Raw genomic sequence first — 230,686 nt, 5'->3', positions numbered from 1 at the left:
GGGCCACAAATTTTCTTGTCTAGAGTAGATAACAAAATGTTGGTTAAGTTATTTAAGTTAGAGGTTCCTGAAATTCTTGAAGATATTATTCAAGTAAAATCAGTAGCACGTGATCCAGGTTCAAAAGCAAAAATAGCAGTATTTGCTTCGGATAGTAGTATAGATCCAGTAGGTTCGTGCGTAGGTATTAGAGGTAATAGAGTAAAAGCTGTAACAAATGAGTTAAATGGCGAGAAAATTGATATAGTATTATGGAGTAATGATCTTGCACAGTTTATAGTTAATTCTCTTGTGCCTCTTGCACCAAGTGAAATTACAAAAATTTTGATTGATGAGGATAGTCATAAGGTAGAAGTAGTAGTGTCGCAAGAAAATCAAAGTATTGCAATAGGTAGAAGAGGGCAGAATGTTCGCTTAGCTTCTAAGCTAACCGGTTGGAATATCGATATAATGACCGAAGAGCAAGAATCAAAAAGAAGAAATGAAGAATTCTCAACTTCTACGGAATTATTTATGGAAGCTTTAGATGTTGAAGAAGTTATAGGTCAGCTTTTATCGGTAACAGGCTTTAATTCTGTAGAACAAATTGCTAGTAGTGAGATTAGTACTTTAACAAGAATTGAAGGTTTTGAGGAAGAGCTTGCTGTAGAGATCAAAAATCGAGCTATTCGTTATGTAGATCTAAAAAATGAACAGATTATCAAAAAGCTGGAAGAGTTGGGTGTTGAGCAAGAATTAATAGATATATTAGAATTACCGCTTGAATTAATATTAAAGTTTGCCGAATATGGTATAAAGACAATAGAAGATTTGGGAGAGATGAGTGTAAATGAATTTAAAAATTTGGCTCCAAATTCTAATATAACGGATGATAATATTAAATTATTGATTAAAACTGCTAGACATCATGGTGAATTAAAGGATAGTTAGTAGGTTAAATATAATGCATATGTTATGCCTTCGAAAAGTTTAAGTTGTGGTATAGCATAGCCATTGTAATAATATGACAGAGTAATTTGTAAATTAATCCAAGGATATTTGATTAGATTGCCTCACAGTTTATTGCTGTTTGCAATGAATAGAAAATACTGCTATACTTCTAACGTTTCTATGGGAATGATTATTAAGTAGTAGATGGAAAAACAGGAATACAAAATATGACGGATAACCAGGAAATCAAACCCAAAAAGTTGACACTTGGCAATTCAAAATTATTGCTTAATAAGTCTTTTGATTCTCTTACAGGAGTTCAAAGTTTTGTGAATGCTAAATCTAAAACGTTAGTAGAGGTTAGAAAAAGTTCTATCGGTAGTACTACTACAATTTCATTAAATAAAGAAAGGAATAGCTTAGATCAAACTGTTATTGATTCTAATAAAGAAGAATTTAATAGACGTTTATCCATTCTAAAAAAAGCTGCTGAGCAATCTAAGTTATATGATTCTGCGCAAATCAGTACTTTAAGTAAACTTGCAAGTATTAACCAGTCTGTTAACTCAAAAAATGAACAATTCACAACTGATAAAGCAGTGGAACAAAAGCAGCAAGATATCGAAGATACTAAAGTAGAAATTGGTACTAAAATTGTTCAAGATGATGAAGATATACGCTCACAAATACCTAACAAGAAAAAAGAAACTTTTGCCAAGTCTCTGTTAGTAGGAATGCGAACACGTTATGGTATAGAAGCAGAGTCAGCATTAGAAAAAATAGGAGATAATAAAGTAGTTGTTCCAAAGATTAAGCTAGAAGAACCAAAAAAATTTAAAAAAGCTGATCTTTTCAATATGCTTAGTGACGACGAAAATGGCAGTGGTAGAACTAGAAGTCTTGCTTCTATAAAAAGAGCTAGAGAAAAAGAAAAGCGTAAGTTAGTATCACAAATACCTGAGAAAGTATATAGGGAAGTAACAATACCAGAAGTTATTGGAGTTGGTGATCTTGCAAATGCTATGTCTGAAAGGGTAGCTGATGTAATTAAAGAATTAATGAAACTCGGTATTCTAGCAAATGCTAGCCAAACAATAGATGCTGATACTGCGGAGCTAGTTGCAACAAATTTAGGACATACCGTAACAAGAGTTCAAGAATCAGATGTTGAAAATGTTTTAATTAATGATGATAAGGTTGAGGATTTAAGAACACGAGCTCCAGTTGTTACAGTTATGGGGCATGTTGATCATGGTAAAACCTCATTGCTTGATGCTCTTAAATCTACGGATATTGCTGCAGGTGAGCTAGGCGGTATTACCCAACATATCGGTGCTTATAGGGTGACTCTTTCAGATTGTAAAGCAATTACTTTTATTGATACTCCAGGACATGAAGCTTTTTCAGAAATGCGTTCAAGAGGTGCTAAAGTAACAGATATAGTTATTATAGTTGTTGCAGCAGATGACGGAATCAAAACGCAAACTGTTGAGGCGATTAATCATGCTAAGGCAGCTGGGGTTCCGATAATTGTAGCTATTAATAAGATTGATAAACCTGATATTGACATTGAGCGTATCAAGAACGAATTATATGTGCATGAAATTATAGGTGAGGAAGCAGGTGGTGATGTTATTTTTATTCCTATTTCGGCACTAAAGAAAATTAATTTAGACAAACTCGAAGAAGCAATTTTATTAATTTCAGAAATGCAGGATTTAAAGGCAAGCCCTTTTGGTTTAGCTGCTGGTGTTGTAATCGAATCAAAAATTGAAAAAGGTAGAGGAACACTAACTACTATATTAGTTCAGCGTGGAACTTTAAGAAATGGTGATATTATAATAGCAGGGACTTCTTACGGTAAAGTTAAAAAGATGATTAATGATAAGGGGCGAGAAATATTAGAAGCAACTCCATCTGTTCCTGTAGAAATCCAAGGTTTGAACGAAGTGCCCTTTGCAGGTGATCAATTTAATGTAGTGCAAAATGAAAAACAAGCAAAAGATATCGCTGAATATAGAATACGTCTTGCTAAAGAGAAAAAAATATCTGTTACATCGCGTTCAAGTTTAGAAGAATTGCTTTTAAAAGCTTCTGGTAATAGTAAAATTAAGGAATTACCTTTAATTATTAAATGTGATGTACAAGGGTCCATTGAAGCTATTGCAGGTAGCTTATTAAAATTACCGAGTGATGAGATAAAACTTCGTATACTTCATAGCGGTGTAGGTCCAATAACGGAATCTGATGTATCTCTTGCACATGTTTCCTCTGCTATTGTTGTTGGCTTTAACGTTAGGGCTGGGACAAACGCCTTAACTGCCGCAGAAAAAACAAAAGTTGATATTAGATATTATAGTATAATATATAATTTAATTGATGACGTAAAAGCTATTATGAGTGGTATGCTTGATCCGATAGTTCGAGAACAGTATATAGGTAGTGTAGAAATTAGACAAGTATTTAATATTACCAAAATAGGTAAAATTGCCGGTAGCTATGTAACTAAAGGGATTATTAAAAAAGGAGCTGGAGTACGCTTATTACGTGATAATGTAGTAATTCATGCAGGAAAACTAAAAACTTTAAAACGTTTTAAAGATGAAGTTAAAGAAGTGCGAGAAGGATATGAGTGTGGTATAGCATTTGAAAATTATGAAGATATTAGAGAAGGAGATACAGTTGAAGTTTTTGAGTTAGTGCAAGAACAGAGACAATTATAATATAGTGTTTTTATTATACCATGATTTGATTGCTCTGTTATTGTGTAAAAAATGAACATTTTGACGAAATAATGTAATACCAAAACTTGATATTTTCCTGTTCTTTTTCATTGTAGCATTGTGTATTTATATCACTTATGAAACAAGCTGCTACAGCAGTGGAATAAATTAAAGATCAATCTAGTGTTAAATTTTGCAATTTTTAGAGATTTAAGATTTATGTAATATAAATGAGTAATGCAACAACATTATACTGCATCAAGTTGATATCAAATATTTTTTTTGTAAGTAATGATATATGAATTTTAGTTATATGATAGCTTAGTATCGCCTGTACAGTTTTGTGTTAATGATCATTTACTAGCATATTCCTTTACAATTTACTCAATTTAATATAATTGAAAAATTAATAATTATTAGCATTCTTCTTTACCTATTAATCATTTCTATTATTATCAAGTACTGTTTTTAAGAAATGAGACAACATGATGGTAATTTATGTGAAATTTAGTTAAACATAGTACTTAAATCCAGTATCATATCTTGCTAATTCTGAATTTGAGTTCATAGTAAAACAAACTACTAATCAAGAAAGATAAAACTGATGTATGAGCAGCAGCTTTAGATAATTCAATAATAATCGGTCTTACGAAAAAAATGCGAGATGTCATAAAAAATAGTAAAAGAACAATCTAATTCTCATTGGTTTAATATTAGAAGATTTAGAGATATTTAAAATGAGTGTGATTGTAGTGAAAATCCACTAATAATCATGAGTTTTCATTATTAAAAACAGTTTATGGTTTTGGAGTCAAGAGTTATAATTTTATACTGAATACATTTAGTATTATTTGTTTTAATAATAACGCTGAAGGAATATTGCATATTTTATATTAACTTATATCTCTTTCTGATAATGAGTGAGTAGAAGTTGAAAATGAATGAGGTGTACGTTTTTGAAAATATGGCATATGCATAGTTTGCATAATTAATTAATAATATTTCTGATGAGCATGTAGATAAATTAGTTAATTATATTTTACAAAAACATTTTAAGAGATTAATGCAATTCATTATTTTAGTTAAATTTATTTGAGAAGTGGAAGAAAAACTTCAAATTTTAATATTTTACCAAATCAAAATTTAACAAGAATGCTTGATACTATTTCATAGTAACATTAATTTGCTAATGCCTCAGAAGTATAATAATAACTAAAACTATTGAATAAGATCACAATAATTTTTTAAAATCATTAGTTAAGCAAATACTAACATTAATACATGATAAGAGGTAAGAATCATATGACGTATCTTCATGTGATTCCGGTTTTAGTTTTGGCAATTGTAATAGAAATATCAGGAAATAAAGTAGAAAACTTTAATAGTGCTTTGGCCACAAATATATTAGGTAATGATTTTAGATTTTTTGATGATGTGATGTATTATTGTACACAAAAATTTATTTCTACTTTTAGTAATTTTATTGTAATCTTTTTAGATGTTATTTATTTATATCATTGGCGTGTGTCACAAGCGTAATCTACTGCATAATGCAGTATCTTAATAATGTGACACATAATAAAGCTACTAATAATTTCATTGAATCTTATAGTCAAGTTACAGTATGATAGAGTTGAAATTGATTTACGAAGCAATACCTTTTCGAGTGAGTGGAGATAATATAAAATAAATACACCATGCAACAATATTATCTTTAACTATAATCTAATCTATTGTTCTTTTAGCATCAGGTGGACGTATATAAAGTGGTGCAATAGAGTTATTTAACTTGATATTTCTAGGCAACATAGTCGTAATATATTTACAAATCACCCAAGCTTTAACTCGTGTAAATCTTGGCAATGTTATTATGTGAGATAAATACATAATTTTGTGATATATAAATTCAAGTCCACTACCGCAGCACACTATATTACCTTGTTCTTTTGTAAGACATTTTATAGCATACTCGTAATTTATCAATAATGGTTCTTCTCTTTTACCTGACTTATGGAAAACTTGCATATAAAGCTGTAAGCGATAAGCGTTTAAAAAGACATATATTTTATCATAGTTTTTTACTTGGGTTATAGCTCTAAAGTACGCATATTCGAAATTGCTAACCACTACCGCTTTAATATTTTTCTTGGCAAATAATATACCTTTAGCACTAGCAAGTCCTATCCTAATACCGGTAAAGCTACCAGGTCCATTAGTTACTGCTAAATAATCTAGATCATCATATGAAAATTGAGCTGATTGCATCACATCTTCTATCATAGGCATTAAATTTTCTGCTTGCATAGCAGGACCTAATGCTTCTATATATTTAAGAATATTATCATTTTCAGATATTGCAACCGATGTAGTATTATTTGCTGTGTCAAATGCTAGTATTTTCAAGGTATTAATTATGAAATTGATGAATAAAATTCAAAATGCTTTTTATAGATGCTATTTTAAATAAAAATATTACTTCACCTTTATGTTTACATCTTTTTGTTTGTACTCGTATAAAGTGCTTAGATGAATTACAATAAGATATGCACAATTAAGTTGAGAAACATGTAATTATTTTTTAATATCAATTATTATCATTTTTAGTTTTCCTCTTTTTATATATCTTTTTTATGATTTTCATCTCTTTGATTGATTGTAGATTAATATCTATTTTATTCCTTATAAAGATAATGTTTCTTTTTAACAAATAGATGCTGATTTGCTATGAAATTTAAGTTAAAACAAAATATACTAATAAATAACATGCATTCTGCTGCATTTTATCTTTAGATATCAATCTAATTTTAAAGTGTACAATACATAAAGTAACTCGGTATAATAGTCTGATTTAGTCTATAATGCTAAACACCACATAATTTGTCATCTTCGAAATATGTGCTTGCTTAATAAAATTTTAAAATAAAAGAGGCATTATAAATAATTTCACTATGAAGTCAAATATTAGTTATATACTCTATAAACTCTTTGCGTGCTTCGACTTGTCTATTATTATGAAATAAATATCTATTAAAAAAATAGTTTGTTAGAGTTAAAGCTTGTTTTTTTTCTTCTAATGTAATTTTACTATCTTCTGAAAGTAAAAATTTTGGTAAGATCAATAGTTTATCTCTATAAGGTTTCCCTACTTTATATGATAATGCTCGAGCTGATTTAGGTGATACATAGGTTAAATCAGTTGTAACATGGCTAACACAACACTTAGTAAGATCAATCTTATAACCAGTCTCAGCAAGTAAATTTAGTTCAAAATTAATATAGTCACGAAAACAAAAATTCTTGGATAAATTATCTAAATAGTTAATTAGAAATGCAAAAAAAATAGAATGTTCTTCTCTTTCATGGAATAATTCTTGGATTAAAAATTTAACAGAATTAAATGCATATAATTTAGCTTTATTTATTATAAAATAACCTGTGTAAGATTTAATGAGTTCACATTTAGCAATGCCGATATGTTCGTGTAATCTTGCTTGCCAAAGAAAATCTACAATATTGCCTTCTTGATATATAAATTTGTTTTTTTTTGAAGATGCTTTTATAACTCCAGAATATAAACCATGATTTTTAGTAAAAACTCTAATAATAAATGTATTTTCTTTTAAAGGTTTTTTTGAAATTATCACCCCTATATCTTTGATATTCATGATTTTTCTCGATGTTATAGTATAACTTGAACTTTAAAAACTAAAATTTTAAGGATTATACCTTATTAAGTTATAGGATAATGATGGATTCAGTAAACTACTTAATAATCTCTGAGCTTCTTCAGAAGCCCCTATATATACTATATTCTTATACCCTAGTTTGATTGCAGTAAATAAAGCAGCGTGATCCTTTCCTACATTTACAGTTAGTGATAAAACTTTTTTAGGAAATTCTCTTCTTAAAGTTTTAAACATGTAATCAATTACTAGCATACCGTAATATTTTACGCTAGAGTCATAATTTGTTAATATCAGCGGTTCTTCTATACTATATAAAAAATTACGCGCTTCTTCCAAATTTTTTATTTTATACACTATACTCATTTAATTATCTCTTTTAGATCCTGTAAATGTGTACAGGAACATATAAAGTCATATGTTAAATTTTCAAGTTTAGAGCAAATAACCTTATTAAATCCAAGTTTTACAGCTTCTTTTATTCTTGTTTCTGCTTTTGCAGTTTTTCTTATTTCTCCTGATAAACTTATTTCACCGAAAAATACGCTATGTTCTGGTAGTGGTATGCTAGTTGCCGCAGATATTAAACTTGCTGCTACTGCTAAATCAGAGGCAGGATCAGTAATTTTAAGCCCTCCAGCTATACTTAAATATATTTCATAGTTAGCAAGATTAAGTCCTATCCTACTACTAAGTACAGCAAGTATCATTGATAATCTGTTTGCGTCCCAACCTACAGCAGAACGTTTAGGAGTTAGCATATTTGATGGTACTATGAGTGCCTGTACTTCCATAAGTAACGGTCTTGAACCCTCGACACCTGCAAAAATAGATGTACCTACAACGTTATGCTCTCGCTTCATTAAAAACAGTTCAGAGTGATTTGTTACTTCAAGAATACCGCTACTACTCATTTCAAATACCCCTATTTCACCAATACTGCCAAAACGGTTTTTATATGAGCGTAGAATACGAAAATGATTATTATGATCTCCCTCAAAATATAATACTGTATCAACTAAATGCTCAAGTATCTTAGGGCCTGCTATTTGTCCATCCTTAGTTACATGACAGCTTAATAAAATAATTATATTATTTTGTTTAGAATAATTAACAAGCTCATTTGCGCATGTACGAATTTGTGATACAGTACCTGGAGGTGATGATAATTCTTTTGTTGTAATTGTTTGAATAGAATCAATAACTACTAGATCAATATTATTGTTATTATCATCTATACTTGCAATAATATCTTCTAAATTAGTAGCTGCTAAAATAGCCGTATTATAGTTAGTTATGTTTAGTCTTATTGCTCTTAATTTTATTTGGTCTAAAGATTCTTCACCTGTTATATATAAGCACCGCATTTTTGATTCAAAGTTACTTGCTGTTAGCTGTAGTAATAAAGTAGATTTACCTATACCAGGCTCTCCTCCTATTAATATAGCAGAACCAAGTACTAAACCCCCGCCCAAGACTCTATTTAATTCACTTATAGGTGTGGAGATGCGTAACGGTTCAGATACGTCACATGAAAGTTTATCGAAAGTTTGTTTGCTACCGGTAATAATTGATTTATTTGTGCTTATTATCTCTTCGACAATACTACCCCATACACCGCAATCAAAGCACTGTCCTGACCATTTGTGACTAATATTTGCACAGTTAGAACATATATAATGCTTTTTATCTCTTGTCATGTTAAACTTATCCTTTGTTATGCAGTTGCTTGAATTGAACACTGCATCCAAAAATATACTAATTTAGTATTTAAAACTGATATTTGAGATCAAATTAGCTAGGATGATCACTATACCTCAAGACCAACAGCTTACTTTTACCATATAGTTTTGTGCGTATAATTTCAATATTTTTATCTAAAGCATAATCATCTGTTTTAGACATTTCAATAACTATTATAGTACCGTTTTTCAGCCAGTTATTTTTTATAAGCAATTTCATTACTTTAGGTACTATATCCTTATTATAAGGCGGGTCTATAAATACAAGATCAAAAGCTTTATTAGACATATCCCAAAACTGCGATTTTAGACGTAATTTGTAGGCCATGTTAGTATTCTTATGTTCAGATATTCCTATATATGATGTTGCGGTATTGATAAATTCATTTCTGTACGTTTGTTTAGTGAGATATCTAGTAGTTTTCTGTAGATTTAAAGCATTAATATTAATGAAATGAACATTATTCTCAATGTTTAGAGATTTAGCAAATCCTGCAGCTATTTTTAATGCAGATGTATCAATATCAATTAAGGTAGCAAAGCCTGCTCCTCTTGATAAGCTTTCAAAAGCAAGACTACCGCTACCGGCAAATAAATCAAGAATTTGTGTATTTTCGTTAAATAGTTTTTTATCTATAAACTCACCAGAGGTTAATATACTAAATATTGCCTCTTTCAGTCTAGCAGTAGAAGGACGATATTTAATATTTTTAGCAGTAGGTATAATTTGATTTTTATATTTACCTGATATTATTTTTAACACTTATTTTGTTTACTTTGCTTTTTTGTATATTGTACCGGCAAGTCATTGGTCTTGAGTACTTGCCTTATAAATTTGCCACTCATGTGATATATTTTGCCATAAAAGCATTTTCAAGGCTAGTAGCAACTATTATTTACTTGATTTGGAAGTGTAATTAAAATATTAAATACGTTTGTACTGGTCGCATTAAGTAAATTGATATACACATAGTATTGTCTATAGTTTTGTGCATTAGAGCTTTCAAAATGAGCAAAATCTCAATTACATGCAATATTAAGATTCTATAAAATCCTTACAAAACATAATATATTTTGATGTTAAGATCAGTACAATATTACCTGATAAATTAATTTTTGAGAGATTATGCAATATGTATTTTTTCTATAAAATTTTTCTCAACAAAAATTTGGTAATTTGGTATAAGATTCTTTCCATACTTTAATTTAGTTAAATTAGATAAAATTTAGAGGAAGTAAACCTTTCTTTATTAATAAGATTTTATTTTTTCTATCTATTATCTATATAATTAGTCAATTTGTTGCTAATTATTTTTTTAAGTATTTTATTACTTATTTCCTTATAATCTCCTGGTTTTAGATTGCCAATTTTTAAAGCACCATATTGAACTCTAATTAATTTGTTCACTTTAAGACCAAAATACTCAAATATTCGTCTAATTTCACGATTTTTCCCTTCAAATAAAACTACTTCAAACCAAGAATTATTTTTATTTTGTCTAAGTAATTTTATCGAATATGGATTATAAAATATTCCGTCAATTTTTAAATTGTTATAATTATTTTTTAGTAAAAAATTAGCATTTCCATATGCCCTAACATTATAGACTCGCTTTAACTTACTTGAAGGCATTTCAAACTGGTGAGCTAAATCACCGCTATTAGTGAGTAATAACAAACCTTCGCTATTTAAATCAAGTCTACCGATTGAAATAACACGTGGCAAACCTATTAGTTGTTCAAAAACAGTTTTACGCGATAATGGATCTTTATGAGTAGTAATTAGACCAATCGGCTTGTAATAAATCCAAAGTCTTGGTTTTTGTATATTATTGATTAATCTACCTGATACTTCGATTTGATTACTAATGTCAACATTTGTAGCTGGTGATAAAATTGTAATGCCATCTATTTTTACCTTTCCTCCAACTATCAGCTTTTCAGCATTGCGTCTAGAACACACTCCTGCGTTACTAATTATTTTGGCTAATCTATACATCTTTAAATATATTAAATTTAAATATACATTTTTTCTAATCAGTTTTTATAGGTAACATTTATACTTCGAGCCAGTACTTGCATCTTCATATATGTTTCTATACCTACTTTAAATTTTTCTCTATAAGCTAGTAGAGAAGAAGAGTGGTAAAGAATATTTAAAATACCATTCAAAAGCAATTAATAATTTGACATATTTTCAACACAATGAAACAAATATTAATTTTTACTTAAACTTTTTATTAAATTTTGTTTGCTCTTTTTAATTCTCTTTTCTTTAATTTAGGTACTTATATTAGGCATTATAGAACTACCTAATTAGTAAAATAAGGTATTATGGTATAATATCTATTAATCATTATAGTATTGATGATAGTATTGATGTGCACAATTTGATTGATAATGTATTTTAATTTAAATTAATTTAGATCTTAACATTTCAGTTAATCAAGATTTTATGGTATTGGGAAAACATTTTTAGGACATGACTCTCAAATTAATGTAAGACTTCTTTTTATATGTTTTACTTGTAGTATTTATATATAATGTAAGTTACAGAAATTATTAGCTTTAAATGCAAGTATCACCTATACATAATTTGTATTATTAATATCTAACATTTTATCAGTCAATAATTACAAGTAATATAGAATTTAGTCATGCTATTAAGTCATTAAGTAATATCGCAAAGTTGTATACAATTTTTAATTTGAATTCTTATGATTGTATTGCTATGTAAATATTTGGATTAATAATATGATTATACCCTTCTCTTAACCATATACTGATATTTAATGTAGTAATTAGTAATGTAACTTGCCGCTTTTATTAGTATAATTACTTTTGTATCAGTAGCAAATGCTTTTATGATAATTTTTTTGTTTTAATATATGATTTATTACAGTATTACCATCTTTATCTATTATAAAAGCAAAGATAAATCGTTTTGATTATTTGGTATTACAAAAACAATATCTAATTATTGTATCATGATCGTGATGCTTATAATGCGCTATAGCCTCATATATTTATGAAATAATTATTAATAGATAATATAGTAAATATTTAGGAAATAATGGATAAATATCATGGTATATACAAGCATGTACAAATCTCAAGACTAGAAGAGGGTACAATAATCAAGTCAAACGTAGTAGCTTAGTGTAACTTTGTCGTAATAACAATAATATGATACTTGATAATAAAATTAGTATAATAAATACAAGTTAAACATCGTTATTGCAAGAAGAATTATATTTTATTAAGAAATTAAGTTAATGCTTATTTACAAAATTTTTTTAATCTTTGTCTAGTTTGTTATGTTGATGCAAGACTCATAATGATAACTCGATATTAATGCAATAATAACTTTCAAGTATTTAATATAGAGTTAAAAGTTCTTTTCTCTAAATTTCCAAATTTAGAAAATTGACTATCATAATAAAGAGAAATATTGCCAACTGGGCCGTTACGATGTTTTGCAATTATTATGTCTGCAATATTATATACTTTATTCAGTTTATCTAACCATTCAGCGTGTTTGGCATCGCCTGCTGCCGGTTCTTTTCTAGTTAAATAATATTCTTCACGGTAAATAAACATTACTATATCTGCATCCTGTTCTATAGTGCCAGATTCTCGAAGATCCGATAGCATAGGTTTTTTATCTTCACGTAATTCTACTGCTCTTGAAAGCTGAGATAACGCAATAACCGGAATATTTAACTCTTTTGCTATTGCTTTTAAACCTTGAGTGATTTCTGAAATCTCATTAACTCTATTTTCAGATTTACTAACGCCTCTAATTAATTGTAAATAATCAATAAATAATATACCAAGATTATGCTTGCGTTTCATCCTTCTAGCTCGTGTTCTTATAGCAGAAATAGATAAAGCAGGTGTATCATCAATAAAAAATTGTAGTTCCGATAAAGTATTTGCTTCTTTGCGAAGACGATTATATTTCTCTTCACTTAGCATCCCAGTACGAAGAGAAGTAGAATCAATTTCTGCACAAAGTGAAAGTAGACGTGTAGTTAGTTGTTCTGAAGACATTTCTAAAGAAAAAAAACCTACTGACTTAATTTCTTGATTATCCCTAATATTTTTAAGACGCATATTATTACAGGTGTTAAGCGCAAGATTTATAGCAAATGCAGTTTTACCCATGGACGGGCGTCCGGCAAGAATTATAAGATCAGAATTATGAAAACCGAATAATTTATTATCTAGATCAAGCAAACCGGTAGATATACCGATTACGTGATCATTATTTTTCATGGCCTTATTAATACTAGCAAGTGATTCTGCAATAGATATACCGACTTGGGTAAAACTTTTCTCATTCAAGCCTTCTCGCGCTAAATCGTAAAGTTTAGCTTCAGCATGTTCAATCTGTTCTTTTGCTGCAACTGCTAATGAAGCATTATAGGCATTATTTACTACTTCTTCACCTATATTTATTAAATTACGCTTTATCGCTAAATCATATATTATTTTACCGTAATCAATAGGATTTATCACCATCATTGACATAGTTATCAATTTTGCTAAATATTCCACTCCCTCTATTTCTTGGAATAGTGCATCTTGAGTTAGCATACTACGTAAAGTAATTGGTGTAGCTATCAAACCTTTTTCGATAATTTTTTCAATTGCATCATAGATTTTTTGATGAATAGGTTCAAAGAAATGTTCATTACGTAAAAATTCTGATACATAACTGAGTAATTCATTATTAGTTATAATTGCACCTAACAGCATTTGTTCTGCCTGAATATTTGAAGGTAAAACTCTTGGTATTGATAAATTATCATCGTTATTAGTGATTATATTTATGTTGTTATTTATTTTATTACGTACCATTGTGTTTATTAAATCTTATTGTGTTAGAACTGTAGATTGTTATAGCATGATTTATTGTATAGTACCAGAAAGTGTACATTATATTTTGTGATAAAGATAATTTATTACATACTAGTTAATTTATGTTATAAGTTTGTTATAGATAGACAATTAGATAGACAATAACTATTAAATTCTGCTTTTTAAATTATACCATATAAATGAATTTTTTATATTCATTATTAATAAAATGAATAATTATATTAGCAATACGTTGCAATGCCTCAATACAGTTTTTTAATTACAGACATGATTATAAAAATATTTACTGTATTCATGATGAATCTTTGATTGTCATTATAAATTCTTTATCTTAGTGTTAGTACTTACTTATGAGTGTAATCTAGTAAAAAAATGAACTAATCGAGTGATATTTTGCCCTGAATATATTAATTATTGCAATAATTACCAATTGTAATAAATCCTAAATCAAATCATTAAAAACTTGTTTTTGCATTCTATTCTCTCAGCTTACTAAATTTTTCTCAATAATAATGCTATTACAAATTTAATTGCTATCTGTTTACAAGTAGTAATTGCTTTTCCTATTACTTATTAAGGAAAATTTGTAATACTTAATTTTAAAATGTATAAATCATATACATGACTTAAAGATACCTTTAATAAGGAAATATATATTATTTAGATGCTGTTTAATCATTTTGGAAATATGAGATGTAAAAAACAATATTGCTTTATCTTTGGTAATTAGAGATATAATAATTTAGAAGAAAAATGTCTATATATTAACGTTTATTATTAAAACAAATATTAAATAAATTAGACCTGATAATAAAAAATGGTGCAAATAATCTATAAAATGTCTCCTAAAAATATTCAGTTGAAGTAATAATAAGTGTTAGTAGTAATTGCATATTTTGTTTTTAAAAGCTTGGTACAATATAATTATATCTAGTAGTGTCAGTAAACCAGTAAATATTTTGTAAACATTGGAAAAAGCAATTATGATAATAAATATGAAGTAAAACAGATAGAATTATTGAAAGTATTTTTTAAAACTCAATTTATCTTCTTAAAAATTGCTAATTGTAATGTGATTAGACATTGCAAAGTGATATATTACTCTCGTGTACATTGATAACAACAACAGCAGCAATAGTTTGGGAAATAATATATGAATGCACATTAAAAATTTTATTTTAATGATTGTTCAATACGAGTTTTATATTACTCATCACTACTCCATCGTTTAATCAAGTTAGTTTCAATATCAAAAAAATCTAGCACTCTAGTAATAGAGTGATCTACTATATCATTTATGCTTGCAGGATTATTATAAAAAGCTGGTATAGGCGGTGCTATTATCCCGCCATGACTTGCTACTTTTAACATATTTTCTAAATGTCCTATATGTAGTGGAGTCTCGCGTGCCATTAAAATAAGCTTTCGTCTTTCCTTAAGCACAACTCCTGCTGCTCTACTAATTAAACTATGTTCCATTGAGTGTGCGATACTTGCTAAAGTTTTCATACTACAAGGCGCTATTATCATCCCAGAAGTTTTAAAAGAACCACTGGAAATAGCAGCTCCTAAATTTTTATCGTCATAACAGTAATTAGCGAGCAATTTGACTTCCTGTATAGAATATTTAGTTTCGAATTTTATAGTAAGAGCTGCGCCATCTGAAATAACTAAATGAGTTTCGATATTTTGTTCTTTTAGTACTTTAAGCAAACGAATACCATATATTGCTCCTGATGCGCCAGAAATTGCTATAATAATCTTTTGATTTTTTATCATTTAAATTTCGATCATTCATTATATTTAGTATATAATAAAAAAAATATAAAATACATTTATATATGCGAATAGCAAAAATATTATTACCGGTATCAAAATTATTTCCATTAGATTATTTAATAACTGAAGATTTAGAGTTAAATATCGGTGATCTTGTTGTCGTACATTTTAGAAATCAAGAATTAACTGGCATAGTATGGGAACTTGCTACAAATTCTGAGGCAAAAAAAATAAAAACGATTAAAGCGAAAGTACCGTTGAATTTAAATATTTCTTTAGAAGTTTTAGCATTAATTAAATGGATGAGTAGTTATTATATGTCAGAACTTGGCAGTATAGCCAAGCTCGTATTACCTATAAATATTGCTGAAAAACCGATTAAAATTAAAGAACAGCAAGTAAAGAATTACTTTGTGCTACCTCAATTGTCAGAAGAGCAGAAACAAGCAGTAACAATTTTTAACGAAAGTAATAAACCAACACTTATTAAAGGTGTTACAGGATCAGGTAAAACAGAAATATATTTTCATATAATAGCAGATCATTTAATGAAAGGTCAGCAAGTTCTTATTATGTTGCCTGAAATTGCATTAAGCAGACAAATTATTAATCGTTTTATAGACCGATTTGGTTTCGAACCTATAATATGGAATTCAAGTGTGACCAAAGCTCAAAAGAAAATGATTTTACGAGGCATATTAAGTGATAAAGTTAAAGTAGTAATTGGTGCTAGAAGTAGTTTGTTTTTACCTTTTCATAATCTCGGCTTAATTGTGATAGATGAGGAGCATGACGATTCCTATAAACAAGATGATAATATATTATATAATGCTAGGGATACGGCTATAGTAAGAGGTGTATTTGATAAAGCAAAAATTGTTTTATGTTCAGCAACACCGTCTCTTGAAACAATATATAATATAAAAACACATAAATATCAGTTAGTTACATTAGTTAATAGATATAAAAATATTGATTTGCCTAATATAGAAATAATCGACATGACTAAAGAAAAATTACCTAAGAATTCTTATTTATCAAAAATTCTTATAGATGCTATCAAAGGTAATTTAGAGAATAAAAAGCAAGTATTACTATTTCTTAATAGACGTGGTTATGCTCCACTTATGCTATGTAAAGCTTGTGGTCATAGATTTACTTGTCGATTCTGCTCTGCTTGGATGGTATTACATAAAGCGACTAAAACACTTGAATGTCACCATTGTGGTTATCAAAGTAAAATTTTTAGTTCTTGTCCTGAATGTTTAGAAGATGAAACATTAACTATCTGTGGTCCAGGAATAGAGCGAATTGAAGAAGAAGCAATGCTACTATTTCCTAAGAGTAAAATTGCAGTAATAAGTAAAGATCATGCTAAAACCCCGGCAAAAATAGCACAGCTTCTACATCAAATGGAGAATTTAGAAATTGATATTTTAATAGGTACACAAATAATAACAAAAGGTTATCACTTTCCTAATCTGACTTTAGTTGGAGTAATAGATGCAGATCTTGGAAGTAATAATGCTGAGCTTAGAGCATCTGAAAGAACTTTTCAGTTACTACATCAAGTAGGTGGTAGAGCTGGTAGGGGAGATAGTAAAGGTGTCGTATATTTACAAAGCTATTATCCTGATAATATAATTTTTAGTTATGTTAAAGTTGGTGATGAAGATAGCTTTTTTACAAATGAACTTGAAATAAGAAAAGCAGCAAATATGCCTCCATTTTCTAAAACGGCATCTTTAATTTTATCAGGTTTCAGTGAGTCTAAAATTTTAGATATTGCAAAAAATATAGTCCAAATTGCACCAAAAGCAAACGTAAAAATTTTAGGACCAGCGCGTGCGTTAATGTCAAAGCTTGCTGGTAAATATCGTTATCGGATACTCATTATAGCTGATAAGAAATTTAACTTACAGCAGTATTTAAAATTTTGGCTAAGTTTGATCAAAATTCCCTCATACTGTCAGATAAAAATAGATATCGATCCTAAAACTTTTTATTAGTTTCCATATCTTTTCCATTTATTCTTTGACGATGTAGGTGAATTCTGAGCATGCTTAGTAAGCAATTTTTTCCTTTTATCGCTTTTTATCACAAAAAGTTTTAGCTTTATCTAGGGTAAAAATATCCTCTAAATCGGATTATTATTAATTTGTGTAGTGTCTTGATAATATTTAAATACCGATAACCAAATTTGCTTCAACTTATAGCTATAGTAGCTAGATTATTTTTATTTTAAAAAAATGCGTTATTAGATCATATGCTCTCTAAAAAGCAATAAACTAATTTTATGGTACTCATATTATAATGATCGCTAAGCTTTGACATAAGATGCTTGTATACACAACATCAATATAGCATTGATTAATGTTATACAGAAATCCATGAATCAAACAGTCTTATCTTTGGTATCATAAAAGTTTTCCAAAATGTATTTATTTTCTAAAAAATATGTTTTTTAGGAACAGCTGGTTTTGTATTTTTATGGTTGTTATTTTTTTGTATACATATTTTCTATCTTGTACTAACTTAAAAATCTTCATTTAAATCATTAAACCATTAAATTATATTTTTATTTTCGTTCGTTTGCCTAAATTTTTTATAAATTGCAAGTAAATTTTTTTTGTGTAAAGCAATATTTTTACTATAAGATAGTTAAGTAATATATTAAAATCCAAGTGATTAACTAAAATGAGATATGAATTTATGTACCCTATTATTAGATTTAGAAGAAATAGAAAAGCTTTATGGCTTAGAGAGTTAATAGCCGAGAGTAATTTATCGATTAGCGATTTAGTGTTGCCTTTATTTGTTGTTGAAGGTCATAATGTAAAGCAAGAAATTAAGACTATGCCTGGTATATATCGTTTATCAATCGATCAGATAGTCGAAACTGCAAAAAAAGCAGCAGATTTTGGTATTAATGCGATTGCATTATTTCCTAGTATTGATCATAGTCTAAAAAGTGACAATGCAGATGAGGCCTATAATCTAGATAATTTAATATGTAGAACTATTATAGAAATCAAAAACGCCAATATTGATATTGGTATAATATGTGATGTCGCACTTGATCCTTATACTACAAGCGGTCATGATGGTATTGTGTATCATGGAGAAGTTGATAATGATATATCAGTAAAAGCTTTATGTAATCAAGCATTAGTGTTAGCAAAAGCGGGAGTAGATATCGTTGCTCCTTCCGATATGATGGATGGAAGAATAGCAGCTATAAGGGAATATCTTGACAAAGCAGGATTTATAAATGTTGGCATTCTTGCTTATGCAGCTAAATATGCTTCAAGCTTTTATGGCCCATTTCGTGATGCAGTTCAGAGTAATAAAAAGAATTATTTAGATAAATCAAGCTATCAAATTGATGTGCGTAATATTAAGGAAGCAATGCTTGAGATTGAACATGATATAGCGGAAGGAGCAGATATTGTAATGGTTAAACCAGGTATGCCGTTTTTGGATGTGATTCGTGAAGCGGCAAATAATTTTAATGCTAAAATTTTTGCATATCAGGTGAGCGGGGAATACGCAATGTTAAAATTTGCCGCAGAGGCAGGAGCAATTAATTGGGAGAGAGCTTTAATAGAATCATTAATTAGTTTTAAACGTGCCGGTGCAACAGGAATATTTACCTATGCTGCTTTTGAAGTAGCTGAAGTATTAAAGAATAATAACATTAAGTAGAAAACACATACTATCATTAAAATAATCTTTATTTTATATAATATTAAAATTATCAAATAAATATAAAGAGGCGCAGATGATACAAAATAAAAAATCAGTATTTAAAGGTTGGAATTTTTTAAAACCTAAATTAGGCGGAATGAATGAAGCAGGAGAGTATGGTGGAGTTTATCAGAGTTCAGATGGTAAAATTACTGCACTGATAAAAAAAGAGCGGTCAAGTTCGAAAAATATAGCTGAGTTTTTAGGATCTCAAATTTTTGAAGCTATAAGTCCAGGAAATGGAGCAAAGGTTAATTTAATTGCTCCTGATGATTTTAATAAGTCTAAATCTGTTGATTCACAGATATATGTCAAATCTGAATTTTTTGAGAATTATAGTAGCGATATGTATATAGATATGGATAAATATATGTCTGCTAAAACTAAACCGAGTTCTTGGTTTAGAAAGGATGGTGGGAGACCGCTGTTTATGGGATCTAGAAATAAATTATTTAGAACCTTAGAAAATGCTTTTAAGGAAATCAAGTATCAGAACTTTGAAAAAATTATGCCAGCAAGTTTATTAATCGGAGATTTTGATGTACATCTTGGCAATATAGGAGTTATAAGAAATAAAAAAAAACCAAAAACTTTACCGCATTTAGTAAGAATTGATTTTGGTGGTAGTTTTGATAATTTAACTGATAATATCTATCCTCATTCAAGAATTAGACATTTACCTGGATTTGGTCCAACTAATCATTTTAGAGAATTTCCTTCTAGTTTAAGAACAAAAAATCCTCATTTTGCAGATAGTTTACTTGCAGCTTCTAAAATTGATTTAAGTAAAATCATTGATCAAAGTTTTGATAAATTAACTAAATATTATAGTAATGAAGCAATTACAAAATTTGCACAACGAGCAATGCCAAAGAAATTTAATAACAAATCTCATGAAATAACAATTGAGGAAATTAAAGCTAGTTTAATAGATATAATGAAAAAAAGGCAAGTATCTTTAAAGGAATATGGCCTAGAGATTAAAATAAATACCTTAATTTCTAAGAAATATCGTTTTCCTTATTACGAAGTGAAAAAGCAAGAGTTAAAAACATTAATAAAAGAATACCCTGATTATTTTGCAAAAATTCTTAATTATACAAAAAGCAAAAATGGATCGCTAAAACTTAAATTCAGAGATAAATTGACTACTAATTTTGTAAGGATTTTAAAAAAATTTTGTATTAGAAATAGTGTAAAAAAACATTTAATAAAGACAATCGAAAGTTTAAATGAAGATATTAAATATGAAAGCAATTTAGCTAATTCTTCTGATAAAAGAAAAAATGCATCAAAAACAGTAAAGACTGATAGATATGGAAAAAGCGAATATGTAGATTCTTTAGCAAAATTTTATCAAGCAGGAGGAATGGATGATATTGTTTGTGTTACGCCAAGTAAACTAGGGCTAATTAGCAAAGCGAAACAGCAAGACCAAGATCTATTAAAATTAGATGTAGAAGATTTAAAACAGATAAAGAATCTAAAAGAAAAACTTATGACGCCTATTAAAATTACTGAATCTAGTGTTATTTTAAATAAAAAGCCTACACTGACTAAAATAAGATAATAAATGAACCAAACAATAAGAAGACTAGAACTAAGTAATTAATCAGTAAAAGTCCATATTGTATTGGTAGCTTAATTATCGAATTCTTTTTAGAAAAATACATAGCTTTTACTACTTTAAGGTAATAAAAAGCAGCGACTACGCTAGTAAAAATACCACAGTACGCTAATGTAAATTCTTGTTTATTAATTGCTTGGTAAAAAAGGTAATATTTGCCGAAAAATCCTGTAAGAGGGGGAATGCCTATCATTGAAAACATAACTATGCTAATTAGAGCTGCGATTGTTTTATGTGTTTCTGCAATACCTTGTATCGTTTTAAAACTAGCTTTATCAACGTCTTTACCAAATAACATAATTAAACAAGTAAAAAATCCTATGCTTACTACTGCATATATTAGAATATATAGTAGAGCTGCTTTATATCCTTCTTGATTAGGAAGAATAACACCTATTAATACATAACCGATATTTAAAATAGTACTATACGCCATTAACCTTTTTAGTGAAGTTTGCTGAATAGCTCCGAACGCTCCAAACAGCATAGATAATATAGCAATAATCTTGATCAAATTATAATTAATAGGGTAGTAATTACCTATAATTAATTTGCTAATGTTAAATAAAACAATAACCATACCTATTTTTGCGGCGGATGTGAAATAAGTAATAGAACTAATCGGTGATCCTTCATATACGTCAGGAATCCAAAAATGGAGTGGCGAGCTTGCAAGTTTAAAGAAAATACTACTTAAAAATAATACAATACCAATTATTAAACCAGGTTTGATTTCAGAATTATTATTTAGTTGATGTAAGATATCTTCAAATTGTATACTTCCACCAAATCCATATATAAAAGAAATTCCAAATAATGATAAACAAGTAACTAAACTACCCAATATAAAATATTTTAAAGCACCTTCTGAGGATTGAATATCATCTAATTTGAATCCTGCAAGTGCATATGAAGTTAATGCAGTAAGCTCCATACCACAGAATAATAATAAAAAATTCCGTGATGAGATTGCAACAAAAATACCTACGATTGATAATAATATTAAAGTAATAAATTCAAACTTTATTGCCTCACCAATAAGATTAGAATAGTCACGGTATATAATCAATGACACTATAGTGAATAGTAATACTATGCTTTTACTAATACCAATATTTATTCCTGTAGCAAATGAATGCCATATTCCTTCATAACTTGAATATTTAAATGTAAGAAAAATTGATATTATGCATAATAAAATAACTATATTATAAATAATTTTATTTTTGTTTGGTATCATTAGGGCAAAACATTGCCCTAAAAGTGCTATTAAAGTTAAAGTTATTTCAGGGAGTATCAGTAGCATATAAACTAATATTATTAGTGGAATATAGATTTTATTGAATAAAATATTTTTTATCAATAAACTGATATAGTAATATTGTATTTTAATACTACATACAATAAAAATAAAATTATTTCACCATAAAAACAATTATAAAAAAACATTAATAATGTGATGTGTTGAGTGCTTATTATAATAAATTTCATGCTTGCATTAATAACATAATTATAACTTTGAACATAATACAGCTTTCTACTTTAATTATATTAACTTTTTACTGCAGAATCTTATGTAGTTATCACACGCTTTACAAAATCTAAGCGACTATTACTCAATCAAAGCGCAGTTTTAAGAGAATATTATGTAAAATTACAGATATTACTGAGTTACATTGATGCAGTTAGTAGAACAGTATTAAGCGATAAAGTTGTTAGAGAACGAAAATTAGTAGAAAGTTTTTTAAATTTTTAGATAAAGAAGCGATGATGAGAGAAGTGCATTTAGATGAGTTCTTGCATAATTATTATATTGATAATATAATAATGGTATAGCGCTAAGGTAGCAAATGTCAGATATTCACAATAAGATATATGTGCTTTATTACATAATAAAGCTGAAACGAAAAATATCTGAATCAATCAATAGAATCTCAGTCGATGATTGTTTAAGTATTGTTGCTAGGTAGTGTAAAATCACGTAATTCTATATATAGTCTTATACATATAATATTTATAGTTTAAGTATTGCAGTATTAGTACTAAATAATGCCTTTTAGGTGTAATGTTTTGTAGCTAGTAGCAATGAGTGACATGTTTGGACTCAGAGTCGACAATAAAGGTTTCGATAGTGAAAGTATAAAAATTTTCATTATGCTTAAAGAGTTAGGAGTATTATCGCTTTTTGGATTCTCATATCCAAATAAAAGAAATGTTTCATGACTCTGAAACTTTTAGCAGAATGAATAGTAACTAATAATGAAAAAAGAATTAACTAGAATATTTTAGTAAGAAATAATTTGTAATATTAATGCTATATTTTAGCGCTTTCCATAAAGATTAATTATATCTACTACTTTAAAGTATATTTAGTTATTTGATGACAAAATATAAAATTTAATAGATGAGATTGTATTATCCAATTTGGAAAAAAGTAAATGCAATATAAAGGACCTGTTGTACCTCAAGAAGGTTTAAAGTACCTATAGGAATAAAGTGTACTCTAGTAAATGCAAATAAAACAATAAAAGATTTTTACTGCTTTTAGCGTTGAAGATATAAAATAATTTTGCAAGAATTAACACAAGTATTCTGCAAGAAAAAAGGTTAGGTAGTTATAATAAAACATTAGGTTGTTCAATACGTAAAATATTGATTTAGATCATAATATTATGCCTGAGTTAGATACTGAAATATTAGATTAGTTAATAAATTATATTTTATTAAAAGTTTAATTAAGATAATAAAGACAAAGTCAATATTACATAGAAAATATCTCAAAATATTTTAAAAATTCTTTAGTAATGATGATTATATTATAAAGTTTTAGGCTACACTTTGAACCTAGTTGTAGAAGAAAAAGCAACATCGAGCAAAGCAGAACCACTTCAAGTGATGAATTCCAATTTGATGAAGATTTATACATAAACATGACCAATATAAACTAGTTTATTAAAGAATATGGATAAGGTCAAATAGAATTGTTGAATAAATGTTTTAATGCATTACCGAATATAATCGGAAATAAAAGCATATTCAAAAGTTGGTGCTATAGGTCCTATAACTTATTAATTTTAATATTGTATAAAGATATGATGTTACTTTTAGTGTATTGATTAGTCAAGAATAGTTAGTGAATCAAAGTTAAGATATATTTGAAGATAAGATTAAATACTTAAAATGCATATTTTATAGTACATGAAATATAGGATTAATGGAATGCATTTTCTGCAATATTTAACTATCATATTAATAAGAAAGAAGATATAATAAAAATCAAAATCTTAAAAATAAAATTGGAATAGAGAATTTAAAAGAAGCTATTAAAAACTCATGATCACTCTTTTAAAGCTCTACTAAAAATTCTCCTAAATCTCAAAATTAAACTAGTAATTTGAATAATGCAGTTAAGGAATTTGTGTTTCCTTAATCTTTAAAAAAAGATGATATAGCTAATTTAGCTGTGCAACGATATTTTTTTATTTATCAAATTTGTACGTGGTGGTATTTTGAACAAAAAAACAATTTTTACGTGCATAATGAAAAGGATATAATATATTGCATCATGTTAATATCTTTTAACGCTACAAAAATCAGATAAGCAAAATTATCAATCTCTTAAGATATAATATATTCTATTTTACTACATACAAAACATTGTTAGATTTGAAACATTATTATGAATTTGATTTATTGTGCTTTTCAAATTTCATTATGCAATATCTTTATCACAGGCGTAATTATTCTATTCAGAACATAATTTTGAACCAGAGTACAAATATTTTTTTGGTCTTACCATAAGATTGTATTGATCTTTGTCTGATTTTGTAATTAACTTATATTGTTAATGGCTAATAGTAATATTTTAGCCTTGATGCTTCATTCTACACTCTTAGGAGATACAGTAAGTATTTACTTGTTATAATACGTGAAATAATTAAATCAATAATTGTACTTGTTAGTAAAACTCAATTAATTTCAAAATTTGATTGTATTGAAATATATATTGTAATATATTACCAATATTATTGTACAGATATATAAACACCACTTTAATTAGTATATTAGAAACTAATTTAAGTGACAGTATACATTAATATTTACATCATGACATTATAGTCCTAAACGATTTAATTAATGAAATTATGACTTTATTTATTGAGCTGAGGGAACTTATTAACATGTTAAAAGCGTTTAGCATTAAATGTGCACATGAAGTTTTTATTATCTAGTGTACAAAAAAGAATAGAAAAAGATTATGCAGATTTGATTCACAATTTCAAGGGGGGTTAGTTTATGTTTTAAGTTAAAATTATGGTAACGTTCAATCTAACTGATTAAATTAAACTCTTAAAAATATATTCTCACAACTTATTAAAATACCACAGCTTATCATTTGTATATCAAATCAATATAAAATTTGCAATTTGGCAATTATTTTAGAATATTGGCAAGCTTTACATTAACAACTAGTCACGTTTTTTTTATAAAGTTTGATATAATACATAAAAAATCAATAACAATGTTAATGCCGCATTTTCCGTTGCCGACATGGCAAAATCAAGTTAAATATGATTTAGATAATATTAAAAGACTCTTGAAGGTTTTAGGTAATCCACATTTAAGTCTGCCTCCAGTCATACATATAGCCGGTACAAACGGTAAAGGTTCAAGTAGTGCTATGCTTAAAAGTATTTTTACTGTTGCTGGTTATAAGGTACATTGCTATACATCACCGCATTTATTAGAATTTAACGAACGCATCATAGTAGCAGGTGAGAAAATCTCAGATAATGCATTGTGGCAAGTTTGTGAGCATGTGCGGATAGTAAGCGAAAAATTTAATATTGAAGCTAGTTTTTTTGAAGGTACTACGGCAGCAGCGTTTTTAGCATTTGCACAAACAAAAGCTGATATATTAATTTTAGAAACAGGACTTGGTGGACGATTAGATGCAACAAATATATTTGAACATCCTTTAATTACCTTAATTACGCCTATTTCATATGATCATATGAATGTGCTTGGTAATACATTACAGATGATAGCAGTTGAGAAAGCTGGTATTATGAAGGCTTGTGTCCCTTGCGTTATCAGTATGCAAACTTTAGGAGTTTATGCAACATTATTTGCAAGAGCTCAAGAGCTAGATGTGCCTACATTTTGCTACGAATATGATTTCGGTATTCAAAAGACCGACAATGGATTTATTTATGCGTCACGCAATTTTACCTATGAATTTCCTTCTCCTTCACTACTCGGTGATCATCAATTAATAAATGCTGCAAGTGTTATTGCTTTAATAAGTTTGATAAATCAACAATTTTATATCAGCAACGCAATTATTTCTAAAGGATTGCAAAATACAGTTTGGCAAGCCAGAATTGAAAAAATAGAACCACAAAAATATTCTAAATTAATAGGTGAAAATGTTCAAATTTGGGTAGATGCAGCTCATAATAATAGTGGGGCTCAAGTTTTAGCAAATTGGGTGCGTGTTAATTTAAAATCACCGATATATTTAATACTTGGTATGACTAAAAATAGGGATATAAAGGCATTTTGCTCTTACTTTAATGATTTGACAATTAAAGGTTACGGTGTTAAAGTTTTGTCCGAACCGCTAAGTCATAGTGCTGCAATAATAAATTTGGAAGGCAGAAAGAGTGGTATTGATTTTAGTGAAAGTGACTCACTTGAAGCAGCGATTAGTGATATAAACAAGCGTAATGGTGATAATAAGACAAATATTATAATAACCGGATCACTTTATTTAGCTTCCGATTTTTATAAATTATTATCCAATTGTTATCAAATAGCTTGACCACTCGGCTTTATTATTAAATTCACAATACGAGATATCGCGATTTGCGGTATCATAGGTACAGTATAAAAATTACTTAGGAGAAAAAATAACATGACATATTGTCGCAAAGCTAATCAAACCTCATATCCTTTTATTTTACCTGATTTACCTTATGCTAAAGAAAGTTTTAAACCACATTTTACTTGTGAGACTTTTGATTATCATCATGGCAAACATCATAATTCTTATGTGCAAAATCTCAATAACTTACTCAAAGATAGAGAAGAATTACAAAAAAAAGATTTAGAAGGAATAATAAAATGGTCCTCAAAAAATTCGGAGGTTACTGTTTTTAATAATGCATCTCAAATATGGAATCATACATTTTTTTGGTATTCAATAAAACCGCATGGTGGAGGAAAACCAAGTGGTAAAGTATTTGAACAAATTAGTCAAGATTTCGGTAGTTTTGAACAGTTTTGTGAACAGTTTAAACAAGAGGCATTAGGACAATTTGGTAGCGGATGGGTATGGGTTGTATATAACAATAATAAGTTACAAATTATAAAAACCTCTAATGCAGATACACCTATAGTAAACTTGATGAAGCCGATTCTAGTATGCGATGTATGGGAACATGCTTATTATATTGATTATCGTAATAAACGATCTGATTATATTGACATATTTATTAGTCATATGATTAACTGGAAATTTGTAGAAGATAATTTAATACAGTAATATAATAACACTATAACTGATATAAAGATAAGGAAACATAATATTATTATGAAGCAAGAGTTCAAAACTTCTGTATTTAATGAGCAATCTGAAATCTTAGAGCAGTTAGAATACATAACAAAAGATCAAAATTCTTCTATCAATCAAATAAAAACATTGTATGAGTTAGAAAAAGCACAAAAAGCGCCTATCGAATATATAGCTTTTAGTGGTGGTGGAGCTAAGGGTGCAATATATTCCGGAGTTTATGAGGCAGCAAAAAAAGCTGGTATTTTAGATAATGTTAAGGCTGTAGCAGGTTCTTCTGTTGGTGCTATCACTGCTGCAGTTGTAGCTCTTGGGACACCGCCTAAGCGATTTGAAGAAATTTCTAAAAATACAAATCTGCAAACTTTATTTGGGAAACAAGGCTTTTCTGCAGGTATGATACAGTTAAATAAAGACGGTACGCCTTTATATGATTTAATGGAATTGATTATTAAAGAAAATATAGGTAATTTTTTACATAGATCAGATATAGTAAATGTTAAAAATGATAAGGCTCTTAATGAATTAAGAGCAAGATATAACCAAAAGGATGGTAAAATATATTTTAAAGATATAGCATTATTACGAAAATATGATCCTGTACAATATAAGGATTTAGTAATTACAGCAACACAACGAGAGACAAGTGCATTAACTATTTTTAATAGTTTTGATACACCAAATGTTGAAATTGCTTTAGCTTGTCGTGCTTCTGCTTCTATACCTATAGTTTTTAAGCCGGTAGAAATTGATGGTAAAAAATATGTTGATGGTGGATATAGGGATAATATACCGACAAAATATTTTAAAGATAATGAACCAGAATTTTGTATACAAGAAGTAACTGATAATTTGGAAGAAATTACATTAGCTAAAAAGCAAGGTAGAACTCTGGCTATGGCTTTTGGTACTGGTATGGGAGCTGATGCAAATATTGCTATATATAGTGCAAAAAATTTTGATAGTCCAAGTGATATAATCAAGTTTTTAGTTGATGTATTATTTAAAATTATTGCACAAGTAGGAGGAAAATTTAAATATACTGAAACTTTAAGAGCAACTAATGAGCAATTACGTGAAAATTCTTTAAATACCGTTGTTTTAGATACTGCTGGAATAGATACTTTGGATTTTAAAGATGCACAAAAATATTCTGATTATTTGCATATTAAAGGATATTGTCAAACTCTAGAACATTTGAATAATCATGATCTTACTACAAAAATAGATAAAACATTTGATCATCAAAAATTTCTACTAAATGTTTATGAAGTTTATAATAATAAAAATCTACATAAAACATTTGGCACTAAATTATTTGGAATGTTTATTCCATCAAAAGACAATAATACTTCTAAATGGCAAGACGGCATTATTGAGACTCATAACGATAAAGCAAAAATGCTATTATCTTTTTGTAAAATCGGATTATTGACCGAAGAAAAATTAAATGAAAAACTGAGAGAATATGTAATTATTGCTGCAACTAGTCGTAACAATACAATAAAGACCGATACAAACTCATTGAATGCTTTATTGTATACCTTAAATACTTCTGTTGCTTCAAGTAAAATAAAAGATAGTTTCATTGAGGTGTTAGAAATAGATAAAAATAAAGATACAAGGTTTGATAAAACTAAAACCTTTGATTATAATATTGCTAATTTTCAATTTACCAAAAAAGATTTAGAAAGTTTTTTAGCAAAGAAAAAAAGCGCTGCGCTAAAAATTCAACACAAATATGATTTAGTTAGGAATCACAGGAATAGGTGGTAATAAGTTTAATTGCAAAAAGACATTATCTTCGTATATAGATACCATCTATTCTACTTGGTAAAAACATAATGATTATTAGTATTTTAGTTATTTTTCTGTATACTGTAGCAAAGTTAATGTATTGCATTTACTGTATCTTCTTGTCTATGCTGGCAATATATACTTGCAATGATTATCAATAGAAAATGAACATCGGTAAATTTAAGCTAATTGTTTTTGATGAAATAGACAGTACCAGCTCTGAAGCTATGAGAATTGCAAAGCATAATAAAGTTTATGCAGATTATGCAATATTTGCTAAATCTCAAACTAGCGGACGTGGAAGAAGCGGGAAAAACTGGCAGTCTAGGTCAGGTAACTTGCATGTAAGTTTACTAATAAGGCCTGAGAAAGAGCTAGAATTACTGCCGCAATTGTCTTTCGTTACGGCACTTGCAGTTTATAATACTATATTATCCTGTGTCCTTTGTGTTGGATCTAATCAATTAATAAATAATTTCAATGCAATGTCAGTGTGTGCACAGAATTACAGTATACAACTAAAATGGCCTAATGATGTTTTGATGAATGGTCGGAAAATTGCTGGTATTCTTCTTGAATCAGTTAAAGTGGATAATAATTATTACCTTATTATCGGTATTGGTATTAATATCACTTATCATCCTGAGAATATCGATCAACCTACTACTAGCTTAATAACTGAAAATATAATACATGTAGTGCCACAAGCTTTACTTAAGATATTAATACAAAACTTTGAAAAGTACTATCAAATTTGGCAAAATAATGGTTTTTCTTTTATTAGAAAAAAATGGATAGAACATGCTTATAAGTTATATGAAAATATCAATATTAAATATCAAAATGGTATAGTAACCGGTCTTTTTAAAGATATTGATAATACTGGCAGAATCATATTGCAACTAAATTCTCAAAAAATAATCTCTTTTTCTACTGTTGAGTTTTATTTTTAGTAAAAATATTACTAATTAAACTTATGAGCTTTTTAAGCATTATTATTGCTATATTATATAGAAAATTTCTATTCAATAAATTTAAAACTTGAAACGGAGAAACAGTATAATATGATCAGACGGCCATGAATCGATCTGGCAAACTATGTATAATAGTAGATAGTAAATTTAATAGATTATTATTGTATATAATGTAATTTTTTAGGTTAAAACAATCTTTCAAGGAACGTGAAAAAATATTAGATTTAGATAAAGAAAATTGTACTATTCACTGGACAATTTTATGAAAATCATTTTAAAATAAAGGTTTTAAAAAATTTTTTGACTATATCATATCTTATTCTTCTAATGAAATTAGGAAGTAAAAATTATTACAGGATGTCTATTGCAATAAATTAAATAATGCTATAAATTTTAGTAACGGGCCATAATACCACAAAAAGACTTTATAAATTTAGTATAATCAATGAAACGTAGTTTTATAAAACTAGTATATATAGAGCTAAAGAATATCATAAATATGCAAAGCTTTAAACAACAGAAAAAAAGAGAAAGACAATTAATTGATTATTTTAAAATAGTTGAAAGTAATATATTATATACATTTCGAAAAATTAAAAAGGAATATGAAAGAGACAAAACGTTTTTTTAATAAAAATAACAGATTAAATAAAGGTTATGCTAAGACTTTTAGTATCAATGAGCCTGATAATAATTTTTATCGTAAAAAATTTGAACATATATTACCACCAATCGATTTAATTAGTGAATATGAAAATATTTATCCTGGCACTTTACAAGAATTAATGCATATGGCACAAAAAGAACAAGCACATAAGCATGCGATAGATCTAAAACACTTAAAAATACAGGAAAGAATCGCTAAATTAACACGCATCTGTTTATTAATATTTGGAATTGGTCTTGTAGTTTTAATTTATTTAAAACTTTTTAAATAAAATTAAAGATATTATTTACTTGTAATTTTAAATAAAATAAGTTAAATGCAATATATTTATTTGTAAACATAATATGGAGAAATTTTATTTCTAAAAATAATTTGCCTAAGGCTAATAGAGAAATCAGAGCTAGAGAGGTACGTCTTGTAGACGAAAACAGCGAAATGCATGGTGTAGTAAATATTAGAGAAGCATTAGATATGGCAGAAAGAGCCGGTCTTGACTTAGTTGAGATATCGCCGAATGCTGTACCACCTGTTTGTAAGATTCTAGATTTTGGTAAGTTTAAGTATGAAAATAAAAAGCGTTTACATGAGGCACGTAAAAAGCAAAAAATTGTCGTGCTTAAAGAAATGAAATTTAAACCTAATATTAGTATAGGTGATTTTGAAACTAAGCTAAGAAAAATAAAAGAATTTTTAAAAGATGGAGATAAAGTAAAAATTTCTTTATGGTTTAAGGGGCGAGAGATTCTTCATAAAGAGGTTGGACACGAACTATTTAAGCGTATAGAACTAGCATTAGAAGGACTAATTAAAATCGATCAGCATGCTAAAATGGAAGGTAAGCAGATGATAATGATAATTAGTCCTGATATTAAGGTGTGATAGTTGTAATGTAATCACGTATTTGTACACCATATTTTGGTATTACAGGTTTATATCCGAGGTTACGCAATTAATGCATGAAGACTTGTTTAAAAAATAATAACATAAATCTCAATAAATTATGCCGATTAAAATTTTAATGCCTGCTTTGTCTCCAACTATGAAGGATGGAAATCTAGCTAGGTGGTTAAAAAAAGAAGGGGACAAAGTTAATCCCGGGGAAGTAATTGCTGAAATTGAAACTGATAAAGCAACAATGGAAGTAGAATCAGTAGATGAAGGTATACTTGCTAAAATAATTATTCCACAAAATAGTCAAAATGTACCTGTGAACTCTTTAATTGCAGTGTTAAGTGAAGAAGGAGAAAGTACAGCAGATATTGATGCGTTTATTGCAAAAAATAATAGTGTATCACTATCGCTCAAAACAGATACTACTCTTAAGAAAGCAAATGAGAGCATAACTAATGTAGAGGTTGTAAAACATGATCTTAGTAAAATATTTGCCTCACCACTTGCAAAAAGGCTTGCAAAAATTAGAAATATTAGACTTGAGAGTGTGCAAGGTAGTGGACCGCACGGTAGAATAGTCAAACAAGATATATTATCATATTCTCCTAGCACTGCTTATAACAGAGATACTGAAGAATATCGTTCAGTACCAAATAATAATATCCGACAGATTATAGCTAAGCGTTTGCTTGAATCGAAGCAAACAGTTCCACATTTTTATTTATCTATAGAATGTAATGTTGATAAATTATTAGATATAAGGGAAGACATTAATAAATCTTTTTCTGAAGATAAATTAACAAAGATATCAGTTAATGATTTTATCATTTTAGCGGTAGCTAAAGCTTTACAAGAAGTGCCAAATGCTAATGCTAGCTGGGCAGAAGATGCGATTAGATATTACAATAATGTCGATATTTCAGTGGCGGTAGCAATCGAGAATGGTATTGTTACACCGATAATTAAAGATGCTAATAAAAAAAATATTATAGAATTATCGCACGAAATGAAAATATTAATCAAGAAAGCAAAAGATAATAAATTAACCCCTGTAGAATTTCAGGGTGGAGGATTTACAATTTCTAATCTCGGAATGTACGGTATTAAGAATTTTAATGCTATCATTAACACACCGCAAAGTTGTATAATGGGTGTTGGAGCTAGTACAAAACGTGCTATAGTTAAAAATGATCAAATAATTATAGCAACAATTATGGACGTCACTCTTTCTGCTGATCACCGAGTAATAGATGGAGCAGTTAGTGCTGAGTTTTTGGCATCATTTAAAAGGTTTATAGAGCATCCTGTTTTGATGCTGATATAAGAATGTCCTTGGAGAAGTCCATGTTATTTCCATATCGACTATAATCTAGTGCTTGTAAGTGTCATAATGTAGTGTGATCATGGTATCTAAAATATTAATATTAGTAATTTAGGTTGTTTTTCTGAATGCTTGCTGTCAATCAAACTACTGCATTATAATAATTACAACAAATCAAAATAAAATGAGTTTTTCAGATAATTTAGTAAAAATTTTAGATAAATACGAAAATTTAGGCAGAAAACTATCTTCCGGTATTATTGGAGATGAGTTTGTTAAGGCCTCTAAAGAATACGCCGAACTTGAAGATATTGTAGTAAAGATTAAAGAATATAATAAGGTCAAATCTGAACTTGAAGAAGCAAATAATTTGAGGTTAGAAGTAGCTCTTGATAATGCTACTTTAGAAATGATTAATAATGAAATATACATTCTTGAAAATTTACTGCCAAAACTTGAAAGAGCAGTAAGAATTTCTTTATTACCGAAAGATGAGGCAGATAGTAAAAGTGCTATTATTGAAGTTAGAGCAGGAAGCGGTGGAGAAGAAGCTGCACTTTTTGCTGCAGTACTTTTTAATATGTATCAAAGGTATGCTGAGTTTAAAGGATGGCGTTTTGAGATATTAGCAATTTCTAATACGGGAATAGGCGGTTATAAAGAAGCGTCAGCGTCGATAAAAGGTAAAGATGTTTTCTCAAAACTTAAATTTGAGTCAGGTGTTCACAGAGTGCAAAGGGTACCAGAAACGGAATCACAAGGACGTATTCATACCTCAGCAGCAACGGTTGCTGTACTTCCTGAGGCTGAAGGTGTTGATATTAAAATTGAAGATAAAGACTTGAGGATTGATACTTATAGATCTTCTGGGGCTGGTGGACAGCACGTTAATACTACTGATTCTGCAGTGCGTATCACTCATATCCCTACAGGTATTACCGTAGCCTTGCAAGATGAAAAGTCGCAGCATAAAAATAAAGCAAAAGCATTAAAAATTCTTCGTGCTAGACTTTATGAAGAAAAACGACGTCAAAAGGAACAGGAAAGATCTGATAGCAGACGGTGGCAGGTAGGTTCGGGGGATCGTTCAGAACGGATACGCACCTATAATTTCCTACATGGCAGAGTATCAGATCATAGAATAAATTTAACTCTTTATAAGATAGATGAAGTAGTTAAACATGGACAATTAGATGAGTTTATTGAAGCTTTAATTGCTAATGATGAAGCTAAGAAACTTTCAGAATTATAAGTGTATATGTCATTGCAAGTAGCCATAGATTGTATGGCAATTGTATCCTGACATTACTCCATAAACAATTTTATGTAATGACATGATACAATAAAAATAAACAAATGAAACCACAGATATCTATAAATGGTAAAATATGGAAACAGAAGCAAATTAAAGAAGATATAGTAACGGAATTATGTCGTAGTTTTAAAATTAGTGATCTACTTGCTAGAATAGTATCATTAAGAGTCAATAATTTAGCGGAAGTAGAAAATTTTTTGATACCGAAAATCAAAAATTTATTACCTGATCCTTTTCATCTACTTGATATGGATAAGGCAGTCGATAGAATCGTTCAAGCTATTGTACATAATCAACAAATCTGTATCTTTGCAGATTATGACGTAGACGGTGCTACTTCAGCAGCGTTACTTAAGCATCTTTTACGAGATTTAAATATAATATGTGATATTTATGTTCCTGATCGTATATATGAAGGATACGGTCCAACGCCTTTAGCTATACAAAAAATTAAAGATAATGGAACTGAATTATTAATTACGGTTGATTGTGGTGCTATGGCACATGATGCATTGAAATATGCAAAAGATGTTAAACTTGATGTTATAGTCATTGATCATCATATTTCTACTGCAATATTACCGGATGCAGTAGCTATAGTAAATCCAAATCGTATTGATGAAACAAGTGAATATAAATATTTGGCCGCAGTAGGTGTTACGTTCTTATTTGCAACTGCAATATTATCAAATTTAAAGAAGCGCAATTATTTCTCGCAAAGCATACCGACTCCTAACTTAATGCAGTATCTAGATTTAGTTGCCCTTGGTACTGTTTGCGATATGATGAAATTAACAGGTTTGAATCGTGCATTTGTCGCAACTGGATTAAAAGTAATGCAGCAAAGACAAAATATCGGTATTAAAACATTATATGATATTGCAGGGATTAATGAAATACCGCAATGTTATCATTTAGGTTTTATTTTAGGTCCTCGTATAAACGCAGGTGGGAGAGTAGGTAAGTCAAATTTAGGTGCTAATCTTTTAGCTACTAGTTGTCATAATGAAGCAAGCAAATTAGCTAATGAACTGGAAAAATATAATAATGAGCGTAAAGTAATTGAGTTATTAATGATCGACGAGGCCATAGACATTGCTTTAACTCAAAAAGATAGTAGTTTATTATTTGTTGTGAAAGAAGGATGGCATCCAGGTGTTATAGGGATCGTTGCAGGAAGATTAAAAGAAAAATTTGATAAGCCAGTAGCAGTTGTGGCTTTAAATAACGGTATTGGTAAAGCTTCATGTCGTTCAATTTTAGGTATTGATTTTAGTGCTGAAATTATCAATGCTAAAAGTAAAGATTTAATAATAGCCGGTGGAGGTCATGCTATGGCAGCAGGATTTACCGTAACTGCTGGCAAATTAGAAGAATTGCAAGATTTTTTAAATAATGCTTTTAGCATTAGTATAAATAAATTAGCAAATTATAAACATGCTGAATATGATATTGATTTAACGGTTAATAGTGTGAATTTTTATTTAATGGAGGAATTAAAAATTTTAGAGCCTTTCGGTTCAGGAAATCATGAGCCAATATTTAAATTTGATGATTTATTTATATTAAAAGCTGATATCGTTGGAAGTAAACATATTAAATGTATGCTTGCGCCAGATAAGCGAGGCTTTGGTAATAAAGTATTGTCTGCTATTGCTTTTGATGCTGTAGGTACTCCATTTGAAGATATCTTATTAAGTTCTCGCGCAAAACATATTTCTGCAATAGGCACGTTGAAAACGAATAATTGGAAAGATAATTATACTATTCAGTTAATTATAAAAGATTTACTGTTAAAATAGCAATTAGCAATTTAATAAATAAGATTATGAATAATTTAAAGAAAATAAAAAATATTACAATTTCTAAAGATTTAGCAGAAGTACAAGAACATTATCAAGATTATCCTTATCCTTTTAGAGATCCAAATCATGAAAAAGAACGTTTACTTGCAATTTGTGGTGAGTTCTTAGGAGAATTAAATCATTTTTTATATAAAGGAAAAGAAAATTTTAATAATAATTTTAGATGCTTAATAGCAGGTGGTGGTACCGGTGATTCGACTATTTATCTTGCTGAACAGTTAAAAGATAAAAATGCTGAAATAATATATCTAGATTTTAGTAAGCCCAGCATGGAAATAGCACAAAAACGTGCAGAAGTACGAGGTCTTAAAAATATTAAATGGATTAATAATTCAATATTAAATATACCTAATCTAAAACTTGGAAAATTCGATTATATAAATTGCACTGGCGTGCTGCATCATTTAGCAAATCCCGATGAAGGTCTAAAAAATCTTAAAGCTTCTTTAAAACCAACAGGTGGTATGGGCTTAATGGTATATGCTAAATATGGACGTACTGGTGTTTATCAAATTCAAGATTTAATGAAAATGATAAATAAAGATACTAAAAATCGTATTGAAGAAATAATGAATGGGAAGTTAATTCTAGATAACTTGCCTGCTACTAATTGGTACAAAAGAGGTTGTGATTTATTTTCAGATTACCAAAATTTTGGTGACATTGGAGTTTATGATATGTTCTTGCACAAACAGGATAGAGCCTATTCCATTCCTGAGTTATATGAATTTATAGCAAAAGCAGACTTAAATTTTGTTGATTATCTTGATCCTTTAGAAAAAATTTTATTAAGAACAGAAAATTATATAAAAGATTTTACACTCTTGCAAAAAGTGAAAAAGATGGATAAAGTAACTCAAGAAGCAATTTCTGAAATACTTACAGGTAATATTATTAAACATTCATTTTATGTATCAAATCAAAAAGATAGTGTAGCATCTCTTGATAACCTTGATAATATACCATACTTCCATAATATATTCAATTTTGCCAAACAAATTTATGAATATTTGGAGTCTAATTCTTCATCAATAAATAATGTTATTAATTTTACTATTAATAATGGGATATTAAATAATGTTAATATCTCAATGTCAATATTTAGAAGTACTAAATATATTTTTAAATATATGATAGAAGAGAAAAGTTTAAGAGAAATATTTGATGCGGTACGCAGTGAATTAAACCAAGAAATAAGTGATGAAGCATTATTAAATGAAGTTAAAAATGTATTTATGCCATTACTTAATACAAATGTTTTATTGTTAAAATCAAAGGATTTGTAACGCTTGTTATACTGAAAAAGATGTTTGCTATTGATTCTATGATACTAAGCAGTTTGTTTTAACAGTAAATACAAATACAATAATACGTGTTAGTAAGATGATTTGGGTTGACAAGGTGCTATTACGTTGTTAATATGCTTTGACATACATAGAAAACGCCTATAAGCTAATAATATATAATGATTCTTTAAACCGCAAGAATAAAAATTTTCTAAAAATCTAATTTGATTCCTAATTTAAATAAGTATATTACTTACCTTTAAACTTAATTGCTAACTCAATTTTTCAATTATAATCTATTAATATTAAAATAATGAACACAACTAATAAACAATTGACAGAAGAACTGAACAATACTGAATCCAATAACGATCATAATGATTTTGCAGAAAATAATATTATTAATTTAAAACAATTAAAACGTAAATTACCGGAAGAATTACAAGTTCAAGCAGAAGAATTAAAAATTGAAAATATTAGTTCATTACTTAAACAAGAATTAGTTTTTGCAATTTTAAAAAAATCTGTAGAGCAGGGAGGTTTAATAGTAGGAGATGGCGTACTTGAAGTATTACCTGATGGATTTGGTTTTTTACGTTCGCCTGAAGTAAATTATTTAGCAGGTCCTGATGACATTTATATTTCTCCTAGTCAAATTCGACGTTTTGGTCTTCGTACAGGTGATACGGTAGAAGGTCAGATTAGAGCTCCTAAAGCTGGAGAACGTTATTTTGCTTTATTGAAAGTAAATAGAGTAAATTTTGACGATCCTGTTAATGCTTACCATCGTGTGCATTTTGATAATTTAACTCCATTGTATCCTGATGAAAAATTAGGATTAGAACTGGAAAATAATAGTAAAGATAGTAAGGATTTTAGTACACGTGTTATTGAGCTTGTGGCTCCTATGGGTAAAGGGCAGCGTGCATTAATAGTAGCGCCACCTCGTACTGGTAAAACTGTATTATTACAAAATATAGCGCATGCAATTACAACAAATAATCCGGAAGTATTTTTAATAGTATTATTAATAGATGAAAGACCTGAAGAAGTAACAGATATGCAACGGTCTGTGCGTGGGGAGGTTGTTAGTTCTACTTTCGATGAACCTGCAAGTAGACATGTGCAGCTTGCAGAAATGGTAATTGAGAAAGCAAAACGTTTGGTAGAACATAAAAAAGATGTAGTAATTTTAGTTGATGCGATAACACGACTTGCTCGTGCTTATAATACAGTTGTACCTTCATCAGGGAAAGTATTAACTGGTGGTGTTGATGCTAATGCACTACAGAGACCAAAAAGATTTTTCGGAGCAGCTAGAAATATTGAAAATGGTGGGTCACTTACTATAATTGGTACAGCTTTAATTGAAACCGGTTCTCGTATGGATGAGGTAATTTTTGAAGAGTTTAAAGGTACAGGTAATTCTGAGATAGTTTTAGATCGTAAGATTGCAGATAAGCGTATTTATCCGGCAATTGATATCACAAGATCAGGAACTCGAAAAGAAGATTTGTTAGTAGATAAAATAATTTTAAATAAAATGTGGGTTTTGCGTCGTATTATTGATCCAATGGGTAGCAGTGAAGCAATAGAATTTTTGCTCAAAAAACTTGAAAATACTAAAACTAACTATGAGTTTTTTGAGATGATGAAGAGTCCTGAACGCTCTAGAAACGGTTTATAATTATATCGTCAGCGTAAGGAAAAAGTTAAATTTTTTGACTCAGTAAAAATCAATAATTTGATTATTTTTTGAATTGCTACACTCATGGTAGTTGTTCTAAATAATTGTGTGAGTGTATTATTAAAAATATAATAAATCATGAGTATAACCCCTGATTATTTAATTGAACGAAGACAACTAAAATCTCGCTTGTTAATTTGGAAGCTAGCAGATATTATTTTAATTGCTATAATATGCTTACTAATCAGTAAAGATTTTGTGCAAAAACAGATTTTATCTATTAATAGTAATGAAGATTATATAGCTTCTGTATTAATAGACGGAATAATTCTTGAAGACGAAAAGCGCGACAAAAAGCTCAAAAAAATAATAGATAATTCTCATATTAAAGCGTTAATAGTTAACGTAAATTCTCCTGGCGGTACAGTAGTAGGATCTGAAAAAATTTATAATATTTTACGTAAAATATCAGCAAAAAAACCAGTAGTAGTAGTTATGGGGACAATGGCTACAAGTGGTGGTTATTTAATATCTCTTGGAGGTGATTATATTATTAGCCATAACGGTACTATTACAGGTTCAATAGGTGTAATACTACAAACAGCTGAAGTTACTGAGCTTGCTCAAAAGTTAGGAATTAAGTTTAATAATTTTAAATCAGGTGCATTTAAAGCTGTGCCAAACCCTACCGAAAAACTGACAGAAGAAGTGCGGGTAGCAGTTATGGAAAATATAGAAGATACTTATAAATTTTTCATTGAACTTGTTTCAGAACGGCGTTCTCTTCCTATCGAAGAAGTACACAAGCTTGCAGATGGACGAGTATATTCTGGTCGTCAAGCTTTTAAATTAAGACTTGTAGATACTATTGGTTCAGAAGATACTGCGTTAAAATGGCTACAAGAAATTAAGAAAATTGACATTAATCTAACTGTTAAAGATTATCAATTAAAACCGAAATCAACATTGATTGAAATAATGTTTGAGGATTTTACTAGTTTAGTTCTAAGTTTTTTTAAAAATAGTTTTAATGGAATAAAATCGATTTCTTAATGGCTACTAAGAATTATTTAATAGATAAAGTACATGATAAACTGAATTATCTTTCTAAACAAGATGTTAAAGAATCAGTAGATTTAATTTTAGATTATTTAAATGAATCGCTTAAAGAACAAAAGCGTATTGAAATCAGGAATTTCGGTAATTTCTCTATACGTAAACGTAAATTTCCTGAAAGTAATAAATTCTATAATACTGTTTATTACAGAATGCCGAAAAATTTATTTAAGGATTAAATAAGCCATGGAATGCTCTAAATGTAGTATTGTAGAAAAGTTGGAAAAGCATTCTATTTTTATAGTTCTTTAATATCTATTTATTAAAGCATTTAATAGATTTACTTAATATATAATGGATAATGGTTTAAATGCAAGGATATTTCTTTGTGAAGAAGGAAAATATCCTCAATAATGATATCTTGAGAAGAATCTAACCATCATTCTAGATTGTAATATGACGTTATTTTAGAATTTAATTTGTAAAATTATTATTATTCTTGAACTAGAAACAAAACACGATATTTTAATTTAAATTATACAGTATTAGATTTCTAAGATTATGAAGAATCTTTAGATTGTTATTTTCAGTTAGAATAATAACATATTTCTTGCATATAAGCATAATAAGCAATCATCTTAAGCATAAAATTAAAACTAAGGTATTTATTTATCAGATATTAATAATCTTATTTACTTTTATAAAATTAATTTGTTGTACTTGCCGCAAAACTAGGAAATAAAAATAGTAGAGTATTATGATTTAAGTGATGCAATTATGAAAACAATCTATAGTACTCGCAGAAATATCGCGCGCACTACTACATTTTATCCTAGTATTATGGAAAATGTTTGTTATTATTTCTTTTGTTAACACTATTAATTTTAAGAAGTTAGAGCCAACAACCAACAACATGGTTTTTTGCTTTTGTATTTATTAATTTAATTAATTAGCTATTTGCTAAGCTCTTAAGATATTATTAAAAATAATGAATATAATTACAAAACTTGTGCGTATAAATAAAGCAAGTTTAGTGATTTGATCATTCAGAGTATACGATTTTCCATAAATATTGTTGATAATATATAGTAAGAAAATGAGTTATAAATTTTCTGCAATCACATTTATTGATTATATCAGGTCTTTATTAGATAAATAACATTTTTTTGAAGTATGCACATATTTACTAAATTCATCGTAACAATAATATTTAACTGTAATAAACTCTAAATAAGCTTAAATATCAATTAGTTAAAGTTCATTTTTAAGGAAATAGCAACTGTATTAACAATTAACTTAAAATTTAATGGAATATGTTGAATGTTAGCGCGGTGCACTAAGTTGCTTTGTCTGTACTATTTCAAAAGATTGCTCATCCTTAGATTATGGAATACTAAACTCTGATAGTGCGTTATATTAAAAGTTAATAATGTTAAAATATCATAATTACTGGATGAGTGATCACCGATTTTATAATTATGAAAATAAAAATCAACTGTCAGAAAATATAAAATGGTGGGTGATAGTGGGTTCGAACCACTGACCTTTACGATGTCAACGTAATACTCTGACCAACTGAGCTAATCACCCTTATTATGGCCCTTATAATATTTACACTTAAGATAAGTGTCAATTGATTAGTTTAATAATTTATTGGAAACAGTTGAAAGTTCCTAAAAAAGCTATTTCCGTAGCTAACAATATAATAAAGGAAAGCTTAAATGAGAAATTTTGATGACTTAAAAAAATTATTATCAAATGCCAAAGTAAAAAAAACTTATTAAGGACAAAAATGGAATTTGAGATAGCAAATACTTTAATAAAAGCTTATTTTAATTTTAATGCGTTGGGTGGTGTTGATGTCGTATAAAATGTGCACTGCGCAATCCAAAATAGCAAAAATTTAAAATGTACATTAATGTTTGTGCCTAAATAACACTAAAGCGGTAAATCAAATAATTAATTTTTGATTATATAGGCTTAATTCTTTACTAAAATAATAATAATTATTATTTGTAACTTGCTATTGGAGAGCATCTATAATGGTTGATTTAAAAACTAAAGCCTTTGATATTGCTCAAAATTTTACTATTTCGCTTGATGGTCCTGCTGCTTCAGGTAAAGGGACGATAGGTCTAATATTGGCAAAGAAATTTGCTCTTAAATATTTTCAGTCAAGTATTGTGTATAGGCAGCTTGCATTTAACTGTATTCATCAACAGATAGATATTACTGATATAGATGCAGTAATTGCTTTATCTCAAGAATTAAAACTTGATAATAATATTGATTTAGAGAATGAGGATATAGGCGATATTGCATCAAAAATTGCAGTAATAAGTGAGGTGAGAAATAATCTAAATCACAATTTGATTAATCTAGTTAAAACAACGCCAAGAATTATTATGGAGGGTAGAGATATAGGTACTGTTGTTGCACCTGATGCTGATTTAAAGATTTTTATCACTGCAAGTCCTTACGTAAGAGCTGTAAGACGATATAATCAGTTGCAAGCAAAAGGGAAAACATGTATACTTGATGAGATTATACAGCAAATAATTTTGCGAGATAAAAGGGATAAAGAGCGAAAAGTCGGACCATTATTACCAGCTTTAGGTGCTTTCATTATTGATACTTCAAAACTTTCTGCTATAGAGGTTGTAGAAGAAGTAACAAATTACATAAAGAATAAAATAACTTAAAAAAGTGCTCAGTTATTTTATTGCGTTATTGCATGATGCAATTTCTCAGTTGTGTTTCAGCGGCTCGATCTCATGATCCAGTAAAAATACTCAACTCATTACTGTTTTAGTTGTTTTATGGATGTGTTGGCCACTAAGTCATGTTATGACAACACGCTTGTTCTCCAAGCTATGCAATAACATATAATTTTATTAACCTTTAAAAATTTTTATTAGCTTATGCACTTTCAGCTAATATTACGAGAATAATATGTCAATAAAACTAAAACAACGATTTGTTCCACAACTTGCAGCAATTAATTACCAATTTGAAGAAGATTTTTCTAAAATGCTTAAAACTGTTGATACAAGTCATATAAAAGAAAAAACGGTAGTTAAAGGTCAAGTAATCGAAATAAAAAATGATATGATTATTGTGGACGTTGGATTAAAAAATGAAGGAAGAATACCCAAGTCTGAATTTTTATCTTTACCTGAAGTTGGGGACGTAGTTGAAGTTTTTATAGAAAAAATTGAAGGACGTAACGGTAGAACTATACTAAGTCGTGAAAAAGCAGTTAAAGAAGAGTTATGGGGACAGCTGGAAATAATGTGTTCCAAGGGTGAATTTGTTGATGGTACGATTTTTGGTCGTGTAAAAGGAGGTTTTACCGTAGATCTATCAGGTGTAGTAGCATTCTTACCTGGAAGCCAAGTTGATGTAAGACCTATTAAAGATCCTACTTCTATAATGAATATCAAGCAACCATTTAAAATTTTAAGCATGGATAAAAAGCTTGGTAATATCGTAGTTTCTAGAAGAGTGATCCTAGAAGAATCACGTTCTGAAGCTAGAGATGAGATGCTATCAAAAATTAAAGAAGGTATGATATTAGAAGGAGTCGTAAAAAACATTACTGATTACGGTGCATTTATCGATCTTGGCAGCGTGGATGGTTTATTACATTTAACAGATATTTCTTGGGGCAGAGTGAATCATCCTTCAGAAGTATTAGAATTTAATCAAAAAGTTAAAGTAATGGTTATTAAGTTTGATGAAAAAACCAAAAGAATATCACTTGGTATAAAACAACTTGATTCTAATCCATGGGATGCAATTAAAGAAGAATTTCCAGTAGGTAAAAAAATGACAGGTAAAGTTACAAATTTTGCTGATTATGGTGTATTTTTAGAATTAAAAGATGGACTTGAAGGACTTGTACATTCAAGCGAAATTAGTTGGTTAAAATCTAATCAAAACCCTAGAAAAATGTTAACTATAGGGCAAGAAGTAGAATTCATAGTTTTAGAGGTTGATACTGAAAAGCATCGTGTTTCTTTAAGTATTAAACAATGCCAAGAAAATCCTTTAATAAAATTTGCCGAAAATAATCCTATCGGTACTATAATTAAAGCACCAATTAGAAATATTACAGATTTTGGTATTTTTGTTGTACTTGGTAATAATATGGACGGTATGATTCATGAAGGAGATATTAGTTGGGAAGATAATGGAACAGATCTATTAAAATCATATAAAAAAGGTGACGAAATAGAATGCAAAGTTTTAGCTATTAATTTTGAAAAAGAACAAGTAAGTTTAGGTATAAAACAATTATCGCCAAATCCATATCAAAAAATTAGTGACGAATATAAAAAAGGTACAATAGTGAAAGCAGTTGTAACAGAAATTAAAGATGATGGACTTGTAGTACTATTAAATAATAAAGTAACAGGCTTTATTAAAAGAGTTGAATTATCAGATGAAAAAGATGAGCAAAAACCTGAAATGTTTCAAGTAGATGAAGAAATCGATGCGAAAGTTGTTTCTATCGAAAAATCGACTGGTAGAGTTTTATTATCGGTAAAAGCTCATAAAATAGCAGAACGTCAAAAAACTCTCAAAGAATATGGCTCTAGCGATAATACTACCAATATGGGCGATATACTTGCTAATGTTTTAGAGGAGAAGAAGTAGCAGTTTTACTGCGTGCTTACTTGTGTTCTATTCTAACTTTTTTCTCGTGCCGTGTGTAGTGGAAAATAATCACAATGTTAGTCTTTTGATTTTGATACCATTGACAATGAATGGTATCACATCTTTATTTAATCAAATTTCAGGAGAAAATATTAATGTCATATATACCGGTAGTAATTGAACAAACATCACGCGGTGAACGTGCTTATGATATATATTCAAGATTACTCAAAGAGCGTATAATCTTTGTATGTAGTACTGTTGAAGATCATATGGCAAACTTAATCGTTGCACAATTATTGTTCCTTGAAGCAGAAAATCCTAAAAAAGACATATATATGTATATCAATTCACCAGGAGGTGTTGTAACTGCAGGGCTTGCAATTTATGACACAATGCAATTTATAAAACCTAAAGTTGCTACATTATGTATAGGTCAAGCGTGTTCTATGGGCTCATTGTTACTTTGTGGTGGCGAACATGGGATGCGTTATAGTTTACCTCATAGTCGTATTATGATACATCAACCATCAGGAGGTTATAAAGGGCAAGCGACTGATATAGAAATACATGCTAGGGAAACCCTGAAAATTAAAAAGTTACTTAACGAATTATATAGTAAACATACTGAACAAGCATTAAAACATATTGAAAAAAGTATGGAACGTGATAATTTTATGTCACCGGGAGAAGCCAAAAAATTTGGATTAGTAGATAATATAATTTCTTCTAGAGATGCTATGGCATTATTGCATAAATAAAGCGTTGGTATTGTTAACTAAATATAGATTTATTATCGCGAGCATCCACAAAGCTGTATTTTTAATCAAAGTGCGAAGTTAAATTAAACATTTCCTTATTAGATTGCATTTATCAAATTTTTAATTTTCCTTGCGTTAATTTCTACTTAGGTAGAAAGTATTTTATAAAAAAATCTTAGATTTATTTGCATTATTATAGTATAATGGAAACGATTTGTTATCGGGGTCATAGCTCAGTTGGTAGAGTATTTGAATGGCATTCAAACGGTCGGGGGTTCGATTCCCCTTGACTCCACCATGTCTTAATTTCTATTTCAATTTATAAATATTTTAAAAGCACTTGTTTTGTTCTAAAATAAATAATGTTTAATCTTTATTTAGCATCTTTTTAGATTAATTATAATTTATACTGAGTCTTTCCAATTAAGAGAGTATACAATGAATAAAGTAATTACACAATTATTTAGTATTACATACAGTTGGGGCATCAAATGTTACATAATGTAAAAATATATTCAATAATGCAGTATTTTGCAGACAAATTATACGAGAAAAAATTCTGAAGAAAAAAAATGGAAAACACTTTTGCAGTTTATATAAATTATAAGTGCGATAATACATCTAGTAATGTATTATACTTTGATCAAATGCATCAAGTCTTGATTGATATGTGGTACAAAATATTGAAAATGGATGCAGCATGTTAAGAAATTAAATGTCTATGACATCTGATTTTGAAATATATGATGTCTGAAGGAGTGAGAAACATAAATAGATATTGATATATGTAAGTCAAAAATTATTTTGCTAATTATTTGATAGATACCTTTTTCTTTTCAAGAATAAGTTTTACCACTAATGCTTTATTACTTTTGATGCTTTATAATATCTTATTACTGAGATTAGTTAATTATATACCGTACTATTTGTATAGTTTTTAGTTATTACTGTTGCTATTTTTTAGCAATGTTATTATTTATGTTGCTCTATTATACATACTCAATGACATCCTTTTTGAAAGTTTTATACTACTCTAAATTTAAGGAATGATACATTTTAAAGAGCATTAATTATAATATTTTGCTTCTTTACCTCTTATTTGTTGAACGATGTGTCAGTAAATTATAACACTTAAAACTATATGCTTGATTTTTTACTTTTTTCTTTAGCAATTCTATTAACTTTTTATTTTGCATTGTTGTTTCTTATTTTGAAACCATCTTTAAAAGATAATCATATGCTGATTTTTTCTAAAATTTGAACATTGTATCCAATAAGCTTATAGACAAGCATAACGATCTTAAAAAAACGAAATTTAATTAGAAAATAAAACGAAGGATCTAAGCTTTTGGCGAGAATGACGGGACTCGAACCCGCGACCTTCTGCGTGACAGGCAGACGCTCTAACCAACTGAGCTACATCCCCTTATTATACTACTTGATAGATACGAGAATATACATATATATATTAATTCTGCTATTTCTGCAAGACTAAAATATCTCATTTATCAAAAATTATAGTTCCTAAATACTCTAAATATTAGTACTGATCATTATTAATCCTAATTCATCACTATTAGTTGAAGCGTGGAATATAATTTTATATTACTATAATAGCTCTTAGAAATTCTATTATACAAGAAATAATAGCAGCAACTGATATTATTATCACAAGGAGTAACTAGAGAAGAATATAAAGCTAAAAAATGACTGTTTGAAACAATGCAAATTTATGTCAATATCAGGAAGATTGCTATAAACCTCATTAAATTTCAGGACATAAAATATGAATATTGTAATCTCTATAGATAAAGTTTAAATTAATTTGTAATAAAACTTGCAATTATTTTAAATATAAATTAATTGTATAGATACTATTTTAGTAACCCTATACAATAAATTATTTTAGATTATAAAGGTTATTTATGATTATTTCAGTTTCAGGTCAACATATTTCGATCGGTAGTAATTTACAAGAATATGCAAAAGTTAGGGCTACTCAAGGTATTAAAAAATATTTAACTGATCTAATAAATATAGATATACATTTTTCAAAAGAGGGAATTAATTTTAAATGTGATATTATAGTCAAATACGGCTCAGGTAAATATAATATAGTCAAAAGTAATGATATGTGTAACGATATATATTTAGCTTTTGACAAAGCTATGTCAAAATTAGAAAAACAGCTGAGAAAATATAAATCAAAATTCAAAAATCATCATGCTGGTAAAGTAAAAATATCAGAAATTTCTTACGAAGGTACCAATATATGATTCATCAATACTTTGATCGTGAAACATCTAATTACTAAGATAAATCCTATAATTTTCGCTGAACAGCCTGTTTAAATATTAAGATTATTAACAGAAGCGGAAAATTTATTTAGAAGATTTACCTGTTGTTGTATTTAAAAATATCAAATCATATGTAATATAGTTTTTTATCAGTAAAGACGATAATATTTTTTAGGTAGATTGTAATTAATGCTTATTATCCCTTATAAAGGAATTATACCAAAAATCGCTAAAAGCGCATATATTGCCAAAAATAGCTCTTTAATAGGAGATGTTGTAATAGGTAATAACTCGAGTATTTGGTTTAATACGGTTCTGCGAGGTGATGTTGAATCGATAAAAATAGGAAATAATACTAATGTGCAAGATGGTAGTGTAATTCATACTTCAAGATTTAACGGACCGGTAGAAATAGGTAATAATATAACTATTGGTCATCTCTCTCTAATTCATGCATGTACAATACATAATAATGCATTTATCGGTATGAGTACTACGATAATGGATAATGCTGTAATAGAAGAATATGCTTTCATTGCTGCAGGAAGTTTAGTTCCATCAAAAAAAATAATTAAATCTAACGAATTATGGATGGGATCTCCTGCAAAATTTATTAGATATTTAACAGATCAAGATTTGCAATATATGGAAGATAATATAAGAAATTATGTAGAACTTGCAAATCTTTATAAGACTCAATCTCAATGCACACTCCATAGTATAAACAATTGTAAGAAGTTGAGTTAAGCGCGATACTGCAATTTTATGTAATAAAAAATTCTTGAGATTGCAATACAAAAAGGTAAATAATGACTTCTAATGCATTTAGAGTGCTATAGCATTCTTAAATGCCTTAACCGTATTTTTAAGTAAAAATGCAATAGTCATTGGCCCAATACCTCCTGGAACGGGAGTAATATATTTTACTTTAGACTTAACATTTTCAAAATCAACATCACCGATAATTTTATTGTTGCTAATTCTATTAATTCCTACATCTATTACTATAGATTCGGGATTAAAATATTCTGCAGTTAATTTTAAAGGTGAGCCTATTGCAACAACTACAATATCGGCTTTAGAAGTAATAGAGCTTAAATTACATGTTTTAGAATGACAAATAGTAACACTGCAATTTTCTTTTAATAGTAAAGCACTTAAAGGCTTACCTACTATATTTGAGCGTCCAACGATTACAGCATCTTTACCGTTTAAATTCGGTGCGTATTTTTTTATAACTGCAAGACAACCAAGAGCAGTACATGGTATAAAACCTTGATTAATCCCGCTATGTAAGTAACCAACATTTAAAGGATGGAAACCATCGCTATCTTTAGACGGTAGTACAGCTGATAAAATTTTATTTTCATCTATAGAACTTGGTAAAGGAAGTTGCACTATAATTCCTGAAATCTCTTTATCAAGATTTAACTCATTAATTTTTGATATTAAATCATCTGTATAAATATTAGTAGATAGATTTACTAATAAAGTATCAATTCCTACTTGTTGTGCATTTTTTATTTTATTTTTTATATAAATCATGCTTGCTGGATTATCGCCTACTAATACTATAGCAAGTTTTGGTGAAGTTTGAGTTTTCTCCTTAAATCCTTGAATTTCTAGCTTTAAATCTGCTAGTATCTCATTTGCTAATGCTTTACCGTCAATTATATTATTCACAATATTGTTATCCTTTTGTGTTTGTAATGCAGTGGCTTGACCACACTGTATTCAGGCATATAATAAATAATACTCATAAATTTAGTATTTTAACTGATGTGATGATATTTTACTTTATTCTGTAATGAACATGCCAATATCATTGCCTATAAGTTTATTCTTTTCTTTATACACACATTGATATCTTAATTTATTGTTTTTGCTCATATTTGTTTGTAGAATATTCAAAATGTAATGCCTTACCATCAAATACTCTACTATAAGCATGATTAATGCTGTGTGCAGCTTCCGCAAAACCTGTAATAATCAACTTAAGCTTACCAACATAATGAGCAACATCCCCAATTGCATAAATACCTTTGATGTTAGTTTGATAATAGTAATTATCTACTTCAATATGTTGAAGCTTTACATTTAAACCCCAATTCGCTAAAGGTCCTAAATCCTGTTTTAAACCAAAAAACGGTAATAATATATTTGCATCTAATTTTCGGATATTATTTTGCAAATCTTTAACTATTACTGCTTGAAGTTCATTATTATGACCATCTAAATTATTTAATTGATAACCTGTTACTAATTCAATTTTCCCAGTTTCTGCTATATGCCTTAATTGCCTTATACTTTCAGTAGCAGCAGTAAATTTATCACGTCTGTGTACTAAATATATTTTATTTGCAATTTCCGAAAGTGCAATAGTCCAGTCAACAGCGGAATCACCACCTCCAGCTACAACTATATTTTTACCTAAAAATTTGCTTTTATCATTAATAAAATAAAAAATTGATTTTCCTTCAAAATCTTCAATATTTGCAAGAGGCGGTTTATTAGGACCGAATGCTCCTGCTCCTGCTGCAATAATAATAACTTTACTTTTAATAATAGTATTTTTTGAAGTTTTTATTTCAAAAAAATCATTGTGTTTATTGAGCTCTATAGCTTGTTGGTTTAAGTGATATACAGGATTAAAAGGAGCTGCTTGAGACTTTAACTGTTCTATTAACTCTTTCGCTGTAATTTTAGGATAAGCCGGTATATCATAAATATGCTTTTCAGGATATAGTGTAATACACTGACCACCGATAACTTCTTGTGCATCAATAACGTGACACTTCATTCCAAGCATTCCAGCTTGAAACACTGCAAATAATCCAACTGGACCTGAACCTATGATTACAATATCAGTATTATACATTATTTCGTATTTAAATTTAAAGAAGGATTTTATTGGATATTGATGAAATAATCAATTGTTATATGAGTAATTTATAAATTAAACATTTTTGTAGTAAGCTTTTTTAAGCACTATCGTATTATTATAATATTGTAATTTAAATGTTATAATGCATTTAATTTTTTTGATGCTAAAATATTTTTAGCTTTGTTTTATAGTAAGATTATTATTGATCATGTAGTATCTATGCTACTTCCAATCTCTTTTGGTCAAAATAAAAGATTTCTATGTAGCAAAATATTTATTAATATAACGTTTTTTAAACGGACAAAAATTTGTAAATTAATTATGAAAATTAAAAATTATCTGTTTTGTTGGCAGGTAATTTCTTAATCTGTTAAGTACTTTTATTGTTAGATACTTTACACTTTTATCACATCTATACTAATTGTTATAGTAAAAAATAATGATAAATATACATTACAGAACAATGATACAGTAGCAATAAAATAGTTGATATCCAATTAAGTATTTTTATATAAGCTAGTATATGATGCGAATAATTTAGTGTGCATAATAGTGTGTAAAAGGTTTAAATACTGATGATATCTATACAATTGATCAGTAAAAAGAAGCGATATAAGTATATGCACATTTGCAATAACAGACTTTTGCATCTATAAGTTTTAAGTAATTATTACCGTAACAATAAATAATGAAGATTTGTATACTTTTATGATACATAAATCTTAATCATGGTGCTGTGAAGTTTATTTTTGAAAAAAAAATTTTATTAATTTTTACTAAAACAATGAAGAGTAAAATTTAACGTATTTAAAACAAGTAAAGCAGAGATAAGAATTTTTTTGTAATGATCTTATAGTTGTTGAAACATGTAATGAATTTTTTAATTCTATTAACTGTGCTAATAACTTAGCTTTTTATCAAAAAAATTGGCATATCTTATTCTAGATAAAGCACCGCGTTATATTTATTGATATCTAATAAATAACATTATTTATATTGATTATTATAATAGGATGAGGTTTCAGAGGTGATTAAAGATGTCTATAACATTATTTTAATGTTATATTACTACTAGCACTATTGTGTATATTTAAGGTTTTTTGTATCATTTTCGACAATATGTCTAGTTGCATTATGTGATACTTGATTGTTTAATCTAAAACATTTTTTAAAATATCTCTTACCGATATCTAATAAGATACAAATATCTATAGAGAAATATAACTTTTAATTACGCATGTATCGTAATCAAGTGTTATTCTTGTCAAGTCAAAAATCAAAAAAATAAATATTTATCAAGTGTTATTCTTGTCAAGTCAAAAATCAAAAAAAAAATTAAATATTTATATTGAATAAATTATTATTCTCGTGTCTACTTAATTTTAGTTCTATACACTAAAATGGTGTCATTTTTGCAAAAAAGCATTATAATAACGACTACAACCAATAGTATCTATAATGAATATGCTTAAAAAAAATAAATTTCAAATAACTATAAATAACAAATACAACAATTTACTTACTCCTTTCGGTAAAGCGATTCTACGAGATCGATATCTTATGAAAGGTGAGGATTTCCAAGATTTATTTGCAAGAGTTTCTAGTTATTATGCTGAAAATAAACAGCATGCCCAGAAGTTATATGAATATATGAGTCAAATGTGGTTTATGCCAGCAACACCAATCTTAAGTAACGGAGGAACTGAGAGAGGACTTCCTATTTCATGTTTCTTGAATGAGACTGATGATAGCTTAGACGATATAGTAAATTTATGGATGGAAAATGTTTGGCTTGCTGCGCGTGGAGGTGGAATTGGAAGTTATTGGGGTAATGTTCGTTCTATTAATGAAGCGATTCGTGATAAAGGTCATTCATCTGGCATTATACCATTTATTAAAGTAATGGATTCAATGACTCTTGCTATTTCACAAGGTTCTATTAGACGAGGCTCATCGGCTGTATATTTACCTATTAATCATCCTGAAATTGAAGAATTTATTGATATAAGACGACCAACTGGTGGAGATGTTAACCGTAAGTCTCTTAATATTCATCATGGTATAACTATTACTGATGAATTTATGCAAGCAGTTGAAAATAATATGGATTTTGACCTTGTTAGTCCTGCTACTAAAAAAGTTGCGAATAAAGTGAGGGCAAGAGATTTATGGATTAAATTATTAACTACTAGAATAGAAACGGGTGAACCTTATTTGTTATTTATTGATAGTGTTAATAAAACTATCCCTGCGCATCATAAAAAATTAGGGCTTCAAGTTAAAATGTCTAATCTTTGTAGCGAAATCACACTCCCGACAGGAATTGATCACTTAGGAAAGTCTAGAACTGCAGTTTGCTGCCTTTCTTCTTTAAATTTAGAATATTATGAAGTCTGGAAAGATGATAAGGAATTTATTCATTCTATTATGTTATTCCTTGATAATGTTTTAGAGGATTTTATTAATAAAGCGCCGAATACGATGGCAAGAGCGAAATATGCAGCTTTTCGTGAGCGAAGCGTTGGACTTGGTGTAATTGGTTTCCATTCATTTTTGCAAATGAAAAAAGTACCAATAGAATCTGTTATGGCAAAAGTTTGGAATAAAAAAATATTTGAATATATATCTTCTGAAGTCGATAAAGCTTCAATAGAAATCGCGAAAGATAAAGGAGCATGTCCTGATGCTTTAGATTCAGGAAGTAATGAACGATTTAGTAATAAAACAGCCATAGCACCTACCGCTTCAATTTCAGTAATAGCAGGTAATGCTTCACCTGGTATAGAGCCGTTTGCCGCTAATAGCTTTGTACAAAAGACTTTAACCGGCTCTTTTAATGTACGTAATAAACATTTAGAACAGTTATTAGAAGAAAAAGGCTTTAATAATGATCAAGTTTGGTCTTCTATCGCAACACATGAAGGATCAGTGCAACATTTAACATTTTTATCTGAAGAAGAAAAGCAAATTTTCAAAACTGCTTATGAAATTGATCAGAATTGGCTAATTGAGCTTGCTGCTGACCGTACTCCTTACATTACGCAATCACAAGCGTTAAACATCTTTTTACATGGTAATGTTAGTAAGAAATATTTAAATAATATTCATTTTAAAGCATGGAAAAAAGGAATAAAAAGTTTATATTATTGTAGATCAACATCAATACAGCGCGCTGATAAAGTTTCGCATGACGTATTAAAAGCCGATTTTAAAGATTTAGAAAAGCAAAATGCCAAGTTAGCACAGACTCGTAACTATGAAGAATGCTTAGCTTGTCAGTAAATATATATTTATATACATATATACCAAATCGTCATTTGTAAGAAATGATGTACTGTATGCCAAACTCAAAAATTTTGTGTAAGATTGCATGCATAAAATTATTCCATAATTTCTCTAGACTTATGACCAAAAACCTTTAAACAATGTAATATTAGTAATAACATTATGTCACTACTTGATGCAAGTCCAATTTATAAACCATTTTCATATCCATGGGCATATGAAGCTTGGCACACTCAACAAAAAATTCATTGGTTGCCAGAAGAAGTGCCATTGGCCTATGATGTTAAAGATTGGAAATATAATTTAACTCCAGGGGAAAAACATTTATTAACTCAAATATTTCGTTTTTTTACTCAGGCGGATATTGAAGTGAATAACTGCTATATGAAACATTATTCAAGAGTATTTAAACCAACTGAAGTATTAATGATGTTATCGGCTTTTTCTAATATGGAAACAGTACATATCGCAGCGTATTCACATTTACTTGATACGGTAGGTATGCCAGAAGTAGAATATTCAGCATTTCTTAAATATAAAGAAATGAAAGATAAATATGATTATATGCAGCAATTCGGTGTCGATAATAAAGAAGACATAGCCACTACACTTGCAGTGTTTGGAGCTTTTACGGAAGGATTACAACTATTTGCTTCTTTTGCGATTATGCTTAATTTTCCTCGTTTTAATAAAATGAAAGGTATGGGACAGATTATTGCTTGGTCTGTTCGTGATGAAACACTACATACTAACTCAATTATTACGCTATTTAAGACTTTTGTAAGAGAAAATCCTGAAGTTTGGACTGAAACTCTACGTAAACGTATTTATGAAGCGTGTACAACTATTGTGCATTTTGAAGATGCTTTTATTGAACTGGCTTTTGAAGTTGGTGGTATTGAAGGGTTAACAGCATATGAAGTAAGACAATATATTCGTTATATTGCTGATCGTCGTTTAATGCAGTTAGGACTTAAAGATGTATATTTGGTAAATCATAACCCTCTTCCTTGGCTTGATGAAATGTTAAATGGAGTTGAGCATACAAATTTTTTTGAAAATAGAGCAACTGAATATTCTAAAGCAGCAACTACCGGTTCATGGGAAGAAGTTTTTGCTGAAATGGATAATAAATAGTACTATACTAATACTAGTACATATTCTAATAATAGAATTATAAATATTTTTTCTAAGATTAATTTTATGGCTGCCACAAATAATAAAAATTATCAAAAAGTTGTAGAAAAAGTTTTATCTTCATCTAAAGCTAATAAAGCACTAAAGAGTGCAATTAAAGATTTATCATCTTCAAATAGTATCAGCTTAAGAACGATCTTACTCGGAGCAAAGTTTATTTTAACTCATCCTGTGAATACTTATAATCTTGTCAAGCTTGCTAAGTCATCTAATATATATCTGGGTTCAGAATTCCAAAAATCACTTCTTGAAAATTCTCCAATATGGGAATTTTTAAAAAAACATTCAGATGATTTACCGAAAATAGGTCGCATCTTAGCAAAAGCAGGTTTTAGAGAATTTCAAGATAAGAGTGCTTTAGATGAAGAAGGACTCAAAATACTGAAAGAATGTTTTAAAAATGAAAAAGTACTTAACAAACTTCAAGATATTGCAGTTGAACTAAAGCAAGAGCTAACAGACTGGAATAAAGTAACTTCTAACATTTTAGATATGTTGGTTACCGATAAAAATTTCCAAAAATTTTTTAATGCCAAGAGCAAAGATATTACTCATTATATACGTACCGGAGTAACTGAAATACTTCCAAGTGATTATATCAAATCTTTTGATGATATATTACAAAAACCAGAAAAGAAAAAATTATTAAAAATATTTAATACACATCCTGATGTTAAACAAGAATTAGTAAATAATATAAACAATCCTAATATTCTAAAAAAGTTTAATAAATTATTCTATGAACAAGAAATAATACTTTCAAGTTTCCTAAAAGAAGTAAAGGCACAATCTAAACCTTTCTTACAAGAATATTTTGAAAGTTACAAAATCGATCTTAAAATTTTAGATATTATTCCTACTTTATTAAATAAAATTCCTGAGATAAAAGAAATTTTTGATACTCTTAATGATCCAAATCAAGGTGTCATGATATCTCTTGAAAAAGCCTTAGCAATGGTAGCTGGTGATGATCAATTAAAAAATTTTTTTGCTAATAATAAAACAATATTACCAAATATTGCTTTAGGGATTATTGAAAATACTCCTAGCGTACAAAACATAACAAAAGAATATAATTTTGATAAACAAATGCTTATTATAGTAGGCGAAGTGATGTCAAAGCCAGAAATTGCTTATGAGATTATTACAGACTTAAATAAAGGCGATTATATGAGTTTAACCGGTAATATAATCTCTATTATTAATGATCCTTCATTTAAATTAAAAGATATCTTAGTAGAGCAAAGTAAAAAAGGGTTATTTGATAACTTAATTAATGGTGTTTTAGCACAAGATGAAAAAAATAGCCAAATTATAAAACAACAACTTATAAATTATGGTATGGAAGCAAGTGATGTTACAAAGCTCACTAGAATAATGCCTATATTACTTGATAAACCGGAATCCTTAAAAAATGTTTTTCGCGATTTTATTAAAGGTAATTATACGCAAATGACAAAAGAGTTAATAGTTTTAACTAAAGATAATCCTGAAATTAAAGAATATTTAAATAATAATAGAACAATATTTGCAAATATTTTAGATAAAACTTTATCAGATATACCAGGTATAAATAACCTTGATAAGCAAGAATTATATAATGTACTACCATCAATGTTAAATTATCCTGGTGAGTTAGTTAAAATTATAGAAGAAGTTGAAAAAAGTAATTACCATGGTGCAATTAGTGCGATATATGATCTAGCTCAAAAAACAAATTATTTTGAAGGACAATTACCTAATATTATAAAAGCAGGGTTTAACTCAGGGTTTAACTATGCTACTGAAAAAGTAAAAGATATATTTAGTTCATCACAAGATTTTAAAGATAAAGCTATAGATGAAATTACTATTAGAACAAATTTAGATAAAATACGAAATAGAAAATTCAACTTAGAAGGCGCTATATTATCAGGTAATTTATCAAATATTGATTTCTCAGGTGTATCACTTAAAAATGCAGATTTAACTCAAGTAACTTCGTTAAGAGATTGTAATTTTAAAAATACTAATTTAGTAGATGCTAAATTACCAGATAATTTAATAATATTTACAGACACTTATAATCTTGATAAGACTATCCCTACTTTAGCACCTAAACTAATTAAAGCACAACAAGCAAAATTAGTTGATAAGGCAATTGATAAAGTATTTGTACAAATAAAAGCTGAAGACAAAAGAAATTTAGTTAGTAAAAAAGAATTTGTACAACAAGTAAAAATATTACTTGAAGAAAATCAAATAGTTAAAGACTATATTATAGATAAGTTAAATTCATTGCCTATGAATATGGTTACTAATCTAGAAACTCCTAAAATAAATCAATATAAACATATTACAAATCATGTTAATTCGCCATTTCAAATATTGAATCCGTTATATGAAAATATTGCAAATCAACAAGATATTAAGAGTAATTTATTTGCAAATATTTTAAGCGAGAAAATATCAAAAAAACTTTTTGATAAAGGTGATAATAGAGGTGAAGATTTTTATCTGATTAATCAGATGCTAAAATCTATCGTTGCTGAATATTCTAAACCAAACCAAAATAATATTGATAATTTTTTAGAGCATCAAAATCTAGAAAAGTTAGCAAGTAATATTGCATCTACTTTCTATTCTAAATCTAAATATACCTTATTAGGCACTATTACCAGTGGAATTTATTTACCAAAAGAAATCTTTAATGAACAGTTAAAAGATAATTTAAAGAATGAGTTTAAAAAAATTAATACATCAGATGTATTAAAAGAAGCAAAAAGTATAGTTTCAAATTTAGATAGTAAAGTACATATAGTAGATAATAAGAATAAATCGCATACTTACAAATCAGTACTTACAAAAAATCAAAAAATACATAGATAATTCTTGATTTAATTATTTAAATCAATTTTACGATAATATTTATTACATTTCTAATATATTCAATTCAAGAATTTTAATAAAACTATTAAAGTAAAAAATCACTTCTTGCAAATTCTCCAATATTGGGATTTAAAAAAAACATTCAGATTATTTACCGGAAATAGGTTGCATCTTATTTTAGCAAAAGCAGATTTTAGAGAATTTCAAGTTAAAAGTGCTTTAATGAAGAAGGACTCAGCATATTGAAAGAATGTTTTAAAAATGAAAAAGTACTTAACAAACTTCAAGATATTGCAGTTGAACTAAAGCAAGAGCTAACAGACTGGAATAAAGTAACTTTATAGAGTAATTTTCTTAAAACTTTAGTGGAGTTTTATGTATCAAAGTCACCTTGATAAGAAATAATATACTAATATATGCTCATCACGTATCAACAACTATTCCAAAAATACATAAAATGTAACAAATCAAAGGTATATGTATGTGTGCATACAATAGACAGTCTAAACAAACAACAATATTGAATATTATTTAATAATACCAAATCTGATAAGACAAAAGCATTAGCACCTAAAGTTTTAGTTGATATTAAAAAGTACAAAGTATTGTCTTAAATTTGAGTAATAGGATTGCTATTCTAATATCTTATACCAAATGTATTTTCTTATTATCTAATAGCAAAGAAAGGAGAAATAAATAATTACACTAGATGCATTTAAAATTCGCTTCTTTATTTTTTGCTGTTAATTATCACATATTAATGGAAAAAAGTATCAAGATGACTTACTAAATTGATCTTTAGTACATTAACTTTTTAAAGTAAATAACAAGTTTCTTAATATTTGTTCAAACTCTTCTTGGGTTGAATATTCTAATATTGTCTTATCTTGTATCTGGTGTGTAAACCAAGTAACTTGTCTTTTAGCATACTGACGAGTTCTCATTTGAGCTACATTTAAAGCATCATTTAGTGTTAGATTCCCATCTAAATATGCTATAATTTCTTTTATCCCTACAGCTTTTAAATTAGCATACTCTTTAGGAGTAAATTGTTTTTTTATTAAAGCAATTTCATCAATTGCTTTATCTTTAAATATCTTATCTAAACGCTCATCACAAGTTTTATATAAAAATTTGCGCTCAGGGTTTAAGAAAATAATTTTAAAATTAAAATCAGATAAGATTCGTTCTTTTTGTGCAGTATGAAAAGAAAAAATAGATTTACCAGTGTGCATGAGTACTTCATAAGCCCTAATTAAACGCTGAGTATCACAATGATTGATTTTTGTAGCTGCAATAGGATCAAGCTTCTCTAATTTATTCCATAATTCTATATTACCTATTTCATTATGTAAATTTCTTACTTGTACTCGTACATCTTGTGAGATATCAGGAATATTATTATAGCCAAAGACTAATAAGTTAATATATAAACCAGTGCCTCCAATTAATATTGGTATCTTACCTCGAGCTGTTATTTCTCTTATTTTTTCTGAAGCAAGTTTTAGATATTTTATTACTGAAAAATCTTCCGTAATTGATAAGAAATTATAAAGATGATAATGGATGCCGGTGTTATAAATTTGAATAGGAGAGGCGGTGATAATAGGTATTTCTCTATAAACCTGCATTGAGTCGATATTAATGATTTCACAGCCATATGCTTTAGCAAGTTCATGCCCTAAATAAGACTTTCCACTAGCAGTTGGTCCACATAATATAATTATTTCTTTCTTGATCACTGATAAGTCTATAATTATTAGGTTATTGTATAAATTTTGGTGTCATGTATCATTTTCTGATGGCATTGTTGTATGGCATGTGAAACATACGATGTGTCATATAATGATTTGTTCGCAGTATCAAGAACACAATTTAATATACTAAATATTAATATTTTTAACTGTAAATAATGTGATCACAGTAGGTAAGTTGAACCATATACCGCAAGTTTGGTTCTAGCTAGGGAGCATATAGACAATATTAGTATTGTCTCAAGTTTGTGTATTGTTAACTTCTTTATAATCGATAAATTAAATTACATACTACAAAATTTTCATGTAAATAATAACTTATTCAGTTTCTACATGATAAATAAATTCTTTAAACAGTTATATTTTGCTATTAAATAAAAAGATCATAATATTATACATTTAATGTAAGCAAAATAATACAAATAGTATTTTAATTTTAATAATTAATTAATAAATCGTATTTTACAAGATATTTATTCATCATAGCTATTATATGCTTTAAGCCATGTTGACTAACTGATTCAGCTCTTGCAACTATAATAGATTCGGTATTAGAACTACGTAGAAGCCACCAACCATTCTTAGTATTTACACGTACACCATCTATATCATTAAACTCGATTTTATCTTCTAATAATTTTTCTTTAATCTCTTTAATAATTTGTAATTTTAATCTAGATGTAACGAAAATTTTAATTTCCGGGGTACTATAGATTTTTGGTAACTCATCTATTATCTTATCTAGAGTTTTACTTGATTTGCTAAGTAAATCTAAGAATCTAAGAGCTGCATAAATTGCATCATCAAAGCCAAAATATTTATCGGCAAAGAATATATGTCCACTCATTTCACCTGCTAGTAAAGCATTTGTCTCAAGCATTTTGCTTTTAATAAAAGGATGTCCTGTTCTACATATTATCGTATTTCCACTGAATGATTTTATTTTATCTACTATAAATTGACTAGTTTTTACATCAACTATTATATTTGCATTTGGATGTGCTTTTAAAATATCCTCAGCAAAAATACATACAATTTGATCACCAAATAATATTTTTCCAACTCCACTTATAATACCGATTCTATCACCATCACCATCAAAAGCTATACCAATATCACAATTTTGTTCTTTAACTAATTTTATTAACTCTTGTAAATTAGCAGGATTAGTAGGATCAGGATGATGATTTGGAAAATTTCCGTCAATCTTACTATTTATGATTATATTTTTATTAATTAAATGTTTTGTTAGCTCTGTAATAACATTGCATGTTGCTCCATTACCTGGATCCCAAGCTACTTTTAGTTTTGGATTGATATTTATTCCTTCTAAAATACGCTTTATGTATACCTTTAATACATCAAATTCTATGCTGCTCATGTAACAACCTTTTTTGATACACTGTGTAGAATCACTGTTTAATTGACCTTTAGCTTTTAAAGTATCTACGGTATATTTATCTTTTATCTCATTCCAGCTAGGTATTATTTTCCATCTTGACTTTAGGTTGTGATCAGGCCACTGCACGCCATTAATCTTAGTCAATAATGACTGTATCTGCGTACCAAAAAAAGATTTACCATTTTGTAGCATTTTAAAACCGTTATCATCACGAGGATTATGTGATCCTGTCACCATAATACTACCGGCAGGTATAAAGTGTTTATCGGCAAAATATAAAACTGGAGTTGGCACTACACCAATATTTATGATCTTAGCTCCTGAATCAGTTAATCCCAGTTCTAAGGCTTTACAAAGTGTAGGGGAACTAATCCTACCATCTAAACCAACACAGATTTTGTTATTATCCTTTGTTATACTCATATTAGCAAAACAAAAGCCTATTTTATAAGCTACTTCTTCTGTTAAGTGCTTAATGCTATTACCTCTTATATCATAAGCCCTAAAAATTTCTTTGTTAATGTTCATGAAACCTTTAATATTGTACGATGTCATACTATAGCCGACTAGACACAGAATCAAGTAAAATTATTAATATTGATTTACGTTGTCAATATGCTTACCTAATCACATGATGACATAGCCTAAAAATTAAAACTCTCTCCTAAATATACTTCTTTGACTTTTTTACTGTTAGCTATTTCTTGAGCACTCCCTTCTAATAATACTTTACCTTCAAAAATAACATAAGCACGGTCTACTATATCTAAAGTGTCACGTACATTATGGTCAGTGATTAATATACCTATATTAAATTCACGTAAATAAGTAATTAGATTTTTGATATCAGAAATAGCAAGCGGATCAATACCTGCAAGTGGTTCATCAAGCATTATAAATTTAGGCTCTATTACAAACGAACGTGCAATCTCAAGCCTACGCCTTTCACCACCTGATAAGCTAGCAGAGGAAAAATCTTTTAAATGTATTATTGAAAATTTCTCTAGCAAATCATGTGTTTTTTGCTCTATTACTTCTTTATCATTCTCAGATATTTCAACTACAGCTTTAATATTATCTGCAACTGATAATCCACGAAATATTGAAGGTTCTTGAAGAAGATATCCGATTCCAAGCCTTGCTCGTAAATAAATAGGCAAGTTTGTAATATTTATATCATTTAAAAGTAATTGTCCTGAGTCCGGACTCATTAAACCAATAATAATGTTAAAACAAGTTGTTTTCCCTGCTCCATTAGGCCCAAATAAACCAACTATTTCTCCTTGTTTTATATGAAGAGATATATCAGTTAATATATTTCTTTTTTTATAGGATTTTGATATATTTTTAATTTGTAAATTATCCATCTTTTTATTTGTATGTTTCCGGTGTATTAATACCTCCATTTTACCACGTTTTGACCATTAACTTTTGCGTTATTAAATTTGTATTTTGGACAAAACAGAGTATTACATCTAACTATTTTCTAACAATCTCTACATAGTAGATTAGTTTATTAGTTTTTAAAACATGATCGTTGCGTTGTAATATTACATTACCAAGTAGAATAAGTTGTTTATCAACAAAAAAATATTTAGCACTATCTGCAAGTAATAATTCATTATTTATTTTTCTTTCTACAGTCAATTTGGTAGGAACAACTATATGTTCAATAATTTTCTTTTCAGCTATTGTTTTATAAAAAATATATAATTTTTGCGTTTTAAGTATCGCATTATCGAAGTAAATAATGACATTTCCAGAATATTCTGCCTTTTGTTTTATTCTATCAATAATTAAAGTATTAGCAGTAATTTGTAAATTTGTATCTTTAGCACTAGCAATAGATATATTAACAGTAAGAAATATTATAAGTTTAATAATCCGATAAATCGATGATTGTAGAGACATTGCCTTTAAAAATTATAATATTATTTTCATTCATTGTATTAAAACTATCCGAAGTAATTGAAGAGTTTTTGTAAATTAATTTAGCAGAGGAGTTACCATTTATATTTTGATTTACTAAATTAATCCTTGCATTATTAGTGTTAAATATTATTTCATCAACAAAAAGTTTTATATCGTTTTTTAAATCTAATGTGTTTGATTCTTGATCTAAAAAACCTTCTTTCGCAGTAATAATAAGAGTTTGGTCTTGCTTAATACTATAAATAGCATTTATTATATCTAATTTATATTTATTCCCTGATTCTTTTATAGCTCGTTCAGTTTTAATCTTATACGCATTTAAATTTTTATTGACTCCTTCAAAAATTGAATCTTGCAATATCACATTATATTTTAAATCATAATTTTTATTATTTCTTAAATTTAGATTTTTTTTAGTAACATTAATATCATTTTTTTCATTCATATAACCGTTTTGAATTAAAATATATCCTATATATAACATTCCTAGTATTATTAAAAGATATACAGATTTCCAAATTTTTTTTCGCAGTTTATAAAAATATGGCATATTATTTTAACTAACTCCCATTCTGAGTAAATCATGAATATGAATAATGCCTATAATCATATTATTATCAACAATCGGTATATTAGTGATATTTTTTGCTTTCATTAAATTTAAAGCCTCTTGTGCAAATATTCCCGATGAGATATGATGAGGATTTTTGGTCATAATGCTTGATGCTGTTTTTAAATGGATTTGATCGTTAATATTACGACGTAAATCACCATCTGTGATAATCCCTATCAAATTTTGTTCTTTATCTGTAACAAGAGTACAACCTAACCGTTTTTTATTCATAATAATGATAGTTTCGGTAAATGAAGTATCTTCGTATACTAAAGGTATTTCATCACCACTACGCATTATATTTTTAATTTTTGTTAAATTCGCACCTATTGTACCACCTGGATGATAAATTTTAAAATCATCTCTAGTAAAGCCTCGTTCTTCATGTATAACAGTCATGACAGCATCGCCGAGTGATAACATTATTAAAGATGAGATAGTAGGGGCACCAATTAATGAAGCCTCCTGACATTCAGGTATTATTAATAAAAAATCACTTCTTTTAGCTAAAGTGGAATTTTTATTCATTGTCATTGCGGCAATTTTTATCGAAGAGTTGTTACAATATTCAATTATATTAAATAGTTCTTTAGTTTCACCAGAATTAGATAACATCATTACTAGATCATTTCTTGTTATCGTACCTAAATCACCATGACTTGCTTCTGAAGGATGTAAATAAAAGGAAGGCATACCGGTTGAAGAAAAACTAGCAGCTATTTTCCTTGCAATATAACCGCTTTTGCCTATACCTGTTAAAATTATCCGTCCCTTAAAAGATAGTAAAAATTCTATAATTCTGTTAAAGTCTGCAGGAATATTGTTGGATAATTTATCTAAAGCATTTGCTGCATTAGAAATAATCCTCTTTGCGATAATGTGGTAATTATTTGTATTGATCATTTGATTCACTCATTTTTACACTGTGGTTTACCAACTATATCTAGTACATATTAGTATTAGGAGTATTTATGGGTACCTAAAAAATATCTTCAAGGAAATTACGCAGTGAGTAATACATAATCTGAGGAATTGATGATGGTTTCATTTGATTAAAACGCGGTTTAACACTTCTTACAATAACGGTTATGTAAAATATTTACGTTCTGTAATTACTTCAGACATTTCAGTATTATTATCTTCATTCCAAGTACGTTTTTTACTAGCATCACGTCGCTGCTCAGGTTCTGAATCTTCTTTAACATTATTTTTTTGTTTTGGATTATTTAAAGAGTGATCTTTGCAAGCATTTTTAATAGTTAGTTTTGCTTTACCTTTATTATCAAAGCCTATTAGCTTAACTTTTACTATATCACCTTGTTTTAAAACACTGCTAACCTTGTCTATTCTTGTTTCTGAAATTTCACTAATATGAACAAAGCCGTCTTTATTCCCTAAATAATTAATAAAAGCACCAGAATCTAAAACTTTCATTACCGTACCGTTAAATATTTCACCAATTTCAGGCTCAACAGCAATCGCTTTAATTTTATCCAATGCAACTTTTATCTTATCCCTATCTGCAGCATAAACAGAAACCGTGCCGTCATCGCTTATATCTATTTTCGCATTACTAGTTTCACAAATTTCCTTTATTATTTTACCACCTGGCCCTATAATATCTTTAATTTTATCTTTGTCTATTTTTATAGTAGTAGAAGAAGGGGCGTTTTTACTTAGTTCACTATTTGGTTTACTGATAATTTTATTCATTTGCTCCAGTATATGCAAACGACCGTGTCGTGCTTGCTCTAAAGCTACTTGGATTATTTTAAAATCTATTCCTGATATTTTAATATCCATTTGTAATGCAGTAATCCCTTTACTAGTGCCTGCAACTTTAAAATCCATATCACCGAAATAATCTTCATCACCGATAATATCCGATAATATAGCAAATTTATCACCTTCCTTAATAAGACCCATAGCAATACCAGCAACCGGTGCTTTTATTGGCACGCCAGCATACATTAAAGCAAGAGAACTACCGCAAACAGTTGCCATCGAAGAAGAACCGTTAGACTCAGTAGTTTCAGCAACTACTCTAATAGAATAAGGAAATTGTACTTTATTAGGTAATATTGGATTAATAGCACGCCATGCAAGTTTACCGTGTCCAACTTCACGACGACTAGGAGCTTTCATTGGCATTGCTTCATTGACAGAATAGGGCGGGAATATATAATTTAGCATAAAACGTTCTTTATATTCACCTTCTAAACTGTCAACTATTTGCTCATCTAAACTAGTCCCAAATGTAGTACTAACTAAACTTTGCGTTTCACCTCTAGTAAATAAAGCTGATCCGTGTGCTGATGGTAATAAACCTACTTCACAAGCAATTTGTCTTATATCTGTTGTGCTTCTTCCATCAATACGTATATTTTGTTCTAAAATTTTATTACGTAATATATCTGCTGAAATAGCTTTTAAAGTTGATTCAATTTGATAATTATTATATTTTTTATTTTCTATATCGCATACAAAATGTGTAAGAACTTTTTCATGTATTAAAGCTAAATTAGCATTACGTTCCTGCTTAGATTTTATCGCAAAAGCTTGTTCAATTTCTTTTGCAAATAATTTCCCAATTTCTTTCTTTAATGAAGAAGGATATAAATCTTGCATTTCGAATTTAGGCTTTTTAGCTTCTTTCGCGAATTCTTTAATTAGCTTGATGACTGTCTGGAAATTTTCAAATCCAAATTTTATTGCTTCTAACATTTTTTCTTCAGAGAGTAAATGTGCTTCTGATTCAACCATCATCACTGAATCTTTTGTTCCTGCTACTACTAAATCAAGCTGACTTGTTTTTAATAATTCAAGTGTAGGATTTAAAACAAATTCACCATTAATTAAACCTACTTTACTTGCAGCAACTATTTCTAGATAAGGGGCAGGGGATATGCTAAGTGCAGCAGATGCACCTATAATTGCAAGTATATCTACAGGAGTTTCAGGATCATATGAAAGAACACTGCAAGTTATATGCGTTTCATGTATAAAAGCTTGATGAAATAATGGTCTAATTGGTCTATCTATTAAACGAGATACTAAAATTTCTTTATCTGATGCTTTCCCTTCACGTTTTAAAAACCCCCCTGGTATCTTACCAGCAGAATATGCCATTTCTCTATAATTAATTGTTAAAGGGAAAAATCCTATACCATCTTTCACTTTGTTCGCTACTACACACGTACATAATAAAATTGAATTACCCATTTTTACAGTAACTGCTGCATCAGCTTGTCTTGCTATTTTACCTGTACTAATCTCAAGCACTTGCCTATTCCATATCACGCTCTTAGTTATTTCATTAAACATCTATTTATCTCATTTCATAATTTATATTCTATTAAATATCTAGTCCAGTAATCATCAACCACTTAATCTTATTTTTCAACATATATAAGATCAAATGGTCAAGTCACGTGCTTACACTCAATTAAGTTGCGGTATAATACTTATACTACTTAATCTTTCTGATACCTAGCTTAGTTATTAAATCTAAATATTCGCTAACATTATTCTTTTTAATATAGTTAAGTAGTCTACGACGACGCCCAACTAAAATTAATAATCCGCGTCTTGAAGTATGATCTTTATGATTAGATTTAAAATGCTCAGTTAAATTATTGATTCTTTCAGTTAAGATAGCACATTGCACTGCGCTTGAACCAGTATCATTTTCAGTGATAGCATATTCTTTAATTAATTGTTGTTTACGTTCTGTAGTAATCGACATCGATAATTTCTCCTTAACTTAAATGTTATAATAAATTAAATACTCGTAAAGAATTAAAACAACTCTTGTTTAAGCTACCTATTGCAAGCAGAGTACCATTATACCGAACCCATAAAAAATTAACGTCTTCTTCATAATCAAATACGCATTTTTGTCCATATTTAATTTTCTGTGCTTGATCATCGGTTGCATCAAGAACCAGGATGTCGTCCAGTATTGCTTCTATCTTTATACTTTTTTTGTCTATAAAATTTTTAGTAATTGCGTCAGATGCTTTAATGTGAATAGCATTCTCTTCTTTAAATATTCCAACCTGAGTACGGCGTAATTCTATCACAAATCCTAAACTTTGCAAGGATAATGCCAAATCTTCTGTTAAAGTCCTTATATAAGTACCTTTTGAGCATTCCGTATAGTATGTAGCAATAGCTTTTTCTTTGTCGAAATTTAAACATTTTAGATCATATATAGTTACATTGCGTGGCTTTAATTCTACTACTTTCCCTTCTCTAGCTAATTTATACGCTCTTATACCATTAACTTTAATAGCAGAAAACATCGGTGGTATTTGTTTTATGTTACCTATAAATTTAGAACATACTGCATATGCCTCTTCTTGAGAAGGTATATAATTTTTTGATGCTATTACTTTACCAGTATAATCTCCGTTATCTGTTTGTGCACCAAATTTTACACTAAAAATATAGGTTTTCTTAGCATCAATGAGCAACTGTATTAGTTTTGTAGCTTCACCTACTGCAAGAGGTAATATTCCTTCCGCTTCTACATCTAAAGTACCGGCATGTCCTATCTTAGTTTTACCGATTATTTTTTTTACTATATTAACAAGTTTAGCAGAACTTATACCTTTTGGTTTATAAAAATTTAACCAATAATTACTCATGAATATACTGAAAAATTGATAGATGCAGTTTAATTTCAATAAGAGCTAAAGAGTCTATAAAATGCAAGGAGCTTATTTAATGTATTAGCACTACAGAGCTTATTAAGACAACGTATCAAATTTAAAAATTAAACGAGTATCTCCTTGACTTAAGTTTAGAAAATCTTTAATATATAATTCTAGCCAATAGACATAGGTTAGACTAAATAATGACGATTAACGCCAGTAATATAGAAAATTCTTTTTCTAAAATCAATAGCCATTTTTCTAAACTTACAGATTATATCTGGCCTATAAAACGCAATGAAATTTCTAAGTTTTTATTCATTACCTTATTAATGTTCTGTATTTTATTTATTCAAAATCTTATCAGAGCTTTAAAAGATAGTATTGTTACTACTATGATAGGTGCCGAGACTATATCATTTTTGAAGTTTTGGGGTGTGATGCCGTCAGCTTTTTTAATAACTGTTATGTATGTTAAACTTGTCAATAGGATGAAAGCAGAAAATATATTTTATCTGATTATATCAATTTTTTTAATATTCTTTGCTTTATTTGCATACGTTATTTTCCCAAATCATGAAATACTGCATTTAAGGCCTGTAACCGTGCATAATTTAACAACAAGTTTACCGAATTTAAAATGGTTTATACTTCTTTTATCAAAATGGAGTTTTTCACTATTTTATATAATAGCCGAATTATGGCCAAATGTAGTCTTTGCATTACTGTTTTGGCAGTTTGTGAATAATATTACTACAGTAGAAGAATCGAAAAGATTTTATCCATTATTTGGTTTACTGAGTCAAACAGGTATTTATTTAGCAGGACATTTTCTAGAAAATTTAAGTAAAATTAATTATTATATCACTGATAAATTTGCATTACAATCGTCTTTTCACACACTTTCTATACAAATTATACTAACTATAGTATTAATTTTAGGCATAGTATCGATAAAAACTTTTTGGTTGCTTAATCATAAAGTACTAGACAAAAAGCATATGTCATTGCTCAGGTTCAAAACAAAAAATAAATCTATTACTATTGCTAAAAGTTTTCAGATGATTCTATCATCAAGACATATTAGATTAATTGCAACTTTGCTTATTTGCTATGGTATTGCAATTAATTTAGTAGAAGGCCCTTGGAAAGCAGCAGCAACTAAAATTTATAAAACTCCAACTGAATATGCAGCTTTTATAGGAAGTTATTTGAGCTATACTGGAGTATTTACTATTTTCTTTGTGCTACTTGGTTCAAATATAGTTAGAAGAATTGGCTGGTTTACTTCAGCTGTGATAACACCTTCAATAGTTTTTATTACCGGTATATTATTTTTTGCCTTTAATAATTTTGAAGGCTTTGCCGGTTTAATAATAGCAAATTTTATTTTAACTGATCCTGCTTTAGTTGCGATAACAATAGGTGCTATTCAAAATGTACTTAGTAAATCAAGCAAATATACCTTATTTGATTCTACAAAAGAAATGGCTTATGTTCCTTTAGAACCAGAAATCAAAATAAGTGGCAAGGCCGCTGCCGATGTTATAGGTACAAAACTTGGTAAATCCGGTAGTGCATTTTTACAATCATTGATATTTATAATATTACCTTCTTCTAGTTATCAATCTATTTCAATCTGTTTAATGATTATATTTATCCTCACTTGCTTAACTTGGATTTGGGCTACTAAAGAACTAAATAAAGAATATAAAAATTCTATTAAATTTTCGCAAAAATAATCTAAATTTTTTTCTTGATATTACTATAATCTCTTTATACTATCTTTAATAGTATAACACAAACTATGAAAGTGGTAGGTTATGTTATTACAGCAAAAGCAAAAATCCAGTTTTTTCCTCTATAATCTTGTGGCTTAAGTTAAGCACTGGATCTTTTGGATGATTTTTTTGGATCTAGCTCACAGGTCTTGGTATAACATTTAGTTTGTGCTAATTAATTTTTTGTTAAATTAGAGGTTTTATGAGTAAAAACGATAACCAAGATATAAGTGAATTTGATCCTTTAAATAGAGAATTTACGGAAGCAGAAAAACAACAACAAATGCAACAAGAACAAGAATTTTTTTCTCAATCTATACTAGATATAGTTGATGATGGTTTTATAGTTGCATCTTCTTCTCAATCTACACCTTCAATTAGTGTTTTATCAAACAGTCTCCCACATGGTGATCAGAAATCAGATCCAATAACTGAAGCTATAAGAAAAGAAATCCTTGAAAAACAAAGAGATATATTAAGGGAATATTTGGCTAATACAAATCCAGAACTCGCTGCACAAATAGCAAAAGAAGAAGACGATAAAAAATTCCGTGCTTTTTTGAGTAATCAAGATAATTATGCTTTAATTAATAAAGCTTTTGAAGATCCGGAGACGAAAAAGAACCTAGAAGAAGTTGAAATAGTCGGTTATAGAAATATTCTCTCTACATATAGTGCTGCGAGTGGATATCCAGGTGGATTCCAACCAGTACAGTGGGAAAATCAAGTTAGTGCAAGTGATCTTAGATCTACGGTAGTTAAAAATGATGCAGGTGAAGAATTATGTACCTTAAATGAAACAACTATTAAAACTAATTCTCTGATTGTAGCCAAACAAGATGGTACTCAGGTTCAAATCAACTCATATAGAGAGATAGATTTTCCTATAAAACTTGATAAAGCCGATGGGTCAATGCATTTATCTATGGTAGCATTAAAAGCTGATGGTACAAAACCAGCTAAAGATAAAGCAGTATATTTTACTGCACACTATGAAGAAGGGCCAAATGGTAAACCACAACTTAAAGAAATCAGTTCACCACAACCTTTAAAATTTGTAGGCACTGGTGATGATGCAGTAGCTTATATTGAGCATGGTGGAGAAATTTATACGCTTGCAGTTACACGTGGTAAGTATAAAGCAATGATGAAAGAGGTAGCACTAAACAATGGGCAGAGCGTTGACTTATCACAAACTATAGCTGAAGATTTAACAAAGGTACAAGGTCCATCTCATGTGAGACATACACCAATAATAACTCCAAATCAAGAATTAGAATTATCTATTGAAACACATTCTAATCAACAAGTGCCACCAATCACTACGTTCAATAAACCACTACAACCTGAAATTTCACAAACACATCAATTGCAACCACAACAAGCTCAATCTTCAGGAATTCCAAATCTAGTACTGAATGCAGCTCATGCTTTATCAATAAGTATGCAAGATTTGTTACATAATATAAATGCATCTTTAACACAAAAACAAGACATCAATAAGCAAAGCGATTTAATTAAGGAAGCAGCTAACACAATTCTTAATAATAAGAAAAGTGATTTTGCTGAAAAGCAGTATAATATAATTGCTTTAACTGAAAATACACTCTCTAATAAAGACATTATAGCAGACGCTAAAGTAAATGTAGTCAGTGCATTATTAGAAACTATACAAAATGATCAGAATACACTAGACATACAAAAATCAAAAATACTTGAAGCTACAGTAGCTATTACATTAAACTCAGAGAATATAGAACTAAAACAAAAACAGCAAATATTAGAGAAGGTAGTAGATGTCAGTTTAAGTATTAAAGATGATATAAGTAGAGCTGTAGCAATTGATAGTATTACGGATGCTGTAATAAAAAGTAATATTGCTAATAAAGATAAAGAGCAAATATTTATGACAATATTTGATCAAGTTAATAGCTATGAATTCAGCAATATAACAAAACAAAAATTGTTAGGTTCTATGTTAAAGAAAGCTGTAGAAACAAAAGTTATTAGTCCGGAACAACAGCAATTGATCCATCAGAATTTAGATAAGATTACGACAGAACACACTAAAAGAGATACAATAGAAAAAGTAAATAATATTTTACTGGATCCTTTCAGTAATACTGTATTAAAAACAACAAATATACAAGTTATTACAGCTAATGTTCTAGATAGTCCAGTTCCAGTAGAGATAAAAAGTGAATTAATTCAAGTAGTTACTCAAAAAGTGGCAGAAAGTGCACTTGAACCTAAAGACAAAACAGAGATTGTTAAAGGTATAGGCAAGATTATAGCGACTCATAGTGATACTTCTTTACCTTTATATGATAAAGGAGTGATTATGGAGTCAGTGGCAAAAGGTATTGTCGAAAGTAAGACTGATTTACGTGAGAGAGAGCTAATCACTGAAGGGTTAGTAAATGGAATTTATGAAGTAAAAGGAGACAAGGCAGTTGTTCATGCAATTTCTAGTGTGATAGCTAATAGTAATATTAATCAATCTGAGAAAGAAGTACTTAAAAAATCTCAAGATATAGTAAGTGAGAGAGTTTTAGATAAAGAAATACAAAATTTAGATGGAGAGTTAAAAGAGAAAAATATAGAAGAATCTAAACTTCGTGATGATATATATAACAAAACGCAAGATGTTGCTAATGAATTAAATATTAAAACTTTTTTAGATGATAACCACGGAAAACGTGAAGTCTCAGAAGAAGTACCAAAAAACACTTCTAGCCTATTAAATGATATCTCTCAGCGTACAATTGAGAAAGTCAATAATTTGCGAGCTATGCTCTCTCAAGATGCTAATCTTAAAACTTTTGAAGAAAAAAAAGATGAATCAACAAAAAAAGTAGATGAGCTAGTAAAGGCATTTGATAATAAATCTTCTACTGAAGAACAGCAAAATTTCATTAAATCTCATTTAATTGATAATAAAACTTTATCTAGAGAAGTACGTTTACAAATTATAGATAATTTATTAAAAGCACAGGCACAAAAACGAGCAGAAACAATTGAAAACCTTAGTGCTAAAACGGAAGATGTAAGAGTAGTATCAGGAAAGTCTGAATTAGAACCTATAAGTAAAGACGAACCATATATTCAAAAAGCTAAAATGGTAGTAGAAAGAGATAGGGTTGGTATTAAAGACAATATAAAAATTATGGGTGCATTAATAAATGCAAGAGATAGTATTCAGTCTGAAAATTTAAATAAATCAACACATATTAAAAAAGAGTCTTCTGTTCCGCAACGCTAATCAAGATTTGTATTTTATAATTTATAATGTCATTCCTAGGTAAAAGTTGGAATGACATAAATGGTGTCAAGATATAATAATGAGGTTCACTTATCTTTATACATTAGTTTTTAGTTTTTCTTTACCAGCTAAGCATTTTACTAAATTATTAATTGCTTGTTGTTCTTCTGTACTATTAATTTTCATAAAATTTCTTGAAACTTCAATACACATACGTTGATGTTGAGTATGCACAGGCTGCGGTTTATTAGCTTCTTCTAAACCTTCAAAGAAATAATCAATATTTCTATCTAAAGCTTCTGCGATTAATACTAGTCTTCCTACAGAAATTCTATTAATTGCTTTTTCGTATTTTTGTAATTGTTGATGAGTAACATCAATGACTTCAGCAAGTTGTTGACGCGACAATCCTTTAGCAAGTCTTAAAGAATAAATTTTTTGACCAATAAAGCTATCGATTTTTTGTATAATATCGTTTTTTCTACCCATTATCTTCTCCTTGATTACTAATTATGTCTATATTTAAAAATTTTCTTTGAACATAAATAATATTATCCTATATTATATAAAACATTTGGCTATTAGTAATTTTATACCATTAAACTTATCCAATTGTAAGTAGAAATAATATCATAAATTAGCATTATAAGCAACTATAAAATAATATTTTTAAGTTTTTTGTAATCATTTGTTAAAATAATTATTAAAGAATAATACACAATTATTTTATCAAATAAAAAATATCATAAAAATTTTACAATTGTTTAAAAGATAAAATATTAATATTATGATTATGTTGTTAAAACTTATAAAGCATCAAATTTATAAAAAACCAAAATTTTGGTGTATTATAGAAAAATATAAAATTAATGCAAGAGAAAATTTTATTTCTACATGAATATTTTGAATAAATAGTTTCATTTTGTACAGTGAACTTATTTAAGGTTAAATATAAAATTAATAATCACAACTTAATAATGATAATGAGAAAAATTTTAAATTGTCTTTATGTAGCTTTATTTAGAACAATAAAAGATGATGGCGTTGAACATTCTGGATATATGTCATTTATGATACTTTTATCTATTTTCCCTTTCTTAGTATTCTTATTAGCTTTAACAAGCTTTTTAGGTGCTTCAGAACTTGGTCAAAATTTTATACAAATTTTTCTAGAAAGTCTTCCGGAACAAGCAACGGAATCAATAGAAAAAAGAATACGAGAATTACTAAGTGCTCCTCCTCAAAGTTTAATGAATCTTGCAATCATAGGCAGTATTTGGACTGCTTCTTCTTTTGTGGAATGTTTAAGGACTATTTTAAATCGTGTATATCAAATTAAATCTCCACCACCTTATATAAGAAGAAGATTACTTAGTATCATACAATTTCTTATAATTAGTGCCTTAATTACCTTTACTATGTTTCTTTTAGTCGTGATTCCAATAATATTCACAAAAATACCAATAATATTAGAGACCATTGAACAATATAAGATCATTTTAAATTTTATAAGATATTCTTTAATTTTAATTTTATTATTTTTAGGCGCATCATCTTTGTATTATATATTACCTAATGTAAAACTAAATTTTGTTGATGTATTTCCAGGAGCTGTATTAACTGTAGTATTATGGATAATCAGTGGGTATTTACTTTCAACATATATAGTATACTATAATCAACTAAATCTCATGTATGGTTCCCTTGGAAGTATAATCGTGACATTAATATTTTTCTATATTATAAATATGATATTTATTTATGGTGCAGAATTTAATTATCTAATGCAAAATTATGCAAATGTAGAGCAAAGTGCGGCTTAAAGCACTGACATACGTTATTTAGTTTTTAAAAAAATAAGTTGACAATTACATAAGTTTTATATTCAAATATTTTTGACTTTTTAAGTTTTATAGATAATACAAATTATGTAAAAAATTCTGGTTTAAATAACATAGAACTCTCCTGGAATGATGTAGGTAATGGAGTTAAATTATATTGAGGATCGAAAGCATTACCGTAAATTTTTTCTATTTTTTTGATGGAATTTGGAAAAGTTAAAGCTAACAATATTGACTTTAAAATAGTAAACATTGCTATATATGGATCAGTTTCAGGAGAAGATAAGCGATGTTCTAAACGTTTTGGTAAAGAATTTGGAGTCCGTACGGCTACGCTTCTATTATTACCACCATATGATACATGCGTAGGAGACATAAATTTTTTATTTATCCGTAAATAATCTAAAGTAGTAGGCATAAAAACTAGTAGTGTATCTAGCATATAGTGACATATCCCTTGTGCTGCCAATATATAATAATCATGTAATTCAGAATTAAAATTAATATGAAAATGCATACTATTACCATAATCATCCAAAAACGGCTTAGGAGAAAAATCTATATAACCGTTTAACTGCTTTGCACTTTTTTTTAAAATCTTTTTAACCTCTAATATATTTTTGATATATTGTATTAAATTTATAGAAGGAGGAAGTGCTATTTCAAATTGGTTATTTCCTTTTTCTTTTTTGATTTTAGAAATTTTAAATTTAGATAAGTATTCGCGTGAAAGTATTTCAAAGTTAGCTATATCAATATTGTTACTTAAATAAAACTCTATTTCTACGCCTATAATAGGGATGAGCTGATAGTCTTGATAAAATTGTTCTATTATTTTTTCTAACTGTTTATTTTTTTGTAAATTGTTAGATAAAGTATTAATAAAATTATTATAATTAATATATGGTATCTTCATGGAAAGATTAATACATAAATCAGTTTATTATAAAATTTTTGATAAAACATTCAACAACTCGAGTCATAGATATATACAAAAAAATTACTCTATATATGACGCAGAAATAGTGGCAAACATAGAATCTATTACTAATTATTTTAAAGCACAAGATATTTTAATTTTAAATCAAGTACATAGCAATCAAATTGTTAATGCTGATGAGCATATAATGACTATACCTGAAGCAGATGGAAGCATTACAACTAAGAAAAATTTAGTATTAACAGTACAATCCGCAGATTGTGTGCCGGTATTACTTGCAAGCGATGACGGTAAAATAATAGGAGCTGCACATGCAGGTTGGCAAGGAAGTATAAATAATATTATTAGTAATATAGTGACTAAAATGGTTGAAACAGGAGCCAAGAATTTAATAGCAGTGATAGGTCCAGCTATAGCACAAAGTTCATATGAAGTTGATGATAAATATTATAAAACTTTCTTAAGTAAGGATATTAACAACAAACAATTTTTTATAAACTCAATAAAAGAAAATCATTATATGTTTGATTTACCAGCTTTTGTAGAATTCAAGCTTAATGAATCAGGTGTGAAAGATATAAAAAATCTTACTGAAGATACTTATACAAACCCATTTAAATATCCAAGCAAAAGACGCTCATATCATATGCAAGTACCTTATAATGAAAAAATATTATCAGCTATCGTAATTAAATAATTGATGAATAACTCTTAATTTATCTTTTAATGGATCAAGAGAAAAATTACTATCCAATAATTGAATTGATGCACCAAACAACATTAAAAAATAGATAGTATTCCTACTTTACTAGTATTAATAAAATGATTCATACTTTACATATCGAAATCACATTGTACTTAACCATTAATAGGGAAAAATCATAGCCTATAGTTTTTATTAGAAATAAGTCATATTGAAGCGTGATATATTCCTTAAAAAGATACTAGTACTACCCTGAACATAATATTACGGTAGCTGTTTTAGACATCAATTAATTCTTAATCAGAAGTAAAAAATATATAATTGATTTACGATTAAAAGATAATATTTGATTTTAAGTTGTAATTTATATTATTACTCATTCATCATGAATACAATAATAAGTAAAATCTAGAAAATGTATAATTTTGTTATATAGTGATTGTCATAAATGAAATATAGATAAGCTACAAAGATTGTGGTAATGAAATATGTAAACAACTCGTAAGTTATTAAAATAATTTAAATTTTGGTCTTATGGCGTATTTAAACTGATCTTTAATATTCTTAACATCTTGTAATGAAGCTGTGCAATTTGCTAATTTATGTAAATCTAATGCAACAAATACTTCTAATGATAATATATGATACAATTTTAGCCTTTTAGAGAGTTCTTCTTGCTTGATATTTTATAATTCTTAAATATGACAAGATGAAATAGAGTGCTATTATTGGCATAGAGGCACTAGAAAAGCATTATTTAAAAAGAGTTTTATTGTTACAACAAAATTTATGAATTTATTGATAGTGGAAACAATCAAAACTATACATTAGCAGTTACCATAACTACTTAGTATAAAAGTATTAGAGAATATATGCATTGTAACAATCACATATTTATAAGTCGCAGCCATGCTTCCCAATCACGTTTTCCTAAATCTTCTTCAAAAGATAATAAATCTTTTACCGTTTTCTTACATATTTCTACGGAAGGAATTATAAGTTCTTGTTGTATTGTTGAATTTAGCAAACATTGTGTTTTACAAGCTTGTTCTAAATGATAAGTATAAAACATAGCTTCATGAATAGTTTTGCCGCATATAATAGCACCATGATTACGTAGCAACATCACGTAATTTTGCTTAAGATCATTAACAAATTTAGCGCTTTGCCCAGCATCTAGCACTAGAGAATTATAATCATGGTATGATATTCTATCGTAAAAATGTAATGCCCATTGACTTATTGGTAAAAGCCCACATTTTAAAGAAGAAACTGCAATAGATGCAGGAGTATGATAATGAAAAATCGCGAAAACATCAGGACGTGCTTTGTAAATACTACCATGAATAAAGTAACCGGTTTTATTATATTGATATTCTTCTCCTTCTAAAATTTTTCCATCTAGACTAACTTTTAAAAGATTCTCTGTAGTTACTTCTTCGAATCTTAGCCCAAAAGGATAAATATAGTAAAAATCTGCATTTTTAGATCGTGCTGATAGATGTGTATAAGTATGATCATCTAATGACAAGTATGCCATTATTCTGTAAGCAGCAGCTAAATTATATTTTATATCCATTATTGTATCTATATTGGTTTTATATCATTTTTACGTATCTTAATTTTATATCATCATCATACAACAAAGTTCAATTTTTATTATTGCGTCAAGATACAATATCACAATAAAAAAGCATAAATTCCTGCTTTTAGCTAGGATTATATATTTAAAAGGAGTATAGCGATCTCACTTTATATCTACAGTATCTATAGTGCGACAGTTGTATGGATAACAATCTATGTATAAAGAGTCTCCTCTAATTTGTATTATTATAATAATAAGTTCAAGAAATATAAATCTACACAACAAAAAATTTATATTCTTTTAATAAATAGAAAAAATAAGCAATAATTACTTTTTCTGATTTTGTTTAAGGATATAAATCATAAAAAATAGCCAGAAACATATAACACTATAGTCCGTCATTATAATATTGAGTACATTCCTGTTTATATAATCCAAGTAGAAACAACACACCGGATTTACAACAATTTTTTATTTGTATCTAAAGAAACTATAAATGCTAAATGTAATAAGCAATATGCCAATAATACATACCATCAAAATAATCTGTGAAAAAGTGAAAGCAAAAAGTAATTATAAACTGCAGTACACCTTAATATAGTGTGCGTGAATAGTCATAATGAAAGTAAGAGAGCTCTTATTTTCAATAAGATCAAAATATAGTAATTCTGTAGTAAATATCCACCAATACGAAAATTCATTATAAAAATGCAGTGATAAAAAGCTCTTATAAAAATTACTAAAATAAATACTTCAATTATATTTTTTTCTAGATTCATGTACAATCAGTGATGAAATCCAAAAAATGATAATTTATAGCAGGTAATAGTTTTAACATAGCAAAGCATTATAAAATCATAGTACGAATCAATTTTATTGTAAAATAGAACAACCCAAAAGAATTCATATCGTATAATCATTTGTAAATAATTTTTTAATTCTTACAAAGAGCTATAACACTGACTGCATCCTAAGTAGTTTAGTGTTGCAGAAGTCAATATACAAATAAGTTTATGATCCTTGTTTAATTTTGGCTTGAGCTGCAGCGATTCTTGCTATAGGGATTCGGTATGGAGAGCAGGAAACATAGTTTAAATTCATCTTATGAAAAAACGCGATTGAAGTAGGGTTTCCAGCATGCTCTCCGCAAGCTCCGAGTTTTAAATTAGCATTGCTGCTTTTGCCTCGTTTTATAGCAATTTTAATTAATTCTCCTACTCCTTCTTCATCAAGAGTAGTAAATGGATCAGATTCAAAAATCTTTTCTTCTAAATAATATGGCAGAAAAGATGCAATATCATCTCTAGAAATGCCATATGTAGTTTGCGTTAAATCATTAGTCCCAAAACTAAAATAGTCAACCTCCTTAGCTATTTTTTTACTCCCAAGTGCTGCCCTTGGAAGTTCTATCATAGTACCAAGTGTAAAGGAAAATTTATAGCTATAACGTTGTTCTAGTTTTTTTACTACTGCATAAATATCCATTTTTAGCTTTTTTATTTCAGCTACATTACTAATTAAAGGAATCATTAGTTCTAAATTAGATTCTATATGTTCTTTTTTATGTAGCTCAAAAATAGCTGTCAAAATTGCTTCAATTTGCATTTGGTAAATTTCCGGTAAACATATTCCAAGTCTACATCCACGGTGACCAAGCATAGGATTTACTTCATGCATTGCATGAAGACGTTGATGAATCATAGATAACGGTAAATTTAAGCTATGTGCTAAATTTTTTTTATCCTCGTCAGTAGTAGGTAAAAACTCATGTAGTGGCGGATCAAGTAATCTAATATTCACAGGTTTATTTTTCATTACTCTGAATAACGCTTTAAAATCTTCAGTTTGTAGTGGTAATAATTTCTGCAATGCACATTGTCTACGTTCTATATCAGGAGCAATAATCATCTCCCTTACTAAAGGAATTTTATTTTTATCAAAAAACATATGTTCGCTACGACACAAACCTATACCTTGAGCACCAAATTTTATAGATACTAAAGCATCGTTAACAGTTTCAGCATTGGCGCGAACTTTTAAGCTGCTAATTTCGTCTGCCCAATCTAAAATTAACGTTGATTCCTCACTGAAAGTAGGTTGAATTAACGGCATTTCACCTAAAAAGATTTTACCACTACCTCCATCAATTGTTATAATATCTCCTTGTTTAATCACTATGTCGCCTGCTATTAATATTTGCTTTTGCTCATCTATAGATAAATTATTTGTACCACAAACACAAGGTTTCCCCATGCCTCTTGCTACAACTGCGGCATGCGAAGTCATTCCACCTCTAATAGTTAAAATACCAGAAGCAACATGCATTCCATTAATATCTTCAGGACTGGTATCATGACGTACTAAAATTACTTTATGATGATGAGATAATTTTTCAGCATCATAAGGCGAAAATACTACAATCCCTGTTGCAGCACCAGGAGAAGCTGGCAGTCCCTCAGCAATAGCAGTAAGTTTCTTGCTGTAATCAATTCTTGTATGTAATAATTGATTTAATGATTCCGGATCAATGCGCATTAATGCCTGTTCTTTAGAAATAAGTTTTTCTTCTACCATTTGTACTGCAATATTAATAGCAGCTATAGCAGTTCTTTTTGCAGTACGTGTTTGTAGTATATATAGTTTATTATTTTCTATAGTAAATTCTATATCCTGCATATCTAGATAATGTTCTTCAAGCTTTTTTGCAATTTGTGATAATTTGGTAAACACTTCCGGCATCATTGCTTGCATAGAATTTGAATCATTTGCTATAATAGGCATAGGCGTTCTAGTTCCTGATACTATGTCTTCACCTTGAGCATTGATTAAAAACTCACCAAATAGTTTTTTTTCTCCTGTAGAAGGTGATCTAGTAAAAACAACACCCGTAGCTGACGTTTTCCCTAAATTACCGAAAACCATTTCTTGAATATTAATAGCTGTCCCAAAATCTTCTGAAATGTTATTGAGTTTTCTATATACAATCGCTCTATTATTTTTCCAAGAATATAGCACAGCTTTAATTGCCGATTCTAATTGTTCATAAGGATCCTTGATTAGTTGCTTAGTATACTTAATATGCAATCGTTTAAAATCATCAATAATTTTTTCTAATAATTCTACGGTGATATCACTATCTTTATAAATATCAGCCTGAACCTTGTGTTTTTCATAAATTTGTTCAAATAGATCGCTAGGTATAGATAATACAGTTGAACCGTACATCTCTAAAAATCTTCTGTAACTATCAAGAGCAAATAGTTTATTACCGCATGAATCAGCAAGAGCATTACACACTTCATTATTCATTCCAAGATTAAGTATAGTATCCATCATTCCAGGCATCGAAACTGTAGAACCTGAGCGAACTGATAATAATAAAGGATTACTTGTCGTACTACCAAAAATTTTTCCGGTAGTGATTTCAAGTTTGGTAATAGCTTGTTGTAATTCATTTTGAAAATTTTTTGGCAAGTTATTATTGTGCTTATAAAAGTAATTACATAATTCCGTAGTTATTGTAAAGCCATTAGGAATAGGTAGTTTTAGGTTGGACATTTCAGCAAGACCTGCACCTTTATTACCAAGTATATTTTTCATGCTCGCGTTTCCATCACTACCATTATTCCCAAAATAATAAATTAGTTTATTCATACCATATATCAAAGTTTGCTAATAGTGTATATGTTTTAAGTACTACAATATTTATACAGTAGGGAAAAAATAGTAGCAATGTTAAATTAAGGTATATTTAATAAAAAAAGAATTAAAATTATGAATTTATTATTGTTATTCATATTTATGTACAATGATTACAATAAATTTTTCTGTAGAACCTAATACGCTAATTGAAATTCTTTGAACATGTTATTGACTAATTAAAAAAAAGTTACCATAATTCTTAATGGTCGTGCAGTTGCGTGATGATAATCACGAGGAAAGTCCGGACTCTATAGAGGTATGGTGCCGGTTAACATCCGGCAAAGTATTATTACTTTAGGGCTAGTACCACAGAAAAGATACCGCCGAGTATTTTCGGTAAGGGTGAAAAGGTGTGGTAAGAGCACACCGGTAAGTTGGCAACAAGTTACGCATGGTCAACCCCACCAAGAGCAAGATCAAATAGGCATTACAGAATTTAAATATTTATTTAAATTCCCGGGTTACCTCTAACTGGATTGTAATGCGGGTAGATCGCTTGAGGTAAACGGTAACGTTTATCCTAGATAAATAACTGCAATGAATTAATATTCATACAGAATCCGGCTTATAGACCAGGTTAACAGGTATTACATGCGTTAATACTGTAGAGTTATTGCGAGTAGTAACTGAGAAAATGTATGGCAATCTAGAAAAAATAATAAGATTCTGTAGATTTTTAGTTTTCCCTCGCAATGACGAAAACAATACACGTATAGATTACAGCATGAGATGATACTAACACTTACTGTGACATAATTTAATGAAAAAGTTATATCATAATCCTATTTGTCCTCTTTCAAGACAAGCACGTTTCTTCTTAAAAGAATTAGAGATAGAATTTACTACTATTAAAGAAGATTACTGGCAGTTTAATAAAAATTTCTTAAAAATCAATCCTGCAGGAACATTGCCTATTTTAGAAGAATCATACGGCTTACTTGTAGTTGGTATTTATCCGTTTGTTGAATATCTTAATAATAAATATCCAAATTTTAATTTTTTAGACACAGATATTGATATTTGTTGCGAAATTAGACGATTGTTCTTTTGGTTCAACAATAAGTTTTATTTTGAAGTTACTAAAATTATTATCGATGAAAAAGTTATACGATCGATTTCTAAAATGAGCAGTCCACGCACGGAATTTTTACGTGCTGCCAAAAATAATCTAAATTATCATTTAGAATATATGACTTCTTTACTAGAAAAAAGAAGTTATCTTGTATCTGAATGCCTAACTATTGCCGATATTGCAGCAAGTTGTCATTTATCTGTACTAGATTATTTCGGAGAAATTTATTGGGATAAATGGGCACTTATAAAGCATTGGTATTCACTAATTAAATCAAGACCGGCTTTTAGGTTATTATTACAAGATAGAATTCCTGGATTTACACCTCCAACCTATTATACAGATTTAGATTTTTGATTTTTTGAATATATTATTCAATCATTTTAGTCTTTACGTATCATGAGTTTTGAATATTTGATACTAAAGGGTTGATATGAATTTAGCATCATATCTTAATTAGATTCAGATTAAAAAATTGATAAACCATGATCAGTCGTAACATAAATTTCATTATTATTATTAATAACTTGCTATAATTAATCACAGTTTTAATATTTCATTACTATTGATTAGTATTATTTATACTCTTAGATTCATATTAATACAATAGCTTTGTTGTATATTGGACACAGCTCTTGTATATAGCAATTGTATCACATACTAACCAATAATTTTGATATATCTCTGAATATTATATAAATAATAAAAAACAAAATTTCCTTTCATATATCCTTGAGTATTAATATAATGGCATGTAATATTATTAATTTCTACATTTTGACCAAACTTGATCAAAATTATATAATAGAAATAGCAAAATAGCATAAGCACACAGTATAATTAAAGTTAGTGTAAAAACTGATTTTATTGTTACTTTAATCGGATTAAAGAAGGGATATATTACTTAATACATGTATTTATTATCATTTATATTAGGCGGATTAAATACACTAGTCCGTCAATTACTATTATCAATTAGCTCAATAGAGTTTTATAAAGATGTGTATAAAAATTATCAAGGATACGGAATAAGATATTTCTTTACTTTATCTTTTATCCCATCAATAATTTATTGTATTTTGATATTAAATTACATAGTAGCTTTAAAAGATTATTTTAACGGTACAAAATCATCAAAAGTTACAGACAACATTGAGTATGTTATCAATCAATTACCAAAAATTAAATATAATAATTCAAAAATTTCCGTTGAAGAAGTAGAACCTATATATTTATATAGTAAAAATAATAATAAAATATTTGTCATTGATACAAAAAATCAAGTTTCTAACAAAGAAAAGAGCAAAGTACCGTTTGTTCTTGAAGAGAATAAGCTGAAAATAAATTTAGTATCTAATACTAAGAAACATTTTCCAAGTATTATTAATTATTCTGAGATATTCAAGCAAAATGAAGTCATTTTAACTCCTGAAATAATAAAAAAATATTTTGCAGATAATTTATTATATGCGCCAAATTTATTTATTTTTTTTGGCACACCAGTTATTATATTATTTTGGTTTGTAACATTCTTATTAGAGAGGAGTATTATAGTTTTGTTAGTATATAGCTTAGCGAATTTACTTATTACTAAAACTTCAATACAAACTGCTATAAGATTAGTGATGTTTTCAAGTGGAATCCCAATAATATTACAACCAGTGATTATTATATTAATACCGAAATTAAGCATATTAATACAGTTACTACAAATGTTTACAACTTTTTTAGTATTTATTGCTATTTTACAAATTAATAAGAGTCTATCACATATCTAAAAAAGCATAATGATACTTTGACTGTCATCATGAATACTTTTCTACTAAAAAGTCTACAAAATTTAATTTACTTCTAATTTTTGATTTTATAATCAAATACTTGACTAAATTACTTTAGTATTGTAGACATTAAACAATTTTAAGTGTTAATAGTTCTGGTATAGTGAGACTTGCGACAAAATGTAGATATGCTGTAATTGCGATACTTGAAATGGCTACAAATAATAAGTAGCGACCCGATCACGTTGCATAAAATTTCAATAATATATATTACTTAATTATTTAGTATAAATATTTCTAAATTTAAAAAATCTGCTCTAGTTAAGCCTATTAGAGGATCAAAAGATGGATATATTTTAATAGGTAATCTAGAAGCAATAAAAATTTCTGATTATTATGAATGTTGTAAATGAAAATTTTATTATGACTACATGCTATCAATTAAAATTTGTGTTCTTGATACAGTAAAATGTTATTCACATAAATTATGGAAAGGTCTTGAGCAACATGTTAGAGACTAAAATATATCTATTAAAAATGTTGTAAATTTTAATTTAAATATATGATATATCTTGATCATAATGCGACTACTTTCATCGATCCGAGAGTTAAGGAATATATAATAAGTTTAATGGATAAGGAACTTAACCCTTCATCTACGCATATGGCTGGCAGATTTGCTCAGAACATTATAGAAACGGCACGTTCACAAATAGCAACATCTCTTGGTATAACAATGTTATCTGGAGAATATAATATTACTTTTACATCTTCTGGAACTGAAAGTAATAATTTAATAATGAAAAATTTTTATGATGGTGATATTTTTATTTCAGCTATTGAACATTTATCGATTTATAATCATATAAATTATGCTCCAAATATTAAAGTTATAAGAGTTAATAAGCAAGGACTAGTTGATTTAGAACATCTAGAAGACTTATTATTTCAAAGTAATGCTAGAAAAAAATTAGTTTCTGTAATGATCGCAAATAATGAAAATGGAGTTTTACAAGATATAGCTGCGATAAGTAAAATAACTAAAAAATATGATGCAAAATTTCATAGTGATTTAGTACAGAGTTTTGGTAAAATATCTTTAAATATTAAAGAATTAGGGTTAGATTTTGCTACAATTTCAGGACATAAAATAGGAGGAGGGCATGGTTGTGGTGCTTTAATTTCTAACTCTAATTTTCAGCTTATACCAATAATTATAGGAGGAGGCCAAGAAAAATCAGTACGCTCAGGTACTGAAAATGTTTTAGCAATTGCCGGCTTTGGTTTAGCTGCTGAATTTAGAAGAAAAAATGTTTCAGAGAATTACATAAAAATCAGGGATTTGCAAGAAAGATTAGAGCAAAAACTAAAAAAATATTCAAACGTAAATATTATTAGTAATAACGTAGCTAGGTTAGCTAATACTACCTTAATTACTGTCGACAATACTGATGCACAAGTAAAATTAATAGAGTTCGATTTACGTAATATTTGTGTAAGTTCTGGGTCTGCTTGCTCATCAGGCAAAATATCTAAATCGCATGTATTAACCAATATGGGCATAAGAGAAGAAGAAGCTAAGTCTTCAATTCGTATATCTTTAAGTCATACTAATACAGTAAGTGATATAAAGGCTTTTATAAAAGCTTTTGAGGAGATATATGAATATAAACCGTCTAGTAACCACGGTATCAAGTAAAAATATAAAAATTTATTCCAGCGGATAAGTCATGATATCAAATAAACTATTTAACATTTATAACATATGAATCAACAATTAAAAAATTTAACTTTACCAATATATATGGATTATCAGTCTACTACTCCAATAGATCCAAGGGTAATGGAAGCAATGTTGCCATATTTTACTACTAAATTCGGTAATCCTCATTCACGAAGTCACTCTTTTGGTTGGGAAGCAGAAAATGCTGTTGAAAATGCACGGAGTATGATAGCAAAGTTAATAGGGGCGGATAGTAAAGAAATTATTTTTACTTCTGGTGCAACCGAATCTAATAACCTTGTAATAAAGGGAATAGCAAAATTTTACGGTAATAAAAAAAATCATATTATCACCTTAGTAAGTGAACATAAATGTGTACTTAACGCTTGTAGGTATTTAGAGCAAGAAGGTATCAAAATCACATACTTACCGATTAAACCGAATGGAATAATAGATTTAGAAATTCTCAAAAATGCAATTACTGATCAGACTTTGTTAGTGTCAGTTATGGCTGTTAATAATGAAATAGGTGTTATTCAACCTTTACGGGAAATTGGAAAAATTTGTCGTGAAAGAAGTGTGTTTTTTCATTCCGATATTGCTCAAGGATTCGGTAAAATTCCAATTAATGTTAACGAGTATAATATTGATCTTGCAAGTATTTCAGGACATAAAATTTATGGTCCAAAAGGAATAGGTGCATTATATATAAGAAAAAAACCTCGTGTGCGTGTTACACCACTAATAAATGGTGGTGGACAAGAGAGAGGAATGCGTTCAGGTACTTTACCTACTCCTTTAATCGTAGGTTTTGGCATAGCTGCTGAAATATCATATAATGAAATGGAAAAAGATGCTCAGCATGTCAATTACTTATTTGATAGATTTTTAAATAATATATATAGTAGAATTCCAGAAGTTTATTTAAACGGTGATAAAGATCAAAGATATAAAGGTAATCTAAATCTCAGCTTTGCTGGAGTAGAAGGTGAGTCAATTATTCTTGCTATTAAAGATTTAGCTGTTTCTTCTGGTTCTGCGTGTACTTCTGCTTCCTTAGAACCATCATATGTTTTACGGTCCATAGGTATCAGTGAAGAACTTGCACATACTTCAATTAGGTTTGGCATAGGTAGATTCACTACTGAGCAGGAAATTGATTACGCAGTAAATTTAATATGTTCAAAAATTGACAAGTTAAGGAAATTAAGCCCTCTTTGGGAAATGATGCAAGAAGGAATCGATTTAAAGAAGATTAAGTGGACAGCACATTGATAAAGTTGCATACTGTTGTATAATATAACAATCAAAAGAGAAAACAATGGCTTATAATAAAAAAGTGATAGATCATTATGAAAATCCTCGTAATGTTGGGTCACTTGATAAAAACAAAAAAAATGTTGGTACAGGGCTTGTTGGAGCTCCTGCCTGCGGTGACGTTATGAAATTACAAATCGAAGTTGACGATGACGAAATTATTACAGATGCTAAATTTAAAACATTTGGTTGTGGTTCAGCTATTGCTTCAAGTTCTCTAGTCACAGAGTTGGTTAAAGGAAGATCAGTAGAAGATGCACAAGAGATTAAAAATACTGAAATAGCAAAAGAATTATCTCTGCCGCCGGTAAAATTACATTGTTCACTCTTGGCAGAAGATGCAATAAAAGCAGCTATTGCCGATTATAAACAGAAAAAAGGAAACAAAAAAGATTCTTAAAATATGAAGAATGTTATTTCATTAACTGATTCTGCTGCAAAGCAAGTAAAATTGCTAATAGAAAAGCGTGCTAAACCTACCTTTGGTATTAGGGTAGGTATTAAGTCAGGTGGTTGTGCTGGTCAGACTTATTACGTTGAATATGCTGATAATAAAAATCAATTCGATGAGGTGGTTGAAGAAAAGGGTGTACGTATCCTAATTGACCCAAAGGCATTAATGTATATTCTAGGTTCTGAAATGGATTATGTCGAGACTAACTTCAAGTCACAATTTACTTTTACTAATCCTAATGAAAAAGCTAATTGTGGCTGCGGAAAATCCTTTAGTGTGTAATACAACTTGATTTAGATACAAAAATAATGATAAAGATACTATTCAATCAGATTAGTGTTGTATTTTAGATATACATATTATCATTATAATAAAGCTTTTATTTATGAAGACATGACTAAAATTAATTAATACTAGTCTTACTATTGCTAAAAAGCATTATTTCATTTATTTTAAAGCTATTTTCGTTAAATCAAATTTTGATATGTCACAAAAATTAAGTTTCTGGTCTGTATTTGCATTGGTGACAGGTAGTCAAATCGGTACTAGTGTTTTTATATTACCGTTAAGTTTAGCACCATTCGGTGTATATAGCATTTGGGGTTGGGTTCTGTCATTATTTGGTGCTATGAGTATAGCACTTGTATTCTCTTGTTTATGTACAAAATTTCCTAAAACAGGTGGCCCTCACGTTTATGTACGAGCAAGTTTTGGTGAGACAATAGCGTTCTTTACTGGTTGGACTTATTGGATTATATCCTTTGTCAGTACAAGTATAGTTGTTATTTCAGCAATAGGTTATTTAACGCCTTTTTTTAAATCACAAAAGATTTTGGATTTGATATTACAGTTAATATTATTAGCTGCTATTGCAATTTTAAATCTAAAAGGCCCAAAAATAGCAGGAAAAATAGAGTTTTATTTAACTCTATTGAAATTTGTTCCACTACTTGTAGTAGGTTTAGCTGCATTATCTCATTTTAATATAGATAATATAGTCATTGCTCAAGAAATAGAAAACTTAACTATTCCGACTATTATGGGAAGAGTTGCACTTTTGACTTTTTGGGGATTTATCGGAATAGAGTGTGCAACTACTACAGCAGGAACAGTCAAAGATCCAGCAAAGACTATTCCAAGAGCCATAATAATTGGAACTTGTTGTGTAGCGTTCTTATACATTATTAATAGCATAGGTATAATTGGATTAATCCCAGCTTCTGAACTTATTAATTCTAAAGCTCCTTATGCCGATGCTGCTACATTATTGTTTGGTGGTACATGGTCAAAAGTAATTACAGTTATAGCTTCTGTTATATGTATAGGCACTCTTAACGCTTGGGTTCTAACTAGTGGACAGATTGCACTAGGACTGGCAGAAGATGGGTTATTGCCACAATTTTTTGCTAAGAAAAATAGTAATAATGCTCCAACTTATGGAATTATTGTAAGCTGCCTTGGAATTACACCATTATTATTCTTTACCTCAAATAATAATTTTGCCCAGCAAATTACTCAAATAATAGATTTTTCTGTAATAGCATTTTTGTTTGTTTATTTAATTTGTAGCTTAGCTTTCTTAAAACTAATTTTTAGTTCAAAAGAAAATTTCTCGTATTATTATTTATTTGTAGACATAATATCGATTATCTTTTGTATTTGGGTCATTTATAAAACACCTTTTGAAACTCTAATTATAGCTTGTTCTTTTACTATCCTTGGTATTCCTGTATATTATGGATGGTATAGATTAATGAATAGAATTAAATTATAAGTTACTTGTCCATTGTCTCCATTTAGTATTTTTTTATATACTGAGATAAAGTTGTTGTATATAGTAGTGAATATGAGACACGATCGGATTAATCTACTTAGAAACTTATTCATAGAATATAATGTAGAAGGTTATATCATACCATCTAATGATAAATATATGAATGAATATGTACCTGAGTATGCTAAAAGGCTTGAATATATAACAGGTTTTACTGGCTCAAATGGTATAGCTATTATATGTAAAGATACTGCATTCTTCTTTACTGATGGACGTTATTTAGAGCAGGCAAACAAAGAGTTAGATTTAGAATTTTATAAAATTTTTGATTTAAAAGATATATCTAAAACCTTAGATAAAAATATTAAAATAGGTTATGATCCTCAATTATTTACTTACCAAGTCTTATCAAATTTAAATATCAATTTTCATAAAATAAATGAAAATTTAGTTGACAAAATTTGGTATAACCAGCCTCTAGAACCAAATTCTAAAATTTATTTACATGATATTAAATTTGCAGGTGTTAGTCATAATGATAAAATAAATAAATGTCGTGAAACAATATTATCATCCAGCAGCGTGACCGTAGATGCAAATAAAAATAACAATGACATGCTAGTCATTCTAGATATTGCATCTATATGCTGGTTATTAAATTTGCGTGCTAGTGATGTAAATTATGCACCTCTAATGTTTGCAAAAGTTATACTCACTCCTACAAAATTATATCTATTTATCAACCCTATAAGAATTGATACTGAAATTATTAATGCACGTCCTGAAATCACGGTTCTACCGGAAAAAGAATTTGAAAATATTTTAAGAGATAGTAAGAATAGATATCTTATTGATGACAGTATAACATCAGTTCACATAATGGATTTAATAGCTAATAAAAAAGTAAAAAAAATCTTAGAACCTTGTTTATTACCAAAGGCTTGTAAAAATGATATAGAGATTAAAAATGCAATTGATTTTCATATTAAAGATGCAGTGGCTTTATGTGAGTTTTTTGCTGAGTTCTTTTTATATAATTCAAGTGAAAACATGGATTCTTACTTTTACAGTCATGAGAGAATAACAGAATATTCTCTCTGTTTAAAACTAACAGCGCAAAGAGCAAAACAAGATGGGTATGTTTCTGATAGTTTTCATGCTATTTGCGGATTTCAAGAAAATAGTGCTATTATTCATTATAGAGCTAACCCAAAAACTGCTAAGAAAATTGAAGGACATGGTATACTACTGATTGATTCTGGTGGTCAATATAAAGGTGCTACCACTGATATAACTAGGACAATCATTATAGGTACACCAACATGTGAACAGAAAAAACGTTATACACAAGTACTTAAAGGACATATTGCTTTAGCTAAAGCTAAGTTCCCAAAAAATATCGTAACAGGAGCAAACCTTGATATACTCGCACGGCAATATTTATGGCAAGATATGATAGATTATCCGCATGGTACTGGGCATGGAGTAGGAAGTTTCTTAAGCGTTCATGAAGGTCCACATAGTATAAATCTTAGCAATAAAATCATACTTAAAGCAGGTATGATCTTATCTAATGAACCTGGGTTTTATATTCCAGGAAAATATGGTATTAGAATTGAGAATTTAATATATATAAAAGAAAATAAAGAAAATAATGGATGGCTTGAATTTGAAACCTTAAGTTTAGTACCTTATGCTAGTAAATTAATTGATATGGAATTACTTAATATTGATGAAATAAATTATATTAAGGAATATTATAATAAAATTAGAGCTCAAATTTATGATTTGTTATCCACACAAGCAAAATATTGGCTTAATAATGAAATAAATTTATTTTTATAATCATTATTATAATTGACGTTTACGTTATTTATTGATATAAGTTCTATTTCTATATTTTACATTGGGACGTCGCCAAGTGGTAAGGCAACGGTTTTTGGTATCGTCATGCGGAGGTTCGAATCCTCCCGTCCCAGCCATGCTCGTTTAAACTATAATGTTTATTTTCCATAATACATATTATAGAACAATTTCATTGATGGTGCATTCGATTGGATTTGAACCAATGACCTTTGCCTTCGGAGGGCAATGCTCTATCCAACTGAGCTACGAATGCAAATTGGAGATTCTCACTATCCTGAATTAATAAGAACGGTATAAAATAAATCTAATAATCGAAAATAAATAATACTTATAAATATTCTGAACGGGAATTTTATTTAATAAATTATTTGCTTCATTTTCTAAGCTACTCAAATAATTCACTGTTTCATTGTAAATTGCATGTTTTAACATTAAGTCACGTATTTTTATAAAGTCATCTTTAGTACGCTTATCAGATTTAATCATATTTTCCAGCCACAGCTTCTTATCTTGCTCTAGTTTATGATATAAAAAAATTAGAGGTAATGTTACTTTGCCTTCTAAGAAATCATCGCCGATATTTTTTCCTACCTGTTTATCACTACCTAAATAATCAAGTAAGTCATCTATAACTTGAAATATCGTACCAAGCAACATACCAAAATCCTGTACATCTTCAGAAACACGATCGACCTGCTCTGCTATAATAGCTCCGACTTCACAAGCAGCTCCAAATAGCTCAGCTGTTTTAGATTTAACTATTTGCTGATATTCATCTATAGTGATAATACGTCGCTCATTTAACTTAACTAATTGCACAACCTCTCCTTCTGAAATAATAACCGAAGCTCTAGCTAAAACATTCATAGCTTTAATACAGCCAGAAGCAATCATTAACTTAAAAGATTGACTAAATAGGAAATCACCAACTAAAATACTTGTTTTACTTCCCCAAATAACATTAACTGTAGGTTTAAATCTTCTTAAAGTGCTATCGTCTACCACATCATCATGAAGCAAGGTAGCGGCATGAATGAATTCCACGGCACTTGCAAGTTTGATATGATTATCTCCTTTATAATCAAACATTTTCGCAGTGATTATAGTTAAAAGTGGACGAATTCTTTTACCACCTGCCTCTAGTAAATATTTACCGACCTTTTCTATTAATTCTGTATCACTTTTTAAACAACTAATAATTAAATCGTTTAACTGTGTTACTTCCTCTTTTAAATCTTGTTGTATTTTTACTATAATATTCATGATATTTTTTATTGCTAAATTCCAGTATTTAGTTGTAATATCATAGCTTAAACAGCTATATACACATTTCGTGATCAAATCACTGGGTTACAATATCAGATAACACACATTCCTCTAATATTTTTTGATTAATACTTGGTATTAACTCAAGAATTTTTTCTTTTATGTTTGCTCCAGGCTCCATTTTTTTTACTGCTGCTTGATATAAAGATAAATAATACAAAGGTATGAGTTTATTAATATCATCTATAGTACCTATCTTAGCTTGCTTTAAATCTGATAAATCAAACTCATACTCAATGCTAGCATCAATTAAATTAGATGAATTAGGGTGGTCGGATATAGTTTTTAAAAATGATTGCAAAGCCTCTACATATACTACTTTATTCTCTTTAGATAAATTTTTAAAACCCACTACTCCATATATATATGGACTTAAAATCTCTATTATTTTAGAGTAATTATTAATTACTATTATACCTTTACTGTACGAATCTTTAAGGTCATTGACTATAGTTTCATTTGTTATATTAAATCCTGACCTGTTAGAATATAAACTTAAAGCATTTATCTGTGCTCTAGTTAATTTCTTTAATTCTGTAACTAAATTAATATTTAAATTAAAATGATATTGTCTTTCTTCTAAAATACTAAAATTATATTGTTGATTATTATTTAAAATATAAACTAATTCATTATTAAAATCTTTATATATTTTATTATCGGAAAATTTAAACAAATCGGTTTGCTTTTGCTTATCATAATATTTTTTTATAAATTCTAAAAAACCTATTATAAAACCAGATTTTAGCTTAAATTGCGATTCTATCGAGAGATGAATATTACTATTGCCAAAATCGTTTAACTGACCTTTATATAATAAATTCATATTATTTTCAAAATTATTACTATTTATTTTTGCATTATTAACTTTAATTGTTAAATCTTTACCAACATCTTTAAAATGCAAACTACTCGTACTAATCACGAAATTACCAGAAAATTTAAAGTTATGATGCCAAGCTGGTCTATATAATAATAATCCTGCAGGTATTATTCTATCTTCAAGATTACTTTGTATTATTTCGGTTTCATAATAAAATTCTAATTTTTGTGGTATTTTGTCAAGAAAATCCTGTTTACTTGTATAATACTGACTCTTATCAAATAACATAGTAAGTATAGTATTATCTTCTTCATATAATTTTTGATTGTCTACTAAGTCAAAAATTTGTGTCTTATCTGAAATAAATTTAATATTTTTTATTAAATTTAGAAATTCAAATAAATCTTTTTTTAACCATACCATTTTAAATAATTTTAAATTTAATGGTATCTTAGCTGATAATATACAGTTCTCATTATGAAATCTTACTCCAAATCCTCTTTGCACAGGCTTAAATTTTCCTAATGCTTCTCCAGAAAAATTTATAAATAATTTCTGTTCAAATAAATCATAACCTATATTTATCGGTGTAGTAAATTCAATCGCTCTATTAATACTCTCTTCTTGCCAATTAATTACCATAATACCTAATTTAAAAGGGAAACCATATGGCCGGACTTTAGAAAATTTAACGAGATATTGCTGATGAAGATTATTATTATCTTTTTCTATATTAAGATTTACACCGGAATATTTTTGATTTATAGAGCGTGACAACGAAAACATAATAACAAACCACAACCCACTATATACTAGTACAATAAATATAATTATAAATAATATTATTATAAGAATTTTTTTCATTTTTAATTAACATTAATGCATGATTTTTTAGTTTGTAATTGCAAGAAAAAACTTTTGATTTTACTAAATCAATCCGGTAACAAATATTTCAATGTAGTATATGATTATCCACAATGAAGTGATACTATTATTTACACAGCTTTATATATTCCTTATTTAATTTTATAATATTCCAAATCCATAAATTCATCATAACTATAAAAATTACTAGTAAATATATTATAATAGAATCAAAAGTAGCTGTTGGAATAATAATAAATATTAAAGACTGAATAAATGCTCCAAGCGACTTACCAAATTTAGTTCCTATTACCTCTACAGCAGCTTTGCCCTTAGTTCTAAGTTCTAAAGATAAAGGAATATATGCCATTTCTTTTGTTGAATCGAATAGTGAATATTTAGACGATTTACTAAGTATGTTTTGAATTGCTCCGACAATAATCGCTACATATAGAAGATTAAAATCACCAAAACATGTACCTATTTCTTCAATAAAAATTATAAAAATAAAAAATATGAAGCCAGTAATAGACAACATAATAGGAGTTAATAATGCAGAAATGAGCCAACCGAGCCTTCTAAGAATATTGCTACCTATTATCATGAAAGTAACACATGAGATCCCCATCCAAATATTAAACATGCCCATAAAATTAACATAATCTATAGTATTTGGATGTAATTCTTTTATTTTAGCTTTCCAAGGTCCTTCAACTATATTTATTAATAATCCATAACAGATTATTAATAATGCAATACGACCGATATATTTTGAATGAATTATTAATTTGATACTTTCAATTAATGCAAGTTTTGTTTTTGTTCTAGCAGCAGCTTTTTTTACATCTAAAACATTTATAGCATTAGTTAAAATAAATCTATTTATTATTCTAAATAAAAACATAGCAATTATTCCTGCAGTAACAATAATTGATATGATTGGCTGGAGTATGATAGAATTGCAAGAAGATGAATTAAAAGAATCTGTTAATAATTCTGAATCAATGATGTATTGCCCACTTGAAAAAAAAACAAGTACGCTGCCGGCTATTATAAGACCGATATTACCAATCATCCCAAGAACAGGATAAAATCGTTTAGCTTTAGCAGTATCAAAAATGTGATTAGCAAATTGCCAAAACATTAAGTTTATAACTACTGCACTCCATAATTCTGAGAAAATATACATCAGTGCATAACTCCATTTACTACCTATTTTAATAAACCATTTTAAATTAGGGTATGAAGCAATTAAATTATTAATCATTGCATCATTAGGATGATAAATATCTTGATTCGGATAAATAATATAGGCAAATAATAAGAAAAATAGTAAAAAAGTACCGACTATACTGTAAAAAATATATTCAAAATTTAATTTATTACTAAGCTTAACGTAGAGTACTGTAAAAATTACGCACGAGGGTAATACTAACCATAATTTTAAGAAACTAATAATTTCAGCACCCATAGATGGGACTACTAAACTATCTTTTATAGATCTTAAAGCCCCAAAATTAAACAGGATACATAACATCATTAAAGCCATTGGTATAAATAGCTTTAATTCTTTCCTTTCTATAGGCCAAATTATTTCTTTAAATTTTTCAAAGAAAATTTTAGGCGGTAACATTTTTATTGTAACATTACATATTAAAGTTAACTTTTAAATCGCTTAAGTTCTAAAGTCAATTAAAATCATCAATTTATACTACTCCAAGGTGTTATTTCTCTATATTGCCAATAATATTGTGTAATCTTATCTAATTTATCATGATTGGTTTTCCATAGTTCTTCCTTTTCAATAGTCCATGGCTTAGGTCCTGCATAATGTAAAATGAAATAAGAAAAATAAGGACTTTGATGCTCAAAATATGTACAAAAATTCCATCTCATCGATAATGGATAAAGATAATTCTGAAATGCAACATTTAGTAAATCTTGGTCAGGCAAAGAAAAATCACATTTTGAATTTTTTAAAGTTTCTAAAAGCATATTATTATATTGCTTTTCTCGCATATTTTTTAAATTTAAAAATACTATACCACTATTTTTATAAGAATGAGCCACATTCCTTTTACAGTCTTCTTGTACTTTATGAATACAGTATGTAATAGCTGTATCTAGACTACATGCCGCAACATAATCATTCATATCTATTTTTTTTAGAGAATTCAAATCACGTAGCACTACAATATCGGCATCAAGATATAATATAGAATCTAGATTAGGAAAAACTTTATCAAAATATAATCTATACATTACTAAACTAGGCCAATTATCTGCAAATTTTATTTTCTTATATGTTAAAATTTTATTTAATATATTGTCAGGGAAAGTAGTGAAATCTATAGAATAATCTCTGATATATTTCATAGAAGATAATTTGTTTATTGACTCTTGACTAATAGGATCATTAGAATCCATAACAATATGGAATCTATAAAAACTATCTAAATCACTATTTAATAAACTGGAAGCTATTACTGCACCAGCATGAATAGCATATCTATCATTAATAGTTAATGCTATATCTAGTATGTTGTTTTGTCTGATGCCAGTTAATTTAATGACATTTTGTATCTCTTTTATTGCACGCTTGTAATCAGTTCGTATAGTTTTTTCATTAAAAGATGACCTACCTAGTACATGAATTAAGCTCAACCTATATAAACATCTAGCAGTAAGTTCTGGTATATTAAGAGAAATTAAACTATTTAAAAATGGAACTTCATCTTCTGTATAACCGCTATAATATTTTAGTAAATCATCATCATTTTTTAGTGCAAATATTTCTTTTACTTTCTCTTTGTAACCTAAAATAATGAGTTTAGCTAAATTAAATGCAGCTTTTTTAGTATATAAAGTATCTAAACTATAACTACCGTTTTTAATCGCTTTATATTGTTGAACTAAATTAGCATTCTTATCTAGAGCAAAACGTAGTAAGCAATCATATCCCTTTGCTACATCTAAACGTACCATTCCATCTTCTACTTGGAAAGAGCAAATTTTTTCTAATCTTGCTTTATCTTTAGCATTTAAAGATTCAATATCTTCTAATCGTTCAAGTACTAAATCAAGATTCAATTGATCTTCACGTATTGTACTATAGAATTTTTTATAACTATAAGTTCCAATATCCATAATACAATTTGTATTTTTATGCATTCTATAATTACTTATAAAAAAAGTGGAAATAACAATTACCATTAGAAAAATAAAAAAGAATAATATTAAATTTGTACTAGGCATTTATATTTTATCAAAATTAATGTACAAATTTTAACAATTAAAAATAAAAAGAGCAATAAATATTGCAAATAGCAATACCTCTTTTCTTAGAACACTATAACTCCTGATTCATACATGATTTTCTCGTGTTTGAAAAATATATGTTAAGCATTATTTGAAAATAGTGAACAACAACTTAGATTAATGATTATTAATAAAGGCGAGGCTGAGGCTTGGCATTAGAGATTGCAAGAAATAGCCGATCTTTATCTTGAATTAGATTAAAGAAAATGCTAAAATATTATAGCAAACATTTTTTATTGTCATTTAAACGAGAATTAGCAATTTATAAATAGCTTAGTTTGTAACTGGATACAACAATGTAAAAAAGTAAAAATTACTTTAGCTCATTACTAATAAGCACATTTGAGAAAAAATGATAAAATAAGCAAAATTCAAATATTATCATATTAATGCATCAAATGAACAGAGTACTCACATTTTTGTATATTATTTCTAATAGGCACTTATACTAAAAGTGCATATATAAAATTCATGTTAAAAAACTCTCATGTATGTATTATAATTTGGTTATTTGGATTTATTAGCGGCTTTAATATAATGATTACCGGTAATACTTTAAATTATTGGTTTGCTAAAAAAGATATCGCGTTGCAAACAATTGGCATATTATCATTCATAACACTCCCATATTCTATTAATTTTTTGTTAGCACCAGTTTTTGATACAGTACAAATTAAGTGTTTAAACAAAATATTAGGTCATAGATTATCTTGGATTTGCCTAACTAGTACAACATTAATATCTCTTACATCTATTCTCAGCTTTCTAGATCCTGGTACTGATCTAGTATTATTATCATTTATTGCTTTTATTATATCTTTTTTTAGTGCAACACAAGATACTATACTAAGCGCTTTAAGAACAGAAATAGTTCCTAAAGAATTACTTGGATTTACTTCAGGAATATATATATTCGGTTATCGAGTAGGTATGCTTTTAGCAAGTTCTGGGGCTATTTATTTATCTATTTATTTAACATTTAATAAAATATATCAAATCTTTGCTTGTGTAATATTTGTTTATTTAATTTTACTTATTCTAGTTTCAAGATATACCAATTCTGTTGATGTCATAGAAGAAAATACATCTTATTTTTATGTTGCACGATGTTATACGATGGAAGAAATGCACCTAAAAAATGAGTTTTTTATAAAACATTACTTTAATTTTTTTAAAAATTGTATATCCGCCTATTTATTAAAGATTTTCTCAGGTTCTCACGTCTATAGGAATGATATAAGCTTAGCATACTTCATTGTTCTTATATTAATTTTTCTAGTATTATATAGATTACCAGATAACTTAATTAATGTTATGATTAATCCGTTTTTGCTTCACCTTGGATATAATGCTTTCGAAATCGCAAGTGTTTGCAAGTTTTGTGGTGTTATAGGAGCTATAATCGGTGGACTCATCGGTGGTATTATTATGAAATATAAAAATATGTTATATAGTATATTATTATTTGGTATAATTCACGCTTTAAGTCATATTTTATTTATTTTGCTTGAAGTAAACGGTAAAAATTCTTTAATATTATTTATTACGATAGGAATAGAAAGTATTACTGGAGGTATGACTATGACTGCATATATTGCTTTTATTTCTTCACTTTGTCAAGGTAAATTCCGCGCTACTCAATATTCTTTGCTTTCATCGATGATGGGAATTTCACGTTCAATTTTCCCTATAATTTCAGGCTATATGGTAGTAAATTTTGGTTGGCAAAATTTCTTTTTATTCACTACTATTATAACTATTCCATCTTTATTAATATTATTAAAAATACAAACTAAACTATAAATAACTTTTGACATGAAATTAGTACAATTTGGAAATACGGAATATTTTTATATTTCATCAAGAAACAAAACATCTAAAATTATTGTCAATATTAAATATGCATACATTATAGGTACGATTATGGTCATAGGTGCAGTACTTAAGTTACATTATAACTTGTATAGTTATATCTTAAATATGATTATAGATTTTAATATCAAAAAGCTAAATAAAGATAGTACCATTTAAACCATAATGCATAAAATAGTTTCTATTATTATCAATTAATTTTTATATTATAATACAAATGAAATCGGTTTTATTGACTAGAAATATTCAAGAAAATAAGGAAACTATACAGGAAATTAGTAAATATAATTTAGATTTACGTTATATTCATTGTGCTTTAATTAAATATCAAACATTAGATTTTAATATTAATATTTTAAACAATTATTCAAATATAATAATTACCAGTAAATATGCAGCAAGCATCTTAGCAGATTATAACTTACAACAAGATATTTGGGTAGTAGGTAGTAAAACAAAACAATTATTGGGTAAAAAAGTAATGTATACCGCTAAGAACATTGCGGATTTGATTCAACACTTTCCAACTGATTTATATAAACATACTATATATTTATCTTCAAATGAAATTACTAAAGATTTACCTCATAAAATAGCTAGACATATCATTTATAATGTAGAATATTTAAATGAGCTGCCAATATCCATTATACAAGAGTTTGAAAAAAATATTAGATTTTTTTCTAAAGTAGCTTATAGAAACGAATTTAAAGAGAACATAACACGTGACACCACATCGTATAAAAAAGTAGATGATGATCATAGTCTAGGTCCAACATATCCTCTAGAAGAGCAGCTTGGAAAGATGTCCATTGATTTTATTTTACTTTACTCTCAGAATAGTGCTAAGACTTTAGTAAGATTATTATTACAAAATAATTTACTACAATATTTACAAGATAGTCTAGTTATAGCAATAAGTTTGAAAGTCGCAAATATAGTTAGACCTTTTATAAAAAATGTAGTTTATTGTGATAATCAAAACTCTAACGATATAATCAAGTTATTATACGAAAATGCAAAAATTCGATAGTTTATTTAAAAGTAGAAACATCTTTTTTATAGCAATAGTAATATTTATCTTGTCTTCTGTGATTCTTTATCATAATAGGTCTGATATTTTAAAATTATTTAAAATTGAAAATAAAGATTTAAACCAAATTACTGCTCAAGAAATAGAAAATAAAGAAAATGCTATTTTAGAAAAAAAAGAATACGAAACTATATTATCTACCAAGTCGTTTTTAAATTACGTAAATTTTTTAAAGTCCTCTAAAACATCGATACTGAATTCTGAAGGTGATAGTGTAGAAGCACCTATTAAATTAAATTCTGTAAATTATACAGATTACTTATTAAATGTCAATCTATTAGTATATAATTTTACACAAGATAAGGATTATAGTAAAGAACTAAGAATACTCAAATCCTATCCATTACCTCAAAATATAAGAAATATTTTAAATAATTTAGAAAAGTATAATAATAATTATCTTGTCTCTAAATTAAGTAGTACAGTAGTAATTTTTCCTACACAACATAAATGGTTAGAACAATTAATAAAAATTGAGAAAAAATCTTCTGCGATTATAGCAAAAGAACAAGATAAAACTCTAATTTTAGAGAAATTAAACTATCTAATCTATTTTCTGTATTCAGAAAAATTTATGCAGGAGTTCGTAAATAAAGATGTTTAGGTTATTATTAATATCTATTACTTTTTTAGTGCTATATTCCGGATTTACTTTTATAGAGCACTTTAATTCAAAAGTTGTCATTAGTTTATATAATTATAATATTGAAACTACTTTATTCTTGAGCGTTATTTTAGAATTATTACTATTAGTATTTTGTTTTATTATTATTAGATTTCTAATCATAATTATCGATTTACCAGCTACAATACATAATATTTTTAGTAAACGAAAAATTAATCATGATAGACATGCTTTAATTTTGGCTTTTGCAGAATATATTATAGGTAATAAGATGAAAGCTGCATCTATAGCACGCAAAAATTTATCTTCTGATGATCTAAAAGATTTTCAAAAATTCTATAATTTTATCTTAGCCATAACTGCAGATGATATCGATAGTAAAATTTTTTATTTTCAAAAACTTATTACGTCTAAAGAATTTATTTTTTACGCCAGCAAAAACCTTGCAAAACTTTATTATGATAAATCTTTGTACGATAAAGCAGAAAATTATGCGATAAAAGCTTATAATTTAAATAAACTTGATAGTGACAATTTAATTATCTTAATGCATTGTTATGCTAAACTTTCTTTATGGACAAAATTTATTTTTATAACAAATAAACTAGCAAAATTTCATAAACATGAATTTATACCAAAAATTACTCAGTATTATCTATTAATCGCGAAGCAAGAAGTGAACAGTAATAATACTGCTAATGCTATAGATTATTTGGAAAAAGCTATAGATTTAAATTTTTATAATGACGAATTACTAGAATTTTATTTTAATTTAAATGATAAGTTAAGTGTTGATCAAAAGACTAAAATATTAAAAAAAGCTTTCCGTATTACCCCTTCTTTAAGATTAGTGCAGCTATTTAAAAAAATCACTTCTCTATCAGATAAGCAAATTTACGAAGAATTAATTCAAGTATTAGATACGAAAAAAGACAAAATATTCATTTTGGCAATAGAATCTTATTTAGAATTGTAACATTCATTTTATTATTGGCCTGTGAAAAGCACAGGATGATTATAGATATTGAAGCACACAAATTTGTAAGGACATTAAGTATAGATTATATACATTAACAACATAACAAAACTAATATAAAAATAATTTCTTTTGGTTTTTATTCTTGTCTTCATTTACATTATTATGTTGGTGATAATTAGATTGGATTGTTATTAAATAATCATTTATTGCTTTCGAAAATTCTTCAGTTTTATAACGAAAAAAATGGTCAGCACCATTGATAATTTTATAATCAATTTTAATGTGCGATTGTTGATTAGATAATCTATTTACTAAATCTTTTACATCATCTGCAGATACTATACTGTCATTATCTCCCTGTAATATAAAACCTGGAATAGGACAAGGTGCAAGAAATGAAAAATCATATTTATGAATTGTATTAACTGGTGGTGAAATGGCAAGAAAATGGTTTATTTCTGGACGTCGCATTACAAGTTGCATAGCTATCCATGCTCCAAATGAAAATCCTAATATTAGATTAGACTGAGCATTTGGGTTATTTTGCTGTAACCAGTCAAGAGCTGCTCCTGCATCAACAACTTCACCGACGCCATTATCAAATTTACCTTGTGATCCCCCTACTCCTCTAAAATTAATACGTAATACAGTATAACCATTATCTACTAAAATTTTATAAGCATTATAAACTACTTTATTATTCATATTACCCTCATATAAAGGATGAGGATGAAGCACCAATGCAATAGGAGCATTAGGCGAGGTCGCTTTGGCATATCTTCCTTCAATTCGTCCTTCTGGACCGTTAAAATAAATTTGCGGCATAATTATTTATAATATTTAATTTATATAATATTTTACCACTTTTTCTTATTAGTGCAACTATTCTTATAGCCAAGTTACTATGCATTAAATTTCTTACATAATATAGCTAATTAGTGTAAGTTCATCAAAGACACTATATATTACAATAAAGTATACACTCTATTTGTAATGCATGCTTTTGCTGAAATGATATCAAATACATTGAATTATGATTCAACCACACAGAGAAGACAACACGAGTAAATCGTGTTGAATGGATTAACTTTACTTCTACTATTTAGTAACTAAAGAATAGAACCAAGTTAAAAATACTAAAATTAATAGTATTTTTACACTTAATGAGCAACATACATATTAACAAGGTGGACTTTACTGTTCTACGCAACATTCAGTTAAGCAAATACTGCTCGCTCAACGGCACCTACATTATGTTGCACTAAATCCTTAGCGATTTCTTTAGTGACAATCTTTTTTAAACCACTTGTCAGCTTTTGTCTAATATATCCAAGCATTTGCGGTTCTGCTATAATGATCAATTCCTTATATTTAGTTTGATTAGCTGTAGTTATTTTCTCTAAATGTTTAATAACACTTCTTGCTGCTTCTTTATGTTCTATATCTTTTAACGAAGTATGTGGCTCAAAAAGTGCGCCAGGAGTAGATTTATTTTGGTAAAAGCTTTGTCTTTTCTCACGATGATGGTGATGTTCTTCCAAATCTAAAGTGAGTTTTAAAGGTTTATTAGTGGTAATTTTAATCCCTAATGCATCATAAAGCATCATGTGCTTACTATCAATAACTGCAATTAATTTTAACAGTGCTGTACCTACCATAAAGACCTCAATAATAATTGGTTATTTTATGATAATACGATTTATTATATAAACAAACATTAATTTAATAATTTTTGCTTTTCACTATTAATTATTTGCTCAACTTTTTCATTCAAAATACGTACGTCTGTTTGCTCTACCTCTGATTTATCTATTACTCCTATAATTTTTACCCTTATAGTTCCAGGTCTCTGAAACCAAAAACCTCTAGGCCAAAATAAACCTGCATTATGAGCAATCATTACAATTGGCACTCTAGTAATAGATGCCAGCTTTACAGCACTTGGCTTAAATTTTACTGTTTTATCAGGTGGTACTTTAGTTGATTCTGGAAATATTATTAACCATAAGCCTTCTTTTATTTTTTCTTGTCCTTCTCTTAAAATCTGAGCAACAGAACTATTAGTACCACGATCAACTGCAATTGGTTTAACCATACGGAGCCCCCAACCAAGCAATGGTATATTAAATAATTCACGTTTTAATACCCAAGAATGTTTAGGAATAATCAATTGCATAAACATTTGATCCCAAAAAGATTGGTGATTAGATACAACTATGGAAGTAGTGTTTGGTAATTTCTCTAGCCCCTCTACTTCATATTTTAGACCACAACAAATTTTGGCAAGCCACACAAAAGTATAAGAAAAGATAATGGCAATTCTATATTTTATTTGATAGTTGACATTGAAAAATGTTATAGGTATGTAACATATAAGAAAAAAAATAAATGTAAATAACGATAATAATCCGTAAAATGATAAAATTCTTAAACGCCACAACATCATTATTAAAATAATTATATAAAAATGCTATTTATAACATAATTTTATAATGAGTAAAATAAAAAGGTATTAAATGAAAAAAACTGTTCTTTCTGGTGTGCAAACAACTGGTGCTTTACATCTTGGTAACTATTTAGGCTCAATCAAAAATTGGGTTAAAATGCAGGAAGAATATAATTGTTTTTTCTTCTTAGCAGATTTACATGCTATTACGATTGATATTAAGACATCAGAACTGAATAATTCAATTATGGAAGTGCTTGCCATTTATTTAGCAGCAGGTCTTAACCCAGATAAAGTAACAATTTTTGCTCAAAGCATGGTAAAGGAGCATGCAGAGCTGAGTTGGTTACTGAATTGTGTTACACCACTTGGATGGTTAAAGCGTATGACACAATTTAAAGATAAAGCTGGTAGTGATCAATGTAAAGCATGTCTTGGTTTATTTGCATACCCGATACTTATGGCAGCGGATATTTTAATCTATAAAGCAGATATAGTGCCTGTAGGTGAAGATCAGAAACAGCATTTAGAATTAACCCGAGATATTGCAGAGGTGATAAATAGAAGATTTGATAAAGAAATTCTAAAAGTACCGGATATTTTAATTAGCGAAACAGGCACAAGAATCATGAGCTTACGCAATGGATTAAAGAAAATGAGCAAATCTGATATAGCTGATTTTTCTCGTATCAATTTAAAAGATAGTAATGATCTTATTTATCAAAAAATAAAGAAAGCTAAAACTGATCATTTAAGTTTTATTAGCTATGATAAAAAAACAAGACCGGAAATAAGTAATTTATTAGATATTTATAAAAGTTTATCTAAAGAAAGTATGGAAAAAATAATCAATAATTATCAAAATCAAGGTTTTGCAAAATTTAAAGAAGATCTGGCAGAAATTATTATTACAAATTTACAGCCGATACGTGATAAATGTTTAGAATTAATGAATGATAAAGAATATTTATTGAAAATACTGCACAAAGGAGCAGAAAAAGCAAAGATTAGAGCATCTGAAACAGTAAATGAAGTCAAAAAACAATTCGGATTTATAATTTAAATTTATCTTTTCAAGATTTTCCTTGAAGTATATTAGATTATTTGCTATGAATCTTTTTGGATAGGTGGCCGAGCGGTTTAAGGCACTAGTCTTGAAAACTGGCGTACGGGCAACCCGTACCGTGGGTTCGAATCCCACCCTATCCGCCAATTTGAATAGTTAACAAGTTTTGATCATTGATTAGAAAGAAAAGTGACTACTATTTAGTTGTTTTACTTAAAATACAATTATAGCTCGTATCTTTCAAATTTTTTATTAATAAAATATTTGGATTATTTATATTCAACTATATTGTATATTGTCCCTTTCTAAGTTTTGTTATTGCAATACACATGTGGATTTAGCACGTACTAATACCAGTGTACCTCTACTTATATATTAAACCATTTATTATTAGTTTAACTTAATAAATCTCTATATAAATTTAGTATTTTGCTACCACACACATGTCATTTTGTATATAGATTAGCATGTTGACTAATAACATAATATTAAAATTTATTTTTTGATAAAACCATTATATTCCCATTTATCTAGGTTTAATTATTACTCTAACTTATTTGCATGTACAATATTATTATTTTTCATATTACTATTCTAGACTTTGTTAATAAAGTTTAAAAGATGATACAGATTTTTTCAAAAAGCACGACATAATATATATCAAGATAGATTACATCCTAATACTCAGGTAGAGGCAGTAATAATTTGATTATAGATAGGTAGCGAGAATATTGTTATCTAAATTACAATAATTCATGCATAAATATTTCCAATTTATGTTTACTTAATGGATGATGATTTTCTTAAATTGCAGCGCTTTAATATTTTAAAACTTGTAATATCAATTAAATTTTTACCAAAAACTTGATTAGAATATTGACTAAATATGTTATACAGCAATAAATAGAGTAAAATTTATTCATAAATCTTCATATTAATATGACAATGACAGCAAAAAGTTAAACCAATATGAACATTTAATCACTACTGATAACTACCGACAAGTTATAGCAATTAGATAGTAGTAAATTATAAGGCTTAGCAACAACTAAACAGCAGTGTTATTATTCTTTTGCAATTTATTAACTAATATTTAAATTACTAGCTCATTATTTTAATCAATCCTCATTTATTTATGCTATTAGTTTGTAATTGTCATTACTTTTAAAAATTTCTTGTTATTTTATGATACGTCGAAAATACAATTGCAAAACATCATTGCTCAAACTGGAACAACTTATACTATCTTAAATTTTAATGCTGATTGCCAATTTTATTGCACCAATTTTATTGCAAATTATAAAATAGTTATTGGGTTTAATACACACACAAACTTATTTATCATACACTTAATTCTTAAATAGAGCTTTGATCAATTACTTTATTAAAATTGTTTTCAGATCCTCTATATAATCCTAAAGTATTTATTGTTGTGCCAACATCATTTTAGCAGCTTTGATGCCACATTCTCTTGAGGTATTAATATTGGTAATTTCAGTTTGGAATATTATTTTATTACAATCAAGCTTACCAAGCATAAAATCTGTTTGTATATTATACGCATCTAGGTATTGTGAGTACGCACCAATCGGTGTACTGCAATTAGCATCTAGATGTTCTAAAAATGCTCTTTCAGGTTTTATTAATTCAAAGGTTGGAATATGATTAATTTGATTACATATATTAAACATAGCATTATCGTCTTTTCTGATCTCGACTGCAATGACTCCCTGCCCTACACATGGCAATATCTGCGAATACTCTATAAGATGACAATATTTCTTATTAAATGCATTAAGCCTTTTTAGACCTGCATATGATAGAATTGTTGCATCAACTTCACCTGTCATTAGCTTTTTTATTCTTGAATCAACATTGCCTCTAAAAACTTTTATATTTAAATCAGGTCTTATTTTTTTTATAAATGCTTTTCTTCGTACTGCTGAGCTACCTATTACCGCATTTTGCGGAAGTGTTTCTATAGATTTATAATTTAAACATACCAAAACATCTCTTGGATCTTCGCGCTCTAAAACTGCAGCTATTACTAGATCTACAGGTATTCTACCAGGTATATCTTTCAAAGAATGAACAGCTAAGTCAATTTTTTTATCAAGCAATGCTTGCTCTATTTCCTTTAAGAATAAAGCTTTACCACCTATATCGTATAATGGTTTATTTTGAATTAAGTCACCGCTAGTAATAATAGGTACTATTTCACAATTAATATCAGGAAAAAATTGTTTTATTTGCGCAATAACTAAATTAGTCTGTATTAAAGCAAGTGTACTATTTCTTGTGCCTATTCTGATAGAATTTATCATGTGTTTTCTACTATTTTAACAGGGCCAGTAAAATTATAAACATTAATTATTAATGTTTATAATTAATCCCATATACTATAACCTATATAAATTCTATATATGGAATAGAAAATGATTAAATTTTTATGCTTTATTCTACAATAGTAAAGTCACGGACAATTAATTATTATGTACTAATATTACCGACATTTTTTATTGTAATAGATTACAATGCGCTGCATCGATTTTTTCATTAACGTCTATTACTCTTTTATAAACTCCATTAATTGACTATAAAATTGTTATTTGTGATTTTAAATGTTAGTTTTTTCTTTAAGAACATTTATTATAAATTATATTCATTATAACCTTTCGCGATTTTATTATCTTTCTGCAGCTATAATCACGAAAAGCCAAAAAGGATTTTGGCATACACATTCCCTATTTAAATATTCCTAGAGGGTTCTTTTTAGGATCATAAAAAAGATAATCAATGATATGGATTGATCATATACTAAAGTTTTAAAATACTAAAAAGTGAATATTTTAATTTGTGCATCATGATAACCTAAATCAGATGCTATTATTGATATAAAATTTTATTGTTTGTGAAAAAGAATTTTAGATAAGGATTTACACATTGCAAATATTGACTAATCAAAAAATAATCACATGTTTAATATGCGCATCTCTAAAATCTTTACAGTAACATATAAGGAATCTGATCATATGTAAATATATCAACAATCAAGTACTTGAACTGCTTTCAAAATAATATCATCCACCCTTATATAGGTTTTATATTTATTCCACGTATATAATCATATTTAAACTGTGCAGTATCATTTAATCGTTCACAGCAAATTTTATCGATATGAATTAACTTACAGTTTCTTACAGTGTTCATTTCTTTCATTGTTTTATCATTACGTAATATGCTCAAACTGCACTATTTAGTAACACAGAATAACATTATACGAACATCAGAGTACAAAAGAAATTACCATAATAGCAGGTATTAAATCTATTCCTTTTTTAGATATAATATTCAAAATTTCAGTACAATAATTTAATATTTTGTACCTTTGCATAACTTATAAAGGCATAGTAACAATAAAATGTGTCTTTCCTTGCTTATCGTTTTCTGCCCAAATTTTTCCAGAGTGTAGTTCTATAACTTTTTTACATAAAGCAAGCCCTACTCCACGTCCCCCTGCTTGTGTACGTGTTTTAGAACTTACGACAAATACGCCAAATATATTCGGCAATTCTTCCTTTGGCACTCCTATTCCATCATCTTTTATCATAAATAAAATACTATCTGTTTGTTTTTGTAAATCAATTTTTATTGTTCCTTCGCTACTATAGCTAATAGCATTAATTATTAGATTATCGAATGTGTGTTGAATGTAATGGGGATCACAGTTAAATATTATATTTTCTTCTATATCAGATACAAAATTTAAAATTTTGCCGTTTAGATATAATTTTTTACATATTTTAATCCTTTCATGTAGCAGTTCGCTTAAGTTTATATAATTTTTATTTAATTCATAATTAAGACTAGATAATTTTGAAAAATCTAGAATATTGTTTATCAAGCTATTCAATCTAATAGAGCTTTTAGCTATAATCTCTACAGCATTGCGACGCTGATCCTCATTAAACTTATCATAATTAGCCCATAATGTTTCACCAAGACTAATAATACCTGTTAGGGGTGTATTGATTTCATGGTTTATATTACGTAAGAACTCATGTTTTAAATCCAGTAGTTTCTCTAACTCTTGTTCTCTATAATTAACTCTATTACCTAAATGGGTATTTTTTAAATTAATTAACATTTCTTGATCTTGTCTTGGTTTTAAGAATACTATTAAAAGGCTACTAAATAATGTTAAGAAATATACTACTTTAAATTGAAAGCTATCTATACTAATTAATAACTTTTCATCTATAAAATATTTATAAAATTCTATACTAGCAAACACGCCTGTAACAGTCATAAGTAAAGTAGCTTGCCACCTAAATATCGTTGCAATTATAAGTGAGTTAATTACTGAATACATTAATTGTAACTGATCAAAATCATTTAATATAACAAGTAAACTACCAAAAAATATTAATATAACAAAAGTAGCTATAAACCAAGAGAAAGATATAATATATTTTTTTTTAAATTTTAAAGACCATAAAGGGTAAGTTATTAATATTGCAGCAGCTATAAATGTAGTATGATAAATAATATTATATATTACCAAATGGTTCATTATTCTGCTACCTGATGTGGTATACAAAGATGAGAACATCGATATTAAAATAAATATTCCAACATAACTATAAGTAATTTCTTGATTTGGTAATGTACTTTTCCAATATTTAAAGATGTTAAAATTCTTAACAGCACGAAATAAAGTTAAAAATTTTCTTTTTCTGTCCTGCCTGATTATTTTCACTGATAGTGGCTCTTTTAAAGTACTAAATCCTCCGGGCTGCTTTAAAATATAATGTCTTCCAAGAAAAAAGATTAAAGTTACAATAGTTGTGGGTAGCATAGGATAAATGCCTAAAACCGCCCTTAAAGAAAATATTTGCCACGATATAATAGTGAATATTGCGGCAATAGTGCCTATAAAAAAACTTTTAGTAGTAGATTTGAAACCGTATATTAATAAAATTAGCGGTAATGTAATTAACGGAAAATAGATACTAGTTAATAGTAAAAAGAGATTTATTAGATCTTGTGTATAGAGTGATATAATAAAACCTATTAATCCTATAGTAATTGCGGTTATATAATTATAATTCAATGAAGTTTTTTTAATGATATCATTAGTAAAAGTTACTGCTGCAACATTAATATAAGAGTTAGTACTTGCAATTATCATTGCCATAACAACTCCAACTATTAACCCCTTAAATCCTATATAGCTTTTAATGATTCGTAAAAATAGCTCATTTGTTTCAATGACCGAATTTTGAGACAATAATATTGTAATCCAAATGAATATAATGGACCAACAAAGACAAATAACTGCAGAAATAAAAAATGTTCTTGATATTTGTTTTGTGTCTTTTGCAATCAATATGCTTTGAAATATCGATGGACTAAACGACGGAATAGCAAAATATATAAAAATATTTAAAGCAATCCAAAATTTAGGACTAGTACAATGAAATAATTCTTGTAAATCAATTAAACTATTCTGTACATTTGAATTTATTACTATATACGGATCACTCAAAACATTCCATATAACAATTCCTATTATTGGAATAATTAAACTATAGGTAAAAAACTGTACAGCTTTGGTGAAAGTAACTGATTTTACACCACCAAAAGCAGAATAACTTATTATTATAGTAGCGATACATAAATTTATATAAAAATTTGAAATATTAAAGAATAGCTGTAATATTAAACCTGCTACGTGAAATTGCATAGCAATCCTACCTATAGACATTAATATACTAACTATTGCAGTAAGAATACGCACTTTGTTACCATACGCTGCACCTATTATTTCTGCTACCGATAAGCTACCTAAAATATTCTCACAACGAGGCGCTATAAAGTAACTCATTAATAACCAACTCACAATGCTACCAAATATACTAGGCAATAAGTAAAATAATCCATTTTGATATATTATTGAATTATCTATTAAAAAAATACTAGTACTGATCCAAGTCGCAATCAGAGTTGCGACTATTGCACTTGTAGAAAAATTCCTTTCGCCTACGGCATATTCACGATTATTTTTTATATTTTTAATGTTTAGAAGTCCGATTAGTAAGTTAATTCCTAAAAAGCTAGTAAGAATGAAGAGATCTATATTTGGCATAGAGTTAAATTATAGAAATTTTCTATGCAAGTAATAATAAAGATAAAATAAGAAACAAACAATATTTTTATGGAACTAAAGAAGCATTTCATCCATAAGTTAATACAAATGAATGTTATGAAAGTCAATGTATTAATTCCTGAATATTGATACAAGATAGTGTAAAGTAAGATAGGATCGAGTATTTTTAAAAATCTACAAATTAAGATTTACTACACCTATACTATCACTCCTTCTTATATTGCTGAAAAAATATATAATCCATGTTTGATCTATATAAAATGTTTTATAGCTTTCTTTAGCATTTAAAAAGATTCTTGAGCAATTTTCAGTAATAGTGATCCTTAACTTAAGATAGTCATTAAATCAATGAGGCTTATATTTAAATAATTTCTGAAAGAGGTAATATTTTAGTTAGCACTATTTATCTTAATATACTTTTTTACTAAGTAAGAATTTTATCATTTAAAATATCAAATCTATAAATTAATGTTTCACTCTAAATACAGCGAAGTAATATACTAGTCTTTTACACATAAAAACTGCACTTTCTTTTATTTTAAAAAATTTATTCCAAACATTAATTATAAATATAAAAATCTTTAATGTTTATTTAAATTAATATATAGCCAACTCTTTCATAACCTTTTTCTAGACAATTTCAAAAATATCTATTTTAATATGCTTTTTGATATTTAAATCAACTATTTTGATTATTATTGTGTTTGTAAAGTACATGAATATTTTAGATATCAATATGCTTTACTATATAATATATTTTATTTAAGCTTTAATTTGATAAAGTAATTTACAGTTCTTTTTTCTACTCTAATTTCAATGCTCAATTTACATTATTGATCTCGCAACATTACGCAGAAGTTCTTTCATATTCTATAAGCTCATTGTATTTATCAATACACCTTAGGTTCAACAATAACTCTGCGCTATGCACGCTATTATATTTTAACATTAAAATGCTTGTCTCTTCCAAGTAAAACAGTATTACTAACTATAATTTAATTAACCATTTGAATTATATGCAGTGTTAATTCATACAATGAATGGTTTAATAGAATTATCTTCACTTCTAAAATTATATTGTTAAATATAACAGTACTCTTTTAACTAAGAAATTATATTAGCTTGTAATTGATGCTAATGCTGCATAGATTCAGCAAATTTCAGTTTGCAATACATAGTTCCAAAATTCTTTTATAAAATATTTACTAGAGAAAATTATTAAAAGCTAAAAAATTTAATACCATGGGGCAAGAGATAAGTTTATTTTAATGCCTTTAACAGTAATATTATATGTTTTATAATCATGATATTTTTTTTCCATGATTAATGCTATTCCTTTATTTTGATAACTTGAGCATATTACACCAATTTTTTCATTATTTGCAAGTATCACGTCGTCTTGAACTAATGATAATAAATCTTCATATGCTGTAATTCTATATATCTTTCTTCTTATAACCCCTTGATATTTAGTTCTTGATATAATTTCTTGACCAACATAACATCCTTTTTCAAAACTAATTGCATTTAATTCCTCAGCACCATACATATTCGGAATAGATTTATTTGTGATTAAATCTTCTATACCATCTATTATTGCAAAATTATATTTATCTTCTAAGTATATTGGGTTCATACTTTGACGATAAGATGTAATTGAGCTGATAGATTCCATATCTTTCACATTATTGCTTGTACATGTTATTATATCGAGCTTATTTATTGAACGGAAACCAAGCTTAGCATATCGAGGGTCGCGAACCGTAATTAACATATCTATATCTAATTTTTGGTGTGAGTAGATCACTTTATATTCTTCACTACAATCTATTATTTGTATTTTAGAGCGTAATTTATAGAAGTTTAAATGCGCTATTAAAGCAGTTTTATTGCTTTTATCAATATCAATGTAAATTTCCTCTTTGTGATGCACATACACAAAAAAATCAAATAAATATCTTCCTTGATTATTAAGTAAATAGGTATAACAATATCTTTTATTACAAATATCATTAGTAATGAGTTTTTGTAGGAACATTAAAGAATCTAAACCTATTATTTTTATAATCTTTCTATTACTTAATATTTCATACATATTATAATATTATTGACTTTATAGGTGCCTAACTACTATACTCTAAATTTATATAAATAAAATTTAATAATCATGAGATGTTCATCTTACTGCACTTCTTCTGAATATACAATGAGTGATTTAGTGGCTAATTTAAAAAAAAATGGTCTTGAACCTCAACATTTTGATGATGTTTTATATATTCAGAAAGAGATAAATAAAGATTCTGATTTTATAGAGGTATTTTTCTTTCCATTTGGATGTGTAACTATTTGGGGCGGTGATGAAATTCAAGAAAAAATAATTTTAAGCAATACTGATTTAGTGGCAGTAAATAAACTTAAAGAGCATCTATCTGATTATATTTATTTTGAATATAATACTGATGTCGAAAAAACTTTTATTGACGAAGAAAAAAATAAAATTATTCTAGCTGATAAATCTATTTTTGTTAAACTTTCTATTTCGCATGCTTTAGCCCAATCAGTTAAACTTAGCGTTCTTGAGCAATCAGTGAGTAATTTAATTGTTCAGACAACCCCTATTCAGCAGGAACTAGCTAGAACAGGAAGCGTATCATTATCTAAAAAAGAGATATTACAGCAAATAGGTATATTATTTAATGAACGTTATTCGATTAGTCTACATAGTGATATATTCGATACTCCCGAATTCTTTTGGCGTCGTCCTAACTATGAGCCTTTATATCTTATGACAGCAGAATTTCAAGATATAGAAATACGACAAAATATAATGAATCATCGTCTTAATATGATTCAAGAGCTTTTAGACATTCTTTCAAATGATCTTAATTATAAACATTCCACAAAACTTGAATGGATTATTATTATTTTAATCGGTCTTGAAGTGATTCTATCATTATCTCATACTAATCTTTTTTTAAAAATTATCGGAGCTTTATAAATATAGCTTCTATGCAAATTATAGATAAACAAAAAACACTAGAAGAATTTTGTGACAGGTTAGCACATCATAAATCTTTAAGCATAGATACTGAGTTTGAGCGTCGCTATACTTATTATGCTCAGCTTAGTATAATTCAAGTTAAAGCAGAAGGATATTGCGGAATAATTGATACATTAAGTAATTTAGATTTAAATATTTTTAATAAGCTACTTATAGATAATAATATTACTAAAATATTTCATGCGCCTCGTGAAGATTTAGAGATTTTTTATAATTTATTTAAAACACTACCTTCTAATATTTTTGATATACAAATTGCAGCAAGTATTTGCGGCTTCGGTCAACAGTTAAGCTATGATAATCTTTGCTATAAGTTAATCGGTATTACTATAGATAAAACTCATCAAAAATCTAACTGGCTAAAACGCCCTATCACTAGTGATATGTTAAATTATGCTATATTAGACGTAGAGTATTTGTATAAAATATATAAAGAATTAAATAATATAATTATTAGCAATAATTTAACTAATAAATATCAGCATACTCTTGGTACTTTGTTAAATGTTAGAAATTATAAGGTTGAATTGAAAGATGCATGGAAAAAAATAAGATATAAAAGTGATGATAAGAATTTTAATCGCATAATTCAAATACTTGCAGCCTATCGTGAAGAAAATGCACAAACTATAAATATTCCACGTCAGCATTTTATTTTAGACGAAGATTTAATAAAGCTTTGTAAAAATAATCCATTGAATTATAAAGATTTTAAAAATCTAAAATTAAAAAGTAAATACTTACATAAACAAAAATATAAAGATGAAATAATAAGTTTATTTAATAACTTATAAGAAAAAGCTATGACGTTATTAATACAATATTTACAAGCTCATTAATTTACTTTATGCTGTACATTATGAGATATTTTACAATATGAATAAATTATTAATTCAAAATTTAATCGCTAAAAATTTTGAATTATCAACTTATGGTTTTATACTGAAATCAAAAGATCAAGCTTATAATCATGTGATTCAATAGGAAAATTATCAAGTAACTGCTCTTTTAAACAAACTCCGACAGTGAAAATATTTTTGTGATTATTATTTAAATATTGATCAAAATATCCTTTGCCATATCCAAGTCTATAACCATCCTTACTAAACGCAAGACCTGGAAGAATAATTAACTCAGGAATAATAAAATTATTATTTATAGGTTCATAGGTTTTAAATTTGCCTAAAACCAATGCATCGTTAAAATTATAAGCACAATATTTTATTTCATTTTTTATTTTTGGTAAATAAAAATTTATTTCAGGAAGCAAATTGATCATTGAAAGTAAGTTAATTTCATATTTTAGAGGATAATAAATCCCTACAGTATTTACTCTTAACTTTTTTAATAACCAACTAATTTTAGTTATTAATGCATCTTTAACTAAATCGGAATTAATTTTATCTTGTTTTTTTATTAAAAGATCTTTAAAATAAAGACGCAACTCTTGTTTTGTCATCAATATTCTTATTATACAATTTGTTTGACAATATATCAGTCTTTTATTTGTTTTCCTCTGTGTTAAGTATTATTTATTTCCGATTATTAGATTTGTAGTCGCTACACTATATAACAATTTGAATATTTATATATTAATCGTTCTTTTATCTACACTAAGAGCCGCTTCTTTTATAGCCTCACTTAATGTTGGGTGTGCATGGCATGTTCTTGCTATATCTTCAGTAGATGCTCCAAATTCCATATAAGCGATAAGCTCAGCAATGAGAGTGCCTGCATCTGATCCTATAATATGTGCTCCTAAAACCCTATCAGTTTTGCTATCAGCAAGTATCTTAACCATCCCTTCAGTACTACCAATAGCTCTAGCTCTACTATTTGCTAAAAATGGAAACTTACCAACTTTATAATGAATGCCTTGTTCTTGTAGTTGTTGTTCTGTTGCACCGACGCTTGCTACTTCAGGATAGGTATATATAACGCTTGGAATTAAGTTATAATTCACATGCCCAGCTTGACCAGCTATAATTTCTACAGCGGCAATAGCCTCTTCTTCAGCTTTATGAGCAAGCATTGCACCTTTTACTACGTCACCAACTGCGTAAATATTTGACACAGCTGTTTGGAAATATTCATTTATCTCAATTCTACCTTGATTATCCGTAGTAATACCGATTGACTCAAATCCTAGGTTTTTAGTATATGCTTTTCTACCTACTGCTATTAAAACGACATCGCTAGTTATTATTGATCGTTTATCAGCCTCCTCTATTGTCAGATTTACTTTTCCTGACCTTACTTCAGACGCTACTACTTTAGTATTGAGTTTAAATTTTATACCTTGTTTTTGCTGTATTGTCATAAATTGCTTAGCAATTTCTTTATCAAGCATAGGTACAATGCTTGAAGCATACTCAATAACCGTTACTTTAGAACCTAAACGACGCCAAACCGAACCAAGTTCTAATCCTATATACCCACCACCGACTACTATCAAGTGCTCAGGTACTTTAGAAAGTTTTAAAGCACCAGTAGATGAAACAATAAATTCTTCGTCTATTATCACAGTAGGTATGCCTATAACGCTTGAACCTGTGGCAATTAAGATATTGCTTGCTTTAATGTGCTCTTTATTTACTTCAACAATATTATTAGAGATAATTTTAGCTTCTCCTTTTATTTTTGTAACCTTATTCTTAACAAATAAGCTTTCTATACCTTTTGTAAGATCTAAAACTATTTTATCTTTATTAGATAACATTTTTTGTAAGTCTAGTTTTGTATCCGCGATAATACCTATATTCTCAAAATATCTGAGGGTCTCTTCATATTTTTTAGAAGTATTAAGTAGAGCTTTAGACGGTATGCAACCTATATTTAAACAAGTGCCACCTAAAGTATCATTTTTCTCAATACATGCTACTTTTAATCCTAATTGAGCAGCTCTAATACTACCTGTATAGCCAGCAGGTCCGCTACCTATTACAACTAAATCAAATTCTTGCATATTTATCCTTATGATCTTGATGATGTGTCACACCGTATATTGACTATGGTATCTAATCTTTATAATAATCTTTTTTAAAATACCAAGTTACACAACAGCATTATAATAATACAATATAATACAATATTATAAATACTATAACAACTTTAATCTTATACTATTCTTATTTGGTGCCGCAATAAAACTAATTAAAGTAATATTATCTTCAAAAACGTTTATATAATTTTTTAGTAAAGAAAACATTTTTTTAGAAATAGCGTAACTGTGCTGAGAATTAAGTGCATTTGACTCACCAATATTTTTTATTTCCCTCATTAAAACTAGAGGATTTTCAAATTTTAGAGCGATATTTTCATAATCAACAATTACTTCACTAAATCCTGCATGCAATAATAGCATTGGCACATGATCAAAACGGATAAAAGGAGATATATGTGGAGAATGTTTAAAACCACTTGCTATTTCATCATCGATTAATGATTTACGTAAATTTTTTAAACTATCTCCACCGACAAAATTACCAATAAAAATACCATCAGATTTTAAAAATGTTCTAATATTATACAAAAAACGCTGTACATCATTGATCCAGTGTAACCCTAATGAATAAATAATTAAATCAAATGAATCTTTTTGAAATTCTAAATTTTCATCATCAATTAATAATTTATTATTATGATCAAAAGAATCAAGCAACAAAGGTGACATATCTGTTACGATAATATCAGCACTGCGATAAACATTTTTTAGTAAATTTGTAAGATAACCACACTTTGCAGATATTTCTAAAATATCTGCAAAATTCTTATCAATCATCCCTAATCGACTTATTATATCATTAGCTGCATGCTTTATAAATAAGCTATTACTTATTCCTGCTACTGAATTATTACGGTGGTCTTGTAATTTTAGCCTATTAAATATATAACGCTCTCACTTGTTTTTATTAAAATCTTTCTTTTTATTTATAATCTATCTCTTTTTTATAATCTGAGACTTAATTATCAATACACCATAAATAGGTTTGTTATATTTCAATATGAACATTATCTAGTTTTACGTTGATTGATGTTTGCTAACACTTCAAAAATATTCTCAGTACCAATAAAAACTACATTTTATTTTTATACAAAAAAGCTCTAAAGAGAATAAAATTATTTATGCACGCTTTAAATCCATAGTGATCATGATTAAACTATTTGTTCTTATATATTAATTTATCACTATAAAATATTTACTACAACATTACAAAGATTTAAGAACTGTATATTATTAATAGTTAACATAAATTAAGGTAATATATCTTATAAGTTAAGATTGCAATTTAGTTATACTCATAACTGCTATTATAATTACTATCAACTTAATCTTTGAGTCATTTCAATGCTTTTTTAACCAAGCATTAATTATTTATTAATAGCCTTATTTTTTATGTTTTGCAAGTATTGTTCACTGAACTTCCTCATTGTTGTTTTTCACCGCAATTCTATAATTAAGTACTTTGTATGAAAATACTGTGTACTTTAATCATAAAATCGCATTTCCATTTCGGAGCATAAATACTTTGATCAATTTTAAACTATGGAATTTCAAAGCAATAGCTTATCTAGATCTCTACTATTTTAGTATATATACAACAATCATATTTTAACTCAAATTTGTTTCTATTGTTATTAGCATATAACAATTCGATTTGTTTATAATTCCTTATTCAAATTATTGTCCCTGGTTAGATAATTTATGTTTCTTGCTAACATAATAATACTAAAAATTATATTAAGTGCTTTATCAAATCACGATCTGACAAATATACAGTGTGCTTATTGAATTCTCTAAATTTTTTTATAATGCTTAATCTTATTATCGCTTCTATAAAGTATAAAGCTAAGTTTTAGTAAGTATTATCAATAGGTCAAACATCTTTAGTATTAGGTAATGATGTATATTTTAGAATATTACAAAACGTTACTATAAACACATTATACTCATTCATTATAAGATATTAGGATGTATATCAGTTCTAATCAGAATATAGCACTATACTTTACTATTGACTCATATCAAAACTATTATAACAATTCATATCTGCTAAGGAATATCAAACTCACTGCTATCTCTATTACAGTTTCAGTATATTAATGTGGTTAGATGAAATTTATGCTGCGCTAATAGCTCGATTGATCGCTCTTTATCCTTAAGTACCATTCTAAGTTGCTATCTAATATAATGGTTTTATCTTAAACGAATACAAAACAGTGCTAATCCTATAAAAGTAATTATGATATAACTATCTTATAAATACAAATATCTTTCTATATGTTGCTTTGTAATAGAACAAGATGCAACTTTAAATACAACCAAACGTTTTTCATGATGTTTGTATATATAAATCTCGTATATATTGAATAAGTCTTTTAGTTTATTTTTATGGTTGTTATTTTTAAATCTTAATCTATTTCTATATTTTTTTTACAGAAAGATTAACACTTATTAGTTTAGATGCTTCGCTAATACTATAAAGTATATAAGTTGTTAGATAAAATTAATATTACTTAAAAACTTGTACAGATGATATTTTTTATAATAACTTGTAAAAGTGTTGCTAAGCATTATTTACTATAGAAACTATAATACAAACATTGTGTAAACATAATAAACTCTATTAAGTGAATATATCAAAATAAATGTATGCAATTTGATAATTTTTTTAAAAAATTTAATAATTTAACTATATTACACAATTTTAATAAAATAGATTATACCAATATAACTAATTAGTTAATTTTTCTAAAGGTATTATCTTCATATTTTTCCTATAATGTGTTTTATAATTCTCATTTCTTATATTATGCAACCATTGGTCTTGTTGTTTTTGGAAAAAATTTAAGAAATTAGTTTTACTTTTATTAGTTTGAAAATTATCTTCACAAAATTTTAAAAAACCTGATATTAAAGTTTCTACACCATTAATTTCAGTGTTTTTGTCTAGAAAATGCATAGAAAAATCAGAAAGCTTATTATTATATTGTAAATAAAATTGCTTATATTTCTCATGAATTTTATTTTCTTTTTTTATTTGTTGTTCTGAAAAAAATAATTTTTCTTCTAAAAATTTATGAATTGCAGTACAATCACTCCAAGGCAATTCTATTGCTAACTGTTCTTTTTGATATTCAAAACTATCTTGAATATGATTCAAATCAGCATTTACTTTTAATGAATTTACTAATATTAAAAAATATATCACTAATTTAATATTCATAAATTTAATTCATTTTAGCAGGAATCGGTATCATAATACTACTTCTATATCTTTTATTGCTACTAAAAAGTGTTTTTTTAAGAACTTTATTATTAACATGCATTATATCTGCTAAAGCTCCTTCATTATTATTGCGATAACTAAATAATAATGCTTTATAAAGTTCCATATTGCTTGCTATTTTAATTACATCTTGCTTATATTTCCCTCCTAAAGAATGATTAGCAGAGTGATAATGAGCTATAGCTTTGTACCAATTCCCTAACTGATCATATTTTGAACGTAAAAACGCTGCTCCGTAACGGATGTTATTATGCGGATCAAATGCTTGGTCAAGTGAATTAAAAGCCTCTAAATGATGTTTTAAGTTAATCTGCATACATCCTACATCAATACTAGCTTGCCCTTTTATAAGCGCTATTCGAACAAAATTTATAGCTTCTCTTTTGCTATTAAAATAATAACCTTTGCCTTCAACGTTTACTGTCCAAGGCCATACTAATTTGATTTTACGGGTTGAATGTTTTTTTCCTGATTCTTTTAACGCGATTGAATATAAAGTATTAGATGGAATATTAAATTTTTTTTCAAAATAAGGAAAAAGCTTAGAACATTTAAATGATTCAGCTATTTCAGGATCAGCAATAATCTGATTTGAGAAAAGAAAAAAAGATAATAATAAAAGTATGAAGTACAAAAGAATTCGTCTTATATTATCCCATAGCTTAACTACATGCTTTAAAAAATAACCTATAGTAGTGTATTTACGGGATATAATGTACTGTCGAACCATACCGTCAACGTTAAAATAACTTGAGTTCTTTAAAATATCTTATCATAACTTATCTTATGAGGCAAGAACAGCGAGAATCTATCTATAAATTAATTTTAATTAATCATTACATAGTTTATTTAGCAAAAAATTAATTTTTAAATATTTTACATTTAAAACTCTATAGAGCTAAAAATAACAGTAATTATTTATTTTATTAAAACTAATACAGAACTTAATTGACTGATTAGATAAAAATGTTTATTATTAATCCCAATTAATATAAAAGTATATTGTATGAAAGTGGTTAGCTCATTAAAATCGTTAAAAAAACGTGATAAAGATTGTCAGATTGTTAAAAGAAGAGGCAAAATTTTTGTAATAAATAAAAAAAATAAAAGGTTTAGAGCGAAACAAGGTTGATTGTTTCTAGAATAAAATATGTCCGGTCACTCAAAATTTAAGAATATTCAGCATCGTAAAGGTGCTCAAGATAAAAAGAAATCAAAAGTTTTTACTAAATTAATTCGTGAAATAGTGACTGCAGTTAAAACAGGCGCTTCTAATGTTCCTGAAAATAATCCACGTCTCAGGAAGGCTTTAAATGCTGCACGCAGTCAAAATCTCCCTAAAGAAAGAATAGATAAAGCTATTAATAGTGCTAATGATGCTTCTAATACTGAAAGTTATACGGAAATTAGATACGAGGGTTATGCACCAAATGGTATTGCTATAATAATTGAAGCTTTAACCGATAATAAAAACCGTACTGCTTCAGAAGTGCGATCTAGTTTCACTAAGTATGGCGGAATATTAGGAGAAACCGGTAGTGTAAATTATTTATTTAATCATTGTGGAGTTATTCAATATCCAATAAATATAGCATCGAATGAAGATATTTTTGAAGCAGCGATAGAAGCTGGAGGGAATGATATTATATCAAATGATTTCGCACATACAATATATACGGATATTGAAAATTTTTATAAAGCTCTAGGATTTCTAACCGACAAATACGGCATACCTGAAGACTCTTATATAGGCTGGATCCCAGTAAATACTATAATTATAGATGATAAAGAAAAAGCTAAAAAATTACTAAAGCTCATAGAAGTTTTAGAAGAAAATGATGATGTACAAAGAGTTTTCGGTAATTATATGTTATCGGAGGATGTTTATGAAATAATACAAGAGGAATAATGCTCCACAACGAAAATTATCAAATCATTATTTTGGCTGCCGGTAAAGGTACTAGAATGGAATCTGATTTGCCGAAAGTAATGCATGAAGTAGGCGGAGTTCCAATGCTGGAAACGGTATTAAAGAATGCACTTAAAATCACACATGATGTAATTATAGTTTATTCAGAGGCACTTAAAAAATATTTAACACCCTATGAAAATATGTGTCGCTTTGTACTACAAGAAGAACCTAAAGGCACAGCACATGCTACTCATGCAGCAATAGATTTAATTGATCAAAATAAAATAATATTAGTTTTATATGGTGATCATCCTCTTATTACTCCAACACTTATGTATGAATTAATAGATTATTTAAGTATTATTAATGCTGCATTAGTAACTTTAAGTTTTGAGAGAGCAAATCCGGCTCAATATGGAAGAATAGCTATTGATAAACATGGAAATTTTTTAGAGATAATCGAATATAAAAATGCAAGTGAGGAAGAGAAAAAAATAAAACTTTGCAATTCAGGTATTATGGCTTTTAGTAGTGGAATCTTAAATAAATATTTACCTTTATTTGCTAATAATAATACTAACTGTAATCAGGAAATTTATTTAACTGAAATAGTAAAAATATGTAAAAATCACGGTGAAAAAGTTTCATATTTATTATCTACTGATCATGATTTAATTGTTGGTATTAATACTCAAAGTGAATTAAAAGAAGCTAATAATATTTTTTTTCAGAATAAATCTTAGCTTTCTGTATGGAGACTAAAGTAAATAGAAGCATTGTCAGTGTGAATCAAAAATAGAGTTCAAAAAAACATGATACCTATGGAAACAATAACGAATACGAATAATTTGCTAAGATGATATAGTTAAAATTGATACGTATAGCATCCGTAAACACAATGCATGACAATTAAGTATCAAAGCAAATACCAATACCTTATACGTATGAAAAGCAAATTTTTGGAGAGATGGCCGAGCGGCTTAAGGCGCACGCCTGGAAAGCGTGTTCACAGAAATGTGTCGGGGGTTCGAATCCCCCTCTCTCCGCCATCATGATATTTCTGTTATTATTATGCTAGCCTGTCTTATATCAAGATTATTGATAAGGAAAGTTTTTTACTGCGCCTAACATAAAATGATAAAAAAAATGTAATATAGTACATCTCATTATTGCAGTCGTTTGTAATGTAAATTAGAAAATAAAGAGTATAAAATTACTATCGAACAAAGTGACTTAGTAATTTACAAATTACTACTTCTAATTTTAAAGCTCATGACAATACGAAAGTTTAACTGTAATTTTATCTATAGCAAGAGTGAGCTAAAGGATCATAAAATTTATTACAATATGATTATCCAATGTTAATTGAAGAAAAAAATCTTAATTTGATTATAAAAAGAATAATAGAAGCGTCAAAATGTTATGATAAAACAGGATTGACTTTAATTATTGTTTTGAAACAGGAGTCGTAATTGAAAAATTAAGCACAAAGCTCAAAGCAAATGTGCTAAGATTAGCAATAGTTTGTGTGGCATATGATCCAATATAAATTCAAATTTTTAATAGATAATAAATGTTGTATCAGCATTGTGCTACTATATGCACATAAACTTGAGTATGTACGCTCATTTTTTGCTACTTGTAAAATTACTAAAAATGCTACATATAGAACATAGTTTAGAATTAATCAACCGAACAATGCTAAAATTATACTAGTATATACACTAAACAATATAAAAGTTTATATTATAGAAGTCGAACATACTCCCTTATATTGATATATCTAAATTTATAATTTGATTCTGATAATTTTGAGAGTTTAAGCACATATTAATGAATGTATCAACAAAGGTAAGCAGTACTTAATTATTTCTTATATAAGACTGAATATTTAAGGCTTGGTTAATTACTCTAAAAACTTAAATTTTATAGATTAGCAATATCATCATATGTTAGTTGAACCAAAAATATACTAAAAACTTATTAAAAAGAGGGATTTATTTACGATAATAAATACGTATTAATTTGTAAGTAAGTGATTTTACATACTACAGTATCGTTTAGCAGTTATTAAATTTATTAAACCTGTATGCAAAAATTATAAAGATGTTGCAACAATTTACTATATTACTAAGCCTAAATGAGTAATATTAATAATCCACGCTTTATATTTTTCTATTTCAGTAATAATTTGAATCTTTTAATTTGCGATCCTAATATTCAAACTTGAAAACTATTTCGAGATAAGTTTAGTAACTAATAATATTAACATATTTTCGTTTTTTAGCAATGCTCAAGCATTTCAAGAACGATTTGCGAATTGAATAGCATATCCTTTAACTTTAAAAACGTCTTTTATTGCATCCATTTAATTTACATTCAATTTATCAGATATAAATAAAGATTATAACTTGTACCTGCATATTAAATAATAGTTTGTAGTTGCATATCTTGTAATCCAATATATCGTATATTACTATTAAACTTATAATAAGAATTAGGTAGTAATAAAGAAATATATTTTGTAAAATTATGGATATTAATATAGATTAACTGTAAAAAAGGATTGAGTAATTAAAATGCTAGAAGAACAGAATTCAGATATAGAAAGAAAACAAGATCATATCGAAATTAATCTGAAACAAAATGTTAACTCTACACTGAAAAGTGGTCTAGCATCTATTAAATTTATTCACAATGCATTACCAGAAATTAACTATGATAACATAGATACTACTACTACTTTCCTCGGAAAATATATGAAGGCACCTATTTTAATTTCAAGCATGACTGGTGGTACTACTAGAGCTAAAGATATCAACTATAGACTTGCACAAGCCGCGCAAAAATCTGGCATTGCTATGGGGCTTGGTTCTATGCGTATTTTATTAACAAAGCCTGATACGATTAAGACATTTACAGTCAGACATGTTGCCCCAGATATCCCATTATTGGCAAATATTGGTGCAGTACAACTTAATTACGGAGTAACACCGAAAGAATGTCAGTATTTAATTGATACTATTAAAGCCGATGCATTAATTTTGCACCTTAATGTATTGCATGAATTAACTCAGCCTGAAGGTAATAGAAACTGGGAAAATCTTTTACCTAAGATAAAAGAAGTTATTAATTACCTATCTGTCCCTGTAATCATTAAGGAAGTAGGATACGGTTTATCTAAACAAGTGGCTAAGAAGCTTATAAAGGTAGGAGTTAAGGTTCTTGATATTGCTGGGAGCGGCGGAACATCTTGGAGTCAAGTAGAAGCTTATCGTGCTAAAAATTCAATGCAAAATCGTATAGCTAGTAGCTTTATTAATTGGGGGATCACGACATTAGATTCTCTAAAAATGTTGCGGGAAGTTTCAAAAGATATTACACTTATTGCAAGTGGTGGGTTACAATCTGGTATTGATGGTGCAAAAGCAATTCGTATGGGTGCTAATATTTTTGGACTTGCAGGCCAATTATTAAAAGCGGCAGATATTGCTGAAAGTTTAGTATCTGAAGAGATACAATTGATAATCGAGCAGCTTAAAATTACTATGCTATGTACTGGCTCATGTACTTTAAAAGATTTAGCAAAAGCTGAGATTATGTTGTAATAATTAATATATGATTTGTAACTTTTGAACGAAAAGGAGCAGAAATAGGACGCATCTTAGGATTAAAAAACGCAACAAATTTTAAATTTGTCAAATATGATAAAGATCAATAATATCGATACATAAGATAAACAAATAATAGATCATTTCTGAATAATTAATCAGCGTTAGAAGTTAAGAACTCAAAATATAACAGAACTTGTAATAAATAAATTCATTAATAAGGATTTAGATAATTTTTACAATATCCTATTTTGATGTATTGATAGTACTAATTATTAATTAATGAGTTTTTAAAAGTTGTTTTGTCACTTTTTAAAGTTTAAATATTCATTATAAAATCATTTTATCATAGAAAAAAATTGTAACTCCATTTAAATACTGCACTAAAAATTCTATCTAATCTCTATAGATCACTTTTAAAAACATTATTCATTCCACATTAACTTAAAGTTATTATATTTATTACATATTTTAAATATACATTTTATCTAATAACTCTTGATCTTTAACGCTTAAATCTAAATATGAATCAATAGTGCTCTATACTAGATGTACACTAATAAAGATTAGCGTACATATTTTTATTATAGTAGATGCAAAGCACTTTTAGATATAGTTCTTAATATAAGCATAGCTTTACATCTACTCCAATTGAAATTATTAATGTCTAAAGTTAATTCACAAGTTTTGTGTTTTTGCAATGTCGGTGTATATAGATATATTATAGTTTCACTTTAATCTTTAAAGATCCTTGATGTGCTGTATATTTTTTCGCAAGAGATAAGTTATATCTAATACCAAATTCTATCATATTATTTTTAGTAGAAATACCACCACCTAAATTATATGTGATCTTTGCAGATTTAAATCTAATTGTTGTCAGCGGTTCATCTATGCCATCAAGACGCGCATCAATATTTGGTAACTTATTTTTATATTGATAATTTATAAACCAATGTAATTCGGGTTTTATTATTATATCTTGTGCTAAATAATGAGTTGCCCCATTTAAACCTAATATAGTTTCAAATTTATCATGATAATTTTTCTTTATAGATAAATTTTGGAAAGTAGTATTATTTTCTTTGTAACTATTATTTTTCAATGTAGTATAACGAATACCAAACATTGGCGTTATAGTAGTACGATTAGATACTAGATAGTTATATCCACCTAGTAATTCATAGCTATAAAAAGTATTAATAAATTTACCAATTGCGGTTTGATCAGTAATAGCAGTTATACGCTTTTCATAATTTTTGATTTTATTTCTACCATACACACCTATAGCTTCAACAAAAAAGTTATTATTAAGCCAATGATAAAGCCCATAGATGGAATATATATTACTTTTAGCTTTGGTTTTATCACCACTTTTATCATTTTTGTGCTTAACTTTACTATCAGCCATAGTATAAGCAGCACCTATAACTATAGAATTATCAATATTATAGTCAAAACCTATTATACCGCCACCTGTATTAGATTGATAACCGCTTGCACTATTTTTAGAGTTTTGTTTTATTTTACTATAAAATGACATGCCCCAAATGCCTGTTACTGTATTATCTTCATCACCTGCAGCAATTACTGTCTGATTATTAGCAGCAAGTCTTCTTAGATTAAGATTATTATTGTTAAGCGATGCATTTGTTCTATTTAGACCATTTACAGTACCTGCGTCGATTAATTCTTCTAATCTATTACCAATCCCTTCAGCAGTAAAATTATCCATATTTATTGCTATATCTGTTAAAAAATTCTCAATCTCGATACCATTTAACCCTGCTACTCCTTCATTAAGTCCATTAATATTTGTTCTATGACTAAGTCTATCTAATGTTTCAGTAACTCTATTCGGTAGCATAAAACCTAAATCATTTAATAATTTACCTGCATCAGTAGTATTACCAAAACCTTTAACATGATTAATAAGTTGGTTTGCTATACTAGAAGCTACATAATTGTTTTTAGTATAATCTAAGATCGGAGATGGATCAAAAATTGGTGCTATATCAGTTATGCCATGATCTTTATCTTTACTTGGTCCCACTACTCCATTACTACTATTATTATTACTGCTATTTCCTACATAACCATTATCCAGACTACCATTATCAGTATTGTTTTGCCCTATAGTATCAGTATTAGTCAGTAATACAAAACCGTTTGCATCAGTGACCCATTTTACAAATTTATTTTGTTCCCCGCTTGCATCAATAATGACTTTAGTTTGCGGTACTGGATTATATATTGCACCTGCTTCCAGTTTTACTACTTGGTGTTTAGTATCTGAGGTAATGTTAGTGATATCGGAGCGTGATTTAATTTTAATTATTAAATTATCTAAATCAGACATATCGACATTAGATCCTTGACCAACTAATATATGCCCACCTTTTTGTAATGCAGTATCAAAATAAGTGATAATAGTCAGTAGTCCGTTATGCGTAACATTGCCGGTATATTTTAATTCATAATTAGCTAAATCTAATACAATATCTCTAACATTTAGATTAGTATTTATTTCTACATTATCTAATAATACTAAGTTTGCCTTATCAGCTATTAAAGTAGCTGCTTTAATGTTTTTCTGAAGCAACATAAATTTATTAGATGCAATTTCTATGCTGTTAGCATTTTTAATTTCTTGTGTTAACCACACATTGTTATTAAATTTTAAAGTACCACCATTATCAATACGCGCATCTATTACAACAGCATCTTTAAAATTTGCTGTAGCAGTACCATCTACAAAATTTAAATTATCTGCTTTAATATCAGTGAAGTAATTAAATAGTGAGAGTGAGCGAGGTAATACATCTAAATCTATTATAGCATCTGGTATATCTAAATTTTTTGGATTCATGTTATTATCACCTCTATCAAAATTTATAGTTTTACCTGCGTCTATATTAAGATATTTAGAATATACGTCACCTTTAACAGTACTATCCTCACTAATTTGTACGTTTGCTAAACTTCTTATTTCACTTCCTAAATCATAAGCAATACCGCCTTCTATATTGAGTTTGACATTACCTTGCTCGTTATTTGCAGTAGTAATAGATGAATAAACATGTTTAGAATTAATAGTTATTGTACCATTTCCTGTTAATTCTATTGATTTTAATCTATTATTTTCAGTTCCTATTGTGCCGTCGTTACCGGTATCCAAATCTGTTATTTCTAAAGTATGAATATTATTTCCTGCCGTGGTAATATTAGTAACTTGTGATGCTGCACCTAAAGTTAAGGTGGTTTCCTGAGCAGCATTTGAAAAATGAATATTTTGTGCTTTTAGTGCTCCTGTAATTGTAACATCATTATTTGCAACTTCTATTGTCCCTATAGAATTATTATGACCAAGTGTACTTGTAATAATAATAGGTGTATGATTATTTAGTTTTAAAGTACCGTTATTTATATTTTTGCCTGAGATATCATTAGCAGTTATATTATTATTAACTTGCATCGTAGAACCATCCGATATAACAACATTACTGCTTTTAACAGTATTATTGAAAGTTACATTTCCTGCGTGTATGATAATATCACCCACTGCTTTACTTAAGCCGACAGAACCGCTAACGCTACCACCATTAATGAAGACTAAATTTACAGCTTGACCATCTGTTTTGTTAATATCAGTTGTTAAGTGTGAATTAGCAGCAAATGTCAAATTATTATTACCGTTACCTTGAATTTCAGTAATAGAATAATTACCGCTAGCAGATAGCGATACATCACCCGCTCCTGCTTGCAGCATTGCTATATTAGTGATTAAACCAGTTACTTCACCTGATCCATTCAAATTTAATGTACCGTTTACATCATTGGTACTTGTAACACTACCGTCAATTTTTATACCGTCATCAAGATTTATTACACCTGCATTACCTTGAAAATCTACATGACCATTTATATTACCTGTTGCGGTATATGTTACATTTTTGTTAAACAGAACATTTGCATTTACCTCGTTCAACTCTATATCCTTAATATTTAAGGTAATATTTTCAACATTGATCCCTACTTTTAAAGCTATAGCCCCATTATTGATACTAGTAAAAGTTAATTGTTTCAACATATGATTTGCTGTCCCGAGTGTATAAGCCACATTACCATTATTATCTATAGTTAATTTGTTAGTATCTGTTATTAGTTTAATTATACCGGATTGACCATTACCTGGATCTAAAACAGATGTTAGTGTTATAATGCGGTCGTTAGTATTTGAACTATTTTTCAATTCTAATACTGAATCTTGATGTTTAAATACCATACCACTTGTATTTAAATCGAAGTCACAATTTATAGCATCTAAAGTATAAGTAGCTTCACCTGTTTCTTCACCGATATTTATATTTTTGATTTTAGCAGATGTTAGACTGTGGTCATTAAAGAATGCACCATTGTTTATATTTAATTGATGAATATTTTGTACATCTAAATTATGAGTTACAGTAACTTTCCCTTTGATATTTAAGCTAGATAACTCATTATCTCTACTACCAAGCTTTATTCCATTATTACCACTTATAGTTAAATTATTACCATTACCGTCTAAAGTGATAATACCACCTCCAGTTCCGTTTAAATTATTAATAAATTTAATCGTTTGATCTACCGGTGCAGATAATATTAATTGTGAATTAGAATCACAAAAATTAATGCTACTATTTATGTTACTTACTAGCGTTAAATTTTTATTATTAACTTGAATAGTAAAGTTTTGTGGCGTTCCTATTTGTCCTATATTAATTATTTTAACCGTACCAATAGTATCATCAGTAGCTTTTAAGTTTGTGAAGGCATTTAATATACCATTTTGTCCGTTTACAATAATAGCATTTAAGTTATATGTATTATTACCATTAAATTCTAAAGTACCACCATTTGCTCCAAAATCTATATTATGAGTTGTGAGATTCCCACCAAGTTGTAATACCCCACCGTTTGTAAAATAAATATTATTTACAAATATATCATTTGTTATAGTTACATTTTTTGTATTATCTCCTTGAATGTTGATAGTTGAAATACTATTTTCAGTATCTGAACCTATATTTTGAGTTACATTACCGTCACCTATAAAATGCAATGTCCCAGCAATCCCTCCAGTACATAACACTGAGCCATCAATCGTAGTACCATCACCCAAAATGAATTTACCAGCTTTATTATTAAAATCAATATCTCCTACCAATCCTCCATTAGCTATAATTGTACCAGTATCTTTGTATTTTAATGAACCAGTAGTAAGTCCTGTAATCACTACATTTGCTTCAGAATGCGCAACAGTAAAGTTTTGTGAATTCGCTGTACCGCCTATATTGGTAGTACCGTTAAATACCACTTCTTGCAAAGCTGCACCATTTGCGCCTATGTTTCCTGTTATGTCACCATTACCTGTAAATACTAACTTTCCACTATTGTTTCCAGCAATAGTCGTGATGTTACCGTTAACGACTACATTAGTGTTTAAAATTAATTCCGATGTTTTATCTGTTAGTACCATAGAACCTGCATATATATTATTATCAATATTACTAGCGCCGGCCCCAATATTTATTTTCTCAAGAGTTGCGTTATTCTCACCGATTAGACCTGTTACATTACTTCCTATTCCAAGCGATAATATACCTTTTGTATTATTATGTGTGGTTACTGTACCTGTTAGCGTAACACCATCCGCTAAAATTAATATAGAACTTGGATTAGTTAAAGCTACCGGTGCAAATACATTTGCTGAACACGTAACAGAACCTGCGCCAATATTTACAAGTTTTAAGCCGAGTCCATTAGCACCAATTGTACCAGTAACATTCCCACTATTGATTGTTAATATTCCTTGATTATTTTCAGAAGTCGTGATTGAACCTGCTACACCGTGTACTACTAACGTGCCATTCTTTCCAAATGCAATATTACCGCCTGCACCTAAATCTAAAGTACGATTAAATGTTATTTGTCCTGTACTGTTTATACTAAGTAACTTCGTAAATACCGTATTATCCACTATGATATTACCACCTCCTTCGACTATCAATTCCTTAAGACGATGTGTATTATCCTGCCCTATAGTATAAGGTTCACTGTGATTTGATATAGTGATTCCTTTTGTAATTGCTTCTATCTTTACTATTCCATATTCATCATTGCCAGATTGATTTAGATTATTATATATTGTAAAGGTTCTATCTGTAAAACTAGTATTGATTAAAGCTAACATAGCATCAGCTCCTTCAAACATTATCTTTGCACCGTTCTGTAGCAAATTTACATGCCCTATGTCTGCATTTATTGTGTATGTTGTGTTATCCGCTATTCTAATATCACCTATATGTCCAGCACTTGGATGATTAATTGTCAAATTAGCATTGATTTGTATTTTTGCTTTTATAGCATTTAATAATGATGCACTGATTGTGTTTTTGGCATTTATTATTAATGTGCCTCCGTTAGCATTACTTTTATTAAAAGTCACAACGTGTGTATTTAATAAACCATTAACAGTTATAGTACCTGAATTTAAAATACTATCTTCAAAAATAATATGCTCTACTTCAGTATTCCCTTGTAAATTCAAAATTTTATCGTGACCTCCACTAAACTTAAGTATCCTTAAATTATCTATATTTCCATTAAGTGTAGCATTCCCTTGCAAATTTAATTTACCGCTCATACCTTTATTAATAGGAATAATCATTTCGTTATCTATTTGATCATTCACTTTTAAATTTAATCTCTCTTCTTCGTTATTAATACCTTTTATATTACCAATAACAATTATGTTGTCACCTAAATTGAGCGTTGCAGTATCATGTTGTAAATTAATATTAGTCGCTTTTACTATTGTAGAATTCAATGTTGCAGACCCACGCAAAACATTTATTGTGTCTAATGAGCCTATATTACATATATCACCTGTTATTATGTTACTACTATCAGGATCATACGCTAGATTCAATATACCTTGACCGTCAATGCCTGTAGTATTATTGATATTACCTTTTAATGTAGTTATATTACAGTCACAAAGAGTGAATATAGAGTTATTGTGAGTAAGATTTATATTTTTAGCATTAATTGTAATATTATTTGCTCTTGATGCATCAATCTTGGCTTCTCCGTTTCCTACATTTATTCCTAAAAGAGAGTTAGTGAAGCCTATGTGATTTGATATAACGCCGCTACCTTCAAATGTTATTGTACCATTATTTCCGGCTACTGTATTATCTATTTTAGTTGTAATATTTAAATCTTTATTAATTTGTAAAGTAGCATTTTTACCTGCAAAATCGATATTACTAAATGTTTGAGTATCGACTCCTGTAATAATTGACGTAACATTATTACTAATAAATTTCAGAGGACCAAAATTAGTATTAAGATTTTCTCCTGCACTAAGAGGGCCTATTGAAACATTTTGACTTACTTCAACACCACCAAAATCAGGTAGCTCTCTTAATGCACTGATTCCTCCAATCACAGCATTTGCTTTATCTGCAGATATTTTAATTTCACGCCCTCCATTAACTATTTGAATAATATCACCATTTTGGAATACTCCTCCAACAAGACCTGCGCCAGTATTCAAGCTTACACTACCACTATTAGGAATTATTGCTCCTGTTGCATTAGAGTTAGTAAATAATGTTCCGCATAGTGATGCCGTTGCTAAAAATTTTCTTAAAATTTTTGATTTTTTCATTAATATTAACCATAATACATTATATTAAGTTAAGAAAATCTTAATATATTTATATTAATAAAGTTAATGTTAGTGAGTAATTATGCAAGATTAATAATTTATAGTAACTTTTTTACCACATATAAAACTTTATACTATATTAATTAATTGATAAATATGAATCCGTAAGGTACAAAAAGACATGAGTAAACACGAATATCAGAACAATTTCTTGTATATATTTTATAATTTAAAATATTGTTACACTTTGTATAGTGAAAAATTGCTAAATAATTAAGAAAAAGATAGTTAAATTAAGCTATTAATAATTTTAGTAGATTTGCTATCTCCAAAAATTATTTTAAATAACTAAAATAACTAGTGTAGTAGTAAGATTTAATGATTGTTATGTTTAGATCAATTTTCTAGTAATTGTGAGTAAGTATCAAACACATTGATATCGATTGAATTCGTGGCAAAGCAGTAGCCAAAGTTTTATTAGGTGGTATATCAACTCATGACTTTAAGAATTAATATATAATATTGAGTTAAATTCACAAGTAACTGTATAACATCGACTATTACTGTATTTTTGCTTTTGCATTAATTAAAAGCTTTGCTATAAGTCGTATGACAAACCTTTATTTATTGGCATTTCGACCAAAGCATGTTTAAGTACTTGATCAATATTTGATACTGATATAATTTCTAGATTTTCTTTTATATTTGGTGGTATATCTTTTAAGTCTTTAACATTTTCCTCAGGAATTAATACGGTTTTTATCCCTCCTCTACTTGCTGCAAGTAATTTTTCTTTAAGACCACCTATAGGCAATACATTCCCTCTTAAAGTAATTTCACCTGTCATTGCTACAGTGCGATGTACTGGTATTTTAGTCATTAATGAAACAATAGTAGTAAACAAAGCACAGCCAGCAGAAGGTCCATCCTTTGGGATAGCGCCAGCCGGTACATGAATGTGAATATCAAAATCTTTATAATTATCGTATTTTAATCCAAAATTTGGTGCTCTGCTTCTAAAACAACTATAAGCAGCCATTGCTGATTCTTTCATCACATCACCAAGTTTCCCAGTAGTTTTTATTTCACCTTTCCCCGAAAAGGCTAAAGCTTCTATAGTTAGAAGTTCTCCTCCTACTTCAGTATAAGCAAGTCCTGTAGTACTACCTATTTGATCTTCTTTTTCTACAAGTCCAAAATTATATTTTTTTGCACCTAAAAATTCTTCAAGATTATTACTATCTATTGAGATATTCTTAACTGTGTTATCTGCTAAAATTTGCTTTAATGCTTTTCTAGTTAACGCGCATATTTCACGTTCTAAAGCTCTTACGCCTGATTCTTTAGTATAATATCTAATTAAATCTAAAATTGCATCTTCTGATATAGTAATTTCATCTTTCTTAATTTTGTGTACTTTAAATTGTTTTGGCACTAAATAATTTTTTGCGATTTGTAGCTTTTCTTCCTCTACATAACCGGAAATATATATCTTTTCCATTCTATCACTTAAGGCTCTTGGTAAATCATGGGAATTAGCAGTAGCAATAAATACAACATTTGATAGATCATATTCTACCTCTAAATAGTGATCCACAAAATGACTATTTTGTTCAGGGTCTAATACTTCAAGCAATGCAGATGCAGGATCTCCTCTAAAATCAGAACTCATTTTATCGATTTCATCAAGAAGCATTACAGGATTACTAGTTTTAACTTTCTTAAGTTGCCCTAGAATTTTACCAGGCATTGATCCAAGGTAAGTTTTTCTATGACCTCTAATTTCTGCTTCGTCTCTAACACCACCAAGAGAAAATTTGGCATATTTTCTTCCCATGCCTTCAGCAATAGATTTTACAAGCGAAGTCTTGCCTACACCTGGTGGACCGATTAAACATAATATAGGTCCTCTGATTTTATTTGAACGCTGTAATACAGCTAAATATTCTATAATGCGTTCTTTAACTTTTTCAAGACCAAAATGATCGCGATTTAAAATTTTCTCCGCTTGATTAATATCTATTTTGCTATTATCATATTTACCCCAAGGTAAACTAAGCAATGTCTCAAGATAGTTGCGAGTTACCCCTGATTCCGCTGACATTTGATTCATAGCACGGAGTTTCTTAAATTCAGATTCAGCTTTTTCTTTTGCTTCTTTTGACAATTTTAAACTTTTGATTTTTTTCTCAATATCGGCAAGTTCCGATTTATCTTCATCAAGCTCCTTTTGAATAGCTTTCATTTGTTCGTGTAAATAATAATCACGCTGTGTTTTTTCAATTTGCTTTCTTACTCTTTGCTGCAATGCATGCTCAGTTTCTGAATTTACTATATTAGAAGTAAGAGTAGTAATAACAGTAGTGATACGCTTAACAGGGCTAGTTTCTTCTAATAACTGTTGTTTTGTTTCTAGTGAAGTAATCAAATGTGAAGCTAATATATTTATAATATTTATGAAATTAGTTTTATTACTTATTTCTTTATTAATAGTCTCAATAATTTCTGTATTCACTTTCTTATCATTCATTGCATATTTATTAAATAGCTGTACTGCATTATCCACTAATGAACGCATATTATGCATGTCCAATATTTCTTCATCTGGAATAATTTCATAATTTGCTTCAAAAGATTCTTCATCTTTAATATCGCTTAGCTTTACTCTTGCTACTGCTTCTATTAAGATTTTAGCCGTATTGTTAGGCAACTTCACTATTTGGATAATTTTGGCAAGTATCGCTGTGTTATAAAGCTCGTGTTTACTCGGGTTTTCTTGATCAAATTTTTTCTGTAAAGTTACTAAAATATATTTAGTATTATTTTCTTCAGAAATGGTAGTACGAGAGAGTGCTTGAAGTGATTTTTTCCTACCAACAAAAATAGGAGCAATTACTCCTGGAAACAGTACCATATCTCTCAGTGCCATTAATGGAAGTGATTTTTTATTCATCAATGAAAACCTTTTTAAAAATTTATATAGTTTATAGCAATTTTTAATTATATAATATAGTATCAACTGGATTTCAAGCTACCATTATTAATTATATTTATGAATTTATTACTACAATCTCCTCAAAATGTAGCAATCGCACATAATAGAATAAAACAATATATAAATTTAACACCGATAATTCACTCTGAAAGCTTAAATGAGATGCTAGGTCATGAGATTTTTTTTAAGGTTGAATCATTACAAAAAACTGGAGCATTTAAAGTTAGAGGAGTATTAAATAATTTGTTAGAATTAAAAGAACAAGAAAAATTACCGAATAAAATAGTTTGTTATAGTAGTGGTAATCATGGCATTGGCCTTGCTTATTCAAGTAAATTATTTGGTATTAAAACAAGAATTTATTTACCGTTAAATACTTCAAAAGTAAAACTGCAAGCAGCTCTTTATTACGGATGTGAAGTTATATACACAAATACTCGGCAAGAAGCAGAATCAAGAGCAAAGGAAGATGAAGAACAAGGATTCTACTATATGCACCCTTCTGATAGTGATTCTATAATAGCAGGAGCAGGCACGTTATGCTATGAAGCATTACAGCAATTAGATTTTATTCCTGATGCTATTTTTGCATCTTGCGGCGGCGGAGGTTTAATTTCTGGCTCATATCTTGCTAAAGAATTAATATCACCTACAAGCTTATTAATAGGTTCAGAACCAGCTGCAGCTAATGATGCTTATTTATCGATTAAAAATAATAATATATATAGATTTAATGACACACCAATAACCATTGCAGATGGTCTTAAAACTTTAAGTGTATCAGCTCGTACATTTGAATATTTAAAAAAACTTGACCATTTTTATTTAGCAGAAGAATATGAAATATATTACTGGACAGCGTGGCTTATTCATTTACTGAAAGTTATATGCGAGCCATCAAGTAGTATAAATATGGTTTCAGTAATAAGTTGGTTAAAAACACAAACCAGAACACAGAAACTACTAGTATTAATCTCAGGCGGCAATATCGACCCTACTCTTTATAATGAGTTATGGCAAGATGATTATTTAACTGTTCCACCAAGCATTAGTAACTAAATATGCAATATTCATTGCTATGAAAGCTATAAAACAATTGATAGACTAATGTTAAGATATTTCACAAGATTACTATATGCTATTTGGCTATCGCTGAACAATTACGGCCTACAGCATCTAATCTATTATTCAAGTTTAACCCTTACTTCTTACTGCTTCTTGATTTTTAGTAGCAGTATGAGGGGTAGTTTGCGGATATTTTATATTTGAATTTCTTAATTTTATTGAATCTTCAAATATTGTTCTATCAAATGTTATTGGATTAATTTTTCTAAGTTGTGCTAAATTTAAATTCTGCACTTGTTGCGGTTGAATTATAATATGCTCACCAGTAACAGGAATTAAATTTTTAAATTCAGGATTAGTAGTTACTTTATCTTTATTTTGATTTAAAAATTGTGTTAAACCTACGGCAATTTCAGGATTTGTTAAAGCATTTGAAAAGATTTTATCATTTATTGTCTTAACTACATATCCATCACTTAGAGTAATATGTTTATCTACAAATTTCGACAATCTTTCTTCTAAATAATTTTTACCTGTAAATATCTGCTTAAATTTTTCCCATAAAGACGAACCTTTATTATTAATATCTTTTAATGCAGTAGCTATTTTAGTACTATTTTCCTTCAAATAAGTAGAATCTAACTTATTTAATTTGTTTATTATAACTTCAGATTTCTTGATCCCTGATGAGTTAGTAATTAAAACAATTTGCTCTAATTGCTTACTAATTTCATTATTTTTTTTCTAATCTAGCACTAATCTTATGTACCGTATCGGTTGCAGCATTTTGCAATGCCTTAAATTCTACTTGAGATAATTTATTTACTCTTGGAATAAATTGATTACTATCTTTATTAAATTTTTGATTTTTATCTCCTTGAATAATAAATTTTTCATATTTCTCAAGTTTTTCAGGAGTATTCTTAGGATCTTGTTGTAAGATTTCTATAGCTTTATCTTTTACAGCATTTGCATATTGCTCTTTAGGTATAGCATTGCCACTTATAGCTATTAATGCTTTTTTAGTCGCGCTTATGGGGCCAGCAAATATTTCCTCTTTATCTTCTATACCCATCAATGATAATTCATCAAAATTACCTCCATCATTTAGAGGTAGTACAAAACCCTTAAGTGCTGCTTCAGCTCTTGCAATATCAAATTTAAACTTATCTGCTGCACTAGGCATTAGTTTTGTAACTTGTCCTAAATTGATATGCAAATTATCTACTAATTTTTGTACGTCTTTATTTTCTACAACTTCACTAATAATGTTACTAGCAAGTACTTCAAGAGTACTAGTTATATATTCTTCAGATTGTAAATATTGCTGAATTGGATCTAGAATAACAATATTTTTGTTTAAAGTATCTAATCTACTATCTACGTTTTTTATATCAATTATTTTACCTTGTACTGCAGCTGATAGCTCAGTCATTTCATCATTTTTTTTCATTTTTTGAATAGAATCATTTATATTAGTTATAATCGCTGACATATCATCCTCATTGTTAAATTATTTTTTCTAATTAATAAAATTATCAAACTTCTTAAGAACTCACAACTATATTATCATATAAACTACTATTTACTATTTCATGGATATTGTAAACGCTCTCTACTTTTATTAAGCTTATCAATATGAGATATACGCGTTGATATATTGTTATTTAGCTTTATTTTTTTGTTATCACACTATTGATTTTATTTGATCAGTGTTCCTGCTGTTTTATATTCAACAAATTTTTATAAACTATTACTTTATACAAAATACTCAACTGCTTTATCTATATTTTGAGCATAATTTTGAAAAGTAAAAACTTACTTATGCTTTGATTAATCTTTGTATATCTTCTAATTTTCCGTGTTCAATTAAATATTAAGGTTTAAAAGTACTTATTTTAGCTACGTTAATAATTTGTAGGATTATAAGTAATGTAACAAAATTCTTGATAATTTTTCTACCTTGCTCTGTTTTTTGATGTATAGTGCACTTATTTGCAGTATTAATGTTCTAATTTTATAACAATTTTACAAAAAGATAATAATTACTTCCTTTTTTGTTTTAAATAATGTTAAAATATGCAACTAATTTTATAATTATCTGTTTTTTAACACATGTGCTTTGAAATTATTAAATATTTTCATTTTTCTTGATATTGCTCTTAAAACTTCTTTGGTTAATGAACTTTTATATAGTTTTTCTTTATGATTTTTTCTGTGCTATTACGTTTTAATCTATTAAAAAACTTTTAAAGTAATTTTATTTTTAACAGTCATAAAACCTATTTGTCTTTTTCATTATTGACGTTAATCTAGTAACTTCATCATGAGTGATATATAGTATCAATTTAAGATTGCACCACATTATTTAATAAATCAATTAGTACCACAGTAATATATTACTATTTTATTACTAACAGTTGTAACATAGTGAAGAGTAGATCTCTTTAAAAAGATTTGATTGAGTATTAAATTATTTTTCGTATAATCATGAATATGAAGCCTAATTGATTCTCGTGAGATTTTATCACTCCAATAAATAAGATCATAGTTAGTTAAAGAATGCAAACTAATTTAAAATTTATACATAAAAATTAATTAAAACTTATAAAAAGAATTGTATTTTTTCATAGAAGATGTTCTAATCGTAATCTCATCAGGAATTTCGTTGATGAACCTTGAAGGACACGAGTGAACTATTTCATAAAATATTTTCCGGCTTTCAGCGTGAGTAATATAAAGATCTTTTTTTGCTCTTGTAATACCAACATAAGCGATACGTCGTTCTTCTTCTAAGCCTTTTTCGCCATCTTCATCTAGAGATCTTTGAGAAGGAAATACACCTTCTTCCCATCCAGGTAAAAATACTACATCAAATTCGAGTCCTTTAGCTGCATGCAGTGTCATTATAGTCACAGAGCCACCATAATTAGTTTCAAGAACTTCATTTTCCATCACTAAGCTTGAATGTTCGATAAAATCATGAATATCATTAAATTCTGCAATAGCTCTAAGCATTTCATTAATATTTTCGATTCTACCGAATGCTTCTTCAGTTTTTTCTTCTTGAAGCATTGAAAGATAACCGGAATCATCAAGTATTGTTTTAACTACGTTTATTGGAGTATCTGTAATAAATTTTTCATACCAATTATCAATTTTAGTAAGTAAATCTTTTAGAGATTCATATGATTTTGCTTTAAAAATACCCGTTTCTAGTATTTCTTTAATTGCTACGAAATTAGAAATATTGCGTTCAAGCGCATAAGATCTAATTTTATTTAAGCTAGCTGCACCTATTGCCCTTTTTGGCACATTGATAATACGTTCAAGTGCTAGATTATCATTTTGATTCAAAGATATACGGATATAAGCAAGTACGTCTCTTATTTCCATACGTTCATAGAATCGTAAACCGCCTATAATTTTATAAGGCATCGCACTATTTATAAAAGCTTCCTCAAAACTTCTGGTTTGGAACCCAGCGCGTACTAATATTGCAATATTGCCAGCATGATACCTCTCTTCTCTAACTAACTTATCTATTTCACATGCTATATATCTTGCTTCTTCTTTATCACTTAAACAAGAGATAATTTTTATCTTTTCACCACTTGCGCTGTCCGTCCATAGCGTTTTACTATGACGATTTTTATTATTATTGATAACATTAGAAGCAGCAGCAAGTATTGGCAAGGTGGATCTATAATTCTGTTCTAATTTAATAATCGTTGCGCCTGCGAAATCTTTTTCAAAACGCAGTATATTTCCAACTTCTGCTCCTCGCCAACCATAAATAGATTGATCATCATCTCCTACACAACAAATATTCCTATATAAACTTGCTAGCATTCTTGCCCATAAATATTGGGCAATGTTAGTATCTTGATATTCATCGATTAAAATATATCGATATTTTTCTTGGTAATATTTTAGTATTTCGGGATTTTTAATAAAAAGTTCATTATTATAAAGTAGTAAATCTCCAAAATCTAAAACATTAGAAATAAGTAAATTTTTCTGATATTCTTCGTATATAAGTTTTGCCACTCTCTGTAATGGTAAATTAGTATCTGATGCTGATAATTTACTTGGCAATAATCCCTGATCCTTCCATCTTGAAATAATAATATGTATTAACTTAGGTGTATATTTTTTTGTATCAATATCTTTTTTTAGCTTTACTATATCTTTAACTAAAGTTAATTGATCATCATGACTAATTATAGTAAATTTATTATTTAAACCAAGATTTAAATTCTCAATCTGGTCACGTAATATCTTAGCTGCCATTGAGTGGAAAGTACCTATATTCACACCATAGCAATTAATTAAATTATGAACCCTTTCAGACATTTCTTTTGCAGCTTTATTAGTAAAAGTAACGGCGAGAATATTATGAGGCAAGGCTAAATTTTGCTGAATAATATTAGCTATTCTTGATGTAAGAACCTTTGTTTTACCTGTTCCTGCACCTGCTAGTAATAAAAGGGGACCTTCAGTATGAAGCGCTGCTTTTTTCTGTTCTGAATTTAATGTATGCATGAAATTTTGATTTTGCATTTTATCTTTCATACCGTGATTTGACGTAAATATTATCTTATTCTTCTTAAATTTTTAATAATATAAGAAATAGTAATTATCGGGTTATAAATAATTATTTTTAATAGTCTAAAACAAGAAATTAAATTTCTATCTTCAATAAACCAATTATATAAATCATTTATAGGTTTAATCTCATCAGGAATAATATATTTATCTTGAAATAATTTTTTTAAAGTTCTTTTAGCAATCTTTGCCTCTACTTTACGTTGTATTGTTAAGCTTTGATCATGCGCCCGGTAGAAATATAAAGATTCTGGTATATGAGCAAATTTTGTAATAAGTCCGAGACGGAGCCAATATTCATAATCATCTACTAATGCCATATTTTCGTTATACCCACCTACCTGCTTTGCTAAATCAGCTCTATATAAGAAACATGCACCAACGCAATCTCGAATGGGTAAAAATTTAGGTGATTCTTGATAAAGTCTTGCACCTATATTACCTTGCTCATCGATTAAAGTATAATCAGTATATACAAGGCCTATCTCAGGTGAATTATCAAGTATCTTAACCATTTTTGCTAAAGCATCCTCATGGAAAAGATTATCATCTGAAGTCCAAGTAAAATATTTTCCATTAGCCTTTTTAAAAGCAATATTCAAACTTGCTGATAATCTCTTATTATGTTCATTGATTATTATCTTAATACGTGAATCCTGCTCTGCATATTTCTTAGCTATCATAGCACTATTATCTTTTGAACAATCATCAATAATAATAAGTTCAAAATCTTTAAAACTTTGATTAAGGCAACTCTCAATAGCAAATGGTAATAGCTTTTCTCTATTATAAACTGTTAAAACGATTGAGATTGAATAGTTAGTATGCATGTACCCCTAACATGTCAATGGTAATAAAACTATTATACTATTAAGTCTAATTTTTAAGATTTACACACATCTTTAAATATAAATTTTTTTAATTTATGCTTTAGATTGTATCTAAAAGAGTCTGAAATATTTTTATATTTATTCCTGTGAAAGCAAGAATATAATAAGTACCACTGTAGACTAGCTATAATTAATATTATTTTTATATTAAAATATCCATTCAAATAAGCAATTAACTACAAAATCTAAAACTTTAGATCATATAAATGATATTGTATTTCAGGTAATAGTTAAAAAATCACTATCTATCATTGATATCACTGAATATTATTTGAATATACATATCTTTGCAAGAAGCATTCTGTATTATTTGCACATTCTATTATTTTTTTAGATCTTAGAATGCACACAACTATCAGGTCAAATATTTTGTGCTAAATATTTAGATAACCTACTCGACAAATTAATATAGGAGTAGACCAAAATTATTAACAATTTTCAGCGTAGCACATTTATACCTTAGTTTAAAAATTTTTTATATTATTAGTTCATTTATAAAAATTCTATGAGTTAAAATACAACGTGGCTAACTATTTCTAGTTAATTCGTAATTTTTGCTAAATTATTTCTGACATTATTAGATAAGTGTATTAATTTCATGAATAATAAAGACGTTAAATATTGGAAATATGTAGGCCAAATAAGCAGTGGTAATAATTGCTTTATAAGCATGTATGTCTTTCATTTCTACAACGCATTGATTTAGAGTAAGAATTAAGCAATTATTTCAATAATTGAGATATTAATTTAGCAAATTTATTAATGAATAGATATAATATGTCACCTTGATTCTTGTACTTGACTTATTATCATCACTTATAAAATTTGATAATATCTAGAATCTGTATTCATATATTTTATATTTTATTAGATTTTAGAGTTTGAGCAATTAATAAGTATTGCTATTAATTACACAGCAAATCTTATTGCTTAAACAAAAATACTCTAAAATTTACAATCTAGCAACTTATAAAATATCTCATATATCTGAATTATCAAGATTATCTAGTTTATAGTCTAGTATATTCTCTTTATCATTTTTTAATAATGTAATTGATTACAGAATGCTAAGAATAAGAATATATGACGCATCTTTAGATATGTTCTAAACCTTGAAAGGTTGTTTTTAAAAATGATTAAATTATTAGTGACATTTATATCTCAATATAAATTAAATTTTCCATTTTGTTTATAAAGTTAAGCGTTATAAGCAAGATTATTTTGTATTTTTTAATTAAAATTAATGGATTAAATTGTTATAATTTTCAATACAAAATTAATTATTAATATAAATTTTGCATTTTTAATGCATTTTAATTACGAGATCTGAAAGCATATTATAATCTATATATTAAAGCCTATAAGTGAGATATATTAACAATGAAATTATTTATTTAGAAATTTTGCTACTTCAAGAGCTGCCATACAACCGCTAGCTGCAGCAGTAATTGCTTGTCTATAAATTTTATCCTGAACGTCGCCGGCAGCAAAAACACCTTCTACACTAGTTCTCGTCGAGCCTGTTTGTGTGATAATATAATTATCGTCATCTATTGCAATTTGCCCATTAAATAGAGTGGTATTTGGTGTATGCCCGATAGCTATAAATACACCACTACAATTCACTAAGTTAATCTCGTTAGTATAAACATTTTTAATTTTCACGCCAGTAACAGTTTTTGGTTGATTACTACCTACAATCTCATCTATCACATGATCCCAAATTACTGATATTTTAGGATTTTTAAATAATCGATCTTGTAATATTTTTTCAGCTCTAAAACTATTTCTTCTATGCACTACAGTAACTTTATTAGCATGATTGGTTAAATATAAAGCTTCTTCTAATGCACTATTTCCGCCACCTACTACAACAATGTCTTGATTCTTGAAAAAAAAACCATCACAAATAGCACATGATGAAACGCCAAAACCACGAAATTCTTGTTCCGAAGTTATACCAAGCCATTTTGACTCCGCACCAGTACAAATAATTATACTATCTGCTTCATACTTATTCCCAGTTCCAGTAAATATTTTAAATGGTCTCTTTGATAAATCTACTCTTTCTACGTAATCATTGATAATTTCTGTACCGACATTTTTAGCCTGTATAGACATCTGCTCCATAAGCCAAGGCCCTTGTATGGTTTTTGCAAATCCAGGATAATTTTCAACGTCAGTTGTCATTGTAAGCTGCCCACCTGGCTGCATACCATTAATTAATATTGGTTTTAGAGATGATCTAGCTGTATAAATAGCGGCACTTAAGCCAGCAGGACCTGAACCTATTATTAGCACTTTAGTAGTAATTTTCATAATGATTTGTTATTAATTTGATTTAAGATTATTGTGTTTGTTTTATACTATCATTATAACGTACATAATCCAGAACAAAAATTTAAAAAGACTAGAACATGTAAATAAATTTTTGTATTATAGTGACCTACATCAAGACTTTTGTTTTAACCAAGACTCAATATAATAAATTTCTTCATCATTCATTAAAGAAGGAGCATGACCTGCATATTTTATTTCATAAAGATCAAAAGTGTTTGTTTTTTTCATTTTTTGAATGGTAGATTTTGTTAAAATTTGAGATTTCATACCATGAATTACTAATATCCTACATTTTATTTTATTCCATACAGACCATAGTTTAACATCTTCTTGATTATTATCACTTTGCATCCCTTTTGTTATAGCAGGATCATAATTCATTTTATATTTTCCGCCAAATGTAGAAATAACGCTATATTTTGTTAAATAATCCCAATCTTCTTCATTTTTAATACCTATTTGAGCATAAATAAGTTTTAAATGTTCTTTTGCACTAGCTAAATCATCTAAGAGTACAGTTTTTTTAGCATAATCTCCAATTTTTATTAAAGGTGCAGCATCAATAAATGCACCTATATCATTTAATATTAAGGCTTTAAAAATATTTTTATATTTACTTGCAAGTACCATACCTATAATACCACCCATTGAAGTACCAAGCCAAATAGGATTTTTGATATTGAGCCTTTTAAAAAAAAGTAACGTATCTTTAATATAAGTCGTATAATTATAATGATAAGGTTTTTTTAAATTTTCACTATCACTGCGACCAGGATAATTTATTGAAATTATTCTATAATTTTTGCATAATTCTTTAGCTATTTTATCAAAATCATGAGCGTTTCTAGTTAAACCGTGAGCACATAATATTATATTTTTATTTTTAGGATCACCGAATTCTACATAAGAAATTTTATGCTGAGGTATATATTGAAGCGGTAATAAATTAATATAGGGCCCAATTTTTATTGAATTAATTTGCATATAAACCTATTAATACCAATTTAGAATAAATTTTAAAAAATCATTGTTATAATGTTATTAATTTAAATCACTTAAAAAGATACTAACCATTGTCGGCATATATATCACTACAAACAGTAAAGATAAAAATACGGTAGCTGCAACCTTTTCAGGATAAAATTTTTGTAAATTCGCTATAACTATAGTATTTGCAGCGAGTGGTGCCGTAGAAAGTAGTTTTAAGGCATTATAGTAATCATTGTTATACCATTTTGTGACAAAATGATCAAACATGATAAATAACCCTACTCCTAGAGGATAAAATAGAAATTTAGCAGCAAAAGTAGCAAGAGTAAATTTTATATCGACTTCAAATTTTTGTAGAGATGAAAGAGCAAGTCCTACCATTACCATACCAAGTATCGAAAAAGAACCTTTCATATTATATATAAAATCATCTAAAAAATCTGGTAAAGTAAAACCGCAAAAACTAAATAAACATCCTAAGAAAAAAGCATTCAGAATTGGTAATTTTACAACTTTTAATATACTATCGGTTGTATTAGTAAAACTACGCATACAAATATAAAAACCAACAGAACATTCGTAAATATTAATACCTATCACCGCCATCATGTAAATACTTAATGTATAATCATCAAAAAGTGCTGCAGCTATAGGTAACATAAAATATCCACCATTTGCCGTACCTGCAGATAAAGCTATAATATTACGTGTATGATCTTGCCAAAATTTACCAAAAAAATAATAAGAAAAAAGCGATAAGAGTGTTGCAATTACAAATGTTACTACTGTAACGCTTAATGCAGACAGTGTTAAGGTGGTACTCGCAGGTATAGTAAAAAATACTATAGGCGATATAAAATAGAATAGTAATGAAGAGATACTATCTTTTTCAACATTGGAATATCTACCTGCTAAAAACCCTATTACTACACTTAATAATACTGAAACTGTTTTAAAAAAAACTATACTAAAAATTATCATGTAATGAGCTAAATATAATTAATTATAATATATGAGGTTTTATTTTTTTTCACTAAATTTTATAAAGATTTTTTATTTCATTAGACAAAAATTAATTTCAAATCAAAATTTGAAAATTTTCTATTAAATTAGATATCTAATTTAATAGAAAATAAATCTAATTATTGACAAGTATATAATTATTATATGGAATTAAATGAAAAATTAAATCTAAAGATTTTATGATATGAATACATTTTCTATAGATAGCAATAAATTTGCAGAGTGTTATCATATCTTTTAAAATAAATCATAAAAATTGTTTAGTAACATTTAATAATATGGTTAAATACATAATATAAAAATTTTTAATAAACTATAAAAAAGAATGAGAGCTGAAACAGATAAAATACTACTGTAATGACACCAAATAGTAATTGAAAACAAGCATTATTATTCATCAAGCAATACATTCGTTACAATACTGTTATACACTATTTAGATAAGCAAAACATATATTGTATATTGATTTTGTACACTAGATTTAGTGAACAAATTACTGTATGTTGCATAAGAAAAATTGAACAATGCAACAAGACAGTTAGAAGAGTTAAGACAAAAGAAAGTAGCTTTTATTTCTAAACACTTATTTTATATGTAAATACCGCAGTGAATGAGTGAAGCCACTTCAGAAACTATAGGCATATGCAAATTATATTTTTTTATCAAATCCAAAACTAATTTTAATGCTTCTCGTCCTTCTACTAACTCTTTATATTCGCGTAAAAATTTCTTTTTATCCATACTAATTTCAAATTCATAACCAAACTTTGTATTACGTGAACCTAAAGAGTAACAAGTCAGTACTAAATCACCCACTACTCCTGCTTCCAGTAAAATATCAGAGTTTTTTTGCATACCTCCAAGAACCTTAGATAAAGTAGTAATTTCTTTTAATGCAGCTACTATAAGCATTGCTCTTGAATTTGCTCCCTGTTCTCTTGCTAAATCAATACCACTTTTAATAGCAAAAATATTTTTTAAAGCTCCAGCAACTTGTAATGTCACTATATCTATAGTCGTATTTGTCGTAAAAGTTTTTGAACTGAGATTATGCGCTATTTTATTTGCGATATCTATATCTAAACTTGCAATACTTGCTGAAGTATGCAAATTTTTAGCAAGCTCCTTTGCTAGATTCGGACCAGATAAAAATCCTATAGGATTATCAGGTAATAAAGTGTTAAGTCTATCAGAAAGTAATTCAGTAGGATTATGAGCAAAACCTTTTGTTGCAACTAGAAGAGTATTGTCTTTAGAAATGCCGTACGTTTTCAATAATTTTATTGCATCAACAAAAGCATAAGATGGCACTGCAATAATAATTAAATCAAAATCTTTGATTACACTTAAGTTTGTAGTAGCTTGCAAATTAGTTGGTAATTTAATATCACCTAAGTATTGTACGTTAGTTTTTTTATATAAAATTTCTTTTAATATTGTCTCGTTACGTAAAAATAAAGTAACATTATTACAGTTTCGTGCTACTACAGAAGCAAGACTAGTACCGAAGCTACCTCCTCCATAAACCGCAATATTTTTAAATTTGTTCATGTATTTATTTTTTTTGTTATACTTAAGAACGTTATCTTTGTATCAAATACTTTGCTCTAAGAGCTTGTGATTAAATTATCAGATAACAATCAAAAAATAATACTATTCCAGAGTTTTCTCGAGATTAACTATTATGACAGGTGATTTATTAATTTCCTGTTTTAATGTTTTACGAATTGTACTTTTTATTGATTCGATTATTTGCTCATCTGACAATACCTTTTTAACTCGTTGATTTTGAATAGCAATAAGTTCTTTAATATCATTTTTTATAAGATTAACTAATGCAATATCCTCTTTTGGATCAAGCAGTCCAGGCATAGACAGAATTGGATTCGCAGAAAGTAACCCCTTTTTATTAATTACTACCGATGCTACCACAATACCTGAATCACGCATACGTCTTCTAATTTTAAAAATCGGAGATTCAACTGGTAGTAAATAATTACCGTCTACAGCTAAATAACCATTTTCAACCTTTGAAATTACTTTTGCATTATTAAGTTCAAGTAACACTACACTACCGTTTTCAACCTCTATTGCATGTTCTATACCGTTTTTCCTAGCAAGTTTAACATGTTCATGAATATGTACAGGTTCACCGTGGACAGGTATACAAATATTTGGTCTAATTAGAGAGTACATTTTTTGTAGCTCATCAATTGACGGATGTCCTGAAACATGTACAAAATGATCTCGTTCAGTCATTACTTCTACACCAGCTTTGACAAATATATTAAATAGCCTAAATATTTTCTTTTCATTACCAGGAATAATTTTTGCAGAAAAAATCATTGTATCCTTAGGTGCAAGCTTTATCGACGGATGAGAATTACTAGCTAGTTTTGCAGTGGCAGCCATAGACTCACCTTGACAACCAGTAGCAATTACTAATAATTCTTTTCTTCTAAATCTGCTAACATCACGTTCACTAATTAGAGGAGCTAAATCTTTAAAATATCCGCTTTCTTGAGCTGCAAAGATCATACGGTATAAACTTCGACCTGTTAATACTACTTTTCTACCAGCTAGCCTTGCTGCATGCATTATTGTATCAAGACGTGCTAGATTAGAAGCAAATGTTGAAACTACTACCATTTGAGGACAGCCTGCTATAATATCTATTAAACTCTTTCTAACATCACCCTCAGACCCTGAGCTTCCTTTATTAAATACGTTAGTTGAATCACAAACAAGTGCCAAAACACCTTCATCACCATAAGATTTTAAAAGTTCTTCATCCACTTTTTCTCCAAGTATTGGATCATTATCAAATTTCCAATCTCCAGTATGTAAAATATTACCAGCATCAGTACGAATCATAATTGCCTGCATTTCAGGAGCGGAGTGCGTGAGTGGTACCATCTCTAATAAAAAAGGCTCTAGATTTATTTTACTACCTGGTTTTACTTCATGAATTTTTATATTTTTAGCAAAATCATATTCATTTAAACGAATCTTCAAAAAATTTGCTGTAAAAGTAGTAGTATAAATAGGACATTTAAGGCTATTCCATAAATATTGGACGCCTCCTAAATGATCCTCATGCGCATGAGTTAGAATCAGTCCTACTAAATCTTTTTTATATTTCTCTATAAAACTACTATCAGCAATTATCATATCAACACCTGGTAAATAATCATCGGCAAAACCACTGCCACAATCAATCATTAACCATTTACCTTTATAATGATAAAGATTAAGATTCATACCTATTTCATTAGATCCTCCTAGCGGTACAAATAGCAGATCATTTTTATGATTTTTGATGTTGAATGATAACATAATTTAACTTAATATTTATTTAATTATTTTATTCTTATAACTTATTATTAGTTAAGCGTCTATATATTAAAAAGAAATTCATATAATGAATACAAATAAAATAGCATTGATTTATAACAAAAATTCTAAACATTTAGCTATTATAGAGGAAATAAAAAAACTCTTTAATTATTGTAAAATAGAAGATGCGGAGGTCATTATCATAATAGGTGGTGATGGAGAATTACTACATAATATTCACCGTTATATGCATCTTAACATCCCTTTTTACGGGTTAAATCTAGGAAGCTTAGGATTTTTAATGAATCCTTTGGATACGAAAAAATTACTACAAAATATATATGAAAGTACAGTTTCTGTCCTTAATCCTCTTCTTATGCAAGCTGAAGATACTAATGGTCAAATATATAAGGCACTCGCTATTAATGAAGTATCAATATTTCGAAAAACTAATCAAGCCGCTAAATTTAGAATAGACATAAATGGGGTAGAAAGAATGAGTGAATTAGTAGCAGACGGAGCGTTAGTGGCGACACCTGCTGGAAGCAGCGCTTATAATTTATCTGCTGGAGGTCCTATTTTGCCGCTTGCATCAAACATGTTATGCCTCACACCTATATGCTCATTTAGGCCACGCAGATGGCACGGTGCTTTACTGCTTTCATCTGCTACTATTAAATTTGAAATATTGAATATAACTAAAAGACCGGTAAATGCCACAGCAGACTTTCAGGAATTTAATAATATCACACGTGTTACTGTTAAATCTACTAAAGATCAACATATTAAACTGTTATTTAATAAAAACCATACATTGGAAGATAGAATTATTAAAGAACAATTCGGTGAATAATAAGTTATTGCACATATCAATAATTTCCGACTGAGAAATGAATGTATGCTGTCTTATTTAAAATAATTATTATACAAGTAATAAATCTTTATCTCTCTAAGGTATTTTATCACGTACTGATAATAATTTGCACAATGCAATATATATTTAAGATATAATTAATGTAATTACAAAATTATAAAGAGCTAATTATTTAGTGATTATAGAAAAAATACAAAATTGAATTGTGATTCACTTTAAAAACAGATTACACTAATCGATTCAGTGATAAATTTTTTAAACTTTAAAAAAAATTATACAAATCTTAAAAGGCGCAAAATAATAATTTTTATATTAAACCTTAAAAACAGATTGAAGTTATAAAAAAATTAATAAATACACTAAATAGATCTTCTTAATGCATTTTGAATAAATAATGTTTTAAATATTAAACATAAATCAACTTGAGTAAGTGATTTACACAGAAAAAGAAGCTTTATGTCATCATTTTCGCAATCCTCGATATCATTAGATGCAAAATTAGATGCAAAATTACTCACCAGATGAATGATGTTAAAAAATCACAAAAATAAGAATACTAGAGTAATTCTCGAGCTAATTTAAATTCAATGAATAAAACTAATGTATTTAATTAAATAATATGAGGCATTTTACAATTTATTGATAAATATTAAGATGCGATTTCTAGAAAAATTGCTAGTAATAATTAATAGTGATATTTTTAATGAGCCATGTAGCTCAAATTTATTAAAGATAACAATACACACTAGCAAAATAGTTGTGAAAAAACACATACAAATAACTTTATATCTAGATACACAAGTAAATAATGGTTTTAAAGAATTTTAATTAAAAATACAATAACTTATATAATAAATATTACTAATAAATGCCATTGTTGCCATTGTTTATCAGACAATAGATTTAATTGCATATAAGCAGCGGATAAGAAATATAATCTTAAGCTCAAAATTAAGAATTACTTGTAAAGAGGACGAGAGATTCATTCATTATAATAATCAAAATAAGATATCATATTGTTTACTTTAGGTTGTTACAGAGAAAAATAGTGAAAATCTTAAAATATGGAATAAGGAGTAATAATAAATACATGAAAAATATAATACGATATATCTCCAACAATGTAAGAATATCAATAAACAAATATTCTAAATTAAAATTATTGACAAACATTATTACATTTAAACGCACATAGTGAACTACAGATACATTTTGACTATAGATATTATTAATATAACAGACTCACTAAATATCGTTAAAATTTAATCAAGATTTATACAATTAATGTTGTTACTTAGATCAAGAAAGATATTAGTTATTATACTGTGACCTGACCGAGGAAAATAAATAAAAGCACTAATGTTTTTTAAACTTGATACCTCAATCACGTCACGTAATAACATTATTATTTTTAATTTACACAAAAAAATCGATAAAATCTATACGTTTACTCTTGGGTTTCAAAAAACATTCTACAGTCTCCTACAACGTTTTCACTAGGACCATCAGGATATAAATTTAGATACCCTTCATCGATTGTGCTTAAAAAATATTTTAACGATGATTGCGAAGGTAATGGTTCTAAATTTTTACGTAAGATATAAATTGGATTCACTGGTTCTTCTTGAGCTTTATCAATTAAGTTGTAATTACAAATGCCGCCACCAGACACCTTGTTTTCTACTCTATCTATATTCCTTGAAAATTGTAGTGTAGTAACCTCTGCTTTATTGTCGGGTTTAGTAGCAATAATTGCACAATGATTTTTATAAACATAAAGATCACCAGGCTCAATTAATTCTAATTGTTTTTGTTCTACTATATCCTTTAAAAGGGTAATTAACTTATAATTATATTTAGAATAATTTTCTTTCATTTGAGTGGTAGTTATACTTCTTGTCTGTTGGTTAGATAAATAAGTCGCCTTACCAACACTACTTGAACAATCTTCAGGTCCAAACACTAATTGCTCTTCAAAAGCACGATGTCCACCATATTGATAATCTCCAAAAAGTAACATTCCTTCTTTGGAAGCAAAATAATAATCTTCCGGTATTAATTCCTGCGGTAGCGTATATTCAGGATTATAAAATTTATAATTGGTTGCAGCTCCTACCAATGGTACAAACTCGATATCAAGTATTCGAGCAATGCTTGCAAGCAATACAGAACTAACAGAAGAGTTTTCATTACCCCAAAAAGATAGCATGTTATTGGATTGTAAAACAGGTAATTCTTGAGAATTTATATCATTTGATAAACCATTATAAAACTTCCCTTTAATTATTTGATCTATTAAATTATCCTCTTGCTGCTTTGCATAATTTAATGCCATTTTTAACTGCAGAGCAGTTTTATTAAATGTTATAGGGTAACCAACATTATTGATATCTTGGGTTTTTAAATAGTCACTTAATGCTTTACTTGTGTTATAAAAAAACTCTAAAGAGTTTATAATGCGATTGCTTACTGCCTCATCGCTTGTATCAACGCCATTTTCTTCCCATGTCTTAACTATAGCGTTCTGCTCTCTATTTTGCGCATCTCTAATTGCTAATTGTTTAGCTCTAATTTGAGCTGTCATGTGAAGCACTGATCGTGATTCAACATTAAAATCTTGCATAATAAAACCTCCTTTTAATATAGTTTTAATAATGCATTTATGTTAGTAATATTTATCATAATTGTCAATATTTTATAAAAATTTTATTCGCAAGGTTGACGTAGGTTAATAGCAGCAGATAAGGTCCCTTCATCTAAATAGTCAAGTTCACCTCCAATAGGTATACCGCTTGCAAGTCGAGAAATTTTAGCAGGATGCTCTTTTAAATATTCTATAATAAAATAAGCAGTAGTTTGACCTTCTAAAGTAGAATTAGTAGCAATAATAACTTCTTTAATATTTTCTACAAAACACCTTTTAAGTAATTCAGGTAAACGGAGTATGCGAGGGTTCTGTCTACTAGCTGCAGATAAATTATGACCGAGTACGTGATATAAACCTTTAAAATTACCGCTACGCTCCATTGCACATAATTCAGCTACAGTTTCAACAATAGCAATAGTCGACTTATCTCTATGTTCAGAAGAACAAATATGGCAAATATTTTTCGTATCCATATTACCACAAATCTCGCATTTTACTATTTTCTTATCAAGCTCTATAAGGTGATTAATGAGGCTTTTTAACCTTACATCTTTATCTTGCAATAGATAAAGTACTATACGCCTTGCTGATCTAATACCAAGACCAGGTAATTTTGAAAAAAGATAAATTAACTGGTCTATATCATTTGTTTTATTCATTATTATTCTTATAAAGAGTTTGTATTCAGTAAGAAGCTTAAATTGGAAAAACGTCAAACACATCTTAAAGCTTTTACTCACAACACATACAATGGTACACAAGAAAAAGCAAAAATAATGATCTCAATTTTTTTAAATTAACAAATATTAAGATTTAATCACCACTGTTCCAGCTATCCTATCATGCAGTGCTTGTTTTTTAGAAGAAAAAAGTATAAAAAAAATTCCGATAGGAAAAGTCATATAAGCTAAAAATCTTTTAATTAACTGCTTTAAAGTAGGACGATTTAATGTGATAGCATCGACTATTTTCATACGTAAAAACATTTTACTAAGCGTTGTGCCTTTATAATACCAAAACGTTATGAAATATGAGCATATCACTAATATATTAGTAGTAAAAATTGAAATATTAAACATAATATATTTATTAAAATTTCCTACTTTAAGATATTCATAAAATTCCTGACTCATAACTGAGTTCAGCATTTCATTAGGATTATGAATATTAATCTTAATGCTAAGAAAATAATCATTAAAAAACAACCATAATAAATTAAAAAAACAAAATTGTGATATTGGGATTGCTATAAAGGCAATTAATGATAAATCAAGTGCTGTAGAAAAAATTCGCGCGATAAAATCAGGATAAATAATTTGCTTTTTCATTGTTGTTGATTATTTTTGATTTCTAATATTTAGTATTTCATTATATAGTAAAAATACTAAATTAAAAATTAAATTTATCATAAAGATGGAAGTCCATTATAATTTTTATTACTTTATATTCCCATTTTTTTGATAGAAATAATTATCAAAGAAAAAATTATTACATTTATGAATCAATTTGAAGCATATAGTTTATTATTCGTTGATAGTTTTGTCTCAAATCTTATTATCGGTTTCCAAAATGAATTAATATTTCATTCGATGAAAATGTTCGTAGGCTATAATAGATTAATAATGCTGCTAGTAGCTATTTGTTCTTCTCTTAGCGGTAATACAGTGAATTATATTTTTGGAAGAATAGTTTTAAATATTTTTTATGCTTCCAAAAACGAACAAAATATCTTAAGACATAAAAATTTAACAAAATTATATTATAAATATGAAATATTTATAATTTTCTTAATTTATTTCCCGTTTTGGGGATGCTTTGTTGCCTTATTTTCAGGTTTTTTTAAAACAAAATTTCTAAAATTTTTAAGTATTGGTTGTTTTGCCAAAGCATGCTATTATGCTTTAAAAATCTATATATCTTAACGAATGAAAAAATTAACCAAAACTAATTCTCATAGACAACAAAAATTAGCAAGCATTATAAATGAAGTGTTAATAGAAATTCTAAAACGTGGTAAAATGCTGGATAGAAGACTTTTTGATTGTCCTCTCACTATTACAAAGATTGTCGTAACAGCAGACCTAAAAATAGCTAATTGTTATTTCTTTCCCTTTAATACTAAATTAACATTTAATGACATTATGGATGCGTTAAATAATTCTAAACATGCTATCAGAAATTTTATTACTAATAAAATAAACATGAAATTCTCGCCTGAAATAAGGTTTCATTACGATTACGGATTTGATAATGCAATAAAAATAGAAAAGCTATTAAAAAGTAGCAGTCTTAAAGACAAAACAAATTAATAGATATGTACTAAATGATAAATTAATCATTGAAAATGATAATATTCGTTATACTAAACAAAAACTTATAGTACAAAAGTACTAAATAGTGTAATAACATTAAAGACTATAATAATGCTGATTAAATATAATTAACAAATACAAAACTACAATATCAATAATTGAGATATAGCAATTTTTAAATCTTAAATATAATTTTTTAATAAAAATAAATCTTTATTTTTATTAAATACTTTAAAAGATTATTTTTTTATATTAAGATAAATGATAATCGTTTAATAAAAAAAATAGAAAATGTCTCCTCAAATAATAGAGTTATTAATTTTTGCCATTATTGCCTTTTACATTATTAATAAATTAATTACGACTCTCGGTTCTACCTCAGAAGAGGAACAGATAAAGAATAAATCTTATTTTGGCGAACCTATGATTAAGGATGTAACTTACAGTACAGTTAAAGCTAATAAAATAGCAGAAAAAAATATTTCAAGAGTCCAAGATATTAAAGTTTTTAAAGATATAATAGTCGAGCATAATATCAATGCGGTTGTAGATGGAATGGAACAAATACATAAACGCCTTTATTCCTTTGATCCAGTTAAATTTATAAATAATGCCAAAACTGCTTTCCAAATGATTATAGAGGCTGCTTATAAAAAAGATATTAAAGAATTAACTGAGCTTATAGACAAAAGATACTTAGAAGAATTTGAAAAAATTACACCGTCATATGGCGATTTTTTTGACTCATCAGCTTTAAGTGCAAAATATTCAGAAATTTATATGTTTGGTAATAACATATTTATTAAGTTGCTATTTCAAGGCAAAAACGTAGTTGACAAAATTGAAAATTTACAAGAAGAATGGACATTTACACGTAATGCTAACACCAAAGAAGTTGATTGGTTTTTAAGCAATATTGAGAGAGTATAATTTTCTGTAGCTTAACCACATTGTTTTCAATCTGTGACATTAGATCCTGAGATTAAGTTTCGAGAATGACTAGCTATTGCAAACTCTCTTCTTTACAGTTTACAAATTAATTCTTATACTAAGATTTTATTATTTAAAAAATTATTTAAAATGAATATTCATGAATATCAAGCAAAAGAGATTTTAAGAAAATATGGCGTACCTACGTCCACCGGATTAGTTGTTACTAAAACTGAAAAGATTAATGAAGCTATAGATAAATTAAACACGAAAGTATATGTAGTTAAAGCACAAATCCATGCAGGAGGTAGAGGTAAAGCAGGCGGAGTTAAAGTCGTAAAAAGTAAAGAAGAAGCCAAAAAAGTGGCTCATGATATGTTTGGTATTAATTTAGTAACGCATCAAACAGGACCTCAAGGACAAAAAGTAAATCATCTTTATATCGAATCAGGCTGTGATATTTTAAAAGAATATTATTTTAGTATCGTATTTGATAGATCGGCTAGCTGTATTACTTTCATAGCTTCTACTGAAGGTGGTGTTGATATTGAAGCAGTAGCAGAAAAAATGCCGGAAAAAATTATTAAATTTGCAGTTGATCCTGCAACTGGTTTACAAGATTTTCATATGAGAGGCATAGCGTATGGGTTAGGATTCAAGGATAGCCAAGCTAAACAGATGAAAGAAATAGTAAAATCAGTCTATAATGCTTTTATTGAAACTGATGCAACACAAATTGAAATTAACCCGTTAATTATAAATAGCTATAAAAACTTATTGGCCTTAGATGCAAAAATCACTTTTGATGATAATGGCTTATTTAAACATCCAAATATTACTGCAATGCGTGATCATGATGAAGAAGATCCGCTAGAAACGCGAGCAGCGAATGCAGGACTTAGTTATGTAAAAATGGACGGTAATATTGGTTGTATGGTTAATGGTGCTGGTCTTGCAATGGCGACTATGGATATTATTAAGCTTTACGGTGCTTCACCTGCAAATTTCTTAGATGTAGGCGGTGGCGCAGACCGTGAGCGTGTAAAAGAAGCATTAAAAATAATTCTATCAGATAAAGAAGTAAAAGGAATTTTAGTTAATATTTTTGGCGGTATTATGCGTTGTGATATTATAGCAGAAGGAATTATTGCCGCTGCAAGAGACATAGGTATAACAGTACCATTAGTAGTTCGCTTAGCAGGTACAAACGTTGAAAAAGGTAAAGAAATTTTGTCAAATTCCAATTTAAAAATAATACCAGCACATGATTTAGCAGATGCAGCAAATAAGATAGTTGAAGCTATACGGTAAATACGCTATTGCAAGTAAATGTGGTTATATAACTCAGAAAAAACCAATTTAGTGTACACTGCAGTATTTAAAAGTAAATTTCATGATTAAGTTAATCAGTAACATCAAAGTAAAATAAACAATAAAAATTATTTCACATGGCAATATTAATAAATAAAAAAACAAAAGTTATATGTCAGGGTTTTACAGGATCACAAGGCACTTTTCATTCTGAACAAGCTATAGCTTATGGTACTAATATGGTTGGCGGTGTGACCCCAGGGAAAGGAGGACATACGCACCTTAATTTACCTGTATACAACACAGTACATGAAGCAAAAGCAAAAACTGATGCGAATGCAAGCGTTATATATGTCCCGCCTGGATTTGCTGCTGATTCGATATTAGAAGCAATCGATGCTAAAATTGAAGTAGTAGTGTGTATAACAGAAGGCATTCCAGTGCTTGATATGGTAAAAGTAAAACGTGCTTTAATCGGTTCTAAAACGAGATTAATCGGTCCTAATTGTCCTGGGGTTATTACACCAGGTGAATGTAAAATCGGCATTATGCCTGGACATATTCATAAAACAGGCATTATAGGTATAGTTTCAAGATCAGGTACTCTAACTTATGAAGCAGTTGCACAGACAACTGCAGTAGGACTTGGACAATCTACATGTATCGGTATAGGTGGTGATCCTGTTAATGGCACTAGTTTTGTTGAGTGTATTGAGATGTTTTTGCAAGATGATGAAACAAAAGCAATTATTATGATTGGTGAAATTGGTGGTAACGCCGAAGAAGATGCGGCTGATTTTATTAAACAATCTAAAATCAAAAAACCTATTGTTAGCTTTATTGCAGGTATTACAGCACCTTCAGATAAAAGAATGGGCCATGCCGGAGCCATTATTTCTGGCGGCAAAGGGAGTGCAAAAGATAAGCTTGAAGCACTACAAAGCGCTGGAGTTACTATCACTAAATCACCTGCTGATATTGGTAAAACGATGTTAGATTTACTAAATAAAATCTAGAATAAAATAAATTTACTAACTCAATATTAAATAATAAATAGTTGACTTTATAAGTAATTTGAAAAACTTAAACTATTTATTATTAGTGTGGTTTATTAATTTTGATTTCAAATTTCTGCTTTGTACTTGTAATAAGGGCTAACATTCTAATATAATGCTATATTAGAAAATATCTTTTCATGACGATAAAAATCTAATGCTAAATTAGCTTAGCTCCATTATGATGTTGTATAAATTGTAAAATTCTTAAAAAGAAGATAGAAAAATTTTAGTAACAATGTTAGGGCAAGCAAGAGGTAATTTCTATAAAAGATTTATCATGCATAACCCACGTATAACCAAATTTAAATTTTCCAATAATTTTATATATTTACTTAATATTAACATTATTTGTTTAGATGGCGACCCGTACTGGATTACAGGATTACATCGATTGAGTTTTACAAGTCTATCTGGCAAGAAGACGCAATACTTTTGAAAAGATACAAATTTATAGTGTTTAAGAAAACTTATTATCCATAATTTCTTTAACTAAATTTAATAATTGCGGTAAATCTATTAATCCATGTATTAATTTTGAATCGATTATATACGTAGGTACGCCTTGCATTCTAAGACTTCTAGCGATTTTTATATTTTGAGTAATTAAATCTTTAATCTCATTACTATCAGCAATTTTTTCAATTTCTGTGGAATTTAATCCATGCTCGATTAATAACTCTTTTATGGATTCCTGAGAAGCAGTTCTGATCTTTATTAATGCATCATGAATAACTTTAAATTTATTAGGATTAACCTTATAAACTGCCAACACTATTCTTGCAAGATATTCTGAAGCATCGCCAAGTATAGGGAGTGGTCTTAATACAACTTTAACTTTTTGATCATTTTGTAATAATTCATTTATAGAAATATCACCTTTTTTACAAAAAGAACAATTATAATCATAAAAAGCAATTATTGTTATATCACCGTTTTGATTCCCTATAACAGGAAAGTTTGCGCTATTTTCAATAGTCGATTTATTAGCTTTGAGATAATTATTAATTTTAGTCTCGTTTTCATGTATTTTACGCTTTTGCAAACCTTCTATTGATTCTATTATTATTTCTGGTGTTTTCAGTAAATAATCTTTGATTATTTCTTGTATTCTTGCCTCTTCACATTTTTTTGCATCTTCGCTTTGTTTAACCTCAACAAAAATTGAATTTGTAGAATAAGTTTTTATTGTTTTAACAACAAATAAAACTCCTATAATAACTACAAATATAACCAATATTTTACCTATAATATGCTTCATAAATATCCTTTTAATTTAATATGAATAAAAAGTAGAAGATCTCAAAAAAAAATAATAAGTTTGCACTGTGCTGAGATGTACCAGTTACTAATATGTGTAAGTACTACAACTCTTTCCACATGACGGAACTGCACCTAGTATAACTTATTTCTGTCTTATTAACCTGCTCTGATCTTTTTTCCAATCTTTTTCTTTAATTGTAGCTCTTTTATCGTATAACTTCTTACCTTTAGCGATGCCAAGCTCAACTTTTACTTTATTATTTTTATTAAAATACATAGAAAGCGCAACTAGCGTATAGCCTTTTATTCTAATTTTACCAATAATTTTCTTGATCTCTTTAGTATGTAATAATAATTTACGTGGTCTACGAGTAGAATGATTAAATCTATTTGCTTTTTCATATTCTGTAATATGGCAATTATACAAAAATACCTCATGTCCATTATCTGATGCGTAACTTTCATCTATGGAAGCTTTACCTTGACGTAGAGACTGTACTTCGCTACCCTTTAATACAATACCTGCTTCTAATATTTCTTCAATAAAATAATTGAAAATTGCTTTCTTATTCTGTGCAATAACTTTCTTATATTCTGTCATATTTTTATAGATAGTGATGTTATAATTTTTTTAATTTGTTTTTTCGCACTATCACTTGCTTCAGTTAAGGGTAATCTAATTTCATTTTCACATAAACCTAAATAATGTGCAGCATATTTTACTGGAATTGGATTAGATTCTAAAAATAATGCTTTATATAAAGGTAGTAATTTCTGATGCATCTCTAATGCACCTTGAATATCATTATTATACCACTTGTCTAATAACTCTTTACATATCTTAGGTGCAATATTAGAGGTTACGGAAATCCACCCTATTACACCTTGTGCATGAAATGCTAAAACTACTTCATCATTACCGGTTAAAATATTAAAATCCTCTTTAACTATTGCTCTAATTCGCATAGGACGCTCTAAATCTACCCCACAATCTTTTAATGCTAAAATACGCGGTAACTTGCTAAGTCTTAATATTGTCTCATCAGAAAAATCTACTCCGCTTCTAGTTGGAGCGGAATATAACATTATAGGTAAATTACACGCTTCATGTAATGCTTCAAAATGCTTATAAATTCCGTGTTGAGTCGGTTTTACATAAGATGGAGGGCTAGCCATAAAACCATCAACACCAATTTTTTTAGATGCTATTGCAAGCTCTATTGCATAAGCAGTATTATTTGAAGAACATCCACTTATTATAGGCATACGATTATTAACAATTTCTACACTAGTTTTCAGTAATAATTTATATTCTTCAAAACTTAAACTATTAGCTTCTCCTGTTGAGCCTGCAATTAATACTGCATCGACTTCATGCTTTATTTGCTGGTTTAGAATACTCTCGAAAGCATATAAGTCTAGTTTATTATTTTTAAAAGGTGTTATCAGTGCAGTAATTAAACCTTTAAATATGTTATACATAATTTTTCTTATTTTAATTGTTACGTTACTGTTATACTAAGATGTTTATATAATAATAGGAATTGATGTTATTACATGGCTTAAAAAACGATTTCGTTGTCATACTGTTGTGCTTTACAACTGGATCTAAAATAACTTTTAAAATATAATATTAGTATTTTTGATCCCATATACCTAGCCACACAACATGAAGTGACAATGCTAAAATTGCACAAATTCATGGCATTGTATCTATCCTCTAACAATACGTAAATATTCTTTTTTTAACAGATCTGCAATTTTGCAATCTTCAAAAAGAATCTTTTTATCGCCAAGATCTATAGAACTAATATTCTGTACCTCAATTGCCGTACCTGTCACAAAACACCCAGTAAAATACTCTATTTGTGCTAATTTTAAACGCTCTTCTTTTACTTCTAGACATAAATTTTTTGCAATTTCAATAATAGTCTTTCGTGTAATACCGTTTAAAAATCTATCAGCAATAGGAGTATATAATGTTGTATCTTTAACAAAAAAAATGTTTGTTGTAGTACATTCAGCAATAAACCCTTCATAATCAAGTAATAATGCATCATCATAGCCAAGAGCTTTAGCTTCTTTTTTACTCGTTATTGCCATATTATATTGAGCAGCAGATTTAGATTGTACCGGTGTGCTATCAGGCATTGCTTTACGCCATCTACTTACATGTAAATTCACCCCTTGTTCGCAAGACATTGGCATTGATGGAATACTTGCAATCAAAAAATTAGTAGACAAAGCAGGATTAGTAATATTTAGCGACTCATCTCCACACCAAATAAGCGGTCTTATATATGCATCCTTAATATTATTGTGTGTTATTAAAAATTCATGCGCTTTTATTATCTCGTCTACACTATAAGGCACTTTCAAACCTAGTGCTTCTGCTGATTGTATTAATCTTTCTGTATGTTCTTTTAGTTTAAAAACTTTTCCGTTATAAGCTCTCTCACCCTCAAATACCGATCCTGAATAATGGAGGCTATGAGTTAAAACATGAATCCTTGCAAATTGATAAGGGATTAAATCACCATTAATCCAAACATACCGACAAATTTGCTCTAGTTTTATCATTGTTATTAAGTTATATTTATATTAAATTAGAGGTTCCATCCCGTGGTGTAACCACGAGAGCAAAAAACAACTATGATATTAATAATTTTGAGCCCGTGTTCAAGCCACGAGATAAAAAATGAGTATAAATGCAACCACATATTTTAATTGTAGATGATGATAGCAGAATATTAGCACTTTTAAAGCAGTTTTTAAATAAAAATAACTTTTTAGTATCAACGGCAAACTCAGTTATAGAAGCTAAAAATCTATTAAAAACTTCTAATTATGATCTAATCATTTTAGATGTTATGTTACCTGAAATAACAGGGCTTGATTTTGCCACTACTATAAGGGATGCTGGTAATACTATTCCTATAGTTATGCTTACTGCTTTATCAGAAGCCAATGAGCGTGTTAAAGGGCTTGAAGCTGGTGCATCTGATTATATCACTAAACCTTTTGAACCAAGAGAATTATTACTGCGAATAAATAACTTAATCAATAACTATAACTTTAAGAAAGCAACAAATATAATTAAATTTGGCAATAATTTGTATAATTGCACTACAAAAGAATTTACTAAAAATAATCAAATTGTATCTCTTAGCTCTACTGAGCAAAAACTACTTGAGATATTAATAAAAAATTCCGGGAAGTCTACTAGTCGTTTTGAACTTTCAAAAATAATGGGAGGACTGAGTATGCGTTCTATAGACGTACAGATTACAAGAATAAGAAGTAAAATAGAAGATAACCCAAAAGAACCAAAATATTTAAAAACAGTGCGTAATGATGGCTATGCACTTTATATCTAAACTATTACCGAAAACATTATTTATACGGTTCATGTTTATTATCATCATTCCAATTTTAATAGGACAAATAGTTGCTATATTTTTGTTTTACGATCGTCATTGGTATAATGTTTCATATTATACTAGTACTATTATTATCAATGAAATTGAATCACTTATTAAAGAGCATAAAAATAATTCAAGAGAGAGCACACATTTATTAGAAAATTATCTTAATTTATCTTATCAGTTTCAGTTTAATAAAAAGTTATCTATAAAACAGTCTAAATTAAGTGAACCTTTAACTATATTTAAAAATATTTTAGCTACAAAGATTTATGAAAAAAATATAGTTAAACTGAATAAGGAAAATAAAATTGAAGTATTTTTAGAATTAAAAGATGGAATATTATATATTACTTTTCCTGCAAAATTATTACTTAACCCTACAGTATATATATTTGTTTTATGGATTATATCTTTAACTATTATATTACTTTCTGTTTCTATTATTTTTTCAAAAAATCAAATTAAATCAATATTAACACTTGCTGATAGTATGGATAAATTTGGTCGAGGTATTTTAAAAAGCAACAATTTCAAACCTTCAGGTGCTTTAGAAATAAGAAACGCAGGACTTGCTTTTTTAAAAATGAAAGCTCGTATTGAAAAACAAATTAATAAAAGAACTAATATGCTTGCTATGATCTCACATGACCTTAGAACTCCTTTAACAAGAATGAAATTACAACTTGAATTGATGGAAGAAAACGAAGCAATCAAAGGATTTAAACAAGATATATTAACTATGCAGCAAATGATAAATTCTTATTTAGATTTTGCTAAAGGCGAAAGTACAGAAGAATTTGAAGAAATTTTATTATTACCTTGGATTGAGCATCTTTTAAATAAATGGCCTCATATAAATATTGAATTTATAAAATCTACTAATTTAAATAAACTAGCAGTACTCATGAAACCAAATTCTTTTGAAAGAGCATTGTCTAATTTAATCGGTAACGCTATAAAATATGGGACTAAAATTGAAATTTCTGTGAAAAATAATCAATCTACCGTAACTATAATTATAGAAGATAACGGTATCGGTATAGATGATATGGAAAAACATCTTGTATTTAAACCATTTTATAGATCTGATAAAGCAAGACAACTTGATAATTCAAGCAATGTAGGACTTGGACTTGCTATCACTAAAGAAATAATAAATAATCATAAAGGTTGTATTTATTTAGAAGATAGTAAGAATTTAGGTGGACTATTGGTAAGAATAGAAATACCTAAAATATAACTTTTGTTTGCTATATTATTACGTATAGCTTGATACATAAAAAATAAATAAAAAAACATTATTTAAGTTGTTATTCTATATACCATGGTCAATCATACTATATGATACCAGGTACATTGATCTATAAAACAACATCTAAAATATACAATAATGACTACTATAAAACATTTAGCAATAATAATGGATGGTAATGCACGTTGGGCAGATCAACATAACTTAACAAAATCTGAAGGACATAAAGCAGGGGCCGATAAAATTCGTGAATTACTACCGGAATTTATTAACCTTAATATACCTTATATAACTTTATACACTTTCTCTTCGGAAAACTGGCAACGCTCAAGCTCTGAGGTAAATTTCTTAATAAAACTATTAAGTCTCTATTTAAAAAATGAATTAGATAGTTTACATGAAAACGGAGTTAAAATAAAAGTAATAGGAAGGCTTAATTTATTAAGAAGCTCATTGCAAAAACAAATAAATAATGCTATAGAATTAACACAAAATAATAATAAAATAAAACTGTGTATAGCTTTTAGTTATGGAAGCCGCCAAGAAATAGTTGATGCATGCACAAAAATTATTGCAAATGGGAAAAAACAAGTGAGCGAAAATGATATACAGCATGCTTTATATGATCCAGAAATGCCGGATGTAGATTTATTAATAAGATCTGGTGGAGTTTATCGCATCAGTAATTTTTTGCTTTGGCAAGCAGCGTATGCTGAATTATATTTCTCACAAAAATATTGGCCTGATTTTAATAAAGATGATATACATGAAGCTATAAATGATTACTCAAAAAGAAAAAGAACATTTGGCAAAAGATAAACAAAATATCTATTTAAGAATAATATCTGGTATAGTTCTAGTTTCGTTATTTGTTGTAGCCATATTATGGTTTAAGACTTTATTCTATATTCTAATGATATTAGTTGGTCTTGGAATGTTAAGTGAATGGTGTAATATGACCTCTTCTTCGATTCATTATCTATTAATTGGGTTCATTATTATTCCGATTCCTATAAGTCTATTAATATTTTTAAGTACGCAAGAGAGTAATAGATTGGTTATTATGCTTTATTTTTGCATAATTTGGTCAGTAGATACTTTTGCAATGATTGGAGGCAAAACTTTTAAAGGTACAAAGCTTGCTCCAAAAATTAGTCCTAAAAAAACTTGGACTGGTCTCATTATTGGAACAATATCAGCAGGTTTAATTGCAGTATTAGTTAGTTTAATACCATATTATCATATTGAAAATTACTATTTTTCAAACAAAATATATTTGTTTATTATTAGTTGTATACTAGCATTAATAGCTCAATCAAGTGATTTATTTATTTCATATTTTAAACGAAAATTTAATATTAAAGATAGTGGTCATATAATACCTGGTCATGGAGGAGTGCTAGACAGATTTGATAGTATTATTTTAACAGCTCCAGTATTCTTTGGTATAAATATTTATTTATGATAATACATTTTAACAAGCATTCTAAAAAAATAATTTTAAATATCTTTTTAGCGTTACTGCTTGTGTATTTTATTTTTCATTGCATATATGGCAACAAAGGTATTATTGCATATTTAAAAGTTAATAGGCAACTTGAAAAAGCGTATGATGAATTAAAAATTTTACGAGCAAAAAGAGTAGAACTTGAACATAACGTTAAATTGCTTCGAACAGAATCATTAAATAAAGATATGTTAGAAGAACAAGTAAAAAAAATTTTAGGAATAGCTGCTCCAAATGAGCAGGTCTTTACAATCAAAGATATCGCCAATCAAAGGTAGGTAGTTATTATAAAAAACTGACAAAGTAATTGTCGAATAAATCTCACAAAATATTTAGTACCACTTCTAATTTTTGTAATTAATAAAAAATAGATTAGTTAATAATAACATTATTGATTTAAAATTAAACATAATTTATGAACATAAAAATTTATCAAAACGACTTACCTAATAATTTTAAACTTGAAGGAGATATCGCGGTAGATACCGAAACGATGGGATTAAATATACATAGAGATAAACTATGTTTACTTCAATTTAGTAACGGTAACGGTGCAGCTCATCTTGTTCATTTTATAAATCAAGATTATACTGCTCCTAATCTTAAAGCGCTATTGTTAGATAAAACTAGATGCAAGATATTTCATTTTGCTAGATTTGATTTAGCATCTATAAAAAAATATTTAAGTATAGATTTAGAAAATATCTTTTGTACTAAAATTTCCTCAAAATTAGTTAGAACCTACACTGATAGCCATGGTCTTAAAGATTTATGCAGAGAATTGCTTAATATAAATATTTCAAAACAACAACAATCTTCCTATTGGGGTACTGACAATTTATCTTTAGAACAAAAAGAATATGCAGCAAAAGATGTACTTTATTTGCATCAATTAAAAGATATTTTACAAAAAATGCTATTTAGAGAAAATAGACTTGAACTTGCACATGAGATTTTTCGTTTTTTACCAACAAGAGTTAATTTAGACCTTATAGGTTGGGATCAAATCGATATCTTCACGCATTAATTTAGTAAAATGATTTATTGACTTCAAAATAAAATCATTGCTCTTTTGTTAGTAGTATAATCTTAGAAAAAAACAAAATGTTAACCATAACTCTAAGAAGAAATTGAATAATAAGAAGTAATATTAGAAAATTCACTAAACCTAGTACCTATGAAATACAAGTTACAACTCTTACTTATTAGGTAATAATATTAGAGGATTACAACGATAAAAAATAAAAATTCTTATAGCAAGAAGACATTCACATAATTACAATTTAAATAATAATATTTACAATTTTACGAGGTACGAGAATAATCTTATTAGGCTCTTTTCCTGCTAAGAATTTTTGTATCTTTGGTAAATTAACAGTAATTTGCTTTACTTCATCTTCACTTATGTCAGTATTAAATTCATAAGTATCACGTAATTTACCGTTAACCTGCACTGCCATAATATATGTGCTGAACTCAAGCATTGAGTCATCAAATTCAGCAAAAACTGATTTATATAACCGTTCTTTATTCCCAAGCTTTTGCCAAATTTCTTCTGTAATATGTGGGATAAAAGGGTTTAGTAACTGTATTAAAACATTAAAACCATACTTTATAGTTCTAACATCAATCTTATCTTTAGAGATTTCACAGTATATAGCATTAGTAAGTGTACGCATACGCGCTATTGCTCGGTTTAGGGAAAAAGTTTTTATATCATCTGCAACGTGCTTTATTGTGAAATGGATTAATCTATTAAGTTCCGTGTTAATTTCATTATTCATATCATCTTTTAAAGAAGATATTACCTCAAACATATTATCAAGTTTATGTATAAAACGTGAGCATCCTTCAATACCACTTGCTGACCATTGTAGATCTTTTTCAGGTGGACTATCGGATAATACAAAAAGTCTAATAGCATCTGCACTATATTGTTCTTGAATTGTTTCAAGATCGATTATATTTTTTTTAGATTTACTCATCTTTTCAATACGTCCCTGCACTACTCTAGTATTGGTTTCTTTATGAAAAAATTCATTACCATTTTTCACTACTTCTGCAGGATATAGCCAATTATTATTCTCATCTTTGTAAGTAGCATGCAATACCATTCCTTGGGTAAACAACCCTTTAAAAGGTTCTCGAATACTCACATAATGATGTTCGTTCATTAATTTAGTAAAAAAACGTGCATATAATAAATGCATCACCGCATGTTCTATACCTCCTATATATTTATCAACAGGAAGCCAGTAATTACAAGCTTTGCTATCAGTCATTTCTACAGCATTGTTATTACAATATCTAGTAAAATACCAAGACGATTCAAAAAAGGTATCAAAAGTATCGGTTTCACGAATAGCATGATTATCACATTTTGGACAATTAACATGTTTCCAACTAGGATGATGTTCAAGTGGGTTATAGTTATTATCAAAACTCACATCATCAGGTAAAGTAACTGGTAAATCTTTATAAGGTACTGGTACTATACCACAAGTCTCACAATAAATTATAGGAATAGGACACCCCCAAAAGCGTTGACGTGAAATCCCCCAATCTTTTAGACGATAATTTACACTGCGTTTACCTATACCTAATGTCTCAAATTTTGAGATTACTTTTTGTTTTGCTTCACTACTAGTTAAACCATTTAGCCAATCAGAATTAATTAAAACTTCCTCTTGCGTATTATCTGTTCCAATTACCTTCTTTATAGGTAAATTCATTTTCATGGCTAATTCATGATCACGTTTATCATGTGCAGGACAACCGAAAATAGCACCAGTACCGTAATCCATTAACACAAAATTCGTAATAATAACCGGCAAAATTATATTTGCATCGAAAGGATGTATAACATACAGACCTGTAAATACACCTTCTTTTTCAGATTTTTCTAGTTCACTACTTTTTGTAATATATGAGCATTTAGTTATGAAATTTGCTATTTCATCCGTCTTAAAAATTAATTGCTCTATTATCGGATGATTGAATGCAATACCTATAAAGCTAGCTCCAAAAATTGTTTCAGGCTTAGTTGAGAATACTTCTATAGTACTATTTTCATGATATTTAATCTTAAAATGGAAATTAACACCTGTTGATTTACCGATCCATTCCTCTTGCATAACACGTACTGCTTCAGGCCAATCTTTTAAATTCTGAATTTCATTTAATAATTCTTCAGCATAATTTGTGATTTTTAAAAACCACTGATTTAAGTAACGCTTTTCAATAATTGCACCTGAACGCCAACCACGACCATTTACAACTTGCTCATTCGCAAGCACAGTATTATCAACTGGATCCCAATTCACAAGCGATTCTTTTTGATAAACAAGATCTCTATCATAAAGCTCTAAAAAAAATTTCTGCTCATGTTTATAATACTGTGGATCACAGCTGTTTATCTCTCTAGTCCAATCATAAGAAAAGCCCATAGATTGAAGCTGCTTTTTCATATACTCGATATTAGAATATGTCCAATCTTGTGGGCGAGAATTATTTTGTATTGCAGCATTTTCTGCAGGTAATCCAAAAGCATCCCAACCCATTGGATGCAACACATTAAAGCCTTGCATAGTCATAAATCTAGCGATCACATCACCTATAGAATAATTACGTATGTGACCTATATGGATTTTACCAGAAGGATAAGGAAGCATTTCGAGCACATAATATTTTGGCTTACTACTATCGTTTGATACTTGAAAAGCTTTTTCTTCTTTCCAAATTTTCTGCCATTTTTGTTCTATTTTGTGCATATCTGTTGTTTAATTTATTTGTCATCATGTAGTCTCACGCTAAGTAATACAACCGTATAAAATATTACCTCACACTATTAATATATATACCTCTAGCTTTTCTTAAAATTTTATCTTCAAGCATGATAGCAAAATTTGAGGTATTTTCATTAAGGATCCATTGTTTATTTTTTAGCATTTCTTCAAATATTTTGACTTCAATTGCATCAGGACTTATTACATCATCTTTAATAAAGATATTGATTTTAAATCGAAAATTAGTATTAGAACGTGGACTATACCATTCCGTAATAATCACACCACCGTTTGAATCAACTGATGCAAGAGGAATAAAACTTATAATTTCCAATGCTGCTTGCCAGAGATATTTATTAACTGTACCTCCTACAGCTTTAGTAGATTCGTTTTTTACCCTACCAGGCCTAAAAACTAATCCACTTTCACCTGCTATAGAACCTACCTCATCCCATTTCTGTTCTTGTTCTGCTTTTGGATAATCATACGCTAAGATACTAATATTTATTACAAGAAGTATAATTACAAATAATCCGATAATTTTTTTCATAACAAATTTAATTAGAGTGCTTGATGGAAATCATAAAGGAGCTTTGATTATTAGTCAAAAATTATTTAAACTAATTGTCTGTCACGCACGCGTAGAAAAAATAAAGTTTTGTTTATTTCACTTTTGCAATTCTCACTTTTGCTGAATAACATATAAAAGATTTAATTAAGCATCAATTTAAAATCTGAAGTTCTTGTTCTTATTGTTCATTAAACATCTAAATTTGGCTTATCAAAAAATCAAAATGATCTTATAATACTTTATAAGCTATTAACTTTAAACTTTAGTATGTTCTACTGTGAGTGTTTTTTTGTAATATTTATATGATTCTGAGTTTTATAAAAATTAAACCTTAACAGGCATGATTACAAAAATATCTTTAGGATTTTGAGGAAATTTAATAAGTACTGGTGCTGAAGCTGAAATATCTGAGAAATATAATTCTACTAAATTCGATTTTACTGCTTTTAAAACATCTTCTAAGTATTGTGGATTAAAGCCTATGACTAAAGACTCATCACAATTATATTCATAGAAACTTTCTTTATCTTGTGAGGCAGTAATAATCTCTTTTGCGTTGCCTCTTGCTTCTCCGACAGCACTAATCTCTAAGGTCTTACGAGATAATGATAATTTGATCGCTCTAAATTTCTCAACGGTTATTATCGCTATCCTTTCTATACTATCTGCAAATATTTTTCGATTAATCACTAATTTTGATATGCTGCTTTTCGGAATAAAAGCACTATAATCAGGAAAAGTCCCATCTATAAGCTTTGACAGTAAAATAGTATTTTCATTACATATAAATTTAATTTTATTACTACTTAATAAAATTTCTATGTCTTCATGTATATTTTTAAGATCTTTAACTATTTTTAAAATTTCTTCTGCACTTTTTTGAGGTAATATAACTCCAAAATTCTTTATTTTTTCTTCCAATGTTATCCATGAAATTGAAAGTCTATGCCCATCAGTGCTTGCTGCAAAAAATTCTTTATCTTTTATGTGTAAATAAATACCATTTAAATTATAACGAGTTTCATCTAAAGAAATTGAAAATTTTGTTGATTCGATTATTTTAGCAAAATCCGCACAAGAAATTTTAAAGCTTACTTCAGGTTTAATACTATCCATCGCAGGAAAAGAACTAACAGGTAAAGTAAATAAATTAAATTGACAGTTTTGACCTTTGATTTCAAGTTTCATTATATCTAGTTCTGTTAATGTAAGCTCAGAATCTGGCAGTTTGCGGACTATATCACTTAGAGTTTGTGTAGAAACGGTAATTTCCCCTTCACTTAATACCTGTACTGCAATTTTTTGACTTAAGTACAAATCCATATTAGTAGAACTAAGCTCTAGATTGCCATCTTTTGCTGATAATTTTATGTTTGCATATTCAGGTATTACATTACGTTTTTCAACAACAGATCTTGCAAAACCGAGGGACTGTACTAACGTTTTCGTTTCAACGATTAATTTTAACATATTGTTATTCTCTTAATGTTCCTTGAAATTTTTGCGAAATGGATTCAACTAAATCTTGACTAAATGCATTTAAATCAGTTTCCGATAACGTTCGATCATCTGCTTGTAGTTCTATTTTAATAGATATAGATTTCTTACCTTCAGGTAATTTATCACCGCTATAAATATCAAATAACATCACTGATTTGACAAGATTTTTATTAAAATTATTTATATATGATATTATTTCACCGACTCTATGATCTTGATTAACAATAAATGAGTAATCTCTAAAATTAGCTTGAAAATCTGATACTTTTAATTCATTTCTTTTCCCAAATTTAGCTTTTATCAACGGAAGATTAGTAATATTTAGCTCGAATGCAAATATTTCTTGATTAATATCATAATATTTCAGAATTTTAGGATGTATTTGTCCAAAATGACCTAATAAATTTTTACCAAGTCTTATATTTATTGCTCTAGTTGGATGATAATATTGTGGCAATACTGTCTCATTTGCAACTATACATTTGTCTAAAGATAGTCCTGCATACTCAATTACCTGCTCTAAAGCACCTTTAATATCAAAAATATCATAGCTTCGTCCAAGCGAATGAGGATTTTTATTATTAAATGAACCACTTATAATTGCCGTCAAATAAGTTAATTCTGTATTTAAATTTATAAAACTCGGTCCAACTTCAAAAAAAGCCATATCTTTTATAGCTCGTGCTAAATTTTTACTTACTATACTTATCAAATTTGGTAACACTGTAGGACGCATATAATTTTCATCTATGCTCATAGGATTAAGTAAAAATAACTCCTCTTTTAATTCAGCAAATAATTTGGCATCTTCGCTACTCATAAAAGAGTTAGTTACTACCTCATCATAACCTTGGCTTGCTAATATCCTTTTAAAACTAGATATTCTTTTATATTCTCTTAAATTATTATTATCTTGATGCAGTTCAGGTAGTTTTATACTTTCTATTTTATCATAACCGTAAATACGAACTATTTCTTCAGCTATATCTTCTAAAATATTTATATCATGACGCCAAGAAGGGGCTATTACCTTTATAATATCACCTTTAACGTCTGTAATAAATCCAAGTTTATTTAATATAACTTCTATCTCTTTTATACTTAATTTAATTCCTGTAATTTTTTCTAAAAAATATACTGAAAAATCTAAAGGGATTTTTTGCAGCTCTTGTTCGCCAACTTTTACTACTTCTGATACTTCACAGTTGCCGCATATTGATAAAATAAGATTAGTTGCTATATCTAAAGCCTTTTCAGTAAAATTTCTATCGATATTACGTTCATTACGATACCTAGACTCCGTATCAATTTTTAATCTTCGTCCACTAGCTGCAACCAGTCTTGCATTAAAGCAAGCAGCTTCAAGTATGACATTAATAGTACTGTCATTACAACTACTTTTAGCTCCACAAATAATACCAGCAAGACCTTGAATACCACTTTCATCTTTTATAGTCAAATCATTTTCAGTAAGTAAATATTCTTTACCATTTATGGCATAAAAATTGGCTGTATCATTACTAGATTTCAAAACAGCAGTTGCAATCTCATGATTTTTGTAAGAGATTACTTTACAGTTACAATCACGACCTACGCTAAGCGCACCATATATCCTATCTGCATCATAAACATGAATAGGCTGCCCAAAGCTATAGGCAATATAATTTGTTATATCCACTAAACTGGAAATAGTTTTTATACCAACATTTTTTAATAATTGCTGCAACCAACTAGGGCTTGGTTTATTTTTTAAATTTCTTATTTCACGAAATGTAAACAAAGGACAAGCTGCTTTATCGTGCACGTTCAGCTTTATTTTAGAAAAAAATGTACTCTTTATTTCCGGCAATTCTAGTTTTTTAAGTGTCCCGAGTCCTTTTGCTGAGAGATCTCTTGCGATTCCATAAACTCCAAGTACATCACCACGATTAGGCGTAACATTAATAACAAATATAGGATCATCTAAACCGTAATATCTAGTAAAATTATCTCCAACTACGGCATATTCAGGTAACTCTATAATACCATTAGAATCTGAAGATAGTAATAATTCCTCTTCAGAGCAAAGCATACCATAGCTTTTTTCACCTCTAATAATAGATTCCTTAATCTTAAAATTACCCTTTGGTATTTCTATTCCGATATTTGCAAGTACTACTTTTATATCTGCTCTTACATTACTTGCACCACAAACTATTTGTAATATACCGTTTTTAGTCTCAACATCACAAAGCTTTAATTTATCAGCTGATGGATGAGGCTTAATGTTTCTAATATATGCCACTTCGAACTTTTGTAATTCTGTCGCCTTATCTATCACCTCTTCTACTTCAAGACCAATATCTGTGAGAGCTTCAGCAATTTCAGTCACTGAAGCTGAAATCTCTAAAAATTGTTTTAACCATGATAACGTAAATTTCATTTTGTCAGCCCTCCTGCTAAATTCGGTATATCAAAACTCTCAAAATTATAATGTTTAAGCCAACGTATATCGCCTTCAAAAAATCGTCTTAAATCTTTGATATTATATTTTAGCATTGCAAAGCGTTCTACTCCAAGACCAAACGCAAAACCTTGATACTCACTTCTATCAATACCAACATTTTTAAGCACATTTGGATGCACCATCCCACACCCAAGGACTTCAAGCCATTTATCATTTTTATTCATTCGAATATCAACCTCAGCAGAAGGTTCTGTAAATGGGAAAAAGCTAGGTCTAAAGCGTAATTCAATATTAGGATTTTCAAAAAAGCTTCTTATAAATTTTATGATAACATATTTTAAATGCCCCATATTGATATTTTTATCAATCACAAGTCCTTCTATTTGGTGAAACATCGGAGTATGCGTCATATCTGAATCTGATCTATAAGTTCTACCAGGTGCTATAAATCTAAAAGGCGGTTTGCCATTTTTCATAGCTCTAATCTGAACTGTTGAGGTGTGAGTTCGTAATAGCAGTGGTTTATCATTTTCACGACCTTTTAAATAAAAAGTATCGTGCATCTGCCTTGCTGGATGGTCATATTCAAAATTGAGAGCGGTAAAATTATGAAAATCATTTTCTATATTCGGTCCATTTTCTATGGTAAAACCAAACTGCGCAAATACTTGTATTAACTCATCCATACATTGAGTTATTGGATGAATAGAACCTTGTTTATATCTTCTTGCAGGAATGGTTAAATCAATTTTATCGGCAGCAAGTTTTAAATTCAATTCTTCTTCCTCTAAAATTTGCACTTTTGCTTTTATTATATTATGTATTTTATCTTTTAATGTATTGATTTTTAAGCCAAATTCTTTACGCTCTTGTCCATTTACTAAACTACTTAATTTTTTAAGCTCACTGGTTACTATGCCGTTTTTACCTAAAAATTCTACTTTATATTCTTGCAAATCTTTTAAATTGTGTACTAATAAGATTTTTTCCTCAGCAAGTTTTAATATTGTTTCTATATTTGCCATCATAATTATTTTTTATTTTTAGATTTTATCTAAACATTGATACAACATAACTTTGTTACATAGTTTAGTGAATCAATACAATATTAGTAATTTTTACTGTGCACAATACATGTATGTACACAACTAAATCAATACACACTTCATATATCCATTTTCTATTCCTACCAATTCCGCTTTAAATATCTGCCCTATTGCTAAATATTTATCTAGCTTTACTGGAATAAAATTCTCGGTATGAGCGACGTTATTATTCTCTATTAATAATTCCACTTTCTGCCCTATATGTTTTTTAAAGAACTCCGTTAATTGATTATAACCATCTTGTCTTAAAATTTTTGCCCTTTCTTTTCTTATATTTTTAGGTACTTGTGGCATACGTATTGCAGGCGTTCCTTCTCGTTCTGAATACGGAAAAACATGCAAATATTGTAATTCCGCTTCTAAAATTAATTTTCTTGTATTTTCAAACATTTCATTGGTTTCAGTTGGGAAACCTGCTATAATATCGGCACCAAATGATACTTCAGGTCGTATTGCTCGCAATTTTTGACAAAATTCTATTACGCTTGCTCTATTATGACGTCTTTTCATACGTTTTAAGATCATATCGTCACCTGATTGTAAGCTAATATGAAAATGCGGCATGATCCTCTTACTATAAGCTATAAGCTCAAAAAATTCATCATCTACTTCCGCTATATCTATTGAAGATAAACGAATCCTTTTTAGCTCAGGTACTAAATTTAAAACTCGTTTGATCATTTGTGCGAATGTTGGGCTTCCAGGCAAATCACTACCATAAGCTGTTACATCTACACCAGTAATCACTACTTCTTTAAAGCCTTTTAATACTAAATGTTTTACCTGTGCTACTATAGTTCCTATAGGTGTTGATCTACTTCTACCTCTGCCGTAAGGAATTATACAAAAAGTACAATTATGATCACAACCGTTTTGCACCTGAATAAAAGCACGAGATTTACCGTCAAAACTACTAACCAAATGACATGCAGTCTCTTTAACAGACATGATATCATTAACTGATATTTTTTGATCAGTGATTTGATAATAATGAGATAATAACTTCTCTTCATTACCTATAACTTTATCCACTTCCGACATATTACCGTACATTTTTGGATTTGCTTGAGCACTACAGCCGGTAACAATAATTTTTAAATCAGGATTATTTTTTTTAGCCTTCCGAATAGCTTGTCTTGCTTGTTTTTCAGCTGATTTAGTAACAGCACAAGTATTAAATATTGCTACATTATCGAGACCAGATAATTCTAAGTTTTTCCGTATTATTTCGCTTTCATAAATATTAAGTCTACAGCCAAATGTTACTATTTCTTGTCTTAAATTATTTCTCACAATAATATTCTCCACGCATTACAAAGGTTGCTTCTCCTTGCATTATTATATTACCATCTTCTTCTTGCATGATAAGATTACCGTACTTAAATACTACCGTACTTGGTGAATGGACAAACCCAAGCTTTAAACCAGCAGCAAAACTACCGCAAGCTCCACTACCGCAAGCAAGCGTTAACCCTGCTCCTCGCTCCCAAACAGATAAATAAATTTTATTATCTTTTACTTCAGCAAAATTCACATTTACTCCATCTACAAATAATTCTTTAGCCTGTAATTTTTGACCGATAATTTTTTGATCTTGCGGTTCTAATTTACTAAAAATAATTAAATGTGGATTACCTATATCAACACACATCGTTTCTTTTAAATCAAGCATATAACGCTCTGCAAATGCCCAAATTCTATCACGGCTTGGCATCCAAGTTTCATTAAAACTCACGTTTCCTACATTCACACTAATCTTATTTGCAGCTTCCACATTACATAACAATTTTTTCTTGCCTACCATTATTGTAATATCTTTCTTTCCTGTATCAAGATAAATTAACTTTGCTAAACATCGTGTAGCATTACCGCATAATTTAGCATTAGATCCGTCTATGTTGTATATAATCATTGTATAAACATTATTATACTCTTCATAAATAATACACTGATCACAACCAATACCTGTATGACGATCAGCCATATTTTTGGCTAATTGCGATAAATTGCATACAGTGGCTAAATCCCGTTTATGAACAATCACAAAATCATTACCAAGACCATGCATTTTTACAAAGTTAATTTTATTAATCATAATGATTTACATATTAGAAAATTGTATTATAACAAATTTCTTTCAATTTACTATAATGAATTTAGGATACAATATAGACTATTATGCTAATTTCATACTTCTTATCACTTCAAAATAACTATGTATAATTTGCAGTAAGACAAAAAAAATAAAGATATAATTATTGATAAATGACATGTTAGGTGATACATGAATAAAATTGATGACGATGTAATAAGTATCTAGACTTTGCAAAAAAGCTCAGATTGACGTAGTAATATCAAAATACCAATACTTAAAGAAGATATCAATATAAAAATGATAATATATACTTTGAGGCATAATACCTTAGATATACTTTACTTGATACACGTACTAAAATTTGTGTTTAGCTTTTCAACACTAACAACATTAAATAAAATCAATTCAAGACTCTTCAAGTAAAATAGCCATGTTACTTGCAGAATGCATATGAATTCAATATATAGAAATAAGACATTTAATAGATTTAAACTTTTATGAATATATTTAATAAAGCTTATTATACATAGATAATTATCTTATCTAAACAATAATCAAATATAGAAACATTAATAAAAACTACAATAACTAATTTAGCTATAGAAGAACAAAAAATTATGGATACTGAAACTAAATTAGAAATAATAGGCTATGTTATAGTAGAAGCTAGAATTGGAGCAAACAAAACAGTTTCTATACCTAAAAAATATTAGTAAAATAGACATTTAGACTGATTTACTGATTTCACAGTAAAAGAAAGCAAAAAATTAAAATAATGAAAATACTTAATATCATGCTAAGTCGTGATCTTGGCGGTATTCAACAAGCATTTTTAGACTATAATGCAGCGCTTGAGATACAGAAAATTGAGGTTATAAATGTCACTTCTTATAAAGCAAAAATAAATTCTTTTCTAAATAGAAGAAGTTTTAAACTAATTAACTTAATACCGATTGACCCATTATCGGTACTTATTCTTAAATATATAATCTACAAAACTCAGCCTGATATAATTATAGCACACGGCAATAGATCAATAAATTTTAGCAAACTCGCTAAACCTCATAATACCAAATTAGTAGGTATTGCTCATAATTATAGTTTAAAAGGACTACGTAAATGTGATTTTGTTATTGCATTAACGTATCATATGAAAGAATTTCTACTAAAAAATCATTTTGATAAATCTAGGATATTTGTCTTACCTAATATGATAAATATTACTAAAAATTTTGTCCCCAATAAAATATATAAAAAAGTTATCGTAATTGGTGTACTCGCAAGATTTGTAGCTAAGAAAGGTATTGATGTTCTCATTAAAGCTACTAAACTTTTAAAAGACAAGAAATATGACATTCAAGTTGTTATAGGTGGAAACGGCAATGAAAAAGATAATTTAATTGCTTTAGTACATAAACTTAATTTACAAGATCAAATATCATTTAAGGGATGGGTTAATGATAGAGATACTTTCTTTAAACAGATTGATATTTTTTGCTTACCATCTCTTCATGAACCTTTCGGCATTATAATACTTGAAGCAATGGAAGCAAGTGTGCCTATTGTTAGCACTGATACTGAAGGACCAAAAGAAATTCTAAAACACCTAAAAGATGGGCTTATATGTAAAGCCGGCTCTATTGAAGATTTAGCAGAAAAAATTATCTATCTAATAGATAATCCTTTACAAGCAGCAGAATTTTCTAAAAATGCCTACCTTAAACTTAAACAAAATTATGATATTAAGGTTGTTTCTAAAAAATTAGAGTATATTTTAGAAAGTTTCAGATAAATTTAAATTAGTCATAAAATGATAATCTATATTGACATATTAGTTATTGTCTACAAATCTCTTTAATACGATTATTCAGATTTAAAACAATAAACTGAATAATTAATATGTAAAAATTGCTGCAAGTAATAACATGAGTAGTATATTTAGATTACTGAAAAATACTTATGACTGAATAAAATGTACTACAAAATATAATTAATAAGGTTACTATTAAACTTTAAAAGCTAAGTTCTATAATTCCACTTAGAAGAGAGTAATAAAAATGTCAGACCGCGGCTTAACAGTATTTAAGACACATCTAATCATTTTTAAAAAATCATGTGATCAGCGAAGCTTAACATTATGTTATTAACAATACTCAAAAAGAATATAATTCGAATTTAGGTAACAAAAGTTATAATAGAAGATATCTCGTATTACAAAACTTATTAAATTATACCTCAGGTTAGAATAGAAATATTAAGTGCAAATTCAGTGAATGCATATATTTTTCATTTCAAAATCAATTACAGAAAACACAAACAAATTTACTAACCTTGAAAAAATCATAAAATAATAATAAATTAAGAATAAATTATTGCAGAAGAACAATATTTACAAATTCTAAGTAATATAAATATTCTTAACGCTAGCGTGTAACTTGATAAAGCTATTATTGTAAATGCTAATTTACAAATCGACTGTAAATTTAGCTAAAGTAACTGATATAACTTATTTAGTATAACTAAATTTAATCTCATAATAAAAGCTTTGTAAAATAGAAGAGAAATGATACTCACCAATATGCAGTTATGATTATATAATGAAGCAGAGACAAGTGTGTTATGATAGTAATTTTACTATATTTATAATCTTTTATTACTGGATGCATAAGACAAGGCACAAAATGACAAATGACATAATATACATATAATATTAATAATTGTTTATTACAGAAAATATTTATTAGTAATTAAGCATATGATTCTTTGTGCATTATTCATGATAATTATTTTGATGTTTTAAGCATTCTGCCATAATATAATAAGCTATAATAAGCAAGAATTTTACTTAAAATAATATTTTTAAACCATTATTCATGTTTAAGCAAGCTCACTCATGTCTTCAGTTAAATTAAAATTTGAAAAACAGTAGTCAATAATATCCAGCATTTGAGTTACATTCATAGTAAGTAACATCACAACTCAAAATGCACTACGAAGCAGTCCTACTGAACTGATCATCTATCTTCATCGTCATATCATAAAGTATACTAATAGGTTACCATATTACTTTTGATACTATGCTCGTATACAGAGTTGAATATTACGAAGTAATTCTGTATAAACATTTACTCAAATTAGAACATAAAAGAAATTACAAAATGCTATAGAATAGAATAAGTTAATAATTAATTTATAAAAATGATAATACACTTTGTCTTTATATCAAGAAAGTTATTGAAATCTTAACTATCAAATAATAATTTGATATAAACTATCCATAAGCAACAAGATATCAATACTATTGGTATAATTAATTCTATATTTTTTCTGCCTATATACTGTTTATTATTTAAACTATAATCATACTATTTTAGTAGTAAGCACTGTTGCTTTTATTGATCTATTTATAATCATTGATAATATGTCTTTCATTGCTCCAACAATTGCATTGATTTTATAGTGATTTAAAATAATCATAAGACAGATCACAAAAAATAAAATATCAAAATGTATTATCACTAATAGCAGTATATTTTACGAAACTTTTATATGAATTACTGAATGAACTTAACTAGTGTTATTACTACTGCTATTTTATAGCAATTATTGCGATAATAGTAACTGTTTCATCATGCCACCTGATCGTAAGATCCAAAAAATATTAATATGACATAATCAATCTGTAAAATGATAACGAATAATCATGATTTATTAATATAGAAAAAACACCTGAACATATTATCAAATAATAATTTAGTTTATAAACTTTATTAGCACATTTAAAAATTACTATGCTTATATTCCACCATTTCTTATTTTTCTTTGAAAAATCTGTAAAGATTTTATGCTTGATCCTGATAGTAAATAAATTTTAGTTTTGACTGAAGCTATGCAAACTATTTCTTTTGATTCGATACTAAAAGAAAAGTAACAAGTAAGTAATTCTTTAAAAAACATTAACATAGATTATTTTTTTAAATCTTAGGTGTTTTGGATAAAAATTATGGGATTAATAATTGTGTGATTTTTATTAGTTTAAAACAATTCAATCAACAAATTTGAACTGACTGCATATAATGGATAAGTTATGCTCAAAACTATATTGAGTTAGTAAGTTTAAGAGACATAAAATATACTAGCTATTACTAGTGACGTATAAATAACAAAAAAATTCAACTATACTACACCTATAATATGATTTGATAACAATAAACTATTTAATTGATTTGTTATTTTTTTTGAGCTCGCTTAAATTTTTTAAAATCTTTTTTGTAATATGTAATCTTGCTTATTAATGCATTTTCAGGTAGGCAATAATTTATAACAATCAAAACTAAATTTTTAAGTTATTATTTAATTATATTTTTTCGGAAGTGCAAAATCTCGAGAAATAAAACTTCTGATTGTAAAAAGATCTTATATAGAACAAGCATTATTTGTGTCATCATCATCTTCACGTATAAACTTTTGCTTTACCTTAGAAGTATTATTATACGGATTACTGTTTTTGATCGGCGGATAATTTACATGCTCATAATTTGTGACAGGTGGTACATAATTTTGATTTACTGTGGCATTTGGACAAGTATATTTTGTGATATCACGCTTAGTTTCTTTAAGCATTGCTTTTATCTGATTTAATTCCTCTTCTATTTTTTTTTCTTTATAGCTATCATCTTTTCTAACTTTTTTATTTGCTTTACTTAAAGTCATAACATTATTAGATTGAGTTGCACTAAATTCTGCTTTTTGTCTTGCTATATCACTTTTAATCATATTAAGATACATTTCACGATTTCTCTTGACATTATCTATTTTCTCACTTATTAAAGGACCATCATTATCATAGTTATCATCAACGTCATTATCATAATCAATATTATCTTCTACTATATTTTTTTTAGCCAAAGCAATATATTTATTATTATATACAGGTTTTCTTTTACCACCTTTAGCACCTTTAACATCAAACAATTTATTGTTTGCTGACCTTTGAAAATAGTTCCGAAAATTATCAGTACAAGATGAAAGTAAAAATATTCCTAAAAATAATATTATAATTTTTTTTAACATAATTATTCCAAAGCTTTTATTATGATTAATGTCATCATATAATAAGCAATTATGCAAGAATAAAGCACTAAAGTGCTATGAACTTAATAAAATTATTATTATTTTGAGATATTTTTGATATTCTTGTATGAAGTAACAACAATATCATGCATTCAAGTAATTGAAAAATGCGTTATAAACTTTAAAACAAGATTACTGTGCCTTTATTATTTGCAATTTTTTTTGCAATAATAGAAAATACATCAAGAGTAAAACTATAGAAAAACAGTATCTTCTATTAAGTTACTTAGCAACAGATGTCCTTCTTGCTTTCTGTTTAATAAATTTTGTGCAGCATCCTCTAGTAACTGTCTATTACTTATCAAATCAAGTATTTGATCAGCTAATTTCTCAGCAGAAATATTATTTTGTTCTAAACACCACCCTGCTTTGTTATCTGCTAATAATTTTGCATTGTAATATTGATGATTATCTGCAGCACTAGGCAGTGGAATAAAAATTGTTGGCAACCCTATATATGTCAATTCTTCTATAGTAGATGCTCCTGCTCGTGAAATCACTAAATTGGCTACTTTATATTGCAATGCAATATTATCAAAAAATTCAGCAAATTCATATGTAATGTTTAATTTCGAGTATATATCTTTTATTTTTACTTGATGCGCTAATGATGCTTGCTGGATTATCTTTAATTCAAGATTTGGCTGTTTTTTCATTAAAATTTCGATACTTGCAGGTATCAGCTCTGAAAATAACTTGGCTCCTTGACTACCGCCAAAGATGAATAATGTAAAAATATTACAATTGGAAAATTTATTATTACGCGCCTTAACAAAATGATTTAATGTGTTTGTTAAGACTGTTTTAGTTAATTTGGTTGGACAATGTTGTGATGCTAAGTATATAAACGAATCTAATTCTCTAATATTCTTTCTAACTATTCCACCAGTCAATACTATTTTACTTTTTGCAAATTCTGGTACATTCTTTATGTCTTCATAAGAAATAGCGATCTTTTTCGCAAAGCGTGCAAAAAATTTATTAACCTTACCAAGGTAAGAATTCTGCTCATGAATTATAATCGGTATTCTTAAAAAAATTGCTGCAAACATTGGTGCTATAACAGGATAACCACCAAATCCTATAATGACACAAGACTTTATATGATAAATTAATTTAATAGATTTTAAAAATGCAATTAATAATGTTGGCAAAAACAACAAAATATTACTAAATCGTTTCAAATCTAAGAGATAAAAAATTATTTTCATATCTTTGTTGATATATTTTTTGCACCTTAAATCAGTAATAAAATGCACTATATAACCACGTTTTATAAGCTCTTCTCCAAGAGCAACTGCAGGAAAAAAATGTCCACCCGTGCCACCTGCTACTAAAATTATTTTTTTCATATTTCAATATTACAAATTTTATATGAATTTAAAGGGGTTCGGTGCCTCGTAAATCCAAGAAGCATACCAGTTGCGATAGCTATTGCAATTGTTGAAGAACCACCATAACTAATAAATGGTAATGTCATACCTTTAGTAGGTAGTAAATGTAAAGTTACACCAATATTAATTATTGCTTGCAGTCCTAATTGTGCAATTATACCACTAGCAGCGAATTGTACAAATTTATCTGTTTCGTTTAATAATTTAATAAAACTGCTTAATACTATAAAAGCAAATATAGCGATAACAATAAGGCAAATAATAGCTCCAAACTCTTCACCTGCTACAGCAAAAATAAAATCCGTATGCGAGTCAGGAAGTACCTGTTTTACTACACCCTCCCCTGGACCACATCCATATAAACCTCCATGCTCAAAAGCCTTAAGAGATTTACTCACTTGATAATTCTCACTACTTTCAGGATCTAAGAATGAATTAATTCGTTGCGTTACATGAGGTAACCAAAAATACGCAATAGTTACTCCTAACATTCCTAAAAAAACAGCTAGCATAATCCAAAATATTGGCATACCTGCAATAAAAAGCTGAATACCGAACACTGCTGTAATCATTACAAGCATTCCGAAATCCGGCTGAATAATTAAAAGAATAGCAACAATAAAATAAAATATTACACAAATTGTAAAACTTGGAAAATCATCATTAAATTTTAGCGCTAATATCCATCCAGTAACAACTTCAAAAAATGGTTTGATAAATTCTGAAGGCTGAATAGAAAGACCTAAAATATTAATCCATCGCACTGCACCTTTTACTTCATATCCAAAAAACTTCACTGCTATTAATAAAACAACACTCATAATAAATCCCAATATTGCAAAACGCCTTAACCATTTTTTATTAAGACATGACAATAATAATATTAATCCTGAAGCAACAGCTAAATAAAATATTTGTCTAGAAGCAAAATAACTTTCTTCAAGCCCTATTCTACTTGCTACTATTGAACCTGAAGTAGTAACAAGCATGAGACTAAAAGCAAATAAAATAATTAAAGAAATTATTATTTGCCTATCGGTACTACGCCACCATAATTTTATAAAGTTATTAGATATTTCATTGTTCATATTATATATTCTTTCAATCAATAGTAATCTTGGTTACAATCTAATCAAATATCCTGAGATTGCTTAGTAAATAATTACTTCCAATGACATTTTTTGATAACTTGATAAACAACTCACCACGCTCCTCAAAATTTTTAAATTGGTCATACGAGCTACAACTTGGTGCTAACAAGATATTTTTTATCTCCGTATTATCACTTACTGCATCCTTATAAGCAATATTGAAAGCATACTCAAGATTATCACATATTACACAATCTATTATATTCTTAGCAGTATTTGCAAACATTGTTTTAGCTTGACCATAAAAATAAGCTTTTTTAATTTTATTAAAATAAGGTTTTATTCCCTCAATACCACCCTCTTTAGGGATACCTCCAGCAAGCCAATAAATATTATCTAGTGCTTTAATTGATTGTAATGCAGATATAGCATTTGTCGCTTTACTATCATTATAAAAACTTATATTATTTATACTACCAATATATTGCATTCTATGATGCAAGCTTTGAAAACTACTTATGGACTCAAGTATTTTTTTAGATTCTACTCCTATTATTTTAGATACTGCATAACTTGCAGCTATATTCTCACAATTATGCAGCCCTTGCAAATTTTTATTCAAAGGCAATTTATAAGTTAAATTATTATCGTGAATTTTATCATCAACTATTGATATACCATTGTTAAGAATTTTAGTAACTGAGAATGGAATTAATTTTATCAACTGCTCTCTCTGTAATAGCAAAAAAATTTTACGACAATAATCATTATCAATATTAATTACTGCATAACTATCTTTATCCATTCGATCAAAAATTTTAGCTTTTGCTGCAATATAACCGTTCATGTCCTGATATCTATCTAAATGATCAGGAGTTATATTAAGAAGCACTGCAACTTTAACTGTAAAGATTTTGACTAAATCTAGCTGAAAAGAAGATAATTCAAGTACATACCCGTCTTTACTTGCCTTAGCTTGTAAAGCAGGAACTCCAATATTACCAGCAACAGTATAGTCTAAACCGTTACTATTTAAGATATGACTTATTAAAGCAGCAGTAGTACTTTTACCGTTTGTACCGGTTATAGCTATAAATTTTAAGTTTTTTGACTTTTCAAATAATAAATCTATATCTGAAATAATTGGAATATTAAAATGATGAGCAATTCTTACTACTTCATGCGTAAGCGGAACTCCAGGACTTAAGACAATTTTATCTAAATCTTGCCATCTTGAATCAGATAAAATAGTAATAAGTTTATTTCCAAACAATTTTTCAAATATATCTCTCTTTGCTTTTAAATCATCATAAACAATTAAATCATATTTATTTTTCAGTTCTTCATAAACAGATATTCCTGTTTTACCAAGCCCGAAAATACCTATTTTTTGTTTTGTATATGCATTCATTAGTCATTGTAGTTTTTTAAGTAAGTATCCAAGACAAACAGATAGCGATTGAATTCAAAAAGAATGTGGAATTAATACAGTGAAGATCAAAAGCTGTGAATTAATACCTAAAATTACAATTCTTATAGAATTAAGTAGCAAATTTTAGAACTGCATCGAGTATATTAGTTCATATCATGCATTAAAGCTTGTTCACCTTCATTCAATTCACATTTCACTTTTATATTATTGTAAGTTGTTTTATTATTTCTAGGATCTATTAAGTAATAATGAGGCGGTGTTTCGAGTGTTTTAACACGCTGTACTTGATATTCATTTGGTCCTGCTGTTGATAGACCTAAGGTTTCTTTTAACTTCTTATTACAAGCAGAAGTAATGAATAAAAGAGTAAATAATAAAAAAATCTGTTTCACTTAAATACCTCTAATTTAAATTATATTTTATCATTACTGACATGATCAGTGTTACGAATTTTTGCAGCCATAGCTTCAATTTGAAGATTATCAAAATTCTCTTTTGATGTTTCTTCAATAACTTTTTTAGTACTAAAATAATCTTCTATTAAGATAATGACTCCTAACGTAATAAAGCAATCAGCTAAATTAAACACGGGAAAGCTATAGTTGCGATAATGAAAATGAATAAAGTCAAAGACAGCCCCTCTACAAAACCTATCAATTAGATTACCAATAGCGCCACCAATAACAAAATTATAACCTACAAAACTACCTATAGTTTTTGAACATATCATCAAATGATATAAATAACACACAATAATCATGTTCGTTATTAAGAAAATAGCATTACTATATTGATAGTATTCACGCATTAAACCAAAGCTAATACCATAATTCCAAGTATAAACCATATTTAAAATAGAAGTCACCTTAAGCATTAAGCCTGGCTTCCATCTTAAATTATTAATAAACCACCATTTGGTTAACTGATCAATAATAACTAAGGTTATTATTATACGACTACTACGTGAGAACGTAAAATATAGTTTTTTAAATAATGAGATCATAGATGATTAATATATTTATAAATATAAGAAACGAATCTAAAAAGGTTTAATCGTTCCAAAAATGAGAAGTGCATACCAATAATGGTACACAGCATCTGTGAAAAACACCAATTTATGAAATTGATCAAGTATCATAAAGACACTGTGTTTATCTCATCAGTATACGACTCCTTATCAAGCTTCACATTTAAAGTTTTTATTTCTTGTTTAAATTGTTTAAATTTTTCTAAATTTTTGCCGTTTAATTCTATACCAGGTGTTGTTTTAACTGACATAGGATTCACATGTTTGCCATCAATTTTTACTTCATAATGTAAATGCGGTCCACTAGCTCTACCTGTACTACCAACATATGCTATAACTTGCCCCTGTTTTACTATACTTCCTACTTTTAAATTTTTTGCAAAACTTGAAGCATGAGCATAGGCAGTAGATAGTGTACCACTATGTTTTACTTGAATAAATTTTCCATAACCTGATTTCCAACCTATCTCCGTTATAACACCGTTTCCAGCAGAATATATAGGTGTTCCGGTTGGAGCTGCAAAATCAACACCTCTATGCATTTTAGTATAACCGAGTATTGGATGTTTTCTATTACCATAATGTGAAGAAACTTTTATCACTTTTAGCGGAGTTTTAAGTAAGCTTCTTTTTACACTTTTACCATCTTCAGAAAAAAATGCATAATTATTCGCATTATTATCATGTGAATAGCGATATATATTATATTCTTTCCCTGAAAGATTTAATGAAACATATAGAATTTTACCATGATGAGAAAATTTACCGTCTTCAGTTATATATTTTTCTGTTATTACTGTTGCAGTATCACCGTTTTTTATTTGACGCTGAAAATCGATTTGATAAGCATAAGCATTAATTAACTCTATTATACTATTATTTGATAAACCAAGCTTTTTAAGAGCTGACATAAAATTTGATTCAATATTTACAGATGATTTAGAAACTTTTTTACTTAAAGGTACTACAATTTCTTCAACTTTAAAATTATCGCCTTCTCTAATTACTTCAACAGTTTTTAGCTTATCAATAATTATAATAATTTTATTTAAGAATGTTATCTCTGAAGTTAAATCCTCATCATCGTTTTCGGTAATTTTTGTTTCATATTCAAAAGTAATTTGCTGACCTATTTTAAGAGTGGAAGATAATTGACCTGCTTTTACTAAATTTATAATTTTTTCTATATCATTTTTAGGGATTTTTTGTTCTACCAAAATTGATTTTATAGTATCACCTTTTTTTACTACTACTTCTTTAAATGAAATTGTTTCTTCTTCACTACTATCCGGCTGTACTAAAGTTATGGATAAGGTATCATTCACATAATTATTAATTGCAAAAGATACAAAAAAAACTAAACCTATAAATAATAACAATGACAAGAAAAATGCAGGAGTAAAGATTTTCTTTAAACGTGCACTAATAAAAGATGATTGTACATTAAAACCATATAGTATGGTATCATTCATTAAAATTGCTCCGAAGATTATTTGAATCAATTTTTTATTACAATAATATGAACTATATATAAATAAATTACAATAAAAAATTGTAAAATTTTGATTACGTAGTTATTATTGATTTAAAATCATGATATGAATAAGATTATGACTAGGCTTTATACACAGTAGTAACTAAAAATGAATGTTCTAAAACATCATAAATAGCATATTATTATAATAATTCTTTAATTCTTTAAATAACATTATCTATGTCAATGATGGAATAGTAGGTGATTTGTTGTGATTTATTAAATCAAAGTCATATTAACATTGCTACGCAAAGCTAAAAAGTAATGTAAAGATTTTAAACGTCAACCTATAAATAATTATAATGAGCAAAAATTTTAAGTTCTTTCACATATTTGTTGATAAAGTTATATATTACCTACACTAAAATAGTTTAATAGATTACGCACTGTTAGTACAGAATATTTCTATAATCAATGCAACATGATCCTAAGTTAATAAATACGAAAGTAATAGAAGTTATAAACTTACTTTAACATCCTAATATTAGGAATACTATCTAGCTCAAATATTATTAAAAATTATAGTGTTTACAAAAATTTATTTATTTTTACTTTAACAAAAAATGCATATCTATTTATACTAATGTAGTAACTTATATAGTTGCTACGAATATTATTAAATATTTGCCAAAACAATCTTATAGAAAGTTTAAAGTAGATATATATTGCTTTAATTTATTTTTTGATTGCTGATAGTAATTGTTTTTCTTCTGAGTCGTTAGCGTGGCAAATAACATTCTAGCATCATGCAAGTCCGAGTATGGATGAGTTATATCATATTCATGATTTTCTGCTTTATATTATTAGAAAAGCTATTATTTTATTTGTTGCTGGATTACTTTGCGTTGTATGTATAAGATATAATGCAACAAATAATCCTGTACCAGAAAAATTTTCACATAATCTTTTAATACAAAATAATTTGAACTGTTATACCTATAATTATCTTAATTATTACAATACAATCTTTTAAAGTATTGCGTCATGCCAAAAAATATCTGAAATTGATTTAATAGTAGGTTATCAATAGTATTGGCATTATATTATATCCTAATTATGATAATTTAGAATTTAACAGCGTAATGATCCTTGATAAGGATTTAAAAGTTGGCCAAAAAAAGATTACTAGATGTTGATAATCGAATTTTTATTCTTAAATATACTACAATAAGATTTGTTATTACTTCGTCTGATGTAATACATATTGTTGCTGTACCGTCACTTGGTTTTAAAATTGATGCAGTCTCAGGAAGCATAAGTGAAACATGGACAAGAGTTACTAAAAAAATGAGTATATTACGGACAATGCTTTGAACTATGTGTAATCAATCACGTCTTCATGCCAATTGCAATAGAAGTAGTAAGTAAGGAAGATTTCAACAATTTGATTGCCCTCAAGAATAAGATTGCTATGAATAGTAAAAGTTCAAAATTAACATCCAAATAATAAGAAGAATAAAGAAATCAATCTTAAATAATGAATTTACTTTAATGTGGAAATTTATTTTTTTAGGATTTAGAGTCTAATTAATTCCATAAGAACGTGGTAGAGATATTCTAATATAAAATTTAAGAAATTAATTTAAATTACAATTGCTATGAGCTTTTTAACAAATATAGAAGACCTAAATTGTGATAATTAACATACTCCAAACTTGTTTATGAGGAGGCTTTTTGCTACTAAATCACCAAAATATTGGAATTATGTTATCATATTTGCGATTTTTTCTGAAATTGTCTGAGGGTTATTTTCCTTTATTTTTAGGTTAGAGCTTGCAATGCCAGGCTGCACTTTCTTAAATCATGATTTTCAGTTATATAACGTGCTTATCACGGTACATGCTATTATTATTCTTTATGATTCTGCATACATTATTCAGTGAATTTGGCAACTATTTTATACCTCTATTATATAGGAGAAGCTGATATAACATTTCTATGCCTTAACAATACTAGTTTTTGGCTACTAATTCCAGATTTTCTTTTACTTATTAGTTCAGCTTTTCTCGGAACTATATGGCACTCTACCATCTTTTAAGTAATTTGAACGGTCATACAGGTACAGCAGTCGATATAACTATTTTAGCTTAAATTTAACCGGACTCTCATCAATACTCAGATCAATTAATTTTAATCATTAATATAAATATGCTGCGATGGAGTTTTTCAAAATGCTATTATTCTTGATATTAGTAACTGCATTTCTGATAATCTTAGCTATACCTGTGCTTAGCGTAACTATCACTATGCTACTTACCGATCATAACTTTGGCACTACTTTGTTTAAACCTTGTGGTTGTAGTAATCCTTTATTATTTCAATATCTTTTTTTGCTCATCCTGAAATATACATGGTTATACTCCAAGGCTTGGGCATAGTAAGCTATGTTGTTTCAACTTTTTCACGTAAACCTATATTCGATTATCAAGGTATGGTTGGAGCTATGATCATAATAATCCTATCAAATTCTGAACTTGATAAAATCTTACACGATACATATCGCCTATTTACATTATACGATGTCTCTCAGTGCTTTATTTGCTGCATTTATAGGCTTTTATTATTGGTTTGGTAAAATATCCGGTAAACAATATCCAGGAATTTTAGGCAAAATTCATTTTTTCATTACATTTATTGGTATTAATTTAACTTTTTTCCACAAAATTTTTTAGGTCTTGCGGAAATACCAAGAAAAATACCTAACTACCCTAAATGGTTTGCAGGCTGGCATATGATTTCATAAATAGGAGCATGGATCTCTATGTTTGCTGTTTTTTTGTATTTATCGTTTTCGACATGCTAAAATACGGCAAAAATTGTACAACAAATCCTTGAGGTGATTGCGCTGATACAATCGAATGGAAACTTAATTCACACCCATTATTCCATACTTTTGAAATACTCCCACATATTGTGGAGTAATTTATGGCAATCAATTACTAGTTTTTCCAAACAATACACAGCCCATGTTATTAATGTTTTTCTAAACGATGGTAGCAAATTTTTAAATTAAACTTAGCAGACACGCTTAGTATTGAGTATAATGTGATCTTTAATGTAGAATACTATATTATGCTTTATTGCAAGTTCTTAAATATAAGATACTCCACAAAAACTTAACTAGAAATGGTACAAGAGTGAATTTTTAAAAACATCTTTTAGATTTATTAATAAACTTAATCATAATACTCCTATAATAATAGATTACCATTACATCATTTAATAAAGACTAAAAAGCTCTTCATAATACATTTTTAATATACAAAAATAATAAATCGATAACACAATGCAAGAGAAACCAATTATAGGTATAACACCTGATTTAGCTAAAAATTGTCAAAAATATACTTACGCTGATTTTCCATGGTACGCCTTGCGACGCAACTATGCCGATGCGATTATTGCAGCTGGTGGTATACCGGTATTATTACCTTATCAAAGTGATACAATAAATGAGCTAATGGAACTTATTAATGGTATTGTAATTCCAGGTGGTGATGAAGATATACATCCTAAATTTTATGAGCAAAAATATGCTGAAGATTTAGTAATTTCTAATGAAGAACGTGATCATTTTGAGATATTAGTTTTAAAAAAAGCATTAGAGAAAGATATGCCTGTTTTAGGAATATGCCGCGGTATGCAGTTATTAAATGTTATGTTTAAGGGCACACTTATTAAACATATTCCTGACTATATTAAACATTTTTCTAAACTAACGTATCGAAAAAAATTTGAAAGCAAAACTGAAGCATTTGCAACTAAAGTGTACACATTACCAATAAAATTAGAGTTTGATCATGAACCTATTGAAACTATAATTAACCATATACAACCTGCACCTAAAAACATAGTTTCACATGCAATTAATATAGAAGTAAATACTAAACTTTCTAAAATAGCTAATAACTGTTTACAAACTATGGTTAATTCAACTCATCATCAGGCTATTAAAAAACTTGGTAATGATCTTATTATATCGGCAAAAGCAGAAGATGGTATAGTGGAAGCAATTGAAGCGACAAAACATAAATTTGTTATCGGCGTACAATGGCATCCTGAATATATGAATGATAATGGAGTAGATTTACAATTATTTAAAGCACTAGTAAAAGCTAGTAAGTAAAGATTATCAATATAATTATATTAAAACTATTTATTATAATCTAAGCTGTATAAAATATACAACATTTTTATAGAATTCAGATATAAAAATATAACCTTTACCATTACTATACGATAATTATAATAAAGTACATGTCACATTACCAAGCAATTAAATATTTTACATAGATTATCTTACATCAAATTATTATAAACAGTAATAATACAATACTTTTATTTTGCTACTTGTATATTATCACAATAAGCTATACAATTTTTGAGCTCCCTTACATTATGTAGACTATAATAACAATACCTTATTTTAAAATATAAATTAATATATTGTAAAAGACATAATAAGTAACTAATAATCAAATATTATTGAGTCTACTATATTCTCAATAAGACTTGCTATGCACTATATATAATAAAAATATTATTTATGATTGCTCGTTATTCTTTTTTGCAAAATTTTGCTGAGTATATTATTGATAAATTAAAGAAAGGTATAGAAGTTCAAATAATATTACCTAATAATTTGTTATGTCTAAAATTAAAGCAGATTTTAATCGATAAATATAAAATTAAATTACCTATCATTATTCCTTTTAATGCTATCTTTTTTAAAAAAAATGAATCAGATTATATATCTAAAATAGAGGAATTATTTATTTTATCATCCATTATCACGGAATATAAAGAATTACCATTTAATCTCGAAGAATCATTAAAATCTGCAGAAATCTTAAGAAAATTATTTAATGACCTTATAATCAATAATATTGATATCAAATTAATTGAAGTCTATAACAATTCTAATTATTGGCAAAAGATTTATAAATTTCTAGAAATTTGCTTTTTAAAATGGAAAAAAGCAATATCGCTTACTCAAAAATATACTAAAACAATACATGAATTTAATATACTACAAGAAGAAATCATAAAAATAAAGAAAAGAGATAAACGAATAATACTGGCTGGAATATTCAAGCCTAATGTTTTTTTTAAAAAATTTGAAGAAGAATTAAAGGATTACATAATACATTATAATCCATCATATAATTATATTAGTAATAATATATCTTATTCTGAACCTAATAATATTTATGAAGAAGCAAAACAAATCGCTTATATATGTGAACTTAATAAAGATAAACATATTGCAATTGTTACAAACGATAATAAGCTTAAAAAAGTATATTGTAATTTTTTAGATCAAAAATATTCAGACCTATTAGGTAATGATTTAAGGCGTACTAATATAGGGGAATTACTAACTGCAATTATTAAAATAATATGTAATAATTTTGATTTAAAACTTCTATTTTTATTACTTAAAAATCCTTTAATTAACTGCCATTCTGTGCAAAAGTTAGAGTTAATGCTATCTAATCAAAACCGTTTTATATCATCGCCTAAATATTTATTGCAATTACAATTTGAGAATGAAGAACTCAAAGAGTATTGCGCTAACTTAATAGATATTTTATTTACAAATAACCCGCATAATATAACAGGTATTTTAACCTTAACTCAAGAGATAGCTGAAAAACTTTTACCTACTATTTGGGAAAAAGAAGAAGGTGAAGTACTAATTGAATTTTTAACAAATTTAATCTCATATAGCAAACATATAAATTTAATGAATAAAAAAGATTTCCCTAAAATTTTTTCTTTTTTACTATCTAATATCAAACATTATAAAAATACTGACTCTTCTAGTATTATTATAGGACAACCTGAAGATTTAGTATTATGTAGATTTGACTTAATTATATTACCGCATTTTAATAATGAACACTGGTCCCCTAACGCTAAACCGCACCCATTGCTTAGCAAAAAAGCCTTACAAATACTAAATATAGATTACAATGATGCAATAACTACTATGCTATATACAGATTACTTCAATTTATTACTACAAAATAAGCAAATAGTTATACTAAACGCTAAAAAATATAATGGCAAGTTGTCTACCTCATGTAATTTATTTTTGAGGCTACAACTTAAACATGTCATACCGTGGTTTGACCCAAAATTACTCACTCCTGCTACAAACTCACTAGATATCAAATCACAGGATGATCATAAACTCACAACCATTAGTCACTCCTTTCCAAGTGTCTTATCAGTAACCGATATAGAATCATTAATAAGAAACCCATACGGTTTTTATGCTAAGAAAATACTTGGGTTATATAAAAAAGATAACATATGGGAAGAACCTAAAATATCAGATTTTGGTAATTTTATTCATAAAGTTTTAGAAAAATATTCTAAAAATTACGACAAACAATATGTGTGTTTAAATTTGCTTGATAAACAAGCTGCTTTAATAAATATCGGGAATCATATTTTATACAGCACTATTTTACCAGCGTATACAAAAAAAATTTGGCAAATAAAACTTACAGCGTTTAGTAAAACTTTTATTCTATTTGATATAGAACGCAGAAAAAATTGCAAAGAAATCTATTTTGAAATTAAAGGTGAATTACGTCTAAATATTGCAGGTCAAAATATAAAAATAATCGGTATAGCAGATAGAATTGAAGTTAGTAAATCAAACGATATAACTATACTAGATTATAAAACTGGCACTATCCCAACTAAAAAAGAAATAGAGTTTGGACTCTCTCCTCAGCTTATTATCGAATGTTTAATGTTACTAGAAAATGGATTCAATATAAAGTCATTCAGCAATCTTGAGACAAGTCAATTGTCTAATATTCACATTGGCAGAGATACGGTCATATGCTCTAGAGCACAAGTTGTCAATCCATCTTATCTAAAGAATTATAAATCTAGCTGTATAAATAAAAAACTCACCATTGCCTATGTAAGAATCACTAGTACGGAACCATATATACAAACAACAGAAATAGACTTAAACATTGAAACTTTACATAAACATAAAGCAGGATTAATAAGACTACTCGAATATTACGTTACCAACAAGTCCTTTTCTTATGATTTTAATTTATCAAACTATAATGATTATAGGCATTTGACTCGATGTTATTACATTAATTCTTAATAGAGAAATCTACTAAGATTACTAATATTAATAAATTCTAAATAACAACAGACTGGTGTTTTATGCATTTATAATGAATCCTATAGTTCCATAATTAACTTAAATCCTTTATGCTTCGACATAATAATCTTACTATTCGTATTATAAATAATTGGATCATTAATTTGCTCATGACCAAATCTATTTGTTTTAAATACTGGTATATTCAAACTATATGCAAAATTACGAAGTACTAACATTGTTGCATCAATATCTTTACCAAATGAACCAAATATTATAGCCTTAACACTCTCCAGTAACATTGATTGTTTTAAGTGTAAAAGCGCACGATCTAATCTAAAAGGGGCTACATTCGTATCTTCTAAAAAAAGAATTTTACCTTTAGCCTTAATTTGCCATCGTGTACCGATACTAGTCTGCACAATAGTTAAGTTACCTCCTGTTAATTTGCCTTGCACAAGACCACTTGATTTTGCTATATCGTTAAGAGGTATTAAATTATCTATAGTTACTTGCTTTACTTTACCTTTTAATATTTCACCAAGCTTGGTAAAATTACCTTGATCTTTTTCTATCTTTAATAGATCTGCTATATTACTTCCGTGAATTGTTCTCCATCCCCATTCTTGTGATAAGAAAAGATGTAATGCTGTTATATCGCTATATCCTATAAAAAATTTTTCTTTATTTGGTTTTGAAATCTTGAGTAAATCAGGAATTATTCGAGCAGAGCCATAACCACCTCGTAAACTCCATACTACATTATCTGACTTATCAAATAACGCATCCATCAAACAATTAAATCTCACTTCGTCACTACTAGCAAGAAAGGGTAATTTATCTTTCATAAAACATTTAGTAGGAATTTGTAAATTTAATCCATTAATATTTTTTAAATCTGATAACGTCTTATTATCAGCACCTGTAGCAGTAGCCACAACTGTAATCGGGATATTTGTTAGACTATTACTAACAGAAAACACTGATATTGAAAAGAATAATATTATTAGTAAAGATAAGTTTTTAAGAACCATGAAAGTATACTGTGCTATATCATGACTGATCAATAATATGATACATGAAAGAACTTGATGCCTGCCTCTAAAGGAATGGAATTAAAAGTAAAAATAACTTTAAGATTACTAAAAATCAGAAGTACCACCAATAAGCTCTACTTGTTTAATTTGTACTTCTTCAATAGAACTTTCATCGACACTACCTTCCTGTACAGTTTTATCTATTTTCTCTTCAAAAGAAGCATATGGATTTGTTATACCATTTTCTATAAAAAATTTTTGTGTCAAAATACCGTTCCATGTTGCAGGATATTTGATATTTACTGCATTATCTAAAAGAGAAGTACCAACACATCCATCAACATTAATAGTTGTTCCTTTAGTACAATTCATAAATTCTACTACCCCATCAGGATCTAACTTTGAGAAATAATTTTTAAATTCAGCAGTTACATTACTAACTTTAGTACAATGTGCTGCTTCTTCTAAAGCTTTTTGTACTAATTCGCTTTGACTAATATGTATAGTAGGTACAATAATATTATGTTGCTGAATATTAAAAGCAAGTATATCTTGAGTATTAGAATCCAATCTAGATGCTAAATTTTCATACTGAATTGGGTTATTTTTAGCTGCTTGTAAAGTCATTACTATTTCTTGAAATATTTGTACTATTTCTGAATGACTACTTGTAGTGCTTGTCATCCAATCCCATTTAAAATATTCAAATCTACCAGTAGCATGATTAGGCACCGCAACATGTGCGAACTCACAATCATATTTAATACCAATTTCAGTAAGAGCTTGTTTATATTTTTTTACTTGAGCATCTATAGCATTACGTTTTTTTTTAATATACTTCTCTATTTGTTGCATAATTTTTTTATATTAACCTTTCCTTATATGTTATCATATATCACAATTAAATGCTAATAAAAATTAGCTTTTTACTATAGCACAAGCATGTAAATCACGCTTAAAATACAAGTTACTATTATTATTTAAGATTACCCTATAAATTTGAACATTTTCAAGTACTCTTTGAACGTAATTTCGTGTTTCTTTATACGGAATTAGTTCTATCCAGTCAATAATTTTTCTTGTATCTTTTATATCCCTTGGATCACCAAACTTCTCTATCCATTTCATTACGTTATTACTTCCGGCATTATAAGAAGCAATTGATAAAACATAAGAACCTTTATGATCATCTAATAATTTTTTGAAATAATGTGAACCAAGTTTAATATTATATGCTGGATTTTTAATAAGCTGCTCTACATCACATTTCATATTGATAGATTTTGCAATATCACAAGCAGTACCTTTAATAAGTTGCATTAACCCCATGGCATTTGAACAACTAATTGCCTTATGATCAAAAACTGATTCTTGCCTAATTATGCCATAAGTTAACGAGGATGCAATTGGCAAACCAGTAAGATTATACGGAGTTGGAAAAGCACAATCCAGAATAAAAGCATGATTTTGAGCAGCAATTTTTGCCACATCAACCATATAATGGGTATTATTACATCCCTTAATAATATTCGCAATTATTTGAATTTCAGCCTGATTTTTAGTATTTTTAATTGCTTCTTTAGAATAAATCATAGCTAGGTGATTTTGATTATATTTAACAAACAACCTTATTGCTTTAATAATCTCTTTATTTTCGATAATTTTCCTTGCTTCAGAAGTTATTACGGGAATAGAAGGTAAAACTAACTTGGTCCTATTTAATTCAATATTTGCTACCTGTCCATAAAAGGTAAAAGAATATCTGGATGCCTGCTGATAAAATTTCTTAGCCATTTGCTTATCGCCTTTTGCTTCATAAGTACGGCCGAGCCAATAAAATCCTCGTGCTAGACTAATAGGAGTCTTAACAACTTTAATAAACTTATTAAAATGCATTAATGCTTGATCAGGTTTGTTTAAAAAACTTAAAGAAAGCCATCCAGCTAACCACTCCTGTTCTCTTATGGTTTTATTACAAACAGGGAAACGCATTGTTGCCATTCTATAGCTATTTGCATAATCCTTATAATCTATGAATGCACGAGCATAATAAGACTGAATACGACACCATTTTGCAAAATGTTTACGATTATTTTTAGCTTTCTTAAATAAAGCGATCATTTCCTTTGTTGGTTTTTGCATTTTTTTTAAATCTAGATAACGATATAATAAACCAGAAGTATAATATTTTTCAGGAACATTTTTAAAAAGCTTTTCAGCATTTGACGTTGTAGATATAATAGCAATTTGTGCTTTAAAAGAATTACGATAGCCCTGATCTACATATTTTAGTGATCGCTGAGCAGTTCTAATATCACTTTTCCATAAATGCTCTTCTATCCGCTCTAAATGATCATTTACCGTTAAATATTTACTACACTCATTGTAATATATCTTTTCTTCTTCAGGCGTAAAATCACCATATACCCAAGCTTTCTTAATAATAGGCGATAATATCTTATGATCTTTCACTAAACTAATTGCTGCGACTGCATAAAATTTATAACCTTTACCGGTAAGAGGCGGATGCATACTAAACCAATCAAAAATTACTTTTTTATTTGTATTATTATTTAGATATTCCTCTGCTCTTTTTGCAAGCAGCTTATTTTGCGGCCAATCCGGATTCTCTCGTAAAAATTTTATTATCTTTTGAAAACTATTATCTGAACATTTATTATCTAAAAATGCTTGTGACAATACAATTTTTGTTAAAACTGTACTATTTATTGCTAGAGCTAGATCTTTAGCTTGCGACCATTTTTTTTGATCAATATAGGTAAAAATTTGTTGTATATTATCTATAGAATCAGAATTAGCATTTACTTTTAACGCTAATAACAAGAATATAGAAGTCAATAATTTTATTTTCATAGGTTTGATGATTTGCTGCGTGGATACAGCAACATCACTGTAAGGCAATAAATCGAAGCTGTGATCTCAGGAATTTTATATAAAACGCAATTGCAACGCTACTTGTAGTCGCTTACAATTAGGACTACAATGATGTGTTGGAATTTTACAGACCCGTAGAACCAAAGCCACCTCTACCACGCATAGTTTCCGTTAAGATACTAGTTTCTGCCCATAATACACGTTCATATTTTGCGATTATCATTTGAGCAATTCGCATGCCTCTTTCTATCAAAAAATCTTTTTTACCTAGATTAATAAGCAGAACCTTTATTTCACCTCGATAATCCGCATCAATGGTACCTGGTGAATTAGCAACCGTAATGCCGTGTTTGATTGCAAGCCCTGAACGAGGTCTTATTTGCGCTTCAAATGAGTCTGGCAGAGCTATAGCAATACCTGTAGGAATTAGCTGTATACTACCTACTTTTATCAGTATAGTTTGCTCATTTGCAGCTATCAAATCCACTCCAGCACTATGCTCTGTAGCATATGCTGGCAAATTACCTGAAAAATTTTCTAATTTCTTAATTTTTACTTCTATTATCGTCATATTATTTCATATTAAATTTATCTGTAATACTTTTATTTTCTATCGTATCAATTACAGTATTAACAAGATCTTCTATTAATACCTTGCTTCCCATACCAAGTTTCTTTTTAAGCCAAGGCTGCTTAGCACACAGATATTGAAACTTAATATTATCACCAAATTTTTCTTTCATGACACTATACATATCACCTATGCCATCAATTAAACCATAATCAAGAGCTGTTTGGCCTGCCCAAAATTCACCATTAAATAAAATCTCATCTTGTTGCGTTAGCTTACCCGCTCTACGTTCTTTTACATATTCTATAAAATGTTCATATACCTGCTTTTGCAAATCTTTAATAATTTTAAGATCATCTTTATTAATAGGTTTAAAAGGATCTAGCACTGCTTTATTTTTTCCTTCTGTATAAACTCTTCGTTCAATACCAAGTTTATTAATTGCTTCATGAAACCCAAATCCGCTTGATATTACTCCGATACTACCGATAACAGAACTTGGTAAAGCATATATTTTGTCTCCACTACAAGCAAGCCAATATCCTCCTGAGGCCGCCATATCTTCAATAAAACTATAAACTTTTATTTTATTTTTTTTAGCAAGGTCACGGATACGTTTTGCAATAAGTTCAGATTGTACAGGAGAACCGCCTGGAGAATTAATAATTAAACATAATGCTTTTAACTTCTTTATTTTAAAAGCTTTTTCTATTAATTCATTTAACGATTCTAACGTAAGCCCAGATTGCACAGTACTTACTTTGCCAATAACACCGCTAAGTCGTAAAACTGCAACCACTTCTTTAGAATCACCAAAAACCGAAGCAAATAATTGATCTAATTTACTTATCTGACGTTTTGTTATTATTTGATCAAATTCTGCATTAGCAATAGTTGATTTATTGACTTCATTCATTATTCTGCTCATTTTTAATTATATAATTTTTTATTTGCGGCAAATGTTTAGCCGGTTTATTCAAAGATTGCTCATTATAACTATTTTTAGGTTCAGGATAATTTCCAGGAATAGCAGATAAAATAGTATCCCTTACTTTTTCATCATACCAATTTGTAGTACCGACAAAGATAGTTACTATTTTACCGTTTGAGTCTATTAATATACTAGTTGGTAAACTAATAATCCCTAATGCTTTAAATAATGCATTTCTATAATCATAATAAATAGGCAAATATCTTATGTGATAGCTTTTAAAATATTCTTTAACAATTTTTATGTCTTGATAATCTTCTGAAATTGGAATTACTGAAAAAGGTAATTTCCTAAAATCTTTTTGCAATATATCAAAGTCAGGCATTTCTTTAACACAAGTAGCACTCCAAGTAGCCCAAAATACTAACAATATAGTCTTTCCTTCAAACTGATCAAGAGAATATTGATTTTTTTCTTCATCAAAAAAAAATATATTATCAGGCACACTTGAGCCTTTTAAAAATTCTAATTTATTCTTTGGCTTCTCATAGAGCTTAGCTTGAATTTTAGGAAAAATTATTATAGATAATAAAAATACTATAATATATATAAGATATTTATTATAATTTCTTAAGGTCATATATAATATATAGTAATGAAGGCATTTTATTATTTGTTCATATTAATATTTATATTTAGTTGTGGTATAAAAAGGCCCTTAGAAGCACCACAGCAAGAAACAGTATTGTCATCACCTTAAATAACAATGAGACGCATATTACAGTAATTTATCCTTAGATACCGTGATCAATTACGAAAGTATATCAATATCTCTTAAGGGTCGTACCTTGCAATACTAAGTCAAAACAATAAGATTGTATATTTTTCTTCGTTTCTGTCAATATCGGACTAATTTCACCACAGTCATTATCACACATATTTTGATCAGATAATTCTAAGCGCGTTTCAAGAGTAGTAAGATTTGGATGCTCTATTCTTATGTTTGCAGTTCTCAAATAATGAGAAGATTTATAAGGCAACATACTAATAAAATAATATTCTCCTTTATTATTAGTAGTGACAATACCGGATCCGGTAAAACTTGAATCGCTTTTATTTGTAAATCTTCTTTTATCAACTCTAGTTTTTAAAGGTTCGTAAGGATATTTACCTCCACTTCCTGCTTGCCATAAATAAACCTTCGCATCTGTCACCGGTACACAATTTTGATCTAATATTTTACCTCTAATTAATATCATTTCCCCATAAAATTTTGACAATCTACCTGTTTTTCGTAATAAATTATTAGTAGTCTCAAAAACTTTTGGTTCATAATTATTAAATATATTTCTAGTAATTGAACAAGAATTTAGCTTATTATGGGCAATTTTAGAAACAGCAAATATGTTTAATGTATATAAATATAAAAAACAAAATATGAATTTTTTCACTTTTTACAACTATCTTTATAGAATTCTGCATCTAAATTTAAATCAATTATTTTTATTAATCAAATTATTTTTATTCTCATTTGATTATTAATTAATTGATTGTTATAGTAAACTTTGTTAATAATTAGATATTATTCTTTATGCAAAAATTTTTATCTTTAATAATTGTAATCCTAATACTTTATAATATAGTAAAGTTAAAAATATATCCAGAAGACAATAATAATTCTACCACTATAGAACAAATAACTTCAAATAATTCATCCACAAATGCACATCAAGCTAGTATAAATAATGAACCAACTATTTCATTAAACGGTAATCTATTTGAACGTACAGTTTCAAAAATAGTAATCAATGCTCTTAAAACTGAAGAAGGTAAAGTATTTTTTGAAAATATTTTACAACCTCTAAATGGGCCTATAAATCCTAATGATTATACTATTGAAGTACATAAAGATTTAGTTAAAACACTGTTTAAAATTAATACATTTGGTAGCGGTAATATTGGTCCTGCTTCGTGTGGACATGTAGTCACTGTATTTTATCAAATATCAGATATGAACAATAATTTAATATCTGAAGATACTAAGACTTTTACTTTAGGCTCTGCTCCTGTAATGCTTGGCTTAGATAATGTAATAATCGGTATGATGGTAGGAGAATCACGAGAAGCTATTATACCAGCAAAATATACTGTTAATAATAGTAATAATACTATCTTTGATGATGCTTATAATTATAAAGTGACTGTAATTTTAAAATCGATATTACCACAAAATTTTGTTAAAAGTAATAAAGTTAAAATTTATGACGATGAGATAGCTTATCGCGTTCCTTTATTATGTGGTGAAAAAGTAAGCTTTAATGCTAAAATTACTCGTTTATCAAATGGTAAAATACTATTTGATTCTAAATCCACAGGACAACCAATAGATATGAAAATTGGTGATATTACATATCCTTTAATTTTTTCTTATGCCTTACAGGGTAAAGTCCAGGTTGGAACACGTAGTGTTATTGCTGAAAGCAAAACTTTTAAAGCATTAGGTTCTAATCTAAATAAAGTTATTCCTCATGAATCATTACCGATACACGAATATCTTTTACTTGAACTTAATGATTTTAAACAAATTAAATAAATATGGAATAAATGAAAATATCAGATAATAAAAAACAAAAAAATTATATTTTATTATCTATCCTTGTCATTATGATAATAATTGTATATCTTATAGCATTAAAAATTGTAAGATAAGTTTTGTAATTATCTAAATTTGAAGCCAGATTAAGCAGAGATAATAATTGCATAGACGAGGTTTAATTTCAAAAAGAAAAAATAATGGTTATTATAAAGGTAATGTACTCAACAGAGTATACTTAAATTAATTAAAACATGTGACAAATTTTCGAATAAAGCTAGTATTCTTACTTTAAACTTTAATTAAGCTAGGGGTTTAGTATGGACATTATTAAAAAAAATAAAAATATTATTATACTAATATGCTTAATATTTTTAGCAATAATGGTTTATATCTATAAAAGTAATGGTTCTAATAATAAAACAAACGATAATATATTAGAAGTAAAAATAACTATAAAAGATCATAAATTTGTTCCAGATATAGTTGAAGTCCCAAAATCAACTAAGATAAGATTAATTGTTCATAATGCAGATGATACTGTAGAAGAATTTGAAAGTCACGATTTACATCGTGAAAAAATAGTGATGCCACATGAATCAATAAATATTATACTTGCCCCGCTTAAGCCTGGGAAATATGAAATTTTTGGAGATTTTCATCAAGATACAGCTCAGGGTTTTATAATTGTTAATGATTAGATAATAAATATGTTTAAAATTGCTTTAGTAGTGTTTCGTGAATGTTTAGAAATATCCTTATTACTTAGTGTAATACTCGCCGTAACAAAACAAATAGAAAAATCTCGTCTTTATATTATTGCTGGAATAATGCTTGGAGTAGTTTTTGCTTCAATTTTTGCATTTTTTACACGCAAGTTATCTTTATCTTTTGGAGGAATAGGTGATGAGCTATTTGATTCTGGAATTATGATACTAATAACAATTCTGATTAGCTGGACAATAATATGGATGCAAGGTTATGGTATAAAAGTAAAGCGACATATAAACGACTTGTCACTAAAAATTCATGAAGGTAATAGAAGTTATTTCATGTTAGTGTTTTTAGTTGCTACTACCATATTACGAGAAGGTGCAGAAATTATTATTTTAGTGTATAGCATTTCGTCAGTTGAAACAATACCAAGCAGTATTTACTTGCAAGGCGTGATAATAGGTGCTACAAGTGGGTTCTTACTTGGTTTAGTAATATATTGCGGTTTAATTAAGATTGCTAATCAAAAATATATTTTTAAAATCTCTACCATATTATTAATGTTAATAGCGGGTGGATTTGCAGCAAGTGCTGCAGGTATTTTAACCTCTTCAGGTCTAGTGATGTTTTTATCCGATCAACTTTGGGATAGTTCGTGGTTAGTAGCCGATAGAAGTATGATAGGTAAAATCCTACATATTGTTACTGGTTATATTGCAAGGCCTAATGGTCTACAGGTACTTTCTTATTTTACTACTATATTACTAATAAATATTTTTATACAAATAAAATTAAGATATTACAAAAATAACTTAATATCAGTACAAACAAATGAATCAAATTAATTTTATTAAAGAGAATAATTAACTAAATATGTTAAAACTTTTATCAGAAATTGGTCCAGTAATAGCATTTTTTGCAGGTTTTTTTTATGGAGGCGGTATACAAAGCGCTACCCTTTATATGCTTATTACATCTATTATTTGTATTACCCTTTGTTATATTATAGATAAAAAAGTCTCTAAGCTTTCTATTATTTCTTCGACTGTTTTATTCGTTTCGGGAATCATTACTTTAATTAGTGGCGATTCAATGTATATAAAAATCAAACCTACTATATTATATGTTATTTTTGGAATAATATTTCTCATGAGTGGTATAAGGAAAAATCCTTTTATCAAATATGCTTTAGAGAGCATAGTACGTCTTAAAGAAGAAAGTTGGATAATTTTAAGCTATAGAACAGCTGCTTTTTTCTTTTTTATGGCGGTAGTAAATGAAGTAGTTTGGCGTAATTTCTCAGATGAAACATGGGTGAAATTTAAAGTATTCGGTGTAATACCTATCACTTTTATATTTATTTTACTGCAATTACCTCTTTTATTAAAGAATAAGTTACCAGATAGTAAGATATGATATATCAATTTTCGTGTAGATTTTCAAGATGTTTGCTGTCATACCATTACTAATCTACAGTATAAAGTAAAAGTTGATATTAAATTTTAGTATTGTTTCTAAATTGCATATTCAAATTAGCTAAGATTTCAATAAAATCTATACCACAAGATACAATCTTTAAACAAAGATAATCTTAAAAATTGTAGTTGTTATGATATTACGAGTTCTAATTTTTATAAGTCTTCTTTTGAGTATATCTGCTTGTTTACCTGCAATTTTTACCGCAGTTACTGCTACTGGCATTGTAGCATCAAAAGATCAACCAATGTCTAAAACATTAAATGATGTAAAAATTGCTACAGGTATTAAAGCTGATTTAGTAAAAAATAATTTTAAAGATTTAGGTGCTAAAATAAATGTTGAAGTATCGCAAGGAAGAGTATTATTAACAGGCAACATTCAAAAAGAAACAGATGCGTTAAAAGCAGTAAAAATTGCTTGGGATCAAACAGGGGTACAAGAAGTTATTAATGAGTTAAAAGTAAATAAAAACAATAATCATTTTGACCTAGTACAATATACTAAAGATACTATGATCACTACACAAATTAAAGCTAAAAACTTAGTTAGAAAAGACATTAAATTTGCTAATTATACTATTCTAACTATAGATAATATTGTTTATTTATTTGGAGTTGCCAGATCAGAAGAAGAGCTAGAAAAACTTGCTTCTATTGCATCAAAAATAAAAGGTGTTGAAAAAGTTGTGTGTTACGCTAATATAATGAATAATTTTAAAACAAATAATGATAATAATGAGGAATTATAAATTCAAATTAGAATCATTGCATCAGAACCAAAAAGTATTTAGAAGATGCACAGTACACAGCACAGTACTGCATATCATCTCACTACATGAGGATTGGAGTACAAGATTAACATATAAATTAAGTCTATACTACTGTAAAATAAAAAATTGTTATACAACATTCAAGTTTGAAAAAAGTAATAGGTCTATAATCACAAGAGCTGAGCGTATAATAAACGTTCAGCATCTTAGAAGATGCAAAGATATTGTTGACAATTTTTCAGGTTTAATCAGTATATTACTTGTGTTAATTTTTTGTATAAATCTAAGTGGTTGCAATACTTCCAAAAGATTAGCTTATGATAACAAATATTCTTATAAAGAATTATCAAAAGATGATCCTCATAATCTAACTTATATAGGACATTATAAAGTAGGGAAAAATTATAAAATAAAAGGCAAAATTTATAAACCTTATACCCCTAAATATTTTACCGAAACAGGTTATGCATCATGGTACGGTGGACGTAAAGACGGCTTTCATGGCAAAAAAACTGCTAATGGTGATAGATTTAATAGAAACCTACTTACTGCAGCACATAAAACGCTTCCACTGCCTTGCTTAGTTAAAGTTACCAATAAAGCAAATAATAAATCAGTAATTTTAATGGTTAATGATAGAGGTCCTTTTAAGAAAAATCGTATAATAGATGTTTCGCAAAAAGCGGCTGAAATTTTAGCATTTAAAAATCAAGGTATAACTAAAGTAAGAATAGAATATTTACCTAATGAAACTGAGAAATTTTTAAAAAAAATTAATCTTAAAAAAACCGAAAATAAAATCTTTGCTAACAACTATAAAGAATCTTTATTTACTAAAGTTACAAAAAATAATCAATGTAGCATTAATTGTCATATAAAACTTGTGAATCTAAAATATAAGCTCGCAGTCAATCCTTAAAGATTGTGTGTGAAGTGAATATTAATCACTATTAGTGAATAATCTCATACGTTATTATATGTGTTAAAACGCAACAGGGTTTCACAACCGATACATGTAGTGCATAAATATAATATCAACTACGTATATTCTTCCTCTTTATTATTTTTGATTTCGCTTTTGTATTAGCTTTATTATTAGAGGCAAGTTTAATTGAAGGTTTATAATTTATAGTTTTAACACCAAAATGGTGATCTAATAATCTGATCATTTTTTGATCACGAGATGCTGCACTTTTAGCGCCAGTAATAACTGCGATCAATGATTTATTCTTCCGAGAAGCAGTAGTTACTAAATTATAACCTGCAGGAGTATGAAATCCTGTTTTCATACCTTCAGCACCTTGATAATGTTTAGTAACACTATTATGTCCATTTATGACATTCCCACGAAATACAAAACTAGTTTTAGAAAAGAATGGATAATATTTTGGGTAATCTCTTTTAAGTGCAATAGCGAGTTTAGCTATATCTCTTGCAGTAGTTTGTTGAAGTGGATCATGCAAACCTGAAGCATTTTTAAAAAATGTGTGCTTCATACCTAATGTTTTAGCTTTCACATTCATTAAATGAGCAAACGATTTTTCTGAACCTTTCATACCCTCAGCGACCGTTACTGCAACATCATTAGCAGATTTTATGATTAATCCATTAATTGCATCTCTAACAGTGATATTGTCACCTGCTCTTAAACCAAGTTTACAATGTGGCATTTTTGAAGCTTTTGCTGATACAAGTAATTTTTTATCTAAAGATAACTTACCTGATTCGATTGCTTCAAACATTAAATATAGAGTCATTAACTTAGTTAAAGAAGCAGGATAAATTCGAACTTGGGCATTATGTGCTTGCAGAACTTTACCATTTTTTGCGTCAATTACTAAACTAGTTTGTACAGGATATTTATTGGTCTTTTTGACAATTTTTTTTGCTTCGCTTATAGGAGCAAAACAAAATATTACAATAAAGATATAAGGTAGTAAAAATCTTCTAAACATTAGAAATAAAATATTCTTCAAATTAAACCAAGTGCGTTCTTAATAATTGTGCAATAAGTATTGTTGCGAAGAGCAAAACAATATTATCATCTCTAAAAATAATAAAATTCTGTTACTTAATGTTGTAAGTACAAAATTTAAAGTTTTCTTTTTCTTTGCCAAAATTCTTTAGTAATCATTCATGCAAACATTATCGCAATGAGAAAATGTACTATTAATCTTTTTATTAAGATATATGAATATAAACAAAACAGACAATATTAAAATTATATTAAAGATGGAAAATAGTATCAACAAATCATTATTTACAAATTTCTTGGTAGGAATAGTGACAGTATTGTTACATACTTGTACTACTAATTAAAGCTATATATTGTTTTATAATATTTTTATTACACAAATTACTTAATTAGTTGCACAAATAGTGGTAGCAATAAAATACTCTATATAATTAATAAAGCGTTAAAAGCAGGAAATTTGACAACAAATGTGTTCAGCTTGAGGTAATCATTAATAGATCAAACCTTTAAATTAATACTTTATACACCACAAACAGCATAAATCTATAAAGTTACAATACTATATATAAAATCTAACTATTATTGCTATTTCCATTTTTGAAAGACAAAACGCTAAATTCTATACAATGGTTAGGAAACCACTTTTAAAAAAATAGCACCACCTAATGGTAAAAATATTAAAGTATTAAAGCAATAAAAATTGTAAAGCAACATATATCCCGGTGCAAAATCATTGTAAGGATTAATTACTATAAAAATTCAAAAATTCATTATTACCTCTTACGTTTGCATTTACAGTTATAAATATCGCAATAACTATAATAAAAAAAGTGAATCTCCAAAATTGATCTCCAATTATTTGCAGTTATTTTCAAGGTACACAATACATATACTTATAACCAATTCGATAACTAAATATAGCAGTTATACTATTGTACAATTAAACTTATCGATACAAAACTTATCAAATACAATATCAAATGCACTTGATAAACAGTATAATAAGTTAATAAAGTAGTTAGAAGAATAATGGGATTTTGCCTATAAACTAACTTTTTCAATGTTACAACCTACTTTAACGAAAGTATTGTTAAATTAACCTATCATCTTAAAAAAATCTTGATTATTAGTATCATTTTATGTCTTATGTTGATTCCTTCCATGTATAAATCACAAATTTTGTAGCATATATTGAAAAGACATTCAGTGTAATAACAATGACTTAAACACTTTATCAAGTTTTTTCTTTTTTACTAAGTCCAATAATCAAGTTATTAGAATAATAATAAGTGCTACAATAACAATGGTAAAATCAAAGATGTGGATTTTATAATTCAAACATTCTCCTTTAACTCATTATTATATAACATATAATATTCATGTTTATTTTGGATTAATTGAGTATGAGTACCCTGCTCACAGATCTCACCGTTTTTCATTACAATAATATTATCAAGATCTAGAATACTGCTTAAACGATGCGTAATAATTAAAGTGGTTTTCCCTTGGCGTAATTTCTTTAAAAATTTGAGAATTTTTTGTTCAGAAGCTTGGTCTAAGTTACTCGTTGCTTCATCCCAAATTAAAATAGGCGCGTCTTTTAATAAAGCTCTTGCAATAGATAAACGCTGACGCTGACCACCTGAAAGAGTCTTTCCATACACTCCTATTTGTGTATCATAACCATTAGGAAGATGCATAATAAACTCATGAGCATCTGCATACTGCGCTGCTCTAATTATTTCTTCTCTTGTAGCATTTGCATGACCGTATGCTATATTATCGGCAACGCTTGCATCAAATAAATGAGTATCTTGAGTAACTAAAGCAATCTGACGTCTAAGCGCAGTAAGCTTAATATCTTTAATATCATGATTATTAATTAGAATTCTTCCATGACTCGGATCATAAAAACGTACTAATAAATTACTCAGAGAAGTCTTACCGCTACCGGAACGCCCAACAAATGCAATTATTTTATGCGAATCTAGCTTTAAATCTATATATTTTAGAGCTATTTTACTTGCAAAATTTAAAGACAATTTCTCAAAAGTAATTTGTGGATTATATAAATCTATTTGTTTAGCATTTTCATGATCTTTAATAATAGGTTCAGTATCTAGAATACTAAATACCCTCTTAGCTGCTGCTATGCCTTCTTGTAAATTAATATTTAATGATACTAAACTTTTAAATGGTCTATAAGCTGCAGCAAAAGCAGCTAAGAAAGCAAATAATGCACCTGGTGTTGTTTTACCATCAAGAACTAGATTACCTCCGTACCAAACCATCCCTCCTACTGCAATGCCGCTTAAACCCTCCATAATTGGCGAAACCATTGCATCTAACTTAGATGTTTTTTTATAAAACTCTAAAATATTATTCATAATCAACGATGCTCTATTACTTTCTATTTTTTCACCTACAAAAGATTTAATAATCTTAATTGACTGAAATGTCTCATCAAGCCTAGAAGTATAATGTCCAAGTTCCTCTTGTGATTGTGAAAAGATTTTTCTTATTTTTTTACCCATTCTTTGTACAGGATAAACTGCTAAAGGAAAAACAAGAAAAACTACACAAGATAATATTGGTTCTAAGTGAAACATAGTTATTATTAAACATACTACAGTTAGAAAATGTTTAGCACATCCGACCAGTAAATTAGAAACAGCACCACGCATCAAAGAAATATCATTAGTAAAACGAGATATTAAACGTCCTGAAGATTGTTGGTGAATAAAAGCAATATCAGCAGATAATAAATGCTCATACATTTTTATCTTCAAATCGTTTAGTACCCTCTGTCCAACAAATTTTATTAGATAATTTTGATAATACTCTGAAATGCCTTTAATAAAAAAAGTTAGAGTAAGTATTATAGGCATAATTACAAGCATTGTATTATCATGCGTTAAAAAAATTTTATCAATAATAGGTCTAACAGCATGTACGATCACTGCTGTACAAAGTGCTGTAATAACCATACAAAACATTGAAAAATATATTTTATTTGCGTAAGGTTTAACATGATCTTTTATAAGCCTTTTTATAATATATACGACTGTGTAGTGATTATTTAAATTATTATCATTCATTCTCGTTTAAAATATTAAATTGATGCTGTGATTTATTCGGTATTGGCATTTTCAAATGCTCAAAAGCTGCAATTGTTATTACCCTACCTCTAGGAGTTCTTTTTACTAAACCTATCTTTATAAGATAAGGCTCTATAGTTTCTTCAAGTTCATCACGCTGTTCAGAAAGTGCTGCTGCTATCGTTTCAATTCCTACAGGACCACCATGATAATTATCAGCTATGAATTTTAGATAACGATAATCATTACTATCAAGTCCTATGCTATCAACTGTTAAACGCTTTAACCCAAAATCACAAATTTCTTTATCTATTCTTAATTTACCATCAACTACTGCAAAATCTCTTATACGACGCAATAACCTTAAAGCAATTCTCGGTGTTCCTCTACTTCTTTTAGCTATTTCTTCAGAACCAGAATCTGTTAAATCAATGTCAAGTAGTTTACTTGCTCTATTTAAAACTTGTTTTAATTCTTCAGTATTATAAAAATTTAAACGCATTGGAATACCGAACCTATCACGCAAAGAATTACTAAGCATCCCGAAGCGGGTAGTAGCACCGATTAAAGTAAATTTCGGTAACGTTATTTTCACTGACCTTGCAGCAGATCCTTCACCAATAATTATATCAAGCTCAAAATCTTCCATAGCAGAATATAATATTTCTTCAACTAAGGTGTTTAGGCGGTGGATTTCATCAATAAATAATACATCATTTTTTTCAAGATTGGTAAGAATAGCAGCAAGATCAGCCGCTTTAATTATAGCAGGACCGGCAGTAGATTTAAAATTACCACCGATTTCATTAGATATAATCTTAGCAAGTGTAGTCTTGCCAAGCCCTGGTGGACCATAAAATAAAGTATGGTCAAGATGCTCATTCCGAGATTTTGCAGCCTTAATAAATACTAAAAGATTTTCTTTAATTTGCTGTTGACCAACAAACTCTTGCAAATATGATGGCCTTATTGGCAATTCTTGATCATTTTCACTTTTCTCAGGTGATAATATATTAGTCATTATTTTAAATCGAATATAATCACTAATAATAGCTAAAAAATAGTTTTATGCTATATTTTTTAATTAAAAACTAGAATTACGATTTTTTAATGCTGTTTTGATTAGTTCATCAATCGAGATTTTAGTGTTTTGTGTGATTATACCTTGAACAGTGTTTTGAGCTTCAAATCGAGTGAATCCTAAATTTACTAATGCTTTTATTACTTCATTAATTTCAACAGATGAAATATTAGAACTATCTTTAATAATAGCAGAGCTGCTGAATATTTTTGCTATTTTACCTTTCAGTTCTAACATTATACGTTCAGTAAGCTTATCACCAACTCCAGATATTGCTTTAAATATATTTTTATCATCATTATTTATAGCGATTTTAATATCCGTAGGAGTAAGATTTGATAAAATAGACAAAGCCATTTTTGTACCAATACCATTAACAGATTGCAGCAAATTAAAAAAATTTTTCTCTTCTAGAGTTAAAAAACCGTAAAGATGGATATGTTCCTCTCTAACATGGGTTTCGATGAATAGTTTATAAAACCTGCCTTCAACAAGTTTCGCTAAGGTCGTACCTGAAGCATACACAAGATAACCTACCCCGTTTACGTCGATTATTACATAATCATCACATTGTGAATCAATCTTACCACTTAATTTACCAATCATATAATTTATTTCTTTTTATTCTTACTGCTACTACATATTAAAATTAGTGTAGGTAACGCGGTAATAATTGATGCTAAGATATAGTGAATAATAAGTGGTCTATCCATCATATGACACTGCCCATCATTAGGAATAGTTTGTGCTAAAACCATATAAGCAATTATTATTGTTACTACAATATATAAAACAGAAAAAAATAAATATTTTATAAAATTTTTCATATCAAAACCTATGTTGTTACCAAATAGGTTTATCCACATGGTAACAAAAATTATAGTAAGTTTGATTATCACATTGAATTATTAGTGTAAGCTCTAAATAAATTGCCGTAGAAATATTTTTTGTACATTAATACAATTTGTCCCAGAAAACAATTTTTAAATGTATTAATAAATTCTATATTAGATCAAGACTTACTTTATTTAATATATATAATTTGATTAAACAAAACTCGACAATACATAACATCAACTCACACATTTTATTACATTTACTACATATACTATAACATTCAATTATATTATTTCCAATCAAATTTTCAATGTCAATGCATTCAAAAATTTTACATTAGTAGTCATTATTGCAATAAATTACGGATGTTATTACTAGGTAAAAAGAATTGTTAAATTATAGTACTTTTATAATTTTTAGTGCTCAATTTTGAAAAGCACGAACACATTTACCTTATTATATCGGCGATTTGTACTACGCTTAAACTATTTCATTAAATTGCCAAAGAAACGTATATAGTTTTAATTTTGTTCTCTTGAATTTTTAAGATAACAGTATAAAGATCTTACACACCAGCTAAAATTCTAAGCTCATAAGAAATATCTTGTAGTAATCACAAAAGATTTTGGTGTACTACTTAGGATAAGTAGTATCATATACTGTCTATATTCTAATGTAATTAATAAGATTTTCTATCTCAATATCCTCAAGTACTCCAGTTTTACGGTCTTTTAATTCAACAATATTATTTGCAGCTTTTTTAGGACCAATTATAACTTGATAAGGTGAACCGATAAGATCATGCGTTGCAAATTTACTTCCTGGACGTGCCTCAGTATCATCATATAGTACTTCTATATTTTTGTTTGATAGCTCTTTATCGGTTTTAGCCGCAAGCTCTACACATTTATTATCATGAATATTTAAATTAATTAAAGAAACTTTAAAAGGAGCGACACTAAAAGGCCATATGATACCTTTTTTATCACAATTTGCTTCTATAATAGCTGCAGCTAACCTTGAAATACCTATACCATAAGAACTCATTTCTACAGGAATTAATTTACCATATTCATCATTAATAAGAGCATTCATATTAACCGAATATTTTGATCCAATATAAAAAATATGCCCTACTTCTATTCCTTTACTACTAGTTATTCCTTCTGGAAAGGAAGATAATTTATTTACATCATGTTTTTCTTCAGCTGCTGCGTACCAACTTTTGATTTCTTCTACATCAATATCAGGATTATCTTTTAATATCTTAAATCTTTTATCATAATAAATAGTACTTTCACCTGTTTCTGCAATAATATGAAATTCATGACTTAAATTGCCGCCTATAGGGCCATTATCGGCAATAACTGGGATAGCAAAAACACCTAAATCTCGAAAAGTATTAATATAAGCTTTATACATTTTGTTATATGTATTAACAGCATTTTCTTGATTTATATCAAAAGAATAAGCATCTTTCATTAAAAATTCTCTTCCTCTCATAACACCAAAACGTGGTCTAATCTCATCACGAAATTTCCATTGGATATGATAAAGATTTTTTGGCAAATCCTTATATGATTTAATATTACGACGGAAAATATCTGTAATCATATCTTCGTTAGTCGGCCCGAATAATAAAGTATTATCATGGCGATCTTGAAACTTTAACATTTCTTTACCATAATACTCAAAACGCCCAGATTCTATCCATAAATGTGCAGGCTGAATGCAAGGCATTAGTACTTCCAAAGCTCCTACTTTGTTCATATTTGAGCGTACTATATTTTCGATATTTTTAAGTACTTTTAAGCCGAGAGGAAGCCATGTATAAAGCCCTGATGCTTGCTTCATAATCATTCCACTTCTAAGCATTAATTTATGAGAAATTACTTGAGCTTCACTTGGTTCCTCTTTTAAAATAGGTAAAAAATATTTTGATAATAACATAAAATTATTTTAGTTTAATAATTTTCCTATCATTATAAGGAAAAACCATAAATTTTGATGAAGCAATCTAATAAATTTTTATTATTTTATGAGATTGCAAAATTGTGTTGCGCACATATTAGAGACAGATTGTTTATCAAGATTCTACCTTTTAGCGATAAAATTGAGGAACTCATGACGATATTTTTGCTGCTCAGCAAATATACCTGTATAATACATAGTATTCATAACGCTGTTATCGTGCATCACTCCACGCATAGACATACAACTATGAAAAGCAGAAATCTTAATAGCAACACCAAGAGGTTTTAAACTCTCCTGTATACTTTCTGCTATCTGTACAGTCATTTTTTCTTGAATTTGTAACCTTCTAGAAAAAATATTGACTATTCGTGCTAATTTACTTACACCAATAATACAGTTATCAGGAATATAAGCTATATGTACTGTACCATTGAAAGGTAAAATATGATGTTCACAAAATGATGTAAATTTTATACCTTCTAGTGAAATCAAATCCTGAAAATTATAAGTATCATAAAATTTTGTATTTAATATTTCCTGTACATCCTTTCCATACCCGGAAAATATTTCCATATAGCTATTTATTACTCTATCAGGCGTTTTAAGTAACCCTTCTCTAGTTGGATCTTCACCAATGAATCTTAGTAATGTCCTGACAGCTTCTTTTGCTTCTTCTCTAGTTGGTTTATTCATGTTCTAGTTTCATACCTTTTAAAAAACATTGTTTTACCACAAATATAAACAAATATCAAGCCACCTACTATAGCAATAAGTCATCCAACATTCATCATTCCCATTACATAGTTTAAATGACATCGGTATTACGCTATTTGGATCTTCTAGCATAACATCGTAAATACCCGAGCATGCTAACCTTAGCATATATAAAATCTGCAAAATGTTAGTAAGTAGATTGCAAACATAAAATGTATTGACCACTTAATCAAACATTGTTTTTTTCTTTGTGGATATCATGATCCATCAATAGTATGATAGATTGATAACTATACACAATACAAGCAATGCTAATCTCTACTATAGATCAATGATAATGAGCAAGTATCACTAAATTTATATCATTAATATTTATTGCAATAAGACCACCGAGTAAAAATAAAGTAATAGAACAAAGTAATATGGTGTTATAGAGTATGCTATTGTTAGCATGTGATTTGACAATGTTATCCAATCTTTATTTTACTAGATTCAGTAGTCAATCTATAGGTTAATAATACTAATTTGTCACGACACAACATTAACATCAACTCCACTATCATACCTACTAAAAAATAGGAGCAATCCATCATAGATATTTCATATAATCTATATAAATTCTTTGAATGTAACATCGATAATATCATAAGATATATGAGCAAAGTAATTGTAATAAATGACATCTGCTCGAAAAAAGTCATTCATAATAAAATTCTATTTCAATAGGAATAATTTGAATTATGTTTCGCAAGCTCTTATACCATCCAAAACAAATGCAACTTAAAATAAACATTATAATAGTCAAGAATACAGTAACATTTACTAAATTATTTTAAGTTCATCAAATCTAATAAATATAAAATATTTATTGCATATAATAGCAATGTAACACCAAATAAGTTTAACCCTAAAATAAATACAATATTTGCAAGTATTGGTATATAATCATTCATCACCATATTATAACTTCTAATTATGGAATAGCGATCAAAAATGTATCTAAAAAACTAATTTGTGGTAAATGTACAACATATAATTGCAATCGAACATAGCAATTTCATGAAGAAGTGCACAATGCACAAAGATGCAACGTTGCTTAACCAATCACAATGATGTTTCATTGAGCCAAACACTAACCATAATAGACAATAACCAAATCAATATAAATAAATTAACGTAAAAAATTAAAGCAGATTTAAAAATACGCAAGTATAGGGAAAAGCTAAATAATTTAGGAGTACGTAATACCAATAAAATGAATATAAACCAGCAACCCCTAAGGTTATTAATAGCAAGCTTAAGCTAAGAATTGTCTAAATTATTATTGTGTGATTTATTTGTAGAATGGATGATTACACAAAAATTAAATATAACATATAATAGCTCACAGTATTTAACAAATATTTTTTTCCTTTAAAAATGGACATAAGCTATTACTGTTAACAAAATAATTTTAATTGTTAATTAAAAAAATTTAAAGCAAATATTTTTTATAAAATGTTATTCGTTTTTTAAACAAAATTCATTTGTAGAAAAATAATTGAATAAGCCTTTAAATTATTTTAACAGTTCAACAGATCAATTAATATTTATAGTTAACAGTATCAATATCAGTATCAACATTTTAATTTTTAATAATAAAATTAGGTATTAGAGTATTAGTTACGATAATAAATTTCATGCTGCTTCTGTAGTTTGGCATTGAATTTTGATTAATATTCGAGAAAGTGCTATACATGAAGCTTTAGAATACACAAATCTGATGATTGAAACTTAAATTTAAACGAAATGCATTACAAGCTGTCTATAGATATAGATAGAAGTTGTAAATATGTTTTTTTGGCTATATTTTACTCTAGACTAAAACTCATTAAAAATAAAAAAGATGATACTCAATTAAATGGTGGGTTTGAGAAGACTTGAACTTCCGACCTCACGCTTATCAGGCGTGTGCTCTAACCATCTGAGCTACAAACCCACAATAATGGAAGCGTGGTGAGCTCGCCGGGATTTGAACCCGGGACCCTTTGATTAAAAGTCAAATGCTCTACCAACTGAGCTACGAGCTCTTAAATATGTAGCAATATGAAGATCAATTTTAAAAAGAGCAAAGAGTTTATCAATTGAGGAATGTAGATTAATACAAAAAACTACAAACTTTGTAAGACAACATAGCTATTCTTTAAATAGATCGAATATTGAATATATTCAAAAATATGTTTTACTTTATCGCCGAAAAAGGCTAATCTGTCAACAATTATTTTTTAATTTTCAAAATAGGAAGTGTATGAAGAATCAAAATGTGGCTATAATCATTCCATCAAGGCTAAATTCAACTAGGCTTATACAAAAACCACTGCAACTTATAGGTTCTATAACTTTAATCGAACGTGTATTCAAACAAGTAAATAAAGCAAACATTCAGCATACATATGTTGCAACTGACTCAGAAGAGATAGCAAACATCATAAAAAAAATAGGTGGAAAAGTAATCTTAACTGATAGTGATATCCCTACCGGTACTGATCGTACTTATGAAGCGTTCAAATTAATTCCAAATAATAATAATATTCATTATATAATTAATGTACAGGGAGATATACCTTTCATTGAACATAGATCTATTTTAAAAATTATAGAATATTTAAAAAACAGCGAGTATGATATTGTTACACCTGTAGTAAGAGTAGATAGAGAGTCAATAGAAGCTAGTAGTAATGTTACAGTAGCTGTTGACTATATGGGAAAAGCATTGTATTTTTCGCGTAGTCTTATTCCACACGGTGCAGAAGAATTGTTATATCATCTTGGCATATATGGGTTTCGCAAAAATGCTTTAGAAAAATTTGTATCCCTTAAACAAACTTTTTTAGAAAAAACAGAACGTTTAGAACAATTACGTATTCTAGAAAACGGAATGACTATAGGTACATGCTTAGTTGAAGATGTTCCTATTTCTGTAGATACAGAAGAAGATTTAAAAAAAGCAATAAAATTTTGCAGGGAAAATTAATAAACTAGGTTTATAATCAATAATGGCACGTTTCATTTTTGTTACTGGTGGTGTTGTTTCATCACTTGGTAAAGGTATAACGGCAGCATCTCTTGCTATGTTATTACAGGCCAAAGGTTTTAGAGTTAGTGTACGAAAACTAGACCCTTATCTCAATGTTGATCCAGGCACTATGAATCCTCACGAACACGGGGAAGTATATGTAACGGATGACGGAGCAGAAACTGATCTAGATCTTGGACATTATGAACGTTTTACAGGAGTAACAGCATGCAAATTTGATAACATCACAACAGGAGCTATATACTCAAAGTTACTTAAAGATGAGCGTTTAGGAAATTACACAGGCATTACAGTTCAAGTCATACCACATGTTACAAATATAATAAAAGATTTTATTATGTCAAATACCAATGGTTTTGATTTTATTATTTGTGAAATAGGTGGTACAGTAGGAGATATTGAAGGTTTACCATTTTTTGAGGCTATAAGGCAAATAGGTAACAAATTAAAAAGTGCAAATTGTTTATTTATTCATTTAACGTTATTACCTTATGTAAAAACCGTACGTGAATTAAAAACAAAACCTACACAACACTCAGTTAAAGAGTTACGTGCTATAGGTATATCACCTAATATATTAGTATGTCGCGCAGAACGTAACATTTCAAAAAGCGCAATAGATAAAATAGCATTATTTTGTAACATAAAGCCTGAATATGTGATTCCAGCAATAGATCAAAAAAATATATATTTAGTACCAATTGCATATCACAATTCAGGTCTTGAAAATAAAGTATTAAATTTTTTTAATATTAATCTCGTACCTTCTAAATTAGATAAATGGTACGATATAATTGGTAAGATAAAAGATTCTAATTCTAAAGTTAAAATCGCTATAATAATTAAATATCACAAATCACATGATGCTTATAAATCAGTAATCGAGGCACTTAATCATGCAGGTATTTATTACAAATACAAAATTGATTTATTATGGATAAATGCTGAAAATCTTACTGAAGAAAATATTAATAAAAAATTATTAAATATAAACGGAATTTTAGTACCAGGAGGGTTTGGAGTACGAGCAACGAAAGGGAAAATGATAGCAATAAAATATGCACGTACTAATAACATACCTTTTTTTGGAATATGTTTTGGTATGCAACTTGCAACGATCGAAATAGCTCAAAATTTAATCGGTATTAAAGATGCAGTAACAGAAGAATTTAAAATCAAAGGGACAAAAATTATTGAAAAAATAAATAAAAACTCTGAAGATGTAACAATAACAATTAAAAATACACATATTTCCAAATGCACTTATAGTGAGGAATTTGAATGCGACACCTCCACTGTATATTCAAATATACATGAGGATTCAAATAAAGAATCTACACACAGATTACCGATAGAAACAAATTTTGGAAATATATCTGATATAAAAAAAACTATGAGACTCGGTGCTTATCCTTGTAACTTGGTTGCAAATACTATTGCAGCTACTGCGTATCAAAGCCTCGAAATAAATGAGAGACATCGTCATAGATATAAATTTAATAATGAATTTCAAAATATTTTTGAACAACACGGTGTAGTATTTAGTGGTTTTTCTAAAAACAAACAAATTGTAGAAATAATTGAACTACCAGAACTTCGTTGGTTCATAGGAGTGCAATTTCATCCAGAATTTAAATCTAAACCATTTGAGGCTCATCCATTATTTATTCAGTTTATTAAAGCCGCAATTGAGTATAATAAATGTAATTAATAACAATAATATGAAACTTTTTTAAAAAATCTTGACACTGTTTTTAAAAATATTATTTTTAATACTTAAAAAGCTTATATGTAGTCATGCCTACGAAAGTAAAAATCTCATAAAAAGCTCTGAATAATATTAAATTTTAGTATAAAAGCGCAACTCATTTTACTTTCTCTAGATTTTTATTGAGTGACATCTAATGCTTTTTAACGACTACTCGGTACTAAAAAAATAAGATCATAATAAATTAATGAATATAGTAGATTCTAACTGCACAATTTGGCATAAAGCAAGAAATAGTAAGTTTCGGCATATAGTATGGCCAATTAGATCGTATGAATTAACAAAATTCATTCCGATGGCGTTACTAATGTTTTTTATTTTACTTAATCAAAATTTAGTGCGTAGTCTTAAAGATAGTTTTGTTGTTACATTAATTAGCTCAGAAGTATTGAGTTTTATAAAACTTTGGGGCGAAATGCCGATGGGGGTTTTATTTGTTATTCTCTATTCTAAACTCTGTAATATTATGACCACAGAACAAGTTTTTAGGATAATTACTGGTACTTTTTTATTTTTCTTTACAATTTTTGGTTTTATTTTATTCCCATATAAAGAATTTTTTCATCCTGATCCTGAATTAATTAATCAATATATCACTGTTTTGCCGCACTTAAAGTGGTTTTTAATAATTTGGGGACAGTGGAGTTTAGTATTATTTTATATCATGGGAGAGTTATGGCCTGTTATAGTTTTTACTCTTTTATATTGGCAGCTTGCAAACAAAATTACCAAAGTCGAAGAAGCGCCAAGATTTTACTCATTCTTTACTTTATTTGGACAAACTAATTTGCTCTTCTCAGGTACTGTAATTATTTATTTTGCTAAAAGCGAACATTTCTTATTACCTTTATTTGCTCATTTAAATGATACAAATGAAATCCTTTTAAAATCATTCATCACAGTTATTTTATTATCAGGATTAATTTGTCTAGCTCTCCATAAACTCATTGATAAATCAGTTGTAGAAGCTGATAAAAATATAAAATTTAAAAACCAAAGAACGGATATATTAAAATTAAGCTTGATCGAAAGTGCAAAAATAATATTGACATCTAGATATCTTGGTTTTATTTGTCTTCTGGTAATGTCTTACTCTATGAGTATTAACCTAATAGAAGGATTATGGATGTCAAAAGTAAAACAACTCTATCCTGCTACAAAGGATTTTATATCCTATCACGGTGAAGTATTGTTTTGGACTGGAGTACTAACTTTAGTTAGTGCATTTTTAGGAAGTAGTTTAATTAGAATATATGGCTGGTTTTGGGGTGCTATTATAACACCAATTATGATGTTTGTAGCAGGTGTTATATTTTTTTCATTCACAATTTTTGAAAATCACTTAGGGAATATAGTCAATACTCTTGGCTATAGTTCACCACTTGTTATTATAGTTTTTATTGGTGGACTGTGGCATGTATTTTCTAAATCTGTAAAGTATTCACTTTTCGACGCTACTAAAGAAATGGTATATATTCCACTAGATAATGAAATTAAGACTAAAGGTAAAGCAGCAGTTGATGTTATTGGTGCTAAAATTGGTAAATCCATAGGTGCTGTTATTCAATTCATATCCTTTAGTATTTTTCCAAATGCTGTACATAACGATATAGCCGGCTTATTGATGTTTACTTTTATTATCGTATGTATATTATGGATATATGGAGTGAAAGTGTTATCACAATATAATAATAAAATGATACAAAATTAATAATCTTAATAATATTGTTGATTTGAGAAATTACTAGAGTAGACGCAAAATTATTATTTTTTGTTGCATAATGCGTCTTATCCATCATTGCTAGAAAATTATATATCAATTTACTAAGCAATTAAGTAAAAAATTTTAATTTACAGATTTTCTTCTAGATTACATTCCATATCACCTATGTATGTTTTTTTGAATGATAATCTTTATTGAAACACAATAATGTCTATTTTGTCGAAGCAAAATCACATCAAATAGCCTTTGAAGCTACTATTAGTGCCTATTATATTGGCTTTTGATCAAGCAAATTACAAGCCTTATCAAAATAATCATATAACTATATCTTATCTTGTGTCATTTCATAATAATATTTGATTCAACTTCTGTGTTAACAATTAATAATGCAAACTATCACTAAATCAGAATTAGCATTAATAGTATAAGAATAATGTTTCATTTTTACTTTTTCAAAATGTCCTGTAATCTCTAATTATATATTCAAATCAATATTTTGTTCAAATGACTCAAATATGATAAATCAGCTCTATAATCTATTTGAATAAAGTCAAAGTGATTTGTAAATTTATATGAATTAACAATATAATTAAAAATTCTTTTTTCTTAAAGTTATTTGTAATATAGTACTATGCGTATTAAATATATATTGTAGAGGGTACAATGACAAAAAATCCAAAAATCTCATTAATAGGTAGCGGTAATATAGGTGGTACACTCGCTCACTTAATTAGTCTTAAAAAACTCGGTGATATTGTATTATTTGACGTAGCTGAAGGTGTACCACAAGGCAAAGCATTAGATATCATGCAAGCTGCTACAATAGCAGGGGCTGATATTAAAATAAAAGGTACAAACAACTATAAAGATATTGAAGGCTCTGATGCAGTAATTATTACTGCCGGTTTGCCAAGAAAACCAGGCATGAGCAGAGATGATTTAATTAGCGTTAATACTAAAATTATGCAAGATGTAGCACAAAATATAAAAAAATATGCTCGGAATGCTTTTGTAATAGTGATTACTAACCCACTAGATATTATGGTATATGTAATGCTTAAAGAAAGCGGATTACCTCATAATAAAGTAATTGGTATGGCAGGGGTACTCGACTCATCAAGATTTAATCTGTTTCTTGCTGAAGAGTTTAAAGTATCAGTTAGAAATGTTAATAGTATAGTTCTCGGTGGTCACGGTGATGCTATGGTACCGCTCGTACGATATTCTACAATATCAGGAGTGCCGATACCTGATTTAATAAAAATGGGTTTATCAAGTAATAAAAATATTGAAAAAATAATTGATCGTACAAGAAATGGAGGCGGTGAGATTGTTGCATTACTTAAAACAGGTTCTGCTTATTATGCTCCTGCAGCATCAGCAATCGCAATGCTTGAATCATATTTAAAAGATAAACGTCAAATTCTAACTTGTGCTGCTTATTTACAAGGTGAATATGATGTACATGATTTATATATCGGAGTCCCTATTATTATAGGTAAAGAAGGTGTGATAAAAGTAATAGAACTACAATTAACAGAAGAGGAAAAAATACTATTTGATAAATCAGTCGTAGGAGTAAAAAAACTCATTGATGCAATACAATAAATGATACTCTTAAATTAAAGAGCTTAAATATAAGCAACATCTCAATAAATTAAACAAGCTATACATGTGTTCAACAAAAAATAGAACTTATCCTTAAAAGATAAATAAAATTAAGAAAAGCAAAGCAAGAGCAATTCAATCAGACTAATAATGAAGATTTAATAAGATATAAAAAGCAATGTGAGATTTATAAATTAGGGCTCATCAATAATCTAGATTATTGGTAGCTAGGAATAAAGAATTAAGGAGTGAAAGGGAAACTAATTACATAGCAAAATTTTTCTTACACTACATAAATTGGATTAATTTTAAGAATTAAGGGACATATATAGCAGAACCTAAAAAATTTAGATGAAATAAAAATTTGTATTCTTTGATTAATTCATTAAATAAAAATATTAGGTATAATAAAAGATAATCAAAAAGCATAAGAAATTATAAAAATAAATTTTTATACCTTGATAATACAGAGAATTGACTAAATTGACTTAGGAAGTTTTTAATAAAGGAAAACAAAAGTAGAAAGAGCTAATAGACGCTTCTAAAAAGATACTAAGTATATCAATCAATAAAAATTACTGCTATAATACAATATACTCACAGCGCATTAGATTTCGTACTCAAGATATTATGAATAGCTCATGCAGATAATATAGCACAAAATGTAATATTAGATGCCGATAATAAGATTGATATATTTAGCTTAAAAATTATTCACTAAATTTCAAAATTGATCAAATTTCATAAAGCAAAATGAATTATACTTACAAAAGCAATAGGTTATTATTTACAGTATACTTACCTAAATACAAAACTTGTTTAATGACGATTAAGCTAAAGATTAATAACAAATCACATTGCATTAATAACTAATTACATACATGGAGCGATACTAATTCCAATTACTCTTTCCTTGACAACTAATTCTATATATTGTTATAGAATAAATGTTTTGAAGAAAAACAAGTGTAACCTCTACCATACCATGATATTATATTAATAGAAATTAAGAAAAGAGAGAATTCTAGTATCCACTGTTACATATAAGATAATCTATGCAATTATTAGATCAATTTCACTAATACAGTTAATAAAGCGATTCAAGAATCTTGCATAAAAATGAATATCACATTTAAGAAGATAATCTTTAAATGCCAATATAAAAAAATTCAAAATAATTTATCTAATTTAGAATCTTTTATTTATGAAGTATCAGTAAATAAATCTACGCAACATACTAAATCATTAATTCAAGATAAACCGGAAATCTATAGAAGTATGATCAGTATAAAAGCTAGAATAGCCAAATTTGAAATAAATTCTAGTCTAGAAGCTAATTTAATATAACAATCCTAAGCAAAATTATAAATCAGAAATCGAGGTATAGAAATTAAAGTGAAGAGAACAAAAAAATTTAATAAACAAATTTGAAAACTTATCGAAAGAAGTGAAGAAAATCTTGAAATAAGAAGATCACAAAACTGTGAATCTTAAAGCAACCATGGCATAAAAAACCTACATTTTACAGTAAAGATGGCAAGTATATCTAATACGATTGATTCTTGTTTCATGTAGCATTTATGTCATGCATGTGTAGGCGTGAATATGGTAAAGCATATACAAAACTTGTGTTTATTTGTTGCTTTTGTCAAAGATCTAAATTCTATACCAATATTGTATTGATTTAAATCATATGATTACACTGTATGAATTTCTTTATCCGTACAATAAAGTTTTCGATTAGGATAAAATCTTATGTAAAACCAATACTGTACTAATCAATAATATAAGCAAAAATATAAAAAAGCTTAAGGTGAGAGATAGTGACTTAAAATTTTGCCATAACAACATACTAAAAAAAGGAGTAGTTGATGATAGAATAATACCTCCGCAAGAATGAGATAGACTATAAAGTCTCATTTTCACATTAGTCTTAAATA

General features: G+C 28.1%; 159 protein-coding genes, 9 tRNA genes, 1 other RNA gene and 10 pseudogenes (2 of these 179 only partly in view). 87 read left to right on the top strand and 92 right to left on the bottom strand.

Features of this window, described 5'->3' with window-relative positions; translation table 11 throughout:
* The 3 genes from nusA to RT_RS02670 form a co-directional block, all read left to right on the top strand.
* Positions 1–930, top strand: partial view of a transcription termination factor NusA gene (nusA, locus tag RT_RS02680; protein ID WP_011190990.1) — the 3' portion only. It extends 582 nt beyond the left edge of the window; only the last 930 of its 1,512 coding nucleotides appear in the window; the start codon falls outside the window, past its left edge; its stop codon occupies positions 928–930.
* Between the two features lie 227 nt (positions 931–1,157).
* Positions 1,158–3,653, top strand: a complete 2,496-nt coding sequence (infB, locus tag RT_RS02675; protein ID WP_011190989.1) for a translation initiation factor IF-2 — start codon at positions 1,158–1,160, stop codon at positions 3,651–3,653.
* Positions 3,654–4,970: 1,317 nt separating this feature from the next.
* The gene (locus RT_RS02670; protein WP_225969862.1) at positions 4,971–5,192 is read left to right on the top strand and encodes a hypothetical protein; all 222 of its coding nucleotides are present in this window, start codon (positions 4,971–4,973) and stop codon (positions 5,190–5,192) included.
* A 186-nt stretch (positions 5,193–5,378) separates the two neighbouring features.
* Here RT_RS02670 and tsaB read toward each other — a convergent pair whose 3' ends face one another.
* From tsaB to RT_RS02630, 8 genes are all read right to left on the bottom strand, one after another.
* Positions 5,379–6,056, bottom strand: a complete 678-nt coding sequence (tsaB, locus tag RT_RS02665) for a tRNA (adenosine(37)-N6)-threonylcarbamoyltransferase complex dimerization subunit type 1 TsaB (RefSeq protein WP_011190987.1) — start codon at positions 6,054–6,056, stop codon at positions 5,379–5,381.
* A 551-nt stretch (positions 6,057–6,607) separates the two neighbouring features.
* The gene (gene recO / locus RT_RS02660) at positions 6,608–7,318 is read right to left on the bottom strand and encodes a DNA repair protein RecO (RefSeq protein ID WP_011190986.1); all 711 of its coding nucleotides are present in this window, start codon (positions 7,316–7,318) and stop codon (positions 6,608–6,610) included.
* A gap of 48 nt (positions 7,319–7,366) precedes the next feature.
* The gene (locus tag RT_RS02655) at positions 7,367–7,702 is read right to left on the bottom strand and encodes a hypothetical protein (protein WP_011190985.1); all 336 of its coding nucleotides are present in this window, start codon (positions 7,700–7,702) and stop codon (positions 7,367–7,369) included.
* A complete protein-coding gene (gene radA, locus RT_RS02650; RefSeq protein WP_011190984.1) occupies positions 7,699–9,036 on the bottom strand; it encodes a DNA repair protein RadA in 1,338 nt (445 codons plus the stop codon). Before radA ends, RT_RS02655 begins: the two co-directional genes overlap by 4 nt.
* Positions 9,037–9,130: 94 nt before the next feature.
* Entirely contained in the window at positions 9,131–9,841 is a 711-nt protein-coding gene (locus RT_RS02645) for an RsmD family RNA methyltransferase (protein WP_011190983.1), read from the bottom strand.
* Between the two features lie 507 nt (positions 9,842–10,348).
* The gene (locus RT_RS02640; protein WP_011190982.1) at positions 10,349–11,077 is read right to left on the bottom strand and encodes a pseudouridine synthase; all 729 of its coding nucleotides are present in this window, start codon (positions 11,075–11,077) and stop codon (positions 10,349–10,351) included.
* Positions 11,078–12,447: 1,370 nt separating this feature from the next.
* Positions 12,448–13,941, bottom strand: coding sequence for a replicative DNA helicase (locus RT_RS02635; RefSeq protein ID WP_011190981.1), 1,494 nt, complete (start codon positions 13,939–13,941; stop codon positions 12,448–12,450).
* A 1,227-nt stretch (positions 13,942–15,168) separates the two neighbouring features.
* Entirely contained in the window at positions 15,169–15,741 is a 573-nt protein-coding gene (locus RT_RS02630; RefSeq protein WP_011190980.1) for a UbiX family flavin prenyltransferase, read from the bottom strand.
* A gap of 62 nt (positions 15,742–15,803) precedes the next feature.
* On the opposite strand from RT_RS02630, the gene RT_RS02625 reads away from it, so the two are divergent.
* From RT_RS02625 to RT_RS02615, 3 genes are all read left to right on the top strand, one after another.
* Positions 15,804–17,750, top strand: a complete 1,947-nt coding sequence (locus tag RT_RS02625; protein ID WP_011190979.1) for a primosomal protein N' — start codon at positions 15,804–15,806, stop codon at positions 17,748–17,750.
* A 703-nt stretch (positions 17,751–18,453) separates the two neighbouring features.
* Positions 18,454–19,446: a porphobilinogen synthase gene (gene hemB, locus RT_RS02620; RefSeq protein ID WP_011190978.1), complete on the top strand. Its 993-nt coding sequence runs from the start codon at positions 18,454–18,456 to the stop codon at positions 19,444–19,446.
* Between the two features lie 76 nt (positions 19,447–19,522).
* Positions 19,523–21,058 carry a hypothetical protein gene (locus tag RT_RS02615; protein WP_011190977.1) on the top strand — a complete coding sequence of 512 codons (1,536 nt, stop codon included), beginning with the start codon at positions 19,523–19,525 and terminating at the stop codon, positions 21,056–21,058.
* Here RT_RS02615 and nuoN read toward each other — a convergent pair.
* The gene (nuoN, locus tag RT_RS02610; RefSeq protein WP_011190976.1) at positions 21,045–22,421 is read right to left on the bottom strand and encodes an NADH-quinone oxidoreductase subunit NuoN; all 1,377 of its coding nucleotides are present in this window, start codon (positions 22,419–22,421) and stop codon (positions 21,045–21,047) included. The two genes, RT_RS02615 and nuoN, sit on opposite strands and share 14 nt — an antisense overlap.
* Positions 22,422–25,637: 3,216 nt before the next feature.
* Here nuoN and RT_RS02605 point away from each other — a divergent pair.
* The 14 genes from RT_RS02605 to RT_RS02540 all read left to right on the top strand — a co-directional run bounded on the left by RT_RS02605 (position 25,638) and on the right by RT_RS02540 (position 40,787).
* Positions 25,638–26,939 carry a folylpolyglutamate synthase/dihydrofolate synthase family protein gene (locus RT_RS02605; protein WP_011190974.1) on the top strand — a complete coding sequence of 434 codons (1,302 nt, stop codon included), beginning with the start codon at positions 25,638–25,640 and terminating at the stop codon, positions 26,937–26,939.
* Between the two features lie 93 nt (positions 26,940–27,032).
* Positions 27,033–27,662: a superoxide dismutase gene (locus RT_RS02600; RefSeq protein ID WP_011190973.1), complete on the top strand. Its 630-nt coding sequence runs from the start codon at positions 27,033–27,035 to the stop codon at positions 27,660–27,662.
* A 12-nt stretch (positions 27,663–27,674) separates the two neighbouring features.
* Positions 27,675–29,465 carry a patatin-like phospholipase family protein gene (locus RT_RS02595; protein WP_122036769.1) on the top strand — a complete coding sequence of 597 codons (1,791 nt, stop codon included), beginning with the start codon at positions 27,675–27,677 and terminating at the stop codon, positions 29,463–29,465.
* A 185-nt stretch (positions 29,466–29,650) separates the two neighbouring features.
* Positions 29,651–30,439, top strand: a complete 789-nt coding sequence (locus RT_RS02590; RefSeq protein WP_011190971.1) for a biotin--[acetyl-CoA-carboxylase] ligase — start codon at positions 29,651–29,653, stop codon at positions 30,437–30,439.
* Between the two features lie 466 nt (positions 30,440–30,905).
* Positions 30,906–31,091 carry a hypothetical protein gene (locus tag RT_RS02585; protein WP_011190970.1) on the top strand — a complete coding sequence of 62 codons (186 nt, stop codon included), beginning with the start codon at positions 30,906–30,908 and terminating at the stop codon, positions 31,089–31,091.
* Complete coding sequence (locus tag RT_RS02580) at positions 31,066–31,398, top strand: DUF2335 domain-containing protein (protein ID WP_011190969.1); 333 nt, start codon at positions 31,066–31,068, stop codon at positions 31,396–31,398. Before RT_RS02585 ends, RT_RS02580 begins: the two co-directional genes overlap by 26 nt.
* Positions 31,399–31,448: 50 nt before the next feature.
* Complete coding sequence (infC, locus tag RT_RS02575) at positions 31,449–32,006, top strand: translation initiation factor IF-3 (RefSeq protein WP_011190968.1); 558 nt, start codon at positions 31,449–31,451, stop codon at positions 32,004–32,006.
* Positions 32,007–32,127: 121 nt separating this feature from the next.
* Complete coding sequence (locus RT_RS02570) at positions 32,128–33,342, top strand: pyruvate dehydrogenase complex dihydrolipoamide acetyltransferase (RefSeq protein WP_011190967.1); 1,215 nt, start codon at positions 32,128–32,130, stop codon at positions 33,340–33,342.
* A 181-nt stretch (positions 33,343–33,523) separates the two neighbouring features.
* Positions 33,524–34,591 (top strand): peptide chain release factor 1, encoded by a 1,068-nt coding sequence (gene prfA / locus RT_RS02565; RefSeq protein WP_011190966.1) that lies wholly within the window; start codon positions 33,524–33,526, stop codon positions 34,589–34,591.
* Between the two features lie 104 nt (positions 34,592–34,695).
* A complete protein-coding gene (recJ, locus tag RT_RS02560) occupies positions 34,696–36,456 on the top strand; it encodes a single-stranded-DNA-specific exonuclease RecJ (protein WP_011190965.1) in 1,761 nt (586 codons plus the stop codon).
* 26 nt (positions 36,457–36,482) lie between these two features.
* Complete coding sequence (locus RT_RS02555; RefSeq protein ID WP_011190964.1) at positions 36,483–37,805, top strand: class I SAM-dependent methyltransferase; 1,323 nt, start codon at positions 36,483–36,485, stop codon at positions 37,803–37,805.
* Positions 37,806–38,118: 313 nt separating this feature from the next.
* Positions 38,119–39,492 carry a transcription termination factor Rho gene (gene rho / locus RT_RS02550; RefSeq protein ID WP_014419441.1) on the top strand — a complete coding sequence of 458 codons (1,374 nt, stop codon included), beginning with the start codon at positions 38,119–38,121 and terminating at the stop codon, positions 39,490–39,492.
* A 138-nt stretch (positions 39,493–39,630) separates the two neighbouring features.
* Positions 39,631–40,545, top strand: a complete 915-nt coding sequence (gene sppA, locus RT_RS02545; RefSeq protein WP_011190962.1) for a signal peptide peptidase SppA — start codon at positions 39,631–39,633, stop codon at positions 40,543–40,545.
* A complete protein-coding gene (locus RT_RS02540) occupies positions 40,545–40,787 on the top strand; it encodes an HU family DNA-binding protein (protein ID WP_011190961.1) in 243 nt (80 codons plus the stop codon). Before sppA ends, RT_RS02540 begins: the two co-directional genes overlap by 1 nt.
* Positions 40,788–42,061: 1,274 nt before the next feature.
* Here the strand turns inward: RT_RS02540 and RT_RS02535 are convergent.
* Positions 42,062–42,138, bottom strand: a tRNA-Val gene (locus RT_RS02535).
* Between the two features lie 452 nt (positions 42,139–42,590).
* On the opposite strand from RT_RS02535, the gene cmk reads away from it, so the two are divergent.
* From cmk to RT_RS02515, 4 genes are all read left to right on the top strand, one after another.
* Entirely contained in the window at positions 42,591–43,250 is a 660-nt protein-coding gene (gene cmk / locus RT_RS02530) for a (d)CMP kinase (RefSeq protein ID WP_011190960.1), read from the top strand.
* A gap of 250 nt (positions 43,251–43,500) precedes the next feature.
* Positions 43,501–45,207, top strand: coding sequence for a 30S ribosomal protein S1 (locus tag RT_RS02525; RefSeq protein ID WP_011190959.1), 1,707 nt, complete (start codon positions 43,501–43,503; stop codon positions 45,205–45,207).
* Positions 45,208–45,362: 155 nt separating this feature from the next.
* Entirely contained in the window at positions 45,363–45,968 is a 606-nt protein-coding gene (clpP, locus tag RT_RS02520) for an ATP-dependent Clp endopeptidase proteolytic subunit ClpP (protein WP_011190958.1), read from the top strand.
* Positions 45,969–46,190: 222 nt separating this feature from the next.
* Positions 46,191–46,266 (top strand) — tRNA-Ala (locus tag RT_RS02515).
* Between the two features lie 1,051 nt (positions 46,267–47,317).
* On the opposite strand, the gene RT_RS02510 is transcribed toward RT_RS02515, so the two are convergent.
* A tRNA-Asp gene (locus tag RT_RS02510) sits at positions 47,318–47,394 on the bottom strand.
* A gap of 499 nt (positions 47,395–47,893) precedes the next feature.
* Between RT_RS02510 and hpf the strand changes: the two are divergent.
* Both hpf and RT_RS02500 read left to right on the top strand, forming a co-directional pair.
* Positions 47,894–48,407: pseudogene (gene hpf, locus RT_RS02505) on the top strand (ribosome hibernation-promoting factor, HPF/YfiA family).
* A 47-nt stretch (positions 48,408–48,454) separates the two neighbouring features.
* Complete coding sequence (locus tag RT_RS02500; protein ID WP_011190955.1) at positions 48,455–49,012, top strand: gamma carbonic anhydrase family protein; 558 nt, start codon at positions 48,455–48,457, stop codon at positions 49,010–49,012.
* Positions 49,013–49,090: 78 nt separating this feature from the next.
* Here the strand turns inward: RT_RS02500 and folD are convergent, their stop codons facing one another.
* Together folD and RT_RS02490 are read right to left on the bottom strand one after the other, a co-directional pair.
* A complete protein-coding gene (gene folD, locus RT_RS02495) occupies positions 49,091–49,948 on the bottom strand; it encodes a bifunctional methylenetetrahydrofolate dehydrogenase/methenyltetrahydrofolate cyclohydrolase FolD (RefSeq protein ID WP_011190954.1) in 858 nt (285 codons plus the stop codon).
* 190 nt (positions 49,949–50,138) lie between these two features.
* Positions 50,139–51,143: an NAD(P)/FAD-dependent oxidoreductase gene (locus RT_RS02490; protein WP_011190953.1), complete on the bottom strand. Its 1,005-nt coding sequence runs from the start codon at positions 51,141–51,143 to the stop codon at positions 50,139–50,141.
* 1,464 nt (positions 51,144–52,607) lie between these two features.
* On the opposite strand from RT_RS02490, the gene RT_RS02485 reads away from it, so the two are divergent.
* The 4 genes and pseudogenes from RT_RS02485 to RT_RS04625 all read left to right on the top strand — a co-directional run.
* Positions 52,608–54,431, top strand: a complete 1,824-nt coding sequence (locus tag RT_RS02485; protein WP_011190951.1) for a ribonucleoside-diphosphate reductase subunit alpha — start codon at positions 52,608–52,610, stop codon at positions 54,429–54,431.
* A 165-nt stretch (positions 54,432–54,596) separates the two neighbouring features.
* Positions 54,597–55,571 carry a ribonucleotide-diphosphate reductase subunit beta gene (locus RT_RS02480; RefSeq protein ID WP_004599080.1) on the top strand — a complete coding sequence of 325 codons (975 nt, stop codon included), beginning with the start codon at positions 54,597–54,599 and terminating at the stop codon, positions 55,569–55,571.
* A 66-nt stretch (positions 55,572–55,637) separates the two neighbouring features.
* Positions 55,638–58,499, top strand: a complete 2,862-nt coding sequence (locus tag RT_RS02475; protein ID WP_011190950.1) for a pentapeptide repeat-containing protein — start codon at positions 55,638–55,640, stop codon at positions 58,497–58,499.
* Between the two features lie 92 nt (positions 58,500–58,591).
* Positions 58,592–58,837: pseudogene (locus RT_RS04625) on the top strand (hypothetical protein); the annotation flags it as partial.
* A 468-nt stretch (positions 58,838–59,305) separates the two neighbouring features.
* Here RT_RS04625 and miaA read toward each other — a convergent pair.
* The 10 genes and pseudogenes from miaA to truB all read right to left on the bottom strand — a co-directional run bounded on the left by miaA (position 59,306) and on the right by truB (position 68,849).
* On the bottom strand, positions 59,306–60,241 hold the full coding sequence (miaA, locus tag RT_RS02470; protein ID WP_011190949.1) for a tRNA (adenosine(37)-N6)-dimethylallyltransferase MiaA: 936 nt from the start codon (positions 60,239–60,241) through the stop codon (positions 59,306–59,308).
* A gap of 448 nt (positions 60,242–60,689) precedes the next feature.
* A pseudogene (locus RT_RS04620) lies at positions 60,690–61,601 on the bottom strand (phosphomannomutase/phosphoglucomutase); the annotation flags it as partial.
* A 246-nt stretch (positions 61,602–61,847) separates the two neighbouring features.
* Positions 61,848–62,183: pseudogene (locus tag RT_RS04615) on the bottom strand (phosphomannomutase/phosphoglucomutase); the annotation flags it as partial.
* 116 nt (positions 62,184–62,299) lie between these two features.
* Positions 62,300–63,022 (bottom strand): LPS export ABC transporter ATP-binding protein, encoded by a 723-nt coding sequence (gene lptB, locus RT_RS02460; protein WP_011190947.1) that lies wholly within the window; start codon positions 63,020–63,022, stop codon positions 62,300–62,302.
* A 112-nt stretch (positions 63,023–63,134) separates the two neighbouring features.
* Positions 63,135–63,566, bottom strand: a complete 432-nt coding sequence (locus RT_RS02455) for an LptA/OstA family protein (RefSeq protein WP_011190946.1) — start codon at positions 63,564–63,566, stop codon at positions 63,135–63,137.
* Positions 63,532–64,137, bottom strand: coding sequence for an LPS export ABC transporter periplasmic protein LptC (gene lptC / locus RT_RS02450; RefSeq protein WP_011190945.1), 606 nt, complete (start codon positions 64,135–64,137; stop codon positions 63,532–63,534). Before lptC ends, RT_RS02455 begins: the two co-directional genes overlap by 35 nt.
* Positions 64,138–64,143: 6 nt before the next feature.
* Entirely contained in the window at positions 64,144–65,103 is a 960-nt protein-coding gene (locus RT_RS02445; RefSeq protein WP_011190944.1) for a KpsF/GutQ family sugar-phosphate isomerase, read from the bottom strand.
* A gap of 183 nt (positions 65,104–65,286) precedes the next feature.
* Positions 65,287–67,524 carry a polyribonucleotide nucleotidyltransferase gene (pnp, locus tag RT_RS02440; RefSeq protein ID WP_011190943.1) on the bottom strand — a complete coding sequence of 746 codons (2,238 nt, stop codon included), beginning with the start codon at positions 67,522–67,524 and terminating at the stop codon, positions 65,287–65,289.
* Positions 67,525–67,669: 145 nt separating this feature from the next.
* Positions 67,670–67,945, bottom strand: coding sequence for a 30S ribosomal protein S15 (rpsO, locus tag RT_RS02435; protein WP_011190942.1), 276 nt, complete (start codon positions 67,943–67,945; stop codon positions 67,670–67,672).
* A 25-nt stretch (positions 67,946–67,970) separates the two neighbouring features.
* Positions 67,971–68,849 (bottom strand): tRNA pseudouridine(55) synthase TruB, encoded by an 879-nt coding sequence (truB, locus tag RT_RS02430; protein ID WP_011190941.1) that lies wholly within the window; start codon positions 68,847–68,849, stop codon positions 67,971–67,973.
* A 209-nt stretch (positions 68,850–69,058) separates the two neighbouring features.
* Here truB and tlc4 point away from each other — a divergent pair, with 209 nt between their 5' ends.
* Both tlc4 and RT_RS02420 read left to right on the top strand, forming a co-directional pair.
* On the top strand, positions 69,059–70,597 hold the full coding sequence (gene tlc4 / locus RT_RS02425; RefSeq protein WP_011190940.1) for an NTP/NDP exchange transporter Tlc4: 1,539 nt from the start codon (positions 69,059–69,061) through the stop codon (positions 70,595–70,597).
* Between the two features lie 241 nt (positions 70,598–70,838).
* Positions 70,839–73,898 carry a Sca4 family spreading effector gene (locus RT_RS02420; protein WP_011190939.1) on the top strand — a complete coding sequence of 1,020 codons (3,060 nt, stop codon included), beginning with the start codon at positions 70,839–70,841 and terminating at the stop codon, positions 73,896–73,898.
* Positions 73,899–73,994: 96 nt separating this feature from the next.
* Here the strand turns inward: RT_RS02420 and RT_RS02415 are convergent, their stop codons facing one another.
* Complete coding sequence (locus RT_RS02415) at positions 73,995–74,387, bottom strand: helix-turn-helix domain-containing protein (protein WP_004597739.1); 393 nt, start codon at positions 74,385–74,387, stop codon at positions 73,995–73,997.
* A 494-nt stretch (positions 74,388–74,881) separates the two neighbouring features.
* On the opposite strand from RT_RS02415, the gene RT_RS02410 reads away from it, so the two are divergent.
* Complete coding sequence (locus RT_RS02410) at positions 74,882–75,721, top strand: YihY/virulence factor BrkB family protein (protein WP_014419440.1); 840 nt, start codon at positions 74,882–74,884, stop codon at positions 75,719–75,721.
* 103 nt (positions 75,722–75,824) lie between these two features.
* Here the strand turns inward: RT_RS02410 and RT_RS02405 are convergent, their stop codons facing one another.
* Positions 75,825–76,655 carry a glutamine synthetase gene (locus tag RT_RS02405; protein WP_011190937.1) on the bottom strand — a complete coding sequence of 277 codons (831 nt, stop codon included), beginning with the start codon at positions 76,653–76,655 and terminating at the stop codon, positions 75,825–75,827.
* Between RT_RS02405 and pgeF the strand changes: the two genes are divergently transcribed.
* Positions 76,654–77,376, top strand: coding sequence for a peptidoglycan editing factor PgeF (gene pgeF / locus RT_RS02400; protein WP_011190936.1), 723 nt, complete (start codon positions 76,654–76,656; stop codon positions 77,374–77,376). The genes RT_RS02405 and pgeF overlap by 2 nt on opposite strands.
* A gap of 892 nt (positions 77,377–78,268) precedes the next feature.
* Here the strand turns inward: pgeF and RT_RS02395 are convergent.
* Positions 78,269–78,961: a class II aldolase/adducin family protein gene (locus RT_RS02395; protein ID WP_011190934.1), complete on the bottom strand. Its 693-nt coding sequence runs from the start codon at positions 78,959–78,961 to the stop codon at positions 78,269–78,271.
* A 1,017-nt stretch (positions 78,962–79,978) separates the two neighbouring features.
* Positions 79,979–82,621, bottom strand: a complete 2,643-nt coding sequence (ppdK, locus tag RT_RS02390; RefSeq protein ID WP_011190933.1) for a pyruvate, phosphate dikinase — start codon at positions 82,619–82,621, stop codon at positions 79,979–79,981.
* A 248-nt stretch (positions 82,622–82,869) separates the two neighbouring features.
* Between ppdK and rnpB the strand changes: the two genes are divergently transcribed.
* The 11 genes and pseudogenes from rnpB to RT_RS02345 all read left to right on the top strand — a co-directional run bounded on the left by rnpB (position 82,870) and on the right by RT_RS02345 (position 92,769).
* An RNA gene (rnpB, locus tag RT_RS04350) (RNase P RNA component class A) lies at positions 82,870–83,253 on the top strand.
* 176 nt (positions 83,254–83,429) lie between these two features.
* Positions 83,430–84,098, top strand: coding sequence for a glutathione S-transferase family protein (locus tag RT_RS02385; protein ID WP_011190932.1), 669 nt, complete (start codon positions 83,430–83,432; stop codon positions 84,096–84,098).
* 554 nt (positions 84,099–84,652) lie between these two features.
* A complete protein-coding gene (locus tag RT_RS02380; RefSeq protein ID WP_011190931.1) occupies positions 84,653–85,519 on the top strand; it encodes a DUF1189 family protein in 867 nt (288 codons plus the stop codon).
* A 163-nt stretch (positions 85,520–85,682) separates the two neighbouring features.
* Positions 85,683–86,040: pseudogene (locus tag RT_RS04565) on the top strand (Rrf2 family transcriptional regulator).
* A gap of 41 nt (positions 86,041–86,081) precedes the next feature.
* Positions 86,082–87,218: a cysteine desulfurase family protein gene (locus tag RT_RS02375; protein WP_011190930.1), complete on the top strand. Its 1,137-nt coding sequence runs from the start codon at positions 86,082–86,084 to the stop codon at positions 87,216–87,218.
* A gap of 66 nt (positions 87,219–87,284) precedes the next feature.
* Complete coding sequence (locus RT_RS02370) at positions 87,285–88,517, top strand: IscS subfamily cysteine desulfurase (protein WP_011190929.1); 1,233 nt, start codon at positions 87,285–87,287, stop codon at positions 88,515–88,517.
* 46 nt (positions 88,518–88,563) lie between these two features.
* Complete coding sequence (iscU, locus tag RT_RS02365) at positions 88,564–88,959, top strand: Fe-S cluster assembly scaffold IscU (RefSeq protein ID WP_011190928.1); 396 nt, start codon at positions 88,564–88,566, stop codon at positions 88,957–88,959.
* 3 nt (positions 88,960–88,962) lie between these two features.
* On the top strand, positions 88,963–89,295 hold the full coding sequence (locus RT_RS02360; protein ID WP_011190927.1) for an iron-sulfur cluster assembly accessory protein: 333 nt from the start codon (positions 88,963–88,965) through the stop codon (positions 89,293–89,295).
* A gap of 202 nt (positions 89,296–89,497) precedes the next feature.
* On the top strand, positions 89,498–90,787 hold the full coding sequence (locus tag RT_RS02355) for an APC family permease (protein ID WP_011190926.1): 1,290 nt from the start codon (positions 89,498–89,500) through the stop codon (positions 90,785–90,787).
* A 72-nt stretch (positions 90,788–90,859) separates the two neighbouring features.
* Positions 90,860–92,632 (top strand): aminopeptidase P family protein, encoded by a 1,773-nt coding sequence (locus tag RT_RS02350; protein ID WP_011190925.1) that lies wholly within the window; start codon positions 90,860–90,862, stop codon positions 92,630–92,632.
* A 62-nt stretch (positions 92,633–92,694) separates the two neighbouring features.
* Positions 92,695–92,769: transfer RNA gene (locus RT_RS02345), tRNA-Gln, on the top strand.
* Between the two features lie 60 nt (positions 92,770–92,829).
* On the opposite strand, the gene RT_RS02340 is transcribed toward RT_RS02345, so the two are convergent.
* The 5 genes from RT_RS02340 to RT_RS02320 all read right to left on the bottom strand — a co-directional run bounded on the left by RT_RS02340 (position 92,830) and on the right by RT_RS02320 (position 98,837).
* Positions 92,830–92,906 (bottom strand) — tRNA-Arg (locus tag RT_RS02340).
* Positions 92,907–92,932: 26 nt separating this feature from the next.
* Positions 92,933–93,916 (bottom strand): polyprenyl synthetase family protein, encoded by a 984-nt coding sequence (locus RT_RS02335; RefSeq protein WP_011190924.1) that lies wholly within the window; start codon positions 93,914–93,916, stop codon positions 92,933–92,935.
* A gap of 79 nt (positions 93,917–93,995) precedes the next feature.
* The gene (locus tag RT_RS04560) at positions 93,996–95,666 is read right to left on the bottom strand and encodes a hypothetical protein (protein WP_011190923.1); all 1,671 of its coding nucleotides are present in this window, start codon (positions 95,664–95,666) and stop codon (positions 93,996–93,998) included.
* A gap of 127 nt (positions 95,667–95,793) precedes the next feature.
* Positions 95,794–97,299, bottom strand: coding sequence for a nucleotide exchange transporter Tlc3 (gene tlc3, locus RT_RS02325; protein ID WP_011190922.1), 1,506 nt, complete (start codon positions 97,297–97,299; stop codon positions 95,794–95,796).
* A 68-nt stretch (positions 97,300–97,367) separates the two neighbouring features.
* A complete protein-coding gene (locus RT_RS02320) occupies positions 97,368–98,837 on the bottom strand; it encodes a glycosyltransferase family 8 protein (RefSeq protein WP_172580148.1) in 1,470 nt (489 codons plus the stop codon).
* A gap of 618 nt (positions 98,838–99,455) precedes the next feature.
* On the opposite strand from RT_RS02320, the gene RT_RS02315 reads away from it, so the two are divergent.
* The 4 genes from RT_RS02315 to RT_RS02295 all read left to right on the top strand — a co-directional run bounded on the left by RT_RS02315 (position 99,456) and on the right by RT_RS02295 (position 103,550).
* Entirely contained in the window at positions 99,456–100,787 is a 1,332-nt protein-coding gene (locus tag RT_RS02315) for an AmpG family muropeptide MFS transporter (RefSeq protein WP_011190920.1), read from the top strand.
* 286 nt (positions 100,788–101,073) lie between these two features.
* On the top strand, positions 101,074–101,889 hold the full coding sequence (locus RT_RS02305) for a palindromic element RPE1 domain-containing protein (protein ID WP_011190919.1): 816 nt from the start codon (positions 101,074–101,076) through the stop codon (positions 101,887–101,889).
* Positions 101,873–102,553, top strand: coding sequence for a hypothetical protein (locus RT_RS02300; protein ID WP_011190918.1), 681 nt, complete (start codon positions 101,873–101,875; stop codon positions 102,551–102,553). Before RT_RS02305 ends, RT_RS02300 begins: the two co-directional genes overlap by 17 nt.
* On the top strand, positions 102,546–103,550 hold the full coding sequence (locus RT_RS02295) for a tetratricopeptide repeat protein (protein WP_011190917.1): 1,005 nt from the start codon (positions 102,546–102,548) through the stop codon (positions 103,548–103,550). Before RT_RS02300 ends, RT_RS02295 begins: the two co-directional genes overlap by 8 nt.
* Positions 103,551–103,661: 111 nt before the next feature.
* Here RT_RS02295 and RT_RS02290 read toward each other — a convergent pair whose 3' ends face one another.
* The 3 genes from RT_RS02290 to RT_RS02280 form a co-directional block, all read right to left on the bottom strand.
* On the bottom strand, positions 103,662–104,378 hold the full coding sequence (locus RT_RS02290; protein WP_011190916.1) for an alpha/beta hydrolase: 717 nt from the start codon (positions 104,376–104,378) through the stop codon (positions 103,662–103,664).
* 392 nt (positions 104,379–104,770) lie between these two features.
* On the bottom strand, positions 104,771–105,211 hold the full coding sequence (locus RT_RS02285; protein ID WP_011190915.1) for a host attachment protein: 441 nt from the start codon (positions 105,209–105,211) through the stop codon (positions 104,771–104,773).
* Between the two features lie 59 nt (positions 105,212–105,270).
* Positions 105,271–105,996 (bottom strand): lysophospholipid acyltransferase family protein, encoded by a 726-nt coding sequence (locus RT_RS02280; RefSeq protein WP_014419437.1) that lies wholly within the window; start codon positions 105,994–105,996, stop codon positions 105,271–105,273.
* Between the two features lie 73 nt (positions 105,997–106,069).
* On the opposite strand from RT_RS02280, the gene trpS reads away from it, so the two are divergent.
* Positions 106,070–107,062, top strand: coding sequence for a tryptophan--tRNA ligase (gene trpS, locus RT_RS02275; protein ID WP_011190913.1), 993 nt, complete (start codon positions 106,070–106,072; stop codon positions 107,060–107,062).
* Positions 107,063–107,120: 58 nt separating this feature from the next.
* Positions 107,121–107,211: transfer RNA gene (locus RT_RS02270), tRNA-Ser, on the top strand.
* 1,278 nt (positions 107,212–108,489) lie between these two features.
* Here the strand turns inward: RT_RS02270 and hemC are convergent.
* From hemC to RT_RS02255, 3 genes are all read right to left on the bottom strand, one after another.
* Complete coding sequence (gene hemC, locus RT_RS02265; RefSeq protein WP_011190912.1) at positions 108,490–109,389, bottom strand: hydroxymethylbilane synthase; 900 nt, start codon at positions 109,387–109,389, stop codon at positions 108,490–108,492.
* A gap of 1,073 nt (positions 109,390–110,462) precedes the next feature.
* Positions 110,463–113,213, bottom strand: coding sequence for a sodium:solute symporter family transporter (locus RT_RS02260; protein WP_011190911.1), 2,751 nt, complete (start codon positions 113,211–113,213; stop codon positions 110,463–110,465).
* Between the two features lie 1,255 nt (positions 113,214–114,468).
* The gene (locus RT_RS02255; protein WP_011190910.1) at positions 114,469–115,329 is read right to left on the bottom strand and encodes a YgfZ/GcvT domain-containing protein; all 861 of its coding nucleotides are present in this window, start codon (positions 115,327–115,329) and stop codon (positions 114,469–114,471) included.
* A gap of 111 nt (positions 115,330–115,440) precedes the next feature.
* On the opposite strand from RT_RS02255, the gene RT_RS02250 reads away from it, so the two are divergent.
* Both RT_RS02250 and RT_RS02245 read left to right on the top strand, forming a co-directional pair.
* On the top strand, positions 115,441–116,232 hold the full coding sequence (locus RT_RS02250) for an RMD1 family protein (RefSeq protein ID WP_011190909.1): 792 nt from the start codon (positions 115,441–115,443) through the stop codon (positions 116,230–116,232).
* A gap of 11 nt (positions 116,233–116,243) precedes the next feature.
* A complete protein-coding gene (locus tag RT_RS02245; RefSeq protein WP_011190908.1) occupies positions 116,244–117,089 on the top strand; it encodes a ribonuclease D in 846 nt (281 codons plus the stop codon).
* A gap of 143 nt (positions 117,090–117,232) precedes the next feature.
* On the opposite strand, the gene RT_RS02240 is transcribed toward RT_RS02245, so the two are convergent.
* The 5 genes and pseudogenes from RT_RS02240 to RT_RS02220 all read right to left on the bottom strand — a co-directional run bounded on the left by RT_RS02240 (position 117,233) and on the right by RT_RS02220 (position 123,315).
* On the bottom strand, positions 117,233–117,754 hold the full coding sequence (locus tag RT_RS02240; protein ID WP_011190907.1) for a 5-formyltetrahydrofolate cyclo-ligase: 522 nt from the start codon (positions 117,752–117,754) through the stop codon (positions 117,233–117,235).
* A gap of 126 nt (positions 117,755–117,880) precedes the next feature.
* A complete protein-coding gene (gene lpdA / locus RT_RS02235; RefSeq protein ID WP_011190906.1) occupies positions 117,881–119,260 on the bottom strand; it encodes a dihydrolipoyl dehydrogenase in 1,380 nt (459 codons plus the stop codon).
* 135 nt (positions 119,261–119,395) lie between these two features.
* Positions 119,396–120,115, bottom strand: a complete 720-nt coding sequence (locus RT_RS02230; protein WP_263987527.1) for a methyltransferase domain-containing protein — start codon at positions 120,113–120,115, stop codon at positions 119,396–119,398.
* 1,919 nt (positions 120,116–122,034) lie between these two features.
* Positions 122,035–122,522, bottom strand: a pseudogene (locus tag RT_RS02225) (DUF2532 domain-containing protein).
* Positions 122,523–122,526: 4 nt separating this feature from the next.
* Positions 122,527–123,315 (bottom strand): lytic transglycosylase domain-containing protein, encoded by a 789-nt coding sequence (locus RT_RS02220; protein ID WP_011190903.1) that lies wholly within the window; start codon positions 123,313–123,315, stop codon positions 122,527–122,529.
* A gap of 276 nt (positions 123,316–123,591) precedes the next feature.
* On the opposite strand from RT_RS02220, the gene ykgO reads away from it, so the two are divergent.
* From ykgO to fni, 5 genes are all read left to right on the top strand, one after another.
* Positions 123,592–123,717: a type B 50S ribosomal protein L36 gene (ykgO, locus tag RT_RS02215; RefSeq protein WP_004597685.1), complete on the top strand. Its 126-nt coding sequence runs from the start codon at positions 123,592–123,594 to the stop codon at positions 123,715–123,717.
* 18 nt (positions 123,718–123,735) lie between these two features.
* Positions 123,736–124,494, top strand: a complete 759-nt coding sequence (locus tag RT_RS02210) for a YebC/PmpR family DNA-binding transcriptional regulator (RefSeq protein ID WP_011190902.1) — start codon at positions 123,736–123,738, stop codon at positions 124,492–124,494.
* Complete coding sequence (locus tag RT_RS02205; protein ID WP_011190901.1) at positions 124,494–125,240, top strand: sugar phosphate nucleotidyltransferase; 747 nt, start codon at positions 124,494–124,496, stop codon at positions 125,238–125,240. The genes RT_RS02210 and RT_RS02205 overlap by 1 nt, the downstream gene beginning before the upstream one ends.
* 218 nt (positions 125,241–125,458) lie before the next feature.
* Positions 125,459–125,546: transfer RNA gene (locus RT_RS02200), tRNA-Ser, on the top strand.
* Between the two features lie 1,530 nt (positions 125,547–127,076).
* Positions 127,077–128,105: a type 2 isopentenyl-diphosphate Delta-isomerase gene (gene fni, locus RT_RS02195; protein ID WP_011190900.1), complete on the top strand. Its 1,029-nt coding sequence runs from the start codon at positions 127,077–127,079 to the stop codon at positions 128,103–128,105.
* Positions 128,106–128,829: 724 nt separating this feature from the next.
* Here fni and RT_RS02190 read toward each other — a convergent pair.
* Both RT_RS02190 and lon read right to left on the bottom strand, forming a co-directional pair.
* On the bottom strand, positions 128,830–135,825 hold the full coding sequence (locus RT_RS02190; protein ID WP_011190899.1) for an autotransporter domain-containing protein: 6,996 nt from the start codon (positions 135,823–135,825) through the stop codon (positions 128,830–128,832).
* A gap of 598 nt (positions 135,826–136,423) precedes the next feature.
* On the bottom strand, positions 136,424–138,778 hold the full coding sequence (gene lon / locus RT_RS02185) for an endopeptidase La (RefSeq protein WP_011190898.1): 2,355 nt from the start codon (positions 138,776–138,778) through the stop codon (positions 136,424–136,426).
* 99 nt (positions 138,779–138,877) lie between these two features.
* Between lon and RT_RS02180 the strand changes: the two genes are divergently transcribed.
* Positions 138,878–139,879 (top strand): serine/threonine dehydratase, encoded by a 1,002-nt coding sequence (locus RT_RS02180; protein ID WP_011190897.1) that lies wholly within the window; start codon positions 138,878–138,880, stop codon positions 139,877–139,879.
* A 135-nt stretch (positions 139,880–140,014) separates the two neighbouring features.
* Here RT_RS02180 and RT_RS02175 read toward each other — a convergent pair.
* From RT_RS02175 to RT_RS02140, 8 genes and pseudogenes are all read right to left on the bottom strand, one after another.
* Positions 140,015–141,380: pseudogene (locus tag RT_RS02175) on the bottom strand (hypothetical protein).
* A gap of 1,103 nt (positions 141,381–142,483) precedes the next feature.
* Positions 142,484–144,460, bottom strand: a complete 1,977-nt coding sequence (gene pcrA / locus RT_RS02170; protein ID WP_011190895.1) for a DNA helicase PcrA — start codon at positions 144,458–144,460, stop codon at positions 142,484–142,486.
* Between the two features lie 20 nt (positions 144,461–144,480).
* On the bottom strand, positions 144,481–145,323 hold the full coding sequence (locus RT_RS02165; protein ID WP_011190894.1) for a glycosyltransferase: 843 nt from the start codon (positions 145,321–145,323) through the stop codon (positions 144,481–144,483).
* Between the two features lie 1,446 nt (positions 145,324–146,769).
* Complete coding sequence (trxB, locus tag RT_RS02160) at positions 146,770–147,702, bottom strand: thioredoxin-disulfide reductase (protein ID WP_011190893.1); 933 nt, start codon at positions 147,700–147,702, stop codon at positions 146,770–146,772.
* 132 nt (positions 147,703–147,834) lie between these two features.
* Positions 147,835–148,707 carry an alpha/beta fold hydrolase gene (locus tag RT_RS02155; protein ID WP_011190892.1) on the bottom strand — a complete coding sequence of 291 codons (873 nt, stop codon included), beginning with the start codon at positions 148,705–148,707 and terminating at the stop codon, positions 147,835–147,837.
* A 57-nt stretch (positions 148,708–148,764) separates the two neighbouring features.
* The gene (locus tag RT_RS02150; RefSeq protein ID WP_011190891.1) at positions 148,765–149,694 is read right to left on the bottom strand and encodes an AEC family transporter; all 930 of its coding nucleotides are present in this window, start codon (positions 149,692–149,694) and stop codon (positions 148,765–148,767) included.
* Between the two features lie 630 nt (positions 149,695–150,324).
* Positions 150,325–151,287: an NAD(P)H-dependent glycerol-3-phosphate dehydrogenase gene (locus RT_RS02145; RefSeq protein WP_011190890.1), complete on the bottom strand. Its 963-nt coding sequence runs from the start codon at positions 151,285–151,287 to the stop codon at positions 150,325–150,327.
* 102 nt (positions 151,288–151,389) lie between these two features.
* Complete coding sequence (locus RT_RS02140; RefSeq protein ID WP_011190889.1) at positions 151,390–153,072, bottom strand: ribonuclease J; 1,683 nt, start codon at positions 153,070–153,072, stop codon at positions 151,390–151,392.
* A gap of 85 nt (positions 153,073–153,157) precedes the next feature.
* Here RT_RS02140 and RT_RS02135 point away from each other — a divergent pair, with 85 nt between their 5' ends.
* Positions 153,158–153,925, top strand: coding sequence for an NAD kinase (locus RT_RS02135; protein ID WP_011190888.1), 768 nt, complete (start codon positions 153,158–153,160; stop codon positions 153,923–153,925).
* Positions 153,926–155,393: 1,468 nt separating this feature from the next.
* On the opposite strand, the gene RT_RS02130 is transcribed toward RT_RS02135, so the two are convergent.
* The 3 genes from RT_RS02130 to RT_RS02120 form a co-directional block, all read right to left on the bottom strand.
* Positions 155,394–156,569, bottom strand: a complete 1,176-nt coding sequence (locus RT_RS02130; protein WP_011190887.1) for an RP439 family protein — start codon at positions 156,567–156,569, stop codon at positions 155,394–155,396.
* Positions 156,570–156,652: 83 nt separating this feature from the next.
* Positions 156,653–157,252: a recombination mediator RecR gene (recR, locus tag RT_RS02125; protein ID WP_011190886.1), complete on the bottom strand. Its 600-nt coding sequence runs from the start codon at positions 157,250–157,252 to the stop codon at positions 156,653–156,655.
* Positions 157,253–157,399: 147 nt separating this feature from the next.
* Entirely contained in the window at positions 157,400–157,921 is a 522-nt protein-coding gene (locus RT_RS02120; protein WP_011190885.1) for an RDD family protein, read from the bottom strand.
* A gap of 168 nt (positions 157,922–158,089) precedes the next feature.
* On the opposite strand from RT_RS02120, the gene RT_RS02115 reads away from it, so the two are divergent.
* From RT_RS02115 to sucD, 5 genes are all read left to right on the top strand, one after another.
* Positions 158,090–158,515, top strand: a complete 426-nt coding sequence (locus tag RT_RS02115) for a YqaA family protein (RefSeq protein ID WP_011190884.1) — start codon at positions 158,090–158,092, stop codon at positions 158,513–158,515.
* Positions 158,516–158,518: 3 nt separating this feature from the next.
* Positions 158,519–158,902 (top strand): 30S ribosome-binding factor RbfA, encoded by a 384-nt coding sequence (rbfA, locus tag RT_RS02110; RefSeq protein WP_011190883.1) that lies wholly within the window; start codon positions 158,519–158,521, stop codon positions 158,900–158,902.
* A 294-nt stretch (positions 158,903–159,196) separates the two neighbouring features.
* Positions 159,197–159,835: a Tim44 domain-containing protein gene (locus RT_RS02105; protein WP_011190882.1), complete on the top strand. Its 639-nt coding sequence runs from the start codon at positions 159,197–159,199 to the stop codon at positions 159,833–159,835.
* Between the two features lie 150 nt (positions 159,836–159,985).
* Positions 159,986–161,146 (top strand): ADP-forming succinate--CoA ligase subunit beta, encoded by a 1,161-nt coding sequence (sucC, locus tag RT_RS02100; RefSeq protein ID WP_011190881.1) that lies wholly within the window; start codon positions 159,986–159,988, stop codon positions 161,144–161,146.
* Positions 161,147–161,283: 137 nt separating this feature from the next.
* A complete protein-coding gene (sucD, locus tag RT_RS02095) occupies positions 161,284–162,162 on the top strand; it encodes a succinate--CoA ligase subunit alpha (protein ID WP_011190880.1) in 879 nt (292 codons plus the stop codon).
* A 499-nt stretch (positions 162,163–162,661) separates the two neighbouring features.
* Here the strand turns inward: sucD and RT_RS02090 are convergent, their stop codons facing one another.
* The 4 genes from RT_RS02090 to RT_RS02075 all read right to left on the bottom strand — a co-directional run bounded on the left by RT_RS02090 (position 162,662) and on the right by RT_RS02075 (position 166,050).
* Positions 162,662–163,462, bottom strand: a complete 801-nt coding sequence (locus RT_RS02090; RefSeq protein WP_011190878.1) for a DsbA family protein — start codon at positions 163,460–163,462, stop codon at positions 162,662–162,664.
* A gap of 144 nt (positions 163,463–163,606) precedes the next feature.
* A complete protein-coding gene (gene smpB / locus RT_RS02085) occupies positions 163,607–164,065 on the bottom strand; it encodes an SsrA-binding protein SmpB (protein WP_011190877.1) in 459 nt (152 codons plus the stop codon).
* Positions 164,062–164,946 carry a 4-hydroxy-tetrahydrodipicolinate synthase gene (gene dapA / locus RT_RS02080; protein WP_011190876.1) on the bottom strand — a complete coding sequence of 295 codons (885 nt, stop codon included), beginning with the start codon at positions 164,944–164,946 and terminating at the stop codon, positions 164,062–164,064. The genes smpB and dapA overlap by 4 nt, the downstream gene beginning before the upstream one ends.
* A gap of 231 nt (positions 164,947–165,177) precedes the next feature.
* Positions 165,178–166,050 carry a branched-chain amino acid transaminase gene (locus RT_RS02075; RefSeq protein WP_044286871.1) on the bottom strand — a complete coding sequence of 291 codons (873 nt, stop codon included), beginning with the start codon at positions 166,048–166,050 and terminating at the stop codon, positions 165,178–165,180.
* A 122-nt stretch (positions 166,051–166,172) separates the two neighbouring features.
* Between RT_RS02075 and RT_RS02070 the strand changes: the two genes are divergently transcribed.
* The 6 genes from RT_RS02070 to RT_RS02045 all read left to right on the top strand — a co-directional run bounded on the left by RT_RS02070 (position 166,173) and on the right by RT_RS02045 (position 170,675).
* Positions 166,173–166,841, top strand: a complete 669-nt coding sequence (locus tag RT_RS02070) for a response regulator transcription factor (RefSeq protein WP_011190874.1) — start codon at positions 166,173–166,175, stop codon at positions 166,839–166,841.
* Positions 166,825–168,129, top strand: a complete 1,305-nt coding sequence (locus RT_RS02065) for a sensor histidine kinase (protein ID WP_044286903.1) — start codon at positions 166,825–166,827, stop codon at positions 168,127–168,129. The genes RT_RS02070 and RT_RS02065 overlap by 17 nt, the downstream gene beginning before the upstream one ends.
* 150 nt (positions 168,130–168,279) lie before the next feature.
* Positions 168,280–168,960: a polyprenyl diphosphate synthase gene (gene uppS, locus RT_RS02060; RefSeq protein WP_011190872.1), complete on the top strand. Its 681-nt coding sequence runs from the start codon at positions 168,280–168,282 to the stop codon at positions 168,958–168,960.
* Positions 168,920–169,606 carry a phosphatidate cytidylyltransferase gene (locus RT_RS02055; protein ID WP_011190871.1) on the top strand — a complete coding sequence of 229 codons (687 nt, stop codon included), beginning with the start codon at positions 168,920–168,922 and terminating at the stop codon, positions 169,604–169,606. Before uppS ends, RT_RS02055 begins: the two co-directional genes overlap by 41 nt.
* Positions 169,603–169,926: an FtsB family cell division protein gene (locus RT_RS02050; RefSeq protein ID WP_011190870.1), complete on the top strand. Its 324-nt coding sequence runs from the start codon at positions 169,603–169,605 to the stop codon at positions 169,924–169,926. Before RT_RS02055 ends, RT_RS02050 begins: the two co-directional genes overlap by 4 nt.
* Positions 169,927–170,063: 137 nt before the next feature.
* Entirely contained in the window at positions 170,064–170,675 is a 612-nt protein-coding gene (locus RT_RS02045; RefSeq protein ID WP_011190869.1) for a ribonuclease D, read from the top strand.
* A gap of 256 nt (positions 170,676–170,931) precedes the next feature.
* Here RT_RS02045 and leuS read toward each other — a convergent pair whose 3' ends face one another.
* From leuS to dapF, 7 genes are all read right to left on the bottom strand, one after another.
* A complete protein-coding gene (gene leuS / locus RT_RS02040; RefSeq protein ID WP_011190868.1) occupies positions 170,932–173,418 on the bottom strand; it encodes a leucine--tRNA ligase in 2,487 nt (828 codons plus the stop codon).
* Between the two features lie 64 nt (positions 173,419–173,482).
* Entirely contained in the window at positions 173,483–173,983 is a 501-nt protein-coding gene (locus RT_RS02035; protein WP_011190867.1) for a DUF3576 domain-containing protein, read from the bottom strand.
* A 345-nt stretch (positions 173,984–174,328) separates the two neighbouring features.
* On the bottom strand, positions 174,329–175,474 hold the full coding sequence (gene dnaN / locus RT_RS02030) for a DNA polymerase III subunit beta (RefSeq protein ID WP_011190866.1): 1,146 nt from the start codon (positions 175,472–175,474) through the stop codon (positions 174,329–174,331).
* A 4-nt stretch (positions 175,475–175,478) separates the two neighbouring features.
* The gene (gene pheT / locus RT_RS02025) at positions 175,479–177,926 is read right to left on the bottom strand and encodes a phenylalanine--tRNA ligase subunit beta (protein WP_011190865.1); all 2,448 of its coding nucleotides are present in this window, start codon (positions 177,924–177,926) and stop codon (positions 175,479–175,481) included.
* A complete protein-coding gene (gene pheS, locus RT_RS02020) occupies positions 177,923–178,975 on the bottom strand; it encodes a phenylalanine--tRNA ligase subunit alpha (RefSeq protein WP_011190864.1) in 1,053 nt (350 codons plus the stop codon). Before pheS ends, pheT begins: the two co-directional genes overlap by 4 nt.
* Positions 178,976–179,098: 123 nt before the next feature.
* Positions 179,099–180,364: a tRNA (N(6)-L-threonylcarbamoyladenosine(37)-C(2))-methylthiotransferase MtaB gene (mtaB, locus tag RT_RS02015; RefSeq protein ID WP_011190863.1), complete on the bottom strand. Its 1,266-nt coding sequence runs from the start codon at positions 180,362–180,364 to the stop codon at positions 179,099–179,101.
* The gene (gene dapF / locus RT_RS02010; RefSeq protein ID WP_011190862.1) at positions 180,339–181,151 is read right to left on the bottom strand and encodes a diaminopimelate epimerase; all 813 of its coding nucleotides are present in this window, start codon (positions 181,149–181,151) and stop codon (positions 180,339–180,341) included. The genes mtaB and dapF overlap by 26 nt, the downstream gene beginning before the upstream one ends.
* A 775-nt stretch (positions 181,152–181,926) precedes the next feature.
* On the opposite strand from dapF, the gene RT_RS02005 reads away from it, so the two are divergent.
* Positions 181,927–182,943 (top strand): glycosyltransferase family 4 protein, encoded by a 1,017-nt coding sequence (locus tag RT_RS02005; protein ID WP_011190861.1) that lies wholly within the window; start codon positions 181,927–181,929, stop codon positions 182,941–182,943.
* Positions 182,944–185,567: 2,624 nt separating this feature from the next.
* Here the strand turns inward: RT_RS02005 and RT_RS02000 are convergent.
* From RT_RS02000 to RT_RS01970, 7 genes are all read right to left on the bottom strand, one after another.
* Positions 185,568–186,224 carry a hypothetical protein gene (locus tag RT_RS02000; protein WP_011190860.1) on the bottom strand — a complete coding sequence of 219 codons (657 nt, stop codon included), beginning with the start codon at positions 186,222–186,224 and terminating at the stop codon, positions 185,568–185,570.
* Positions 186,225–186,478: 254 nt separating this feature from the next.
* Positions 186,479–187,636 carry an undecaprenyldiphospho-muramoylpentapeptide beta-N-acetylglucosaminyltransferase gene (gene murG / locus RT_RS01995; RefSeq protein ID WP_011190859.1) on the bottom strand — a complete coding sequence of 386 codons (1,158 nt, stop codon included), beginning with the start codon at positions 187,634–187,636 and terminating at the stop codon, positions 186,479–186,481.
* On the bottom strand, positions 187,633–188,766 hold the full coding sequence (gene ftsW / locus RT_RS01990; protein WP_011190858.1) for a putative lipid II flippase FtsW: 1,134 nt from the start codon (positions 188,764–188,766) through the stop codon (positions 187,633–187,635). The genes murG and ftsW overlap by 4 nt, the downstream gene beginning before the upstream one ends.
* A 40-nt stretch (positions 188,767–188,806) precedes the next feature.
* Complete coding sequence (gene murD, locus RT_RS01985) at positions 188,807–190,180, bottom strand: UDP-N-acetylmuramoyl-L-alanine--D-glutamate ligase (protein ID WP_011190857.1); 1,374 nt, start codon at positions 190,178–190,180, stop codon at positions 188,807–188,809.
* Positions 190,181–190,344: 164 nt separating this feature from the next.
* On the bottom strand, positions 190,345–190,593 hold the full coding sequence (locus RT_RS01980) for a DUF3035 domain-containing protein (protein ID WP_011190856.1): 249 nt from the start codon (positions 190,591–190,593) through the stop codon (positions 190,345–190,347).
* Positions 190,594–190,613: 20 nt separating this feature from the next.
* Entirely contained in the window at positions 190,614–191,204 is a 591-nt protein-coding gene (lspA, locus tag RT_RS01975) for a signal peptidase II (protein WP_011190855.1), read from the bottom strand.
* Between the two features lie 131 nt (positions 191,205–191,335).
* Positions 191,336–192,700 (bottom strand): M23 family metallopeptidase, encoded by a 1,365-nt coding sequence (locus tag RT_RS01970; protein ID WP_011190854.1) that lies wholly within the window; start codon positions 192,698–192,700, stop codon positions 191,336–191,338.
* 720 nt (positions 192,701–193,420) lie between these two features.
* On the opposite strand from RT_RS01970, the pseudogene RT_RS04400 reads away from it, so the two are divergent.
* From RT_RS04400 to RT_RS01945, 4 genes and pseudogenes are all read left to right on the top strand, one after another.
* Positions 193,421–194,209 (top strand): annotated as a pseudogene (locus tag RT_RS04400) (cytochrome c oxidase subunit II transmembrane domain-containing protein).
* A gap of 214 nt (positions 194,210–194,423) precedes the next feature.
* Positions 194,424–195,684 (top strand): annotated as a pseudogene (locus RT_RS04525) (cbb3-type cytochrome c oxidase subunit I).
* A gap of 364 nt (positions 195,685–196,048) precedes the next feature.
* On the top strand, positions 196,049–196,888 hold the full coding sequence (locus RT_RS01950) for a gamma-glutamyl-gamma-aminobutyrate hydrolase family protein (RefSeq protein ID WP_011190853.1): 840 nt from the start codon (positions 196,049–196,051) through the stop codon (positions 196,886–196,888).
* Positions 196,889–197,308: 420 nt separating this feature from the next.
* Complete coding sequence (locus RT_RS01945) at positions 197,309–199,903, top strand: PD-(D/E)XK nuclease family protein (RefSeq protein WP_011190852.1); 2,595 nt, start codon at positions 197,309–197,311, stop codon at positions 199,901–199,903.
* 80 nt (positions 199,904–199,983) lie between these two features.
* Here the strand turns inward: RT_RS01945 and RT_RS01940 are convergent, their stop codons facing one another.
* The 7 genes from RT_RS01940 to RT_RS01910 all read right to left on the bottom strand — a co-directional run bounded on the left by RT_RS01940 (position 199,984) and on the right by RT_RS01910 (position 206,788).
* The gene (locus tag RT_RS01940) at positions 199,984–200,937 is read right to left on the bottom strand and encodes an LD-carboxypeptidase (RefSeq protein ID WP_011190851.1); all 954 of its coding nucleotides are present in this window, start codon (positions 200,935–200,937) and stop codon (positions 199,984–199,986) included.
* A 108-nt stretch (positions 200,938–201,045) separates the two neighbouring features.
* The gene (locus tag RT_RS01935; RefSeq protein WP_011190850.1) at positions 201,046–201,795 is read right to left on the bottom strand and encodes a hypothetical protein; all 750 of its coding nucleotides are present in this window, start codon (positions 201,793–201,795) and stop codon (positions 201,046–201,048) included.
* Between the two features lie 63 nt (positions 201,796–201,858).
* Entirely contained in the window at positions 201,859–203,814 is a 1,956-nt protein-coding gene (locus RT_RS01930) for a lytic transglycosylase domain-containing protein (protein ID WP_011190849.1), read from the bottom strand.
* A gap of 145 nt (positions 203,815–203,959) precedes the next feature.
* The gene (gene dut, locus RT_RS01925; protein WP_011190848.1) at positions 203,960–204,406 is read right to left on the bottom strand and encodes a dUTP diphosphatase; all 447 of its coding nucleotides are present in this window, start codon (positions 204,404–204,406) and stop codon (positions 203,960–203,962) included.
* A 1-nt stretch (position 204,407) separates the two neighbouring features.
* Positions 204,408–205,322 carry a S49 family peptidase gene (locus RT_RS01920; RefSeq protein WP_011190847.1) on the bottom strand — a complete coding sequence of 305 codons (915 nt, stop codon included), beginning with the start codon at positions 205,320–205,322 and terminating at the stop codon, positions 204,408–204,410.
* On the bottom strand, positions 205,315–205,977 hold the full coding sequence (locus RT_RS01915) for a TlpA disulfide reductase family protein (RefSeq protein ID WP_011190846.1): 663 nt from the start codon (positions 205,975–205,977) through the stop codon (positions 205,315–205,317). Before RT_RS01915 ends, RT_RS01920 begins: the two co-directional genes overlap by 8 nt.
* Before the next feature lie 184 nt (positions 205,978–206,161).
* Positions 206,162–206,788 (bottom strand): dioxygenase, encoded by a 627-nt coding sequence (locus RT_RS01910; protein WP_011190845.1) that lies wholly within the window; start codon positions 206,786–206,788, stop codon positions 206,162–206,164.
* Between the two features lie 140 nt (positions 206,789–206,928).
* Between RT_RS01910 and RT_RS01905 the strand changes: the two genes are divergently transcribed.
* The 6 genes from RT_RS01905 (at position 206,929) to RT_RS01880 (ending at position 211,811) form a co-directional block, all read left to right on the top strand.
* Complete coding sequence (locus tag RT_RS01905; RefSeq protein ID WP_011190844.1) at positions 206,929–207,930, top strand: FKBP-type peptidyl-prolyl cis-trans isomerase; 1,002 nt, start codon at positions 206,929–206,931, stop codon at positions 207,928–207,930.
* 320 nt (positions 207,931–208,250) lie between these two features.
* Positions 208,251–208,631: a cupredoxin domain-containing protein gene (locus RT_RS01900; protein WP_011190843.1), complete on the top strand. Its 381-nt coding sequence runs from the start codon at positions 208,251–208,253 to the stop codon at positions 208,629–208,631.
* A gap of 9 nt (positions 208,632–208,640) precedes the next feature.
* Positions 208,641–209,489 (top strand): FTR1 family protein, encoded by an 849-nt coding sequence (locus tag RT_RS01895; RefSeq protein WP_011190842.1) that lies wholly within the window; start codon positions 208,641–208,643, stop codon positions 209,487–209,489.
* Between the two features lie 28 nt (positions 209,490–209,517).
* Complete coding sequence (locus RT_RS01890; protein WP_011190841.1) at positions 209,518–210,060, top strand: septation protein A; 543 nt, start codon at positions 209,518–209,520, stop codon at positions 210,058–210,060.
* A gap of 193 nt (positions 210,061–210,253) precedes the next feature.
* Positions 210,254–210,871, top strand: coding sequence for a BON domain-containing protein (locus tag RT_RS01885; RefSeq protein ID WP_011190840.1), 618 nt, complete (start codon positions 210,254–210,256; stop codon positions 210,869–210,871).
* On the top strand, positions 210,849–211,811 hold the full coding sequence (locus tag RT_RS01880) for a septal ring lytic transglycosylase RlpA family protein (protein ID WP_011190839.1): 963 nt from the start codon (positions 210,849–210,851) through the stop codon (positions 211,809–211,811). The genes RT_RS01885 and RT_RS01880 overlap by 23 nt, the downstream gene beginning before the upstream one ends.
* Positions 211,812–211,926: 115 nt before the next feature.
* Here RT_RS01880 and RT_RS01875 read toward each other — a convergent pair whose 3' ends face one another.
* The 10 genes and pseudogenes from RT_RS01875 to RT_RS01835 all read right to left on the bottom strand — a co-directional run bounded on the left by RT_RS01875 (position 211,927) and on the right by RT_RS01835 (position 222,640).
* Positions 211,927–212,847, bottom strand: a complete 921-nt coding sequence (locus RT_RS01875) for a D-alanyl-D-alanine carboxypeptidase family protein (RefSeq protein WP_011190838.1) — start codon at positions 212,845–212,847, stop codon at positions 211,927–211,929.
* 1,354 nt (positions 212,848–214,201) lie between these two features.
* On the bottom strand, positions 214,202–215,965 hold the full coding sequence (locus RT_RS01870) for an ABC transporter ATP-binding protein (RefSeq protein WP_011190837.1): 1,764 nt from the start codon (positions 215,963–215,965) through the stop codon (positions 214,202–214,204).
* A complete protein-coding gene (gene ruvB / locus RT_RS01865; protein ID WP_011190836.1) occupies positions 215,958–216,986 on the bottom strand; it encodes a Holliday junction branch migration DNA helicase RuvB in 1,029 nt (342 codons plus the stop codon). Before ruvB ends, RT_RS01870 begins: the two co-directional genes overlap by 8 nt.
* 63 nt (positions 216,987–217,049) lie before the next feature.
* Positions 217,050–217,652, bottom strand: coding sequence for a Holliday junction branch migration protein RuvA (gene ruvA, locus RT_RS01860; RefSeq protein ID WP_011190835.1), 603 nt, complete (start codon positions 217,650–217,652; stop codon positions 217,050–217,052).
* A gap of 5 nt (positions 217,653–217,657) precedes the next feature.
* Positions 217,658–217,873, bottom strand: coding sequence for a hypothetical protein (locus RT_RS01855; protein ID WP_014419430.1), 216 nt, complete (start codon positions 217,871–217,873; stop codon positions 217,658–217,660).
* A gap of 673 nt (positions 217,874–218,546) precedes the next feature.
* Positions 218,547–219,833, bottom strand: a complete 1,287-nt coding sequence (gene proS / locus RT_RS01850; protein ID WP_011190833.1) for a proline--tRNA ligase — start codon at positions 219,831–219,833, stop codon at positions 218,547–218,549.
* A gap of 144 nt (positions 219,834–219,977) precedes the next feature.
* Complete coding sequence (gene folE, locus RT_RS01845; RefSeq protein WP_011190832.1) at positions 219,978–220,550, bottom strand: GTP cyclohydrolase I FolE; 573 nt, start codon at positions 220,548–220,550, stop codon at positions 219,978–219,980.
* Positions 220,547–221,861, bottom strand: a pseudogene (locus RT_RS04555) (hypothetical protein). The gene folE and the pseudogene RT_RS04555 overlap by 4 nt, the downstream one beginning before the upstream one ends.
* 611 nt (positions 221,862–222,472) lie before the next feature.
* Positions 222,473–222,549, bottom strand: a tRNA-Ile gene (locus tag RT_RS01840).
* 15 nt (positions 222,550–222,564) lie between these two features.
* Positions 222,565–222,640, bottom strand: a tRNA-Lys gene (locus RT_RS01835).
* Positions 222,641–222,858: 218 nt separating this feature from the next.
* Between RT_RS01835 and RT_RS01830 the strand changes: the two genes are divergently transcribed.
* From RT_RS01830 to RT_RS01810, 5 genes are all read left to right on the top strand, one after another.
* A complete protein-coding gene (locus tag RT_RS01830; RefSeq protein WP_011190831.1) occupies positions 222,859–223,584 on the top strand; it encodes a 3-deoxy-manno-octulosonate cytidylyltransferase in 726 nt (241 codons plus the stop codon).
* 22 nt (positions 223,585–223,606) lie between these two features.
* The gene (locus RT_RS01825; protein WP_011190830.1) at positions 223,607–225,358 is read left to right on the top strand and encodes a CTP synthase; all 1,752 of its coding nucleotides are present in this window, start codon (positions 223,607–223,609) and stop codon (positions 225,356–225,358) included.
* A gap of 244 nt (positions 225,359–225,602) precedes the next feature.
* Entirely contained in the window at positions 225,603–227,126 is a 1,524-nt protein-coding gene (gene tlc2, locus RT_RS01820) for a nucleotide exchange transporter Tlc2 (RefSeq protein ID WP_011190829.1), read from the top strand.
* 675 nt (positions 227,127–227,801) lie between these two features.
* The gene (mdh, locus tag RT_RS01815; RefSeq protein ID WP_011190828.1) at positions 227,802–228,746 is read left to right on the top strand and encodes a malate dehydrogenase; all 945 of its coding nucleotides are present in this window, start codon (positions 227,802–227,804) and stop codon (positions 228,744–228,746) included.
* 1,119 nt (positions 228,747–229,865) lie between these two features.
* Positions 229,866–230,093 (top strand): hypothetical protein, encoded by a 228-nt coding sequence (locus RT_RS01810; protein WP_011190827.1) that lies wholly within the window; start codon positions 229,866–229,868, stop codon positions 230,091–230,093.
* Positions 230,094–230,486: 393 nt separating this feature from the next.
* Here RT_RS01810 and RT_RS01805 read toward each other — a convergent pair whose 3' ends face one another.
* A protein-coding gene (locus RT_RS01805; RefSeq protein WP_011190826.1) for an MFS transporter crosses the window boundary here: on the bottom strand, positions 230,487–230,686 show its final stretch. Its footprint extends 1,021 nt past the window's final position; 200 of the gene's 1,221 nt are visible here — the last part of the coding sequence; its start codon lies off the right edge, out of view — the gene reads right to left on this strand; the stop codon is at positions 230,487–230,489.

Source organism: Rickettsia typhi str. Wilmington, from assembly GCF_000008045.1.
Lineage (GTDB): Bacteria > Pseudomonadota > Alphaproteobacteria > Rickettsiales > Rickettsiaceae > Rickettsia > Rickettsia typhi.
This window is presented reverse-complemented; position numbering and strand designations above follow the sequence as displayed.

Excerpts from the sequence above, each read along its gene's own strand:
- RT_RS01935 (WP_011190850.1), bottom strand. The coding sequence starts at position 201,795 with ATGCAACAAATAGAGAAGTATATTAAAAAAAAACGTAATGCTATAGAT.
- RT_RS02105 (WP_011190882.1), top strand. The coding sequence starts at position 159,197 with ATGTCTCCTCAAATAATAGAGTTATTAATTTTTGCCATTATTGCCTTT.
- prfA (WP_011190966.1), top strand. The coding sequence starts at position 33,524 with ATGAGTTTTTCAGATAATTTAGTAAAAATTTTAGATAAATACGAAAAT.
- sucC (WP_011190881.1), top strand. The coding sequence starts at position 159,986 with ATGAATATTCATGAATATCAAGCAAAAGAGATTTTAAGAAAATATGGC.
- RT_RS02150 (WP_011190891.1), bottom strand. The coding sequence starts at position 149,694 with ATGATAATTTTTAGTATAGTTTTTTTTAAAACAGTTTCAGTATTATTA.
- RT_RS02405 (WP_011190937.1), bottom strand. The coding sequence starts at position 76,655 with ATGAAGATACCATATATTAATTATAATAATTTTATTAATACTTTATCT.
- murD (WP_011190857.1), bottom strand. The coding sequence starts at position 190,180 with ATGAATGCATATACAAAACAAAAAATAGGTATTTTCGGGCTTGGTAAA.
- RT_RS02315 (WP_011190920.1), top strand. The coding sequence starts at position 99,456 with ATGTTAAAAAACTCTCATGTATGTATTATAATTTGGTTATTTGGATTT.
- rho (WP_014419441.1), top strand. The coding sequence starts at position 38,119 with ATGAACACAACTAATAAACAATTGACAGAAGAACTGAACAATACTGAA.
- lon (WP_011190898.1), bottom strand. The coding sequence starts at position 138,778 with ATGAATAAAAAATCACTTCCATTAATGGCACTGAGAGATATGGTACTG.
- RT_RS02165 (WP_011190894.1), bottom strand. The coding sequence starts at position 145,323 with ATGCATACTAACTATTCAATCTCAATCGTTTTAACAGTTTATAATAGA.
- lspA (WP_011190855.1), bottom strand. The coding sequence starts at position 191,204 with ATGATCTCATTATTTAAAAAACTATATTTTACGTTCTCACGTAGTAGT.
- RT_RS02090 (WP_011190878.1), bottom strand. The coding sequence starts at position 163,462 with ATGAAGCATATTATAGGTAAAATATTGGTTATATTTGTAGTTATTATA.
- RT_RS02655 (WP_011190985.1), bottom strand. The coding sequence starts at position 7,702 with ATGAGTATAGTGTATAAAATAAAAAATTTGGAAGAAGCGCGTAATTTT.
- hemC (WP_011190912.1), bottom strand. The coding sequence starts at position 109,389 with ATGATAAATTCTATCAGAATAGGCACAAGAAATAGTACACTTGCTTTA.
- RT_RS02640 (WP_011190982.1), bottom strand. The coding sequence starts at position 11,077 with ATGTATAGATTAGCCAAAATAATTAGTAACGCAGGAGTGTGTTCTAGA.
- RT_RS02410 (WP_014419440.1), top strand. The coding sequence starts at position 74,882 with ATGAGAAAAATTTTAAATTGTCTTTATGTAGCTTTATTTAGAACAATA.
- RT_RS02360 (WP_011190927.1), top strand. The coding sequence starts at position 88,963 with ATGAAGAATGTTATTTCATTAACTGATTCTGCTGCAAAGCAAGTAAAA.
- RT_RS01970 (WP_011190854.1), bottom strand. The coding sequence starts at position 192,700 with ATGAATGATACCATACTATATGGTTTTAATGTACAATCATCTTTTATT.
- cmk (WP_011190960.1), top strand. The coding sequence starts at position 42,591 with ATGGTTGATTTAAAAACTAAAGCCTTTGATATTGCTCAAAATTTTACT.
- RT_RS02290 (WP_011190916.1), bottom strand. The coding sequence starts at position 104,378 with ATGCCGCAAATTTATTTTAACGGTCCAGAAGGACGAATTGAAGGAAGA.
- RT_RS04560 (WP_011190923.1), bottom strand. The coding sequence starts at position 95,666 with ATGAAAAAAATTCTTATAATAATATTATTTATAATTATATTTATTGTA.
- RT_RS02070 (WP_011190874.1), top strand. The coding sequence starts at position 166,173 with ATGCAACCACATATTTTAATTGTAGATGATGATAGCAGAATATTAGCA.
- RT_RS02485 (WP_011190951.1), top strand. The coding sequence starts at position 52,608 with ATGAATATGCTTAAAAAAAATAAATTTCAAATAACTATAAATAACAAA.
- sppA (WP_011190962.1), top strand. The coding sequence starts at position 39,631 with ATGAGTATAACCCCTGATTATTTAATTGAACGAAGACAACTAAAATCT.
- RT_RS02635 (WP_011190981.1), bottom strand. The coding sequence starts at position 13,941 with ATGGTACGTAATAAAATAAATAACAACATAAATATAATCACTAATAAC.
- RT_RS01875 (WP_011190838.1), bottom strand. The coding sequence starts at position 212,847 with ATGTTTAGAAGATTTTTACTACCTTATATCTTTATTGTAATATTTTGT.
- proS (WP_011190833.1), bottom strand. The coding sequence starts at position 219,833 with ATGTTATTATCAAAATATTTTTTACCTATTTTAAAAGAGGAACCAAGT.
- RT_RS02205 (WP_011190901.1), top strand. The coding sequence starts at position 124,494 with ATGCTCCACAACGAAAATTATCAAATCATTATTTTGGCTGCCGGTAAA.
- RT_RS01930 (WP_011190849.1), bottom strand. The coding sequence starts at position 203,814 with ATGAAAATAAAATTATTGACTTCTATATTCTTGTTATTAGCGTTAAAA.
- RT_RS02395 (WP_011190934.1), bottom strand. The coding sequence starts at position 78,961 with ATGGATATAAAATATAATTTAGCTGCTGCTTACAGAATAATGGCATAC.
- RT_RS02245 (WP_011190908.1), top strand. The coding sequence starts at position 116,244 with ATGCAAATTATAGATAAACAAAAAACACTAGAAGAATTTTGTGACAGG.
- RT_RS02130 (WP_011190887.1), bottom strand. The coding sequence starts at position 156,569 with ATGCAAGATTTTAATGTTGAATCACGATCAGTGCTTCACATGACAGCT.
- RT_RS02055 (WP_011190871.1), top strand. The coding sequence starts at position 168,920 with ATGATTACTCAAAAAGAAAAAGAACATTTGGCAAAAGATAAACAAAAT.
- RT_RS02335 (WP_011190924.1), bottom strand. The coding sequence starts at position 93,916 with ATGAATATTATAGTAAAAATACAACAAGATTTAAAAGAGGAAGTAACA.
- ruvB (WP_011190836.1), bottom strand. The coding sequence starts at position 216,986 with ATGACTAATATATTATCACCTGAGAAAAGTGAAAATGATCAAGAATTG.
- RT_RS01855 (WP_014419430.1), bottom strand. The coding sequence starts at position 217,873 with ATGAAAAATTTTATAAAATATTTATTTTTTTCTGTTTTATATATTGTA.
- RT_RS02525 (WP_011190959.1), top strand. The coding sequence starts at position 43,501 with ATGTCAATAAAACTAAAACAACGATTTGTTCCACAACTTGCAGCAATT.
- RT_RS02455 (WP_011190946.1), bottom strand. The coding sequence starts at position 63,566 with ATGTCTCTACAATCATCGATTTATCGGATTATTAAACTTATAATATTT.
- lpdA (WP_011190906.1), bottom strand. The coding sequence starts at position 119,260 with ATGCAAGAATTTGATTTAGTTGTAATAGGTAGCGGACCTGCTGGCTAT.
- RT_RS02280 (WP_014419437.1), bottom strand. The coding sequence starts at position 105,996 with ATGTTGTGGCGTTTAAGAATTTTATCATTTTACGGATTATTATCGTTA.
- RT_RS02500 (WP_011190955.1), top strand. The coding sequence starts at position 48,455 with ATGCTTATTATCCCTTATAAAGGAATTATACCAAAAATCGCTAAAAGC.
- iscU (WP_011190928.1), top strand. The coding sequence starts at position 88,564 with ATGGCTTATAATAAAAAAGTGATAGATCATTATGAAAATCCTCGTAAT.
- RT_RS02625 (WP_011190979.1), top strand. The coding sequence starts at position 15,804 with ATGCGAATAGCAAAAATATTATTACCGGTATCAAAATTATTTCCATTA.
- RT_RS02570 (WP_011190967.1), top strand. The coding sequence starts at position 32,128 with ATGCCGATTAAAATTTTAATGCCTGCTTTGTCTCCAACTATGAAGGAT.
- RT_RS02585 (WP_011190970.1), top strand. The coding sequence starts at position 30,906 with ATGAAACGTAGTTTTATAAAACTAGTATATATAGAGCTAAAGAATATC.
- RT_RS02445 (WP_011190944.1), bottom strand. The coding sequence starts at position 65,103 with ATGATCAATACAAATAATTACCACATTATCGCAAAGAGGATTATTTCT.
- RT_RS02115 (WP_011190884.1), top strand. The coding sequence starts at position 158,090 with ATGAATCAATTTGAAGCATATAGTTTATTATTCGTTGATAGTTTTGTC.
- RT_RS02350 (WP_011190925.1), top strand. The coding sequence starts at position 90,860 with ATGAGACACGATCGGATTAATCTACTTAGAAACTTATTCATAGAATAT.
- RT_RS02630 (WP_011190980.1), bottom strand. The coding sequence starts at position 15,741 with ATGATAAAAAATCAAAAGATTATTATAGCAATTTCTGGCGCATCAGGA.
- fni (WP_011190900.1), top strand. The coding sequence starts at position 127,077 with ATGCTAGAAGAACAGAATTCAGATATAGAAAGAAAACAAGATCATATC.
- RT_RS01900 (WP_011190843.1), top strand. The coding sequence starts at position 208,251 with ATGGACATTATTAAAAAAAATAAAAATATTATTATACTAATATGCTTA.
- rpsO (WP_011190942.1), bottom strand. The coding sequence starts at position 67,945 with ATGTCGATTACTACAGAACGTAAACAACAATTAATTAAAGAATATGCT.
- RT_RS02605 (WP_011190974.1), top strand. The coding sequence starts at position 25,638 with ATGTTAATGCCGCATTTTCCGTTGCCGACATGGCAAAATCAAGTTAAA.
- folE (WP_011190832.1), bottom strand. The coding sequence starts at position 220,550 with ATGAATAAACCAACTAGAGAAGAAGCAAAAGAAGCTGTCAGGACATTA.
- RT_RS01950 (WP_011190853.1), top strand. The coding sequence starts at position 196,049 with ATGCAAGAGAAACCAATTATAGGTATAACACCTGATTTAGCTAAAAAT.
- dut (WP_011190848.1), bottom strand. The coding sequence starts at position 204,406 with ATGACGATAATAGAAGTAAAAATTAAGAAATTAGAAAATTTTTCAGGT.
- RT_RS01890 (WP_011190841.1), top strand. The coding sequence starts at position 209,518 with ATGTTAAAACTTTTATCAGAAATTGGTCCAGTAATAGCATTTTTTGCA.
- pnp (WP_011190943.1), bottom strand. The coding sequence starts at position 67,524 with ATGTTTAATGAAATAACTAAGAGCGTGATATGGAATAGGCAAGTGCTT.
- infB (WP_011190989.1), top strand. The coding sequence starts at position 1,158 with ATGACGGATAACCAGGAAATCAAACCCAAAAAGTTGACACTTGGCAAT.
- RT_RS02555 (WP_011190964.1), top strand. The coding sequence starts at position 36,483 with ATGAATAATTTAAAGAAAATAAAAAATATTACAATTTCTAAAGATTTA.
- RT_RS02385 (WP_011190932.1), top strand. The coding sequence starts at position 83,430 with ATGAAAAAGTTATATCATAATCCTATTTGTCCTCTTTCAAGACAAGCA.
- RT_RS01905 (WP_011190844.1), top strand. The coding sequence starts at position 206,929 with ATGCAAAAATTTTTATCTTTAATAATTGTAATCCTAATACTTTATAAT.
- tlc4 (WP_011190940.1), top strand. The coding sequence starts at position 69,059 with ATGACGATTAACGCCAGTAATATAGAAAATTCTTTTTCTAAAATCAAT.
- RT_RS02355 (WP_011190926.1), top strand. The coding sequence starts at position 89,498 with ATGTCACAAAAATTAAGTTTCTGGTCTGTATTTGCATTGGTGACAGGT.
- RT_RS02380 (WP_011190931.1), top strand. The coding sequence starts at position 84,653 with ATGTATTTATTATCATTTATATTAGGCGGATTAAATACACTAGTCCGT.
- RT_RS02600 (WP_011190973.1), top strand. The coding sequence starts at position 27,033 with ATGACATATTGTCGCAAAGCTAATCAAACCTCATATCCTTTTATTTTA.
- lptB (WP_011190947.1), bottom strand. The coding sequence starts at position 63,022 with ATGGATAATTTACAAATTAAAAATATATCAAAATCCTATAAAAAAAGA.
- trpS (WP_011190913.1), top strand. The coding sequence starts at position 106,070 with ATGAAAAAAACTGTTCTTTCTGGTGTGCAAACAACTGGTGCTTTACAT.
- RT_RS01880 (WP_011190839.1), top strand. The coding sequence starts at position 210,849 with ATGATAATAATGAGGAATTATAAATTCAAATTAGAATCATTGCATCAG.
- rbfA (WP_011190883.1), top strand. The coding sequence starts at position 158,519 with ATGAAAAAATTAACCAAAACTAATTCTCATAGACAACAAAAATTAGCA.
- RT_RS02580 (WP_011190969.1), top strand. The coding sequence starts at position 31,066 with ATGAAAGAGACAAAACGTTTTTTTAATAAAAATAACAGATTAAATAAA.
- RT_RS02190 (WP_011190899.1), bottom strand. The coding sequence starts at position 135,825 with ATGAAAAAATCAAAAATTTTAAGAAAATTTTTAGCAACGGCATCACTA.
- RT_RS01915 (WP_011190846.1), bottom strand. The coding sequence starts at position 205,977 with ATGACCTTAAGAAATTATAATAAATATCTTATATATATTATAGTATTT.
- RT_RS02615 (WP_011190977.1), top strand. The coding sequence starts at position 19,523 with ATGATACAAAATAAAAAATCAGTATTTAAAGGTTGGAATTTTTTAAAA.
- RT_RS02415 (WP_004597739.1), bottom strand. The coding sequence starts at position 74,387 with ATGGGTAGAAAAAACGATATTATACAAAAAATCGATAGCTTTATTGGT.
- sucD (WP_011190880.1), top strand. The coding sequence starts at position 161,284 with ATGGCAATATTAATAAATAAAAAAACAAAAGTTATATGTCAGGGTTTT.
- trxB (WP_011190893.1), bottom strand. The coding sequence starts at position 147,702 with ATGAAAATTACTACTAAAGTGCTAATAATAGGTTCAGGTCCTGCTGGC.
- RT_RS02005 (WP_011190861.1), top strand. The coding sequence starts at position 181,927 with ATGAAAATACTTAATATCATGCTAAGTCGTGATCTTGGCGGTATTCAA.
- leuS (WP_011190868.1), bottom strand. The coding sequence starts at position 173,418 with ATGCACAAAATAGAACAAAAATGGCAGAAAATTTGGAAAGAAGAAAAA.
- RT_RS01830 (WP_011190831.1), top strand. The coding sequence starts at position 222,859 with ATGAAGAATCAAAATGTGGCTATAATCATTCCATCAAGGCTAAATTCA.
- RT_RS02120 (WP_011190885.1), bottom strand. The coding sequence starts at position 157,921 with ATGAAAAAGCAAATTATTTATCCTGATTTTATCGCGCGAATTTTTTCT.
- RT_RS02035 (WP_011190867.1), bottom strand. The coding sequence starts at position 173,983 with ATGAAAAAAATTATCGGATTATTTGTAATTATACTTCTTGTAATAAAT.
- RT_RS02420 (WP_011190939.1), top strand. The coding sequence starts at position 70,839 with ATGAGTAAAAACGATAACCAAGATATAAGTGAATTTGATCCTTTAAAT.
- ftsW (WP_011190858.1), bottom strand. The coding sequence starts at position 188,766 with ATGAACAATGAAATATCTAATAACTTTATAAAATTATGGTGGCGTAGT.
- clpP (WP_011190958.1), top strand. The coding sequence starts at position 45,363 with ATGTCATATATACCGGTAGTAATTGAACAAACATCACGCGGTGAACGT.
- hemB (WP_011190978.1), top strand. The coding sequence starts at position 18,454 with ATGTACCCTATTATTAGATTTAGAAGAAATAGAAAAGCTTTATGGCTT.
- nuoN (WP_011190976.1), bottom strand. The coding sequence starts at position 22,421 with ATGCTACTGATACTCCCTGAAATAACTTTAACTTTAATAGCACTTTTA.
- RT_RS02135 (WP_011190888.1), top strand. The coding sequence starts at position 153,158 with ATGAATACAAATAAAATAGCATTGATTTATAACAAAAATTCTAAACAT.
- RT_RS02045 (WP_011190869.1), top strand. The coding sequence starts at position 170,064 with ATGAACATAAAAATTTATCAAAACGACTTACCTAATAATTTTAAACTT.
- pcrA (WP_011190895.1), bottom strand. The coding sequence starts at position 144,460 with ATGAAAGATAAAATGCAAAATCAAAATTTCATGCATACATTAAATTCA.
- RT_RS02300 (WP_011190918.1), top strand. The coding sequence starts at position 101,873 with ATGCAAAAATTCGATAGTTTATTTAAAAGTAGAAACATCTTTTTTATA.
- RT_RS01810 (WP_011190827.1), top strand. The coding sequence starts at position 229,866 with ATGAATATCACATTTAAGAAGATAATCTTTAAATGCCAATATAAAAAA.
- RT_RS02490 (WP_011190953.1), bottom strand. The coding sequence starts at position 51,143 with ATGTATAATACTGATATTGTAATCATAGGTTCAGGTCCAGTTGGATTA.
- RT_RS02320 (WP_172580148.1), bottom strand. The coding sequence starts at position 98,837 with ATGCATAAAAATACAAATTGTATTATGGATATTGGAACTTATAGTTAT.
- pheS (WP_011190864.1), bottom strand. The coding sequence starts at position 178,975 with ATGGCAAATATAGAAACAATATTAAAACTTGCTGAGGAAAAAATCTTA.
- dnaN (WP_011190866.1), bottom strand. The coding sequence starts at position 175,474 with ATGTTAAAATTAATCGTTGAAACGAAAACGTTAGTACAGTCCCTCGGT.
- radA (WP_011190984.1), bottom strand. The coding sequence starts at position 9,036 with ATGACAAGAGATAAAAAGCATTATATATGTTCTAACTGTGCAAATATT.
- RT_RS01885 (WP_011190840.1), top strand. The coding sequence starts at position 210,254 with ATGATATTACGAGTTCTAATTTTTATAAGTCTTCTTTTGAGTATATCT.
- recO (WP_011190986.1), bottom strand. The coding sequence starts at position 7,318 with ATGAATATCAAAGATATAGGGGTGATAATTTCAAAAAAACCTTTAAAA.
- pheT (WP_011190865.1), bottom strand. The coding sequence starts at position 177,926 with ATGAAATTTACGTTATCATGGTTAAAACAATTTTTAGAGATTTCAGCT.
- pgeF (WP_011190936.1), top strand. The coding sequence starts at position 76,654 with ATGGAAAGATTAATACATAAATCAGTTTATTATAAAATTTTTGATAAA.
- smpB (WP_011190877.1), bottom strand. The coding sequence starts at position 164,065 with ATGACAGAATATAAGAAAGTTATTGCACAGAATAAGAAAGCAATTTTC.
- mdh (WP_011190828.1), top strand. The coding sequence starts at position 227,802 with ATGACAAAAAATCCAAAAATCTCATTAATAGGTAGCGGTAATATAGGT.
- RT_RS02240 (WP_011190907.1), bottom strand. The coding sequence starts at position 117,754 with ATGACAAAACAAGAGTTGCGTCTTTATTTTAAAGATCTTTTAATAAAA.
- RT_RS02285 (WP_011190915.1), bottom strand. The coding sequence starts at position 105,211 with ATGGTAGGTACAGCACTGTTAAAATTAATTGCAGTTATTGATAGTAAG.
- RT_RS02375 (WP_011190930.1), top strand. The coding sequence starts at position 86,082 with ATGATATATCTTGATCATAATGCGACTACTTTCATCGATCCGAGAGTT.
- RT_RS02480 (WP_004599080.1), top strand. The coding sequence starts at position 54,597 with ATGTCACTACTTGATGCAAGTCCAATTTATAAACCATTTTCATATCCA.
- RT_RS01945 (WP_011190852.1), top strand. The coding sequence starts at position 197,309 with ATGATTGCTCGTTATTCTTTTTTGCAAAATTTTGCTGAGTATATTATT.
- RT_RS01895 (WP_011190842.1), top strand. The coding sequence starts at position 208,641 with ATGTTTAAAATTGCTTTAGTAGTGTTTCGTGAATGTTTAGAAATATCC.
- recJ (WP_011190965.1), top strand. The coding sequence starts at position 34,696 with ATGAAACCACAGATATCTATAAATGGTAAAATATGGAAACAGAAGCAA.
- RT_RS02255 (WP_011190910.1), bottom strand. The coding sequence starts at position 115,329 with ATGTATGAAATATTAAGTAATAGAAAGATTATAAAAATAATAGGTTTA.
- truB (WP_011190941.1), bottom strand. The coding sequence starts at position 68,849 with ATGAGTAATTATTGGTTAAATTTTTATAAACCAAAAGGTATAAGTTCT.
- RT_RS02000 (WP_011190860.1), bottom strand. The coding sequence starts at position 186,224 with ATGTTAAAAAAAATTATAATATTATTTTTAGGAATATTTTTACTTTCA.
- tlc2 (WP_011190829.1), top strand. The coding sequence starts at position 225,603 with ATGAATATAGTAGATTCTAACTGCACAATTTGGCATAAAGCAAGAAAT.
- RT_RS02210 (WP_011190902.1), top strand. The coding sequence starts at position 123,736 with ATGTCCGGTCACTCAAAATTTAAGAATATTCAGCATCGTAAAGGTGCT.
- tlc3 (WP_011190922.1), bottom strand. The coding sequence starts at position 97,299 with ATGTTACCGCCTAAAATTTTCTTTGAAAAATTTAAAGAAATAATTTGG.
- RT_RS02295 (WP_011190917.1), top strand. The coding sequence starts at position 102,546 with ATGTTTAGGTTATTATTAATATCTATTACTTTTTTAGTGCTATATTCC.
- RT_RS02065 (WP_044286903.1), top strand. The coding sequence starts at position 166,825 with ATGCACTTTATATCTAAACTATTACCGAAAACATTATTTATACGGTTC.
- RT_RS02220 (WP_011190903.1), bottom strand. The coding sequence starts at position 123,315 with ATGGTTCGACAGTACATTATATCCCGTAAATACACTACTATAGGTTAT.
- dapA (WP_011190876.1), bottom strand. The coding sequence starts at position 164,946 with ATGTATAACATATTTAAAGGTTTAATTACTGCACTGATAACACCTTTT.
- ppdK (WP_011190933.1), bottom strand. The coding sequence starts at position 82,621 with ATGAATAAACTAATTTATTATTTTGGGAATAATGGTAGTGATGGAAAC.
- RT_RS02475 (WP_011190950.1), top strand. The coding sequence starts at position 55,638 with ATGGCTGCCACAAATAATAAAAATTATCAAAAAGTTGTAGAAAAAGTT.
- RT_RS02145 (WP_011190890.1), bottom strand. The coding sequence starts at position 151,287 with ATGAACAAATTTAAAAATATTGCGGTTTATGGAGGAGGTAGCTTCGGT.
- RT_RS02250 (WP_011190909.1), top strand. The coding sequence starts at position 115,441 with ATGAGTGATTTAGTGGCTAATTTAAAAAAAAATGGTCTTGAACCTCAA.
- uppS (WP_011190872.1), top strand. The coding sequence starts at position 168,280 with ATGACTACTATAAAACATTTAGCAATAATAATGGATGGTAATGCACGT.
- RT_RS01825 (WP_011190830.1), top strand. The coding sequence starts at position 223,607 with ATGGCACGTTTCATTTTTGTTACTGGTGGTGTTGTTTCATCACTTGGT.
- ykgO (WP_004597685.1), top strand. The coding sequence starts at position 123,592 with ATGAAAGTGGTTAGCTCATTAAAATCGTTAAAAAAACGTGATAAAGAT.
- murG (WP_011190859.1), bottom strand. The coding sequence starts at position 187,636 with ATGAAAAAAATAATTTTAGTAGCAGGTGGCACGGGTGGACATTTTTTT.
- RT_RS01870 (WP_011190837.1), bottom strand. The coding sequence starts at position 215,965 with ATGAATGATAATAATTTAAATAATCACTACACAGTCGTATATATTATA.
- RT_RS02540 (WP_011190961.1), top strand. The coding sequence starts at position 40,545 with ATGGCTACTAAGAATTATTTAATAGATAAAGTACATGATAAACTGAAT.
- RT_RS02180 (WP_011190897.1), top strand. The coding sequence starts at position 138,878 with ATGAATTTATTACTACAATCTCCTCAAAATGTAGCAATCGCACATAAT.
- RT_RS01920 (WP_011190847.1), bottom strand. The coding sequence starts at position 205,322 with ATGAATGAAGTCAATAAATCAACTATTGCTAATGCAGAATTTGATCAA.
- RT_RS02590 (WP_011190971.1), top strand. The coding sequence starts at position 29,651 with ATGAACATCGGTAAATTTAAGCTAATTGTTTTTGATGAAATAGACAGT.
- RT_RS01940 (WP_011190851.1), bottom strand. The coding sequence starts at position 200,937 with ATGGTTCTTAAAAACTTATCTTTACTAATAATATTATTCTTTTCAATA.
- dapF (WP_011190862.1), bottom strand. The coding sequence starts at position 181,151 with ATGATTAATAAAATTAACTTTGTAAAAATGCATGGTCTTGGTAATGAT.
- ruvA (WP_011190835.1), bottom strand. The coding sequence starts at position 217,652 with ATGATTGGTAAATTAAGTGGTAAGATTGATTCACAATGTGATGATTAT.
- lptC (WP_011190945.1), bottom strand. The coding sequence starts at position 64,137 with ATGCCATATTTTTATAAACTGCGAAAAAAAATTTGGAAATCTGTATAT.
- RT_RS02050 (WP_011190870.1), top strand. The coding sequence starts at position 169,603 with ATGATAATACATTTTAACAAGCATTCTAAAAAAATAATTTTAAATATC.
- RT_RS02140 (WP_011190889.1), bottom strand. The coding sequence starts at position 153,072 with ATGTTATCATTCAACATCAAAAATCATAAAAATGATCTGCTATTTGTA.
- RT_RS02370 (WP_011190929.1), top strand. The coding sequence starts at position 87,285 with ATGAATCAACAATTAAAAAATTTAACTTTACCAATATATATGGATTAT.
- RT_RS02260 (WP_011190911.1), bottom strand. The coding sequence starts at position 113,213 with ATGCCAAATATAGATCTCTTCATTCTTACTAGCTTTTTAGGAATTAAC.
- RT_RS02305 (WP_011190919.1), top strand. The coding sequence starts at position 101,074 with ATGAAATCGGTTTTATTGACTAGAAATATTCAAGAAAATAAGGAAACT.
- recR (WP_011190886.1), bottom strand. The coding sequence starts at position 157,252 with ATGAATAAAACAAATGATATAGACCAGTTAATTTATCTTTTTTCAAAA.
- RT_RS02155 (WP_011190892.1), bottom strand. The coding sequence starts at position 148,707 with ATGCAAATTAATTCAATAAAAATTGGGCCCTATATTAATTTATTACCG.